Below are 227,387 nucleotides of genomic sequence, written 5' to 3' on the forward strand. Positions count from 1 at the left end.
GGACGGCGTCGACTTGGTGGTGGAAGTGGAGGCCGGGGAGGTTCTCGGCGACCCAGCGACAGTAGGCGTCGTACTCGGCGCGCTGGATGTGGAAGCGCTCGGCGAAGTAGAAGGGGAAGAGCCGCTCGCGGGTCTTGAGGTAGTTGAGGAAGGTCCAAGGGCTGGCGGGGTCGGCGAGGGTGACCAGGTCGGCGAGGAAGGGCACCTGGATGGTGGCGCCGTCGATGAGCAGGCCGGAGTGCCAGTCGAAGGCGGGGCGCTGTTCGTAGAACACTGCGTCGAGTTCGGCGAGCGGGTGGGCGAGCGCGGCCAGGGAGAGGTTGGCCGGGCCGATGCCGATGCCGACGAGGTCGCGGGGGGTGTCGCCGTCGGGGTGTGGGGGGCGGTTCATGGGGCGGTGTGTCCTTCCACGAGCTTGAGCAGTGCGGCCAGGTCGTCGGACCGGGTGTGGGGGTTGAGCAGGGTGGCCTTGAGCCAGAGGCGGCCGTCCTGGCGGGCCCGGCCGAGGACGGCGCGGCCGTCGGTGAGCAGCCGTCGGCGTACGGCGGCGACGGTGTCGTCGGTGGCTGTGCCGTCGGTGGCTGTGTCGTCGCGGGCTGTGTCGTCGCGGGCGGGCACGGGCCTGAAGAGGACGGTGCTGAGCGTGGGCCGGTCGTACAGCTCGAAGCCGGGGTGCGCGGTGATCAGGTCGGCGAACTCTTCTGCTCGTTCGCACACGGCGTCGACGAGCGCGCCCAGTCCGGTGCGGCCGAGCGTCTTGAGGGTGACCGCGATCTTGAGGATGTCGGGGCGGCGGGTGGTGCGCAGGGAGCGGCCGAGGAGGTCGGGCAGGCCTGCCGCGGTGTCGTCGTCGGCGTTGAGGTAGTCGGCGCGCTGGTGCAGGGCGGTGAGGTCCTGGGTGTCGCGTACGGCGATCAGTCCGGCGGCGACCGGCTGCCAGCCGAGTTTGTGCAGGTCGAGGGTGACGGTGTGGGCGGCGTCGAGGCCGTGGAGAAGGTGGCGGCGGCGGTCGCTGAACAGCAGCGGTCCGCCGTATGCGGCGTCGATGTGCAGACGGGCGCCGTGGGCGCGGCAGAGGGTGGCGATCTCGTCCAGGGGGTCGATGAGGCCTGCGTCGGTAGTGCCGGCGGTGGCGGCGACGAGGCAAGGTCCGGTGAGGCCCGCTAGGACGGCGGCGAGTTCGGCGAGGTCGACGGTGCCCGCGGGTGCGGGGACGACGATCGGTTCGGGCAGACCGAGCAGCCACGCCGCGCGCATGAGCGAATGATGTGCGTTCGCTCCGCAGATGAGCCGGGTGCTGCCGCCGTGTGCCTCGCGGGCGAGGAGCAGGGCGAGGTGGTTGGCCTCGGTGCCGCCGGTGGTGACCAGGGCGTCGCTGCCTCGGCCCGGGAACACCTGATCGGCGAGTGCGCGGGTGACGAGCGTTTCGAGCTCGGAGGCGGCCGGGGCCTGGTCCCAGGAGTCGAGTGAGGGGTTGAGGGCGCTAGCGGCGAGGTCGGCGGCGGTGGCGACGGCGAGTGGTGGGCAGTGCAGGTGGGCCGCGCACAGCGGTTCGGCGGGGTCGGCGGCCCCTTCGGCGAGGGCCTGGACGACCGTGCGCAGGGCGTTCGGATCCCCGTCGTCGGGCAGGACGTTCCCGACAGCGGTGCGCAGGCGTGCGGCGATCGCGTGGGGGCCGCCGGCGGGCAGCGGTCCGCCACGCGCGCGGCGGCCGGTGTCGAGCGCGTCGAGGACGGTGTCGAGCAACGGCCGCAGGGCGTCGGTTCCTTGGGGGCCTGAGGCGAGGGGTGGCGTGCTCATAGCCGGGCTTCCTCCACGGGCGCGATGCGGGGGGATTCCCAGCTTGTACGGGGATGGTGCGGCGCGTCCGGAAAGCCCGACGATCGGAACCCGAAAGGGGGTACTTCCGTGCGAGGAAGGCGCGTCGGGTGTAAGGCGAGGTGACGGAGGTCGGGGCGCGCGGGTGGGGTGGCGTCGGGTGGCGGGCCGAGGTCCGTCGGGCTCGGCCCGCCACCGTCGTACGGCAGTTGGGGCAGTTGCGGCAGGCAGTGCCGGTGTCGCTGGTGCTGCCGCTGCTGCCGGTGTCGTTGAGCGGGTACGCCTGTTACCCCTGTACGCCTGTCACGGCGGTCATGCCTCGCCGCGTACCCGCAGCGCGCGGGCGAGGTCGTCGAGCTGGTCGACCAGCTTGCGGCGCAGGGCGGGGATGGGTTCGGCGTCCTTCAGGCACTGTTCGCCCAGGCGCAGTGTCTCGGTGTCGACGGCGTGCGTGGGGAAGGCCCAGCGGCCGGCGGCGTCGGCGATGGCGGGCCCGCGGCGTTCGGCGAGGGCGACGGCGTCCTGGTAGTAGCGGGGGACGTAATCGCTTACGAGGTCGGTCTGTTCGGGCTGCCAGAAGCCCTGGGCGGTGGCGGTGAACAGGTAGTTGGACAGGTCGTCGCGGCTGAACATGGCCTCCCAGGCGCGGGCCTTGGCCTCGGCGTCGGGCAGGGCGGCGCGGCAGCGGGCGGCGCCTTCCTGACCGGTGGCACTGGGGTCGCGTGCGAGTTCGGCGGCGATGGCGTCCTCGTCGGTGGCGCCGAGGACGGCGAGACGCTCCAGGACGCGCCAGCGCAGCTCGGGGTCGAGTTCGGGTCCGCCGGGCACGGTGCCCTCGGCGAGCCAGGCCGCGATGGTGTCGGGCTGGGCGGCGACGTCGATGAAGTGGCGTACGGCGATCAGGCGCAGGCCGGGGTGGTCGCCGTCCTCGGTGCGGCGGATGAGGTCGCGGCACAGGGCGCTGAGGGTGGACTGGGCGACGGGGCGGGCGTCGGCGGTGAGGTAGCGGTCGGTGATCTGGGTGGTGGCGAAGCCGAGGACGCCCTGGACGAGGGCGAGGTCGGTCTCGTGCGGGAGGTGGGCGCGAGCGGTGTCGAGGTAGGCGGCGGGCGGCAGTTCGCCGTCGCGTACGGCGTCCCTGAGGGCGTTCCAGACGACCGCGCGGGTGAGGGGTTCGGGCAGGCCGGACAGGCCGGAGCGCAGGGTGTCGAACGACTCGGGGTCGAAGCGGACCTTGGCGTAGGTGAGGTCGCCGTCGTTGAGCAGGAGCAGGGCGGGGCGCTTGCCGATGGGCAGGGCGGTGGTGTGGGGGATGTCGAGGTCGAGGCGTTCGCGCAGGGCGAGGCGGCCGTTGTCGGTGAGGTCACGGTCGTAGAGGCCGACGGTGATGTGGTGGGGGCGGCTGCCGGCGCGGTCGACGGTGAGGGTGCAGGTGCCGTGTTCGCCGGGGGTGATGCGGGGGGTGAGCTTGTCGACGCCGGTGGTGCGCAGCCAGGCGTCGGCCCAGGCGTGGACGTCGCGGTCGGTGGCGGCGGCGAGGGAGTCGATGAAGTCGGCGAGGGTGGCGTTGGCGAACTTGTGGCGGGTGAAGTGGCGGTTGATGCCGGTGAGGAAGTCCTTCTCGCCGAGCCAGGCCACCAGTTGCCGGAGGGCGGAGGCGCCCTTGGCGTAGGAGATGCCGTCGAAGTTGAGCAGCGCGGAGGCGGTGTCGTCGACGGCTTCGGGGGCGACGGGGTGGGTGGAAGGCCGCTGGTCGGCGTCGTAGCCCCAGCCCTTGCGGACGACACCGAAGTCGGTCCAGGTGTCGGTGAAGCGGGTGGCCTCGGTGAGGGTCTGGTAGCCCATGTACTCGGCGAAGGACTCGTTCAGCCAGATGTCGTCCCACCACTTGAGGGTGACGAGGTCGCCGAACCACATGTGGGCCATCTCGTGGGCGATGACCATGGCGCGGGTCTGGCGTTCGGCGTCGGTGACGGCCGAGCGGTAGACGAACTCGTCGCGGAAGGTGACGAGGCCGGGGTTCTCCATGGCGCCGGCGTTGAACTCCGGGACGAACGCCTGGTCGTAGGAGTCGAACGGGTACGGCTCGTCGAACTTCTCGTGGTAGCGGTCGAAGCACGCGCGCGTGACGTCGAGGATCTCCTCGGCGTCGGCGTCCAGGTAGGGCGCGAGGGAGCGGCGGCAGTGCAGGGCGAAGGGCAGTCCGCGGTGCTCGGTGCGCACCGAGTGCCAGGGACCGGCGGCGACGGCGACGAGGTAGGTGGAGATCAACGGCGTCGGGGCGGCCTGCCAGCGGCCGTCGCCGAGGTGTTCGGTGACGGTGTTGGCGAGGACGGACCACTCCTCGGGTGCCTTGACGGTCAGTTCGAAGACCGCTTTGAGGTCGGGCTGATCGAACGCGGCGAAAACGCGCTGCACGTCGTCCATGAACAGCTGGGTGTAGAGGTACGTCTCGCCGTCGGTGGGGTCGGTGAAGCGGTGCATGCCCTCGCCGGTGCGCGAGTAGCGCATGGCGGTGTCGATGCGCAGTTCGTGTTCGCCTGGGGTGAGGTTCTTCAGCGGCAGCCGGTTGCCGTCGAGGCTCTCCGGGTCGAGGGGCTGTCCGTCGAGGGTGGCGGAGCGCAGTCGGTCCGGCTTGAGCTCGACGAAGGTGTCCGTACGGTCCTGGCCTTCGCGCACGGTGAAGCGGATGTGAGTGCGGGAGTCGAAGGTGTCGCCGCCGGTCGTGAGGTCGAGGTCGACGTGGTAGCGGTGGACGTCGAGGAGCTGGGCACGGGTCTGCGCTTCGTCGCGCGTGAGAACGGACATGGACGACATGCTGCCTGATGCCCGTGGCAGCGCACAGGGGCGGTTCGGTTCGTGAGCGGTCCGTGACGCGCCGTGCGGACGCCGGGTGTGCTCCGCTGTGGACGTCGGCTGTGCTCCGGTGGTTCGTATGTGTTCGTTGTGCGTTCGCCGCGTTCGTTAGGTCGCGCCACTCCATATACGCACTTCGGCCGGTCTACGTTCGGTCCTGTGCGGGTGCGCTGCGGGGTTCGCGCTGTTGGGGCACGCGGGCGGGCGCTGCGGTGGTGGCGGTCCGGGCACGCAGGTCGCGCAGCTGTTGCTGGAGGGCGACGTGGCGCTGGTGGGCGTCGTAGAGGTAGCGCACCTTGGTGCGCAGGGACCAGGGGTCGACGGGTTTGGTGATCAGGTCGGCGACCCCGAGTCCGTACGCGGCGGCGGCCAGCTCCTGGTCGGGCCCGAAACCGGTGAGCAGGACGACGGGGATGTGCTGGGTCAGTTCCAGGCGGCGCATGTAGCGGACGACCTCCAGGCCGCCGGGCCCGGGCATGCCCACGTCGAGGAGGACCAGGCCGGCCCGGCCGCGCAGCAGCTCTTTGAGGGCTTCGTCGCCGCTGGTGGCGCGGGTGAGCCGGCGACCGAGGGGGGCAAGGGCGCTCTCGAGTGCGTACAGCGTGTCGGCGTGGTCGCCGACGATGAGGATCCTGGCATCCGACGCCATGGCCGGACCTCCCTCTCGCTGGGACGGCCGGGGTGAGCCGGGTCAGCGCCCCGTGGGTGCCTGGCCGTTGACGGTGTCCTCGGCGATGCTCTCGTGGTGGCGGATGACCTCCGCGATGATGAAGTTCAGGAACTTCTCCGCGAAGGCCGGGTCCAGCTTGGCGTTCTCGGCGAGCGTGCGCAGCCTTGCGATCTGGCGTGCCTCGCGGGCCGGGTCGGCGGGCGGCAGCTGGTGGACGGCCTTGAGGTGACCGACCTGCTGGGTGCACTTGAAGCGCTCGGCGAGCATGTGGACGACGGCCGCGTCGATGTTGTCGATGCTGTCGCGCAGCCGTGCGAGCTCCTCGCGCACGGCGGGGTCGACGTCACCGGTTCCGGTGTTGCTGGTGGTCATGAGCGTCCACCCTACGTGGCGAGCGGGGGTCGGATCACCGGCGCACAGGGCGGGGCGGGGGCCGCTGGCCGAATCGGGCATCTGCAGGGCGCGCGGTCACCGCGGGCGGCGGGGCTCCGGGGTGGCGAGCCGGCGGGCTGTGGCCGGATCCTGCGGGGCGCCCGTGGACAGGCGCACGGGCGGGCGCGTACGCGCGGGGCCCGCCCTGTGCGGCGGGGGCCTCGGTCCGGGCGCGGCGGGCTCGGGGCGGAGCGCTGCGAGCGGCAGCACGCAACCTGACCGGACAAAGTCCGTTCTTCTCCTCGTAGAGTGGACATCGGGTTCAGGCGTCTTGGGGGTGCGGGCGTGGCGAACGGCGGACCGGTCGAGCACGGCTACCCACATCTGGAGACGGTGCGGGCAGCCGTCACCGCGCTGTACCGCAGGCTGTCGTACGACACGGTGCGGACGTTCGACGCGAGCGTGGCTCCGGCCGATGTGGCGTTCTGCGACACGGACGATCTGTATCTGGGCACCCAGCGGGTGGCACATGAGCTCGTACGGCACTTTCGGCTGCCGGATGCTCGAATGATCGTGAGTTTCCGCGAGATGACTCATGCGGCCAATGTCGAACTGACCGCCGGGCCGGAGTACTTCGTGGAGCTGAACGATCGTTTCCGTACGCATCGCCGGGACATCGGCGCCGCGCTCGCGCACGAGATCATGCATGTCTATCTGCACAGGCTCGATCTTTCGTTCGCCGGGACGCGCGACAACGAGATCCTCACGGACACCGCGACCACCTACCTGGGCGCGGGCTGGCTGCTGCTGGACGCCTACCGGGAGGACGGGGCGTCGTCGCAGAAACTGGGGTATCTGACGCCGGAGGAGTTCGGGTACGTCCTGGCCAAGCGGTCGCTGGTGTTCGGTGAGGATCCTTCGACGTGGTTCACCAGTGCGCAGGCGTACTCGGCGTACGGGAAGGGCATGGCGCGGGCCCGGCAGGACGAGCAGCAGCCTCCGCTGACGGCGGCGGGCTGGACGGGCCGGCGGCGGTACGCGCGCGATAGGCGGCACGCCCAGGAGCGGCGGCCGGGCCGTGAGCCCGCGCCGGCCGCCGCGCCGGATGTGCCGTACGCCTTCACTCCGCAGGAGCCGGGTCCGCTGCGGGTGTCCTTCCCGTGTCCTACGTGTCATCAGCGGATCAGGGTTCCGGTGCGAGGGCGGGTGAAGGCGCGATGCGGGCTGTGTCGGACACTGCTGGAGTGCGACACCTAGGGCCCGGGGTCAGGCGAGGGTGACCACCGCCTTGTGCACGGCGCCGAGGGTGCCGGGGGTGATCCGCAGGGTCAGGACGGAGCCGGTCGACAGCACCTGGACGGTGGAGTCCTTGGAGGTCACCGCGGACACGGGGCGGTTCCAGGTGAGGTCGATGCCGGCGCCGTCGCGCAGGGGTCCGGAGACGCAGATGGTGGCGGTGCCGCCGCTCTCCCGCACCATGACGCTCGCCGGTGCGGTGACCGTGATGTCTCCGACCGTTCCTGCGAGCCAGAAGTTGGCGCCCGTGTAGCCGAGGGCGGGGACGCGGATGCCCTGCTGGTCGTTGGCGTTGGCCAGGACGGTGATCCGGCCGGTGTCGGCGGCGCGGGCCGCGGTCTGCGCGCTGGTGGCGCCGGGCAGGATGGCGTAGGCGTAGTCGGCCCAGGTGGGGTCGGTGCCGTGGTCGAGCCAGAGGGTGAGGTAGCGGCGGGTGACGGGGGTGGTGGTACCGCCGGTGTTGATGTCCGACCAGGCTCCGGTACGGGCCTCGCGTACGGCCTTGACGGTGGCGCCGCCGAGGAGGACGTAGCCGCCGAAGCCCGCGAGGTGGGCCCAGCGGGCGCCGGTGAGGGTGGCGGTCCAGCCGAGGGTGGCGGGCTGGGCGGTGCCGTCGACGGTGAGGGCGTGGGTGCCGTTCGCGCCGAGGTTGCGGTTGTCGATGATCGTCTCGACGCCGGTGCCGTCGCGGCCGTGGATGCCGGCGCCGAGGCAGACGACCGTGTCGTCGAGGAAGAACCAGGACTTCTTGGCCAGCAGGGTGGAGGACAGGCCCTTGAGGTACTGGCCGACGGCGGCGTACGTGCCGTCGGTGGCGCCGCCGACCCAGCGCACATCGGGCCGCGGGGCGCCCCAGGCGCCGCCCTCGCCGTCGGTGAGGGTCTTGCGGGAGACGGTGGTGCCGGGCAGGCGCAGGGGGTCGACGGTGGGCCAGAAGCAGTCGCTGTACTGGCCGTTTCCGTAGGTGTCGCCCCACCAGTAGAGCATTCCCGAACCGCTGTGCCAGCCGCGGAGGTTCTCGCCGTTGCCGTTCTCGTAGTGAGTGATGCGCTGGGACGCCATGGAGACGGCGGCGGCCCAGCCGGGCCTGCGGTGGACGGCCCGGTCCATGGCGGGGAAGAGGCGGTGGCCGGTGGGCTCGGCGGTGGCGGTGACCGTCGAGTCGGCGATGCTCTTGAGGCGGGCGAGGTGGGCGACGCCGAGGGCGTCGGAGGCGAGGACGGGCCGGTAGTAGTCGCGGGCGATCCAGCCCTTGATCATTCCCTCCCACCGTGTTCGTTCGGCGGCGGAGGCGCTCTGGGCGAGCAGGGCGATGCAGGCGATGATCGAATGACCGCGCAGATGGTCGTCCTGGAGGATCGCGCGTGTATCGGTCTTCTGCACTCCGCGGCTGATCGCCCGGCCGGAGACGTCGTCCATGGCGAGGCCGTTGAACAGGAAGGGCGCATACGCCTTTTCGACCGAGTCGAGGATGATCTGCCGGTCGGGATCGGTGACTTCCCAGGCCGAGTTCTTCAGCAGGACGAACAGCAGGGAGAGTCCGCCGAGCATGACCGCGCCGTAGGTGCCTGCGTAGGGGACGTAGGTGTGCTGGATGAAGCTGCCGTCGGCGTGGAGGCCGTCACCCGTGGTGACGTACGGGAAGACGGGGCTGAGGGCGTCCCTCGCGAGGGTGATCTTGGCGGAGGTCTTTCCGATGACGCCGCGCAGGGCGAGGACACGGCACAGGTCGACGCGGTTGGCGCCGGTGGAGGTGCCCGTGTAGCTGGCGACCGCGCTGTCGGGGACGAAGTGGTCGACGGCGGCGGTCCAGTTCGCGATGCGGGTGGCGCCGAGGTGGTCGTAGAGGTGGGTGCTGATGTCCAGCAGCGCCTGGGGGATGCCGATCTGCCAGTTGTACCAGTTGCCGTAGCGGGTCTGGCCTGCGTTGTAGGCCTCGTCGTGGAGGTGGTCGAGGCCGGTGAGGAGGTCGCTGAGCAGGCCCGCGTCGGCGGTGAGGCCGGTGCCGGGTTGGGCGTAGGCCTCGGCGAGGGTGCGCAGCCGGTTGTAGCTGGTGCCGAGGTTGCCGGAGTAGGTGTAGGACTCGCTGTCGGTGTCGGGTTCGGGGTCGGCGTAGACCAGGTCGGGCCACAGGGAGCCGGGGGCGGGGTTCATCGTGGCGCGCAGGTCGGCCGCGGTGGCGCCGAGGGCGGCGAGTCTGCTGCGGTAGGGCTCGGCGGTGGGGTCGTAGCCGGTGCCGAGGAGGAGGTCACGCCACTTCAGGCGCAGGGTGTCGTAGGCGTCGGCGGCGTGGGCGGCGCCCGCGGCCGTCAGGGGCAGGGGGGTCAGGGCGACGGTGGCGAGGGCCGCGCGCAGGAGCGTGCGGCGGGGCAGGAAGGAGGGCATGCGCAAGTACCTCCGAAGAGGGATGGGGGTGCGTCGTCGGGCCCGATTCCGCGCTAGGGTGAGCGGTTTCTAACACAACCGCACACAGTGCGGCAATGAAGTGAGCATTCCGCGCTCGGATTGATTGTTCGAGCATAAACGTTCACATTCGATCAGACGGGCGCTAGACTCCAGGTCAGCCAGCCCGGACGACGACCGACGACGAGGGGAGCCCGGTCAACGTGCACGCCGAAGAAAGGCATCAGGAGATCCTCCACAGGGTGCGCGAGCGGGGATCGATCAGAGTCACCGACGTGGCCGCGGAGCTGAACGTCTCCCCCATCACTGTCCGCCGCGACGTGGAGTCACTCGCCGAGCGTGGCCTGGTCACCCGGGTGCACGGCGGCGCGGTCCTGCCGGAGGACCGGACGGGGCAGCCCGGCGCGGCGGAACGCCTCGCGCCGCGGGGCGGCGGGCGCGACTTCGTCGTGGGCCTGATCGTCCCGGCCGCCGACTACTACTACCCCGAGGTCATCAAGGGCGCCCGCGAGGCCGCGGCCGAGCGCGGCATCCGGCTGGTGCTGGGCATCTCGCAGTACAGCCCCGAGGAGGAGCGCGCCCAGGCCCGGCAGATGCTCGCCGACGGCATCGACGGACTGCTGATCACCCCGTGCGGCCCGGCGGGCGCCCGCGACTGGCCGGCGACCGAACTCGAGGTGCCGTACGTCCTGGTCGAGCGGCGCCCCGACCACGACACCGGCGCCGAGCGCGTGGTCACCGACCATGCCCACGGCGCCCGCATCGCCGTCCGCCACCTGTGCGACACCGACCGGGTGCTGGTCGGGCTGCTGCTGCGCGAGGACAGCCCGCACAGCGCGCTCGTCCTGGAGGGCTACCGCGCGGGGCTCGCCGACGCCGAGCTCCCGGTCAACGACAACGCCCTGTTCCGGTTGCCGCCGCCGGGCGGTGACGCGGCCGAACGCGAGCGGGTGCTGGCCGAGTTCACCGACGCGGTCGCGGGCGGGCGGCTGGAGGCGGCGGTCGTGCACAACGACCATGACGCCATCGTCGTGCTCCAGCGGCTGCGTTCGCGCGGCATCCAGGTGCCCGAGGACATGGCGATCGTGGCGTACGACGACGAGGTCGCCGCGCTGGCCGACGTGCCTCTGACCGCGGTCGCGCCGCCCAAGCACGCGGTGGGCGCGGCGGCCGTGGAACTGCTCGCCCAGCGCCTCGCCGACCCCGCGCGGCCCCGGCACCGCATCGAGATCCTTCCCGAGCTGCACGTACGCGCATCCAGCGCCTGACGCCTAGCGGCAGCTTTTCCTCACCACCCTGGCTCCCCGACTGGAGAGACCCTCATGTTCGAGATATCAACCGAGGGTTTCTCCCTCGGCGGCCGTCCGCTGCGCCTGCTCTCGGGCGCCCTGCACTACTTCCGGGTGCTGCCCGAGCAGTGGCCGCACCGGCTGCGGCAACTGCGAGCCATGGGCCTGAACACGGTCGAGACGTATGTGCCGTGGAATCTGCACGAGCCGCGCCCAGGCGTGTTCGACTTCACCGGGATCGCCGATCTCGATCGTTTTCTGCACGAATCGCGGGAGGCGGGCCTGCACGCGATCGTTCGTCCATCGCCGTACATCTGTGCGGAGTGGGACAACGGCGGACTGCCGTGGTGGCTGCTCGCCGACCCCCAGGTGCGGGCGCTGCGCTGCTCGGATCCCGCCTATGTGGCACACGTGGACCGCTGGTACGACCGGCTCGTGCCGCTGCTGGCCGAACACCAGGTCACCCGCGGCGGAAACGTGCTGATGGTGCAGGTGGAGAACGAATACGGCTCCTTCGGCTGCGACACGGCCCATCTGGAGCATCTGGCCGTTTCGCTGCGTTCGCACGGGATCGACGTGCCTTTGTTCACCTCGGACGGACCCGACGACTTCTTCCTGACCGGCGGCACGCTGCCGGACACCCTGGCGACCGTGAACTTCGGCAGCAGGGCCACGGAGGCGTTCGCCTCGCTCGCGCGGCTGCGGCCCAAGGATCCGGCGATGTGCATGGAGTTCTGGTGCGGCTGGTTCGACCACTGGGGCACCGAGCACGTCGTACGCGATCCACGGGACGCCGCGGACACACTCGCGGAGATCCTCAGCTCGGGAGCGTCGGTGAACATCTACATGGCGCACGGCGGAACGAACTTCTCCACCTGGGCGGGCGCCAACACCGAGGACCCGGCGACCGGCGAGCGTTACCTGCCGACGGTCACCTCCTACGACTACGACGCCCCGATCGACGAGCGCGGCGCGGCGACGGAGAAGTTCCGGGCGTTCCGTGAAGTGCTGGCCGCCTACGCGGACCGACCGCTGCCCGAGCCGGAGCCGGCCGCGCCCCTGCTTCCGCCCGCACGGGTCGAACTCGGCGAGTCACTGCAGCTGTTCGACGTACTGGACGCCCTGGCCGGTCCGGAGCGTGCGGCCCCGCAGCCGCCGTCCTTCGAGGAACTGGGCATCGGGCAGGGCCTGGCACTGTACGAGGCACGCGTCCCCGGGCCCCGTGTCCCGTACCCGCTGTCGGTGCAGGGCCTGGCCGACCGGGCCCATGTCTACCTCGACGGCGCCTTCGCGGGCGTCCTGGAGCGGGACGCGGCCGAGGTGATCGCGGACGTGGCAGTGCCGCAGGCGGGGGTGCGGCTGGAGCTGCTGGTGGAGTCCATGGGCCGGGTCAACTACGGGACGGCACTGGGCGAGAGCAAGGGCGTCCGGCGGGTGCTGCACACGCAGCAGCAGGTGCACGGCTGGCGGGCGCGCGCCGTGGAGCTCGGGCACGGCACGCCCGAGCGGCTCGACTGGGGGCGCTCGGGTGGGACGGATCGGGGACCGGTGTTCCTGCGCGGCCACCTGGAGGTGACCGAGCCGGCGGACGCGTATCTGGCGCTGCCCGGCGGCGGCAAGGGCTACGTGTGGGTCAACGGCTTCTGCCTGGGCCGGTACTGGGAGTCGCGCGGGCCGCAGCGCACGCTGTATCTGCCGTGGCCGCTGCTGAGGGCGGGGCGCAACGAGGTCGTGGTCCTGGAGCTGGACGCCGACGCGGGGACGGTTCCGGCGGCAGTGGAGATCCGCGAGATGCCGGACCTGGGCTGAGGGGTGTGTTCGTTTCTCCGAGCCGGCCAGGGGAAACGAACAGCAACCGAACAATTATTGATCGATCAGATCAATTTCCCTGTTTGATTGTTCGTTTCTATTGACTCTGATCGGACCTGCGCGAAAGATGTGCGTCATTCGCCCCCGCTGATCGGTCTTCCGTTTGGAGTCACCGTCATGAAGCCGTCCTCCCCCGCGCTCGCCGCAGCGCTCGCCTGTCTCGCCGTCCTCGCCACCGCCTGCGGTGGCTCCGACGACACCCAGGCGGGCACCGGCACCGCCGACAAGCCGGTCGAGATCACGTACTGGTCGTGGATGCCCGGCACCAAGGACATGACCGCCGAGTTCAATCGCACACACCCGAACATCAAGGTGACGTTCGCCGAGATCCCGGCCGGGCTGAACGGCGGTTACGACAAACTCGCCAAGGCGGTCAAGGCGGGCAACGCCCCGGACGTCGTGAACATCGAGTACCAGGCGCTGCCGGACCTCGTGACGCAGGGCCTGCTGCGGGACTCCTCCGCCGAGTTCGCGGGCCCCATCGAAAAGTACGCCCCCGCCTCGGTCCGCGGCCTGGTCACCCTCGGCGGCAAGACCTGGGCAGCCCCGTACGACGTGGGTCCGCAGACCCTTTACTACCGCAAGGACCTCTTCGCGCGGTACGGCGTCGAGGTGCCCACCACCTGGGCCGAGTTCGAGGCCGCCGCGCGCAAGGTGAAGACGGCGTCCAAGGGCGAGGCCCGCATCCTCGACTTCTGGGGCGACGACACCGCCACCTGGGCCGGGCTCGCCCAGCAGGCCGGTGCCCGCTGGTACGGCTCCTCCGGTGACGCCTGGACGGTGAACATCGCCGACCCGGCCACCAAGAAGGTCGCCGACTACTGGAAGGACCTGGTCCAGGACGACCTGGTGCTCAACCACAAGGCGTGGAGCCCGGAGTCCACCAAGGCCGTGACCGACTCCAAGGCCATCGCCCTGATCGGCGCCTCGTGGAGCGCCGGCGGCATCAAGACCACGTACCCGAAGCAGGCCGGCAAGTGGGCCGAGGCGCCGCTGCCGAACTGGGGCACGCCCGCCACCGGCGCCGTCGGCGGCTCCTCCTTCGCGCTGAGCAAGGACACGAAGAAGGCCGCGGCGGCAGCGGAGTTCGCCCTCTGGGCCACCACGGACAAGGCCGCCGTCAAGGCCCGTCTCGCGGCCGGCACCTCCAGCGGTCTGCCCGCCGCCGAGGACCTGCGCGCCACCGCGAAGCAGTCCTTCGACGCCTCCTTCTTCGGCGGCCAGGACATCTACGCCGTCGCGGGCGCCGAGGTGCCGAAGATCGCCGAGGGCTGGGTGTGGAGCCCGGTCCACAACTCCACGACGCTCACCCTGCAGACCGAGTTCGGCAAGGTGAACAAGAGCGGTGACTTCTGGGCGGCGTTCCAGGCCGGTCAGCGCGCGGCCGAGAAGGCGATCACGGACCGCGGGCTGAAGCTCGCGGAGTGACCGTCCGGCGGGGGCGCGTGCAGCGCATCCTGCGCGGGAGTGCGCGCACCTCCTCACACGGCGGGAACGGACGCACCTCGTCCCGCGCAGGACGTGCGCATGGAGTGCATCGCGCCGGCACGGACGGCTCTCTGGAAGGGCGCGTCCTCCGAAAGGGCGCGCCCCGGCCCCTCAAGGAGTCCATGCCTCGCCTACGGAGCAGCGCGCGCCACCCCTCAGGTGGCGCCCGCCGGTCCCCTCCGTCGACCGTCTCCGCTTCGCCGCCCCCACCTCCTCCCGCCGCGAGGGCGCGCGCACGTCACGCTCGCGCCCTTCCCGAGCGCCCGGTTCCGCCCGCACAGGGCCGGGCGCGGCCCCTAGGAGTCCCACTCATGGCATCCACACAGGCCCCGACATCGCCACGGCCCGTTCGGGCGGCACGCCGGCCCGTCTCGGCAAAGCCCGGGCCGGCCGCGCAGCGCCTCACGAGGGCGCGGCGTACCGCTCCTGCTCTCTTCCTCGCCCCGTTCCTGTTGCTGTTCCTCGCCACGCTTGTGGCGCCGATCGGCTACGCGGTCTGGATGAGCCTGTTCCGTGAGCAGGCCACCTCCGGACTGGGCTTCGGCGGCACGGAGACTTTGTTCGTCGGCGGCGACAACTATCTGCGCGCCCTGGACGACCCCGGTTTCCGGCGCGGCTTCGCGCACATCGCGCTGTACTGCGCGATCTACATCCCGGTGATGGTGGGCGGCGCGCTGACGCTGGCCCTGTTGCTGGACTCGGCGCTCGCACGGGCCAAACGGTTCTTCCAGCTGGCGTACTTCCTGCCGCACGCGGTGCCCGGTCTGATCGCGGCGATGGTGTGGGGGTTCCTCTACACACCGGGACTCAGCCCCGTGATCGATTTCCTGTCCGTGTTCGGATCGGACTGGGATCTGCTCGGACCTGATGCTGTGATCTTCTCGATGGCCAATGCCGCCACCTGGCAGTGGCTCGGCTACAACATGGTGATCTTCTACGCGGCGCTGCAGGCCGTGCCGCGCGAGACGCTGGAGGCCGCCGTCATGGACGGCGCAGGTGCCCTGCGCACGGCGTGGTCGGTGAAGGTGCCGATGATCCGTTCCTCGGTGGTGCTGACCGTGTTGTTCACGGCAGTCGGTTCGATCCAGTTGTTCAACGAACCCGAGGTACTGCGTACGCGCGCGTCCTCCATCTCCCCGGAGTGGAGCCCGGTGATGTTCATCTACCAGGCCGCATTCACCGAGCACGACTACGGCCTCGCCTCGGCGGCCTCGCTCCTGCTGGCGGTGCTCGGCGCCGCGCTGTCGTTCGTCATCACCCGTCTGGGCAACCGCTGGAAGGAGGCGTGAGCATGGCCGTCGACACCGCCCCCAGGGCGACCCGTACGACCGCGCGCGCGGCAGAACAGGCGGGGCACGCGCGCCGTCGCCGTACGTCCGGCTGGTCCTCGCGGGTCGCCGTCAACACGCTGCTCGCCGTGGTCGCCGTCTACACGCTGATGCCGCTGAGCTGGCTGCTGGTGAACGCCGCAAAGGACAACGGCGATCTGTTCGGCCGGCCCGGATTCCGGCTCGGCGAGTTCAACCTGTTCACGAACATCGCCGATCTCTTCGCGTACCAGGACGGCATCTTCGGCCGCTGGCTCGTCAACAGCCTGCTGTACTCCGGCGTCGGGGCGCTCGCCTCCACGCTGGTGTCTCTGCTGGCGGGCTACGCCTTCGCCACGTACGACTTCGCGGGCAAGGAGAAGCTGTACGGTCTGGTCCTGCTGGGCATCCTGGTGCCGCACACCGTCATCTCGCTGCCGATGTATCTGCTGGCCTCGGAGGCGGGGGTGGTGAACACCTACTGGGCGGTGCTGATCCCTGGCCTGGTCAACCCTTTCGGCGTGTATCTTGCGCGGGTGTTCTGCGAGGCGTACGTACCTGGAGAGACGCTGGAGGCGGCTCGTATGGACGGGGCCGGTGAATTGCGCGTTTTCCGATCAGTCGCGCTTCCGATGCTCTCTCCCGCGTTCGTCACCATCTTTTTGTTCACCTTCACGGGCAGTTGGAACAATTTCTTCCTGCCGCTCGTCATGCTCAATGACTCGTCCCTGTACCCGGTCGGCCTCGGCCTGTTCGGCTGGAACGCGATCCTGCCGCAGGAACCGCAGCTGTACGCGCTCGTCATCACGGGCTCGCTGCTGAGCGTCGTGCCGCTCGCCGTCGCCTTCCTCTCGCTGCAGCGCCATTGGCGCTCCGGCCTGACCGCGGGAGCCGTCAAGTGACCTCTCCGTCCGTCCGCCGTCCGCGCACCGTCCTCGCCATGGACGCCTCCGTCCGTGAGGCTTTGTTCGACGCCGCCGCGCTCGAACGCCTCGTCGCTGTCGCCGACACCGACCCCTCCTTGGTCGTGCGGGACTTCACCGACCCTGCGGCGGCCGAGGCGCTGGCCGATGCCGAGGCGCTGCTGACCGGCTGGGGCTGTCCGCCGCTGACGGCCGAGGCGCTCGCGCGTATGCCGAGGCTGCGGACGGTCGTGCACGCGGCCGGCTCGGTCAAGCACCACATCACGGCCGCCTGCTGGGAGCGGGGGCTGACGGTCGCCTCGGCGGCCGGGGCGAACGCGCTGCCGGTGGCCGAGTACACGGTGGCCGCGATCCTCTTCTCCGGCAAGCGGGTGCTGCACTCCGCGCGCGTGTACCGCGAGAAGCGCTCCTGGGTGAGCCCGATCGATGTGATCGGCTCGGGCGGCAACCATCAGCGGACCGTGGGTGTCGTGGGGGCTTCGCGGATCGGCCGCCGGGTCATCGAGCTGCTGCGGCCGTACGACCTGCATGTACTCCTCCACGACCCGTACGTCGATGACGAGCAGGCGGCGGAGATGGGCGTGCGGGCCGTGTCCCTGGACGCTCTCGCGCGTTCCAGCGACATCGTGACCATTCACGCGCCCGAACTCCCCGAGACCCGGCACCTGTTCGATCGCGCACGGCTCGCTCTGCTGCCGGACGGGGCCACGCTGATCAACACCTCGCGCGGCTCTCTCGTCGACACGGCCGCCCTGACCGAGGAGTTGCTCACCGGCCGTCTGAACGCGGTCCTCGACGTCACCGACCCGGAGGTGCTCCCCGCCTCCTCCCCGCTCTACGACCTGCCGAACGTGCTGCTCACGCCGCATGTCGCCGGCTCCCTCGGCAACGAGCTGGGGCGGATGGCTCACGCCGCTCTGGACGAACTGGAGCGCTACGCGCGCGCGGTGCCGTACGCGGACCCGGTCCGGGCGGAGGACCTGACGCGTTCGGCGTGAGCGCGACAACAGGACGTGCGAGCCCACCGACGGGGACACGCCCGGCTAGGGCTGGGCACCGTACACCGGCATCGGCGTTTCCGCCGCCGCCAGCAGTTCGCGGGCCCGTTCCCCCGCTTCCGCCGGTGTCCACCGTGCCGCCTTGTCGGCGGTGGGGCCGGGCCGCCATCCCTCCATGACCGTGATCCGCCCGCCCTCGGTCTCGAACACGCGCCCGGTCACGCCGTCGCTGCCGGCCGAGCCGAGCCAGACGACCAGCGGGGAGACGTTCTCGGGGGCCATGGCGTCGAAGCCGGAGGGAGGTGCCGTCATTGTTGCGGCGAACGTACGTTCCGTCATGCGGGTCCGGGCGGCGGGCGCGATGGCGTTGACCTGGATGCCGTACCGGCCCAGCTCGGCCGCCGCGACCAGGGTGAGGGCGATGATGCCGGCCTTCGCGGCGCTGTAGTTGCCCTGCCCGACCGACCCGGCCAGCCCGGCGCCACTCGAGGTGTTGACGATCCGGGCGACGGGTGTGCGCCCGGCCTTCGCCTGCGCCCGCCAGTGTGCGGCCGCGTGCTTCAGTGGCAGGAAGTGGCCCTTGAGATGGACGCGTAGAACAGCGTCCCAGTCGCTCTCGTCCAGGTTGACCAGCATCCGGTCGCGCAGGAAGCCCGCGTTGTTGACGAGCGTGTCGAGGCGGCCGTACGTCTCCAGGGTGGTGCGGACGAGGGAGGCGGCGCCCTCGCTCGTGGCGATGTCCCCGGTGTGCGCGACGGCCTCGCCGCCGGCGGCCCGGATCTCGGCAGCGACCTGCTCGGCCGGGTTGCCGAAGGCAGAGGCATCGTCCGACGCGCGGCCCGCGGTGCCGTCCGGCGTGCCGTCGAGGCGGACGCCGAGGTCGTTGACGACCACCCGCGCGCCCTCGGCGGCGAACGCGAGGGCGTGGGACCGGCCGAGTCCGCGGCCGGCGCCGGTGATCGCGACGACCCGGTCCGCGCAGATTCCGCTCATGTCGCTTCTCCTTTGTGGGCGGTCGCCGCGTCCAGGAATGCCGGCCGTTCGCCGCCGCCGTGCACGTGCAGCGAGGCGCCGGTGATGTACGCGGCGGCCGGGGAGGCGAGGAACACGGCCGCCGCGCCGACGTCGGCGGGTTCGGCGAGGCGGCCGAGGGGGACGGTGCGGGCGACGGCGGCGGCACCCGCCTCGTCGCCGTAGTGCAGGTGGGACTGCTCGGTGCGGACCATGCCGACGACGAGGGTGTTGACGCGGATGTTCGGGGCCCACTCCACGGCCATCGAGCGGGCGAGGTTGTCCAGGCCGGCCTTGGCAGCGCCGTAGGCGGCCGAGCCGGGTGAGGGACGAGTTCCGCTGACGCTGCCGATCATCACGATCGAGCCGTGGGCCCGCCGCAGGTGGTGGTACGCCGCGAGAGAGGCCGTCAGCGGTGCGACGAGGTTCAGCTCGACGACCCGGGCGTGCCGCTCGGGCGTCGCGTCGGTCAGCAGCCGGTAGGGGGTTCCGCCGGCGTTGTTGACGAGGACGTCGAGGCGGGGCAGCGCCGCGAAGAAGGCGTGCACGGCAGGGAGGTCACGCAGGTCGAGCGGTATGAACTCGGCTCCGGGAAGCGGCACTTCGGGGGCGCTGCGGGCGCACACCACCACCTCGGCTCCGGCCTCGGTGAACGCTCTCGCGATCCCGGCCCCGACACCCCTGGTCCCGCCGGTGACGACGACGGTCCGGCCGCGCAGCGAGTTATCCACAGGCTCTCCCGCTTGTCGGTGGCGACTGCTAGCTTCGAAGCGTCACACCTAACAAATGTTTGGTGGAAAGGCGTCGAGTGCGAAGGTAGCTGATGAGCCCATGGGTGTCTCCACCTCGTCCCCGGAAAAGGGGATTTCGGTCGTCACGGTCGACCGTCCGCCGGTGAACGCGCTGGCGGTGGCCGACTGGTTCGCCCTGGCCGACGCGGTGCGCGCGGCGGGCCGGGACCCCGAGGTCCGCTGCGTGGTGCTCGCGGCCGAGGGCCGGGGGTTCAACGCGGGCGTGGACATCAAGGAGATACAGGCCGAGGGCGACAGGGCGCTGATCGGTGCCAACTCCGGCTGCGCCGACGCCTTCGCCGCGGTGTACGAGTGCGAGGTCCCGGTCGTGGCGGCGGTGCAGGGGTTCTGCCTGGGGGGCGGCATCGGTCTGGTGGGCAACGCGGACGCGATCGTGGCGAGCGAGGACGCCGTGTTCGGACTGCCGGAGCTGGACCGCGGCGCGCTCGGCGCGGCCACGCATCTGGCCCGGCTGGTCCCGCGGCATCTGATGCGGACGCTCTACTACACCTCGCGCACGGTCGGCGCGGCCGAGCTGCACGCGCACGGCTCGGTGTGGCAGGTGGTGCCGCGCGGCGAACTGCGGGCCGCCGCCCTCGGTCTCGCGCGGGAGATCGCCGCGAAGGACGGCCTGCTGCTGCGGCTGGCCAAGGCGGCGATCAACGGCATCGACCCGGTGGACGTACGCCGCAGCTATCGGTTCGAGCAGGGCTTCACCTTCGAGGCGGCCCTGAGCGGAGTGGCCGACCGGGTGCGCGACGGCTTCGGGGCGGAGAAGGGCTCCTCCGGGGTGAAGAAGGCGGCCTTAGGGGCGGGAAGGGGCACCTCCGGCACGGACAAGGCGGACTTCGGCCCGCAGCAGGGCTCCTCTGGGGCATACAAGTCGGCCTCCGGCGCGGAGAAGGCCACCTCCGGCACGGGGAACGCAGCCGTCGGCCGGGAGAAGGGCACCTCCGGCACGGAGAACGCGGCCTTCGGCCCGGAGAAGGGCGCCTTCGGTGCGGAGCAGGACAGCGTCGGCGCGGAGAAGGAGGGGGCATAAGAGTGCGCGACAAGACGATGACGGCCGACGAGGTCGTCTCCCGACTGGCCGACGGCATGACCCTCGGCATCGGCGGCTGGGGCTCACGCCGCAAACCGATGGCGCTGGTGAGAGCGCTGCTCCGGTCCGAGATCACCGATCTCACGATCGTCTCCTACGGCGGCCCGGACGTCGGCATGCTGGCAGCCGCGGGACGCGTCCGCCGACTGGTCGCCCCCTTCGTCACGCTGGACTCGATCCCGCTCGAACCGCACTACCGGGCGGCCCGCGAGCGCGGCGCCCTGGAGCTGACGGAGATCGACGAGGCGATGTTCCTGTGGGGCCTGCGCGCGGCGGCGAACCGGCTGCCGTTCCTGCCGGTGCGGGCCGGGCTCGGCTCGGACGTGATGCGGGTCAACCCCGGCCTGCGGACGGTGACCTCGCCGTACGAGGACGGGGAGACGTTCGTCGCCATGCCCGCCCTGCGACTGGACGCGGCCCTGGTGCACGTCAACCGGGCCGACCGCAGGGGCAACGGCCAGTACCTCGGTCCGGACCCGTATTTCGACGACCTGTTCTGCGAGGCGGCGGACGCGGCGTACGTGTCGTGCGAGCGGCTCGTGGACACGGCGGAGCTGACGAAGGAGGCCGCGCCGCAGACGTTGCTGATCGGACGGCACACGGTCACCGGTGTGGTCGAGGCCCCGAACGGCGCGCACTTCACCTCCTGCGCCCCGGACTACGGACGGGACGAGGCCGCCCAGCGGGAGTACGCCGGCACGCCCTGGCCGGAGTTCGCGGAGCGCTTCCTCGCCGGGGACGAGGAGCGGGCCTCATGACCGCCACCCGTGCCGAGTACTGCGTGGTCGCCTGCGCCGAGGTCTGGCGCGATGCCGGGGAGGTCCTCGCGAGCCCGATGGGGGTGATTCCCTCGCTCGGTGCGCGGCTGGCCCGCCACACGTTCGCGCCCGATCTGCTGCTGACGGACGGCGAGGCGCTGCTCGTCGACGCCGACGGCACGGTGGAGGGCTGGCTGCCCTACCGCGCGCACCTCACGCTGGTGACCGGTGGCCGGCGGCACGTGATGATGGGCGCGAGCCAGCTCGACCGCCACGGCAACCAGAACATCTCCTGCATCGGCGACTGGGCGAGACCCGCGCGCCAGCTCCTAGGAGTGCGCGGCGCGCCGGTGAACACGCTGAACAACAGGACGAGTTACTGGGTGCCCCGGCATACACGGCGGGTGTTCGTGGAGCGCGTGGACATGGTGTGCGGAGTGGGCTACGACCGGGCGGCGGGGATACCGGACTCGGCCCGCTACCACCGGCTCGGGCGGGTCGTCACCGACCTCGGCGTCCTCGACTTCGCCACGCCCGACCGCTCGATGCGGCTGGCCTCGCTGCATCCGGGCGTGACGGTGGAGGAGGTGCAGGAGGCGACGGGCTTCGCGCTCGCGGTCGCGGACGGAGTGCCGCCGACCCGGGAGCCGACCGCCACCGAACTGCGCCTGATCCGTGAGGTGCTCGATCCGGCGAACACCCGGGCGAGGGAGGTCGACCGGTGATGGAGACCGCGCTGAACACCGAATTGACCCGGCTGGTCGGGGTGCGCCACCCCATCGTGCAGACCGGCATGGGCTGGGTGGCGGGCCCGCGCCTGGTCTCGGCGACGGCGAACGCAGGCGCGCTGGGCATCCTGGCCTCCGCCACCATGACCGTCGACGGGCTGCGCGAGGCGATACGCGAGGTGAAGTCCCGCACGGACGCGCCCTTCGGGGTCAACCTCCGCGCGGACGCGGCCGACGCGGGCGACCGGGTCCGGCTGATCCTCGACGAGGGCGTGCGGGTGGCGTCCTTCGCCCTCGCGCCCTCGCCCGAGCTGGTCGCCGCGCTGAAGGAGGCCGGGGTGGTGGTGATCCCGACCGTCGGGGCGCGGCGGCATGCCGAGAAGGTCGCGGCCTGGGGTGCGGACGCGGTGATCGTGCAGGGCGCCGAGGGCGGCGGGCACACCGGTGAGGTGGCGACGACGGTGCTGCTGCCGCAGGTGGTCGACGCGGTGGACGTGCCGGTCGTGGCGGCGGGCGGCTTCTTCGACGGGCGGGGTCTGGCAGCGGCGCTGGCGTACGGGGCGGCGGGTGTGGCGATGGGCACGCGGTTCCTGCTGACCTCGGACTCGCCCGTGCCGGAGGTGGTGAAGGCACGCTACCTGGCGGCGTCGGTGCGGGACGTGACCGTCACCCGGGCGGTCGACGGTCTCCCGCACCGCATGCTCCGCTCGGACCTCGTCGCCGCCCTGGAGCACGCCGGTCGGGCGAGCGCGCTGGTCCGGGCCGTCCGCCACGCGGGCGCCTTCCGCCGGCTGTCCGGGCTGACGTGGCGCCGGATGGTCCAGGACGGGCGGGCGCTCAGACACGGCAGGGACCTGACCTGGAGCCAGGTGCTGCTCGCCGCGAACACGCCGATGCTGCTCAAGGCGTCGATGGTGGACGGGCGCACCGACACCGGGGTGATGGCAGCGGGGCAGGTGGCGGGGGTGATCGAGGACCTGCCGTCGTGCAAGGAGCTGGTGGAGAGGGTGATGACCGAGGCGGTGGAGATCATCGAGGGCCTGCCGGGAAGGGAGAGCGAGGTGCGGGACCGGGCTACGGGCGAGTGAACCCTCGGCCGCCGGTGCCCCGGGGGCGAGCCGCCGGGAACCCCTCGCCGCCGGTGCCGCCGCGGGCGATCCGCCGGGAACCCTTCGCCGCGCCGAGCTCGCCCGCGTCGGCGAGCAGTCGGGCCGCCTCGGCCCGCAGCGCGGCCGGGACACCCACCTCCCCCCCCCAGCACACCCCACCGCTCACCCGCCTGCTCTTCCAACGCACCCCACCGCACCCCACCGCACCCACGCGCTCCCCCGCCCCCGCCACTCGCCCACCCGCAATCGCCCCTCACCCCTCACCCCTCACCCCTCAGGCACACCCGCCCTAAGCCACCCCGCGCCGAAGCCCCCTCAAAGCCGCTCCACGATCGTCACATTCGCCTGTCCCCCGCCCTCGCACATCGTCTGGAGCCCGTAGCGCCCCCCGACCCGCTCCAGTTCGTGCAGCAGCGTGACCATCAGCTTGGCGCCGGTCGCGCCGAGGGGGTGGCCGAGGGCGATGGCGCCGCCGTTGACGTTGACCTTGGCGGGGTCGGCGCCGGTCTCCTTGAGCCAGGCGAGGACGACGGGCGCGAAGGCCTCGTTGATCTCGACGAGGTCGATGTCGTCGAGGGTGAGGCCGGTCTTCTTCAGGGCGTGGGCGGTGGCGGGTATGGGGGCGGTGAGCATGCGGATGGGGTCGTCGCCGCGCACGGAGAGGTGGTGCACACGGGCCCGCGGCCGCAGCCCGTGTCGCCGTACGGCCCGGTCGGAGGCGAGGAGCAGGGCGGCCGCACCGTCGGAGACCTGGGAGGAGCAGGCGGCCGTGACGGTGCCGCCGTCGAGGACGGGTTTCAGCGCGGCCATCTTCTCCAGGGAGGTGTCGCGGCGCGGGCCCTCGTCGGCGTCGACGGAGCCGTACGGCACGAGCTCGCGGTCGAAGCGGCCCTCGTCGAGGGCGTGCACGGCCCGCTGGTGGGAGCGCAGGGCGAACTCCTCCTGCTGACGCCGGCTGATGTTCCACTGGGCGGCGATCATCTCGGCGCCGACGAACTGGTTGACGGGCCGGTCGCCGTAGCGGGCGCGCCAGCCCTCACTGCCCGCGAAGGGGCCCTGGGTCAGGCCGAGCGGCTCGGCGGCCTGCCGGGTGGCGAAGGCGATGGGGATCATGGACATGTTCTGCACGCCACCGGCCACGACCAGGTCCTGGGTCCCGGACAGCACGGCCTGGGCCGCGAAGTGCAGGGCCTGCTGGGAGGAGCCGCACTGCCGGTCCACGGTCACGCCGGGCACCTCCTCGGGCAGCCCGGCCGCCAGCCAGCTGGTGCGGGCGATGTCCCCGGCCTGGGGCCCGACCGCGTCCAGACAGCCGAGGACGACGTCCTCGACGGCCGCCGGATCGACGCCCGAGCGCTCCATCAGCGCGCGCAGCGCATGGGCGCCGAGGTCGGCGGGATGGACGCCGGCGAGCCCTCCCCCGCGCCGTCCGACGGGCGTGCGGACCGCTTCGACGATGTAGGCCTCGGCCATGGCGACTCACGACTCCCTCACAGGAAAGGGCACCTCAACGGCTACTCACGTACGGCGATCCCGTCCAGCACCATCGACAGGTACTGCCGGGCGATCTCCTCCGGGCTGTGCTGTCCGCCGGGCCGGTACCAGGACGCGGCGACCCATACCGTGTCGCGCACGAAGCGGTAGGTGAGGCGGACGTCGAGGTCGGCCCGGAAGACCCGGGCGGCGACACCGCGTTCGAGCGTGGCGAGCCACGCCTTCTCGAACCGGCGCTGAGACTCGGCGAGGAACGCGAACCGTTCCTGCGCGACCAGTTGCTTGCTCTCCTTCTGGTAGATCGCGACGGCGGCGCGGTGCCGGTCGATCTCCCGGAAGGACTCGGTGACCAGGGCTTCGAGGGTCTCGCGCGGGCCCAGCTCGGCGCCCAGGACGGTGTCGTAGCCGTCCCACAGCTCGTCGAGGAAGGTGCGCAGGATCTCCTCCAGCATCGATTCCTTGGAGTCGAAGTGGTAGTAGAGGCTGCCCGCGAGCATGCCCGCGTGGTCCGCGATCTTCCGTACGGTGGTGGCGTTGTAGCCCTGCTCGGCGAAGACCTCGGCGGCGGTGTCGAGGAGTTCGCGGCGGCGGGCCTGAGCGGCGCCTGCCGCGGGCTTTGCGGCGGCTGCGCTCACCTGGGACTTCTTCTTGGTCGGCACGCTGTCCATTGTCCTAGGGGTGCTGACTGCTCACGGAGACGACCTCGCCCGTCAGGTACGAGGAGTAGCCCGAGGCCAGGAACACGATCACGTTGGCCACCTCCCACGGCTCGGCGTACCGCCCGTAGGCCTCCCGCGCGGTCAGGTCCGTCAGCAGTTCGGGGGTCGTCACCTTGGCGAGGTGCGGGTGCAGGGCGAGGCTCGGCGCCACGGCGTTGACGCGTACGCCGTACGCGGCGGCCTCGACGGCGGCGCACCGGGTCAGCGCCATGACGCCCGCCTTCGCCGCCGCGTAGTGCGCCTGGCCTGCCTGGGCGCGCCAGCCGAGGACGGAGGCGACGTTGACGATCACGCCCGAGCCGGTCTCGCGCATCGCGCGCAGGGCGGCGCGCGTGCAGCGGAAGGTGCCGTTCAGGGTCACGTCCAGCACCTTGGTCCACTGGTCGTCGGTCATGTCGACCAGGGCTGAAGTCCCGCCGAGCCCGGCGTTGTTGACGACGACGTCGAGCCGGCCGTGCTCCCGCAGGGCCGTCTCGAACAGCGCCCGCACCTCCGTCTCGTCGGTGACGTCGCAGGGCAGCGCGGCCACGGCGTCCGGGCCGAACTCCCCGGCCAGCTCGGCCGCGTGCTCCTTCAGCCGCCGTACATGGGCGTCGCTGATCAGTACGCGCGCGCCCTCCTCCAGGAGGCGGCGGGCGGTGGCTCCGCCGATGCCCGCGCCCGCGGCCGCCGTGACGACGGCGGTGCGGCCCTCCAGCAGCCCGTGCCCGGGGACGTACGCCGGACTCTCGACGTCTGTCATAGGGCCACGGTAACCTACCAAACACTTGTTAGGGAAGAAGATGGGGGAGGGAGCGGCAGCCGATGGATCTCACCTTCACCGCGGAGGAGACGGCGTTCCGCGCCGAGGCCCGCGCCTGGCTGCACGCGCATGTGCCGCCGGAGCCGCTGCCCTCCCTGGAGACCGAGGAGGGCTTCGCGGCGCACCGCGCGTGGGAGGCCGAACTGGCCGCGGACCGCTGGTCGGTGGTGCACTGGCCGGCCGAGTACGGCGGCCGGGACGCCGACGGGGGCGGCGGGAGCGGCGAGGGCGGCGGCCGGAACTCCGGCCTGATCCGCTGGCTGCTGTTCGAGGAGGAGTACTGGGCGGCGGGCGCGCCCGGCCGCGTCGGGCAGAACGGCATCAGCCTCCTCGCCCCCACCCTCTTCGACCACGGCACGCCCGGCCAACGCGCGCGCGTCCTGCCGTCCATGGCCACGGGTGAGGTGGTGTGGGCGCAGGCGTGGTCGGAGCCCGAGGCCGGCTCCGATCTGGCGTCCCTGCGGTCGAGAGCCGTCAGGACGACCGGCGGCTGGCTGCTCAGCGGCGTCAAGACCTGGTCCTCGCGCGCGGCCTTCGCCGACCGCGCCTTCGGCCTGTTCCGCAGCGACCCCGGCGCACCGAAACGCCATCAGGGCCTGACGTACCTCATGTTCGACCTGCGCGCTCCCGGTGTCACCGTCCGTCCGATCGCCCGTCTCGACGGCAAGCCCGCCTTCGCCGAGCTGTTCCTGGACGAGGTGTTCGTCCCCGACGAGGACGTCATCGGCGCGCCCGGCGACGGCTGGCGCATCGCGATGTCCACCGCGGGCACCGAGCGCGGCCTGATGCTCCGCTCCCCCGGCCGCTACCTCGCGAGCGCCGAGCGGCTCCACCGCCTCTGGCGGGCGCGGGGCAGCCCGGAGAGCACCAAGAGGCGTGTGGCGGACGCCCTGATCGGTGCCCGCGCCTACCAGCTCTTCACCTACGCGGCCGCCTCCCGCTCCCTCGACGGCCACCCGCCGGGACCGGAGTCCAGCCTCAACAAGGTCTTCTGGTCGGAGTACGACATCGCGCTGCACGAGACGGCCCTCGATCTGCTCGGTGAGGAGGGCGAGTCGGCGGACACCGCCTGGGCCGAGGGCTATGTCTTCGCCCTCGCCGGTCCCATCTACGCCGGCACGAACGAGATCCAGCGCGACATCGTCGCCGAACGCCTGCTCGGTCTGCCGAAGGGACGCCGCTGATGCCGAAGTTCCTCCTCGACACCGAGCAGCGGGCCTTCGCCGACTCCCTCGCCGCGCTGCTGAAGGCCGCGGACACGCCGTCGGTCGTACGGGACTGGAGCCGGGGCGAGCCGGCGAGCGGGCGCGCGCTGTGGCGGCGTATCGCCGAGGCGGGCGTGTGCGCGCTGGCCGTACCGGAGGCGTACGGCGGACTGGGCCGGCGCCCCGTCGAACTCGCGGTCGCCTTCGTGGAGCTGGGCCGGTACGCCGTACCGGGCCCGCTGGTGGAGACAGTCACGGCGGCGGCCCTGCTCTCCGACGCGGCGGCGGAAAGCCGACCCGAGGGCCGGCCCCCGCAACCGCACCCCCTCATCCCCACCCTCCTCCCCGCCCTCCTCGACGGCACCTCCCTGGCCACCCTCGCCCCCGAGAACTCCCTCGCCCTGGACGGCGACACGGCGGACCTGCGCCTGACCCTCACCCCCGACGGCCTGCGCCTCTCCCCCGGTCACGGCCCGGTACGCCCCTCCCTGGACCCCGCCCGCCGCCGCACCCCGCTCTCGCCGGGCGGCGACCTGCTCGCCACGCGACCGGACGCGGCCCTCGCGCGCCTCACCACAGCGGCCCAGGCCCTCGGCGTCGGCGAAGCGCTGCTCGACAGGACGGTGGCGTACGTACGCGAACGCACCCAGTTCGGCGTCCCCATAGGCTCCTTCCAGGCCCTCAAGCACCGGCTCGCCGACGCCGGGCTGGCCCTGGAGTTCGCCCGCCCCCTCCTCTTCGGGGCCGCGCTGACGATGAGCGACGCCGACATAGCCGCGGCGAAGGTGAGCGCCTGCGAGGCGGCGTACACCACGGCGCGTACGGCACTCCAGTGCCACGGCGCGATCGGCTACACCGCGGAGTACGACCTGTCGCTGTGGCTGACCAAAGCCCGCGCGCTGCGGACCGCCTGGGGCGACCCGGACACCTGCCGCGCCGAGCTGCTCGCCACCCACGAATCCGGCACTACGACATGACCCGGCACTACGACATGACCCGGCGCTACGGCATGACCCGGCGCTACGGCATGAACCCCAGGACTACGGCATGAACCCCGGCCCCACGGCATGAACCCCGGCCCTACGACATGACCAGCCGCGCAAGCGACTCCCGCGCCCCCTCCAGGCTCGCGATCCGCTGCTCGATGCCGGCCAACTGCTCCAGCAGCATCGGCGTCAGACACGGCTCGACCTCCGCGTCGCTGCCGCACACGCAGTCCAGCACCTCGCGGATCACCTTGGTGGGCAGCCCGGCGTCCAGCAGGGTGCGGATGCGCCGGACGGTGACCGGGGCGTCGGCGCCGTACACCCGCTGCCCGCCCGGCGTGCGGTCGGCGTCGAGCAGACCCTGCTCCTCGTAGTAGCGCAGCAGCCGAACGCTCACGCCGGTCTCGCTCGACAGCTCCCCGATCCGCATGTTGCTCATGTCCTCCCGCCCCTCATGTGACCCCCCTCACATGCCCTTGAAGCTCACACTGATGTGAGCTCCTAGGGTCGCAGCCATGACGAACTCGACGATATTCCAGCTCGGCGGCGACCTCGACGTACGCCGGATCGGCTACGGCGCGATGCGGCTCGCGAACGCCCCGCACGAGCGGTCCGGCATGACCGCGCCCATCTGGACCGCCCCCACCGACCGGGCCGAGTCGGTCGCCCTGCTGCGCCGGGCGGTCGAGCTAGGGGTGAACTTCTTCGACACCTCCGACGCCTACGCCCTCGGCGCCAACGAGGAGTTGCTGGCCGAGGCGCTCGCGCCGCACCGCGACGACGTCGTCATCGCCACCAAGGCGGGTGTGCTGCGGCCGAGCCCGGCCGAGTGGATCCCGCTCGGCCACCCTGCCTATCTGCGTCAGCAGGCCGAGCTGAGCCTGCGCCGGCTGGGCACCGACCGTATCGATCTGTTCCATCTGCACCGCATCGACCCGGAGTACCCGCTCGCCGACCAGATCGGCGCGCTGAAGCAGCTCCGGGACGAGGGCAAGATCCGGCACATCGGCCTGTCGGAGGTGACGGTCGACGAGATCGACGAGGCGGCGCGGATCGCCCCGATCGCGAGCGTGCAGAACATGTACAACCTGACCGAACGCGGCCACGACCGGGTGATCGACCACACCGCCGCACGCGGTATCGCCTTCGTGCCGTACTTCCCGGTCAGCGGCGGCGAGCACGCGCCGCTGACGGAGGTCGCCGCGGAACTGGGCGCGACCACCGCCCAGGCGGCCCTCGCCTGGCTGCTGCACCGCGCCCCGAACGTGATCCCCATCCCGGGCACCTCCTCCCCCGCCCATCTGGCGGAGAACGTGGCCGCGCTGGAACTGGAGCTCACCGAGGAGCAGTTCAAGCACCTGGCGGGATGATGCCCTGCGCCCGGGCGGCCGTCAGCCACTTCGGGAACTCGCCGACGACACGGTCGTACAACTCGGCGTCGGACACCTTCCTCGGGTCCGACCCGGCGTGGAAGAACCCGGCGTTGTCGACGGCCCGCTTGTCCGGTACGGACAGCTCGTCGAGCTTGCGCAGATACTCGAACTGCCGGCTGCTCGGGTCCCCGAAGCCGATGAACTGCCAGAACAGCGGCAGCCGGGCCGCCTTGCACAGATAGCGCTCGGCGGCGAGCTTGTTGATCGGGCCGCCGTCGGTCTGGAACACCACGAGCGCGGGTGCGCGCGAGCCGCTGTCGAGGTAGTGGTCGATGACGGCGTCCATGGCCAGGTGGTAGCTGGTCTTGCCCATGTGGCCGAGCCCGGCCACGATCCGGTCGATACGGCCGTGGTGGTCGGCGAGCGCGATGTCGGTGACGGCGTCCACGTCGGTGGAGAAGAACACCACCGGCACCCGGCCGTCGTCATCGAAGTGGGCGGCGAGCCCCAGCACCCGGTCGGCGAGCGCCTGCACGCTGCCGTCCTGGTAGTACGGCTTCATGGAGCCCGAGTAGTCGACGACGAGGTAGACGGCGGCCCGTTGCCCGTCCAGGCCGTGCCGGGCCACCGACGCCCCGGCGGTCTTGTACAGGCTGACCAGCGCAGGAGCGGTCTCCTCCACCTTGCTGAGACTGATCGCCGCCATACCCGGACTCCCCTCACCCATGAACCGGAGTTTCCCTCGCTCCACGAACCGGAGCTCCACGAGGCCGAGCTCCCCTCGCTCCACGAACCGGAGCTCCACAAGGCCGAGCTCCCCTCGCCCCAAGAGCCAGAGGCTACGCCACAGCGGCGCCCTCACGGCCCCCACCTCGCGCTCTCCCCAAGGCCGTTCGCTATTTTGTTCGCCGCCGCCCCCACCGGCTCACCGATGTCCCCTTCCCCTCGAGGAGCCGGCGTGGACGCCGAATCCCCCGTGACCACCTGCTACCGCCATCCCCGGGTGGAGTCCTACGTCAGCTGCACCCGCTGCGAGCGGTTCATCTGCCCGGACTGCATGCGCGAGGCCGCCGTCGGCCACCAGTGCCCCGAGTGTGTGAAGGAGGGCGCGAGGTCGGTGCGCCGGGCCAGGACGGTGTTCGGCGGCACCGTCACGGCGGTGCCCGTGGTGACGTATGCGCTGATCGGGCTGAACGTCCTCGTCTATCTGGCCGAGTTGGCGCGCCCGGAGCTGGTGGACCGGTTCGCGATGCTCGGCTCCGGGCTGATCGGGCCGGACGGCCTGCACTACCTCCCCGAGGGCGGCGACGTGCCCGCCGGGTTCCAGGCGGAGGGTGTGGCCGCCGGGCAGTGGGAGCGGCTGATCACCAGCGGGTTCCTGCACCTGATGCCCACGGAGGGCACCTTCGGCATCGCCCATGTGCTGCTGAACATGCTCGCCCTGTGGCGCCTCGGCCAGATGGTGGAGCCGCAGCTCGGCCGGGGCCGGTTCCTCGCCCTCTACCTGCTGTCGACGCTGGGCGGCTCGGTGCTGGAGCTGCTGCTGGCCGACCCCGGTCAGCTGTCGCTCGGCGCGTCCGGCGGGCTCTTCGGCCTCACCGTCGCGGCGTACGTCATGGCCCGCCGGCTGGGCTCGGACCTGACCGAGGTGCGCCGCATGATGGTGCTCCTGCTGCTGTGGCTGGTCGTCTCGGCCCAGCTCACCTCCTGGCAGGGCCACCTCGGCGGCCTCCTCGCGGGCGGCGCGGTCGCCGCGGCCTTCGCCTACGCCCCGCGCGGGCCACGGCGTACGGCGATCCAGGCGGCGGCGTGTGCGGTCATACTGGTGGCGCTTCTCGTGGCCGCATGGGCGAGAGTGACGGAACTGACGGGAGGGGCGGCCTGAAACGGCCGTACGGTGAGTGTCATGAGAAAAGTCGGGCTGCTGTTCGCCGCTGTGCCGGTGCTGATCACGGCCGGGGTGTACTTCCTGGCGCCCTCCGACGACTCCGCAGCGCAGAACGGGACGTCCGTCGAGCAGCTGGCCCGTGACGAGGCCAAGGCGAAGGCCGAGGGGGACAGCAGCGCGGACGACAAGGCGATCGCCGCCCTGCCGCCCGGCCTCGCGGCTCCGGCGAAGAAGGACCTGGCCCAGCGGATCGTGTCCACGTCCGCGTTCTCCTCGCTGGACTGGCGCCGCTCCTACGGCGCCATCGAGGACTCCGGCGACGGCACCGGCTACACCGCGGGCGTCGTCGGCTTCTGCACCGGCACCCACGATCTGCTGGTCCTGGTGGAGAACTACACCAAGTCCCACCCCGACAACGCTCTGGCCCGCTACCTGCCTGCCCTGCGCAAGGTCGACGGCACGGCCTCCCACGAGGGCCTCGACCCCGGTTTCACCGCGGCCTGGAAGGCGGAGGCGCAGGTCCCGGCGTTCCGAGCGGCCCAGGACGCCGAGCGCGACAACGTCTACTTCGACCCGGCGGTACGCCTGGCCAAGCTGGACGGCCTGGGCACGCTCGGCCAGTTCATCTACTACGACGCGATGATCTACCACGGCCCGGACTCCAGCCCGAACGGCTTCTACGGGGTGCGCGAACGCGCCCTGAAGAAGGCCGACCTGCCCTCCGAGGGCGGCTCGGAGCGGGCGTACCTGGACGCGTTCCTGGACGTCCGCCGCGCGGCCATGCTGGCCAAGAAGGCGAACGCCGACACCAGCCGCATCGACACCGCCCAGCGCCGCTTCCTGAACGAGGGCAACCTCGGCCTGACGACGCCGCTGACCTGGCAGGTGTACGGCGAGACGTTCAAGGTGCCGTAAAGACCGACCTGAAGGGGCGCGGGGAACGGCCAGAAGCAACCCGCGCCCGGCGACGCACGGCCAAGCCACGGCGAGAAGCCGGAAAAATGCGGCAGCGCCTGCCCAAAGTCCGGTCGGGGACAGGGCAGGCGCCACCAATGTTCCGTACGCCTTTGTACGGGACGTCTTTTACTGGCCGGATCAGACCGTCAGCGCGCGGTCCGTAGGACGGATCGGCGCCGGCAGGTCACTCGCTCCGGTCAGGAAGCGGTCGACGCCACGGGCGGCCGAGCGGCCCTCCGCGATCGCCCACACGATGAGGGACTGGCCGCGGCCGGCGTCACCGGCGACGAACACTCCCGGAACGTTCGTCTGGAAATCGGCGTCGCGAGCGATGTTACCCCGCTCGTCGAGGTCCAGCGCGAACTGCTCCACCAGGCCGTTCTCCCGGTCGGTGCCGGTGAAGCCCATGGCGAGGGTGACCAGCTGGGCGGGGATCTTGCGCTCGGTGCCCGGCTTCTGGGTCAGCTTGCCGTCCACGAACTCGACCTCGACCAGGTGCAGCCACTGGACGTTGCCGTCCTCGTCGCCCTCGAAGTGGGTGGTGGAGACGGAGTAGACCCGCTCGCCGCCCTCCTCGTGCGCGGAGGTGACCTTGTACAGCATCGGGAAGGTCGGCCACGGCTGGCCCGCGTTCCGGTCCTCGCCCGGCCGCGGCATGATCTCCAGCTGGGTGACGGAGGCAGCGCCCTGGCGGTGGGCGGTGCCGACGCAGTCCGCGCCGGTGTCGCCGCCGCCGATGACCACGACGTGCTTGCCCTCGGCCGTGATGGGGGGCGCCACGAAGTCGCCCTCCTGCACCTTGTTGGCCAGCGGCAGGTACTCCATGGCCTGGTAGATGCCCTGGAGCTCACGGCCCGGCACCGGCAGGTCGCGGGCCGTGGTGGCGCCGACGGCCAGCACGACGGCGTCGTACCGCTTGCGCAGGGCGGTCGCCGGCATGTCGCGGCCGATCTCGACGCCGGTGCGGAACTTGGTGCCCTCCGCGCGCATCTGCTCGATACGACGGTTGATGTGCCGCTTCTCCATCTTGAACTCGGGGATGCCGTAGCGGAGGAGGCCTCCGATGCGGTCCGCGCGCTCGTAGACGGCGACGGTGTGGCCGGCCCGGGTCAGCTGCTGGGCGGCGGCCAGACCGGCCGGGCCCGAGCCGACGACGGCGACGGTCTTGCCCGACAGGCGCTCCGGGATCTGCGGGGCGACGTCCCCGGTGTCCCACGCCTTGTCGATGATCGAGACCTCGACGTTCTTGATGGTGACGGCCGGCTGGTTGATGCCGAGCACACACGCCGACTCACAGGGCGCCGGGCAGAGGCGGCCGGTGAACTCCGGGAAGTTGTTGGTGGCGTGCAGGCGCTCCTGCGCGGCCGACCAGTCCTCGCGGTAGGCGTAGTCGTTCCACTCGGGGATCAGGTTCCCCAGCGGGCAGCCGTTGTGACAGAACGGGATGCCGCAGTCCATGCAGCGGGACGCCTGCTTGCTGATGATCGGCAGCAGCGAGCCGGGGACGTAGACCTCGTTCCAGTCCTTGACGCGCTCCTCGACGGGGCGGGACTTGGCGACCTCGCGGCCGTGGTTCAAAAAGCCCTTCGGGTCAGCCATTGATCGCCGCCTCCATCATCTTCTCGGTGATCTCGGACTCGGAGAGACCGTCTCGCTCGGCGGCGTCCTTGGCGGCGAGCACTGCCTTGTACGTGCTGGGGATGATCTTGCTGAAGCGCTCCGCGGCCGTGTCCCAGTCCGCGAGGAGCTTCTCGGCGACCGTGGAACCGGTCTCCTCCTGGTGACGGCGCACGACGTCGTGCAGCCACTGCTTGTCGGCCTCGTCCAGCGCCTCGATCGCGTCGACGTTGCCGACGTTGACGTTGTCGCGGTCGAGGTCGATGACGTACGCGACACCGCCGGACATGCCGGCCGCGAAGTTGCGGCCCGTCTCGCCGAGGACGACGGCGTGGCCGCCGGTCATGTACTCGCAGCCGTGGTCGCCCACGCCCTCGGAGACCACCAGCGCGCCGGAGTTGCGGACGCAGAACCGCTCACCGGTGCGGCCGCGCAGGAACAGCTCGCCGGCGGTGGCGCCGTAGGCGATGGTGTTGCCCGCGATCGTCGAGTACTCGGCGAGGTGGTCGGCACCCCGGTCCGGGCGGACGACGACACGGCCGCCGGACAGGCCCTTGCCGACGTAGTCGTTGGCGTCGCCCTCCAGGCGCAGCGTGACACCGCGCGGGAGGAAGGCGCCGAAGGACTGGCCGGCCGAGCCGGTGAAGGTGATGTCGATGGTGTCGTCGGGCAGGCCCGCGCCACCGAACTTCTTCGTCACCTCGTGGCCGAGCATGGTGCCGACCGTGCGGTTGATGTTGCGGATGGCGACCTGGGCGCGGACCGGCTGTGCGTCCGTCGCGTCCGAGGCGGCCAGCGCGTCCGCGGCCAGCTTGATCAGCTCGTTGTCGAGGGCCTTCTCCAGGCCGTGGTCCTGGGCGATCACCTGGTGGCGCACCGCGCCCTCGGGCAGGGCGGGCACGTGGAACAGCGGCTCCAGGTCCAGGCCCTGCGCCTTCCAGTGGTCCACCGCGCGCTCGACGTCCAGCACCTCGGCGTGGCCGACGGCCTCCTCGATGGAGCGGAAGCCCAGCTCGGCGAGGAGCTCGCGGACCTCTTCGGCGATGAACTGGAAGAAGTTCACCACGTACTCGGCCTTGCCGGTGAAGCGGTCGCGCAGGGTCGGGTTCTGGGTGGCGATGCCGACCGGGCAGGTGTCCAGGTGGCAGACGCGCATCATGACGCAGCCGGAGACGACGAGCGGCGCGGTCGCGAAACCGAACTCCTCGGCGCCCAGCAGCGCGGCGATGATCACGTCACGGCCGGTCTTCAGCTGGCCGTCGGTCTGTACGACGATGCGGTCGCGCAGGCCGTTGAGCAGCAGCGTCTGCTGGGTCTCGGCGAGACCGAGCTCCCAGGGACCACCGGCGTGCTTCAGCGAGGTCAGCGGGGAGGCACCCGTACCACCGTCGTGACCCGAGATCAGGACGACGTCCGCGTGCGCCTTGGAGACACCCGCGGCGACCGTGCCGACGCCGACCTCGGAGACCAGCTTCACGTGAATCCGCGCCTGCGGGTTCGCGTTCTTCAGGTCGTGGATCAGCTGGGCCAGGTCCTCGATGGAGTAGATGTCGTGGTGCGGCGGCGGGGAGATCAGGCCGACACCCGGCGTCGAGTGACGGGTCTTGGCGACCCACGGGTAGACCTTGTGGCCGGGCAGCTGGCCGCCCTCGCCGGGCTTGGCGCCCTGGGCCATCTTGATCTGGATGTCGTCCGCGTTGACCAGGTACTCGGAGGTGACGCCGAAGCGGCCGGAGGCGACCTGCTTGATGGCGCTGCGCCGGGCCGGGTCGTACAGACGCTCCGGGTCCTCGCCGCCCTCACCGGTGTTGGACTTGCCGCCCAGCTGGTTCATGGCGATGGCGAGGGTCTCGTGCGCCTCCTTGGAGATGGAGCCGTACGACATGGCGCCGGTGGAGAAGCGCTTGACGATCTCGGAGACCGGCTCGACCTCGTCGATGGAGATCGGCTGGCGGTCCGACTTGAAGCCGAACAGGCCGCGCAGCGTCATCAGGCGCTCGGACTGCTCGTTCACGCGGTCCGTGTACTTCTTGAAGATGTCGTAGCGCTTGGTGCGGGTCGAGTGCTGGAGGCGGAAGACCGTCTCCGGGTCGAACAGGTGCGGCTCGCCCTCGCGGCGCCACTGGTACTCGCCGCCGATCTCCAGCGCGCGGTGCGCGGGAGCGATGCCGGAGGCCGGGTAGGCCTTGGCGTGGCGGGCGGCGACCTCCTTGGCGACGACGTCGATGCCGACGCCGCCGATCTTGGAGGCGGTGCCGTTGAAGTACTTCTCCACGAAGGCCGCTTCGAGACCGACGGCCTCGAAGACCTGGGCGCCGCGGTAGGAGGCGACGGTGGAGATGCCCATCTTGGACATGACCTTCAGCACGCCCTTGCCGAGGGCGTAGATGAGGTTCTTGATGGCCTTCTCGGGCTCCAGGCCGCTGAGGAACGTGCCGGCGCGCAGCAGGTCCTCGACCGACTCCATCGCCAGGTACGGGTTGACGGCGGCGGCGCCGTAGCCGATGAGCAGCGCGACGTGGTGGACCTCGCGGACGTCGCCGGCCTCGACCAGCAGGCCCACTTGGGTGCGCTGCTTGGTGCGGATGAGGTGGTGGTGGACGGCCGCGGTGAGCAGCAGCGACGGGATCGGCGCGTGCTCGGCGTCGGAGTGGCGGTCCGACAGGACGATCAGCCGGGCGCCGTTGTCGATGGCGGCGTCGGCCTCGGCGCAGATCTCGTCGATCCGCGCGGCCAGCGCCTCGCCGCCGCCGTGCACCCGGTACAGGCCGGACAGCGTCGCGGCCTTGAAGCCGGGCATGTCGCCGTCGGCGTTGATGTGGATGAGCTTGGCCAGCTCGTCGTTGTCGATGACCGGGAAGGGCAGCACGACGGAGCGGCAGGACGCGGCGCTCGGGTCGAGCAGGTTGCCCTGCGGGCCCAGCGAGCTGCGCAGGGAGGTGACCAGCTCCTCGCGGATCGCGTCCAGCGGCGGGTTGGTGACCTGCGCGAACAGCTGGGTGAAGTAGTCGAAGAGCAGCCGCGGGCGCTCGGACAGGGCCGCGATGGGCGAGTCCGTGCCCATGGAGCCGATCGGCTCGGCGCCGGCGCGGGCCATCGGGGCGAGGATGACGCGCAGCTCTTCCTCGGTGTAGCCGAAGGTCTGCTGGCGGCGGGTGACCGAGGCGTGGGTGTGGACGATGTGCTCGCGCTCGGGCAGGTCGCTCAGCTCGATCTCGCCGGTCTCCAGCCACTCCGCGTAGGGGGCCTCGGCGGCGAGCTGCGCCTTGATCTCGTCGTCCTCGATGATGCGGTGCTCGACGGTGTCGACGAGGAACATCTTGCCGGGCTGGAGGCGGCCCTTGCGGACGACCTTCGCGGGGTCGATGTCCAGGACGCCGACCTCGGAGCCGAGGACGACGAGGCCCTCGTCGGTGACCCAGTAGCGGCCGGGACGCAGACCGTTGCGGTCGAGCACGGCGCCGACCTGCGTGCCGTCGGTGAAGGTGACACAGGCGGGGCCGTCCCAGGGCTCCATCAGCGTGGAGTGGAACTGGTAGAAGGCGCGCCGGGCCGGCTCCATGGAGTCGTGGTTCTCCCACGCCTCCGGGATCATCATCAGCACGGAGTGCGGCAGCGAACGGCCGCCGAGGTGCAGCAGCTCCAGCACCTCGTCGAAGGAGGCCGAGTCGGAGGCGTCCGGCGTACAGATCGGGAAGATCCGCTCCAGCTTGTCGCCACCGAAGAGGTCGGAGACGAGCTGCGACTCGCGGGCGACCATCCAGTTGCGGTTGCCCTTGACGGTGTTGATCTCACCGTTGTGGGCGACGAACCGGTACGGGTGCGCCAGCGGCCACGACGGGAAGGTGTTCGTGGAGAACCGGGAGTGCACGAGCGCGATCGCGGAGGCGAAGCGGCGGTCGGACAGGTCCGGGAAGAACGGCTCCAGCTGGCCGGTGGTCAGCATGCCCTTGTAGACGATCGTGCGCGCCGACAGCGACGGGAAGTACACGCCGACCTCGCGCTCGGCGCGCTTGCGCAGCACGAACGCCTTGCGGTCCAGGGCGATGCCCGTGCTGGTGCCGTCGCTCACGAAGATCTGGCGGAAGACCGGCATGGTGGAGCGGGCGGTGGCGCCGAGCAGCTCGGGCGCGACCGGGACCTCACGCCAGCCGAGGACGGTCAGGTCCTCCTCGGCCGCGATCGTCTCGATCTGCGAGACGGCGTCCTGGGTGCCCTCCTCGGGCAGGAAGGCGATACCGACCGCGTAGGCACCGGCCTCGGGCAGTTCGAATCCGGCCACCTCACGCAGGAAGGCGTCCGGCACCTGGGAGAGGATGCCCGCGCCGTCGCCCGAGTCGGGCTCGGAGCCGGTGGCACCGCGGTGCTCCAGGTTGCGCAGGACCGTCAGGGCCTGCTCGACCAGGGTGTGGGACGCCTCGCCGGTGAGGGTGGCGACGAAACCGACGCCGCACGCGTCGCGTTCGTTGCGGGGGTCGTACATACCCTGCGCAGCAGGGCGAGCATCCATGAAGGACCAGTTCTGGCCATTCGCGGAGTGCTGGGACGGCTGGCGCGGCGTACGCATCGGCTCTCCCGTCGTCGTCATCTGGCATGTGCAAGTGCCGAGGGACGACGTTGGCCCTCTGCGTGGAGTCAAAATTTCGTGCAGGTTACATGATGGAGCGGTTCTCGGGAACCGGGATAGTCCGTTCCAGCATGCGGACGCCGCGGGTATCGGCGCAGGTACCGCGCTTGGCGGTGAATGTATTGGGGGACCGACGGGGACAGATCCATGTCCTTCGGCCCGAAGGGGCGGGTGGGGCTTCGTCGCCTGTCCCGCGAGTGCGCCGCGGGCCTCATTGCCCACAGCGCTTACGGCTCATGCCCGGTGGTCACGCGCTCGAAACCACCGAGTAACGGCTACTTATGCGGCCCAACGCATAAGTTCCAGCCGCGTCATCCTACGGCGATTCCGAACAGGCTGCCCAGGACGTACGTCACACCCGCCGCGGCACCACCGAGCGCGAGCTGCCTCAGCCCGCTGAACCACCAGCTGCGCGCGGTCACCCTGGCCACCACAGCCCCGGCGGCGAACAGCCCGAGCAGGGCCAGCAGCACGGCGGGCCACAGCGCGGTCGCGCCGAGCAGATACGGCAGCACGGGCAGCAGGGCGCCCAGCGCGAACGCCCCGAACGACGACACGGCCGCGACCGTGGGCGAGGGCAGGTCGCCGGGGTCGATGCCCAGCTCCTCGCGGGCGTGGATCTCCAGGGCCTGCTCAGGGTCACGCGACAGCTGCCGGGCCACCTGGCGGGCCAGCTCCGGCTCCACGCCCCGCGACTCGTAGAGCGCAGCCAGCTCGGCCTCCTCGTCCTTGGGGTGCCGGCGCAGCTCGCGCCGCTCGACGTCCAGCTCGGCCTCGACCAGCTCGCGCTGGGAGGCGACGGAGGTGTACTCACCGGCGGCCATGGAGAAGGCGCCGGCCGCGAGTCCCGCGAGCCCGGTCAGCACGACGGTCTGCTGACTCACGGAGCTGCCGGCCACGCCCGTCATCAGCGCCAGGTTGGAGACCAGACCGTCCATCGCACCGAACACCGCGGGGCGCAGCCAGCCGCCGCTCACGTCGCGGTGCGTGTGGTTGTCCCGGTGCGCCTCGTGCAGCACCGCCTCGGTCTCGATGATGGCCATCGGAAGCCCCCCAATTGAGCTTAGCCAAAGCTAACTTTGGACGCGTTCTATTTTTCGACAACGCACACAGTACGACCCTCTATTCCTCCTCGCCAGCAAGGAAAGGCTGGGCTAACCTGCGGTTTTGCCTTCGAAAGCTCATCCGAGCGCTAAGTGACACATATGTCGACCGGGTGACAGTGAGACGGATGAGGCTGAAGTCAACCGCTGTCGGTGGGACACATCCGCAAAGGGTCCCGCCCTACGCGGACCCCCTTCAGCAACGGAGGCCGCGTATGGCATCCCTCGCCTGCGTCCCGCCGGTCCCGGCATCCGGGAACACCGCCGAACTCCGCGAACGGGCCCGCGGCGCCCTGCTCGGCCTGGCCGTCGGGGACGCCCTCGGGGCCCCGGCCGAGAACCTGAAGCCGTCGGAGATCCGCGCCCGGTGGGGCCGTATCACCGGCTACGTCGCCGAGCACCCGGCCGGCACGGACGACACCGAGTACGCCATCTTCTCGGGCCTGCTGCTCGCCCGCCACGGCTCGGCCCTCACTCCGGCCCATGTGGAGGCGGCCTGGCACGAGTGGATCGCCGACCGCGACGAGGGCCCCTTCCGCGGCGCGGGCTTCAGCGAGCGCGGCACGCTGGAGAACCTGCGCAGGGGCCTCGCGGCTCCGGTCTCGGCCCAGCATCGGCACGCCTGGAGCGACGGCCTGGCGATGCGCGCCGCCCCCTTCGGCGTCTTCGCCGCCGGCCGCCCCGCGGAGGCGGCCCGCCTGGTCGCGATCGACGGCTCGGTCAGCCATGACGGCGAGGGCATCTACGGCGGCCAGGCGGTCGCGGCGGGCGTGGCCGCGGCGATGACGGGTGCCCCGCCGGTCACGGTGATCGCCTCGGCCCTGGCGGTCGTCCCCGACGACTCCTGGACGGCACGCTCACTGCGCAGGGCCGTGTCCGTGGCGCACCGCGGCGAACGGGCGGTCCGCTCCGCGGTGGTCATCGGCGGCTACCCCTGGACCGACCTGGCCCCCGAGGCCGTCGCCCTCGCCTTCGGCGCGTACGCGGCCGCCGACGGCGACTTCCGCGAGGCCGTGCTCACCGCCGTGAACATGGGCCGGGACGCCGACACGACGGCCGCGGTGGCGGGCGCCCTGGCCGGAGCGACACGGGGCGCCTCCGCGATCCCGGCCGAATGGGCCGACGCGATCGGCCCGGCCCGCGGCAGCTGCCTCCCCTCGATGGCCGGCCACCACGTCCTGGAGGTGGCAGACCTCCTGACCCAGCCAGAGCCGACCCCGGCACTCGACCGAAGCGCCTTCACCCTGGCACCGGACGCCCCGGGCAGCGCCTGATGAGGCCGCCGGCCCCATGGGACGAGGGCCAGGCCACAACGACCCTGCCGACCGGCGCGGGAGAGCCGGACACGGCGAGCGCGCCGCAGCCGGACAGGGAGGAGACGCCGGACACGGAGGCGACCCCGAACACGACGAGCGCGCCGCAGCCGGACGAAGAGGCGACGCCGGACGCCGAGGCCCGCAGGATCCAAGGCCTCCTCCTGGGCCTGGCCGCAGGAGACGCCGCCGGCTGGCCCGCAGCCCGGCACCGCGCTGCGAGGCTGCCCGACTGGACCCGCCGCCTCACCCGAGAGCTGGACACCTTCGCCGAACAGCACGCCACGACCACCCTCCCCGTCCCCATCGCCCTCAACCAACCCCCGGCCCCCCTCCGCCTCGGCCCCTCCGACGACGCCGAATGGGCGGCCTTCACCGCCCAGGCCCTCCTGCGCGCAGGCGACGACACCACTCGCACCGACCTCGACCGAGAGCGCCGTACGAGGTCAGCCCTCGACCTCGCCTGGAACGCCCTCGCAGCCGAGGCGACCGACCTGCGCGCCCGTATCTCCGTACGAGCCGGACTGGCCAACCTCGCCGCCGGCCTGCGCCCGCCCGCCACCGGCCACGACAACCCCCACTACTTCGACGACGCGGCCTGCGTACGGGCCTGTGTCCTGGCCGCGGTCCACCCGGGCGCACCCGAACGCGCCGCCGCCCTCGCCGAGTTCGACGCCCGCTACACCCAGGACGGCGACGGGGTGCACGGCGCGCGGGCGATGGCGGCGGCCCTCTCCGAGGCCCTGGCCGGAGCGGACGTCACGGTGTGCGTCCGGGCGGCTCTCACCCAGCTCCCGGAAGCCACCGAGATCGGCCGCAACGCCCGCCACGCCCTGCGTCTGGCCCGGGACACCGACACCGCCTTCGCCCTGATCCCCCTCCTGGAACACGAGATCGTCGACCACGTCTACAGCTACGGCATCGCCGCCGCCGAGACGGTCCCCGTGGCCCTGGCCCTCACCGTGGCCGCGAAGGGCCGTATCGCGGAAGCCGTCCCCGCCGCGGCCTGTCTGTCCCGGGTCGCGGACTCGGCCCCGGCCCTCACGGGCGCCCTCACCGGCGCGCTCGGCGGAGCCGGCGCCGTCCCCGCACCCTGGCGGGACGCCTGCCGCACCCTCTCCGGCTGTGTGCTGCCCCGTCTCACCGGCACCGACCTGGTGGAACTCGCCGGACTCCTGGAAGCCGCGCAACCGACCCCACCAGGAGGATGATTCGGGGCATGACGCCCAAAGGAGAAGAAGCCCGCACCCTGGACGAACGCATCACCGCGGCCCTGGTCGGCGCGGCCGTCGGCGACGCCCTCGGCGGACCCGTCGAGGGCTGGGCCCCGGAGCAGATCGCCGAGCGCCACGGCGGCCGCGTCCACGGGATCGTGGGCCCCTGGCACGGCGCCGACTGGCGCACGGCCCGCCCCATCGCGCCGTACCACAAGGGCGACGGGCACGTCACCGACGACACGTTGATGACCCACGCCCTGGTCCGGGTGTACGCGCGCGTCCGCGACCACCTCGACGCCTACGCGGTCGCCGACCACCTGGTCCCGGACCTGATCACCACCCCCCGCTGGATCCCCGAGCTGGAGGCCGAGGCCCTCCCCCTCCAGCGGATCTTCCTCGCGGAGAAATGGCTGGTCGCACGGCTTCACTACGGCCATGTCGACCCGCGCGAGGCGGGCGTCGGCAACATCGTCAACTGCGGGGCGGCGATGTACATGGCCCCGGTCGGCCTGGTCAACGCGGCGAACCCCACGGCCGCGTACGCCGAGGCGCTGGACGTCGCCGGTGCGCACCAGTCGTCGTACGGCCGTGAGGCGGCGGGCGTCTTCGCGGCGGCGGTCGCGGCGGCGTGCGCACCGGGCGCCACCCCGCGGTCGGTCGTGGAGACCTGTCTGTCCCTGGCGAAGGACGGCACCCGGGCGGCGATCGAGCAGGTCTGCGAAGCGGCCGCGCGCCACAGCGACTTCGAGTCGGCCCTGACCCCGCTGCGCGAGGCGGTCGCCCCCTACGACACGGTCGGCCCCGACTACCGGGCCCCCTCCCTCGGCGCCCGCCGCCCCTCCCGGCTGCACGCGATCGAGGAGCTCCCGATCGCCCTGGGCATGCTGCTGGTGGCGCGCGGCGACTACCGCCACGCGGTGCTCGGCTCGGTCAACTACGGCCGTGACTGCGACTCCATCGCCACCATGGCGGGCGCCCTCGCCGGGGCCCTCGGCTCACCGGCCCCCGCGGACTGGGCCAAGACGGTCGCCGAGGCCAGCCGGCTGGACCTGTGGGCCCCGGCCTCGGCCCTCACCGAGGTCGCCCGTGAGATCTTCGAACGGGACGTACACCGCCGCCGCGCCCATGAACGCGCCTTCGCCGCACTGGGAGGCACCCCGTGCTCCGACTGACCTGGGTCCAGCCCGAGGACCTGATCGGCCATGAACTCGCCCAGGCCGCCCAGGACGGCCGCGAGCCGTCGGCGATCGCGGCGAGATGGCGGGCGGCCGGCGGCGGGCAGGCCCCGCCGCGCGCGGGCGCCTCCCCGGAACCGGCCTCGCGCTATCTGCGCACCCTGGCCGAGGACCTGCTGGACGAACTCGCGGACCTGCCCAGCGCGTTGGCCGACCGGGAGCCGACGGACCTGGCGGCGATCAAGGCGCTGTGCCCCGACTGGCCGACGGACGGCAGGGCCACGACGCGACCCGCCGCCCTCGAAGCCGCCTGGCTGGGCCGGGCCGTCGGCTGCCTGCTGGGCAAACCCGTCGAGAAGCTGCCTCTCGACGCGGTCCGCCGACTCGCCCGAGCCACCGGCAACTGGCCCCTGACCGGCTACTTCACCGCCCGGGGAGTCCCCGAGGAACTGCTCGCCGAGCACCCCTGGAACCGCCGCTCGGCCGCCACCTCCCTCGCCGAGAACATCGACGGCATGCCCGAGGACGACGACCTCAACTACCCGCTGCTGGGCGTCCTCCTCCTGCAACGCCACGGCCGGGACTTCACCACCATGGACGTGGCCCGGCTCTGGCTCGACGAACTCCCGGCGGGCCGCACCTTCACCGCCGAACGCCTCGCCTACCGCAACCTCCTCACCGGCATCGAGCCCCCGCACACCGCCCGGCACCGCAACCCCTTCCGCGAATGGATCGGCGCCCTGATCCGCGCCGACGTCCACGGCTGGACGAACCCCGGCGCCCCCGGGGCCGCCGCCGCGCAGGCCCACCGCGACGCGACCCTCACCCACACCGCGAACGGCGTCCACGCGGCCATGTTCACGGCCGCCGTCATCGCGACGGCCGCCACCGGCGCCCACGACGTGCACACCTGCCTGCGCACCGGCCTTGCGGTCGTCCCGCCGCGCTCCCGGCTGGCGCAGGCGGTCACCCACGCCGTCGAACTCGCCCGCAGGACTGCCGATTTCGACGAGGTCGTGGACCGGCTCCATGCACACCACAGCGGCATCCACTGGGTCCACGCCGTGCCCAACACCGCCCTGATCACCGCCGCCCTCACCCACGCCGACGGCGACTTCACCGGCTCGATCACCCGCGCGGTCTCCGGCGGCTGGGACACCGACTCCTGCGGCGCCACGGCCGGCAGCGTCGCCGCCCTCCTCGCCGGCTCCCCCGCCGCCCTGCCCGCCCACTGGACCGCCCCGCTGAAGAACCGCCTGGCCACCTCCGTCGCCGACTTCGACGGCACCGGATTCGACACCCTCGCCCACCTCACCCACCTGGAGGCATCCCGCCCATGACGCACATCGCCGTCCTCGGCAGCACGAACATGGACCTCGTCGCGTACGTCGCGAAGGCCCCGCAACGCGGGGAGACCGTGACCGGCCGGGAGTTCCGCACGATCCCCGGCGGCAAGGGCGCCAACCAGGCCATCGCCGCCGCGCACGCCGGCGCCACGGTCTCGATGATCGGCGCGGTCGGCAACGACTCCTTCGGCGCGAGACTGCGCTCCACCCTGGAGCACTCCGGCGTCGAGACCGACAGCCTGCGCACGGTCGACGGCCCCTCCGGCACCGCGCACATCGTCGTGGACGACGAGGGCGGCAACTCCATCGTCGTCGTCCCCGGCGCCAACGGCACCGTCGACCACCTCTCCCCCGGCGACGAGGGCCTGATCGCCAGCGCCGACGCCCTGCTGCTCCAGCTGGAGATCCCGCTGGCCGCCGTCCTTGCGGGAGCCCAGGCCGCCCGCGCCCACGGCATCCGTACGGTCCTCACCCCGGCCCCCGCCCAGCCGCTGCCCATCGAACTCCTCGCGGCGACCGACCTGTTGGTGCCCAACGAGCACGAGGCGGCCACCCTCACCGGCCGCACCGACGCCCGCGCGGCCGCGATCGCCCTGCTGGAGGAGGTCCCGGAGGTCGTCGTCACCCTCGGCTCGGCGGGCTGTCTGTACGCCGCCCGCGGGGCCGACCCGGTCACCGTGCCCGCGCCGCAGGTCACCGCCGTCGACTCCACCGGCGCCGGCGACACCTTCGTCGGCACGCTCGCGGTGGCGCTCGGCGAGGGCCGCCCGATGCCGGAGGCACTGCGCTGGGCGGCCGAGGCGGCCGCGCTGTCGGTGCAGCGGGAGGGGGCGTCGACCTCCATGCCGTACCGCTCCGAGATCGACGCGCAGTTCACGTCATGACCGCGCAAGCCCCGCTCGCCGGTCTGCGCGTCCTGGACCTCGCCACCCTCTTCGCCGGGCCCCTCGCCGCGACCATGCTCGGCGACTTCGGCGCGGAGGTCATCAAGGTCGAGCACCCCACGAAGCCGGACCCGTCCCGCGGCCATGGCCCGGCCAAGGACGGGGTGGGCCTGTGGTGGAAGGTCCTCGGCCGCAACAAGCGCGCGATGACCCTGGACCTCTCCCGGCCCGGCGGACGGGCCACCCTGCTGAAGCTCGCCGGGACCGCGGACGTCGTCATCGAGAACTTCCGCCCCGGCACCCTGGAGAAGTGGGACCTGGGCTGGGAGGAGCTGTCGGCGGCCAATCCGCGCCTGATCCTGACCCGGGTCACCGCCTTCGGCCAGTTCGGCCCCTCCTCCCGCCGCCCCGGCTTCGGCACCCTCGCCGAGGCCATGAGCGGCTTCGCCGCGCTCACCGGTGAACCGGACGCGCCGCCGACCCTCCCGCCGTTCGGCCTGGCCGACTCCATCGCGGGCCTGGCCACGGCGTACGCGGTCATGACCGCGCTGGCCGCCCGCGACCGCACGGGCCGGGGCCAGGTGGTGGACCTCGCCCTCATCGAGCCCATCCTGGCCGCCCTCGGCCCCCAGCCCACCTGGTACGACCAGCTCGGCTACGTCCAGGAGCGCACCGGCAACCGCTCCGCCAACAACGCCCCGCGCAACACCTACCGCACCGCCGACGGCAGCTGGGTCGCCGTCTCCACCTCCGCCCAGTCGATCGCCGAGCGCGTGCTGCGCCTGGTCGGCCGCCCCGAGCTGATCGACGAGCCGTGGTTCGCCACCGGCGCCGACCGGGCCCGCCACGCCGACGTCCTCGACGAGGCCGTCGGCACCTGGATCGCCGACCGCACCCGCACCGAGGTTCTCCAGGCCTTCGAGAAGGCGGACGCAGCCATCGCGCCCGTGCAGGACGTACGGGACGTGATGACCGACCCCCAGTACACGGCCCTGGACACCGTCACCACGGTCGACGACCCGGACCTCGGCCCCCTGCGCATGCAGAACGTCCTCTTCCGCCTCTCCGCGACTCCCGGCGCGATCCGCTGGGCCGGTCGCCCCCACGGCGCCGACACGGAGGCCGTCCTCACCGAACTCGGCCTCACCGAGAGCGAGCTGACCGCCCTGCGTGCGGAGGGCGCCCTGTGATCCCCGGCCCGGTCATCCCACTGACCTGGCTGTACGTTCCCGGCGACCGGCCCGAGGTGGTGGCGAAGGCCCTGACCGCGGGCGCGGACGTGGTCGTCGTCGACCTTGAGGACGCGGTGGCCGCCGACCGCAAGGTCTACGCCCGCGAGGCCACGGCCGACCTCCTCACCGAGGACCACCCGGTCCCGGTCCATGTCCGGGTCAACGCCCCGGACGGCCCCTGGGCGGAGGCCGACCTGCGGACCCTGGCCGGCCTGCCGGGCCTCTCGGGCCTCCGCCTGCCCAAGGTCGCCTCCCGCGAGCAGATCGTCCACGTCGCCAGCCACACGACCCTCGCCACCGGCAGCACACCCCCGCTGTACGCCCTGCTGGAGACGGCCCTCGGTGTGGAACGCGCCCATGCCATCGCGACCGCGCACCCGGCCCTGCGGGGCATCGGCCTGGGCGAGGCCGATCTGCGGGCCGACCTGGGCGTACGCGGGGACAGCGGGCTGGACTGGTCGCGCTCGCGGATCGTCGTGGCCGCACGCGCGGCGGGCCTGCCCGCTCCGCCCCAGTCGGTCCACCCCGACATCCGCGACCTCGACGGCCTGGCCGCCACCTGCGCCCATGGCCGGGCCCTCGGTTTCCTGGGCCGCGCCGCGATCCACCCCCGCCAACTCCCGGTCATCGAACGGGCCTACCTGCCCACGGGCGAGGAGATCGAGCACGCCGAGCGGATCGTCAAGGCAGCGGCGGCACAGGAGGGAGCCCAGGCCCTTCCGGACGGCACGTTCATCGATGCGGCGGTGATCAAGGCCGCCCAGGCGACGCTGGCCCTGACCCGACGCCGCTAGGGCCTGCCGGACAGGCTGTGGGGAACGACGAAGGGCGCCCGGAGAACCCGGGCGCCCTTGGCACCGAAAGAACCGGCCGTCAGGCCTTCTTCGCCGACTTGGACTCCGCCTCGGCGTCTGTGTCGTCCTTGTCCTTGACGTCGGCCTCGGCCTCGGACGCGTCGTCCTGCGCCTCGTCCTTCACCGTGTCCTGCTCCACGCCCTCGGCGTCCCCCTCCGGGGAAGCCGGCTGAGCCCCGGGCTCGACCACCGGCTCACGCCCGGGCCGCTTCTTCGCGGAGACCACGATGTAGAGCACGGCGAGCAGGAACACGACCAGCGCGGTCCAGTTGTTCAGCCGCAGGCCGAGCACATGGTGGGCGTCGTCGACGCGCAGGTACTCGGTCCAGAAGCGCCCCGCGCAGTACGCGGCGACGTACAGGGCGAACGCCCGTCCATGGCCCAGCTTGAAGCGCCGGTCGGCCCAGATGACCAGCAGCGCGACGCCGATGCACCACAGGGACTCGTACAGGAACGTCGGGTGGTAGTAGCCCGGCTCCCGCCCGTCCGTGGAGGACGTGATGTGCAGGGCCCAGGGCAGGTCCGTCTCGCGTCCGTACAGCTCCTGGTTGAACCAGTTGCCCCAGCGGCCGACGGCCTGCGCGAGCGCGATACCGGGTGCGACCGCGTCGGCGTAGGCGGGCAGCGGGATGCCACGGCGACGGCAGCCGATCCACGCGCCGACGGCACCGAGCGCGATCGCGCCCCAGATGCCGAGCCCGCCCTCCCAGATCTTGAAGGCGTCCACCCAGTCACGGCCCTCGCTGAAGTACAGCTCGTAGTCCGTGATCACGTGGTAGAGGCGGCCGCCGATCAGGCCGAACGGCACCGCCCAGACCGCGATGTCGGCGACGGTGCCGGCCCGCCCACCGCGGGCGATCCAGCGCCTGTTGCCGAGCCAGACGGCCAGGAAGACGCCGATGATGATGCAGAAGGCATAGCCGCGCAGCGGGATGGGACCGAGGTGCAGCACCCCGCGCGACGGGCTGGGAATGTAGGCAAGTTCCATGGCAAGGTCGACGCTACCGTGCCGGGCGGGCCCGACGGCGGGCGGCCCGGCTACGGCTCCATAACAGGCGCCGTTCAGCCTTGGGCCGCCTCCACCATCTGCTTGAGCTTGGCCGGGGTCATCGTCTGGTCCTGGTAGATGTTCTTGCCGTCGAGCAGGACCGTCGGCGTGCCGCCGAAGCCGCCGTTGCGGAAGGCGGCGGCGGACTTCTCGACCCAGCTGTCGTGCCGGCCGTCGTTCACACAGGTGCGGAAGGCGGGCGTGTCCAGGCCGTCGACCTTGCCGGCCAGCTCGATGAGCTTGTCCTCCTTGGAGAACGCGTCGTCGGTCTCGGCGGGCTGGTTGTCGTAGAGCACGTCGTGGTACGGCGTGAACTTCCCGGCGTCCTGGGCGCAGGCCGCGGCGTTCGCCGCCTTGCGGGAGCCGCTGCCGCCCATGTTGCCGTCGATGATCGTGGCCAGGTGGTACTCCACCTTGAGCTTTCCGGCCTCGGTCAGTTCATGGATCGTCGGGCGGTACGCCGTCTCGAAGCCCTTGCAGGCCGGGCAGCGGAAGTCCTCCCAGACGGTGAGCGTCGACCTGGCGCTCTCCTTGCCGACGGGGAGGGCGAGGCCGTCCTTGCCCTGGGCTCCTGAGGGCGCGACGACCGGGCCCGCGCTGTCGCCGCCGTCGTCCTTGCCGGCGTTCGCCGCGACCACGCCGATCACGGCCGCGAGGCCCAGGACACAGACCACGCTCGCGCCCACGATCAGGGCGCGCCGTCGCTTCTCGGCGGCCTTGTGCTTCTCCCGCTCGGCCGCGAGCCGCTCCCGGGCCGTGCGCTTTCCGTCACGATTCTTCTCGCTCACACCCCGGAAACGAACCGGGGAGGCGCAGCGCGCCTCCCCGGTCCCAGGTCCACCCGTTCGAGTGACCGATTCTTCGGTGGCGTGCGGTCACGCCTGTCCGCGCACGCCCTTCGCGAGGTCGCCCGCGAGATCGCGTACCGCCTGCAGACCGGCCGCGGCGTCCGGGGCGTCCAGCATCCGCTTGACGAAGGCCGAGCCGACGATCACTCCGTCGGCGAAGCCGGCGACCTCGGCGGCCTGGGCCGCGTCGGAGACGCCGAGGCCGACGCAGACGGGCAGGCCGGTGCCGGTGGCGCGGGTGCGCTCCACCAGGTTCTCGGCCTGCGCGCCCACCGACTCGCGGGTGCCGGTGACACCCATCAGGGAGGCGGCGTAGACGAAGCCGCTGCCCGCCGCGGTGATCGTCCGCAGCCGCTCGTCCTTGCTGCTGGGCGCCACGACGAAGACCGTCGCGAGGCCGTGCTTCTCGGCGTGCTCCCTCCACAGCGCCGACTCCTGCACGGGCAGGTCGGGCAGGATGCAGCCCGCGCCGCCCGCCTCGGCCAGCTCGGCGGTGAACCGCTCGACGCCGTAGCGGTCGATGGGGTTCCAGTACGTCATGACGAGGATCGGCTTGCCGGTGGCCTCGTAGGCCTCCTTGACCGTGCGCATGACGTGGGCGATCTTGACGCCGCCGCGCAGGGCGATGTCGTCGGCGGTCTGGATGACGGGGCCGTCGAGGACGGGGTCGCTGTGCGGGAACCCCACCTCCATGACATCGGCGCCGCCGTCGAGGACGGCCTTGATCGCCTCGATGCCGCCGTCCACGGTCGGGAACCCGGCCGGGAGGTAGGCGATGAGCGCCGCGCGGCCCTCGGCCCTGGCACCGGCGAGGGTGTCGGTCAACAGCTGGATGTTCCCGCTCACTTGGCGTCCCCCTCGATCTCGGCGGTGTCGGCGGCGTCGGCCGCGACCTCGGCGTCGGTGTCGTACAGGCCGAAGTAACGCGCGGCCGTGTCCATGTCCTTGTCGCCGCGGCCGGACAGGTTGACCACGATCAGCCCGTCCGGGCCCAGCTCACGGCCGACCTCCAGGGCGCCGGCCAGCGCGTGGGCGCTCTCGATGGCCGGGATGATGCCCTCGGTGCGCGACAGCAGACGCAGCGCATGCATGGCCGCGTCGTCGGTGACCGCGCGGTACTCGGCGCGGCCGCTGTCCTTGAGGTAGGAGTGCTCCGGGCCGATGCCGGGGTAGTCCAGGCCGGCCGAGATCGAGTACGGCTCGGTGATCTGGCCCTCCTCGTCCTGCAGGACGTAGGAGCGCGAGCCGTGCAGGATGCCGGGCTCGCCCGCGGTGAGGGTCGCCGCGTGCTCGCCGGTCTCCACGCCGTGTCCGGCGGGCTCGCAGCCGATGAGGCGTACATCGCTGTCGGGGATGAAGGCGTGGAACAGGCCGATGGCGTTGGAGCCGCCGCCGACGCAGGCGATCGCCGCGTCGGGGAGGCGGCCGGCCTGCTCCAGGAGCTGGCGGCGGGCCTCCACGCCGATGACGCGGTGGAAGTCGCGGACCATCGCCGGGAAGGGGTGCGGGCCCGCGACCGTGCCGAAGAGGTAGTGCGTGTGGTCGACGTTGGCGACCCAGTCGCGGAACGCCTCGTTGATGGCGTCCTTGAGGGTGCGGCTGCCGGACTTCACGGCGACGACCTCGGCGCCGAGCATGCGCATCCGGGCCACGTTCAGGGCCTGGCGCTGGGTGTCGATCTCGCCCATGTAGATCGTGCAGTCCAGGCCGAAGAGCGCGCAGGCCGTCGCCGTCGCCACGCCGTGCTGGCCGGCGCCGGTCTCGGCGATCACACGGGTCTTGCCCATGCGCTTGGTGAGCAGGGCCTGGCCGAGCACGTTGTTGATCTTGTGCGAGCCGGTGTGGTTGAGGTCCTCGCGCTTGAGGAACACGCGGGCGCCACCGGCGTGTTCGGCGAACCGGGGCACCTCGGTGAGGGAGCTGGGCCGGCCGGTGTAGTGCACCAGCAGGTCGTCGAGCTCGCGTGCGAACTCGGGGTCGTTCTTGGCCTTGTCGTACTCGACGGCGACCTCGTCGACCGCCGCGACGAGGGCCTCCGGGATGAACTTGCCGCCGAAGGCGCCGAAGTAGCCTTCGGCTGAGGGGACCTGGCCTTCGGGGTCAGGGATGAAGTAGTCGCTGGGCATGCGGAAACCTCACGGTGAGTGCGTGGAAAAACACTGATCGCCGTGGGGCGGGGGGTTGTCAGTCGGCTGCGGGCCCGTTGTGGCCGGTCGCGCAGTTCCCCGCGCCCCTGAAGCCACGCCATCGACGGCCGTTCACCTGCCCGGGTTCGTCACCGATGACATAACGCACCCGGCGACCGTGCACCCTGCGTGCCGGGGCACGGCAGCCTCGGGGGCGGCAGCCACGCGCCAGGCGGGCGTACCGGTCCACGGTCGTCACGGTGAGAGTCATCGATGTCAGCCTAGCGGGTGATCAGCTCCGGCCGTGCCGCAAGGCCGGGTGTTCGCCCGCGGCCACCAGGTCGGCGACGGCGCCCTTGGGGTCCTTGCCGGTCACCAGGGACTCGCCGACCAGGACGGCGTCGGCGCCGGCGTTGGCGTAGGCGATGAGGTCGTGCGGGCCGCGGACGCCGGACTCGGCGATCTTGACGATGTGGTCGGGGATCTCCGGGGCGACCCGCTCGAAGGTGCCGCGGTCGACCTCCAGCGTCTTCAGGTTGCGCGCGTTGACGCCGATGATCTTGGCGCCCGCGTCCACCGCACGCTCGACCTCGTCCTCGTCGTGCACCTCGACGAGCGGGGTGAGCCCGATGGAGACGGCCCGCTCGATCAGCGACTCCAGGGCCGACTGGTCGAGGGCGGCCACGATGAGGAGCGCCAGGTCGGCGCCGTACGCACGGGCCTCCCACAGCTGGTACGACGTGACGATGAAGTCCTTGCGCAGGACGGGGATGTCCACGCGGGCGCGGACGGCCTCCAGGTCGGCGAGCGAGCCGCCGAAGCGGCGCTGCTCGGTCAGGACGGAAATGACGGCCGCGCCGCCCGCCTCGTAGTCCGCGGCGAGTGCGGCCGGGTCGGCGATCGCGGCCAGCGCGCCCTTGGACGGGCTGGAGCGCTTGACCTCGCAGATCACCTTGACGCCGTCGCCGCGCAGGGCGGCCACGCCGTCCTTGGCCGCGGGAGCCTTCGCCGCGCGCTCCTTGAGCTCGTCGAGGCTGACGCGCGCCTGCCGCTCCGCGAGGTCGGCACGGACTCCGTCGATGATCTCGTCGAGCACACTCACGCGAGCGGCCCCCTTCCAGACGGTTGACAGTTCCTGCGACCAGGGGCAAAGCAATGGTCACTGCGATGGTATCCGGAGGAAGCCGAAGGCTCCGCATCCGGTTGACGGCGGTCCCACTACCTGGACATTCCGGCGTCGATCAAGGATGCAGCCAGCCACCGAAGGGAAGGTTCCGGACAACCGTGAAGACCAGCAACAACGCCCCGACGGCCCACATGTGCGCCGGGCGCGGGTCGATGCGCAGCGGTCTGCCGCGGGCCGCACGGACCACCCAGACGGTCCACAGCACGGCGAAGCCCAGATAGGCGACGACGGCCGGGGCGTTGGCCTGGAGGGCGGCCGGCAGGTCGCCGTGCACGAACGCGTGCGCGCTGCGCAGTCCGCCGCAGCCGGGGCAGTACAGGCCGGTGAAGCGCAGCAGCGGGCACACCGGGTAGTGGCCGGGTTCGTAGGGGTCGACCGCGCCGACGTAGGCGAAGGCCCCGGCGACGGCCGCGAGGACGCCGGCGGGCACGGCGAGCCGCAGCAGGGGCCTGTCCTGGGCGGTGCGGGCGGTGGGAGCCGGGGTCCGGCCGTCGGCGTTCACGCCTCGCATTGTGCCGCGCGGGAGCGGCGGGGGCGCGCGGTGGGCGCCGTACGGGGTCGGTCGCCCGGACACGCCGAAGGGGCGGCCCGGTGTCGGGCCGCCCCTTCGGCGTGCTGTTCAGCGAGCGTCGTCACGCGGCCGCGCGGGGGCGGCGTACGGGGCTCAGCTCTCCGCGGGCACCGGCTCGCGCGTGACGACGGGGGCCGTCACCGCGGGGGCCTTGGTCATGACCAGGGGCTCCGCCTTGGGGGCGCCCATGCCCATGGCGCGCATGACGAGGCCGACGACACCGCCGAGGACCACGACCGCCATGCCTCCCCAGAAACCGAGCGGGTTCGCCATCACCATGAAGGCGCCCGCCGCACAGAAACCGATGAAGGCGATGATGACACCCGTCCAGGCGGCCGGGGTGTGACCGTGACCGTGGCTGCTGTCCGCCATTGCTTGCTCCTCGTAGCTGTGTGCGTGTGTGAGCCTGACGCTCGTCGTCCATTGTCCTGTACGCGGGCGCGCGCGGGACGCGGGGGTGGCTTCCGACGGCGTCGGTTTCACCACATCGGGACCTGCCTGCTAGGCCCCCGTCGGGTCCTCGCCGCGGTCGAGGGCCTTCCACAGGTCCTCGGGCCGGTCGGGGTCGGTGGTCTGCCGGTCGCGGCGCGGGCGGGCGGCCCCGGTGCGCTCGTAGCGGCCGGACATGGCGGGCCACTGCCGGCCGTAGCGCAGGGCGAGGAGCCCGGCGAGCAGGATCAGCAGGCCGCCGACGGCGGCGACGTAGGGCCAGGCCGTATGGGTGAGCGAGCCGACCGTGGCGGAGGTGTCGCCGGAGACCTGGGCGGCCTGCTCGTCGAGCGCGGAGCTGTCGGAGGCGCCCGCCAGGGCCGCGGCGACCGTGCCGGCGCCGGAGAGCGCGAGCAGGGCGGCGACCAGCAGGCGGCCGGCCTTGCGGACGGCGAAGACGGCGACGAGGGCGGCCAGGCCCACTATGGCGAGGGCGGCGGGTACGCCGGTGACGTCGCTGCCCTTCGCGGTCAGCGGGAAGGCGCCGCCGGCCACCGTCGCGGTGCCCTCCGACCAGCGCTGCCGGGTGCCGAGCAGCACCACGGCCGCGCCGAGTGCCCCGAACAGCAGGGCGAGAGCGAGGCTGCGGCGTCCCGCGCGGGCGGGTCGTACGGCTTCGGAACGGGGGTGAGGAACAGCAGTCACGTACTCCACTATCGCCCGAACCCCGGGTGAACCGTCACCCGGGGCGGACGTGAGAAGCGCCCCACTTGCCCGGGCAAGGGCCCTACCGCCCGAGCCGGTTCGCGGTGTGCACCGCGCGCAGGACCGCCGCGGCCTTGTTGCGGCACTCCTGGTCCTCGGCGACCGGGTCGGAGTCGGCGACGACGCCGGCGCCGGCCTGGACGTACGCCGTGCCGTCGCGCAGCAGGGCCGTGCGGATGGCGATGGCGGTGTCGGAGTCGCCCGCGAAGTCGAGGTAGCCGACGCAGCCGCCGTACAGGCCGCGCCGGGACGGCTCCAGTTCGTCGATGATCTGCATGGCGCGCGGCTTGGGCGCGCCGGAGAGCGTGCCGGCCGGGAAGCAGGCGGTGAGCACGTCGAAGGCGGTGCGGCCGGGGGCGACCTTGCCGGTGACCGTGGAGACGATGTGCATGACGTGGGAGTACCGCTCGATGGACATGAAGTCGACGACCTCCACCGAGCCCGGCTCGCAGACCCGCCCCAGGTCGTTGCGTCCGAGGTCGACGAGCATCAGGTGCTCGGCGCGCTCCTTGGGGTCGGCGAGGAGTTCGTCGGCGAGGGCCTGGTCCTCCTGCGGGGTGGCCCCGCGGTGCCGGGTGCCGGCGATGGGGTGGAGCATGGCGTGGCCGTCCTCGACCTTGACCAGGGCCTCCGGGGAGGAGCCGACGACGTCGAAGCCCTCGAAGCGGAAGAGGTACATGTACGGCGAGGGGTTGGTGGCCCGCAGCACCCGGTACACGTCCAGCGCGCTCGCCGTGCACGGCGTCTCGAAGCGCTGGGAGGGCACGACCTGGAAGGCCTCGCCCGCGCGGATGCGCTCCTTGATGTCCTCGACGGCGTCCTGGAAGTCGGCGCCGCCCCACAGCGCGGTGTACTCGGGCAGCTCGGACGGCGGCAGCACGGTCGGCGGCTGGGCGACCGGGCGGGCGAGGTCGGCCTCCATCGCGTCCAGCCGGGCGACGGCGTCGGCGTGGGCCTCGTCGACGCCGGTGTCGAGGTCGTTGTGGTTGATCGCGTTGGCGATCAGCAGGACCGAGCCCTCCCAGTGGTCCATCACCGCGAGGTCGCTGGTGAGGAGCATGGTCAGCTCGGGCAGCCGCAGGTCGTCGCGCTCACCGGGGCCGATCTTCTCCAGGCGGCGCACGATGTCGTAGCCGAGGTAGCCGACCATGCCACCGGTGAAGGGCGGCATGCCCTCCTGGTGGGGGGTGTGCAGCGCCTCGACGGTGGCGCGCAGGGCGGCGAGCGGGTCACCGTCCGTGGGGACGCCGACGGGCGGGGTGCCGAGCCAGTGGGCCCGGCCGTCGCGGGCGGTGAGGGTCGCGGCGGAGCGGACGCCCACGAAGGAGTAGCGGGACCACGAACGGCCGTTCTCCGCGGACTCGAGCAGGAAGGTGCCGGGGCGCTCGGCGGCGAGCTTGCGGTAGAGCGCGACCGGGGTGTCGCCGTCGACGAGGAGCTTGCGGGTGACCGGGATGACGCGACGGTCGACGGCCAGTTTGCGGAACGTCTCGAGGTCCATGGCGGCTGACCTTACTGATCTCCGGCTGTCACACCGGAATCCTTCAGCAGCACGTCGGCGTCGAAGCAGGTCCGCGCGCCGGTGTGGCAGGCCGCGCCCACCTGGTCGACCTTGACCAGCACGGTGTCGGCGTCGCAGTCCAGCGCCACGGACTTCACCCACTGGAAGTGGCCGGAGGTGTCGCCCTTGACCCAGTACTCCTGGCGGCTGCGCGACCAGTAGGTGCAGCGGCCGGTGGTGAGGGTGCGGTGCAGCGCCTCGTCGTCCATCCAGCCGAGCATGAGCACCTCTCCGGTGTCGTACTGTTGGGCGATCGCGGGCACGAGGCCGTCCGGGCTGCGCTTGAGGCGCGCGGCGATCTCGGGGTCGAGGCTGCTGGGCGGGGGCGTGCTGGTCATGGGTGCCATTGTGCCGTGCACCACTGACAGTGACGGTGTGGTGTCCACTGGGCGGACCCTCTACGCGGTCGTAGGCTTGCAGCATGTCGACCTTCGCCAAGCGTGAACGGCTCCTCCTCGCCGATCTCTTGGAAACCGCCGGACCCGACGAACCGACCCTCTGCGAGGGCTGGCGGACCCGCGACCTGGCCGCCCATGTGGTGGTGCGCGAGCGCCGGCCGGACGCCGCCGGGGGCCTGCTGATCAAGCAGCTCGCGCCGCGCCTGGACAAGGCGATGGAGGAGTTCACGGCCAAGCCGTACGAGGAGCTGATCCAGCTCATCCGGACCGGCCCGCCGCGCTTCTCGCCGTTCAACCTCAAGCAGCTCGACGAGGCGTCCAACACGATCGAGTTCTACGTCCATACCGAGGACGTGCGCCGTGCACAGCCGGACTGGGCGCCGCGCGAGCTGGACCCGGTCTTCCAGGACGCCCTGTGGTCCCGCCTGGAGCGCACCGCCCGGCTGATGGGCCGGGGCGCCCCCACCGGACTGGTCCTGCGCCGCCCCGACGGCCGGACGGTGGTCGCCCGCCGCGGCACACCGGTGGTGACGGTGACCGGCGAGCCGTCGGAGCTGCTGCTGTTCCTCTACGGCCGGCAGGACGCGGCCAAGGTGGACCTGGAGGGCGACGAGGCCGCGATCACCCAGCTGCACGAGGGCAAGCAGCTCGGCATCTGAGGGCCTCAGCGGGGCAGTTCGGCGCGGCGCAGTCCGGTCGCGCCGAGGGTGACGAGCGCGCCGAGGCCGCACACCGCGGCGCAGGCCGCGAAGACCGGGCCGGTCCCCCACTGGTCGACGGCCCAGCCGACCAACGGGAAGGTGAGCGGTGCGACGCCGAAGCCGACCAGGGTGGAGACGGAGGTGACGCGGCCGACGTAGGCCGCTCCCGCGCGGGACTGCACGAGGGCACCGGACAGGGCGCCGGCCAGCCCGGCCGAGAGGCCGATGAGCAGGGCGACACCCGCCGCCCCGGCGACGGAGGGCACCTGGCCGAGCGCGCCGATGGCCACGGCTCCGGCGAGGCCCGCCAGCCCGGCCACACGTCCCGCGCGCGGTATGCGGCCGCGCCAGGCGAGCAGCAGTGAGGCGGCCGCGGCGCCGGTCCCGAACCCGGCGAGCACCCAGCCCATGCCGGTCGACCCCCAGCCCCGCTGCTGGGCCAGGACGGTGAGCCCGAGGTTCATCGGGCCGACGAAGCCCAGGTCGGCGAGCGCGATGGCGAGGATCAGCGGGCGCAGCACGGGGTCGCGGCGGATGTGCCGCAGTCCGTCGCGCAGCTCGGCGAGGACCGGGCGGCGCTTCGCCGGGGTGTCGTCCGGGGGCAGGGGCCGGACCCGGACGGCCAGCAGCAGCGGCAGCGACACCCCGATCAGCAGCGCCGCGAGCCCGAACGCCCCTGCGGTGCCGCCCAGTGCGACGCCGAGGCCGCCGAGGGGGCCGCCGACGACGTTGGCGAGCCGGACGGCAAGACCTCGCATGCCGTGCACCCGGGCGAACTGGCCGGGTCCGGCGATCCGCGCGGGCAGGGCACCCGCGGCGGGCAGGAACACCGCGTCGACGACGCCGAAGACGACCGCCACGGCCGCCAGCGCCCACAGCCCGGGGCTGGTCACGAGCAGCAGCCCGGCCGCGAGGGCGACGAGCAGGGCGCGCACGCCGGTGCTGCCCAGCACCACCCGGCGCGGCCCGTAGCGGTCGGCGACCACTCCCCCGCCGAGCATCAGCAGGGCCCTGGGGGCGGCGCTCAGGGCGGTCACCAGGCCGGCCAGGGTGGGGGTGGCGATCTGGAGGGCGGCCCAGGACAGGGCCAGGTAGTAGACGTTGTCGCCGACGGCGGAGGCGGTGTAACCGCCCAGCCAGCGCAACACGTTGGGGTCCCGGTGGGCGGGGCGCTCCACGGCGGTGGTGTCCGCGGCGCCGGTCTGCGTGGCGAGCATGTCGGTCCTCTCAGATCCGGAAGGGGAAGCCGTACGTGTGCACCGCGACGTTCTCCCGGCCCTCGGTGTCACCCGCGGCGTCGGCGGCCCGGCCCAGCTCGTCGTATCTGCGCAGGAGGGCGAGCAACTCGGTGTTCAGCTCGGTCAGTTCGTCCGCCGTGAGCCGGAGGGTCGACTCGGAGGAGTTCGCGGCCCCGTTCCAGGCGGCACCCCAGTGCGCGCGCTCGTCGAGCCAGCGGCGGAACATGTCGGCGCGCTGCTCGAAGAAGAGCCGGCTCGCGGCGGTGTGCACGGCGGCCTTCTCGGGCGCGTCGCTGAAGTCCTCGTCGCGGATGCTGATCCCGTCCGAGGCGGGCTGCCACCAGCGCTCCCGGCCGTCCGCGCTGCGCCCCTCGGCCTCCTCGATGAGCCCGTGCTCGGCCAGCTTGCGCAGGTGGTAGCTGACCAGCGAAACCGCCTCGTCGACCTGCTCGGCGAGCTGTGAGGCGGTGGCGGCGCGGGCGATGGTCAGGCCGCGGTAGAGCCTCATCCGCAGCGGGTGGGCGAGCGCCTTCAGGGTGCCGAGGTCGGTGATCCGGCGGTCCCTCTCCTTGTCCGTCATGCCCTTCACCGTAGACAGGAAAGAAAAGTTGCACAACAGATTTTGCACAACTTCTCTTTCCTATCTGCCGACGAGTAAGCCCCGGCCTCCAGGAGACCGGGGCTTACCTCACGACATCAGGGGCGTCACCGCACCGGGTGTCCCGCCTCCCGCAGCGCGTCCTTCACCTCGCCGATCCGCAGATCGCCGAAGTGGAACACCGACGCCGCCAGCACCGCGTCCGCGCCCGCGGCGACCGCCGGGGCGAAGTCGGCGAGCTTGCCGGCGCCGCCGGAGGCGATCACCGGGACGGTGACGTGCTTGCGGACGGCCTCGATCATCTCCAGGTCGTAGCCGTCCTTGGTGCCGTCGGCGTCCATCGAGTTGAGCAGGATCTCGCCCGCGCCCAGCTCGGCCGCCCGGTGCGCCCACTCGACGGCGTCGATGCCGGTGCCCTTGCGGCCGCCGTGGGTCGTCACCTCGAAGCCGCCCGACTCGGTGCGCCGTGCGTCGACCGACAGCACCAGCACCTGCCGCCCGAACCGCTCGGCGATCTCGCGGATCAGGTCGGGGCGGGCGATGGCGGCGGTGTTCACACCGACCTTGTCCGCACCGGCGCGCAGCAGTTTGTCCACGTCCTCGGCCGTGCGGACGCCACCGCCGACCGTCAGCGGGATGAACACCTGCTCGGCGGTGCGGCGCACCACGTCGTACGTCGTCTCGCGGTCGCCCGACGAGGCGGTGATGTCCAGGAACGTCAGCTCGTCGGCGCCCTCGGCGTCGTACACCTTGGCCATCTCGACGGGATCGCCCGCGTCGCGCAGGTTCTGGAAGTTGACGCCCTTGACGACCCGGCCGTTGTCCACGTCCAGGCAGGGGATGACTCGGACCGCCAGGGTCATGACTGCTCGGCTCCTCTGAATGCCTCTAGTTCCACTTCGACCAGGATGCGCGGGTCGACGAAGCCCTCCACGACCACCAGGGTCGTGACCGGCCGCACGGAGTCGAAGAACTCCCGGTGCGCCCGGCCGACCTCGTCGACGTCCCGCTGATGGGTCAGATACATCCGGGTCCTGATCACCGACTCGGGACCGAGCCCGAACTCGGCGATCGCCTCCAGCGCGCTGGTGAACGCCACCTTCGCCTGCTCGTACGGGTCGCCCTCCCCGTACAGCACCGGGCCCTTGAAGGACGTCGTGCCGCCCACCAGCACCCGGTCGCCCGCCGCGACGGCGCGTGCGAAACCGAAGGACTCCTCCCAGGGACTTCCGCTCTGCACCCGCCGTACGCCGTCGGACGTCATGACGCCACAGCCTCCAGGGCCTCTTCCAGGGTGAACGCCTTCGCGTACAGCGCCTTTCCGACGATCGCGCCCTCGACGCCGAGGGGCGTCAGCTCCGCGATGGCCCGCAGGTCGGCCAGCGAGGACACGCCGCCGGAGGCCACGACGGGGCGGTCGGTGGCCGCGCAGACGTTCCTCAGCAGCTCCAGGTTCGGGCCCTGCAGTGTGCCGTCCTTGGCGATGTCCGTCACCACATAGCGCGCGCAGCCCTCGTTGTTGAGGCGCTCCAGCGTCTCGTAGAGGTCGCCGCCGTCGCGGGTCCAGCCGCGGCCGCGCAGGGTCGTGCCGCGTACGTCGAGACCGACGGCGATCTTGTCGCCGTGCTCGGCGATGACCTTGGCGACCCACTCCGGGGTCTCCAGGGCGGCGGTGCCGAGGTTGACGCGGGTGCAGCCGGTGGCGAGCGCGGCGGCCAGGGAGGCGTCGTCGCGGATGCCGCCGGACAGCTCGACCTTGATGTCCATCGCCTTCGCGACCTCGGCGATCAGCTCACGGTTGTCGCCGGTGCCGAACGCGGCGTCCAGGTCGACCAGGTGCAGCCACTCGGCGCCGGAGCGCTGCCAGGCGAGGGCGGCCTCCAGCGGGGAGCCGTAGGACGTCTCGGTACCGGACTCGCCGTGCACGAGGCGGACGGCCTGACCGTCGCGGACGTCGACGGCGGGAAGGAGTTCGAGCTTGCTCACAGGGTTCCGATCCAGTTGGTGAGGAGCTGGGCTCCGGCGTCGCCGGACTTCTCGGGGTGGAACTGGGTGGCCCACAGGGCGCCGTTCTCCACGGCGGCCACGAAGGGCTTGCCGTAGGTCGTCCAGGTGACCTTGGGGGCTTCGATGCGCGGGTTGTGGATCTCCAGCGACCAGTCGTGGACGGCGTAGGAGTGCACGAAGTAGTAGCGCGCGTCGGCGTCGAGCCCGGCGAACAACTGCGTGTCCGAGGGCGCGTCCACCGTGTTCCAGCCCATGTGGGGCACGATCTCGGCCCGGAGCGGCTCGACCGAGCCGGGCCACTCGTCGAGGCCCTCGGTCTCCACGCCGTGCTCGATGCCGCGCGCGAACAGGATCTGCATGCCGACGCAGATGCCCATCACCGGGCGTCCGCCGGACAGGCGCCGGTCGACGATCCAGTCGCCGCGCGCGTCCCTCAGGCCCTTCATACAGGCGGCGAACGCGCCGACGCCCGGCACCAGCAGCCCGTCGGCGTTCATCGCCTTGTCGAAGTCACGGGTGATCTCGACGTCGGCGCCCACGCGCGCGAGGGCACGCTCGGCGGAACGGACGTTGCCGAAGCCGTAGTCGAAGACCACGACGCTCTTGGTGCTCAATTCCACACCTCCAGCCGCAGGATGCCGGCGGTGAGACACATCGCGGCACCGATGGACAGCAGCACGACCAGGCTCTTCGGCATCTCCTGCTTGATGAAGGAGTAGATGCCGCCGAGCAGGAACAGGCCGACGACGATCAGGACGGTGGACAGCCCGTTCACAGCGCGCCCTTCGTGGAGGGGAGGATGCCCGCCGCGCGCGGGTCACGCTCGGAGGCGTACCGCAGGGCCCGGGCCAGCGCCTTGAACTGGCACTCCACGATGTGGTGCGCGTTGCGCCCGTAGGGCACGTGCACGTGCAGCGCGATCTGCGCCTGGGCCACGAAGGACTCCAGGATGTGCCGGGTCATGGTGGTGTCGTACTCGCCGATCATCGGCGCCATGTTCTCGGGCTCGGTGTGCACCAGGTACGGGCGGCCGGAGAGGTCGACGGTGACCTGGGCGAGGGACTCGTCCAGCGGGACCGTGCAGTTGCCGAAGCGGTAGATCCCCACCTTGTCGCCGAGGGCCTGCTTGAAGGCGGCGCCCAGCGCGAGGGCGGTGTCCTCGATGGTGTGGTGCGAGTCGATGTGCAGGTCGCCCTCGGTCTTCACGGTCAGGTCGAACAGACCGTGCCGGCCGAGCTGGTCGAGCATGTGGTCGTAGAAGCCGACACCGGTCGCCACGTCGACCCGGCCGGTGCCGTCGAGGTTTATCTCGACCAGGACGGACGTCTCCTTGGTGACCCGCTCCACGCGTCCCACGCGGTTCATGCGCTCTGCTCCTTCTTCAGTTCACGGACCGCGTCGAGGAACGCGTCGTTCTCTTCCGGCGTGCCGGCGGTGACCCGCAGCCACCCCGGTACGCCGTTGTCCCGGACCAGGACACCCCGGTCGAGGATCTGCTGCCAGGCGACATGGGCGTCGGCGAAGCGCCCGAACTGGACGAAGTTGGCGTCCGAGGCGGTCACCTCGAAGCCGATCGCCCTGAGCTCGGACACCAGCCGGTCCCGCTCGGCCTTCAGCTGCTCGACGTACCCGAGCAGCGTGTCGGTGTGCTCCAGCGCCGCCAGCGCGGTCGCCTGCGTGACGGCCGACAGGTGGTACGGCAGCCGTACGAGCTGTACGGCGTCCACGACGGCCGGGTGCGCGGCGAGATAGCCGAGGCGCAGGCCCGCCGCGCCGAAGGCCTTCGACATCGTGCGGGAGACGACCAGGTTCGGCCGGCCCTCCAGCAGCGGCAGCAGCGAGTCGCCGTGGCTGAACTCGATGTACGCCTCGTCCACGACCACCATCGACGGCTTGGCCGCCTGCGCGGCCTCGTACAGCGCGAGAACCGTCTCGGGCGGGACCGCGTTGCCGGTGGGGTTGTTGGGGGTCGTCACGAACACGACGTCGGGCCGGTGCTCGGCGATGGCCCGCTCGGCCGCCGCGAGGTCGATCGTGAAGTCCTCGCCCCGCGGGCCCGAGATCCAGCCCGTGCCGGTGCCGCGCGCGATCAGGCCGTGCATCGAGTACGACGGCTCGAAGCCGATGGCCGTACGGCCCGGTCCGCCGAAGGTCTGCAGCAGCTGCTGGATGACCTCATTGGAACCGTTCGCGGCCCAGACGTTGGCCAGGCCCACCTCGTGGCCGGACGTGTTCGTCAGGTACTCGGCGAGCTTGGTGCGCAGCTCGACCGCGTCCCGGTCCGGGTAGCGGTTGAGGTCGCGGGCCGCGTCACGGACCCGCTCGGCGATCCGCTCGACCAGCGCCTCGGGCAGCGGGTAGGGGTTCTCGTTGGTGTTCAGCCGTACGGGGACGTCCAGCTGGGGCGCGCCGTAGGGGGACTTGCCGCGCAGCTCGTCCCGTACGGGGAGATCGTCGATACCGAAAGTCACTTACCGGGCACCTTCCAACCGAACCTCGCCTTGATCGCCGCCCCGTGGGCCGGCAGGTCCTCCGCCTCGGCCAGCGTCACCACATGGTGCGCGACCTCGGCCAGCGCGTCCTGCGTGTAGTCGACGATGTGGATGCCGCGCAGGAAGGACTGGACGGACAGGCCGGAGGAGTGGCAGGCGCAGCCGCCGGTGGGCAGCACGTGGTTGGACCCGGCGGCGTAGTCGCCGAGGGACACGGGCGCCCAGGGGCCGATGAAGATCGCGCCGGCGTTGCGGACCCGGTCGGCCAGGGCGGCCGCGTCGGCCGTCTGGATCTCCAGGTGCTCGGCGCCGTACGCGTCGACGACCCGCAGGCCCTCCTCGACGCCGTCGACGAGGACGATCGCGGACTGCTTGCCCTTGAGGGCGGGCACGATCCGGTCGTCGATGTGCTTGCTGGCCGCGACCTGCGTCTGCAGCTCCTTCTCGACCGCCTCCGCGAGGCCCACGGAGTCGGTGACCAGGACGGCCGCCGCGAGCGGGTCGTGCTCGGCCTGGCTGATCAGGTCGGAGGCGACGTGCACCGGGTCGGCCGTGGAGTCCGCGAGGACCGCGATCTCGGTCGGGCCGGCCTCGGCGTCGATGCCGATCTTGCCGGTGAAGTAGCGCTTGGCGGCGGCGACCCAGATGTTGCCGGGGCCTGTGACCATGTTGGCGGGCGGGCAGGACTCGGTGCCGTACGCGAACATCGCGACGGCGGTGGCGCCACCGGCGGCGTACACCTCGTCGATGCCCAGCAGCGCGCACGCGGCGAGGATCGTCGGGTGCGGCAGACCGCCGAACTCGGCCTGGGCGGGCGAGGCGAGCGCGATGGACTCGACGCCGGCCTCCTGGGCCGGGACCACGTTCATGATCACGGACGAGGGATACACGGACCGGCCGCCGGGTGCGTACAGCCCGACCCGGTCGACCGGCACCCACTTCTCGGTGACCGAGCCGCCGGGCACGACCTGGGTGGTGTGGGTGGAGCGGCGCTGGGCGCGGTGGACGAGCCGGGCGCGGCGGATGGACTCCTCCAGGGCCGCGCGCACGGCCGGGTCCAGCTCGTCGAGGGCCTTGGTGAGGGCCTCGGCGGGGACGCGCACCTGCTCGAGCCTGACTCCGTCGAACTTCTCCGCGAAGTCGATCAGCGCCGCGTCGCCACGATGATGCACGGCCTCGCAGATCGGCCGCACCTTCTCCAGGGCGGCCGAGACGTCGAAGTCGGCTCGGGGCAGCAGGTCGCGCAGGGCGGGGCCCTCGGGGAGGGCGTCGCCGCGCAGATCGATTCGGGAGATCACGGTCCCATTCTCCCAGACCGCCGTCCCACGCCGTCCGCGCGTATCAATGGCTGATACAGACCCTGGGACATCTCCTTCACCACGCGCGTTCGGAGCGTCACCCACCGGGCATGACGATCGTACGAAAACACGAAGGAGGCGCAGGTGACCGAGGGGGACGGCGAGCCGCCGGAGGACCTGACGGCCGCCGAGGTGGGCATGTGGCAGGCGTTCCGCAACGGCACCGTGTACGACCTGAGCAGCGGCGATCGGGTGGTCGACGATCCGCACGGCGGGCGTCCGTGGGGTCCGGAGCGGACCGTGCGGGCGCGGATCGTGTGCTGGCTGCTGCTGGACGGGCCGCCCGCGCTGGCGGGCCGGGTGTCGGCGCTGAAGCTCGCCGGGGTGCAGATCAGCGACCCCGTGGAGCTGGCGGGCGGGATCGTGGTGCCGTACGTCGAGCTGCGCGGCTGCCGGTTCGAGCGCGAGGTGCTGCTGCCGGAGGCACGCTTCACGACCCTGCGGATGGTGGACTGCGCGGTGCCGCGTCTGGAGGCGGCCCGGGTGCACACCGAGGGCGATCTGCATCTGCCGCGCTGCCGTTTCGACCGCGGCATCCGGCTCACCGACGCGCAGATCGGCACCGACCTGCTGCTCAACCAGGCCGTCGTGCACTCCGACCGGCGGGGCCGCTCCATCGCCGGCGACGGCATCAGCGTGGGGCAGGACGTACAGGCCGAGCTGCTGGAGTCGTACGGCGAGCTGAGTCTGCGCGGGGCGGCCGTCGGCCAGTCGCTGAGCCTGCGCGGGGCGCGGCTGGTCAACCCGGACGGGCGGCACGCGCTGAACGCGCCGCAGCTGACCGTGGGCCGCACGCTGTACATGACCCCGGCCGCGGTGGGCAGCGGCTGGCCGACCGGGGTGACGCCGCCGCGCGGTACGCGCATCCAGTCCTTCGAGTGCGTCGGCGGGGCCCGGCTCGACGACGGCCGGTTCGGGGACGCCGTCGACCTGGAGAGGGCGCGGCTTGAGCTGGCCGAGGACCAGGAGCTGTCGCTGCGCCGGGTGCAGACGCCCGAGCTGCGTTTCCTGGGCGAGACGCCCCGGCTGGGCCGCGTGGTGCTGTCCGGGGCGCGGATCGTGAACCTGGTCGACCGGGCGAGCAGCTGGCCGGGGCCGGGCCGGCTGCACATCGGGGGCTTCACGTACGAGAACCTCGTACCGCACGGCCCGTTCTCCCCCGCGCAGCGCCTGGAGTGGGTGGCCGCGGCGACGGCCGAGTACAGCCCGGAGCCGTACGAGCGGCTGGCCGCGGTGCTGCGCGCGGGCGGCGAGGACGAGGACGCCCGCGAGGTGCTGCTCGCCAAGCAGCGCCGGCGCCGCGAGACGCTGCCGCTGGGCACGAAGCTGTGGGGATACGTCCAGGACCTCACGGTCGCCTACGGCTACCGGCCGGGCCGGGCCGCGCTGTGGATGGCCGTGCTGTGGGCGGCGGGCTCCCTGGCCTTCGCCCACGCCGGGCGCCCCGAGGTGGCCGCCACCGGAACCGCGGAGCCGCCCTGGAACCCGGCCCTCTTCGCCCTGGACCTCCTCCTGCCGGTGATCGACCTCGGCCAGGTCGGCGTCTGGCAGCTCCAGGGCGGCTGGCAGTGGCTGGGCGCGGCGCTGGTACTGGCGGGCTGGGTCCTGGCGACGACGGTGGCGGCGGGGGCGACACGACTGCTGAGGCCGGGGTGACACGACCGCGGAGGCCGGGTGGCACGACCGCGGAGGCCCAGGTGACACGACCGCGGAGGCCCGGGTGACACGACCGCGGAGGCCGGGCGGCACGACCGCGGAGGCCGGGCGGCACGACCGCCGAGGCCGGGCGGCACGACCGCCGAGGCCGGGCGGCACGACCGCCGAGGCCGGGCGGCACGACCGCTGTGGCTGGGGTGACACACGGTGACCGCTCTTTACCCGGCTTTGACCGCGGTTCGTACAACCATCGGCGGGTTCCGTGAAGGCTCTGGCGCCGGTACGAGCTGCGGTCTTTCAATGGTCGACACCATGGCTCTGCTGCCCCCGTTCATCCGCGCCGCCCGGATGTCCAAGGCTCCCGCGCGGACGCGCCCCGTCCCCGGGCTGCCGGCCGACGACGAGGTGCTCCTCGACGCGCCCGACGACCGGCTCGGCCCGGCCCTGGTCGCCGCCGCGCGCGGCGAGCACGGCCCGGCCGCCGCGCTGCTCGCGGCCACCCGTGCGCACGGCGAGTGGGAGCTGCGCGACCGCTACGTCGTCCGGCTGGCGTTCTTCGCGCACTCGCGCCCGGAGTGGTTCGAGGAATGGCGTACGGCCGCCCCGCACGACCCCGACGCGCTGCTGGTCGGCGCTCAGCTCGCGGTCGACCGGGCGTGGGGCTCGCCGGCCCGGCAGGAGCTGCTGCGCGGGGTGAGCCCGGCGATCACGGCCACCGCGCACGGCGACCACCGCGACCCGGTGCCCTGGCGCCTCGCGCTGGACCACGCACGCGGCTCGCGGGCCGGGCACAAGTACTTCGGGGAGCTGTGGGAGGCGGCGGTGCGGCGGGCCCCGCACCACTACGGCTGCCATGTGGCGGCCCTGCGCTATCTGGCCGCCACCTGGCACGGCGCGCACCGCGAGTGCTTCGACTTCGCCGACCGGGCCGCGCAGGACGCCCCCGAGGACGCGCTGGTGCAGGCGCTGCCGGTGCGGGCGGCCTTCGCGTATCTGACCGACGGCTGCGGGCCCTCCGTGCCGCGTGCCCGGCTGGACGCGGCGGCGGACCGGGCCATCGCCCTGTCCGCGCGGTTCCCGGCGGCCGACCCGTGGCCGGCGCAGATCCGCAATCTGCTGGCCTGTGTGCTGGTGCGCCTGGACCGTCGCGCGGACGCCCTGGACCAGCTGCGGCTGACCGGCCCGTACGCCACGTCCTTCCCGTGGGACCGGGCCGGGGAGGACCCGCTGGGGCTGTTCCTGCGGGTGCGGGCGGGCCTCCTCGCGGGCGTCGGCGCGGTGGAGGTGGACGGCCCCGGGCATCCGCACAGTGGGCACGGCGGACGCGCCCGCTCGGCCGACCATTAGGCTTTGGCGCCGTGACCACCGTCCGGCTGCCGCTCTTTCCGCTGAACTCGGTTCTGTTCCCGGGGCTCGTACTCCCGCTGAACGTCTTCGAGGAGCGCTATCGCGCCTTGATGCGCACCCTTGCCAAGACTCCTGAGGAGGAACCGCGCCAGTTCGCCGTCGTGGCGATCCGCGACGGCCACGAGGTGGCGCCGAGCGCGCCCGGCATGCCGGATCCGACGGCCCTGCCCGAGCGCGGGCCCGCCGCCGGGTTCGGCGACGACCCGGCGAAGGCGTTCCACACGGTCGGCTGTGTCGCGGACGCGGCGACGATCCGGGAGCGGCCCGACGGCACCTTCGAGGTGCTGGCGACCGGCACGACCCGGGTGCGGCTGCTGTCGGTGGACGCCTCCGGGCCGTTCCTCATGGCCGAGCTGGAGCCGCTGGAGGAGGAGCCGGGCGACGAGGCCGGGGCGCTGGCCGAGGGCGTGCTGCGGGCGTTCCGGCAGTACCAGAAGCGGCTGGCCGGGGCGCGGGAGCGGTCGCTGTCGTCCGGCGCGGACCTGCCCGACGAGCCGTCGGTGGTGTCGTACCTGGTGGCCGCGGCGATGGTGCTGGACACGCCGACCAAGCAGCGGCTGCTGCAGGCCCCCGACACCGCGTCGCGGCTGCGCGACGAGCTGAAACTCCTTCGCGCGGAGACGGCGATCATCCGTAGCCTGCCGTCGTTGCCGTCGCAGGACCTGACGCGCGGACCGACGAGTCTGAACTGAGGCTGGACCGAGGCATGGCGAAGAAGTCGAAGAAGCAGCAGCCCGGTGGGACGCCGGCGACGGTGGCCCTCACCGCGGCCGGCGTGGACTACACGGTCCACTCCTACGATCACGACCCGTCCCACCCCTCCTACGGCGAGGAGGCCGCGGAGGCGATGGGCGTGTCCCCCGACCGTGTCTTCAAGACCCTGGTCGCGGACGTCGACGGCACGCTGACGGTGGCGGTCGTGCCGGTCGCGGGTTCCCTGGACCTCAAGGCCCTCGCCTCGGCGGTCGGCGGCAAGAAGGCGGCGATGGCCGACCCGGTGCTGGCCGAGCGTACGACGGGGTATGTGCGGGGCGGTATCTCGCCGCTGGGGCAGCGGAAGAAGTTGCCGACGGTTCTGGACGCGTCGGCCTCCGCCCACGCCACGATCTGTGTCTCGGCGGGGCGCCGGGGGCTTGAGGTGGAGCTGGCTCCGGGTGACTTGGCGTCCCTCACGGGGGCGGTGCTTGCGCCTGTCGGGCGGACGTAGGGATTCCTTCCGCGCGTGCCCGGCTGCGGGTGCTTCGTGGTTCCTGGCGCCCACGCGGCGGAGCCGCATATCGATACAGCCCCGCGCCCCTTAAGAGCAACCCCTCTAAGGCGCCTGGACCTCCGGGTCCCTCGGGCCGAACAGCGCTGTCAGGCCCAGGTGGAACAGCAGGGCACCGACCGACCAGGCCAGGAGGGCGCCCTTCGCGCCCAGCTTCAGCGGGGCCGAGAAGGTGACGCCCTTGCCGACCTCCTTGGCGTGGGCGAGGACGTCGTCGGCGGGGCCGAGCCACATGCCCAGGCGCCAGGCCAGCAGGGAGCCGAGGAGGCCGCCGAGGGCCAGGGCGACGACCAGGGGTGCCCCTCCCCTGCGGCGCCACAGGAACACGGCCAGCGCCGTCACCGCGCCGAAGGCGAGCGCCAGCAGGGTGAACGTTCCGTCGACGCCGATGGCCTGCTCGCCCTCGGTGTCCTTGACGTAGACGACCCAGCTGCCGTCGACCACATCGGCGACCAGCGGTATGCGCGGCGCCAGCCAGTTCCACAGCACACCGAGGAGCAGACCGCACACCGCCACCGCGACGGTGATCACGGCGGCTTCGCGCAGTTCGGTCTTCATGCCGGGACCGTCCTGTCCGTACGCCCCGTCCTGGCCGTACCCGCTCCCGGCCGTGTCCGACCGGGGCGGCCATCCCTCGTGCGGTGACGGCGACTGACTGTGTGCCGAGTGGTCGTGCGGCGGCGGAGGCGGAGTAAGCGGTGCGGTCACCCTGACATCGTGCCAGGCCCGCCCGGCCGACGCGTCACCGGACGGCAGCCCGGCGGTACGCCCACGTCGCCACGGCCAGCGAGAACACCCCGACCCCCGCGCACACGGCGAGGTCCGCGGCCACCACCGGCCAGTCGGGGTGGGCCGAGAAGGTGCGCGTGTACGCCTCGACGCCGTAGGTCGAGGGCAGCAGATCCCGGGCGAACTGCACGAACCCGGGCATCCGCTCCGGCGGCAGCACCCCGAGCAGCAGCGCCGCCGACATGCCCAGCTGCCCCAGTACGGTCGCCAGCTCCGGCCGCGGCGCAAGCAGTCCGAGCGCCGCGCCGAGCCCGGACAGCGCGGCCCCGGCCAGCGGCACCACCGCGAGCAGCATCCACAGATTGGTCAGCGGCAGCCCGAACAGCACGCACCCGAAGGCGGCCGTGACGAAGGTCCCCGGCAGGGTGAAGGAGGCGTACGCGCCGGCCGCGCCCAGCACCACGGCCGTCGGCGGCACCGGCAGGGTCGCGTAGTGGTCGAGGCCCCCGGTCGCCCGCAGCTGCCCGAAGTACTGCGCGAGCAGGTTCAGCGCGACGAACGCGACGACCAGCACGGCCGAACCGGCCACGACCGACTCCGCCTGGCTGCCGCCGTCGACGACCCCGCGCATCATGATCAGGATGCCGATGGACTGGAAGGTCGCCACGAACAGCAGCGGGATGCGCGCCACCCGGGCCCGGGACAGCTGGGCCCGGTACACGGCCGCCAGCGACGGCCACAGCCGCGCCCGCGGCCCGAGCTCGGCCGCCCGCGCGGCCGGCTCCTCCGCGTCCAGGGCACTGCCCGGCAGCACCTCTGCGGGTACGACACTCACCTCGCGCTGCTCCCCTTCCTGGGGTCCCGGGGATCTGGTACGGATCCGGTGGCCGTCCTGCTCACGCCTTCACCAGTCCCTGCCGTGCCGCCCCGCCCAGCGCGAGATAGACGTCCTCCAGGCTGGGCGTGGCCAGCGTGAAGTCGTCCAGCGCGGCGAACGCGGCCCCGCCGGTGACGGTGGCGACCACCGCGCGGGCCTCTTCCGGGGCGAGCCGCAGCGTCCAGCGGCGCCCGGACTGAACGGCCCCCTCGCGCAGCGCGGCGACCTCGGGCACCTCCAGCGGGGCCCGGTCCCGCCACACCAGCTCGACCCGGACCTCGCCGGCCACCCGCTCCTTGAGCCCGGTGGGTGTGTCGCAGGCGATCACCCGGCCCCGGTCGAGGACGGCGACCCGGTCCAGGACCGTCTCGGCCTCGATCACGTTGTGGGTGACCAGCAGCACCGTCGCACCGCGTTCGGCGCGCCGCCGGTCCACGGCGGACCACACGGCCCGCCGGGCCACCGGGTCCATGGCGGTGGTCGGCTCGTCGAGCACCAGCAGCGGCCGTTCCCCGACCAGCGCGGCGGCGAAGCAGGCCAGCCGCCGCTGCCCGCCGGACAGCTTCTTCAGCGGCCGCGCGGCGAGCGCGGTCAGGCCCAGCTCCTCCAGCACGGCGTCCCGCTCGGCGCGTGCCTGCCGTACGTCGAGGCCGCGCAGCCGCCCGGTCGTCTCGGCGGCCAGCGACACGGTCAGCTCGTCCAGCGCGGACGACTCCTGCCCGAGATACGCCAGGAGCCGCGCGGCCCGCTCCGGGTGGCGCACGATGTCGTGCCCGAGGATCTGCACACTGCCGCGGTCGGGGCGCATCAGCCCGGTGAGCTGGCGTACGAGGGTGGTCTTGCCGGCGCCGTTCGGGCCGAGCAGCCCGAAGATCTCGCCGCGCCGGATGTCCAGCGCCACGTCGTCGGTGGCCCGCACCTCGGGCGTGGCGGCCACGCCGCGCCGGCCCCGTACCGCGGGATACGTCTTGGTCAGTCCGCGCGCCGCGCACACGACATCACCGGAGCGTCCTGGTGCCTGTGCCGCGCGCGTACTCACAAGGGACGAGAGTACGGGGTCGGCCGGGCGCCCACTCTCCCGGGTGGCACCATGACCGCAAATGCGCTCTTTCCGGCGCAACGGCGATCAACCGCGACGCCGTCGCCCGCACCCTCGCGCGGTTTCCCGTGCCCCTGGGCGTGACCCGGACGGTCTACTCCCCGGCAGGGGCGTGCTCGGCCGCCGTGCGGACGTCGACCTCGCGCCAGAAGCCGGCCCGGATCGCATACCGGTCGTGCTCGTCGATCTGGTCGTCCTTGTGCGCGAGCAGCCCGAACCGGGCCGCGTACCGCAGCAGCTCGCCGTCGACGCGGTGCGGGATGCGCGGGTACATGCCCGACAGCCGCTGCAGATGCCCCTGGTCCCCCAGCCGCGCCATCCACCGCCGTGCGAACACCTGCCCGACCTCGTACGGGTCTCCGCCGACGGTCGTGATGTCCTCCTCGCGGTCGGCCCACCGCTGCTCGGCCGTGGTCAGCTGGGCCAGCGTCGGCATGGAGGCGATCTCGGGGGGTTCCGCGGCGACGCCGGGCCGGTCGACCCAGCCCTTGTCGGAGGACCAGCGCAGGGTCGCGCTCGCCGGGTGCGGGGCGGGCTGGCCGCCGGGCGCGCGCAGGGCGGCGAGGTCCTTAGGGGTGGGCACGCCCTTGGGCGCGGGCACCCGCTCCTCGGCCGTGACGGACGCGGCGGCGGGTGCGCCGGGCTGCCGGTGCGGGGCCTCGTCGTCGGGTCGCTCCCTGCCGGTGAGCGCGGATTCGGGCAGCGGCGCGGAGAGGATCGCGGCGATCTCGGGGCGCGGCACGGGCGGCGGCGCGCAGATGCCGGTCAGTTCCTTCGCGCGGACGGCCTTGATGATCCAGGCGCGGTCCAGGACGCGGCGTTCGTCGGCCTCGGCGACGAGGTCCTCGGACTGGTTGTAGTCGCCGTCGGCGGCCTGGACGGCCCACAGATGGACGGCCACGCCGTGTTCCTTGGCGGCCATCATGCCGGGCAGCAGGTCGCCGTCACCGGTGACGAGGACGATGTCGGAGCAGGCGCGGTTGCGGGCCAGTTCGGTGAGTTCGGCGTGCATGGCGGCGTCGACGCCCTTCTGCGCCCAGCGTCCGTCGCTGCGGGTCAGGGCGCCGAGCCGGACGGTGACCCGGGGCATCACGCGCAGCCGGCGGTGTTCGGGCTGGGGGACGCGGTCGGGGGCGCCGTCGAACCAGTAGATGCGCAGCAGGGGGCGCTCGGTGTCGGACTCGGCGCGCTCGCGCAGGCCCTGGATGAGGGCGGCGTGGTCGACGGTGATGCGGGACCTGGAGGGCTCCCCGGCGAGGAGGCTGGCGGCGGCCCCCAGCAGATACCCGGCGTCCACCAGGACGATGCAGCGGTCCACGCGACTCACCCTCTTCCTGGGAGGTTTGCTTCGGGCTTCCTTCGAGTCTGCCCGACGGCGCGTGGGTTAACGGCCGGAACTCGATCTTCGGCGTGGCGTTTCGGAGCGCCGCGTCCCGACCGCGCCCTTCACGCACGGTAATTATCCGAAATGCGCTCGTTGTCAGCCTATGTGAATCTGGTCGCGGCCCTGGCCCCTAGATCCCCCACAGGAGGCAGATCACCATGGCCAAGAACAAGAACCGTGACCGTAAGCGGCCGCAGTCCGAGCGTGCCCCGCAGTCCGCCCAGGCGAGCCCGATGCACTCGGAGTCGGAGCAGATGGCGCCGCCGGTGTCTCCCGCAGACATGGCACGCAAGGGCCGGCAGAAGCGCTTCGGTCACAACTGACCTCTGCGTAATGGGTTGTTGAGACCCAGGCACACAACGAGGGGCGCACCCTTTCCGGGTGCGCCCCTCGCGCTGTCGTACGACGGCTCAGCCGGCCAGGCAGGACGGGCCGAGCAGCACCTTCAGATCGCCGAACAGCGCCGGGTCGGGCTTGACCCGGTGGCGGTCCAGGCGCAGCACCGTCGTCCTGGTCGGGCCCTGGAGCTTGATGCGGACCTCGCTGTCGCCCTTGTGGTGGCTGAGGATCTCGCCGAGGCGGCTGACCATGGGCGGGGTGACCCTCGTGGCCGGGATGGTGAGGATCACCGGCGCGTTGGTGCCGGCGGCCGACAGGTCGGGGACCATCAGCTCCATCGCCACCAGCCGCGGGATGTCCTCACGCTTGTCGAGGCGGCCCTTGACGAACACCACGGCGTCCTCGACGAGCTGGGTGGACACCAGCTGGTAGGTGGCCGGGAAGAACATGCACTCGATGGAGCCGGCGAGGTCCTCGACGGTGGCGATCGCCCAGGCGTTGCCCTGCTTGGTCATCTTGCGCTGCAGGCCCGAGATGATGCCGCCGATGGTGACGACCGCGCCGTCCGCGTGCTCACCGCCGGTGAGCTGGGCGATGCCCGCGTCCGCCTTGTCGGACAGCACGTGCTCCAGGCCGAAGAGCGGGTGGTCGGAGACGTACAGGCCGAGCATCTCCCGCTCCTGGGCGAGCAGATACGTCTTCTCCCACTCGTCCGGGGAGAACTCCACGTCGAGCCCGAAGCCCGGCTCGCTGCTGCTCTCCTCGCCCATGCCGCCGAAGAGGTCGAACTGGCCCTCGGCCTCCTTGCGCTTGACCGCGACCACGTTGTCGATCATCGGTTCGTACTGCGCCGTCAGGCCCTTGCGGGTGTGGCCCATGGTGTCGAAGGCGCCGGCCTTGATCAGCGATTCGGTGGTGCGCTTGTTGCAGACCACCGCGTCGACCTTGTCGAGGTAGTCGGGGAAGGAGGCGTACTTCCCCTTGGTCTTGCGGCACTTGATGATCGACTCGACGACGTTGGTGCCGACGTTGCGCACGGCGGACAGGCCGAAGAGGATCACGTCGTCGCCCTGGGCGGCGAAGTTCGACTCCGACTCGTTCACGTTCGGCGGGAGGACCTTGATGCCCATGCGGCGGCACTCGTTGAGGTAGACCGCGGACTTGTCCTTGTCGTCCTTCACGGACGTCAGCAGCGCCGCCATGTACTCGGCGGGGTGGTTGGCCTTGAGGTAGGCGGTCCAGTAGGACACCAGGCCGTACGCGGCGGAGTGCGCCTTGTTGAAGGCGTAGCCGGCGAACGGGACCAGCACGTCCCACAGCGCCTGGATCGCTTCGTCGCTGTAGCCGTTCTTGCGAGCGCCGGCCTGGAAGATGACGAAGTTCTTCTCCAGCTCCTCCGGCTTCTTCTTGCCCATCACGCGGCGGAGGATGTCGGCCTCGCCGAGCGAGTAGCCCGCGATGATCTGGGCGGCCTTCTGCACCTGCTCCTGGTAGACGATCAGGCCGTAGGTGACCGCGAGGACCTCTTCGAGGGGCTCCTCCAGCTCCTTGTGGATCGGCGTGATCTCCTGCTGGCCGTTCTTGCGCAGCGCGTAGTTCGTGTGGGAGTTCATGCCCATCGGGCCCGGGCGGTACAGGGCCGACACGGCGGAGATGTCTTCGAAGTTGTCGGGCTTCATCAGCCGCAGCAGCGAGCGCATGGGGCCGCCGTCGAACTGGAAGACGCCGAGGGTGTCGCCGCGCTGGAGCAGGTCGAAGGTCGTGGGGTCGTCCAGCGGGAGGCTCAGGAGATCGATGTCGATCCCCTTGTTGGCCTTCACCATCTTGACGGCGTCGTCCATGATCGTGAGGTTGCGCAGGCCGAGGAAGTCCATCTTCAGCAGGCCGAGCGACTCACAGCTCGGGTAGTCCCACTGCGTGATGGTGACGCCGTCGGTGTGCCTGACCCAGACGGGGACGTGGTCGGTGATGGTCTCGCTGGACATGATCACGCCGGCCGCGTGCACGCCCATCTGCCGGACCAGGCCCTCCACACCGCGCGCGGTGTCGATGACCTTCTTCACATCCGGCTCGTTCTCGTACATCGCCCGGATCTCGCCCGCCTCCGAGTAGCGGGGGTGCTGCGGGTCGGTGATGCCGGAGAGCGGGATGCCCTTGCCGAGGACGTCCGGCGGCATGGCCTTGGTGAGGCGGTCGCCCATCGCGTACGGGTAGCCCAGCACGCGCGCGGAGTCCTTGATGGCGTTCTTGGCCTTGATGGTGCCGTAGGTGCCGATCATGGCGACCTTGTCGGCGCCGTATTTCTCGGTCACGTACCTGATCACCTCGACGCGCCTGCGCTCGTCGAAGTCGATGTCGACATCGGGCATCGAGATGCGCTCGGGGTTGAGGAACCGCTCGAAGATCAGGCCGTGCGGGATCGGGTCGAGGTCGGTGATGCCGAGGGCGTAGGCGACGATCGAGCCGGCCGCGGAGCCTCGGCCGGGGCCGACGGCGATGCCCTGCTTCTTGGCCCACATGATGAAGTCGGCGACGACGAGGAAGTAGCCGGGGAAGCCCATCGAGATGATGGTGTCCATCTCGTACTCGACCTGCTTCATGCGGTCGTCCGGGATGCCCTCGGGGAAGCGGCGGTGCATGCCGCGCAGGGTCTCCTCGCGGAACCAGCTGACCTCGGTGTAGCCCTCGGGGATGTCGAACTTGGGCATGAGGTCGCGCTTCTCGAACATGCCGGCGGTGTCGACCTGCTCGGCGACCAGGAGGGTGTTGCGGCAGCCCTCCTGCCAGGCGTCCGAGGAGTCGATGGCGTACATCTCGTCCGTGGACTTGAGGTAGTAGCCGGTGCCGTCGAACTTGAAGCGGTCCGGGTCGGAGAGGTTCTTGCCGGTCTGGATGCACAGCAGCGCGTCGTGCGCCCCGGCCTCATGGGCGTAGGTGTAGTGCGAGTCGTTGGTGACAAGCGGCGGGATGCCGAGCTTCTTGCCGATCTCCAGCAGGCCGTCGCGGACCCGGCGCTCGATCTCGATGCCGTGGTCCATCAGCTCCAGGAAGTAGCGGTCCTTGCCGAAGATGTCCTGGTACTCGGCGGCCGACTTCAGGGCCTCGTCGAAGTGGCCGAGGCGCAGCCGGGTCTGGAGCTCGCCGGAGGGGCAGCCGGTGGAGGCGATGAGCCCCTCGGACCACTTGGAGATGGTCTCCTTGTCCATCCGGGGCCACTTCTGCAGCCAGCCCTCGGCGTAGGCGTCGGAGGAGAGCCGGAAGAGGTTGTGCAGACCGGTCGCGTTCGCCGCCCAGATCGTCTTGTGGGTGTAACCACCCGAACCGGAGACGTCATCGCGCTTCTGGTGCGGCTGGCCCCACTGGATCTTGCGCTTGTTGCGCCGGGACTCGGGGGCGACATACGCCTCGATCCCGATGATCGGGGTGATTCCGGCCTTCTTCGCGGAGTGGAAGAAGTCGTACGCCCCGTGGAGGTTGCCGTGGTCGGACATGGCGATGTGCGTCATGCCCATCTCGTTGCACGCGTTGAACATGTCCTTCAGCCGCGCGGCACCGTCCAGCAGCGAGTACTGGGTGTGGACGTGCAGGTGCGTGAACGGCGGCTTTGACACGGTGGGCCCTCCAGGGGAAACACTCGGCGACGGGCTGGCGGACAGTTCTGGGGTCAGCGTCGAAGTCTATGCCTCGGCACTGACACCCGGCGGGCACTCCGACGTACGGTCGTGCGTTGGAGACGGCAGAAACACTGTCGTACGTGTCATGCACCAGGAGGCTCCCAGCGATGTCGGTTCCCCAGCTCAGTGACGAGCAGCGCGGCGAGGAGATCCTGGCCGTCTTCGACACCGCCTTCGGCGAGCTCCTGGCCGCCGACCCGGCCGCGTTCCGGGTGAAGTTCCGCAAGATGGCCGCCTCGGCGTTCGCCTTCTACCGCGGTACGGCGGGGCTTTTTTACCACGATGTGGACGGTGACCGGCGGGGCGGTCCGTACCTGGACGAGCGCACCTCGCGCGTGTGGATCCACGGCGATCTGCACGCGGAGAACTTCGGCACGTACATGGACGCCACGGGCCGGCTGATCTTCAACGTGAACGACTTCGACGAGGCCTACGTCGGACCCTTCACCTGGGACCTCAAGCGCTTCTCGGCCTCCGTCGCCCTCATCGGCTACGCGAAGGCGCTCAGCGACGAGCAGATCACCGAGCTGGTGGGGATCTACGCGGCCGCCTACCGCGAGCGCATCCACGCTCTGGCCACCGGCGCCAAGCGCGACGAGGTGCCGCCCTTCACCCTGGACACCGCCGAGGGACCGCTGCTGGACGCCCTGCGCGACGCCCGCTCGCTGACCCGCTTCGGGCTGCTGGAGTCGATGACGGAGATCCGCGACTTCGAGCGGCGCTTCGCCGCGGGCGGCGGCTCCATCGAGCTGGACGCGGCCACCCGCTACAAGGTGCTCGCGGCCTTCGACGGCTATCTGGAGACGCTGCCGGAGACCTCGCTGGCCCGCCCGGACTCCTACCGGGTCAAGGACGTCGTCGGCCGCCGCGGCATCGGCATCGGCTCGGCCGGGCTGCCGTCGTACAACATCCTGCTGGAGGGCCACAGCGACGCCCTGGAGAACGACGTGGTGATCTACGTCAAGCAGGCCCAGACCCCGGCGGTGTCCCGGCACATCACCGACCCGGCGATCCGGGAGTACTTCCAGCACGAGGGCCACCGCACAGTGATCTCCCAGCGTGCCCTGCAGGCCCACGCCGACCCGTGGCTGGGCTGGACCGAGCTGGACGGCGCGGGCCAGCTGGTCGCCGAGGTCTCGCCGTACGCGGTGGACCTGGACTGGGGCGACATCGACGACCCGGAGGAGATCGCGGCGGTCGTCGCCGATCTGGGCCGGGCGACCGCGTCCATGCACTCCGCGGCGGACGACACCTCCGGCGAGTCGCTGGTGCCGTTCTCCACCGAGCGGGCCATCGACGCGGCGATCGCCGCCGACGAGGAGGGCTTCGCGCCGCTCCTGGTGGACTTCGCGCACAGCTACGGCGCACGCGCGCGTGCCGACCACCAGATCTTCGTCGACCTGTTCCGCAACGGCCGCATCCCGGGGCTGTGACGCGAACCGCAAGGTTCACAGGATTCCTTTAGGGGTCCCTTACCGCAGCGCATGACACACTTTTGGGCGATGGACATATCAGGGACCCGGCTCAGAGCCGTGCGCGCGGCGCTGTTCACGGCGGTCGTCGTGACGCTCAGCACCGCGTCGCACGTGCTGCTGTCCGGTGTCCCGCTGCCGGTGGGCACGGTCGCGGTGGTCACCGCCGCCGTGTTCGCCGTCGCGTACGCCCTGGCGGGCGGCGAGCGCGGCTTCGGCCGGATCGCCGCCCTGCTGATCCCGCTGGAGCTGGCGGCCGACACGGTCTTCACCACCGGCCAGCACACCTGCTACGGCGCCGCGGGCGGCCCGGTCGCCGGGCCTCTGCGCGCGGTCGGCCTGGATCTGCTGTGCGCCGGCGAGGTGGGCGGCCCGCTCGCCCGGGTCACCGGCGGCGCGGGCGGCGACCGGGTCGCGGCCCTGCTCGCGCAGGCCGACCCCACAACCGCCTGGCTGCTGCTGTGCGCCCATGTCGGCGTCGGACTGCTGGCCGCGGCCTGGCTGCGGCGCGGCGAGCGGGCGCTGGCCCAGCTGGTGCGCGCCGCCGGCGCCACCACCTTCCGGCCCCTGCTGCTGGCCGTCGCCGCGGTCGCCGTACGCCGCACCCCGGCCCGCCCCCGGCGGCCGCGCCCGGTGTGCCGCACGGCCCCGGTACGCGACCTGCTGCTCTCGCACTCCCTGGGACGGCGTGGACCGCCGTGCTCCCCCGCCCTCGCCGCCGCCTGAGCGACGGCACGGGCTTCCCCCTGAGCACAGACAGTCCCCCATCCGTATCCCGCGTACGACGTGTGCGCGTCCCCCATGGAGATCATCAGCATGAGCAAGCGGAACAGCCAGGCGGCGAAGTCGGCGGCCCGGGAGCGGCTGCGCGTCGAGCGCGAGCGTGAGGCGAAGAAGGCGAAGGTCAGGCGGCAGCTGATCGTCGCGGGCGCGGTCGTCGGTGTCCTGGCCGCGGCGGGCGGCATAGGCTTCGCCGTCGTCCAGGCCAACCAGCCGGGCCAGTGGGAGGAGGCCGCGAAGGCCACGGTGGTCGCCCCGGCCAACACCTCCGGCAAGAACGGCACCACGATCGTCGTCGGCGACTCCAAGACCGACAACGTGGTCCACCTCTACGAGGACCCGCGCTGCCCGGCCTGCGCCGGCTTCGAGCAGACCGTCGGCGAGACCGTGAACAAGGGCATGGAGGACGGCGACTACAAGCTGTCCTTCACCCTCGGCACCTTCCTCGACGGCAACCTCGGCGGCGAGGGCTCCAAGAACGCCCTCAGCGCCCTCGGCGCCGCGCTGAACGTCGGCCCCGAGGCGTTCCTGGACTACAAGGCCGCGCTGTACTCGGCGAAGTACCACCCCGAGGAGTCCAGCGACGACCTCGCCGACGACAGCTACCTGATCAAGGTGGCGAACACGGTCGACGCGCTGAAGAACAACAAGAAGTTCCAGGACGCCGTGGAGAAGGGCACCTACGACGCCTGGGCGATGAGGATGAGCAAGTCCTTCGACGAAGCGGAGGGCGTGGACTCCACCCCGACCGTCAAGATCAACGACAAGGTCATCAAGAACCCGACCTCCGTCGCCGAGTGGCAGACGGCGCTGAAGGACGCGGGCGTGACCAAGTAGAGCGACACAGCCAGAGCGACACATCGGCGAAGAGCGGGCGAACTCTCGGGAGTTCGCCCGCTCTTGCGGTCCTCATGTCTTACATGTTGGACTACTGATCAGTAATCTGATCGGCCGTGACCAGTCGCCACAGATCTCACATAGATCCCAACACGCCCGCTCCGCGCCGCCGTTCGGTCGTCAAGGCCGCCGCTGCCGGAGCCGTCCTCGCCGCTCCGCTCGCCGCGTCGCTGCCCGCGCGCGCCGCCGAGTCGGCCCCCGCCTTCCTGCACGGCATCGCCTCCGGCGACCCGCTGCCCGACGGTGTCCTGCTGTGGACCCGGGTGACCCCGACCGCCGAGGCGGTGCCGGGTTCCGGGCTCGGCCCGGACACCGCGGTGGAGTGGGTCGTCGCCACCGACAAGGCGCTGACGAACATCGTCGCCAAGGGCTCCGTCACCGCCACCGCCGCCTCCGACCACACGGTCAAGGCGGACGTGCGCGGCCTCGCCCCCGCCACCGACTACTTCTTCCGCTTCTCCGCGGGCGGCACCGACTCGCCGACGGGCCGCACCCGCACCGCGCCCGCCGCCGACGCGGCCGTCGCGAACCTGCGCTTCGGCGTGGTGTCCTGCGCCAACTGGGAGGCCGGCCACTTCGCCGCCTACCGCCATCTCGCGGCCCGCGGCGACCTGGACGCCTGGCTGCACCTCGGGGACTACATCTACGAGTACGGAACCGGCCAGTACGGCACCCGCGGCACGGTCGTCCGGCCGCACGCCCCGGCGAACGAGATCGTCTCCCTGGCCGACTACCGCACCCGGCACGGTCGCTACAAGACCGACGCCGACCTCCAGGCGCTGCACGCCAAGGCGCCGGTCGTGGCGATCTGGGACGACCACGAGTTCGCCAACGACACCTGGTCCGGCGGCGCGGAGAACCACACCGAGGGCGCGGAGGGCGCCTGGGCGGCCCGTCAGTCCGCGGCCAAGCAGGCCTACTTCGAGTGGATGCCGGTGCGCCCGGCCATCGCCGGCACCACCTACCGCCGGCTGCGCTTCGGCAAGCTCGTCGACCTCTCGCTGCTCGACCTGCGTTCCTTCCGCTCGCAGCAGGTCAAGTTCGGCAACGGCGACGTGGACGACCCGGAGCGCACGCTGACCGGCCGGGCCCAGCTGGACTGGCTGAAAGCGGGCCTGAAGTCCTCGGACACCACCTGGCGGCTGGTCGGCAACTCGGTGATGATCGCCCCCTTCGCCATCGGCGCGCTGTCCGCCGAGCTCCTGGGGCCGCTGGCCGAGCTGCTGGGCCTGCCCGAGGAGGGCCTCGCGATCAACACCGACCAGTGGGACGGCTACACCGACGACCGCCGTGAACTGCTGGCGCACCTGCGCTCCAACGCCATCAAGAACACGGTGTTCCTGACCGGCGACATCCACATGGCGTGGGCCAACGACGTGCCGGTGAACGCCGGGACGTATCCGCTGTCGGCCTCGGCGGCGACCGAGTTCGTGGTCACCTCGGTGACCTCCGACAACCTCGACGACCTGGTGAAGGTCCCCGAGGGCACGGTCTCGGCCGTCGCCGCCCCGGTGATCCGGGCGGCCAACCGGCATGTCCACTGGGTCGACACCGACCGCCACGGCTACGGCGTCCTGGACATCACCGCCGACCGCGCACAGATGGACTTCTACGTGCTGTCCGACCGCACGAAGGCCGACGCGACCTCCGCCTGGGCGCGTTCGTACCGCACGCGCAGCGGCACGCAGAAGGTCGAGCGGACCTACAGCCCGGTGTGAGCCGGACACCCGAGGGGCGATTTTCGGCCAACCGCGGTTTGCTACTGATCGGTTAAGGCGAGATCACGCCGCTACGGCGGGTGGTGTGAGCCAGGGTCCTAATCCGGACACACCACCCGCGCCGGTCACCGCTCTTGTTACATCCGAGTCCCAAACTCCGGACACCGCCACAGTTCACGTTCCCAATCCTCCCTGTTCGCCGGGAATTTGATTGGGCCTGAACAGTGCTCTTGTCGGGTCGGCATGTCCACGTAATCTCCGGGCGGCGGACAGGAAGATCCCTGGCCGCGAACTCCCCACCGCATCCCCACAGGAGCCAGCATGCGTGCGCTCGTCCGGATATCTCCCTCTATGCGCAGACGCCTTCTCGGCACGGCCGCCGTGGCCGGAACCCTGCTGCTCGCCCCGGTGTCGGCCCCCACCGGCATCGCGGCCGCCAGCACCACCGGCGCCGAGTGCGTCGAGGACACGCACGCGCACGCCGCCGCCCGTGAGGCCAAGCCGGGCGCGGGCCAGCAGATCGCCGAGCCCAACGAGGTCACCTCGGCCAAGGCCCAGGCCATGGACGCCGACCTGAAGAAGAAGCTGGACAAGCTGCGTTCCAGCGGCCGCCTCTCGGCCGCGGCCGCCACGGCCACCGTCCCGGTGTACTTCCACGTCATCCACGACGGCACCAAGGGCCAGCTCAGCTCGACCGACATCAACGCCCAGATGAACGTGCTGAACGCGGCCTACGCCGGCCAGGGCACCGGGAACACCGACTCCGGCTTCCAGTTCAGCCTGGCCGGAACCGACTACACGGACAACGCCACCTGGTACAACCTCACCTCCGGCTCCACCGCCGAGAAGGCGATGAAGACGGCCCTGCGCAAGGGCGGCGCGAACGCGCTGAACATCTACACCGCCAACCTCGGCGGCGGCCTGCTGGGCTGGGCCACCTTCCCCAGCTCCTACAGCTCCAACCCGTCCATGGACGGCGTCGTCATCCTCGACGCGTCCCTGCCGGGCGGCACGGCCACCAACTACGACGAGGGCGACACCGCGACCCACGAGGTCGGCCACTGGATGGGCCTCTACCACACCTTCCAGGGCGGCTGTAACGGCAACGGCGACTACGTCACCGACACCCCGGCCGAGAAGAGCGCCGCCTACCAGTGCCCCACGGGCCGCGACTCCTGCGCCAGCAAGACGGGCGTGGACCCGATCCACAACTTCATGGACTACACGTACGACAACTGCATGTACCAGTTCACCGCGGGCCAGGTGACGCGCATGCAGCAGAGCTGGACCGCCTACCGCGCGGGCTGACCCTAAAGACTGTCGAGGAAGCCGAGCGCCACTCTCCACGTGGCCTCGGCCGCCTCGGCGTCGTGGTCCGGCAGGTCGGGGTCGGTGTACAGATGACCGGCCCCGGCGTACCGGTACACCTCCACATCGGCGCCGGTGCGGCCCATCTGGAGATACCAGGAGCTCAGCCAGTCGTCGGTCTCGAACGGGTCGGGCTCGGCGACATGCAGCTGCACCGGCAGCTCGTCCGCCGTCACGTTCGGCGCGATGTCCGAGGTGCCGTGCAGCAGCAGCAGACCGCGCGCCTTGTCGTCGCCGAGGGCGAGGGTCTGCGCGATCGAGGCGCCCAGCGAGAACCCGGCGTACACGAGCCCGCGCTCGGAGTAGGGCGCGGCCGCCAGCACCGCCCGCTTCAGCAGCTCGTCCTTGCCGATCTCTTCCGTGCAGGCCATGCCTTCTTCGACCGTGTCGAACGTGCGCCCCTCGAAGAGGTCGGGCGTCCACACCTCGTGACCGGCCGCGCGCAGCCGGTCGGCGGCGGCGCGCACCGCGGGCCGCAGTCCGTAGGCCGAGTGAAAGAGCATGATGTTCATGAGGCCATGGTGCCAGCCGGGTACGACAGTGCCTCTCCGGGATCGTCCGGGCCTCCCGTGTTCATGATGGCCTGATCCGGTTACGTTCTCTGGCATGGAGAACGTACTCCGCCCGCTGATCGTCATCGGCGGCTCGGTCGTCCTCACGCTGCTCATCGGCTGGGGAACGGACCGACTGCTGAGCAAGGCGGACCGGCGGCACAGCGAAACCCCCCTGTGGGGCCTGCTGCGCCGCGGCCGCATCCCCTACCACCTGGTGCTCTGCGCCGCCCTGCTGAGAGGGTCGTACGACAGTGCGAAGGTGCTGGAGGCCCATCGGGTCGGCATCGGCCGCACGCTGACGCTGGTCCTGATCGGGTCGGCGGCCTGGCTGGTGATCCGCATCGCGGCCGCCGTGGTCGAGACGACGTACACCCGCTACGCACGCGCCCACCACGACGCCGCGCGCGTACGACGGGTCCGCACCCAGGTGACACTCATCACACGGGTGGTGGCCGCGGTCGTCGGTGTGGTGGCCGTGGCCGCGATGCTGCTGACGTTCCCGGCGATGCGCGCGGCCGGTGCCTCGCTGCTCGCCTCGGCCGGGATCATCGGCATCGTCGCCGGTGTGGCCGCGCAGTCCACGCTGAGCAATATGTTCGCCGGACTGCAGATCGCCTTCGGCGACATGGTGCGCATCGGCGACACGGTCGTGGTGGACGGCGAGTGGGGCACGGTCGAGGAGATCACGCTGACCTTCCTGACCGTGCGGACCTGGGACGAGCGCCGGATCACCATGCCGGTGTCGTACTTCACGTCCAAGCCGTTCGAGAACTGGTCGCGCGGCACCCCGCAGATGACCGGCATCGTCTACTGGCACGTGGACCACTCGGCGCCGGTGGAGGCGATGCGCGAGAAGCTGCGCGACATCTTGCGCGAGTGCCCCGCCTGGGACGGCCGCGCCTACGGCCTGGACGTCACGGACACCACGCCCAACACCATGGAGGTGCGGGCGCTGGTGACCGCGAAGGACGCCGACGACGTGTGGACCGTACGGGTCGCCGTGCGCGAGGCGATGATCCGCTGGCTGGTCACCCACCACCCCTACGCCCTGCCCCGGGTCAACACCGCGGACGCGACGCTGCCCGGCGCGCGGCTGTCCCCCGACGGGGGCCGCGGCCGCCGCGCCATGGACCCGCAGCGGGCGGAGCGCTGACCGTGGGCCGACGTGGGGGCGGACGCGCCCTCAGTGGCCGCGCTCGGCACCGCCGTTGACCTGGAGGATCTGGGACGTGATGTGCCCGGCGCCCGGGGACGCCAGCCAGTGCAGGGTGGCGACGACGTCCCCGGGCGTGCCGGCGCGGCCGGTGGAGGTCTCGCCGATCAGCCGCTCGCGGCGCGCCTCGGCGACGGGCCCGCCGAAGAACCCGGTGTCCTCGACATAGCCGGGCGCGACCGCGTTCACGGTGATGCCACGCGGTCCCAGCTCGCGTGCCAGGTCATGGACGTACGGGTGCAGCCCGGCCTTGGACGCCGCGTACGCCCCGCTGCCCGAGCCGCGGTAGGCGGCGATGGAGCTGAGGAACAGCACCCGCCCGCCGGGCTCGGCGAGCCGCTCCTTGAGCGCCTCGGTGAGCAGGACCGCGGTCAGCGTGTTCAGCCGGAAGTTCACGGTCCAGTCGTGCAGGACGGCGTCCAGCGGGTCCTCGCTCCCGGCGCCCGGCTCGAGACCGCCGTTGCCGCCCGCGCAGTGCACCAGCACGTCCACGGTCCCGACCTCCTGCCGTACGAACTCCGCGACCCGCCGGACGTCCGCGGGCTCGGCGAGGTCCGCCGCGAAGGTCAGCGCCCCCGGCACCCCGGCCTTCTCCAGCACCTCGGCGCGCCGGCCCAGCAGCACCACCCGGTCCCCGTCGGCGGCGAAGGCATGGCCGGCGGCGAGCCCGATCCCGCTGCCGCCCCCACTGATCACAACGTTACGCGTCATGATCACAGCGTACGAAACGACCAAGGGCGGGCGCAGGCCGTCATCGAAGACTGCGCACATCCAGCTGCCTCAGCACCCGGTCCACCACCTCCGGGTCCGCGCCCGGCTCGCTGCGCGCCGCCAGCACCTCGTGCCGCGCGGCGCTGAGCATCTCCCCCTCGATCCGCCGCACGTGCTTCACCCGGCGCAGCGCCTCCCGGCGCTCCTCCTCGCCGATCTCGGGCGCGATCCGCACCCCGATGTCGTGGGCCCGCCGCAGCATCCGCTCGGACACCTCCTCCGGCAGCTCCTCGACCTCCTCGATCTCCCGCAGCCTGCGTTTCGCGGCCTTCGCCGCCCGCAGGGCCAGCGCCTTCTCGAACTCCTTCTCCCGCCCGGTGTCGGCCTGCACCCCCAGGCGCTTCACCAGCCAGGGCAGGGTCAGCCCCTGGAGCACCAGCGTCGCCATGATCACCCCGAAGGCGATGAACACGATCTCGTCCCGGTCGGGGAACGCCGTCCCGGCGTCGGTCTCCAGCGGAATCGCCAGCGCCAGCGCCACCGAGGCCACCCCGCGCATCCCCGACCACCACATGACGACGGTCTCCCGCCAGCTCGTCGGGATGTCCTCGTCGTGGTCGCGCTGGGCGTGCAGCCGTTTGGTGAGCCAGGTCGCCGGCAACAGCCAGGCCAGCCGTACGAAGATGACCACGGCCGCGATCGCCGCCGCCCAGCCGAGCATCTCGCCCCACCGCCCGGACGCCGTCCGCACCGCGATGTGCAGCTCGAGACCGATCAGCCCGAACGCCACCCCGGTGACGAGCGTGTCGACGATGTCCCAGAAGGTGTGCCCGGCCAGCCGGGTCATCACGTCGTCGGCGTCAGCGGCGTACTCGGCGAGGAACAGCGCACACGTCAGCACCGCCAGCACCCCCGAGCCGTGCAGCTCCTCGGCCAGCACATAGGCGGCGTACGGCACCAGCAGCGTCAGCCCGATCTGCAGCGTCGGGTCGCCGAGCAGATCGAGCAGCCGGTTCGCGCCCCAGCCGAGGACGATCCCGACGGCCACCGCGACCACCGCGGACAGCACCAGGTCGAGGCCGGCCTCCCAGGGCGAGAAACTGCCGCTGACCACGGCGGCGATCGCCACGTGGTAGAGCACGATGGCCGTCACGTCGTTGAAGAGCCCCTCGCCCTCCAGGATCGACACCAGCCGCCGGGGCAGCCCAAGCTGTCCGGCGACGGCGGTCGCGGCGACCGGGTCGGGCGGCGCGACCAGCGCGCCCAGCGCGAAGGCGGCGGCGAGCGGCAGCCCCGGCACGATCATGTGCGCGACAGCGGCCACGCTGAGCATGGTGACGAACACCAGCGCCACGGCCAGCAGGAGGATCGGCCGGACGTTCGCCGCGAACTGCCGCCAGGAGGTGCGCCGTACGGCCGCGTACAGCAGTGGCGGAAGCAGCAGCGGAAGAATCAGATCCGGCGGTACGTCGACATTCGGCACGAAGTCGAGCAGCGCGAGGACGAGGCCGAACAGCGTCATCAGCACCGGCGCCGGCAGCCCCAGCCGGTCGCCCAGCGGGACGCTGAGCACCGCCCCGAGCAGCAGCAGAAAGACCAAGGCCAACTGTTCCACGCTGGGCGCTCCGCAGGGTCGGGCGATCACACGGCAGGCCCCCAGCCTGCCATGCCGCCCTTCCCGGCTGCGGCTGCGCTACAGCGCGCGCCGCATCGCCCGGTGCGGAATGCCGGCCTCCAGGTACTCCGGGCCGTAGGCCTCGTACCCGAGCCGCTCGTAGAAGCCCAGCGCGTGCGTCTGCGCGTGCAGGTCCACGGCGGCCAGGCCACGCGCGCGTGCCGCGTCCTCGATGGCGCGCACCAGCGCGACGCCGACGCCCAGGCCGCGGGCCTCCTGCGTCACGGCCAGCCGCCCGAGCGACCCGACCGACGCATCGCCGCCGGTCTTGTCCGCGGCGGCCTCGCCGTGCAGCAGGCGTCCGGTGCCGAGTGGTGTGCCGTCGTCCCGCACGGCCAGCACATGCACCGCGCCGGCGTCGTAGGAGTCGTACTCGATCTCCTGCGGGACGCCCTGTTCGACGACGAAGACCTGCTTGCGCACCGCGAAGCAGGCCTCGCGGTCGGCGGGGTCCTCGGCGACCCGGACGCGGAACGGGCTCACTTGTAGGTCTCCTCGCGGACCTGGTCGAGGGCCTGCTGCAGGTCGGCCGGGTACTCGCTCTCGAACTCGACCCAGTCGCCGTCCCCGGGGTGCTCGAAGCCGAGGCGGACCGCGTGCAGCCACTGGCGGGTCAGCCGCAGCCGCTTGGCGAGCGTCGGGTCGGCGCCGTAGGTCAGGTCACCGACGCAAGGGTGCCGGTGGGCGGCCATGTGCACACGGATCTGGTGGGTGCGGCCGGTCTCCAGCTTCACATCGAGCAGGGAGGCGGAGCGGAAGGCCTCGATGAGGTCGTAGTGCGTGACGGAGGGCTTGCCCTCGGCGGTGACCGCCCACTTGTAGTCGTGGTTCGGGTGGCGGCCGATGGGCGCGTCGATGGTGCCGCTGGTCGGGTCCGGGTGGCCCTGGACGAGCGTGTGGTACCGCTTGTCGACCGTGCGCTCCTTGAACTGGCGCTTGAGCGAGGTGTACGCGCGCTCCGACTTGGCGACGGCCATCAGGCCGGAGGTGCCCACGTCGAGGCGGTGCACGATGCCCTGGCGCTCGGCGGCGCCGGAGGTGGAGATGCGGTAGCCGGCCGCCGCGAGGCCGCCGATGACGGTCGGTCCGCTCCAGCCGGGCGAGGGATGCGCGGCGACGCCGACGGGCTTGACGATGACCACGACGTCGTCGTCGTCATGGATGATCTCCATGCCCTCGACCGGCTCGGCCACCACCTGCACCGGCGCGGCCGCCTGCGGCATCTCGACCTCCAGCCAGGCCCCGCCGTGCACGCGCTCGGACTTGCCGACCACCGTGCCGTCGACCAGCACCTTGCCCGCGGCCGCCAGCTCCGCCGCCTTCGTACGAGAGAAGCCGAACATGCGGGAGATGGCGGCGTCGACGCGCTCGCCCTCCAGGCCGTCCGGCACGGGCAGGGTACGGATCTCGGGAATCGTGCTCACCCGTCGAGTATGCCGGACGGGTGAGACAGTCCCGTACGCGCGCTCAGTCCTTGTGGACGGTGCCGTCCGGGTCCAGGCCCCGGAAGGACAGCAGCACGATGAGGATGCCGCCGCACACGATCGCCGAGTCCGCGAGATTGAACACGGCGAAGTGCTTGGGGGCGATGAAGTCGACGACCGCGCCCTCCAGGACGCCCGGGGCGCGGAAGATCCGGTCGGTGAGGTTGCCGAGCGCGCCGCCGAGCAGCAGGCCGAGGGCCACGGCCCAGGGCAGGCTGTAGAGCTTGCGGGCCAGGCGGAAGATCACCACGATCACGGCCGCCGCGATCACGGTGAAGATGATCGTGAAGGCCTGGCCGAAGCCGAAGGCCGCGCCCTTGTTGCGGATGGCGTCGAGCTTCAGCCACTCGCCGAAGATCTCGATCGCCTCGTGGTGCTCCAGCTTCGTCACCACGAGCATCTTGCTGACCAGGTCGACGAGGTAGGCGAACACCGCCACCGCGAGCAGGACGGCGATCCGGCGCCGCCCCTTGGGCCGCTCGGCCTCGGCGTCGGCCTGCGGGGACTCCTCAGGGACATCGGCGTCACGGGACGCGCCGGCGTCCGCGGAGGCGTCCGACCGCTCCTGCGTGCCGTCGTCATCCCGCTCCTGCGCGGCCCGTGCCGCCTCGGGGATGTCCGGCGTACCGATGATGCGTTCCGCCTCTGCCACGTGAGTCCCTCAACCTAGGTGCCTGACTGAGGACGAGGGTACGGCACGCCTCCCCGACCGATCAGTACGGCGTTCAGTACCGGCGTTCCTGCTTCTGCTTGCACTCCACGCACAGCGTGGCCCGCGGGAAGGCCTGCATACGGGCCTTGCCGATGGGGTTGCCGCAGTTCTCGCACAGGCCGTACGTGCCCGCGTCCAGCTTCTCCAGGGCGCGCTCGGTCTGCATCAGCATCTCGCGCGCGTTGGCGGCCAGCGCCAGCTCGTGCTCGCGCGTGATGTTCTTCGTGCCGGTGTCGGCCTGGTCGTCCCCGGCGCCGTCGCCGGAGTCCCGCATCAGGCCGACCAGCGACTGCTCGGAGGAGGTGATCTCCGCCCGCAGCCGCTCCATCTCCCCGGTCAGCTCCGCGCGGGCCTCCTCGACCTCCTCCGTCGTCCAGGGGTCCTCACCGGGACGTACCGCGAGCTCGCCCGGCTCCACCGCGACGCCGCGCGCCTTGGGGACGGCCGTCTTCGCCGCCGTGGCCGTGCCTGGAGTCTTCTTCGCAACCACTGTCGTGGCTCCCGTCTGCTCCGCGGCCTCGGCCGCGCCCGCCTTCTTCGCCGTGCTCTTCGCCGCCGCGGTCTTCTTGGCCGCGCTCTTGGTGGAGGTGTGCTTGGTGGAGGTGCTTTTCGTGGGGGTGGCCTTGGGGGCGGCGGCCTCAGAGGTGCCGGCCTCGGGGGTGCCCGCCTTGGAGGCGATGGCCTTCTTGGCAGGGGCCTTCTTGGCAGCGACCTTCTTGGTTGCGGCCTTGTCGGCGGCAGGTGGCTTGTCGGCAGCCGCCTTCTTGGCGGAAGCCTTCGTCGCGGCCGGCTTCTCCGGCGCCACCTTGTCCGGCGCCACCTTGTCCGGCGCCACCTTGTCCGGCGGCACCTTGTCCGGCGCCACCTTGTCCGGCGCCACCTTCTTCGCGGCGGCCTTCTGGGCAGCCGTCCCCTCCCCGTCGACCTTCTTGGTGACGGCCTTCCTCGCCGTGGTCTTCTTCGCCGCAGCCTGCTTCGAGCCCGTGCTCTTCTTCCCCCCGACATCCTTGCCCGCACCGCCGCCGGAGGCACGTGTGGACCCGCTGGACGCCGACTGTTCGGCGGTCTTCTTCGCCACCATGCCGCGGCCCCTTCACATATTGTGATCTTGCTCGCGAATCGTGCTGGGACGATAAATCGACTTGAGTCCCGCGGCAACGGGGCACGCCGCCCGATTCGCCCACCCCGCGCGTGCCGCGAGGCCGGCATGCATGCGTTGTGCCCAGCTCCCCGCCAGGTAATCCGACCGGTGGATCGTCCAGGAATCCGAACGGACACACGTGGCCATTCGGGGCATCCCGGACAGCCCCCGCCGCCGCGCCCCGGACCCGGGAAATCCGGTCGGCCGCTGTCGGTGGGGCGCCGTACACTGGGCGGAGCGAAAAGCGTGGATGGGGACGAGTAGCGGCGTACGCAGCCCAGAGCGACCCGGGGACGGTGGAAGCCCGGGGGCGAGCGCGACGTGAAGATCACCCCGGAGCCGCCGGAAGAACGCCGAAGCCGATCAGGCGCAGGCCAGTAGACCCGGCATCGCGACCCCAATGAGGGGGCTCACCGGCGCCACACCCGGCACCGGAGGGCCAAGGAGGGTGGTACCGCGGGAGCGCGCCGAAACCGGCGCAGCAGCTCTCGTCCCTCCGGACGGAAGGCAGCAAGTCCGCCGGAGGAAGCTCGCTGATGACATCGCCTACGTACCGCCAGGTACCCGCCCAGGTCGACCTGCCCGCACTCGAGCACGCGGTGCTCGACTTCTGGCGCGAGCAGAAGATCTTCGCCAAGAGCCTGGAGCAGTCCGAGGGACGCCCCGAGTGGGTGTTCTACGAGGGCCCGCCCACCGCCAACGGCATGCCCGGCGCCCATCACATCGAGGCGCGTGTCTTCAAGGACGTCTTCCCCCGCTTCCGCACCATGCGCGGCTACCACGTCGCCCGCAAGGCCGGCTGGGACTGCCACGGCCTGCCCGTGGAGCTGGCGGTGGAGAAGGAGCTGGGCTTCTCCGGCAAGCAGGACATCGAGGCGTACGGCATCGCCGAGTTCAACGCCAAGTGCCGCGAGTCGGTGACCCGCCACACCGACGCCTTCGCCGAGCTGACGACCCGCATGGGCTACTGGGTCGACCTCGACGACGCCTACCGGACCATGGACCCCGAGTACGTGGAGTCGGTCTGGTGGTCGCTGAAGGAGATCTTCAACAAGGGCCTGCTGACCCAGGACCACCGCGTCGCCCCCTGGTGCCCCCGCTGCGGCACCGGCCTGTCCGACCACGAGCTGGCGCAGGGCTACGAAACGGTCGTCGACCCCTCGGTCTACGTCCGCTTCCCGCTGACCTCCGGCCCGCTCGCCGGCGAGGCCGCGCTGCTGGTCTGGACGACCACGCCCTGGACCCTGGTGTCCAACACGGCCGTCGCCGCGCACCCCGAGGTCACCTACGTCGTGGCGACGAACGGCGAGGAGAAGCTCGTCGTCGCCGAGCCGCTGGTCGCCAAGGCTCTCGGCGAGGGCTGGGAGACCACCGGCCAGTCCTTCACCGGCGCCGAGATGGAGCGCTGGACCTACCAGCGCCCGTTCGAGCTGGTCGAGTTCCCCGAGCCGGCCCACTTCGTGGTGAACGCCGAGTACGTCACCACCGAGGACGGCACGGGTCTGGTCCACCAGTCCCCCGCCTTCGGTGAGGACGACCTCAAGGTCTGCCGCTCCTACGGCCTGCCGGTGGTCAACCCGGTCCTGCCCGACGGCACCTTCTCGCCCGAGGTCCCGATGGTCGGCGGCGTCTTCTTCAAGAAGGCCGACGAGAAGCTCACCGAGGACCTCGGCGAGCGCGGCCTGCTCTTCAAGCACCTGCCGTACGAGCACAGCTACCCGCACTGCTGGCGCTGCCACACCGCGCTGCTGTACTACGCGCAGCCCTCCTGGTACATCCGCACGACGGCCGTCAAGGACCGCATGCTCCAGGAGAACGAGAAGACCAACTGGTTCCCGGACACCGTCAAGCACGGCCGCTTCGGCGACTGGCTGAGCAACAACATCGACTGGGCGCTGTCCCGCAACCGCTACTGGGGCACCCCGCTGCCCATCTGGCGCTGCGAGGACGACCACCTCACCTGTGTCGGCTCCCGCGCGGAGCTCACCGAGCTGAGCGGCACCGACCAGTCGGAGCTGGACCCGCACCGCCCCTACATCGACGACATCACCTTCGCCTGCCCGCAGTGCGCCAAGACGGCCACGCGCGTGCCGGAGGTCATCGACGCCTGGTACGACTCGGGTTCGATGCCGTTCGCGCAGTGGGGCTACCCGTACAAGAACAAGGAGCTGTTCGAGAGCCGCTACCCGGCCCAGTTCATCTCCGAGGCCATCGACCAGACCCGCGGGTGGTTCTACACCCTCATGGCGGTCGGCACGCTGGTCTTCGACAAGTCGTCGTACGAGAACGTGGTCTGCCTCGGCCACATCCTCGCCGAGGACGGCCGCAAGATGTCCAAGCACTTGGGCAACATCCTGCAGCCGATCCCGCTGATGGATCAGCACGGCGCGGACGCGGTCCGCTGGTTCATGGCGGCCGGCGGCTCCCCGTGGGCGGCCCGCCGCGTGGGTCACGGCACGATCCAGGAGGTGGTGCGCAAGACGCTCCTCACCTACTGGAACACCGTCGCCTTCCAGGCCCTGTACGCCCGTACGTCCGACTGGGCGCCGTCCGCGGCCGATCCGGCCCCGGCCGATCGTCCGCTGCTCGACCGCTGGCTGCTGTCCGAGCTGCACGCACTCACCGACCAGGTGACGCAGGCGCTGGAGGCGTACGACACCCAGCGCGCCGGAAAGCTGCTGTCCGCGTTCGTCGACGACCTGTCCAACTGGTACGTCCGCCGTTCGCGCCGCCGCTTCTGGCAGGGCGACAAGGCCGCGCTGCGCACGCTGCACGAGGTCGTCGAGACGGTCACCAAGCTGATGGCCCCGCTGACCCCGTTCATCACCGAGCGGGTCTGGCAGGACCTGATCGTCCCGGTCACGCCGGGCGCGCCGGAGTCGGTGCACCTGTCGTCCTGGCCCGAGGCCGACCTGGGCGCCATCGACCCGGAGCTGTCGAAGCAGATGGTGCTGGTGCGCCGCCTGGTGGAGCTGGGGCGGGCCACGCGCGCGGAGTCGGGCGTCAAGACGCGTCAGCCGCTGTCGCGTGCCCTGGTGGCGGCGGCGGGCTTCGAGACCCTCGACCGCGAGCTGCACACGCAGATCACCGAGGAGCTGAACGTCTCGTCGCTGGCCTCGCTGTCCGAGGTGGGCGGGTCGCTGGTGGACACGACCGCCAAGGCCAACTTCCGTGCGCTGGGCAAGCGGTTCGGCAAGCGGGTGCAGGACGTCGCGAAGGCGGTCGCCGCCGCCGACGCCGCCGCGCTGTCTCTGGCGCTGCGTGAGGGTACGGCCTCGGTGGAGGTCGACGGCGAGACCATCGCCCTCGCCCCGGACGAGGTGATCATCACCGAGACGCCTCGCGAGGGCTGGTCGGTGGCCTCCGACTCCGGCGCGACCGTCGCGCTCGACCTGGAGATCACGGAGGAGCTGCGGCGGGCCGGCCTCGCGCGGGATGCCATCCGGCTGATCCAGGAGGCCCGTAAGAACAGCGGGCTGGATGTGGCCGACCGGATCGCTCTGCGCTGGTCGTCCACGGACCCGGCGGTGACCTCGGCCCTGACCGAGCACACGGGGCTGATCTCGGACGAGGTCCTCGCCACGGACTTCTCCGAAGGTGAGGCGGACAGCACCTATGGGGACCCCTTCACTGACGAGGGGCTCTCGCTGACGTTCCGCCTGCGCAAGGCGTAAGTCACATGCCGACGGCGGCTGTCCTGCGGGCGGCCGCCGTCGGCATGTTCGCAGTCGTCCGGCTGACCGTCGTGTGTGGTTGATCGCGCAGTTCCCCGCGCCCCTAGAAGCAGGTCGGCACAGTCCCGGCTCATGGAAAATCAACACGCGTAAAAGGGGCGGGCCCCGGATCTGGAATCCGGGGCCCGCCCCTTTGAACGCTGCCGACGCCTACGGCGTACTACCGGCCGTCAGTTGTCGTCCTCGTCGATGAGGAAGCCACGCATCGGCGACGGCGCCTGACCCATCGGGGACGGGCCCTGCGGGCGGACCGGAGCCATGGGCTGGGTCATCGCCGGGGACATCTGCTGCTGGCCGCCGTAGGACGGGCCGGACGGAGCCGGGGCACCACCCATCGGCTGGTTGCCGCCGTACGACGGGGCGCTCGCGCCGGCCGGGGCCATGGAGGGCGCCGGGGACGGCGGCAGCGACGCGGTCGCCGGGGTGCGCGGCGGGGCGAGGGAGTCGTCCGCCTGGGTCTCCAGCTGGCGCAGCTGGGACTCCAGGTAGGACTTCAGGCGCGTACGGTACTCGCGCTCGAAGCCGCGCAGATCCTCGACCTTGCGCTCCAGCGTGGCGCGCGCGGACTCCAGGGAGCCCATGGCGACGCGGTGCTTCTCCTGCGCGTCCCGCTCCAGGGCGTCGGCCTTGGCACGGGCGTCACGCTCGAGACCCTCGGCGCGGCTGCGGGCCTCGCCGACGATCTTGTTGGCCTCGGAGCGGGCCTCGGCGATCGCCTGGTCGGCGGTCTGCTGGGCCAGCGAGAGGACACGCGCGGCGCTGTCGCCACCGGGGCCCTGACCGGGACCGCCCATGGGGCCGCCCATCGGACCGCCCATGGGGCCGCCCATCTGCTGCTGCATGGGGGGCTGGCCCATCGGACCGGGACCCTGACCCATCGGGCCGGGACCCTGCGGACCCTGACCGCCGGGGCCGGGGGGCAGCTGCGGGGCACCGCTCGGCAGCTGGGGCGGGCCACCCATGGGGCCGCCCATCTGCTGCTGCGGCGGGCCCGATATGCCGGCCGGCACCGGAGCGCCGGGGCCTCGCATACCCTGCTGCGGCATGCCACCCTGCTGGGGCATGCCACCCTGCTGCTGGTCCTGCTGCTCCGGGGGCTTGCGCATGTTCTGCTGGTTCTGCGCAGCGGCACGCGTGGCCGCGGCCAGCTTGGCGCGCAGGTCCTCGTTCTCGCGGAGCAGGCGCGTCAGTTCGGCTTCGACCTCATCGAGGAAGGCATCGACCTCGTCCTCGTCATAGCCTTCTCGGAGGCGGACGGTCGTGAACTGCTTGTTCCGCACGTCCTCGGGGGTCAACGGCATCTCTTCACCTCAACGTTGTCGTCGGCAGTCGGCAAGACCGTATCTGTCACATCGCTCACATCGCGCTCCGCACGAGCGTGATCAGGATGTAGACGATGATCATCAGTACGAAGAAGGACAGGTCGAGCGCCACGCCCCCGAGACGCAACGGCGGGATCACCCGCCGCAGAAGCTTGAGCGGTGGATCGGTGACAGTGTAGGTGGCCTCCAGAACGACCACCATCGCCTTGCCGGGTTGCCACGAGCGGGCGAACTGGAAGACGTAGTCCATGACCAGTCGGAAGATCAGCACGATGAGGAACACCATCAGCGCGATGTAAAGAACCTGCAAGACCACGCTCATGACTGGTGCTTCCCTCTCCCCTGTTCCCTGTTTCGTGCTGTTCTTACCGGTGGTGCGTCTCAGCTCTGGTTGAAGAACCCGCCCTCTGCGATGCGGGCCTTGTCCTCCGCCGTGACATCGACGTTAGCAGGCGACAACAGGAACACCTTCTGCGTCACCCGCTCGATGCTGCCGTGAAGACCAAACACCAAACCTGCCGCAAAGTCGACAAGTCGCTTCGCGTCTGTGTCGTCCATCTCAGTCAGATTCATGATCACCGGGGTGCCCTCACGGAAGTGTTCCCCGATGGTACGGGCCTCGTTGTAGGTCCGCGGGTGAAGCGTGGTGATCCGGTAAGGCTCTCGTTCGGACACGACCTTGGGCATGATCACCGGTGCGTTCTTCTCCAGGGACTGACGTTCTTGTGTGATGGACGCCACGGGCGCGATACGCGCCGGACGACCCGATTCCGCGGCTGGCGCGGTGGATCGGGCAACCGGCTCGCGGGGCACGGGCGCCTGCACGATTCGCACCTCTTCGTCCCTTTCGGGCTGATGTGCGATGTGCTGCTGATGCGACGGCTCGTGCCGTCGGTGGTCACGCTCGGGCTCCGGATCGAGTTCGGGCTCGAAGTCGTCGTCGGGATCGAATCCCCGGCCGTCGTACCCATCGTCCTCCACGAGGCCGAGGTAGACCGCCATCTTGCGCATCGCGCCGGCCATGCTCTGAGTCCTCCGCTCTGTGGTGGATCCGCTGACGACCGCCAAGTGCCCGCGATCCACGTGGTCGTTGTGCCCACCTTTCGGCGGGCAATGACCATATTTTCTGCTGTGGTCCGACTTCCTGGCGACGTTACCCGAGCCCGGCGCGGACTCCGAGTACCGCGGTGCCGACGCGTACATGTGTCGCTCCGGCCGCCACGGCCTCCTCAAGGTCCGCACTCATCCCTGCCGAGACCATGTTCGCAGCCGGATGGGCTCGGCGCAGGGCAGTCGACAAATCCATCAACCGCTCGAACGCCGCCCGTTGGCGACCCGCGTACTCGCCGGTCAGCGGAGCGACGGTCATCAGCCCGTCGAGCCGCAGCCCCGGCGAGCCGGCGACGAGGTCGGCCAACTCTTCGATTCCGCCGGGGGCGACACCGCCCCGCTCCCCCCGGTCACGCACCCCCGCGTCCAGCGCGACCTGGATCAGACAGCCCAGTTCGCGCTCCGCCCTCACGGCCTCCTTGGACAGCGCCGTCACTAGCCGGGCCCGGTCCACGGACTGCACGAAGTCCGCGTAACCGGCCACGGAACGCACCTTGTTGGTCTGCAACTGGCCGACGAAGTGCCAATTCAGGCGCAGATCCGCACATTCCGCGGCTTTCGGTGCCGCGTCCTGGTCACGGTTCTCGGCGACATGGCGCACACCGAGTTCCGACAGGATCCGCACATCGCTCGCCGGGTAGGTCTTGGTGACCACGATCAGCGTCACCTCGTCGCGCTCGCGCCCGGCGGCCTCGCAGGCCGCGGCGATGCGCTCCTCCACCTTCGCCAGGTTCGCGGCGAGTTCGCCCTTACGGTCCGTCATGCCCCATCAGTCCAGCCACACATAGCTCGCGAGCCGCCCGGTGGAGCGGTCGCGGCGGTACGAGAAGTGATCCCCCGACTCGAGCGTGCACACCGGCGACTGTGCCCGGTCGGCGACCCCGAGCCGGATGAGCTGCGCGTGCACCCCGGCGGCGACGTCCACCGCGGGTGTGCCCCAGCTCGTCTCGGCGTGCGCCGCCGGTTCCACCGCGGCGACCTCGGCCCGCATGGCCTCGGGCACCTCGTAGCACCGGCCGCACACCGCCGGTCCGGTGCGGGCGACGATCCGGGCGGGGTCGGCGCCCAGTTCGATCATGGCCCGTACGGCGGCGGGGACCACCCCGGCGGTCATGCCGGGCCGGCCCGCGTGGGCCGCGGCGGCGACACCGGCGACCGGGTCGGCCAGCAGCACCGGCACGCAGTCGGCGGTCAGCACGGCGAGGGCGAGTCCGCGCCGGGCGGTGACCACCGCGTCGACCTGCGGGATCTCGGCACCGGCCGGCCAGGGTCCGTCGACGGCGGCCACGTCCGCGCCGTGCACCTGGTTCATCCAGACCACCGTCGCGGGGTCGATGCCCAGCGACTTGGCGGCCAGCTCCCGGTTGGTGCGGACCGCCTCCGGGTCGTCGCCGACGGCGCCGCCCAGGTTGAGCTCCTCATACGGAGCGGCGCTCACCCCGCCCCACCGGTCGGTGAAGGCGAAGTGCGCGCCGCTCACGCTCTCGCGCTGTCCTATCACTTGAGGAAGTCCGGTACGTCCAGCTCCTCGGCCGCACTGTCGGTGTAGCTGCGCGACGGCGGCACAGGCGGCGCGGCCGGGAGGTCGGCCACCGGCTCGGGCGCGGGCTCCAGGTCCTCCTTCGGCGTGACACTGCCGAGCGAGCCGAAGCTCGGGCGGGACTCGGGCTGCCGTGCCGGCGCCGGCTCCTCGCGCTTGGCCGAGGTCGAGCCGAGGACGTTGTCCCGCTTGGCCGGCGGCTGGCCCCCGTCGAAGCCGGCCGCGATGACCGTGACGCGCACCTCGTCGCCGAGGGCGTCGTCGATGACGGCGCCGAAGATGATGTTGGCCTCGGGGTGGGCGGCCTCGCTGACCAGCTGGGCGGCCTCGTTGATCTCGAACAGGCCGAGGTCGGAGCCACCGGAGATGGACAGCAGCACACCACGGGCGCCGTCGATGGAGGCTTCCAGCAGCGGGGAGGAGATCGCCATCTCGGCCGCGGCCACCGCGCGGTCGTCGCCGCGGGCCGAGCCGATGCCCATGAGGGCCGAACCGGCCTCGGACATGACCGACTTGACGTCGGCGAAGTCGAGGTTGATCAGACCGGGCGTGGTGATGAGGTCGGTGATGCCCTGAACACCGGAGAGCAGGACCTGGTCCGCGGACTTGAAGGCGTCCAGGACCGAGACCTGGCGGTCCGAGATGGACAGCAGCCGGTCGTTCGGGATGACGATGAGGGTGTCGACCTCTTCGCGGAGCTCGGCGATGCCGTCCTCCGCCTGGTTCGCGCGGCGCCGCCCCTCGAAGGTGAACGGGCGCGTGACCACGCCGATGGTGAGCGCGCCGAGCGAGCGTGCGATGTTGGCCACGACGGGCGCGCCGCCGGTGCCGGTGCCGCCGCCTTCACCGGCCGTCACGAAGACCATGTCGGCCCCCTTGAGGACCTCCTCGATCTCCTCGCGGTGGTCCTCGGCGGCCTTGCGGCCGACGGCCGGGTTGGCTCCGGCGCCGAGTCCGCGGGTGAGTTCACGGCCGACGTCGAGCTTGACGTCGGCGTCGCTCATCAACAGAGCTTGCGCGTCGGTGTTGATGGCGATGAACTCGACGCCCTTGAGACCGACCTCGATCATCCGGTTGATGGCATTGACACCACCGCCGCCGACACCGATGACTTTGATGACTGCGAGGTAGTTCTGCGGTGCTGCCACGTCGAAGGCCTCTCGCCTCGAGTTACGTGTCGACGGATCACCGGGACGCGCCGCGTCCCGCGATCAGACGACTGATGCCGAATGGGACGGTCCGTTTCGCCGACCCGAACCCTAAAGCTCAAGTTTAGGGTTACCAGTATGTCTGTTCCTTGGAGTCTTCTGAACGAGACACTAAGTCGACAAGTGGCGCGCGTTCAACGAACACGCCGAACCTCCCGTTTTTCTTTTCACCCTATGTGATCAGCCGTAGCGCTGCCCAACCAGGGTGCTGGCCTGCGCGGATGTGCGTCAACTCCCCGATGACGAGGGGGCCGTGGGAACGCTCACGTCGAAGTGCCGTGCACCAGGGGCCGCTTTCATGAGAGCGGCGAGGGTACGGGCCTTCGCGTGCCCCTTCTCCGAGCTGCCCCAGGCGACGGTCCGGCCGTCGCCGAACTCCAGCGAGATGGCGTCGTAGGAGCGCACCTTGACCGCCCGGGTGTCCCGGGCGACCGCGGCCGGAAGCGCGCCCGCCACCCGGACCGCCTCACGCGTCAGCCGGCCCTCGCCGAAGCGGCGCAGGCTGGCGGCGGCCGAACTGGACCGGGAAACGCTCAATTCCAGTGTCGGAACGCCTTTAGGAGCCTCGGAAACCGTGGCGAAACGGACGCCTTCATCGTCCACTTCGATGAACTTTCCGCCCTTTTCCACCAAGAGCACAGGGGTGCGTTCAACCACTTTCAGGACAATTCCGTGCGGCCAGGAACGGCTCACGTCGACCGTGTCGATCCGGGGCAGTTTCCGGCGCAGTCGCGACTCGATTCGCTCGGTGTCGACCGAGACGAGCGGATCCCCCACGGGCACGTCGGCCGCCTCGCGCACCTGAGCGGGCGTCAGCACCGCGGTGCCCGAGACGCCGACGCGTTCCACGCGCAGCCACTGCGAGCCGTACAACAGCCAGACGCCGCCCGCCGAGAGGAGCACGAGGGCGGCGCCGGCGAGGAGAAGACGGAGGCGGCGCCTGGCGAACCGCCGTGCGGGGGGCGGGCCGGACGACTCCTGCTGGCGTTCACCGCGCTCGGCGGTGGTCGTACCGGCCACGCTCCCTGCCTTCCGCCTGCACAGACATACGGTTGCTATTGCCGGCTATCGGTGTGCACGGCCGGCGGCGATCGCCTCGTACACCATGCCGACGAGCAGCTCGTCGGCGTCGCGCCGGCCGAACTCACCGGCGGCGCGGGACATCTGGTACAGCCGGTGCGGGTCGGCGAGGACGGGCAGCACGTTCTGCTGCACCCACTCGGGAGTGAGCTCCGCGTCGTCGACCAGCAGACCGCCGCCGGCCTTGACCACCGGCTGGGCGTTCAGCCGCTGTTCGCCGTTGCCGATGGGCAGCGGGACATAGGCGGCCGGGAGTCCGACGGCGGAGAGCTCGGCGACGGTCATCGCGCCCGCGCGGCAGAGCATCATGTCGGCCGCGGCGTACGCGAGGTCCATCCGGTCCAGGTAACTTACCGGGACATAGGGGGGCATTCCCGGCATCTGCTGCACCTGCGGCAGTTCGTTCTTCGGTCCGACCGCGTGCAGGATCTGGATACCGGCCTGCTGCAGCCACGGCGCGACCTGCTGCACGACCTCGTTCAGCCGGCGCGCGCCCTGGGAGCCGCCGGTGACCAGCAGGGTCGGCAGGTTCGGGTCGAGCCCGAAGGCGGCTCGGGCCTCGGGACGCATGGCGGCCCGGTCCAGGGTGGCGATGGAGCGGCGCAGCGGGATGCCGATGTAGCGGGCGCCGCGCAGCTTGCTGTCCGGGGTGGAGACGGCGACCTGGGCGGCGTACCGCGAGCCGATCTTGTTGGCCAGACCCGGCCGGGCGTTCGCCTCATGGATGACGATCGGCACACCGAGCCGCTTGGCGGCCAGATAGCCGGGCAGCGCCACATAGCCGCCGAAGCCGACGACGCAGTCCGCCTTGGTGCGCTCCAGGATCTGCTCGGCGGCCTTGATCGTGCCGCGCAGCCGGCCCGGGACGGTGATCAGCTCGGGGGTCGGCTTGCGGGGCAGCGGCACGGCCGGGATCAGCGCCAGCTCGTAGCCGCGCTCGGGGACCAGCCTGGTCTCCAGGCCGCGCTCCGTGCCCAGGGCCGTGATGCCCACGGTCGGGTCCTGCCTGCGCAGGGCGTCCGCGAGGGCGAGCGCGGGCTCGATGTGGCCCGCGGTGCCCCCGCCGGCGAGTACGACATGCACCGAAATTCACCGCTCTCCGGACGAGCGCACCGCCGAGGTGCGCCGTCGCATCGTGTTCCATCTCCGGGGACTCCGACCAGCCGCAGTACCCCCAGCCCCCCGCTTTCTACCAAAGCGAGGTTGCCGCATCGCAAGCGCCGCCCGCGCAGCAGGCTCGTCACGCGCGAAGGCGATCAGCAGCCCGATGGCGAACATGGTCGGCAGCAGGGCGGAACCCCCGTAGGAGAACAGCGGGAGGGGGACACCGGCGATCGGCAGCAGGCCGAGCACCGCACCCATGTTGATCACGGCCTGGGCCGTGATCCAGGTGGTCACACCTCCCGCGGCGTACCTCACGAAGGGGTCCTCCGTGCGTCCGGCCACGCGGATACCCGCATAGCCTAGAGCGGCGAACAGGGCGAGCACCGACAGCGTCCCCGCCAGACCCAGTTCCTCACCGGTGACGGCGAAGATGAAGTCCGTGTGGGCTTCGGGGAGTTGACCCCATTTTTCCACACTCGCGCCGAGTCCGGACCCGAAGATTCCACCGGAGGCCAGGGCGTAGATACCGTGCACGGCCTGCCAGCACGCGTCACCCTGCCCGGGGTCGGTGGCGCCCAGGCACTGCAGACGGGCCATGCGGTTGGGGCTGGTCTTGATCAGGATCACGCCGATCACGGCGGCCACCGACAGCACCCCGGCGAACAGCCGGGTGGGCGCCCCGGCCAGCCACAGCAGGCCGAACAGGATCGCCGTCAGGATGATCGCCGTGCCCATGTCGCCGCCGAGCATGATCAGCCCGAGCAGCATGAACGCGGCCGGCACCAGCGGCACCAGCATGTGCTTCCACTGGTTCAGCAGCTTCCTGTCCTGCTTGCGGGCCAGCAGGTCGGCGCCCCACAGCACTAGCGCGAGCTTGCCGAACTCGCTGGGCTGGAGCTGGAAGGGGCCACCGACGGAGATCCAGTTCTGGTTGCCGTTGACCGACATCCCTATCCCCGGCACCTGCACCAGCGCCATCAGGAAGACCGCGCCCGCGAGGATCGGGTAGGCCAGCGCCCGGTGCAGCTTCACCGGCATGCGCGAGGCGACGAGCAGCAGCCCGCCCCCGATCACGGCGGCCAGCAGCTGCTTACGGAAGAACCAGGAGCCCGTGAGGCCCATCTGCAGCGCCTTGATCTGGGAGGCCGAGTAGACCATCACCAGACCCAGCACGATGATCAGCAGACTCCCGCCGAGGATCAGGTAGTACGCCGTCAGCGGCCGGTCCCACGCCTTGCGCGCGCGCGTGTAGAGCCGTAGGACCGGGTTCTCGCGCGGGGGGCGGGGGGCGGCGGGCCGCAAGGCGGCCCGGGGGGCGGGCCGGCGGCCGGTACGGCTACTGGGCATCAGCGCCTCCGCTGCGTCGGTCAGGAGCCGAGTTCGCGAACCGCCTCCGCGAACGCGTCACCGCGCTTGTTGTAGTTGGTGAACATGTCCATGGAGGCGCAGGCGGGGGCGAGGAGCACGGTGTCGCCGGGCCGCGCGAGCCGCTGGGCCTCCTGGACGGCCTGGGGCATCGCCCCAGTGTCGGTCCGGTCGAGGTCGACGACGGGTACTTCCGGGGCGTGTCGCGTCAGCGCCTCGCGGATCAGCGCCCGATCGGCACCGATCAGGACGACGCCCCGCAGCCGCTGCGCCGACTTGGCGACCAGCTCGTCGAAGGTCGCGCCCTTGGCGAGGCCGCCCGCGATCCACACGATCGACGGGTACGCCGCCAACGAGGCTTCCGCGGCGTGCGTGTTGGTCGCCTTGGAGTCGTCCACGTACGCCACGCCGTCCACGTCGGCCACGTGCGCGATGCGGTGGGCGTCCGGGGTGAAGGCCCGCAGACCGTCCCGTACGGCACCGGCGGGCACCCCGAAGGCGCGCGCGAGGGCCGCCGCGGCAAGGGCGTTGGCGATGTTGTGCGGGACGGGCGGGTTGACGTCGGAGACCTCGGCGAGTTCCTGGGCGTTCTTCTGCCGGTTCTCCACGAAGGCGCGGTCGACCAGGATGCCGTCCACCACACCGAGTTGGGAGGGGCCGGGAGTGCCGAGGGTGAAGCCGATGGCGCGGCAGCCCTCCTCGACGTCGGCCTCGCGCACCAGGTCCTCGGTCGACGGTTTGTCGGTGGCATCCACGTTGTAGACGCAGGCGACCCGGTTGCCCTCGTAGATCCGGCCCTTGTCGCGCGCGTACGCCTCCATCGAGCCGTGCCAGTCCAGGTGGTCCGGCGCGAGGTTGAGGACGGCGGCGGAGTGGGCGCGCAGGGACGGCGCCCAGTGCAGCTGGTAGCTCGACAGCTCCACCGCGAGGACGTCGTACCGCTCCTCGCCGAGGACCGCGTCGAGCAGCGAGACGCCGATGTTGCCGACGGCGGCGGTGCGCAGCCCGGCGGCCTTCAGGATCGACGCCAGCATCTGCGTGGTGGTCGTCTTGCCGTTGGTGCCGGTGACGCACAGCCAGGGCGCGGCGTCCGGGCCGCGCAGCCGCCAGGCCAGTTCGACGTCGCCCCAGATCTCGACACCGGCCTCGTGAGCGGCCCGGAACAGGGGCTTGTCCGGCTGCCAGCCAGGCGCGGTGACGATCAGTTCGGTGCCCTCGGGCAGGGTCGCCCCGTCGCCGAGCCGCACGGTGACGCCCAGCGCCTGAAGTTCGGCGGCCTGGGCGCGGGCCCGCTCGTCGTCGCCGTCGTTGACGACGGTGACCCTCGCGCCGAGCCCGTGCAGCACCTTGGCCGCCGGGACGCCGGAGACGCCGAGCCCGGCGACGGTGACGTTCTTCCCCTGCCAGTCGGTCACTTGTCCGCTGCCCATCCCGCGTAGAAGAGGCCCAGTCCGACGATCACGCAGATGCCCTGGATGATCCAGAAACGGACCACCACAAGGACCTCGGACCAGCCCTTGAGTTCGAAGTGGTGCTGGAGTGGCGCCATCCGGAAGACGCGCTTGCCGGTGAGGCGGAACGAGCCGACCTGGATGACCACCGACATGGTGATCAGAACGAACAAACCACCAAGGATCGCGATCAGAAGCTCGGTACGCGAGCAGATCGCGAGACCGGCGAGCACACCGCCGAGCGCGAGCGAACCGGTGTCGCCCATGAAGATCTTGGCCGGCGAGGTGTTCCACCACAGGAAGCCGAGGCAGGCACCCATCAGTGCCGAGGCGACCACCGCGAGATCGAGCGGGTCACGCACCTCGTAGCAGGCGCCCGGGTTGGTGAGCGTCTGAGCGTTCGCGCACGACTCCTGGAACTGCCACACACCGATGAACGTATAGGCACCGAAAACGAGCACCGAGGCACCGGTGGCCAGGCCGTCCAGACCGTCCGTCAGGTTCACGCCGTTCGACATGGCGAGAATCATGAACAGCGCCCAGACGACGAACAGCACCGGGCCGATCGTCCAGCCGAAGTCGGTGATGAACGACAGCTTGGTGGAGGCCGGGGTGTTGCCGCGGTTGTCGGCGAACTGCAGCGACAGCACCGCGAAGCCGATGCCGACGATCAGCTGGCCGGCCATCTTCGCCTTGGCCCGCAGACCGAGCGAACGCCGCTTGACGATCTTGATGTAGTCGTCCAGGAAGCCGACCACGCCCATGCCGACCATCAGGCCCAGCACCAGCACGCCCGAGTACCTCGGCGGCTCGCCGCTGATCACCTTGCTGAGGAAGTAGGCGGCGACCGTCGCCAGGATGAAGGCGATACCGCCCATGGTCGGCGTACCGCGCTTGCTGGCGTGCTCGCGCGGGCCGTCGTCACGGATGTACTGCCCGTAGCCCTTGCGGGCCAGCAGCTTGATCAGCAGCGGGGTGCCGATCAGCGTCAGGAAGAGGCCAATGACTCCTGCGAACAGGACCTGATTCATCATCGGGCGGAAACCTCACCCTCGGCACCGGTCTCGAGCAGCGCCTGGGCAACGCTCTCGAGGCCGACCGAACGGGACGCCTTCACGAGCACGACGTCCCCCGGGCGCAGCTCGCTGCGCAACAGGTCGACCGCCGCCTGTGCGTCGGACACGTGCACCGACTCCTCACCCCACGAACCCTCGTTATATGCGCCCAGTTGCAGCCAGGCGGCTTCCCTGCCCCCGACCGCGACGAGCTTGCTGACGTTGAGCCGGACGGCGAGCCGTCCGACCGCGTCGTGCTCGGCGAGCGCCTCGTCCCCGAGCTCGGCCATCTTGCCGAGCACCGCCCACGTACGGCGCCCCTTGCCCATGGCCGCCAGCGCGCGCAGAGCGGCCTTCATGGACTCGGGGTTCGCGTTGTAGGCGTCGTTGACGACCGTCACGCCGTCCGGGCGCTCGGTGACCTCCATCCGCCAGCGGGAGAGGGTGCCCGCCGCGGAGAGCGCGGTGGCGATCTCTTCCGCGGACATGCCCAGCTCATGGGCGACGGCGGCCGCGGCGAGCGCGTTCGACACGTGGTGCTCACCGTACAGGCGCATGGTCACATCGCTGCACCCGGAGGGTGTGTGAAGGGTGAAGGAGGGCTGCCCGGTGTCCGTGAGTCGTACGTTCTCGGCGCGTACGTCCGCTTCGTCGCTCTCGCCGAAGAGGAGCACCTTCGCCTTCGTACGGGAGGCCATGGCGCGTACGAGCGGGTCGTCGGCGTTGAGGACGGCCGTGCCGCCCTCCTCCTCGGAGGGGAGTGCCTCGACGAGTTCGCCCTTGGCCTGGGCGATCTGCTCGCGGCCGCCGAACTCGCCGATGTGGGCGGTGCCGACGTTGAGCACCAGGCCGATCCTCGGCGGGGTGAGGCCGGCGAGGTAGCGGATGTGGCCGATGCCGCGGGCGCCCATCTCCAGCACGAGGAACCTGGTCTCCTCGGTGGCGGACAGCGCCGTCAGCGGCAGACCGATCTCGTTGTTGAGCGAGCCCGGCGTCCACACGGTCGGCGCCTTGTGCTGGAGCACCTGGGCGATCAGGTCCTTGGTGCTGGTCTTGCCCGCGGAGCCGGTGAGGGCCACGAGGGTCGCGCCGAGCCGTCGTACGACATGACGGGCGAGGGCGCCGAGGGCGGCCTGCACGTCGTCGACGACGATCGCGGGCACCCCGACCGGCCGGGAGGCCAGGACGGCGGCCGCGCCCGACTCGACGACGGCGGCCGCGAAGTCATGGCCGTCGACGCGTTCGCCGACGAAGGCGACGAAGAGGCTGCCGGGCACCACCTCACGGGAGTCCCGGACGACCGGCCCCGTGACCTGGACGGCCGGATCCGGTATGTCGTGCGTCTGCCCGCCGACGACTTCTGCGATCTCGGCGAGAGAGAGGGCGATCACAAGTTCATCCCTGGGTCTTCTGGATAGCTTCGCGAAGCACCTGGCGGTCGTCGAAGGGACGGACCACGCCGGCGATGTCCTGGCCCTGCTCGTGGCCCTTGCCCGCGACGAGCACGGTGTCCCCGGGGTGCGCGCGCTGGACGGCGGCGGCGATCGCGGCCGCGCGGTCCTCGAAGAGGAGCACCTCGCCGCGCTCGTGCGCCGGCACGGACGCCGCGCCCTGGAGCATGGTCGCGAGGATCGCGAGGGGGTCCTCGGAGCGGGGGTTGTCGGAGGTCAGTACGGCCGTGTCGGAGAACCGGGCCACGGCGGCGCCCATCGGGGCGCGCTTGGTGGTGTCACGGTCGCCGCCGCAGCCGAGGACGACGTGCAGCCGGCCCTTGGTGACCTTGCGCAGCGCCTTGAGCACCGACTCGACGGCGTCGGTCTTGTGGGCGTAGTCGACGACCGCGAGGTAGCCCTGTCCGGCGTCCACCCGCTCCAGGCGGCCAGGCACGCCCGGCACGGCGGCGACGCCGTCGGCGGCGGTCTGCGGGTCGAGGCCCGCGGCGGCCAGGGCGACGATCGCGGCGAGGGTGTTGGCCACGTTGAAGGTGCCGGGCAGCGGCGACCTGGCGGTGAGGCGCTCGCCGTTCGGGCCGACCACGGTGAACGTGGAGTCCATCGGGCCGACTTCGACGCCCTCGGCGCGCCAGTCGGCGTCGGGGTGGCCCTCGGCGGAGTAGGTGACGACCGGGACGGTCGCCTCCGTGGCGAGCCTGCGGCCGTACTCGTCGTCGAGGTTGACGACGCCGCGTTTGCTGCGTTTCGGCGTGAACAGCTGCGCCTTGGCCCGGAAGTAGTCCTCCATGTCGGAGTGGAACTCCATGTGCTCCGGGCTGAGGTTGGTGAACACGGCGATGTCGAAGACACAGCCGTCGACCCGGCCGAGCACCAGGGCGTGGCTGGAGACCTCCATGGCGACCGCGTCGACGCCGCGTTCGCGCATGACCGCGAACAGGGCCTGGAGGTCGGTTGCTTCGGGGGTGGTGCGCTCGGACTTGATGCGCTCGTCGCCGATGCGCATCTCGACCGTGCCGATCAGGCCGGTGGCCCGGACCGTCTTCAGTCCGCCCTCGACGAGATAGGCGGTGGTCGTCTTGCCGGAGGTGCCGGTGATGCCGATCTGGAGCAGGTCCTCGCCGGGGCGGCCGTAGATCTCGGCGGCCAGCTCGCCCATCCGGGCCCGCGGGTCGTCCACCACCAGCACCGGCAGACCCGTCGCGGTGGCGCGCTCGGCGCCGGACGGGTCGGTCAGCACGGCCGCGGCACCGAGGCCGGCCGCCTGCGCGACGAAGTCGGCGCCGTGCGCCCGGGCCCCGGGCAGGGCGGCGTACAGGTCGCCGGGGCGGACGGCGCGCGAGTCGTGGGTGATGCCCGTGACGTCGGCGGCGCCCTCGGGCGCGGTGGCACCCAGTCGGCCGGCGAGCTCCGCGAGGGGTGTGGCGGGCACCTGGGCCGGTCGCGGCGGTCCCGGGTAGGTCACGGGAGCGCCCTTCTGGGTGGTTCGGGACTGATCAGCGTGTGGCACGGCGGTGAGCGTACCGGGCTCACCCGCTCCGGGGCGAAGTGAGGTGCGGGGGGTGCTCTGGTTCCCGGGATCGGGGGTGATCGTTGTCACGAGCTCGTTCCTGGCTGTTCAGTGCTGGTCAGGTCGGGTCAGGTGGGGGTCAGGGCGTGTACTCGACGGGCAGTCGGGCGGGGGGCGCTCCGGTGGGCGGGACCTGGAGGGTCTTCAGGGCGAACTCCATGACCTGCTTGTAGATCGGGCCGCAGATCTGGCCGCCGAAGTAGTTGCCGTCGGTGGCGTTCTGGATGGCGCAGTAGACGGTGACGCGGGGCTTGTCGGCGGGCGCGAAACCGGCGAAGGAGGAGGTGTAGCCGCGGTACTTGCCGGTGGCCGGATCCACGCGGTTGGCCGTACCGGTCTTGCCCGCGACGCGGTAGCCGGGGATGCGCGCCTTGCTGCCGGTGCCCTGCTCGTCGTCCACGACCGACTCCAGCATCCGGGCGAGCGTCTTCGCCGTCTTCGCGCTGACCACCCTGCTCTTGGCGGGTTCCGGGGCGGGCGTGAAGCGTCCGTCGGGGCCCTTGGTGCCGCGTACCAGTGTCGGCTCGATACGGACGCCGCCGTTGGCGATGGTCGAGTAGACGGAGGCGGCCTGCATGGCGTTGAGGGAGACGCCCTGGCCGAAAGGAATCGTGTACTGCTGCGAGGTGGACCACTTGTCGGGCGGGGCGAGGATGCCCTTGGTCTCACCGGGGAAGTCGAGCCCGGTGTAGCTGCCGAGGCCGAACTTGCGCAGGTACGAGTAGAGGACCTTGTTGGCCTCGGGCTGGGTCTTGCCGAGCTGGCCGGTGGCGAGGATGGTGCCGATGTTGCTGGACTTGGCGAGCACGCCGTTGAGCGTGAGGTACCAGGTCAGGTGGTCGATGTCGTCCTTGAAGAGACGGTCGCCGCGGTGCAGCCGGTTCGGCACGATCACATGCGTCTCGGGGGTGGCGACGCCCTCCTCCAGTACGGCGGCCATGGAGATGATCTTCGCGGTGGAGCCGGGCTCGTAGGCGTCGAGGAGGGCCGCGTTGGCCAGGGCGTTCGGGTTCGCCTTGGTGAGGTCGTTGGGGTCGAAGCCGGGCGCGTTGGCCATGGCGAGGATCTCGCCGGTGCGGGTGTCCTGGACGATGACGTAGCCGCGGTCGGCCTTGGACTTCTTCACCTGCTCGCTGATGGCGTTCTGCGCCGCCCACTGGATGTCACGGTCGATGGTCAGCTCGATGTCGGAGCCGGGCACGGCCGGGGTCTCGGTGGAGCCGGCCGTGGGCACCTGGCGGCCGCCGGACTGGGCGTAGCGGATCTTGCCGTCCTTGCCGGCGAGCTGCTCGTCCAGCTGCTGCTCGATGCCGCCGCCGCCCTTGCCTTCGGCGTTGACCCAGCCCAGTATCCCGGCGGCGAGGTCGCCGTTGGGGTACACCCGCTTGCTGCTGGGCACGGCCAGGACTCCGGCCAGGACGTTGACGGTGGCCGGGTCGGTCTCGGCCTTCGTGGTCAGTGCCGACTTCAGGTCCTTGATCTGCTGCCAGACCAGCGGGGTCTGCCGGTGGGCGAGCAGGGCGTAGCGCAGCTCCTTGTTCGCGGGCCGGAGCTTCTCGACCAGGTCCGCCTGCTCCTGCCCGAGGATCGGCGCGAGCAGCGCGGCCGCCTGCTCGGGGCCGTCGTCGATCTTGAGCGCCTTGCGGTTGAACAGGGTCGGGTCGGCGGTGATGTCGTACGCGTCCACGCTGGTCGCGAGCGCGACCCCGGTGCGGTCGGTGATCTCCCCGCGCTCGGCGGCGAGCACCTGCCCGACGTACCGGTTCTGTTCGGCTTTCGCCGCGTACGTGCTCGCGTCCACGGCCTGCACCTGGAGCAGCCGTACGACGAACGCGGCCATGACCAGCGTCAACGCCAGCCCGACCATCCGCAGCCGGGGCCGCGGACTGCCGAGCCTGAGCGGCCGGGGCCCAGCGGGCCGCGACACCGCCGGACGCCGCACGGGCCGCTGGGCCCCGGCCCCCGACGGCCTGCGTCCCGCGGGTCGGGCGGGCCGCGCGGGCCCGGGCACACGCCGCCGCGGCGGTTCCCTGTCGGTCACGTCCGTCACCTGCCGGGGGTCGAGGTCGGGAGGGGTGTGTCGCCCCGGCCTCCGCGGCCGCGGGGGGCGCGTGCCGCGGGGCGGGCCGCGGCCACGAGGGCACGGGGGGCGTGGCTTGCGGAGGGGGGTGGGGTGACGCGGGCACGGGGGCCGCGTCCGGGGGGGCGGGGCGAGGCCTTCGCGGTCGTGCCCGGGGCGACAGGGCGGGGCTGCGAGGGCGTGGGGGCCATGGGCAGGGCAGCGGGGCGCGGTTGCGAGGGCGTGAGGGTCATGCCCGGGGCGGCAGCGCAGGGCTGCGAGGGCGTGAGGGTCACGCCTGGGGCGGCAGCGCAGGGCTGCGAGGGCATGCGGGCCACGCCCCGGACAGCAGCGCAGGGGTGCGAGACCGCGGGAGCCATGCCCCTGGCGGCAGCGCGGGACTGCGAGGCCACGGGGGCCATGCCCCGAGGGCCGCTTCTCCGTCGCAGCAGCCGCCTGCCGGGGGCCCAGGGCCGTGAGGCCGGAGGCGCTGCGGGGGACGCGTGACGGGCCGGCGAGGCCGAGCCCGGCAGCGGGGACCGGCTCGGGAGCCGGGGCGCCCGTGCGCATGCGCGCCGCAGGGCGGCCGATGAGGCCGAGTCGTGCGGCGGGAAGCCGCTCGGATGCCCGGGCACCCGTGCGCATGCGCGCCGCAGGGCGGACGACAAGGCCGAGTCGTGCGGCGGGAAGCCGCTCGGATGCCCGGGCACCCGAGCGCATGCGCGCCGTAGTCCGGCCGTCGAGGTCCAGCCATGCGGCGGGAAGCCGCTCGGGCGCCCCGGCACCGGCGCGGGGGTGCGCCACAGGGGAAAGCTGCGCGTTGTTCTCGGTCACCGGGCTCACCTGTCGGGAGTCTCGGGCGTGGAGGATGCGGATGGGGACGGGGGCGTGGTGGGCATCGCCTCCGGGGCCAGGACGAGGGGGGTGGTGAAGGCCTCCTCGGGGGTGGGGGCCGGGGACGGGACGCCCTTGACCTTGCCGTCGGGGTCCAGGAAGGCCGGGTCGCCGCCGGGGACCATGCCCAGCTCGCGGGCGCGGCGCTGGAGGGCGTCGGGGGCGGAGTAGGCGTCGATGTCGCGCTGGAGGGCCTGCTCCTGGTCGGTGAAGTCCTTGGTGGCCTTCTTGAGGTCGTCCAGCCGGAAAGAACCCTCGCTGAGCGCGGAGTTCAGTACGAGCAGGCCGATGAGGCCGCCGCCCAGCAGCAGCACCACCAGCAGGACGAAGGGGGTGCGGGCGGCCTGCCCGGGGCCGGCCGGCAGCAGCCGTGCGAGCCGGAAGGCCCGGCCCTTCAGCTCGGGTTTCCTGCTCACCGGGCCTCCCGTGCGTCAGTGCGTCGCGAGTTGGAATGGTGAGTTGGATTTTCCAACCCAGGCGCCCGCCCCTTCGCCCGACTCACTCCACGTCCTCCCTGATGCGCTCCGCGCCGCGCAGCCGTGCCGGGGCCGCCCGCTTGTTCTCTGCGACCTCTTCCTCCGTGGGAAGTTCGGCACCGCGCGTGAGCAGCTTGAGCCGGGGCTGGTAGCGCTCGGGCACGACGGGCAGTCCGGGCGGGGCGGTGTTGGCGGCGCCGGCCGCGAAGACCTGCTTGACCAGCCGGTCCTCCAGCGAGTGGTACGACAGCACAGCGACGCGCCCGCCCACCGCGATCGCCTTCACCGCGGCCGGGATCGCCCGCTCCAGGACGGACAGCTCGCCGTTGACCTCGATGCGCAGCGCCTGGAAGGTCCGCTTGGCGGGGTTGCCGCCGGTGCGCTTGGCGGCCTGCGGCAGCGCGTCCCGGATCACCTCCACCAGCCGCGCACTGTTGCTGAAGGGCTCCTTCTCGCGCTCGCGCACGACGGCCGCCACGATCCGCTTGGCCTGCTTCTCCTCGCCGTACGCCCGAAGAATCCGTGCGAGCTCACCGGCGGGGTAGGTGTTGAGGACCTCGGCGGCGCTGATGCCGGTCGTCTGGTCCATGCGCATGTCGAGCGGCGCGTCCTGCGCGTAGGCGAAGCCGCGGTCGGCCTCGTCGAGCTGCATGGAGGAGACCCCGAGGTCGAACAGGACGCCCTGCACGCGCGGGATGCCGAGCCGCCGGAGCACCTCGGGCAGCTCGTCGTAGACCGCGTGCACCAGCGTCGCCCGCTCCCCGTACGGCGCGAGACGCTCGCCGGACAGCCGCAGCGCCTCCTTGTCGCGGTCGAGCGCGACGAGCCGGGCCTCGGGGAACCGCGTAAGGAGCGCTTCGCTGTGGCCGCCGAGACCGAGGGTGCAGTCGACGACCACCGCTCCGGGCTCCTGCAGGGCGGGGGCCAACAGGTCCAGGCAGCGCTGGAGCATCACCGGGACATGTCGACTGTTGCTCAAGGGGGCCCTCTCAGGTCCGGCGGGGCCGTACGCACCGCCGGGTCCCCGCCCTCTCGTGACGGAAAAAAGCAGGGAGAACCTCGCCTCCCGCTTCGCGTCACTTTAGTCCACCCTGTGTTGCGGTCAATCAACCGGCCCGCGCGTGGCGGCGGGGCCCTGAGGACCGGTTCACGCGCCGGCTGTGCATTGCCTCACAACAAGAACTCAATGGCGTTCTTTGTCCGCTCTCACAACGGGCCTCGACCTGAGGTGACCAGTAACGTCTTCAACATGACGACTTCTGCATCGCTCCCCACCGGCTCCGAGGGCTCCATAACCCGCGTCGGCTCGGTCACCGACCGTCTGGTCGAGGCGAACGAGCAGTACGCCGCCGCCTTCACCGACCCCGGAATGGACGCCCGCCCCGTCCTCCAGGTCGCCGTCGTGGCCTGCATGGACGCCCGCCTGGACCTGCACGCCGCGCTCGGACTGCAGCTCGGCGACTGTCACACGATTCGCAACGCCGGCGGCGTGGTCACCGACGACGTGATCCGCTCGCTCACCATCAGCCAGCGCGCGCTCGGCACCCGCAGCGTGGTGCTGATCCACCACACCGGGTGCGGCCTGGAGACCCTCACCGAGGAGTTCCGGCACGACCTGGAGATGGAGGTCGGGCAGCGTCCCGCGTGGGCGGTGGAGGCGTTCCGTGACGTCGACCAGGACGTGCGCCAGTCGATGCAGAAGGTGCGCACCTCGCCGTTCCTGCTGCACACCGACGACGTGCGCGGCTTCGTCTTCGACGTGAAGACCGGTCTGCTGCGGGAGATCGACCCCACGGACTGAGGCGGACCCGGCGGGCTCGTTCTTCGCTGATTCCAGGTTCTTCCGGTCACAAAAGACCCTAAGAACCGACATATCGCGGCCAGTTGTCCACAGTCGAGTGACACGAACCGGTAACGGCAACAAGAATGCCGTTGTGACGTCACGCGGAACTTTTCCCGCGCGCCGTCCGTGTTTCGGGTGGGGCCGGTTTCGCGTCGCGGAGCGTCGGCCCGGGCAATGGAACGGGCCGAGGAGGGCCGGGTGACGACCTATGACGATCGAGCGAGCCTCACTGATCTGACCGCCACCGTGGATCGGGTGCGCCGCTCGGTGGAAGAGGTGATCGAGGGCAAGCCCGAGGTCGTCCGGCTTTCGCTGACCGTGCTGCTCGCCGAGGGGCATCTGCTGATCGAGGATGTCCCCGGCGTGGGCAAGACGATGCTGGCCAAGACACTGGCCCGGTCCATCGACTGCTCGGTGCGGCGCATCCAGTTCACGCCCGACCTGCTGCCCTCGGACATCACCGGTGTGTCCATCTGGGACCAGCAGCGCCGGGACTTCGAGTTCAAACCGGGCGCGATCTTCGCGCAGATCGTCATCGGCGACGAGATCAACCGCGCCTCGCCCAAGACGCAGTCGGCGCTCCTGGAGTCGATGGAGGAGCGCCAGGTCACCATCGACGGGCAGACGTACGAACTGCCGAGCCCGTTCATGGTGGTGGCCACCCAGAACCCGGTCGAGATGGAGGGCACGTACCCGTTGCCCGAGGCCCAGCGCGACCGCTTCATGGCCCGGGTCTCCATCGGCTACCCCAGCCCCGAGGCGGAGCTGCAGATGCTCGACGTGCACGGCGGGGTGAGCCCGCTGGACGACCTCCAGCCGGTCGCCCACGCGCACGAGATCGTGAAGCTGATCGAGGCCGTGCGCGGCGTCCATGTCGCGGACACCGTCCGGCGCTACGCCGTCGACCTGGTCGCCGCGACCCGCAGCCACCCCGACCTCAGACTCGGCGCCTCCCCGCGCGCCACGCTGCATCTGCTGCGCGCGGCGAAGGCGTCCGCCGCCCTGAGCGGCCGGGAGTACGCGCTGCCGGACGACATCCAGGCCCTCGCCGTCGCCGTCCTGGCCCACCGTCTGCTGCCGACCGCACAGGCCCAGCTCAACCGCCGTACGGCCGAGCAGGTCGTACAGGAGATCCTCCAGCACACCCCGGTGCCGGCCGCGCCGCAGCAGAACACCTTCGGGCTCGGCCGCGGTGCCCAGGGCTTCGGCCAGCAGCCGCCGCGGAGGCTGTGATGAGCGACGCCGCGCCGAGGGGGGCGAGCCAGGCCGAGGCGGAGAGCGGCGGCAAGGGCGCGGTGCGCACTGCACTGGCCGGTCTGACGACACGTGGGCGTTCCTTCCTGGCCGCCGGTGTGGCGGCCGCCGTGTGCGCCTATGTCCTCGGCCAGAGCGACCTGCTGCGCGTCGGGCTGCTGCTGGCCGTGCTGCCGCTGGTGTGCGCGACCGTTCTGTACCGCACCCGCTACCGGGTGGCCGGCAGCCGCCGGCTCTCCCCCGCGCGTGTGCCCGCCGGCTCCGAGGCCCGCGTCCATCTGCGTATGGACAACGTCTCGCGGCTGCCCACCGGCGTGCTGATGCTCCAGGACCGGGTGCCCTACGTCCTCGGCCCGCGCCCGCGCTTCGTCCTGGACCGGGTCGAGGCGGGCGGCCGCCGCGAGGTGTCCTACCGAGTCCGCTCCGATCTGCGCGGCCGCTATCCGCTGGGCCCGCTCCAGCTGCGTCTGACCGACCCGTTCGGCATGTGTGAACTGACCCGGTCCTTCTCGACGTACGACACGCTCACGGTCATCCCGCGCGTGGAGGCGCTGCCGCCGGTGCGGCTGAGCGGTGAGGCCAGTGGGTACGGCGACGGACGGCAGCGCTCGCTGGCGCTGGCCGGCGAGGACGACGTCATCCCGCGCGGCTACCGCTACGGCGACGATCTGCGCCGCGTCCACTGGCGTTCCACCGCCCGCTACGGCGAGCTGATGGTGCGCCGCGAGGAACAGCCGCAGCGCTCCCGCTGCACGGTGCTGCTCGACACCCGTGCGCTCGCCTTCCGCGGCGCGGGCCCCGACTCCGCGTTCGAGTGGGCGGTGTCGGGCACGGCGTCGGTGCTGGTGCACATGCTGGAACGGGGCTTCTCGGTACGCCTGCTGACCGACACCGGCAGCTCGGTGCCGGGCGAGGGCGCCGACGGCTTCGCGGGCACCAGCCAGGAGTCGGCGGACGCGGCCGGGCTGATGATGGACACCCTCGCGGTGATCGACCACTCCGACGGCACAGGCCTCTCCCACGCCTACGACGTGCTGCGGGGCGGCAACGAGGGCCTGCTGGTGGCGTTCTTCGGCGACCTCGACGAGGCGCAGGCCGCCGTCGCCGCCAAGATGAGCCGCCGCAGCGGCGGCGCCCTCGCCTTCGTGCTGGACAGCGACACCTGGACCCGTGAGCCGTACGACGTCCCGGCCGCGGGCAACCGCACCGAAGAGCGCCTGCGCCTGCTGCGCGAGTCCGGCTGGACAGCCGTCGCCGTACCGCGCGGCGTAGCTCTGGGCGACCTGTGGCGCCAGGCGGACAGAGAAGGCCTGGGCCTGACGCCCGTAGGGGCGCGGGGAACTGCGCGACCGGCCCACGAGAACCCGCACGCGACGCGAAGCACCCACGGCGAGGTGCGGTCATGAGCGGACGGGCAAAAATGGCGCTGAGCGCACTGGCAGCCACCCTGCTGGCATCCTGCGCCCTCCTGCCACTGGTGGACACACCGGCCTGGCTGATGCACGCGGCCCTACTGCTCGCGGTGCAGTCCGGCGTCGGCGCGGCCATGCGCAGGGTCCCGCTCGCGCGGACCCTGACCGTGGCGGCCCAGGCACTGGCGTCGCTGCTGCTGCTCACCCTGTCCTTCGCCCGCGAGCAGGCGCTCGCCGGGTTCGTCCCGGGCCCGCAGGCGTTCCAGCAGTTCGCCGATCTGCTGGACCAGGGCACACAGGACGTCGAGCGGTACGCGATCCCGGCGCCGATGTCGGACGGCATCCAGCTGATGCTCGTCGGCGGTGTCCTGGTGATCGGGCTGATGGTGGACGCCCTGGCGGTGACCTTCCGCAGCGCGGCCCCGGCGGGACTGCCGCTGCTCGCGCTGTACTCGGTGGCGGCGGGCCTCGCGGACGGGGCCGGCGGCTGGGTGTGGTTCCTGCTCGCCGCGGCGGGCTATCTGATGCTGCTGCTGGCCGAGGGCCGCGACCGGCTCTCCCAGTGGGGCCGGGTCTTCTCCGGCGGCCCGCGCTCCCCGGGCACCCTCACCGGCGCAGGCGATGCCGTGGCCCCGGTGCGCACCGGGCGGCGGATCGGCGCGGTGGCGCTGGGCATCGCCCTGGTGGTGCCGCTGGCCCTGCCCGCGATGAACGGCGGCCTGCTGGACGGGGTCGGTACGGGCGTGGGCTCCGGCGGCGGAGGCGGCGGCACGATCTCCGCGGTCAACCCGCTGGTGTCGCTGCGCGACAGCCTGAACGTGGACGAGGACCGCACGGTGCTGGTGCTGCGCACCGACTCCGAGGACGTGTCCAGCATGTACCTGCGGATCGTGTCCCTGGACGACTTCGACGGCACCACCTGGCGGCCCGCCAAGCGGCGCATCGTCGACGTGCCCGACGAGTTCCCCGTACCCACCGGTCTGCGCGCGGACATCCCGCGCACCGAGGTGCGCACCCGGATCGCCGCCGCCGACTGGTACGCGCAGGACTGGCTGCCGATGCCGTATCCGCCGAGCGGCGTCGACATCGACGGGCGCTGGCGGTACGAGCCGATCGGCATGACGGTGGTCGGCGACCGCCGGGAGACCACCCGCGGCAAGACGTACGAGGTGCGCAGCCTGGAGGTGCGTCCGACGGCCCGCCAGCTGGCCGAGGCCCCGCTGCCGCCCGCCTCGATCGAGCGGCAGTACACCGAGCTGCCCGACTCGCTGCCGTCGGTGGTGGCGACCACGGCCCGCGAGGTCACCGCGGACGCGAGGAACCCCTACGAGCAGGCGGTCGCGCTCCAGGAGTACTTCGCCCTGACCGGCGGCTTCCAGTACGACACGGAGGTCGAGGTCGGGGACGACCGGCAGGCCCTCGCCCGCTTCCTGCGCGACAAGCGGGGCTTCTGCGTCCACTACTCCTTCGCCATGGCGACGATGGCCCGCTCGCTGGGCATCCCGGCCCGCGTGGCCGTCGGATTCGCGCCGGGCACCCCGCAGGCCGACCGGACGGTGACGGTGGGCCTGCGCGATGCGCACGCCTGGCCGGAGCTGTACTTCGAGGGCGTGGGCTGGACCCGCTTCGAGCCGACCCCGACCCGCGGGTCGACCCCGCCGTACACCGTCCCGGACTCCCCTGACAACAGTGACCCGGAGCTGCCGGAGAACGCCCGGCCGAGCAACGCGGCGCCCTCCGCGGAGCCGTCGCAGAGCTCGACCTGCTCGGCGCAGGACAAGCGGCTGGAGGCCTGCGCGGGCGCGCTGCCGCTGGACCCGGGCACGTCGGACGGCGGCGGGCCGCCCTGGTACCAGGTCACCGCCTGGGTGCTGCTGGGGGTCGCGCTGCTCGTGGTGCCGCTGGCGCCGATGCTGTACCGGCTCAGACGGCGTGTGGTGCGGCTGGCCTCGGCCCGGCACACCGCGGCCGCGCCGGGGCCGTCCGACGACGGCGTCGATGTGACGGTGCTGCCGCCCGGGCAACAGCCTGCGCGGCAGACGGCCGAGGCAGCCGCGGGCCATGTGCTGGCGGTGTGGCGTGAGCTCACGGACACCGCCTGGGACTACGGCATCCCGCCGGACGACGCGCTCACCCCGCGCAAGGCGGCCGAGCGGATCGTGCGGCTCGGGCAGCTGGACGAGTCCGCGGCGCAGGGCGTGCATCGGGTGGCGGGCGCGGTCGAGCAGGTGCTGTTCGCGCCGCGGCCGCAGGCCGCGTCCGGGCTCGCCGACGAGGTGCGCGGGCTGCGGGCCGCGCTGCGGTCGCGGGTCAGCCGGTCGACCCGGGTGCGCGCGGTGATCGCGCCGCGTTCGGCTGTCCGGGCGGTGTGGGACCTCAGCGACCGCTGGACGGCGTTCCGGGAGCGGCTGGAGGCGCGTCTGACGGCCCTGGTCCGCAGGCCGTCGGGACAGCGCAGCGGCTGAGACGGACGGCGTGAGCCTTCGGCCCCGGCACGGTCATCCGTGCCGGGGCCGGCTCTTCGTCAGGTGGGCCTGGGCGGGCACCCGGGCATGCGTGAGCGCGGGCATGCGTGAGGGGGTTGCCGCCCGGGCGGCAACCCCCTCACGCATGTCTGTGTCTGTGTCCGAGGAGCGAGGGTGCGGCTCAGTGGCCCTGCTCGTCGCGGCGCCGCTGCCAGCGCTGCTCGATGCGGTCCATCACGGAACGCCGCTGGTGTCCCTGTCGGCGCCCTTCCGGGCCGGCCGCATGCTGTTCGCCGGGCCTGGGAGCCTTGCGCCAGCCGGTCACCGCGAGTACCGCACAGCCCAGCATGACGAGGAAGCCCACCACGCTGAGCCACACCTGCTTGGCGACCATTCCGGCCATGAGGAGCGCGATACCTACGAGGAAGCCCGCGACCGCCTGGTAGACCCGTCGCCGGGTGTACGTACGCAGCCCGCTTCCCTCAAGCGCTGTCGCGAACTTGGGATCTTCGGCGTACAGCGCTCGCTCCATCTGCTCGAGCATGCGCTGCTCGTGCTCCGAGAGCGGCACGGAGTCCTCCTCATCGTGCAGTCGCCGGGGCGACCCGGGGGGTCCCTTCAGGATAGGCAGGGAATCGCCCCCGTGAAACCCGCCCCTCTGCGCCAATTGGCCAACCGGCTCCGCCATGGGCGAACCGGCTCGCTGAGGCTTCCATTCCCCGGCGGCCGACCCGTCATGCCGGAGCGGTCTCCCTCGATCATACGGCGGGAACCGCCCGATCGGGTGGCCTGTGGCGGACTCCATGCGGAGCCCGCCCCGCTGATCAGGGCCGTGTCCCAGCAGGCACTCAGGCCTCGTGAGCCCCTGCGGTCTCACCGAGCACGTGCAGCTGGGTCGCCACCGCGTGGAAGGCCGGGAGTTCGGCCGCGGCCTCCTCCAGCTTGAGCAGTGCCTCCAGCGCGCCGGGCTCGGTGTCCACGAGGACACCGGGCACCAGGTCGGCGAAGACCCGCACGCCGTGCACGGCGCCGACGGTGAGGCCGGCTCCCGCGACGAGGTCGGTGAGCTGCTCGACGGTGAACCGGCGCGGCACGGGGTCACCCTGCCCCCAGCGGCCCTCCGGGTCCTCCAGGGCCTGCTTGGCCTCCTTGAAGTGGCCGGCCAGGGCGCGGGCGAGCACGGCACCGCCGAGTCCGGCGGCGAGCACGCTGAGGACGCCCTCGGAGCGCAGCGCGGCGACCGCGTTGCGGACGCCCTCGGCCGGGTCGTCGACGTACTCCAGGACGCCGTGGCACAGCACGACGTCGTAGCCACCGCGCTCGACCACGTCGAACAGGCCGTGCGCGTCGCCCTGCACGCCCTTCACCCGGTCGGCGACCCCGGCCTCGGCGGCGCGGCGCTCCAGCGCGAAGAGGGCGTTGGGGCTCGGGTCGACGACGGTGACGCGGTGGCCGAGGCGGGCGGCGGGCACCGCGAAGTTGCCGCTGCCGCCCCCGGTGTCGAGGACGTCCAGCGACTCCCGGCCCGTGGCCTTGACCCGGCGGTCCAGGGCGTCCCGCAGGACCTCCCAGACCACGGCGGTACGGAGAGAAGCGCGGGGGCGCATCGGGTCCGACACGGCAGTTGACTCCTCGGCGTGGCACCGCCTCTTGCACGGCGGAGCGAACGGTCGTCCTCCCGGCGCCCCGGGTGACGGGGAGGGAGGACATCAGGCGCCTCCACCCTATTGCCTCGGACGGCGCGGCAGGTCATCGCGGTTCCGGCCCCCGCCAGGCGCACCCCCTCTCACCCGGGGTCGCCCGCCTCCCTCACCCCGCGTCCGGCATGTCCGGGGCGCCCGCGGGAGGGTCCGTGTCCGCGCGGGGCTGGGGCAGCACCGGCTGAAGGAGCAGCAGGCGCTCGACGATGCGGACGAACATCGCCACGTCGCGTATGAGGTCGTCGGCGTCCCGGCGACTGGCCGCGCCCTGGATGCCCGCCTCGGCCCGGGCGCGGCGGGCGGCCCCGGAGGCGAACAGGGCGCTCCACTCGGTGAGCTCGGGCGCGATCTCGGGGAGCACTTCCCAGGCGCTCCGTATCCGGGCCCGGCGCTTGGAGGTCGGTTCGGGCCTGCCGCGGGCGGCGAGGACGGCGGCGGCGGTGCGCAGCGCGGCGAGGTGCGCGGTGGCGTACCGCTCGTTGGGGGTCTCCAGGACGGCCGCCTCGTCGAGTCCGGCGCGGGCCTGGGCGAGCAGATCGAGGGCGGCGGGTGGGGCCGAGGACCGGCGCAGCACGGGGTGCACGTCGCTCGCCGGGCCGGTCAGTGAGGGGGCAGGGCCGGTGGCGCGGCGCCGACGGGCGGCGGCTGCGGGGTGGCTGGCCATGACGAACCTCCTGTCGTCTGTGTGACGGCACGTCCGCATACGGGCTGCCGTATGTGCCCATCGTGGGCTATGCCACTGACAATCCGTTCTGACCTGGGCTTTTGCCTCGATCGAAGGTTCGGGTTAGTTTTTGCACTGACCAGTCAGTTCAAGTAAGCGCCCGGGCGCGACAGGGACGGGGACAGGGCGCGGCAAGGGGAGGGCATGGGGGAAGGGAAAGACGCGGGGAAAGGGACGGACACGGGCGACGGCGGTCTCGCTGTCGTCGCCCGGGACTTCGGGCTCGAAGGCCCCCGCGGATGGGCGTTCCGCGGGATCGGCGTCGACGCACCGCCCGGCGCGCTGATCGCGATCGAGGGGCCGTCCGGCTCGGGCCGTACGTCTCTGCTGCTCGCGCTGACGGGCCGGATGAAGCCCACGGAAGGCAGCGCCGTCGTCGGCGGCCTGGACCTGCCGAAGCGGATGGCGGCCGTGCGCCGGGTCAGCGCCCTCGCGCACGTCCCCGGGGTCACCGACCTCGACCCCGCGCTGACCGTCGGCGAGCACCTGCACGAGCGCGCGCTGCTCCAGCGGCGGTTCACCGGCTCCGTACGCACCCTGCTGCGGCCGCGCCGGGAGCGCCTCGCCGAGCAGAGGCTGCGGGTCGACAGGGCGCTGACCGCCGTCGGCCTCGACCGCGCGGCCCTGCCCAAGGGCTCCCGGACCGCCGTACGCGATCTGGAGCGGCTGGAGGCGCTGCGGTTGTCGCTCGCGCTGGCGCTGATCGGCCGGCCGCGACTGCTGGGCGTCGACGACACCGACCTGAAGCTGTCGGACGCCGAGCGGGCCGAGGTGTGGTCCCTGCTCGGCTCGCTGGCCGCGGCGGGCACGACCGTGCTGGCCGTGTGCAGCGAGGCACCCGAGGGGGCGGTGGTCGTGTCCACCGGGGCGGCTTTGGGGGACGCCCTGGCGGACACGACCACCGAGGCCACGCCCGAGAACACCGGGCACGAGGACACCGAGCCCGACGACAGCAACGACGAAGCGAAGGAGGCGGCCGATGCGCTCGCCGAAACTGGCCGCTCTTGAGCTGCGGCGCTTCGGCCGCGGCAAGCTGCCGCGCGCGGCCCTTGTCGCGCTTCTGCTGCTGCCGCTGCTGTACGGCGCGCTGTACCTGTGGTCCTTCTGGGACCCGTACAGCCGCCTGGACCGCATCCCGGTGGCGCTGGTGAACGACGACAAGGGCGCCACCGCCGACGGGAAGCGCATCCGCGCGGGTGACGACATCACCCAAGGGCTGCGCGAGAGCGAGGTCTTCGACTGGAAGGAGGTGAGCTCGCAGGAGGCACGCGCGGGCGTGGAGGACGGCACGTACTACCTGTCGCTGACCATGCCGGCCGACTTCAGTGAGCGCGTCGCCTCCAGTGCGGGCGACTCCCCGGAGACCGGCGCCCTTCAGGTGCGCACGAACGACGCGAACAACTACATCGTCGGCCAGATCTCGCGGACGGTGTTCAGCGAGGTGCGCACGGCGGCGTCCACGAAGACCTCGCGGTCGTTCCTGGACAAGATCTTCATCTCCTTCTCCGACATCCACGGCGCGACCGAGAAGGCCGCCGGAGGGGCCGACAGGCTCAAGGGCGGCATCGGCAAGGCGGAGAAGGGCTCCAAGGCGCTCGCGGACGGCCTGAAGGAGGCCAAGAGCGGCAGCGGTGCGCTGTCCAAGGGCGTCAAGAAGCTCGACACGGGCGCGGGCGACCTGGAGGACGGCTCCGCGCAGGTCGCCGAGGGCACGCAGGCGCTGGCCGACCGGGTGAACGGGTTCGCGGACGAGGTGGGCCCCTTCCTGCGGAAGAACGAGAAGAGCATCGGGGAGACGGCCCAGTTCGTGGCCGATGCCGCCGGGGCCGTGCGCGACAACCTGGACGACCTGGTGGAGCGGGCCCCCATCGCGGCGCAGGACGCCCGGGACGCCGCCGACCGGCTGGCCGGCGTCCACCGCGCGCGCTGCGAGAGCCCCACGGCCGTTCCCTCCCCCTCCCTCACCGACGTCCTGCCCACGGCGGCGCCCGATCCGGCCTGTCCGGATCTGAAGCTGGCGAAGGACGCGGCCGCCGAGGTCGCGGCGGTCGCCGGAGACCTCGAGACGCTGGCCGCCGACCAGGGCGGCGCGCTGAAGAAGCTCGACCAGCATCTGGCGACCCTGCAGAAGCAGGCCCAGGCGCTCGCCGACCGGGCCCCGCATCTGTCGGAAGACCTGGACGACGCCGTCAGCAAGATCAACAAGCTGAACGCGGGGGCCGGGAAGGTCGCCGCCGGTGCCAAGAAGCTGCACTCCGGGCTCGGCACCGCCAGCACCGGCGCGGTGGACCTGGACGAGGGTGTCGGCAAGCTGAGGACGGGCGCGACCGACCTCAACGGCGGGCTGTTCAAGCTGGTCGACGGCTCGGGGAAGCTCGCCGACGGCCTGCACGACGGCGTCCGGCGCATCCCCGACTACGACGAGGGCGAGCGCGACCGCCGTACCGCCGTGATGGCCGACCCCGTGCAGCTCGCCAACCAGGCCCTGCACAAGGCGCCCAACTACGGCACCGGGTTCGCCCCCTACTTCATCCCGCTGTCGCTGTGGGTCGGCGCGATGGTCGCCTACATGCTGATCGCGCCGCTCAACCGGCGTGCCCTGGCCGCGGGTGCCTCCGCGTGGCGGATCGCGCTGGCGGGCTGGCTGCCGGTCGTCGCGATCGGCGTGCTCCAGACGGCCGCCCTGATGGCGGTGCTGCACTGGGCGGTCGGCCTGCAGCCGGTCCGGGCGGCCGGGACGGTGGCGTTCCTGTGCCTGGTCACGGCCTGCTTCGCGGCGATCGTGCAGTGGCTCAACGCCCGCTTCGGCGCGGCCGGCCGCATCCTGGTCCTCGCCGTGCTGATGCTCCAGCTGACCTCCGCGGGCGGCACCTACCCGGTGCAGACCAGCCCCGGCTTCTTCAACGCGATCCACCCGTACCTCCCCATGAGCTACGTCGTCCAGGCGCTGCGGCGCCTGATCACCGGCGGCGGACTGGGTCCGGTGTGGCAGGCGTGCGCCGTGCTGGCGGCCTTCACGGCCGGGGCGCTCGCGCTGACCGCCCTGTCGGCGCGCCGCAAGCAGGTGTGGACGCTGGACCGGCTGCATCCGGAGCTGACCCTGTGAGCGAACGCGGGACAATCATGACCATGGAAAGCAGCAGCGCCGCGTCGGGCGCCAGCACCCGCCGCGAGGCCACCCGGCAGAAGCTCTACGAGGCAGCCGTCACCCTCATCGCCGAGCAGGGCTTCTCCGCCACCACCGTGGACGAGATCGCCGAGCGTGCCGGGGTCGCGAAGGGCACCGTCTACTACAACTTCGCGAGCAAGTCCGTCCTCTTCGAGGAGCTGCTGAGGCACGGCGTGGGGCTCCTCACCGCCTCGCTGCGGGAGGCCGCCGAGCGGACCGCGCGGGAGGGCGGCGGCGCGGTGGACGCTCTCGACGCGATGATCCGCGCGGGTCTCGTCTTCATCGAGCGCTACCCCTCCTTCACCCAGCTGTACGTCGCCGAGCTGTGGCGCACCAACCGGGCCTGGCAGTCCACGCTGATGGTGGTCCGGCAGGAGGCCGTGGCCGTCGTCGAGGGGGTGCTGCGCCAGGGCGTGGCGAACGGCGAGCTGAGCGAGGAGATCGACATCCAGCTGAGCGCCGCCGCGCTGGTCGGCATGGTGCTGGTGGCCGCGCTGGACTGGCAGGCGTTCCAGCCGGAGCGCTCCCTGGACGACGTGCACGCGGCGCTGTCCCGGCTGCTCCAGGGGCGGGTCAGCGGGCGCGGCTGAACACGCGGGGCGGCCTTCCTGGACCAAGGACGCGGCCTTCCCGGACCACAGGAAAGCGCCGGTCCGGACTGGCCGCGTCCCCCGCGGGCCAGTCTCGAACCGGCGCTCCCCCCGTGCTCCCCCGTTCCCCCGTACTCCCCCGTGTTTCCCCCGTTGGGCCCCCGTTCGGTCGTCCCCCGGGTTCCCCCGTGCCTCGCTCCCGCCGACCGGGTCGGCGGAAGGAGCGGTCCAGGGCGGCGCCGTTCCGCCGCCCCGTGTCGGCGGTGCCGGCGCCCTGCCCCTTTCCGTGCCTCCACTCTCTCGTCCGGGCAGGTCCCGCCCCATCCGCGCGCGTACTCATCTCGGCGCCTAGGTACGGGTACTCACGCCTGGGTGCCCGCCCCCGGTGCCGGTCGGCCCCGAGGCCCAGTGGTGGCCGATAAAGTCGCAGGCATGGCACGGATTGCGGTGATCGGCGCCGGGATGGGCGCGATGGCGGCCGCCGCCCGGCTGGCCGTCGCGGGCCACCGGGTGGCGGTGTACGAGCGGACGGACACGTACGGCGGAGCGGTGCGCCGCTTCGAGCGGGACGGCTTCCGCTTCGACACCGGGCCGGGGCTGCTGCCCCTGCCCGCGGTCTGGCGCGACCTGTTCATCAAGACGGGCAAGGAGCCCCTGGAGTCCTGCGTCGAGCTGGTCCAGATCGACCCGTCGTCCTGCCATGTCTTCCCGGACGGCACCACCGTGCCGTTGCCGAACGCGTCCCGCGCGGGCGTGGTCGCCGCGCTCGACGAGGCCCTCGGCGCGGGTGCGGGCGCCCGCTGGGGCGACTTCCTGGTCCGGGCCCGGGAGGCCTGGGACCGTACGCGGCGGCCGCTGCTGGAGGAGCCGCTGTGGCCGAACTGGTCGGTACTCGCGGAGCGCGAGCCGTATCCGTCCGTCCCGCACAAGCGGCTGCTGCGCACACGCCGGGCGGGCACCCTGCGTGAGATCGGCGCCTGGGAGCTGCGCGACGAGCGCCTGGCCGACCTCCTGGAGACCCAGGTCCTCGCCCACGGCCTCGACCCCAGGACCGCTCCGGCGAGCGCGGCCGTGCTGCCGTACATGGAGCACGCCTTCGGCACCTGGTACGTGCGCGGCGGGCTCAGGGAGCTGGCCCGCGCGGTGTACGAGCGGTGTGTGCAGCGCAAGGTCGAGTTCGTCTTCGGCGCCGAGGTCACGGGCATCGTGGAGAAGGACGGCCGGGCGGCCGGGGTGGAGCTGGCCGACGGCACCGTGGCCGAGGCCGACCATGTCGTGGCGGACGTCGACCCGGTGCGGCTGAGCGCCCTGACGGGGCATCCGCTGGACACGGACGGCGATGTGCGCCCCGATCCCGGTTCCGCCTCCGCCGCACCGGGCCGGTTCACCCTTCTGCTGGCGCTGCGCGGCGGGCGCGAGCCCAGGGTGGCGCACCGCACGGTCGTCCACGCGCCGGACCGCGAGGCCGAGCTGGACTTCCTCGCCTCTCCCGGCGGGGACGAGCCGCCGCGCCCCACCGTGACCGTGCTGCGCCCCGACGACCCCGCTCTCGTCCCGGACGACGGGCACGAGGCCGTGGTGGTCTCCGCGGTGGTGCCGGCCGAAGCCGGGTGGGAGCAGGAGGGCACGGTCCGGCGCTACACGGACCTGCTGCTCGACGCGGCCGGGTCGGCGATACCGGGGCTGCGGGAGCGGGTGCTGTGGCACGAGGCGCGCACCCCCGCGCACACCGCGGCGGAGACGGGCTGCGGTTCCGTGCCCGCGCCCGCGCTCGCCGCCGGAGAAGGCCGTTTCCTGCGCCCGGCGAACGTCACGCGGCTGCCCGGCCTCCACCGCGTCGGCGGCTGGTCCCACCCAGGAGGCGGCCTGCCTCACGCGGGCATGTCCGGAGCCCTCGTGGCCGGGCTCATCGTGGAGGGGCCGGAGTTCCGCGGCTCGCAGTGACGAGCAGCCGGGCTCGGGCTCGGTGAGGAGCCCGCTCAGTAGCGGTAGTGCTCGTCGTACCCGGTGCCCTGGGACTGGCCGTCGCCGCCCTGGTACGGATACGGCTGCTCCTGCGGAAGCTCCCCGTACTGCTCGTCGGTGCGCTGCTGCGGCACCCAGACGCCGCCGGGCGGGGTCTGGCCGTATCCGTCGGTGCCGTACTGGTCCTGGCCGTAGGCCTGCTGGCCGAACTGCTGCTGGCCGCCGTAGCTGGTGTCGTAGGACGCGCCGTCGTAGGTCTGCGTGCCGATGTACGGGTCGGAGTAGGCGGCGTACTGCTGCTGGCCGCCGGTGTCGTAGCCGTAGCCCTGCTGGCCGTAGCCGGAGTAGGCGTCGTAGCCGTAGGAGGCCTGGTCGGCGCTCTGGGCGGTGGCCGCGTACTGGTCCTGCGTCTGCGGAGCCGGGGTGTAGCCGGTGTCGCCGCCGTACACGCCGTAGGAGCCGGTGTCCTCGGGGAGGGGCTGGGGCTCGTAGACGGCGGTGTTCTCGGCCGCGCCGGGGTCGTGGGCGCGGGCGGGGGTGAAGACGTCGTCGCGGTCGTAGTCGTCGTCCTGGCCGTAGGCCGAGCCGGGGCGGTCGTAGCCGTCCGTGACAGGCCCGTCCGCGTCGGCGGCCTCCAGGCCGGAGACCTCCAGGGTCGGGTCGCGGCGTTCGCCGCGGCCGCGGCGGGAGCCGCCGCTGTCGGAGTCCGGCCGCTTGACCGCCCAGCCCGCCGCGAAGCCGCGGCGGAAGGACATCGTGACGTAGACCTGGCCGACCGCGAACGCGATGGCGCCCAGGCCGATCACGACGACAGAGGAGATCAGCACGCCGGCGACAACGCCCAGAAATCCCGCGAAGGCGAGCAGCCGCCAGCGCAGCCGTGCCTTGTACTGCAGCAGCACCTCGCCCAGCAGCCACAGTGCGACGACGCCGAACGCGATGTAGAGGACCGCCCAGCCCATGTACGCCCCTCTCCCAGTGACCGCTACGCAGTGTGTCGTATACCGGTGCGGCAGGTCTAGGCCTGCGGGGGGTGGTGCAGGCCCAGGTTCTCGTAGATTTCCAGGGTCGCCGTGGAGTTGTTGAGCGTGATGAAGTGCAGTCCGGGGACACCCTCGGCCAGCAGCCGCGCACAGAACTCGGTGGCGAAGTCGATACCGATGGAGCGTACAGCGGCGGGATTGTCTTTGGCTGTGAGGATGCGCTCTTTCAGCTCGGACGGGATGTGGGCGTTGCTGAGCTGGGGCAGCCGCTCCAGCATCCGGACGCTGGTGACGGGCATGACCTCCGGGATCACCGGGGTGTCGCAGCCTGCCGCCGCCACGCGGTCGCGCAGCCGCAGATACGACTCCGGCTGGAAGAACATCTGCGTGATGGCGTAGTCGGCACCGGCCCGGCACTTGTCGACGAAGTGCTCGACGTCGGTGTCCCAGTCGGCGGAGCGCGGGTGCATCTCCGGGAAGGCCGCGACGCCGACGCAGAAGTCGCCCGACTCCTTGATGAGCCGGACGAGTTCGGCGGCGTAGGTCAGGCCCTTGGGGTGGGGCACCCACTCGCCCATCGGGTCGCCGGGCGGGTCGCCGCGCACGGCGAGCATGTTGCGGATACCGGCGTCGGCGTACTGACCGATGATGTTGCGCAGTTCGGCGATGGAGTGGTTGACGGCGGTGAGGTGGGCGACCGGGGTGAGCGTCGTGTCGACGACGATCTGCTGGGTCTCCTTGACGGTGCCAGCGCGGGTGGAGCCGCCGGCACCGTAGGTGACGGAGACGAAGTCCGGGGAGACCGCCTCGACCCGGCGGAGCGCGCTCCACAGGTTCTTCTCGCCCTTGGGGGTCTTCGGCGCCGAGAACTCGAAGGAGTACGTCGTCTTGCCGCCGGCGAGGATGTCGCGCACGGTACGTGCGCGATCAGTCCTGGTGGATGCGGTTCCTAGGGCCATACCCGCAGGTTATCCAGGGGTCGGCGGTCCCCCAACCGAATGAAGGAAATTTGCCCGAATTGCCCGTCTACTGTCCACGGTGTGGACACCTGGCGCCCGAAATGACCCGATAGGACACCCGGGTGTCTCGCCATATGACCCACAGCCCTCAGGCGGACCGCAGACGCTTGGCCAGCTCCGCCGTCGCCGCCGCGGGGTCGTCGGCCTCGGTGATGGCCCGCACGACCACCACCCGGCGGGCGCCCGCCTGAAGGACCTCGTCGAGGTTGCCGAGGTCGATGCCGCCGATGGCGAACCAGGGGCGGTCGGTGCCGAGGCCCGCCGTGTAGCGGACCAGGTCGAGGCCGGGGGCGTAGCGGCCGGGCTTGGTGGGGGTGGGCCAGCAGGGGCCGGTGCAGAAGTAGTCCACGCCCTCCTGGACGGCGGCCGCGGCGGCCTCCTCGTCGGCGTGCGTGGAGCGGCCGATCAGGACGTCCTCGCCGAGGATCGCGCGGGCCGCGGGCACCGGCAGGTCGCCCTGGCCCAGGTGCAGGACATCGGCCCCGGCGGCATGCGCGACGTCCGCGCGGTCGTTGACGGAGAGGAGCTTGCCGTGCCGGGCGCAGGCGTCGGCGAAGACCTTCAGGTGCTCCAGCTCCTCACCGGCCTCCATGCCCTTGTCGCGCAGCTGCACGATGTCGACGCCGGACGAGAGGACCGCGTCCAGGAACTCGGGCAGGTCGCCCTGGCGCCTGCGGGCGTCCGTGCAGAGGTAGAGCCGGGCGTCGGCAAGCTGGGCGCGTGCGGTCGCGGGCATGGGTGGATGTCCCCCCGTTGTCGGTGGCTGTACGGGCCGGGGCGTGGCCCCGGCCCGTACCTCCGGAGTGCTGATCAGGTCAGACGGCGAGCGCCTGGGCGCGGCGCTTCACCTCCGTGCCGCGATTCTCGCTGAGCGCCTGCGCGGGTGTGCCGGGCAGGCTGTCGTCGGGGGTGAAGAGCCACTCCAGCATCTCTTCGTCGGTGAAGCCGTCGTCCCGCAGGAGCGTCAGGGTGCCGGTGAGGCCCTTGACGACCTTGCGCTCGTCCTCGTCGATGAAGGCGGCGGGGACGTGCAGTGCGCGGTTCTCACCACGGCGTACGGCGATGAGCTGGCCCTCCTTGACCAGCTGCCGCACGCGCGTCACCTCGACACCGAACATTTCTGCGATGTCGGGGAGGGTGAGCCAGGCGGGGACGAGAGCATCGATCTTTGCGTCAATCTCGGTCACAAGGACAAGCCTGCCATCCGCCACTGACAGTCGGAAGTCGAGGCCACCCGAGTGGGGGCGCCGCGATCGACCGTGGCCGGATCCGCCGTACCGCGGACGCGCCTTTCGTCGTGGTCGATCGCGCCCACGCGGGCCCCCATCGGATACAGCCCCGCGCCCCTCAAGGCGTCACAGCGCAGCCGTCTTCAGCGGGCGGGCGGGGTCCACCAGCAGGTCCGGATCCATCCGCGCCCCCGACTCGATCAGCTTCCTCCCCTGGGCCAGGTCCCTCGGCCGGCCCACCGCCAGAAGGGCGGCCAGGCGGCCCTCGCGCAGCCAGCAGACCGACCACGCCGGACCGGACGGGTCACCGCGCCACAGGAGGGTGTCGGCCGAGGTGTGGTGGCCGGCGTACTGGACGAAACGGCCGAACTGCTCGGACCAGAAGTACGGCACCGGGTCGTGGACCACCGGGGCCTCGCCGGTCGAGGCGCCGATGATGTTTGCGGCGACCGTGCGCGGGCCCTGCAGGGCGTTGTCCCAGTGGTGGATCAGCAGCCGCTCGCCGTAGCGGCCGGAGGGGAAGGACGCGCAGTCGCCGACCGCGTGGACGTCCGGCGCGGAGGTGCGCAGGTGGGCGTCGGCGACGACCTCGCCGTACGCGCCCAGCTCGATGCCGGAGCCGGCGAGCCAGGCGGTGGCGGGGCGGGCGCCGATGCCGACGACGACCGCGCCCGCGGGCAGCCGGGTGCCGTCGTCCAGGACGACCTCGCCGGGCGAGACCCGGGCCACGCGCGCGTGGGTGCGCAAGGAGGCGCCGGCCTCGGCGTACCAGGAGGTCATCGGGGCGGCGACCTCGGCGGGCAGCGCCCCGGCGAGCGGCCGGTCGGCGGCCTCCACGACGGTCACCGCGCAGCCCGCCTCACGCGCGGCGGTGGCGAACTCGGCGCCGATCCAGCCCGCACCGACGACCACGATGTCGTGCTGGCGCTGAAGAACGGGCCGCAGCCGCTCGGCGTCGTCCAGGGTGCGCAGCAGATGCACGCCGGGCACGCCCTCGGCGCCGGGCAGCCGGACCGGTTCGGCGCCGGTGGCCAGGACCAGGGCGTCGTACGGCACCGGGCCCTGCTCCGTGTCCAGCTCGTGGTCGGCGGGGCGCAGGCCGAGGGCCTCGCGGCCGAGGTGCAGCCCGATGTCGAGCGCCTCGAAGTCGACGTCGAAGGCGGAGCCCTCGGCGGTGCCGAGGAGGACGGCCTTGGACAGCGGGGGCCGGTCGTAGGGCTGGTGGGGTTCGGCGCCGATCAGGGTCACGGTGCCCTTGAAGCCCTGTTCGCGCAGGGCGACCGCGGTCTGCACGCCGGCCATGCCCGCGCCCACGACGACGACACGCTGCGGCATGGCCACTCCCGACACTTCCCGCTCCTGCGTCTGCTCGCTCACCTGATCACCATAGACACCTGACAACTCGTCAGTCAGGGGCCCGGTGCCGTGACCTCCTCCACAACGCTCGTCCCGCTGCCCGGCCGCGACTCCCACTCCCAGGTCTCCTCCAGGCGGACCCGGCCGTCGGGCAGTTCCACGACCCGGGACACGCAGTGCCCCGACGATGTGGTGCCGTCGCGCCCCAGCTGGACATACCGAAAGTCCAGCCGGTCTGCGTCCCGGGTTCCCACCAGACGGCCGCGCACGACATCGCCGCCCGCGTACTCGGCCCAGATCTCGCCGTCCTTCTCGTGGTACGTGAACCGGGTGCGGGTGCCCACCTGACCTGGGGCTTGGTCGGCGACCGGGGCGAGGACGAGACCGTCGAGCGAACGGGGCACGGCAGAAGGCTCCCTTACGAGGGCGAGGCGGCTGCGGTTAGGGTGGGGCAAACGTAAAGCACTCGCGGGAGCCCGGACGCACCGGGCTGAGAGGGAGGCTGGCCGGCCTCCGACCGTACGAACCTGATCCGGGTCATGCCGGCGAAGGGAGGGGCTGGACGCCCATGTCGCGTACGTCAGACGTCCTCGTCGTAGGGGGCGGCATCATCGGTCTGGTGACGGCGTGGCGGGCCGCAGAGCGCGGTCTCGCCACGGCTGTCGTGGACCCCGAGCCGGGCGGCGGAGCCGCGCAGGTGGCGGCCGGGATGCTGGCCGCCGTCACCGAACTGCACTACGGCGAGCAGACCCTGCTCGGCCTGAACCTCGCCTCGGCGCGCCGCTATCCGGAGTTCGCCGCCGAGCTGACCGACCTCACCGGGCACGACCTCGGCTACCGGCAGTGCGGCACGCTGGCCGTCGCGCTGGACGCCGACGACCGCGCGCACCTGCGCGAACTGCACGCGCTCCAGCAGCAGTCGGGCCTGGACTCGCAGTGGCTGTCCGGGCGGGAGTGCCGGCGCCTGGAGCCGATGCTGGCGCCGGGCGTGCGCGGCGGGCTGCGGGTGGACGGCGACCACCAGATCGACCCGCGACGCCTCGCGGCGGCCCTGGTGACGGCCTGCGAGCGGGCGGGCGTGGTCGTCCACCGCGACTGGGCCGAGAAGCTCACCGTCGTACGGGAGCGGGCCGCGGGCGTCGTCACGCGCGCGGGCGCCCTGCTGGAGGCCGGGCAGGTCGTCCTCGCGGCCGGCAGCCTCAGCGGGCGGCTGGCCGGCGTCCCGGACGACGTACTGCCGCCGGTCAGACCGGTGAAGGGGCAGGTGCTGCGGCTGACCGTGCCGCAGCGGTACGCGCCCTTCCTCAACCGCACCGTCCGCGCGGTGGTGCGCGGCAGCCAGGTCTATCTGGTGCCGCGCGAGAACGGCGAGCTGGTCGTCGGGGCCACCAGCGAGGAGCTCGGCTGGGACACCACGGTCACCGCGGGCGGCGTGTACGAGCTGCTGCGCGACGCCCACGAACTGGTCCCCGGCATCACGGAACTGCCGCTGACGGAGACCCGCGCGGGTCTGCGCCCCGGCTCCCCCGACAACGCGCCGCTGCTCGGCCCGACCGAGCTGGACGGCCTGCTGCTGGCCACCGGCCACTACCGCAACGGCGTGCTGCTGACCCCGGTCACCGGCGACGCCATGGCGCATGTCCTGACCACCGGTGAACTCCCCGACGAGGCCCGCCCCTTCACGCCCCGTCGCTTCACCACCGCACTCACGGAGCAGCCCGTATGAACCTCTCGGTCACCATCTCCGTCAACGGCGAGCGTCGGCAGATCGAGCCGGGGACGGCTCTCGACACGCTCGTGAAGTCCCTCACCGCGGCGCCCTCCGGAGTGGCGGCCGCGCTCAACGAGACCGTCGTCCCGCGCACGCAGTGGCCCTCCACCGCGCTCGCCGAGGGCGACCGCGTCGAAGTCCTCACCGCCGTACAGGGAGGCTGACCCATGGCCGACGATCCGTTCGTCCTCGGTGGTACGACGTTCAGCTCCCGGCTGATCATGGGGACCGGGGGCGCGCCCAGCCTCGAGGTGCTGGAGCGGGCGCTGGTGGCGTCCGGGACGGAGCTGACGACGGTCGCCATGCGGCGCGTGGACCCCTCGGTGCACGGCTCGGTGCTGTCGGTGCTGGACAAGCTCGGCATCCGGGTGCTGCCCAACACCGCGGGCTGTTTCACCGCAGGGGAGGCCGTGCTGACGGCCCGGCTGGCCCGCGAGGCGCTCGGCACCGACCTGGTCAAGCTGGAGGTCATCGCCGACGAGCGCACCCTGCTGCCGGACCCGATCGAGCTGCTGGACGCGGCCGAGACGCTGGTGGAGGACGGCTTCACCGTCCTGCCGTACACCAATGACGACCCGGTCCTCGCCCGGAAGCTGGAGGACGCGGGCTGTGCGGCGATCATGCCGCTGGGGTCGCCGATCGGCTCGGGGCTCGGCATCCGCAACCCGCACAACTTCCAGCTGATCTGCGAGCACGCGCGTGTGCCGGTGATTCTGGACGCGGGTGCCGGTACGGCGTCGGACGCGGCGCTCGCCATGGAGCTGGGGTGTGCGGGTGTGATGCTCGCCTCAGCGGTGACGCGGGCGCAGGAGCCGGTGCTGATGGCTTCCGCCATGCGGAGTGCCGTGGAGGCGGGGCGGCTGGCGTACCGGGCCGGGCGCATTCCCAAGCGGCACTTCGCCGAGGCGTCGTCCCCCGTGGAGGGCGTGGCGCGGCTGGACCCGGAGCGGCCGGCCTTCTGAGGGTCCGTCCGGCGGCGCGGGGCGTTGCAGGCCGTGCCGGGAGCGGCGTGCGTCACAGGTCGGCTGCAGTCCCGGCCCGATCCGGGTGGAACCGGCGGGGCTGTCAGTCGCGGCTCGTAGACTCACCTGCGTGGACACGACCCTTCAGGACCCACTGGTCGGGCAGGTGCTCGACGGGCGTTATCGCGTCGAGGCGCGGATCGCGGTCGGCGGGATGGCCACGGTCTACCGGGCCGTGGACACCCGCCTGGACCGCGTGCTCGCGCTGAAGGTGATGCACCAGGCGCTGGCAGCCGACGGAGCGTTCGTCGAGCGGTTCATCCGCGAGGCGAAGTCCGTGGCGCGCCTCGCGCACCCGAATGTGGTGCAGGTCTTCGACCAGGGCACGGACGGGTCGTACGTGTACCTGGCGATGGAGTACATCGCCGGCTGCACCCTGCGGGACGTGGTGCGCGAGCGCGGGGCGCTGCAGCCGCGGGCCGCGCTGGACATCCTGGAGCCGGTGCTGGCCGCGCTGGGCGCCGCGCACCGGGCCGGTTTCGTGCATCGCGACATGAAGCCGGAGAACGTCCTGATAGGGGACGACGGCCGGGTGAAGGTCGCCGACTTCGGGCTCGTGCGCTCGGTGGACACGGTGACGAGCACCACCGGGTCGGTCCTCGGCACGGCCGCCTATCTCGCGCCCGAGCAGATCGAGCGGGGCGCCGCCGACCCGCGCGTGGATGTGTACGCGTGCGGGGTGATGCTGTTCGAGATGCTCACCGGCGGCAAGCCGCACTTCGGGGACTCCCCCGCCCAGATCCTCTACAAGCACGTCCACGAGGACGTTCCGCCGCCGTCGGCCGAGGTGCCCGGTATGGCGTACGCGCTGGACGAGTTGGTCGCCTCGGCGACCGCCCGCATCCCGGAGATCCGGCCGTACGACGCGGTGGCGCTGCTCGCGCAGGTCCGCGAGGCGCGCGCCGGGCTGACCGACGCGCAGCTGGACGCGGTGCCGCCGCAGGCGACCGCCGCGGACCACGACAACGCCGAGGACCGTACGAGCGTGATCCCGCGCTCGCTGACCGTGCCGCGGCCGCTGCCGGTCAACGAGGACGAGGACCGGCACACCAGCCGGCTGGCTTCCCCGGCTCCGCTGCCGCCGCGCCGCCGGTCGCTGCCGCGGCGCGGGGTGGTGTCGATCGTCGCGGCGGTGCTGCTGGTGCTCGGCCTCGGCGCGGGCGTCTGGTACATCAACTCCGGCCAGTTCACCAAGGTGCCGCTGGTGCTGGAGAAGACCGAGGAGCAGGCCCGCGACCGGCTGTCCGACGCCGGTCTGGAGGTCGGCGAGGTCAAGCGGGCGTACAGCGACACCGTCAAGCGCGGCCTGGTGATAGGCACCGACCCGGCACCGGGCGCCCGCATCCGGGACAACGACTCGGTGACCCTCACCGTCTCCCGGGGCCCGGAGGTCGTCCGGGTGCCCGCGCTGCGCGGTGAGCCGCTGGACGAGGCGAGACGGGCCCTGAAGCGTGAGGGCCTGGAGCCGGGCATGGTCACGCGCGAGTTCAGCGACGAGGTGCCGAAGGGCGCGGTGCTGCGCACCGACCCGGAGGGCGGCGTCGAGCGCCACGCGGGCTCCGCCATCGCCCTGGTCGTCAGCAAGGGCAGCCCGGTGGACGTCCCCGACGTCGTCGGCGACGACCTCGAGGACGCCCGCGCGCAGCTCCTGGAGGCGGGCCTGAAGGTCAAGGTCGCCTCCGCGCAGATCCACTCCGAGTACGACAAGGGGCAGGTCGCCCTGCAGTCCCCGGACTCGGGCGGTCAGGCCGCCGAGGGCGACACCGTGACGCTGACCCTGTCCAAGGGCCCGGTCATGGTGGAGGTGCCGGACGTGGTCGGCGACAGCGTGGACGACGCCCACGACAAGCTGGAGGGCGCCGGCTTCGAGGTCGACGAGGACCGCGGCATCCTCGGTCTGTTCGGCGACACGGTCAAGAGCCAGTCCGTGGAGGGCGGCGACACCGCCCCCAAGGGCTCGACGATCACGATCGAGATCCGCTGAGCGATTCTGGACCCGCTGAACGAATCCAGACCCGCTGAGCGAGGGGGCGGGCACCGGCCGGCAGGTCGTGCCGTACGGCATGACACCCTGAACGGGTGAGTGTTGAACGCCCCCTCCCCGGCCCGTCCCGCAACCCCGTCGGCAGCCATGTGCCCGTCGCCGGAGGTCTGAGCAGCGTAGGGCTGACCTACGCCCGTGATCTGAAGGCCGAGACCGTGCAGGTCTTCGTCGCCAATCCGCGCGGGTGGGCGACTCCGGCCGGGAACCCGCGGGAGGACGAGGCGTTCCGGGCGGCGTGCGCGGCCGAGTCGATCCCGGCGTATGTGCACGCGCCGTACCTGATCAACTTCGGGTCCCACACGGAGGCGACCGTCGAGAAGTCGGTCGTGTCGCTGCGGCACTCGCTCAGGAGGGGCCGCGAGATCGGTGCGCTCGGCGTGGTCGTGCACACCGGCAGCGCGACCGGCGGCCGGGACCGGGCGGTGGCGCTGAAGCAGGTGCGCGAGCATCTGCTGCCGCTGCTCGACGAGCTGACCTGCGACGACGACCCTTACCTGCTGCTGGAGTCGACCGCCGGCCAGGGCTCCTCGCTGTGTGCGCGGACCTGGGACTTCGGGCCGTACTTCGAGGCGCTGGACGCCCACCCCAAGCTGGGCGTGTGCCTGGACACCTGCCACATCTTCGCCGCCGGGCACGACCTGACCGGGCCGAGCGGCACGCACCAGACCCTGGATCTGCTGGTGGACACCGTCGGCGAGGGCCGGCTGAAGCTGATCCACGCCAACGACTCCCAGGACGTGGTGGGCGCGCACAAGGACCGGCACGCGAACATCGGCGCCGGTCACATCGGGGAGGACCCGTTCCGTGACCTCATGACGCACCCGGCGACCGCGGGCGTACCGCTGATCATCGAGACTCCGGGCGGCAAGGAGGGACACGCGGGTGACGTGGAGCGGCTGAAGAAGCTCCGGGACGGATAGATCCACTCTCCATAGACCCTGGCGGGAATACCCCTGGGGGGTATACGGTTCCTACTGAGCGCGCAGGAACCGCAGTCCGGCTATGGGGGCAGACATGCAGCACGACGCACACACCGCGCACGAGCACCACGAGCACGAGGGTCACGAAGGCCACCAGGGCCACCAGGGCCACGAGCAGGGCCACGAGCAAGGTCACGAGGGCCACCAGGGTCACGACCACGCGAGCCACACCGGCCATCAGGGGCACGCCCACCACGACCACCACACCGGCGGCGCCAGCTGGGCCATGGCCGCGCAGGCGACCCTGCACTGCCTCACCGGCTGCGCCATCGGCGAGGTGCTCGGCATGATCATCGGCACCGCGCTGGGCTGGGGCAACATGGCGACAATGGTCCTGGCGATCGTGCTGGCCTTCTTCTTCGGCTACTCGCTCACCCTGCGCGGCGTCCTGAAGGCGGGCCTGGACCTCAAGGCCGCGATCCGGGTCGCGCTGGCCGCCGACACCCTCTCGATCGCCGTGATGGAGCTGATCGACAACGGCGTGATCGCCCTGTGGCCGGGCGCCATGGACGCCCACCTCGACGACGCGAAGTTCTGGTGGGTGCTGGCCATCGCCCTGGTGGCGGCGTTCTTCCTCACCACGCCGGTCAACAAGTGGATGATCGGCCGCGGCAAGGGCCACGCGGTGGTGCACCAGTACCACCACTGACCCACAAGACGATCAGGACTCAGAGCTCGGGGCCGTCCCCGGGCTCTTCCTGGTAGGAGTAGCGCTGTTCCTTCCAGGGGTCGCCGACGTTGTGATAGCCGCGCTCCTCCCAGAAGCCGCGGCGGTCGGCGGTCATGTACTCCACGCCCCGGACCCACTTGGGCCCCTTCCAGGCGTACAGGTGCGGGACGATCAGGCGCAGCGGGAAGCCGTGCTCGGCCGTGAGCAGTTCGCCGTCCTTGTGAGTGGCGAAGAGGGTGCGCTCCGAGGCGAAGTCGGTCAGGCGCAGGTTCGAGCTGAATCCGTACTCCGCCCACACCATCACATGGGTGACGTCGTCGGCGGGCGGGGCGATCTCCAGGACGGTCCGAGCGGGGATGCCGCCCCACTCCGCGCCGAGCATGCTGAACTTCGTCACGCAGTGCAGATCGGCGACGACGGTGGTGTACGGCAGGGCCGTGAACTCCTCGTGGGTCCAGCAGCGCTTCTCACCGTCGGCGGTGGCCCCGAAGACCCTGAACTCCCAGCGCTCGGGCCGGAACTTGGGCACGGGACCGTAGTGCGTGACCGGCCAGCCCCGCTGCAGTCGCTGCCCCGGCGGGAGCTCGGTCGGTGCTGCTTCTCCCCATTCGCGCTCCACCGGATGACCCATGACTCCATCCTGACAGACCCGGCACGGTGCACATGACCACGCAGGTTCGGAATCGGACAACTGGCGCTAAGCATGCCCTTACTTACTAAGTACGCACTTACTGGACGATCTTCCTCAGGCGGTGCAATCATGCGGCGCTATCTGCCAGTTCCCCCGTGCGGAAGGAGCCTCTGCGATGCAGGGCGACCCCGAGGTCCTCGAATTCCTCAACGAGCAGCTGACCGGCGAGCTGACGGCGATCAACCAGTACTGGCTGCACTACCGGATCCAGGACAACAAGGGCTGGACCAAGCTCGCCAAGTACACGCGTGAAGAATCCATCGACGAGATGAAGCACGCGGACAAGATCACCGAGCGCATTCTGATGCTGGACGGCCTGCCCAACTACCAGCGCCTGTTCCATGTGCGGGTCGGCCAGACGGTCACCGAGATGTTCCAGGCCGACCGGCAGGTCGAGGTGGAGGCGATCGACCGCCTCAAGCGGGGCATCGAGGTGATGCGCTCCAAGGGCGACATCACGTCCGCCAACCTCTTCGAGTCGATCCTCGAGGACGAGGAGCACCACATCGACTACCTGGACACTCAGCTGGAGCTGATCGACAAGATCGGTGAGGCGCTCTACATCGCCCAGCAGATCGAGCAGCCCAGCTGATCCGGGGCCGAGCGGCCCAGCCGGTCCGGGCCCGGACCTAAGCGGCTTCTTCCAGTCCGGCGAGGACCGGCTTGCCCTGGTCGGCGAGCTCACGACGAGGGCACGCACCCCGCCCCAGCAGGGCCTGGATACGGCGGACGCACGACCCGCAGTCCGTGCCGGCCTTGCAGGCCGAGGCTATCTGGCGCGGCGTGCAGGCGCCGTTCTCCGCGTGCTGCTTGACCTGCTGCTCGGTGACGCCGAAGCAAGAGCAGACGTACACGCGGTTCACCTCCCGCCGGGTTCCGTAGCGCCATCCCCTTGATCGGTGAGGCTAACCTAACCTTACCCATCCCCCAGGAACCGCAAAAGAGCAGTGGGGCGCGGATCGTATGTGATCCGCGCCCCACTTATGCCGGTGTAACAGGCAGACCCGTCACTGGTCCCTGTACATCTCCGCCACGAGGAACGCCAGGTCCAGCGACTGGCTGCGGTTCAGCCGCGGGTCGCAGGCCGTCTCGTAGCGCTGGTGCAGGTCGTCGACGAAGATCTCGTCGCCGCCGCCCACGCACTCGGTGACGTCGTCGCCGGTGAGCTCCACGTGGATGCCGCCCGGGTGGGTGCCCAGCGCCTTGTGGACCTCGAAGAAGCCCTTGACCTCGTCGAGCACGTCGTCGAAGCGGCGGGTCTTGTGGCCCGAGGCCGCCTCGAAGGTGTTGCCGTGCATCGGGTCGGTCACCCAGGCGACCGTGGCACCGGAGGCGGTGACCTTCTCGATCAGCTCGGGGAGCTTGTCGCGGACCTTGTCGGCGCCCATGCGGACGATGAAGGTCAGCCGGCCCGGCTCCCGGTCGGGGTCGAGGCGGTCGATGTACTGCAGCGCCTCCTCGGCCGTCGTCGTCGGGCCGAGCTTGATGCCGATCGGGTTGCGGATCTTCGAGGCGAACTCGATGTGTCCGTGGTCCAGCTGCCGGGTGCGCTCACCGATCCACACCATGTGCGCGGAGACGTCGTACAGGTGCCCCGTGCGCGAGTCCACGCGGGTGAGGGCCGACTCGTAGTCGAGCAGCAGCGCCTCGTGCGAGGAGTAGAACTCGACGGTCTTGAACTCCTCCGGGTCGGCCCCGCAGGCGTGCATGAAGTTCAGTGCCTGGTCGATCTCGCGGGCGAGCTGCTCGTAGCGCTGGCCCGACGGCGACGACTTCACGAAGTCCTGGTTCCAGGCGTGCACCTGGCGCAGGTCGGCGTAACCGCCAGTGGTGAAGGCGCGCACCAGGTTCAGCGTGGAGGCGGACGCGTGGTACATCCGCTTCAGCCGCTCGGGGTCCGGGATGCGGGAGGCCTCGGTGAAGTCGAAGCCGTTGACGGAGTCGCCCCGGTACACCGGGAGGGTGACGCCGTCACGGGTCTCGGTGGGCTTGGAGCGCGGCTTGGAGTACTGGCCGGCGATCCGGCCGACCTTCACCACGGGCACGGAGGCCGCGTAGGTGAGGACGGCACCCATCTGGAGCAGCGTCTTCAGCTTGTTGCGGATCTGGTCGGCGGACACCGCGTCGAATGCCTCGGCGCAGTCGCCACCCTGGAGGAGGAACGCCTCTCCCTTGGCGACGGCCGCCATCCGGGCGCGCAGCTGGTCGCACTCGCCCGCGAAGACGAGCGGCGGATACGACTCGAGGTCCGCGATCACTGCGCGCAGAGCCTCGGTGTCGGGGTACTCGGGCTGCTGCGCCGCGGGCAGGTCTCGCCAGGTGTTGCCAGCGCTTGCGCTGGTCTTAGCGTTCACGGTCACGTCCTCAACACTACGGGGTCGTGTCGGGCGTCCTACCCCATGCCCAGCAATTGAGACACGGGGTACACCCCTCGGACATGGGGTAGGGTGCCTGACATGTTCGCGCATTCGACCCAGAACTGGTGGTGGCCCGCTCGTCCGGCGGCCCACTGACTGCGCGTACGCAAGACTTCGCGAAGGCCGCCCGAGGGGCGGCCTTCCGTGTTTCCCGGGGCCGTTCCTCCTCACCGCTCAAGCCCGGAAGAGGAACTCATGGATCTGGCACAGCTCCTGCACGACTCCCGTCCCTTCGCCCTGCTCCGGCGTCGCACTCCGGGCCATGACCACGACACGGTCGAGCTGCTGATCGGCCCGGTGACGTCGTACGACCGTCTCGCCGACCTCCCCGACGAGGGCCTGGCCCTGGTCCCCTTCCGGCAGATCCGCGAGCGCGGCTTCGACGTCCGCGACGACGGCACGCCGCTCACGGTCCTCACCCCGGAGGAGTCCCACACCCTGCCCCTGGCGCAGGCCCTGGACGGGCTCCCCGCGCACGACGTCCGGGTCGAGGGCGGCGCCTTCGACGTGGCGGACGAGGAGTACGCCGAGATCGTCGGGCGCGTGCTGCGCGACGAGATCGGCAGCGGCGAGGGCGCGAACTTCGTGATCAGGCGGACGTACGAGGGGCAGATCCCCGGCTTCGGCCGGGCCGACGCGCTGGCCCTGTTCCGGCGGCTGCTGGAGGGCGAGCGGGGCGCGTACTGGACGTTCGTCGTGCACACCGGGGAGCGCACGCTGGTGGGCGCGAGCCCCGAGGTGCATGTGCGGATGTCCGGCGGCACGGTCGTGATGAACCCGATCAGCGGCACGTACCGCTACCCGGCCGAGGGCCCGACGCCCGAGCATCTGCTGGACTTCCTCGCCGACGGCAAGGAGATCGAGGAGCTGTCGATGGTCGTCGACGAGGAGCTCAAGATGATGTGCACGGTCGGCGACATGGGCGGGGTGGTGATCGGCCCCCGGCTCAAGGAGATGGCCCACCTCGCGCACACCGAGTACGAGCTGCGCGGCAAGTCCACCCTGGACGCGCGGGAGGTGCTGAAGGAGACCATGTTCGCCGCGACCGTCACCGGCTCTCCCGTGCAGAACGCCTGCCGTGTGATCGAGCGGCACGAGGTCGGTGGGCGTGGCTACTACGCGGGCGCGCTCGCGCTGCTCGGCCGGGACGCCAACGGGGCGCAGACGCTGGACTCCCCCATCCTCATCCGCACCGCCGACATCTTCGCCGACGGCCGGCTGCGCGTCCCCGTCGGCGCCACGCTCGTCCGCGGCTCGGACCCGGCGAGCGAGGTCGCCGAGACCCATGCGAAGGCGGCGGGTGTGCTGGCGGCCCTGGGCGTACGTCCGGGACGGCCGCGCACGGAATTCGTACGGCCCCGGCTGGCCGATGACCCGCGGGTACAGGCCGCGCTGGACGGGCGCCGGGCGGGGCTCGCCCCGTTCTGGCTGCGGATGCAGGGGCCCGTGGACAAGGCCGCGGCGCTGACCGGGCACGCGCTGGTGGTGGACGGGGAGGACACCTTCACGGCGATGCTCGCGCATGTGCTCCGGTCGAGCGGCCTGGAGGTGAGCGTGCGGCGCTACGACGAGCCGGGCCTCGCCGAGACGGTCCTCGCGCACGAGGGGCCGCTCGTGCTCGGGCCGGGTCCGGGTGACCCGTCGGACCTGACCGACCCGAAGATGCGGTTCCTGCGCGAGCTGACCTCGCGGGTCGTCCGGGAGCACCGGCACGGCGTCCTCGGCGTCTGCCTCGGGCACGAGCTGATCGCGGCCGAGCTGGGGCTGGACATCGTACGGAAGGACGTGCCCTACCAGGGCGCGCAGACGACGGTCGACCTGTTCGGGCGGCCGGAGACCGTCGGCTTCTACAACAGCTTCGTGGCGACCTGCGACGACGCGGCGGCCGAGGAGCTGGCCTCGCACGGCATCGAGGTCGGCCGGGCCGCGAACGGCGAGGTGCACGCGCTGCGCGGTCCCGGCTTCGCCGGGGTCCAGTTCCACCCCGAGTCGGTGCTCACGCTGAACGGCGCGGTGATCGTGCGGGAGCTGGTCGGTCAGCTGCGCGGCACCAGCACGTTCTCCGAGCGGCGGCCTGCCTTGTAGTCGAGGACGTTCTTCACCGTGGCGTCGACGATCTGACCGACGGCGTCCACGGTGTAGTACGCCTGATGGGACGTGACCAGCACGTTCGGGAACGTGACGAGGCGGGCCAGGGTGTCGTCCTCGACGGCCGAGAGGGACTTGTCGAGGAAGAACAGGCCCGCCTCGGCCTCGTACACGTCCAGGCCGACCCCCGTGAACCGCCCCGCGCGCAGCTCGGTGACCAGCGCGGCCGTGTCGATCAGGCCGCCGCGGCTGGAGTTGACCAGGATCGCGTCGTCCTTCATCGCCTTCAGCGCGGCCTCGTCGATCAGATGCCGGGTCTCCGGCATCAGCGGCACATGCAGGGTGACCAGGTCGGACTCGGCGAGAAGCTGGTCCTTGGAGACGTAGCGCATGCCGAGCTGCATGCACTCCGGGTTCTCGGCGACGTCCCAGCCGAGCAGGCGCATGCCGAAGCCGTGCGCGATCCTCGCGAAGGCCTCGCCGATCTTGCCGGTGCCGAGGACTCCGGCGGTGCGGCCGTGCATGTCCCGGCCCATCAGGCCGTCGAGGCGGAAGTCGAAGTCGCGTGTGCGGGTGGAGGCCCGGACGACACGGCGGTTCACGGCCATGGCGAGGGTCCAGGCGAACTCGGCCACGGCGTAGGGCGAGTAGTACGAGACCCTGGAGATGGTCAGGCCCAGGCGTTCGGCCACGGCCAGGTCGATGTTGTTGAAGCCGGTGGAGCGTTGGGCGATCATGCGCGTGCCCCCTGCGGCGAGGGTCTGCAGTACGCGCGGGCCCAGGTCGGCGTTGACGCTGGTGGAGATGACCTCGTAGCCGGCGGCGATGGGAGCGGTGTCCTCCGTCAGGAAGACGTCCACGCAGCGGAGGTCGTGGTGGCCGTGGAAGGCGTGTTCCAGGAGGGGCTTTTCGTCTGTCTGCACGCCGAATGCCAGGATCTCCAAAGCGGCCTCCGCCATTTTGGGGTGGTTTCTGTGAATATATGACGTGCGGTCGTCTGTGGCTTGTCGCGCAGTTCCCCGCGCCCCTAGGTGCCTCTCCGCAAGCGTTCTGTGAGAGCTCGGCCCTGTTGTGGTGACGGGCGGGGTTCCGCCAAGCGGGTCAAGAGGCGGTCCATGTGCAGGTCTACGGCCGATTCGACCAGCTCTGCATATGCCTCGGCCGCGATGGCCGCTCTGCGACGGGCCACCCATGCGACGGTCCCCGCTATCAGGGCCGCCGGCCACCACGCCACGGCCAGTACGAGGTACAGCAGCGCCCAGCCGCCCAGGGTGAAGGCCGTGTCCAGGCGGGATCTGGCTGCGGTGAGGGTGTCTCTCGTCGGGGTCGGGAGGAGGAGCCAGAGGCGGGGCCAGATGATGGCCAGGTCGATGCCGTACTCCTGGGAGAGGCGGACCGTGGGGGTGTGGAGGCGGTCGCCCAGCCAGGTGGGGTGTTGTGGGGGGATGAGGGAGAGGGCGTTACGGCGGGCAGCGTGGGCCGGGTCCTCGTCCTGTTCGTAGGCCTCGTTCGCCGTGCGCCAGGCCTCTGCCCTGCGGGTGGTCCGGCGGGTGGCCAGGGCTTTCAGGGGCCAGTCGCCGGTGAGGAGGCGTTCGACCGGGGCCGCGAGGGACTGGGCCAGGGCGCCCAGGGCGGCGGAGGCCGGGACGGCTGCCAGGATCAGCAGGGCCGTGCGGGCCGCCAGGGCGTCCCTGTCCGCCGCAGAGGTGCCCTCGGTGAGGGCGGTGAAGCCGGTCCACAGGTCTCGCCAGTCGTGCCAGTCCGACTGGCCGAGGCGGAGGGCCGCCACGGCGACCAGGAGGTAGGCCAGGCCGGGCAGCACCAGCAGGGTGAACCAGCGGTCGGCCAGTCTGCGGCCCAGTTCGGCGAGGAAGCCCGTCATCGGCTCACGCGTCCGGGACGAAACTCAGGACCCGTTCGTGCACCAGGCACTCCGGCGGGCCCTCTCCGGCCCGGCGCCGCTCGACGCGCCGGCAGGCGCCGACCGGGCAGAGGTAGGCGCCGCGGACCGGTGGGCCGGGGGCGCCTACCGCGGTGGGGGTGTCGACCTTGCCCTCCCGGACCAGCAGCGGGCCGATGAGGGTGACGTCGAGCCCGGCGATCACCTCGTCGATGTCGGCGCCCTCGCGCAGTCGTCGTACCGCCTGTTCCAGGGCGGCCCGGCGCGGGCCGCCGCTCAGCAGCCGCAGCGTGGCCAACTCCCGGCAGAACTGGGCGTGAAGGTCGTCGTCCTCTGGTAAATCCACGCGGACGATCGTAGATCCCGGCCCCGGTGTCATGCGCCCGAATGGACATGCGCGGCCCAGCTCAGCGGGCGGTCGGGGTGGCGTTCGCGCAGGGCCCGCACCGCTTCGTGCAGGGCTCGGGCGGCGGGGGGCCTGCCCTCCCGCGACTCCCCCAGCGTCTGGTACACGCCCTGCGCGATCTGCGCCGAGGACTCGTCGTCGGCCCGCCACAGGGTGCCGATCACCTGGGAGAAACCGGCGAGTTGGAGGGAGCCGGCCAGGTGCAGCGCCTCGTCGGGCAGGGTCGTGCCGCCGACGGCCGTCTCGCAGGCCGACAGGTAGGCGAACTCGGCGCCGGGCAGGTCGAGCCGGGCCACGTCGAGGACGGTCAGCGCGCCGCCGGGCAGCAACAGGCGTCCGTACGAGGGCCGTGCCGGGTCCTGGACGCCGTGGCAGGCGAAGTGGACCCAGGGGTGCCGGGCGAGTGCCTCGCGCACCCTGTCCGCCTTGGCCTCCTCGCCGCTGAGCAGCGTGCCACCGACCGCGGCATGTGCGAGGCCGGCCTCCCGGAGGGCGCCCGGCAGCGGGGTCTGGCCGGCCAGCTCGGGCACGGCGACGATCAGCGGGTCCGCCGCGGGACTTGAGGCGGCTTCCCGTGACCGCAGCAGCGCCGCCACGCTCGGGGTGTACGACGAGACCACCCGATCGGGCACCTCGCCCGCCGCGTGCAGTGGCAGGAAGGCCAGGGAGCGGGTCGGGCACCACCACACACGGGGCGGGCGCTCGCCGTCCTGGGGGAGGTCCAGGGCGTCGAGGACCGGGCCCGCCACCGTCTGCCACAGCCAGTCGAGGACGTCGGTCACGGCTCGTTCGGCGAAGGCGCGGGCGAGGCCGGAGCGGGAGGCCGCCGCGGCCGCCTGGAACAGTGTCTCGCTGCGTTCGCGGGCCTCGGCGTCGGTGAGGCCGGGCAGCGGGCAGACCTTGAGGCCGCGGCCGTCGATCAGGAGGGCGTGGCCGCCCTGCTGCTCGGGGCCGACGGTGACGACGACGACCGGGCCCTCGGCGCCGGCCCGCAGCAGACGGCCGGCCCGCGGCGGGCGCAGGAAGTCGCGGAAGCCGTCGTGGGCGCGGATCGCTTCGAGGGTCTCCTGCCATTCGCGGGCCAGCCGGTGGCGGCGGTCGGCCTGTTCGCCGGACAGTCCGTCGGCGGCGGCCGCGTCCAGGTTCTGGCGCAGGGCGTCGAGCCGGGCGGCGAGGACGGGGTGCGCGGCGGCCAGATCGCGGGTTTCGCCGCGCAGTTCGAGGGCCTGGGCGGCGAGCACCCCGCGGCCGGCCTCCAGCAGTTCCAGGGCGGACTCGGGCTCGCCCGCGGCCAGCGCGATCTGGGCGGCGAAGGAGCCGGTGGGGGCCATGTCGCCGAGGAGTTCCTCCTGGTCGGAGCGGTCCACGCCGCGCCAGGCGAGCAGCGGGAGCAGGTCGACGGCCAGGCGGACGGCCTCCAGTGCGCGCCGCGCGTCACCGTTCTCTTCGGCGACGGTGGCCAGTTGCAGCGCGGCGGCCATGCGCGTGGCGGCGGGCTGTGCCGGGTCGGCCGCCAGGCCGGCGTTGACGGCGAGGGCCTCCTCGCGCACCCCGTCGCGGTCGCCGTCGGCGCGGGCCACGTCGTAGAGGATGCGCGACAGCACGGCGAGCGCGGTGCCCTGGCGCGGGTCGCCGGGCGGCAGCATGTGCGCGGCTGCGCGGGCCCCTTCCAGCGCCCGGTCCAGATCGGCCCGGTCCCCGCCGAGCCGGTGGCGCGTCCACAGGGCGTAGGCGTGGTTGCCGTACAGCATGACGCTGCGCCGGGGGTCGTCGGGCGCGTCCCACAGGGCCTGCTCGTAGTGGCGTACGGCGGTGTCGGCGGCCTCGACGCCGGCGCCGGGGAGCCGGGTGCGGGCGAGCAGGATGGAGCCGAGGGCGTTGAGCAGGGCGGCGCGCCAGGCGTGGCCGGGGGCGGTGGTGGCGAGGGCGCGCTCCACCAGCCGCTGCCCGCGGTCGAGTTCGCCGGTGTCGCCGGACTGGCGGACGTACGCGACGATCAGGGTGACCAGGTTGCCGAGGGCGATGGGGAACTCGGCGCCGAACTGCGCGGTGCGGTCGGCCAGTTGCTGGGCGGCGTCGACGGCCTCGCGCAGGGAGGCGAGGTGCCGGGTGCGCGAGTGCCGCTCCCCGAGGGCGAGGAGGAGGTTGCCGAGGAGCTGCTCGGGCACCTCGGCGCCGGGCGGCAAGGCGGCGCGGCCCTCGCGGAGCCGGGCGACGGCCTCGTCGAGGAGGGCGAGGTCGGCGGTGGCACGGTAGCGGAAGACGAGGACGCCGCCGAGCCGGGCCAGGGCTTCGGCCTGGCGCCCAGGGGTGTCCGCGGCGGCGAGGGCCCGCCGGGCGACGGCCTCGGCGGGGCCGAAGTCGGGGCTCGTCTCCTGCTCGGCACGGGCGAGGTGCAGGTCGACGAACGAGGCCAGGACCCCGGAGTCCTCTGCGTAGGGCGAGCCCGGCGCGGTGAGCCGGGTGAGCAGGGCCAGGGCGGGCGGGATGCCCGCGGGGTCGCCGGTCTCGCGGTACTCGTGGACGGTGGCGGCACAGAATGAGGTGGCGGCCTCGCGCGAGGGGTGCGGTCCGGCGAGGCCCTGCGCCATCAGCTCCAGCGCCCGGCGGCGGTCGGCCGCGTCGCCGCGCATCTGGTAGCGGTACTGGAGGTGCCGGCCCAGGTCGGCGGCGTAGCGGGCGGGTTCGGCGGCGTGCAGCTCGGTGTAGGCGTCGATGGCCTCGCGCAGGATGTCCTGGTCGCGGCGGCGGGCGAAGCGCTGGGCGAGCAGGTCGGCGTAGTGGCCGCGCAGCTGTGTCTCGATGCGCGGGTAGAGCGGGTGGCGGCGGATGGTCCGCTGGAGGGCGAGGGCTTCGTCGAGCAGGGTGACGTCCGTCTTCTCCCGGGCGGTGGCGGTCAGATACGTCGACATGGTCATCGCGGCCTGCCCGAGCCACTGCGGGCTCGTCGGGTCGAGGCCGTCGAGGGCGGCGCGGGCCAGATCGACGGCGTCCTCGATGTGGGCCGAGTCGCGGGTGCGGGCGGCGCGGGCGGTGAGCAGGGCGGAGAGGCGTCCGGCGCGCGGGGCGCGGTCGGCGCCGCCGGCGGCGTCCAGGGCGGCGCGGGCGTGGACGAGGGCAGTGTCCTCGTCGGCCTTCTCGCCGCTCGCCCCGAAGCGCTGTTCGGCGGCGCGGGAGAGCACCTCGTGGACCGCGCCGAGCACGGGGTCGTCGGCGGGCCGGCCGCGCAGACAGCGCCCGCCGCACAGCAGGGCGGCGTCCAGGCACCAGCGGCGCAGTGCCTCGGGGGTGTCGGTGGCCTGCGCCCGTTGCACCAGCAGCGCGGACATGCGGCCCGCGAAGGCGGCGGTGTCCTCGTCGATGTCCGCGCGGACATCGACGAGGGGCCGTAAGGCGGGCGGGACGGCGTCGGGGAGGGCGCGGTGCAGCAGGGCGGCGGCGAGCAGGAACACCGCGTGTTCCGGCGCCCCTTCGCCGCTGCCCGCCTTGGCCGCGGTGCGCATCAAGGCGGTCAGCCCGGCCTGCCGGAGCAGGCCGGGTGCGGGTGGCTCGCCGCCGTCGCGCACGGCGGGCCAGACCGCGGCCAGCTCCTCCTTGTGCCCCTCCAGCAGCGCACCGAACCCCAGCCGGTCGAACAGTCCCGCCATGCTCGCTCCCCCGTAGTTGTGTCAGCCGAAGAAGACGCCGACCTCCTCGTACAGCTTCGGGTCGACCGTCTTCAGCCTCGCCGTCGCCTCGGCGATGGGTACGCGCACGATGTCCGTGCCGCGCAGCGCGACCATCTTGCCGAAGTCCCCGTCGCGCACGCAGTCGATCGCGTGGAGTCCGAAGCGGGTGGCGAGCCAGCGGTCGAAGGCGCTGGGGGTGCCGCCGCGCTGGACGTGCCCGAGGACAGTGGTGCGGGCCTCCTTGCCGGTGCGGCGCTCGATCTCCCGGCCGAGCCACTCGCCGATGCCGGACAGCCGCACATGCCCGAAGGAGTCCAGCGAGTCGTCCTTGAGGACGGCCTCGCCGTCCTTGGGCATGGCGCCCTCGGCGACGACGACGATCGGGGCGTACGACGCCTTGAAGCGGGAGGTGACCCAGGCGCAGACCTGGTCGAGGTCGAAGCGCTGCTCGGGGATGAGGATGACGTTGGCGCCGCCGGCGAGTCCGGCGTGGACGGCGATCCAGCCGGTGTGCCGGCCCATCACCTCCACCACCAGGACGCGCATATGGGACTCGGCGGTGGTGTGCAGCCGGTCGATGGCCTCGGTGGCGATGCCGACCGCGGTGTCGAAGCCGAAGGTGTAGTCGGTGGCCGACAGGTCGTTGTCTATCGTCTTGGGCACGCCCACGCAGGGCATGCCGTACTCGTCGGCGAGCCGGGCGGCGACGCCGAGCGTGTCCTCGCCGCCGATCGCGATCAGCGCGTCGACCTCCAGCTTGGCGAGGTTCTCCTTGATCCGCCGGATGCCGTTCTCCGCCTGGAGGGGGTTGGTGCGCGAGGAGCCGAGGATGGTGCCGCCGCGGGGCAGGATGCCGCGCACGGCGGGGATGTCCAGGCGCACGGTGTCGCCCTCCAGGGGGCCGCGCCAGCCGTCCCGGAAGCCGGTGAATTCATAGCCGTACTCCTGGACGCCTTTGCGGACGATGCCGCGGATGACGGCGTTGAGCCCGGGGCAGTCGCCGCCTCCGGTCAGTACTCCGACCCGCATGGAAATGTCCCTTCGCCACGGTTGCCGAACACGCGAGTGCCGTACGGCAGCACGCTAGCCGTGACCCAGGTCACTTCGGCATGGCCCGGCCGGGCCTTTCCGGTGAAGTCGCGGGCGCGAGGTTCACGCGGTCACTCGTCGTCGAGGCCCCGCTCTATGGCGTACCGGACGAGTTCGACGCGGTTGTGCAGCTGGAGCTTGCCGAGGGTGTTCTGGACGTGGTTCTGGACGGTGCGGTGGGAGATGACGAGGCGCTCGGCGATCTGCTTGTAGCTCAGGCCCTTGGCGACCAGGCGCAGCACCTCGGTCTCGCGGTCGGTGAGGCGGGGGGTGTCGGGCTCGTCGGTGTGGGCGGCGGGGGCGGGTTCGGAGGCCAGGCGGCGGTACTCGCCGAGAACCAGACCGGCCAGGCCGGGCGTGAACACCGGGTCGCCGACGGCCGTGCGGCGCACCGCGTCGAGGAGTTCCTCGGTGGAGGCCGACTTCAGCAGATAGCCGGTCGCGCCGGACTTGACCGCCTCCAGTACGTCGGCGTGCTCGCCGCTGGCGGACAGCACCAGGACGCGCAGCGCCGGGTTGTGGCCGACCAGCTCCTTGCAGACCTGGACGCCGGGCTTGACGGGCAGGTTCAGGTCGAGGACGAGGACGTCGGGAGAGGCCGCCCTTGCGCGGCGTACGGCCTGCTCGCCGTCGCCCGCCGTGGCGACCACGTCGAAGCCGGACTCGGCCAGGTCACGGGCGACCGCGTCGCGCCACATGGGGTGGTCGTCGACCACCATCACCTTGATCGCCTGCTCGGTCATCGCTTTCCTGCCTTCCCCCGTGACACCTTCGGTACCTTCAGCTCGACCTCCGTGCCCTGCCCCGGGATCGAGATCAGCTCGGCGCTGCCGCCGAGGTCGCTCAGCCGTCCGCGGATGGACAGGGCCACGCCCATGCGCCCCTCGCCCTCGGCCTGCGCGAGCCGGCCGTCCGGAATGCCGGGGCCGTCGTCGCGTACGGTCACGATCACCTCGTCGGGCCAGTCCTCGACCAGGAGCCAGGCGCGGGCGCCGTCCCCCGCGTGCTGCCGCACATTGTCCAGGGCCGCGCCGACCGCGGCGGCCAGCTCCCGCGCCGCGGCGGGCTCCATCGGCACCGGCGCGCCGGGTTCGGCGAGGCTGACCCGGGCGGAGGCGAAGGGGGCGAGCAGCGGGCGCAGGTCCACCGGCCCGTCGTCGGGGTCGGGTTCTTCCACGACCCGTACGACGGCCCCCTCGGCGGCGTCCTCCGACACCCGGGACACATGCGTCAGGCCGCCGGAGACCAGGGTGCGCAGGGCGACCTCCTGCTCTCCGGCCATCCGGCCCAGTTCGGCCGCCTCGCCGCCGATGACCGCGCCGCGCCGCTGCACCATGGCCAGGACCTGGAGCACGCTGTCGTGGATGTCCCGGGCGAGCCGCTCCCGCTCGCGGGTGGCCGCCTCGATCTCCAGGGCGCGGGCGAGGGTGCGCTCGGAGGCGCGGGCGACCTCGACGACGTAGCCGATGGCAATGGAGGCGACCCAGACGAGGATGACGTTGTGGACGGTGTCCCGGGCGGGGGTGCCGCGCTCGATCAGGTTGGCGACGGCAACCGCGGTGGAGGCGCCGGCCGCCCAGCGCCAGCCCCCCTTGATCGCGAAAGCGAGCACCGAGCCTGCGGTCCATATCGACGGCAGTGTCGGCCCGCCGTCCGCGACCCGCGCGGGCGCGTCCGCGAGCGGGGTCAGGAGGATGCCGGTGAGCGCGACGGTGAGGTCGGCGGCGAGGAAGCGCCGTGTGCAGATCGCCGCGTTCTGCACCCGGGGCAGGGTGGCCAGGGTCCACACGCCGAGGACGGCGTAGTAGCCGACGGCCAGCCAGGGGCGGCGGAACTCGTCGTAGGCGGTGGCGAACAGGCCGACCGCGTACAGCATGGTCAGCACGCGGAAACCGGTGAGCGCACGCCACAGCGGCAGCTCGACCGACATCCTCATGACCTTCTCGCGCCGCGCCACCGGCCCACCCCCCGATTCCCCCGGATCCCCGTCTGTGTCTCCTACGTTCCGCTCTTCGCGGCCTTCGCCGCTTCCTTCGCGGCTTCCTTCTCGGCCTTGGCGGCTTCCGCGATCTGCCGCTTGGCGGCGGTCGCGTACATGTCGACGTACTCCTGGCCGGAGAGCTTCATGATCTCGTACATGACCTCGTCGGTCACCGCCCGCAGCACGAACCGGTCGTGCTCCATGCCGTGGTACCTGCTGAAGTCCAGGGGTTTTCCGATGCGGATGCCGGGGCGCATGACCTTCGGGACGACCTTGCCGGGCGGCTGGATCTTCTCGGTGTCGATCATCGCCACGGGGATCACCGGGGCGCCGGTGGCGAGGGCCACGCGGGCGAGGCCGCCGGGCTTGCCGCGGTAGAGGCGGCCGTCGGGCGAGCGGGTGCCCTCGGGGTAGATACCGAACAGCTCCCCGCGCTCGATCACCTCGATGCCGCTCTTGATCGCGGCCTCACCGGCACCGCGCGCACCCGAGCGGTCCACGGGCAGCTGGCCCACGCCCTTGAAGAACGCGGCCGTCAGCCGGCCCTTCACGCCCGGGGTGGTGAAGTACTCGGCCTTCGCGATGAACGTCACCTTGCGGTCGAGCACCGCGGGCAGGAAGAAGGAGTCCGAGAACGACAGATGATTGCTCGCCAGGATCGCGGCACCCTCGGCGGGGACGTTCTCCAGGCCCTCCACCCAGGGCCTGAAGACGAGCTTCAGCGAACCCCCGACGGTGACCTTCATCGCGCCGTACAACAACCGAGTGCCTCCTGTGTCTGTGGATCAGACCTTAACCCGGAGGTCGCGCGAGTGGCCCGACGGCCCTGGTCGGTGTCGGTGCGGTCGCGTACGGTGAACCACACCCGGAGTCTTTGGGAGTGTTTTCCCCAGTCCTTCTCACGAACCCCAGCCCCTTCTCACGAACCCAAGCCCCTTCTCACGAACAAGGAGACCGAAGGTGCCGGTCCTTCCCGGAGCCGAGCCGTACCGCCACGAGGGCGGCGAGGTCGGCGTCCTGCTGTGCCACGGCTTCACCGGTTCCCCGCAGTCGCTGCGCCCCTGGGCGGAGTACCTCGCCGAGCGCGGTCTGACCGTGTCCCTGCCGCTGCTGCCCGGCCACGGCACCCGCTGGGAGGACATGCAGCTCACCGGCTGGCAGGACTGGTACGCGGAGGTGGACCGCGAGCTGCGCGCCCTCACCGAGCGCTGCGCGCAGGTCTTCGTGTTCGGCCTGTCCATGGGCGGCGCCCTCTCCCTGCGCCTGGCCGCGCGGCACGGCGACGAGGTGGCCGGGCTGGTCCTCGTCAACCCGGCGAACAAGGTGCACGGCCTGTCGGCGTACGCCCTTCCGGTGGCCCGGCATCTCGTCCGTACGACGAAGGGCATCGCCAGCGACATCGCCAAGCCCGGCAATGTCGAGATCGGCTACGACCGGGTGCCGCTGCACGCCGCGCACTCCCTGCGGCAGTTCTTCCGCGTGGTCGACGGCGAGCTGCCCCAGGTCACCCAGCCCCTGCTGGTCCTGCACAGCCCGCAGGACCATGTCGTACCGCCCGCCGACTCGGCCCGCATCCTCAGCCGGGTGTCCTCCACGGACGTCACCGAGCTGCTGCTGGAACAGAGCTACCACGTCGCTACGTTGGACCACGACGCGGACCGGATCTTCGCGGAGAGCTACGCGTTCATCGGCCGGCTCGCACCCAGTGTCGGCAAGGAAGGGACGGCCGCAGGTGGCTGAGCACGACTCCGAGAGCAGAGACCGGGAGGAGCGCGACGGCCTCGGTCCGGAGGAGCAGAGCGTGCCCTTCGACGAGGACGCCGCGTGGGCGGCGATCGTCCAGGGCTACGGCGAGGAGCCGCCGGACCCGCCCGGCGCCAAGCCGTTCAAGTCGGTGGAGGACCTGGCGCTGCTGGAGCCCGAGACGAACGCCGACCCGGAGGGGGAGGCCCCGCCCGCCAAGAAGGACGAGACCCCGAAGCCGCTGGGCAGCTCGGTCGCCTTCGCGCCCGGTGTCGGCCCGCGCGACTACTCGGTCGCCGAGCCGACGGAGGACGACTTCGACGACAGCGACGAGGGGCACTTCGTGCCGCCGGAGCCGCCGCCGCTGCCCGCCGCCGACACCACCGCCAAGTTCGCCTGGCTGGCCGTGATCGGCGGCCCGGTGCTGCTTCTGCTGGCCGTCGTCCTGGGCTGGGACATGACCTGGTGGCTGGCCACGCTCGGCATCGGCGGCTTCCTGGGCGGCTTCGCCACGCTGGTGGCGCGCATGCGCACGGATGACGACGAGAGCGACGATCCGGGGCGGGGCGCGGTCGTCTGAGCGGCTGGGATTCTGTCGTCTAAGCGGCTGGGACTCTGAGGGCGGCCAGGACCGGAAGGTGGTCCGTGGCCGCCCTCAGGTCGTGTGCGGTGATGCCGGGCTGGTCCAGGGGCACACCGCAGCCGAGCACCTCGATGCCCTTGGTCGCGAAGATCGCGTCGATACGGCGGTGGGGCTCGTCGCGGATCCAGGTGTCCGAGCTGCCCCAGGGGGCCGTGGTGTGGCAGTCCTGGAGCTGTGTCGCGAGCCGCTGGAAGGTGGGGCCGGTGGGGCGTTCGTTGAGGTCTCCGCCCGCGATGACGTGGTCCGTGCCGAGAGCCGCGACGCGGTCCAGGAGCATGCCGCCCTGCTCCTGGCGTTCGGCCTTGTCCAGGGAGAGGTGGCAGCTGATCGCGCCCACGCGGGCGGCGCCGAAGCGGATCACTGCCGTGGAGAGGCCTCGTCGGTGCTGCCCCGGGGTGAGGGGCAGCAGGATGTCCTCGGTGTGCTCGACCGTGGCGCGCAGGTTGCAGAGCAGGGCGGGGCCTGCGGCTGTGGCGCCGCCGGAGAGGGTGACGAGGTCGGCTGCCGTGGCCAGGCGGGCGAGCTTCTTGCGCCAGCGGAAGAACCGCGGTGCTTCCTGGAGGAGGACCAGGTCGGGGGCGCAGGCCCGGATGACGCGGGCGAGGGCGTCGGTGTCGTCCCTCAGTGAGCGGACGTTGTAGCTGAGGACCCTGATGACTGCTGAACCGTCTGAGTCCGTGCGGGACTTGGGGAGCGGCGCCATGTGGATCAATGTACGCCCAAGGAGTCGGGGCGCGGGGTACGTGCGCGACTGCCGGTTGCTCGTGGCTGATCGCGCCCACGCGGCGGAGCCGCATATGTATACAGCCCCGCGCCCCAAAAACCAGGTACCTACATGACCGGGTCGGGCTCCCTGGCCAGGTCCGCCGCACCCACCATGCCGGCCTTGTTGCCGAGCTGGGCCGCGATCACGTCCGCCACCGGGCGCCAGTTGCCGCCGACGAGCCAGCGCTTGTAGGACTTGCGGATCGGGTCCAGGACCAGGTCGCCCTCGTCGGAGAGGCCGCCGCCGACGATGAACGCGGACGGGTCGAAGAGGGAGGCGAGGTCGGCGAGGCCGGCGCCGGCCCAGCGGGCCAGTTCGCGGTAGGAGTCGACGGCGACCGGGTCGCCCTGGCGGGCGGCCATGGAGATGTGCTTGCCCTCGATGCCGTCGGGGGTGCCGTCGCCGAGGGCGAGCAGCACCTCGGCGCGCTCCGGGGTGGCGTTGGCGCGCTGCTTGGCGTAGCGGACGAGGGCGCGGCCGGAGGCGTACTGCTCCCAGCAGCCCTGCGAGCCGCAGCCGCACAGCAGGCCGTCCGGCACCATGCGGATGTGGCCGAACTCGGCGGCCACGCCGAAGTGGCCGCGGCGCAGCTTGTTGCCGATGATGATGCCGCCGCCGAGGCCGGTGCCGAGGGTGATGCAGATGACGTTCCGGTGGCCCTTGCCGGCGCCGAACTTGTACTCGCCCCAGGCGGCGGCGTTGGCGTCGTTCTCCACGACGACCGGGAGGCCGGTGCGCGCCTCGACCTTCTCCTTGAGCGGTTCGTTGCGCCAGTCGATGTTGGGCGCGAAGTAGACCGTCGAGCGCTGACGGTTGACGTAGCCCGCGGCACCGATGCCCACGCCGACGATCTCGTGCCCCGCGCGTGCGCCCTCCACCGCCGAGGCGATGGCGTCGATGATGGCCTCGGGCGTGGTGGGGGTCGGCACCTTGAAGGTCGAGAGGATGTTGCCTTCCTCGTCGACCACGCCGGCCGCGATCTTCGTGCCGCCGATGTCGACGCCGATGGTGAGTCCCATGAATCCCTCAGTTTCGGTCGAGCCCCGCTACGGCCAACCGTACCCGAGGAGGCAGTCAGTCCAGGTCGATGCGTTCGCCTGATGGACCGCTGTCGCCCTCGTCGGGGCCGTGCTCGAAGTCCGCGGTCCGGGAGGTCCAGCGCTTCTCCTGGGCCTGGACGGCGGAGCGGTAGGCGGCGAGGAGTTCCTGACCTGCGACGGCGAGGTGGTCGAAGACCTCGGGGTTGCGTTCGATGACCGGTTCCACGGCCGCCTTGGCCTGCTGGACGACCTGCTGCACGACCTGCTGGGCGGCGGGTCCGGCGACCGCGCCGAGCAGCGGTGACTGCAGTCCGGCCAGCTTGTCGGCGACGGTGTCGACGAGCTTGCGCAGCTCCTCGGCGGCCGAGCCGGGGGGCGGGCCCTGCCGGCCTTGGCGCCGGGCCTTCTCCGCCGCGAGATCCTCGGCGCACGCCGTCGCCCAGGCGTCGGCGTCGGCCGCGGTCGGGCGCTCCCCTGCCTCGGGGTGCTCTTCGCTCATGGCGGGCTCCTGACTACGGTTCGTTCTTACGACGTTACCCGACCGGGCGCCGCGGCTTCAGCGTCCCGTCGGCCACAGCGCGGGGTCCGGCGCGAAGCGGATGCGCAGCTCGTCCTCGCGCAGGCTCGCCCCGGCCACGGTGCACCGGCGCAGCGCGGAGGGCAGGGGGACGACCCGGCGGAACGGGCCGACGCCGAGGGCGAGTTCGTCGCCGCGCCGAATCAGGTCCAGCTCGTCGCGCCGGGCGCCGGGCAGCGGGATGTGCCACACCAGGACACCGTCCTGCGCGAGCCGGTCGACGACCGGCCACTCGACGGTGGAGGGGCCGCCCGGGTCGGCACCCAGGGCGAGTGCGGCCAGGTCCTCCGTGCCGCGCGGGTCACGTCCGAGATGGGGCACGGCCTGGACGTCGTACACCCCCTGCCACTCCTCCACCGCCTTGCGCTGCTGCACCACGAGTCCCGTGAGCCAGCTGCCGGGGCCCGCCTCCGTCTCGGGCACCACGCGGTTGGCCACCAGCCGTTCGGGGCGCCGGGCGCGCAGGGCGAGCCCGAGGGCGGCGGCCCGCACGGCGTCGGCTCCGGCCGGTCCCGGCTCGGCCACCAGCCGCACGTGGGTGTCCTTGTCCGCGAGCACGGCCTCGACGGCCCCCAGCTCCACGTCCCAGCGCGCGGCCGCCTCGTACAGCCACTCCGCGGGCATCGGCACCCCGGCCAGCCGTCCCAGCATCGGCCGTAGCGCGCGGGCCGCCTGCCGCTCGGGCGGCAGCAGCCTGCGCAGACAGCGGCGCAGTTCCTCGGGGAGGGTGAGCAGGGCGAGTGCCCGGTCGAGCGGGGGCAGGTCGACGACGACCAGGTCGTGCGCCTCCGACAGCGCGGCGTCCCGCAGCGCCCGCAGCAGCGCCAGCTCGTCGGCTCCGGGCAGCGGCGTCAGCTCCTCGGGCTCCAGCCGGGCGGCCCCGAGCAGATCGAGCGCCCCGCCGGCCCGCTCCTGCAGTGCGGTCAGCCCGTCCCGGAAACCGACGGCGGGGTTGGGCCGCCATGCGGTGAGGTGCTCACCGACCCGGACGGGGTCGGGCCCGGTGGCCGTGCCGAGGGCGGCGCCCAGCGAGTCGGACCGGTCGACGCTCAGCACGAGCGTCCGAAGGCCTTCCCCGGCGGCGGCGAGCGCGGTGGCGGCGGCGGCAGTGGTACGGCCACTGCCACCCGGACCGATGATCAGGAGGGTGCGCATGAGGGTGACGGTAACCCCCTTACTTCGCCCCCGACTCCACCCGCTTCTTCAGCCCGGCCAGCGCCCGGTCGATGATGACCTTCTCGGCCTTGCGCTTGATCATCCCGAGCATCGGGATCTTCACGTCGACGGTCAGCTGGTACGTGACCTCGGTGGCGCCCGCCCCGGCCGGCTTCAGTACGTAGGACCCGTCGAGCGACCGCAGCATCTGGGACTTCACGAGGGTCCAGGAGACCTCGTTCTCGCCGGTCCAGGTGTATCCGAGCACCTGGTCGTCCTTGATCGCCCCGGCGTCCATGACGAGCCGCACCTGTTCGGCGCGGCCCTGCTCGTCCGCCCGGAGGACCTCGGCCTGCTTGACCTCGCCGGTCCAGTCCGGATAGCGGGCGAAGTCCGCGATCACCGACATGACGTCGGCCGGTGCCGCCTCGATCGTGATGCTCGAGCTGGTGTGTTCCGCCATCTTCGTGGCTCCTCCAGATGCGGTCCGGCAAGAAGTCGTGGTGCGCACGTATGTGCAGCGTGAAGGCTACCGCGCGCCGACGGTCACCATTCGAGCGCCCAGGGGCGGCCGCTGCCCGCGAAGTGCCCGACGTTGACGCACTCCGTCGCCCCGATCCGCATGCGCCGCGCCAGGGGCTGATGGACGTGCCCGAACAGGGCATAACGGGGCCGGGTCCGGCGGATCGCCTCCAGCAGGGCGCGGCTGCCCCGCTCGAAGCGGCGCGCGACGGTGTCGTAGACGAGCTCGGGCACCTCGGGCGGGATGTGGGTGCACAGCACGTCGACCTCGCCGACGGCCTCGATCTTGGCGGCGTACTCCTCGTCGGAGATCTCGTACGGGGTGCGCATGGGGGTGCGCAGGCCGCCGCCGACGAAGCCGAAGGTGCGGCCGCCGATCTCCACCCGCTCGCCGTCGAGGACGCGCGTCCCGGGCCGGGCGTACTCCTTCCACAGCGGCGGCATGTCGACGTTGCCGTACGTGGCGTAGGTCGGGGTGGGGAAGGCGGCGAACAGCTCGGCGTACTGCTTGCGCACGGCCCCCTCGATCACGGCGGCGCGGTCGGCGCCCACGCCGGCCCACAGCTGCCGGCCGAGGTCGCGGGCCTCCTCGAAGCGGCGGGCGGTGCGCAGCTCGACGAGCCGGTGGGCGTTCTCGACACCGAACAGGTCGGGGAAGATGCCGCGCGAGTGGTCGGCGTAGTCGAGGAACAGGACGAGGTCGCCCAGGCAGATCAGGGCGTCGGCGCCGTCCCCGGCCCGGGCCAGGTCGGCGGCGTTGCCGTGCACGTCGCTCACCACGTGAACGCGGGTGGATGCCATGGTGATCAAGCGTAGGCGGCGCGCGGCCCTTGTGAACAGTGCTGGCCGGACCTGCGGTTACTGGCTGGTTCCGAACGCCGTCGACTACTGTGCGCGAAGGAACACCCAACTGTGTGACGCAGCGAACATCTCGCCGGGACCCCCTGTCGTAGACGCCATACCGGCGGGTAACGTCCGGGCAGTCCAGTCGTGCTCAGGTTTTCAACATGTGAATTCCCGAGCACTTGCCCGAGCCTTGGACCGCACCGTCGCATCGCACAACGTCGTGGCGCCGGCGCCCTATGAGGAGCAGCAGTCTTGCGCGAGTTCAGCCTTCCGGCTTTGTACGAGGTCCCCGCGGACGGGAATCTGACCGACATCGTCCGCAGAAACGCCGCGCAGCATCCGGATGTCGCCGTCATCGCCCGCAAGGTGTCCGGCCGCTGGCAGGACGTCACCGCCACGGAGTTCCTCGCCGAGGTGCACGCGGCCGCCAAAGGCCTGATCGCCGCCGGTGTGCAGCCGGGCGACCGGGTCGCCCTGATGTCGCGCACCCGCTACGAGTGGACGCTGCTGGACTTCGCGATCTGGAGCGCGGGCGCGGTGACCGTGCCGGTGTACGAGACCAGCTCGCCGGAGCAGGTGCAGTGGATCCTGTCGGACTCGGGCGCGACCGCCTGCATCGTCGAGATGGACAACCACGTCGCGGCCGTGGAGTCGGTGCGCGAGTCGCTGCCCGCCCTCAAGCACGTCTGGCAGATCGACGCCGGCGGCGTCGAGGAACTGGGCCGGCTCGGCCAGGACGTCGCCGACCAGACGCTGGAGGAGCGCGGCTCGGTCGCCAAGGCGGACGACCCGGCGACCATCGTCTACACCTCCGGCACGACCGGCCGCCCCAAGGGCTGTGTCCTCACCCACCGGGCGTTCTTCGCCGAGTGCGGCAATGTCGTCGAGCGGCTGCGCCCGCTGTTCCGCACCGGTGAGTGCAGCGTCCTGCTCTTCCTGCCGCTCGCCCATGTCTTCGGGCGCCTGGTGCAGATCGCCCCGATGATCGCGCCGATCAAGCTGGGCTGCGTCCCCGACATCAAGAACCTCACCGACGAGCTGGCCGCGTTCCGTCCGACGCTGATCCTGGGCGTGCCGCGCGTCTTCGAGAAGGTGTACAACTCCGCGCGCGCCAAGGCGCAGGCGGACGGCAAGGGCAAGATCTTCGACAAGGCCGCGGACACCGCGATCGCCTACAGCAAGGCCCTGGACACCCCGGCGGGCCCGTCCCTCGGCCTGAAGATCAAGCACAAGGTCTTCGACAAGCTGGTCTACAGCAAGCTGCGCACGGTGCTCGGCGGCCGCGGCGAGGCCGCGATCTCCGGCGGGGCCCCGCTGGGCGAGCGCCTCGGCCACTTCTTCCGCGGCATCGGCTTCACCGTGCTGGAGGGCTACGGCCTGACCGAGTCCTGCGCGGCGACCGCGTTCAACCCCTGGGACCGGCAGAAGATCGGCACGGTCGGCCAGCCGCTGCCCGGCTCGGTGGTGCGGATCGCCGACGACGGCGAGGTGCTGCTGCACGGCGAGCACCTGTTCAAGGAGTACTGGAACAACCCGGGCGCGACCGAGGAGGCGCTGGCCGACGGCTGGTTCCACACCGGCGACATCGGCACCCTCGACGAGGACGGCTACCTCAGGATCACCGGCCGCAAGAAGGAGATCATCGTCACCGCGGGCGGCAAGAACGTCGCCCCGGCCGTGATCGAGGACCGCATCCGGGCACACGCCCTGGTCGCGGAGTGCATGGTGGTCGGTGACGGGCGGCCGTTCGTGGGCGCGCTGGTCACCATCGACGAGGAGTTCCTGGGCCGCTGGGCCGCCGAGCACGGCAAGCCGGCGGGGTCCACCGCGGCGTCGCTGCGCGAGGACGCGGACCTTCAGGCCGCGATCCAGTCGGCGGTCGACGACGGCAACGCCGCGGTGTCGAAAGCGGAATCGGTGCGGAAGTTCCGCATTCTGTCCTCCCAATTCACGGAGGAGTCGGGCCACCTGACGCCCTCGCTGAAGCTGAAGCGGAACGTGGTGGCGAAGGACTACGCGGCCGAGATCGAGGCGATCTACGCCAAGTGACCTCGGCGGTGCTCTATGGCGCGGTGTCCTCCACGAGGACCCGCGCCATGGTGCGTTCGGCGAGGGCGGTGATGGTGACGAAGGGGTTCACCCCGATCGAGCCGGGCACCAGCGAGCCGTCGGTGACGTACATCCCCGGGTAGCCCTTGACCCGGCCGTAGCCGTCGGTGGCCTTGCCCAGCACGCAGCCGCCCAGCGGGTGGTAGGTGAAGTCGTCGGCGAAGACCCGGTTGCCGCTGCCGAACAGGTCGTAGCGGTAGATCGTGGCGTTCGCCGCGTTGATCCGGTCGAACAGCTTCTTCGCCATGCCCGCCGACACCGAGCTCTGCGAGGCGCTCCAGCCCAGCCTGAAGGAGCCGTCCGCGCAGGAGAACGACGCCCGCTCCCGGTTCCTGGTGATCGCCAGGTAGAGGCTCACCCAGTGCTCCAGGCCCATGGGCAGCGGGGCGATCTCGGCGAAGACCGGGTTGGCGGTGTTCGCCCAGTCGTCGATGCCCATGACCGGCATCGTGGACTGGTCCTCTCCTACGGTGTCCCACAGATGGTTGGCCCGGCCCAGCATGACGTTGCCGTTGGGGCCCCAGCCGGCGCCGACGCTCGCGTCGAGATCGGGGAGGGCGCCGGACTCCCTTGCCCTGAGGAGGAGTTCGGTGGTGCCGAGGCTGCCGCCGGCCAGGAAGAGGTGGCTGCAGGCGTACTCCTTCCTCTCCACGACCGCGCCGGTGGGGTCGATGCGTTCGGCGGTCACGACGTACGTCCCGTCCGGCGCGCGGCTCACCGCGGTGGCCCGCTCCAGCGTGTGCACGGTGACGTTGCCGGTGCCGAGCGCGGCGGCCAGGTAGGTCTTGTCCAGGCTGCGTTTGCCGTGGTTGTTGCCGTAGATGACCTCGCCGGCCAGGGCGGACTTCGGGGCGGTGCCGGCCGCCTCGCGGCGCATGTGCTCGAAGTCGTAGACGCTGGGCACGAAGGTGGTTCTGAGGCCGGCGTTGGCGGCGTGCTTGCGGGAGATCCGGGTGAAGCGGTACCACGGCGTGGACTCGAACCAGGCCGGGTCGATCGTGTTGACGCCCAGCATGGAGCGGGCGCGCGGGAAGTAGGTGCCGTACATCTCGTCGGCGTCGACCGCCGGGAACTGCTCGGTGAAGTACGCCCGGGGCGGGGTGACCGCCATGCCGCCGTTGACCAGGGAGCCGCCGCCGACGCCTCTGCCGACGTAGACGGACATGTGGTCGAAGCGGACGCGATCCAGGGGGCCTGGATAGCGCGTGATGTCCTTGTTGACGACGTCCAGCCAGAGGAAGGTGGCGAGGGGGGCCTCGGTGCGGGTGCGGAACCACATGCTGCGTTCGTCGGGGGCGGCTGTGGAGCAGAAGACCTTGCCGTCCTTGCCCGGGGTGTTCCAGAGGCGGCCCATTTCCAGGACGAGTGTGCGGATGCCGGCCTGTCCCAGGCGGAGGGCCGCTACTGCGCCGCCGTAGCCTGAACCGACCACGAGGGCGGGGGCGTTGTCGGCGGCCGGGGCCTCTTGTGCCCGGGCCGCCTGAAGACCGATGCGGGTGAATCCGAGGGCCGCGGCCGTTTGCAGCGCGGCCATGCCTAGGATCTGACGTCTCGTCAGGTGTGGGGTCATGCTGCGCAGCATGCGCCGACTTTTCTGTTCCGCCTAGACGGTCCGCGCCATCCGATGTGCCTGGTGTTCGTAGTTGGCGGCCGACCGTCCGTTGTGGCTTGTCGCGCGGTTCCCCGCGCCCCTGGCGGCACTGCCCTAAAGCAGCGTTTTCAGGTTCTCCGCCAACAGATCCCAGCGCCACTTCTCCTCGACCCACTCCCTGCCCCGCTCGCCCATCCTGCGGCGCAGTTCGGGGTCTTTGAGGAGGGTGATGATGCGCTCGGCGGCGTCCTGCGGGGAGCCGCCCCGGACCACCCAGCCGGTTTCGCCGTCGAGGACGGCGTCGGGGGCTCCGCCGGAGTCGCCTGCCACCACAGGAAGGCCGGTCGCGGAGGCCTCCAGGTAGACGATGCCGAGGCCCTCGACGTCGAGGCCGCCCCGCCGGGTGCGGCAGGGCATGGCGAAGACGTCGCCGGCGCCGTAGTGGGCGGGGAGCTCGGACCAGGGGACGGGGCCGGTGAAGCGGACGGAGTCGCCGAGGCCGGCCTCGGCCGCCATCCGGCGCAGGTCCTTCTCGTAGGGGCCGCCGCCGACGATCAGCAGGACGGTGTCCGGCTCGGCGGCGAGGATGCGGGGCATGGCCTGGATGAGGGTGTCCTGGCCCTTGCGGCGGACCAGGCGGGACACGCAGACGACCACCGGGCGGTCGGTCAGGCCGAGGCGGGCCCGGACCTCGTCGCCGCCGGAGGCGGGATGGAAGGTCTTCTCGTCGACGCCGGGCGGGAGCTGGACCATCCGGGAGGCGGCGTCCGCGCTGAGCGCGGTGGCGATGCGCGAGCGCGTGTACTCGCCGAGGTAGGTGATCGTGTCGGTGGCCTCGCCGATACGGCCGAGCAGTTGGCGGGCGGCGGGCAGCTGGGCCCAGCCGGCCTCGTGGCCGTGGGTGGTGGCCACCAGCCGCTCGGCGCCGGCCTTCCGCAGCGCGGGCGCCATCAGGCCGAGCGGGGCCGCCGCCCCGAACCACACCGAGGTGCAGCCGTGCTCGCGCAGCAGGCGCACCGCCGTACGCGTGGCGCCCGGGGTCGGCAGGAGCATCGTCGTGCGGTCGCGTACGACGGTGAAGGGCTGCTCGGCGTCGAAGGCGGCGGTCGCCTCGATGCCCTCCCGGCTCCGCTTCCAGGTGGAGGCGTAGACGACAAGGCGCTCGGGGTCGAGCCGCAGCGCCATGTTGTGCAGGAACGCCTGGATGCCGCCCGGCCTCGGCGGGAAGTCGTTGGTCACGATCAGGGTCTTGCGCATCGCCGCCGACCTTACCCAACGTAGACTCGCGGGTCGGCACGGCCGTGCTGCACAACGGGCGCACAGGCCGTCGCGAGACCATGGCCCCTTCAGGACGGGCAGCGGACGAATCGGGGCACGGGTGGACAACACGAACGACAGGCGCGCCGTTTTCGGGCTGCTCGCCGTGTGGGGCGTGACGCGCCTGGCGCTGCTGCTGTTCGTCTTCAAGGTGTTCGTCTTCCCCGGCCCCGACGTCACCAGCGACGTGTCGTTCATCTACCACGGCTGGTACGAGGTCCTGCGCGAGGGAACGTTCCCGCGCGAGGACGTCACCTGGCAGTACCCGCCCGCCGCCGCGCTGGCGATCCTGTCCCCGGCCGTGCTGCCGTTCCTGGACTACGCGCAGGCCTTCTTCGTGCTGTGCTTCCTCGCCGACTTCGCCGTCCTGGCGCTGCTGCTGTTCGTCGGGCAGCGCCCGGGGCGTACGCTGCGCGGCGCCTGGGTGTGGGTGGTGGGCGTGCCGCTGCTCGGGCCGACGGTGTACGCCCGCTACGACCTGATGGTGACGGCGGTCGCGGTGGCCGCGCTGCTCGCGGGGGCCCGGCGGCCGCGGCTGATGGGGGCTCTCGCCGGGCTCGGGGCGATGCTGAAGGTATGGCCGGCGCTGCTGCTGGTCGGCTGTGTGCGGCGGCGGGCGTGGGGGGCGGCCGTGGCGACGGTGGCCGGGCTCGCGGCGCTGTTCACGCTGGCGATGCCGGGCGCGTTCGCGTTCCTGACGTTCCAGCGCGACCGGGGCACCGAGGTGGAGTCGCTGGGCTCGCTGGTCTTCCATGTGGCCCGGCACCACGGCTGGGAGGGCCGGGTGCTGCTGAACTACGGCTCGGTGGAATTCCTCGGCCCGTACGTCGACGTGGTGAGCACGGCCGCGCTGGCGCTGACCGGCATGGCGTTCGGCTGGCTCCTGCTGTGGCGGCTGGCCGCGGTGCGCTTCACCACGACCACGCTCGCCGACGCCGCGTTCGCGGCGGTGCTGCTGTTCACCGCCACCAGCCGGGTGATCAGCCCGCAGTACATGGTGTGGCTGGTCGGTCTCGCCGCGGTGTGCCTGGGCTACCGGGAGAGCCGGATGCGGCTGCCGGGCCTGCTGGTGATCGCGGCATCGCTGGTGACGGTGCTGGAGTTCCCGGTCTGGTTCGGGCACGTCGTCGCCAGCGACACCCTCGGGGTGACGCTGCTGGTCCTGCGCAACGGCATGCTGGTGACGGCCGCCGCCCTCGCGGGCCGTGAGCTGTGGCGGGCCACCACCGCCCACCGCGCCCCCGCACCGCTGCCCGGCCAGACCGCTCCGGCGGAGGAGACGCCGGTCTCTTCCTGAGGCCTCAGGCGCCCTGCCGATGCACACCCCGGGCGCCCTCCTGAGGCCGCAGACGCCTGCCGACGCACGCCACGGGCGCCTTCCTGAGGCCACAGACGCCTGCCGACGCACACCTCGGGCGCCTTCCTGAGGCCGCAGGCGCCTGCCGACGCACGCCACGGGCGCCTCTTTGACGCCTCAGGCCGCCTTGATCAGCGACACCGCGGCCTCCGCCCGGCGCCCGGCCCGCCGGAACAGCGCCGCGGCCACCGCGCCCTGCAGCCCCATCGACAGCGCCATCGCCATGCAGATCCCCGGCAGCCCGAGCCCCGACAGGCCGTACGCCAGGGGCAGTTGTACGGCCGTGCCGAGCACCGTCACCCGCAGCAGCGTGCCCGCTCCCCCGCTGCCCTCGAAGACCCCGCCGAGCGCGATGAACCCGGCCATGAGCAGCAGGTAGGGGCCGATGCAGCGCAGGAACAGCACGCCCTCGTGGGCGATCGCGCCCTCGGCGCCGAACGCGGCCATGATCCATGGGGCGGCGAGGGCCAGCCCGGCCGCGGCCACCGCGCCCACCGCCGAGGAGAGCAGCACCGCCTGCCGCCCGATGGCCCGGCGCTCCTCGCGCCCGGCGCCGAGGGTGTGCGCGGTGTGGATGGCAGCGGCCTGGCGCACCGAGTAGAAGGCCATGGTCGCCACGTACAGGGTCTTGTAGGCGATGGCGTACGCGGCCACCGCCGTCACCCCGATCCGCGCCACGATCGCGACCAGCACGAGCGTGCCGCCCTGGCGGAGGGTGAAGTCGGCAGCTATCGGCAGCCCGGTGGTCAGCGTGCGGCGGACCAGGGCGCCTGAGCGCACCCCGGCCGTGCTCCGCAGCAGCGCGTTGCGCCGCAGGGCCATCAGCCCCACACCGAGCGCCAGGCAGCGGCACAGCACCGTGGAGGCGGCGGCGCCCTGGACGCCGTAGAGGTGGATGAGGAACGGGTCGCAGATAAGGATCAGGCCGTTGACGAGCAGGGCGAGCCGCATCGGGGTCCTGGTGTCGCCGGTTCCCTTGAGGATGCCGTCGACCAGTTGCTGCGCGAAGAACACGGCGACGCCCGGGATCGAGATCGCGAAGTAGCCGACGGCGAGCGGCAGGGCCGCACCTCCGCCGAGCACCAGGCGGGCCAGCGGCTCGCGCAGCAGGAAACCGCCGGTCACCACGACCGGGGTGATCAGCCCGAACACCGCCCAGCCGCCGCGCACGGCAGCCCGCACCGCGGCGGGGTCACGCGCGCCCCGGGCGTGGGCGACCAGCACGGTCGTGCCGGAGCCGAAGAGCAGGGCGACGCCGAGCAGCACGTTCTCGGCGTTGGTCGCCACCGCCACGGCGGCCACGGCGGGACCGCCGAGGCGGGCGACCCAGACGGTGTTGATGATCCCGGCGGCCACGGAGGCCAGGAGCGAGAAGTAGACGGGGTGGGCGAGCGAGACGAGTTGTCTGCGGTGGGCGTTCATGAAGCATCCCCCTCTTGTCGAGCTACCTCTTATCGAGCTACATCGAAACGAGGTAACTCGATAAGAGGTAGCATGACGGCGCGGCGAACCACAAGGAGGAAACGTGCTGGAGCTGTCGATCCTCGGCTTCCTCGCCGAGGAACCCCTGCACGGCTACGAGCTCAAGGAGCGCATCAAAGCCCTCAGCGGCCATGTCCGCCCCGTCAGCGACGGCGCGCTGTACCCGGCGATCACCCGCCTGGTCACCGCGGGCAAGCTGGACCAGCACACCGAGGACGGCGCGGGCGCGGCCCCCCGCCGGGTGCTGTCCCTGACCGACAAGGGCCGTGCGGACCTGCTGGAGCGGCTGCGGCACCCGAAGCAGACCGAGATCACCGACCAGGTGCGCTTCAACACCCTGCTCGCCTTCCTGCGCCATCTGCCCGACCGGCACGAACAGGCCGCGGTGCTGCGCCGCAGGCTGGACTTCCTCGACGCCCCGACGAGCTTCTTCTACGAGGACGGCTCACCCGTGCGCGCCGAGCAGGCCGACGACCTGTTCCGCCAGGGCATGCTGCGGGTGGCCCGGGCGACGGGGAAGGCCGAGCGGGAGTGGCTGACGGAGGCCATCGAGCTGCTCGGTCAGCCGAGCTGAGCCCGCAGGTACTCCCGCCACCGCCCGGTGAAGTCCTCCAGGCTCGTCCCCAGCACCCGCTCCAGCGCGTCCTCCACCGCCCCGGCCCGCTGCCGATGCTCCCCCACCGCGCGGTAGAACGCGCCGAGCCGGTCCTCGCCCCACTGCTCGGCGATCATCCGGCAGGCCAGCCAGCCGCCCTCGTACGCCCGGGCCAGCGCGGCCGAGTCGCCGTCGAAGCCGAAGTCGCCGTCGGCCGGCAGCGCCCCCGGCAGCCGGCCCTCGGTCACGGCCTGGGCCAGCTCCGGGGCGGCCTCGGCCGGGGTGCGGCCGGTGCCGCGGTAGCCGATCCAGTCGGCGAAGCCCTCGGACAGCCACAGCGGGGTCGCGGGGCCCGTGTGGGCGCGGGTGGCGACATGCGTGGTCTCGTGGGTGAGCACGACCTGCTTGCCCACCGGGCCGAGCACGCCGTACGCGTCGGGGTTGACGATGACCCGGTCCGCGGGCGCCCGCCCCGACCCGCCGACCTCACCGGTGGTCACCGCCGCGATGCCCCGGTAGGCGGAGGCCGGGGAGCCGAGCAGCCCCGCCATGCCGTCCAGGGACTCCGGCACCAGCACCACCACGCGCCGGCTCCACTCCCCGCCCCAGGCGTCGGTCACGGCCGGTACGGCGTGGTCGGCGAGGCCCGCGAAGTCCCGCAGCGACTCCCGCGAGCGCCCGACGCCCAGCACGATGCTGTGCCGGCCGCGCACCACGTCCACCCGGCCCTGGTCCCACAGCTGCTGCGCGGCCTTCTCGGCGGGCCGGTCGGACACCACCCGCCAGTGCCCGTCCGCGTCGCGCGCCAGACGCAGGGTGCGGCCGGCGCTGACCGGGGCGGCGTCGTAGCCGGTGAGGCGGTAGCGCAGCTCGGCGTCGGCGGTCGCCGTGTCCCCGTCCCGGCGCAGGCCCGTCAGCTCGTACGACCAGTCGGCCAGCGGCACGGCCCGCAGCCGCTCGTACGCCGCCGCGCCGCCGGTGTCCCGGTAGGCGGCGGCGTCGTGGTCCACGAGCGCCTCGGCGCGGCGGTCGAGCAGGTGCTGCACCGCGGTGCGGGCGCTGTCCTCGGCGGTCGGCCGGGCGCAGCCGGACGGGGAGACGAGCAGCACACAGAGCGCCGCGACCACCGCGCCCCGTACCCGCCCTCGACCAGCCACCTTTCCGATCGTAAGGCCGTCCGGCCGGATCAGACCCGGGTCACCGAGGCGATGGGCATCATCCCGACAGGGTCGTAGCGCACCGGGGCGCCCGGATAGGGGGCGTGGATGACCTGCCCGTCGCCGACGTACATGCCGACATGGCTGGCGTCGGAGCGGTAGACGACCAGGTCACCGGGCTGGGCCTCGGACAGCGGCACCTGGCGCCCGGCGTAGCGCTGGTCGCCCGAGGTGCGCGGGATGGCGACACCGGCCTGGGCGTACGACCACTGCATCAGGCCGGAACAGTCGAAGCCGCCGGGCCCGTTGGCGCCCCACACGTACGGCCGGCCCAGCGCGGAGCGGGCGGCGGCCACGGCGGCTGCGGCGCGTCCCGAGGCCGGGGCGGCCTCGGAGAGGCCGGGCAGGTCCGCGCGGCCGGAGCGGGAGGCACGGCCGTAGGCGTCGCGCTCGGCGTCCGGCAGGGAGTTGAGCAGTTGCCGGGCCCGGGCGAGCTTGCGCTCGACCGTGCGCTTGTGGGAGGCGACCGCCCTGCGGCTCTTCTCCAGCTCCACGAGCTTGCCGGCCGCCTCCGCGCGCTCCTGGGCGAGTTCGCGCATGGCGTCCTGGAGGTCGTCGAGCTGTCCGGCCTGGCGGGCACTGATCCGGTCCAGGGTGGCGGCCTTGTCGAGGTAGTCGCGCGGGTCCTCGGAGAACAGCAGGGCGACGGTGGGGTCGAGGCCGCCGGAGCGGTACTGGGCGCCGGCCAGTGAACCGAGCGCCTCCCGCATGGAGTTGATGCGCTCCTGCTGGCGGGCGATCTCGTCCTGCGCCTGCCCCACCTGCTCGCGCAGCGCGTCCGCGCGCTCGTCGGCCTGGTTGAAGGCCTCGGTGGCCTTCTCCGCCTCGGTGTAGAGGCGGTCCACCTCGGCCCGGGTGTCGTCGTGCGGCGCGGCCACCGCGGACGTGGCGGCCGGTACGGCACCGAGGGCCGCGGCGGACAGGGCGCACAGGGCGGTGATCCCGCGGTCGAACCCGGACGGCGCAAGGCGGCGATGAGAGCCCACGTCGGCACGCGCTCCTTCCACTGGCGGCTGGAAACGCGGCAGACAGTAACCCCGGGACGGGCCACCGGCCAAAGACCTCCGCGGGCACGCACGGTGACGCCCCGTCGCCGACGCAGGTCAGCGGCGGGGCGTGGAGTCACAACGCGCCTCGATGATTCGCCCGTTCGGGCGGTGCGGTGTCCTGATCTTGAAGGCGTCAGCCTTACGGGTCAGATGCGGACGCCGAACTGGAACGGCATGTTGCCGATCGACTCGTAGCGCACGACGGTGCCGGTGCGCGGGGCGTGCAGCACCTGGCCGTTGCCCGCATAGAAGCCGACGTGGTGCTGGTCGCCGTAGAAGATGACCAGGTCGCCGACCTTGAGGTCGGACTGGCTGTAGATGCGCGTGCCGGCGCTGGCCTGGGCCTGCGAGGTGCGCGGTATGGAGACGCCGGCCTGGGCGAACGCCCAGGAGGTCAGGCCCGAGCAGTCGAAGGAGGACGGGCCGGAGGCGCCGTAGACGTACGGCGAGCCGATCTTGCTCTGGGCGGCCTGGAAGGCGGCCATCGCGCGGCCGGAGGCCGGGGCGGTGCTGCCGAGGTCGACGCGCTCCTCGGAGGAGCGGTTGGCGCGCTCCTGCTCGGCGGCGAGCGCGGCCTTCTCGGCCGCGGTGAGGGAGTTGAGCAGCTTCTGCGCCTCGGCGAGCTTGCCCTGGACCTCTTCCTTCTTCTTGCCCAGCTCCTCGCGGGTGGCGGCGAGGTCCTTGAGCTTCTCGGTGGCCTCGGCGCGCTGCTGGGCGAGTTCGCGCTGCTTGTCCTGGATGTCCTCGAGCGCCTCGACCTGCTGGCCGCTCAACTGGTCGAGCGTGGAGGCCTTGTCGAGGTAGTCGTCCGGGTCCGCGGAGAGGAACAGCTGCAGGGAGGGGTCGATGCCGCCGCTGCGGTACTGGGCGCTGGCCATCGAACCCAGGCCGTCGCGCAGCTCGTTGAGCTCCTCCTGGCCGCGCGCGACGTTGTCCTGGACGGTGGAGATCTCCTTCTGCAGCTTCTGCTGCTTCTCCTTGGCCCCGTTGTACTTCTCGGTGGCCTGCTCCGCCTGCTCGTAGAGCTTGTCGACCTTGGCCTTGACCTCGTCCTTGCTCGGCTTCTCGCTGGGCGCGGCATTGGCGGCCTGCGCGCTGATCGCGACGGCGGCGGCGGCTGCGGTGGTCAGCACGGTCACGCGTGCGCGACTGGGCTGCTTGGGTCGACGGTGGGACGCCACGGGGGTGGACTCCTTCTTGTGAGTGATCACCCGATCGGAGGTTCGAGCGCTAAACCTAGTGACCTTGCTGTGATCAGTTCAAATCCTGAGCCCAAAAAATCCGCTCACGGAGCGCATTCTTTGCCCGCAACTCACATGGGGTGATGCGCGCTTGACGCTACGTTGCGTGAAGACCCGGCCAATTCGGGCAATGGGCCTGTACGTTGCCGATGGGGCGTACGTTGCCCATGGGGCAAACGGCTCAGCCCCTCGAGAACCGCTTCAACAGCACCGCCGACGCCACCGGGCGCGCCCCCGCGCGGGCCACTCCGTCGGCCACCTCACGGTCGGTGGAGGCCACGATGACCGGCCGGCCCGGCGGCTCGGCGCGCACCAGTTGACGGATCAGCTCGTCCGCGGTGATGCCCGGCTTGGAGAACAGCACCCGCACCCCGCGCGGCGGCGCGAGCAGCACCGGCGCGACCAGTTCCGCGCCGTCGAAGACACAGGTGACCTCGGCGCCGGTCTGCGCGGCGAGTTGCGAGAGCTGCCCGAGGAGCCTGAGGCGCTGCTTCTCCAGCGGCATCTGCGGATAGCCGGTCTTGGTGACGTTGTAGCCGTCGACCACCAGATGCGCCTGCGGCAGCGCCAGCAACTGGTCCAGGATCGCCGGGTCGTCCTCGCTCAGCGCCCGCGCGGCGATGTCCTTCGGCGTCATCCGCCCCGGCTCGACCGCGTCCACGGTCTCCGCGGGCCGCACCGACACCGGCGGCAGGGCGAGTTCACGCCGCAGCCCCTGCGCCGCGTCGAGCACGGTGTCCAGCAGCAGCCGTACCCGCATGTCCTCGACGCTGCGCCCCTCACGGGCCGCCTTGCGGCTTGCCTCCAGGGCGGCCTCGGTCTCCCCCAGACGCGCCTTGAGCCGCCGCGCCTCACTCTCCGCGGCGGACACCTGCGCATGACTCTCGGCCCGTACGGTGTCCATCTCGGCGTGCGTCTTGCGCAGCGCGGCCTCGCCGCGCTTGACGTCGCTGAGCGCCGCGCGGAGCTTGCGGTGAAGCGATTCGGCTTCCTTGCGGGCCGACTCCAGCTCGGTGCGCAGCCGCTCGGTCTCCGCGCGGGTGTGCTCACGGGCGGCGGCCAGTTCGGCGCGCAGCCGCTCCAGTTCGGCCCGGCTCTCCTCGTCCGCGCGCTCGGCGTCGGCGCGCAGGGCCTCCTCGCCCGCGGCCGTCACCAGCTTCACCCAGCCGGTGGGGCGCAGCACATAGGCCGCTGCCGCCACGTCCAGCGGGTCCGCGGCCGGCGGCGGCGACCCCGCGTCCAGCGCGCCGGTCAGCTCGGGCTGGGCCTCGCGGAGCTTCTCGCCGATCCGCTGCCGGAACAGCGGGTCGGTCTCCAGCGCGGAGGCCATCGCGTTGCCCGCGAACTTGGCCCTGCGGTTCGGAGCGAACCGGGCGTACTGTCTGAGCTGGGCGGGCAGTTCGGCGACGGTCAGCCCGCCGAAGCCGTCCGAGACGATCTGCACGACCCGGCGGCGCACGCCGTCGGGCAGCGGACGGTCGAGCACCTCAGCGGCGCCGTCGCCCGGCCCCCCGCCTGCGGTCTCCACCATCCGTCACACCCCAATGCCTGTGCGGGGCCCGCTCCCCTCAGGAGCCGGCACCCGGCCTGTCCACGAGTTCCACCTGGTCCACCGCGTTGCACCAGCGGCAGCGCACCGACTCGATGGTCTCACTGACCACCTCGCGCTCCTCCACGCTCGGCTCTCCGGCGAGGTCGAGGTGGACGTACTCGACGACCTTCGACGAGCGGGTCACATCGAAGCGGGTGAGATTGCCGCACAGGGTGCAGCGCCACCGGGTCGTGGCGGTCGGCAGGGGAACCGTCATCGTGACTGTTCGCTTCCTTCTAGTCTCCGTGATGCACCGGCTTACCGGCGCGTGTGGCTCGTAACCCTACGGCCTGCCGACGACACCATGCCCGTCTGTCCACGGCGGCGAGGCGATCTGTGTGTATGCGTCCGGTTACGCCATGCTCTGGGGTCATGGTCAGCAACTGGAGCGCGGTGGCCGGGCGGGCGGCCCAGGCGATGCGGCGGCCGACGGCGCCGATGACATACGCACTGATCGGCCTGTGCTGCCTGATCTTCCTGATCGGCCCGGCGGCGGGCCTGAACCCGGCCTACGGCTCCGGGGAGGAGCTCTTCGCCGCCCAGCGGGCCTACTTCCGGCGCTGGGGGGTGATCCCCGCCGAGCTGTTCGAGGGCGCGGCGGGCTCCGCGCTGACCCCGGCGACGGCGCTGTTCGTGCACGGCAGCTGGGTGCATCTGCTCGGCAACATGCTGTTCCTCTACGTCTTCGGCATGATGACCGAGGAACGCATGGGGCGGATCGAGTTCACCCTCTTCTATCTCGGCTGCGGCTATCTCGCCCTGCTGGGCTACGCGGCCGCCAACGCCGACTCCGACCAGTCGCTGGTGGGGGCCTCCGGGGCGATCTCCGCCGTGCTGGGCGCGTTCCTGGCCCTGTTCCCCAGGGCCAGGGTGACCAGCCTGCTGCCGTTCCTGTTCTTCCTGCCGCTGCGGTTCCCCGCGTGGGTCGTGCTCCCCTTCTGGGCGGCCCTGCAGTGGCTCGCCGCGGGACGCGCCCCGGACGGGCCCGGGGTGGCGTATCTGGCCCACCTGGTGGGCTTCGGGCTGGGCTTCTGCTACGCGTGGGCCCGGTACGGCCGTACGACTAGAGTGAAGGCCAGCCCGTCGACGCCGGCCCGTGAGGGAGAGAACCAACCGTGATCACCGCGATCGTCCTCATCAAGACCAGCGTGGACCGCATTCCCGAGATCGCCGAGCAGATCGCTTCGCTGGAGACGGTGAGCGAGGTCTTCTCCGTCACGGGGACGTACGACCTGATCGCCATGGTCCGGGTGCGGGAGCACGAGGACCTGGCGGATGTCATCCCTGGGCGGATCAGCAAGATTCCTGGGGTCGAGGCGACGGACACGCATGTGGCGTTCCGGACGTACTCGCAGCATGACCTCGAGGCGGCTTTTGCGATCGGGCTGGATTCCTGACGCCTACCGACTCGGGGGTGCGGGCTTTTGCGCGTCTGCGGGTTGTCGTGGGTTGCTCGCGCAGTTCCCCGCGCCCCTAGCGCACTGGTACGCAGCGACCCTCCTCCGTGCGGTACGTCCACTTGGCCCCCTTCGTCACCAGCTCCTTGACGGCGGTGACGAACCTGTCCACGTGCTCGTCGGGCGTGCCCGCTCCGAAGCTCACTCGGATGGCGTTGAGGGACTTCTCGCCCGGGGCGGCCTCGGGGGCGCCGCATTCGCCCTGGGTCTGGGGGTCGGTGCCGAGGAGGGTGCGGACGAGGGGGTGGGCGCAGAAGAGGCCGTCGCGGACGCCGATGCCGTACTCGGCGGAGAGGGCGGCGGCGAAGTGGGAGCTGTTCCAGCCCTCGACCACGAAGGAGATCACGCCGACCCGCGGGGCGTCGTCGCCGAAGAGGGAGAGGATCTTCACCTCGGGGACCTCGGCGAGGCCCTCGCGGACCTTGGCGATCAAATGCTCCTCGCGGGCGACCAGGATGTCCCAGCCCGCCTCGGTGAGGGCCTTGCAGGCGGAGGCGATGGAGTAGACGCCGATGACGTTCGGGGAGCCGGCCTCGTGACGGGCCGCGCTCTCGTGCCACTCGACGGCGACGCCGCCGTCCTCGCGGCGGGTGACCTTGCGGCTGGCGCCGCCGCCCGCGAGGTAGGGCTCGGCCTCGCGCAGCCAGTCGGCGCGGCCGGCGAGGACGCCGGAGCCGAAGGGGGCGTACAGCTTGTGGCCGGAGAAGGCGACCCAGTCGACGTCGAGGTCACGGACGGAGACCGGGTGGTGCGGGGCCAGCTGGGCGGCGTCCAGGACGATCCGGGCGCCATGGGCGTGCGCGGCGGCGGCCAGCTCACGGACCGGCCACAGCTCACCGGTGACGTTCGAGGCGCCGGTCACGCACACCAGGGCCGGTCCGTACGGGTCGCGGTCGGCGAGGGCGCGCTCCAGGGTCTGAACGGCCTGGCGCGGGGTGCGCGGGGCGTCGAGGTAGGTGACCCGGGCGTCCTGCCAGGGCAGCAGTGAGGCGTGGTGCTCGGTCTCGAAGACGAAGACCTCGCAGTCGGCGGGCAGGGCTCGGGCCAGCAGGTTCAGGGAGTCGGTGGTGGAGCGGGTGAAGACCACCTGGTCGTCGGCGCGGCAGTCCAGGAACTCGGCGACCGTCACGCGGGCGTTCTCGAACAGGTCGGTGGACAGCTGGGAGAGGTAGCCGGCGCCGCGGTGGACGCTGCCGTAGTACGGGGCGTACGCGGCCACGTCGTCCCAGACCCGCTGGAGGGCGGGGGCGCTGGCCGCGTAGTCGAGGGCCGCGTAGGTGACCTCGCCGCCGGTGACGAGCGGGACGGTGACATCCCGGCCCAGAACGGACAGAGGGGCACAAACGGACTGGTCGGCGGCAGCGGTGGAGACGGACATGGCGGAACTCCCGTGAGAGAGGCCCCGTAAGAGGTACGGGGAGGAAGGAAAAGGGGTGTGCGGAGGCGGGGCTCGGCGGCCCTAACGCATTCGCTTGCTCACGGGAGACTCCCTCGAACGACCCAGGACCCCTGGTTTCGCGAGGGGTCCGCGCTTGCCGCAGGCCTTGCTGCCGTGCGGCCTGGTCTTCACCCGGGGCACCCCGCCACGGACGGAGGGTTGCCGGACAGTCGGCCGGGGCCTCATGACTGTCACTCATGACCTGGTACAGGAACGTACGCGAAAAGATCGTCGCCCCGCAACCCGTGTCCGGATCGCGGGACGACAGTCGTCGTACGGTCAGGCGTCGCGGTCAGGCGTTGCTGACCGCCACCCAGCGGTCGAGCGTCCGCCTGGCCGCGCCCGAGTCGATCGACTCCGCGGCCTTCGCCATGCCGGCCCGGAGCTGCTCGGCCAGCGGGGCGCCGGTGGGCTCCAGGGCGACCAGCGCGGCCGCCGAGTTCAGCAGGACGGCGTCACGGACCGGGCCGGTCTCGCCGTCGAGCAGACGGCGGGCGACCTCGGCGTTGTAGGAGGCGTCGGCGCCGCGCAGGGCCTCGACCGGGACCAGGTCCAGGCCGACCTCACGCGGGTCGAAGGACTCCTCGGTGACCTGGCCGTCGCGGACCACCCAGACGCGGGAGGTGGCCGTGGTGGTGAGCTCGTCCAGGCCGTCGTCGCCGCGGAACACCAGCGAGGAGTTGCCGCGCTCGGCGAGGACGCCCGCGACGATCGGCGCCATGCGCGCGTGCGCGACACCGACGGCCTGGGCTCTCACCTTGGCCGGGTTGGTCAGCGGGCCGAGGAAGTTGAAGGTGGTGCGGATGCCCAACTGGCCGCGGGCGGCCGCCACATGACGCAGCGCCGGGTGGAACTTCACCGCGAAGCAGAAGGTGATGCCGGCCTCCTCGGCGACCTCGGCCACCCGCGCGGGGGTCAGCTCCAGGTTGACGCCGAGCTTCTCCAGCACGTCGGAGGCGCCCGAGGCGGAGGACGCGGCGCGGTTGCCGTGCTTGACGACCTTCGCGCCGGTGCCGGCCACCACGATGGAGGACATGGTGGAGATGTTCACCGTCTTGGCGCCGTCGCCGCCGGTGCCGACGATGTCGACCGTGTCGCCGGGCACCTCGATGACATTGGCGTGCTCGTACATCGCACGCACCAGGCCCGTGATCTCCTCGACGGTCTCGCCCTTGGCGCGCAGCGCCACCGCGAAGCCGGCGATCTGCGCGTCGGTGGCCTCGCCGCGCATGATCCGGTCCATCGCCCACGCGGTCGCCTCCGCGCTCAGGTCGTACCCGTCCAGCAGGGCGTTCAGCACCTCGGGCCAGGAACGGCCCGCCGCGGTGTCGCCTCCAGCGGGGGTCACAGCGCTCATCAGCCGCTCCTAGTGAGTACGAGAAAAATACGGTGTCCGGGTCGTGAAGACTCCTGCACCCACCCTATCCAGCCGACGGCACGGCGAAGGGCCCCCGTCCGAACACCGGACGGGGGCCCTTCACTGTGTGGCGAGCGCAGCGATCAGTGGTGGCCGTGGCCGCTCGTGATCTCCTTGTACTCCTCGACAGTCGGCTTCGGGATCTGGGAGTCCTCGCCGTAGTACGCGTTGCTCAGCTTCGCGCGCAGCTTCTCGGAGCCCTTCACCTTGCGCTCGACGCCGTTCTCGTCGACCGTGGGGCCGATCTCCGCCGGCTTGTACTGCTCGTGCGCGGTGAGCGTGTGCAGCGCCTCCTGGCTGAGCGGCTCGTGCACCTCGATGAACTCACCGTGCGGCAGGCGCTTGATCGTGCCGGTCTCGCGACCGTGCAGGACCTTGTCCTTGTCACGGCGCTGCAGGCCGAGGCAGATCCGCTTGGTGAGGATGAACGCGATGACCGGTCCGGCGAAGAAGCCGATCCGGACGAACCACGTGACCGCGTTGATCGACAGGTGGAAGTGGGTGGCCCAGAGGTCGTTTCCACCGCCGACCAGCGTGATCATGTACAGCGTGATCCAGGCGACGCCGAACGCGGTGCGCGTCGGGGCGTTGCGCGGACGGTCCAGGATGTGGTGCTCGCGCTTGTCGCCGGTGATCCAGGACTCGATGAACGGGTAGACCGCGAGCGCGATCAGCACCACACCGAACAGGACCAGCGGGATGAACACGCCCAGGACCAGCGTGTGGCCCCAGAGGTTGATCTCCCAGCCCGGGAAGAAGCGGATGAGACCCTCGGCGAAGCCCATGTACCAGTCGGGCTGGGCGCCGGTGGACACCTGGTCCGGACGGTAGGGGCCCATCGCCCAGATCGGGTTGATCTGCGCGATCGCCGCGATGGCCGCGATGACACCGAAGACCAGGAAGAAGAAGCCTCCGGCCTTGGCCATGTAGACCGGCAGCAGCGGCATGCCGACGACGTTCTTGTTCGTCTTGCCGGGACCCGCGAACTGCGTGTGCTTGTGGTAGAAGACCAGGATCAGGTGGCCGACCACCAGACCGAGCATGATGCCCGGCAGCAGCAGGATGTGGATCGAGTAGAAGCGGGCCACGAAGTCGGTGCCCGGGAACTCGCCGCCGAACAGGAACATCGAGATGTACGTGCCCACGATCGGCGTCGACAGGATCGCGCCCTGCGTGAAGCGGACACCGGTGCCGGAGAGCAGGTCGTCCGGGAGCGAGTAGCCGGTGAAACCGGTGAACATGCCCAGGACGAACAGCAGGAAGCCGAACAGCCAGTTGATCTCACGCGGCTTGCGGAACGCGCCCGTGAAGAACACGCGCATCATGTGCACGAACATGCCGGCGAGGAAGATCAGCGCGGCCCAGTGGTGGATCTGCCGGATGAGCAGACCGCCACGGACGTCGAAGCTGATGTCCAGCGTGGAGGAGAACGCCTCCGACATGAGCTGGCCCTGCAGCGGCACGTAACTGCCGTGGTACTCCACCTCGTTCATCGACGGGTGGAAGAACAGCGTCAGGTACACACCCGTGAGGATGATGATGATGAAGCTGTAGAGGCAGATCTCACCCAGCATGAACGACCAGTGGTCGGGGAAGATCTTGCGCATGTTGGCCTTGGCCAGGGAGTAGATCCCGAGCCGGCCGTCGGCCCAGTCGGCGATCCGCTCGCCGGCCGGTGCCTTCCCGCGTGCGCGGGAGTCGGTGGTCTGGTTGGTGCTCATCCGCGCTCCCAGAAGGCAGGGCCGACGGGCTCGTCGAAGTCGCTGAGCGCCTCGAGGTAGCCCTCGTCGTTCACGCCGATGCGCAGCTGCGGCAGGGCGTGACCGGCGGGACCGAAGATCACCCGGGCACCGTCGGACAGGTCGAAGGTGGACTGGTGGCAGGGACACAGCACGTGGTGCGTCTGCTGCTCGTACAGCGAGATCGGGCAGCCCACGTGGGTGCAGATCTTGGAGAACGCCACGATGCCTTCGTGCGACCAGTCGAGCTCGCGCTTGTCCTTGATGTCCTCCGGCTGGAGCCGGACGATCATCAGGGCCGCCTTGGCGATCTCGTTCTGGAAGTCGTGGTCGTGCTCCTCCAGGCCCTCGGGCTTGGCGAAGGTCAGCGAACCCACGGCCACGTCGGAGGGACGCAGCGGCTCGTTGGTGTTCATGTTGACGAGCAGCTTGCCCTTGCGCCACAGGGTGTGACGCAGCTTGTCCTCGGGCAGCGGGCCGAGGTCGCGCAGCAGCACGACACCGGACAGCGGCACCAGGGTGAGCGCACCGAACATGGTGTTGCGGATCAGCTTGCGCCGGCCGATCGCCGACTCCTTGGCGCCTTGGCGGAAGTCCTCGTGGACCTTCGCGCGGACCTCTTCGGACGCCGCGATCGGGTGACGGTCGTCGGCGACCTCCACGTCGGACATCAGGGTGCGGGCCCAGTGGACCGCGCCCGCGCCGATGCAGAACAGGGCCGTGCCGAGGGTCAGACCCAGCGCGAAGTTCAGCGCGTTGAGGTGACCGATCGGGAAGACGAAGACGGCCTTGTCGTGCGGGATCGCCACGTACGAGGCGATGAAGCCGACGGTGGCCAGCATCGACACCGTGAACAGCAGGGCGACCGCGCGCTCGGACCGCTTGGCGGCCCGCTCGTCGATGTCCTGGATCCGGTGCTCGTGGGGCGGCAGGCCCGGGTCCGCGAACGGGTTCTTCTCGTCCGCGACGCTCACCGCGCCGTGCGCGGTGCCCTGCTCAGCGGGCAGGTTCTCTTCTGGAATGTCTTGGCTACTCATGACTTCTTGGCCTTTGCGGTCCGAGCGGCGACCCAGACGGCGACCGCGATCATCGCGCCGAGGCCGAAGACCCAGGAGAAGAGGCCTTCGGTGACCGGCCCGAGGCCGCCCAGCTCGAGACCACCGGGGTTCTCGGTGTCGTCGCCGTTGACCGCGTCGAGGTACGCGATGATGTCCTTCTTGTTCTGCTCCGACAGCGTGGTGTCGGGGAACGAGGGCATGTTCTGCGGGCCGGTCTGCATGGCCTCGTAGAGGTGCTTGGGGTCGACGCCCTCGAGCGTCGGAGCGTACTTGCCCTTGGTGAGCGCGCCACCCTTGCCGGTGAAGTTGTGGCACTGCGCGCAGTTGGTGCGGAAGAGCTCGCCGCCCTTGGCGATGTCCGCGCCCTCCGGGCCGTACTGCTCGTCGGTCGGGACCGACGGGCCGGCGCCCAGCGAGGCGATGTACGCCGCGAGCTGGTCGATCTGGGCCTGCGAGTAGATGTTCTTCTTCCGCGGCACCTGGGCGCCCTGGGAGGTCGCCGCCGGCATACGGCCGGTGCCGACCTGGAAGTCGACGGCCGCGGCGCCCACGCCGACCAGGCTCGGACCGTCGGAGGTGCCCTGACCGCCGGTGCCGTGGCAGCTGGCGCAGCCTACGGCGTAGAGCTTCTTGCCCTCGTCGATGGTGAGGGACTGGGCTGTTTCATCGGCCTGCGCCTTGTCCGCGGGCGCGAACACGGCGTACAGCCCCCCAGTGGCCGCCAGCGCGAGGAGTAGGACGACGACCGCCGCCAGCGGATGGCGTCGTCGTGCGGAGAGCTTTTTCACGGATTACCCCGGTGTCAGGATCTTCTGCGTCGATGCTTCTGGATGTGCGCTTCGGGAACGCGCGGTGGATCGGGTCCCGCTACTTGATCATGTAGATCGTGGCGAAGAGGCCGATCCAGACGACATCGACGAAGTGCCAGTAGTAGGACACGACGATGGCGGCGGTCGCCTGCTCGTGGGTGAACCTGCGGGCCGCGTACGTACGCCCGAGGACCAGCAGGAAGGCGATGAGACCGCCCGTCACGTGCAGGCCGTGGAAGCCGGTCGTCAGGTAGAAGACCGAGCCGTACGGGTCCGAGGACAGGGAGAGCCCGTCCTTCTTCACCAGCTCGGTGTACTCGAAGACCTGGCCACCGATGAAGATCGCACCCATCACGAAGGTGACGATGAACCACATCCGGAGCTTCTTCACGTCACCGCGCTCGGCGGCGAACACGCCGAGCTGGCAGGTGAGGGAGGAGAGCACCAGGATCGTGGTGTTCGTCGCCGAGAACGGGAAGTTCAAGGCCTCGGCCTTTTCCGCCCAGAACTCGGGACCGGTCACCGATCGCAGGGTGAAGTACATCGCGAAGAGGGCCGCGAAGAACATCAGCTCGGAACTCAGCCAGATGATGGTTCCGACGCTGGTGAGGTTCGGTCGATTGACCGACGGGTGCGCGTGCCCGGTTTCTACTGTCGTTGCTGTCGCCACGACCGACATTATGTCGGTCGCTTATCCCGCCCTCACTCCGGGGGGTGCCGTTCGGAGTGTTGCTGCCCGCCGAACCGGTGTTGACGTGGTGTTCAGGGGGAGGACGACAGGAGTAGCATCCGGCCCAACGGCCCCGCCCGTCCTGCCCGTACGACGCTGACGTCTCGGAGGAACAATGCAGCCGACCGCCACGGTGCTGGTCTACAGCGACGACTCCAACACCCGGGAGCAGGTGCGGCTCGCCACGGGCCGACGACCGGCTCCGGACGTTCCCGCGGTGGAGTTCGTGGAGTGCGCGACGCCTGCGGCGGTGCTGCGCGAGCTGGACCGCGGGGGCATCGACGTGTGTGTGTTCGACGGTGAGGCCGTGCCCATGGGGGGCATGGGGATGTGCCGGCAGATCAAGGACGAGGTGTTCGGCTGCCCGCCCGTGCTGCTGCTGATCGGGCGGCCGCAGGATGCGTGGCTGGCGACGTGGAGCCGGGCCGACGCGGCTGTGACGCATCCTGTGGACCCCGTGGAGTTCGCCTCCGCTCTGGCCTCTCTGCTGCGGCAGAAGCGGCTTCAGGGCGTCTGACCTCCTCACACGCTCTGCGGCCTCAGTCTCGCCACCTCTTCCGGGACTGAGACCGCGGACGTGCCGTTGCCGAGCAGGGCGCTGCCCTTGCGCCACTTCTCCCAGGGCATGTTCCAGTCGCCGAAGCCGTTTCCGAAGGCCTCCATCGTGTGGCCGCCGGAGTTGACGACCCGGACGACGTCGCCCTCGCGGACGTGCTCGAAGAACCACTCGGCGTTGCCGGTGCTCATGCCCGTGCAGCCGTGGCTGACGTTGGCGTAGCCCTGGGAGCCGACGGACCAGGGGGCGGCGTGGACGTACTCGCCGCTCCAGGTTACGCGGGTGGCGTAGTAGACGGGCAGGTCGTAGGACTCGGCGGAACCCTCGGCGATGCCGATGCTGGTGCCGCGCATACGTACGTAGTACTCCTTGCCCAGCACGACCTTGACGCCGTTGCGGGTCTCGAAGCCCGGCTTGCCCGTGGTGACCGGCATGGAGTTGATCTCCTTGCCGTTCTTGTACACGGTCATCTGGTGCGAGGCCGCGTCGGTGACGGCGATGACGCTGTCGCCGATGGTGAGGGTGACGGGCTTGGCGCTGCCGCCCCAGAGGCGGTCGCTGATCTTGATGCCCTCCAGGTTGCTGCGCACCCGGACCGTGGCGTGGGTGGGCCAGTACTCCTTGGGCCGGTAGTGCAGTTCCTTGTCGTCGACCCAGTGCCAGGCGCCCTCGACGTGCGGGGTGGACTCGACCTTCAGGGCGCGTTCGACGATGGCGCGCTGGGCCTTGTCCTTGACCGGCATGCCGAGTTCGGCGGTGACGGGCTGGCCCACGCCGTACGTGCCGGTCTTGGGGCCGAAGGTGACGTCCAGGCGCTTCTTGGTGCTGGGTTTGCCGGTGTCGAAGGTGACGACCTTGCGGCCGGGGGCGCCGTCCTCGTCCTCGGTGCTCACCCGGACCGTGTAGCGGGCGTCCGCGGCCAGCGGTGAGGTGCTGTGCCACCGGGTGCCGTCGGCGGAGAGTTCGCCCGCCACATGGCGTCCTGTGGCGTCCACGGCGGTGACGTCGGTGATGCGGCCGTCGGAGTCCTCGGCCGTGATCTCGAGGGGCTTGTCCGGATCGGCCTTCTTCCCGTCGCCCCCGGGGGCGTTGAAGGAGACCTGGTCCGCGGCGTCGTACGGCGCCGCGGACAGCGGGTTGCCGTCGGCGCCGCAGGCCGCGAGGCCCGGGCCGAGGCTCATGACCAGCAGGGTGCAGCCGGCGACGATGCGCGGTGAGGTGCTCATGACCTCAACGTAGGAAGCTTCGTCAACGGCGGCGCGCCGGGTGACACGGACGAGGTACCGGAAGTAGGCGAAACGGAGGAACCCGGACTCTCCTGACGGAGTGTCCGGGTTCCGGAGCGCTCAGCTCGTGTTACTGCGCGCGGTGCTCGCCGCGCAGGTCACTGGGTGCGGTTCTCACCGCGGTAGTACTCGAAGACCCAGCCCCAGATGCCGATCAGGATGATCGGGGCGGCGAAGTACAGCAGCCACCAGCCCACGGCCACGCCGAGGAACGCGATGGCACCGCCGACCGCCAGCGCCAGCGGCTGCCAGCTGTGCGGGCTGAAGAAGCCCAGCTCACCGGCGTCGTCCGCGACGTCGGCCTCCTGGTTGTCCTGAGCACCGGTGTCGACCCGCTTGGCCGTGAAGCCGAGGTAGAAGCCGACCATGATGCACAGGCCGAAGGCCAGGAAGAGCGCGGTCGTACCGGCCGGCTCCTTCGACCACACGCCGTAGAACACGGCCATGGCGAGGATGAAGACGCTCAGCCACATGAACATCTTGCCCTGGATCTTCACTTGCCGGCCTCCTTGCCGCCCGCCAGCGCGGCGGCTTCCTGGCCACCGTGGCCCAGCTGCTCCAGCGCGGCGATCTCAGGGTGGTGCAGGTCGAACGCCGGGGATTCGCTGCGGATCCGCGGCAGGGTGAGGAAGTTGTGCCGCGGCGGCGGGCAGGACGTCGCCCACTCCAGGGAGCGGCCGTAACCCCACGGGTCGTCGACCTCGATCTTCTTGCCGTACTTGGCCGTCTTCCAGATGTTGTAGAAGAACGGAAGGATCGAGGCGCCGAGCACGAACGAGCTGATCGTCGAGATCGTGTTCAGGGCGGTGAAGCCGTCGGCCGCCAGGTAGTCGGCGTAACGACGCGGCATGCCCTCGGCGCCCAGCCAGTGCTGGACCAGGAAGGTGCCGTGGAAGCCGACGAACAGCGTCCAGAACGTCATCTTGCCCAGGCGCTCGTCGAGCATCTTGCCCGTGAACTTCGGCCACCAGAAGTGGAAGCCGGAGAACATCGCGAAGACGACGGTGCCGAACACCACGTAGTGGAAGTGCGCCACCACGAAGTACGAGTCCGAGATGTGGAAGTCCATCGGCGGCGAGGCCAGGATGACGCCGGTCAGACCACCGAAGGTGAAGGTGATCAGGAAGCCGGTCGCCCAGAGCATCGGCGTCTCGAAGGACAGCGAGCCCTTCCACATCGTTCCGATCCAGTTGAAGAACTTCACGCCGGTCGGGACGGCGATGAGGAACGTCATGAAGGAGAAGAACGGCAGGAGCACGCCACCGGTGACGTACATGTGGTGGGCCCACACGGTCACGGACAGACCCGCGATGGCGATGGTCGCCGCGATCAGACCCTGGTAGCCGAACATCGGCTTGCGGGAGAAGACCGGGATGACCTCACTGATGATGCCGAAGAACGGCAGGGCGATGATGTACACCTCTGGGTGTCCGAAGAACCAGAAGAGGTGCTGCCACAGCAGGGCTCCGCCGTTGGCCGCGTCGAAGACATGGGCGCCGAACTTGCGGTCGGCCTCCAGCGCGAACAGGGCCGCGGCCAGGACCGGGAAGGCCAGCAGGACCAGGACACCGGTCAGCAGGACGTTCCAGGTGAAGATCGGCATACGGAACATCGTCATGCCAGGGGCGCGCATGCAGATGATCGTGGTGATGAAGTTGACCGAGCCGAGGATGGTGCCGAAGCCGGAGAAGGCCAGACCCATGATCCACATGTCGGCGCCGATGCCGGGGCTGCGGACCGCGTCCGACAGCGGGGCGTAGGCGAACCAGCCGAAGTCGGCCGCACCCTGCGGGGTGAGGAAGCCGGCGACGGCGACGAGCGAGCCGAACAGGTACAGCCAGTAGGCGAACATGTTCAGTCGCGGGAAGGCGACGTCGGGGGCACCGATCTGGAGCGGCATGATCCAGTTCGCGAAGCCGGCGAACAGCGGCGTCGCGAACATCAGCAGCATGATCGTGCCGTGCATCGTGAACGCCTGGTTGAACTGCTCGTTCGACATCATCTGCAGGCCCGGACGGGCCAGCTCGGCGCGCATGAGCAGAGCCATGACGCCACCGATGCAGAAGAACACGAACGACGTGGCCAGGTAGAGCGTTCCGATCGTCTTGTGGTCAGTGGTCGTCATCCACTTGACCACGACGTTGCCGGGCTGCTTGCGCCGGACCGGCAGCTCGTCCTCGTAGTACGAGTCTTCGGCTGCCCCGGCACCCTGAGGTTCGTTGAGGATGCTCACAGGTTGTTCGTCTCCCGGTTCTTCTCATGGGCGGTCTGCTCGATGCCCGCGGGAACGTAACCGGTCTGCCCCTTCTTGGCGAGGTCCTTCAGGTGCTGCTCGTAGCGCTCCGGGGAGACGACCTTCACGTTGAACAGCATCCGGGAGTGGTCGACGCCGCACAGCTCGGCGCACTTGCCCAGGAAGGTGCCCTCCTGGTTGGGGGTCACCTGGAAGGCGTTGGTGTGGCCCGGGATGACGTCCTGCTTCATCAGGAACGGCACCACCCAGAAGGAGTGGATGACGTCGCGCGAGGTCAGGACGAAGCGGACCGTCTTGCCCTTGGGCAGCCACAGGGTCGGGCCCGGGTTGCCGGTCTGCGGGTTGCGCTCACCGGGCGTGCCGCAGGTGTAGACACCGCCGGCGTTCGCCGGGAAAGCGTCCCTGTAGCGGTCCGGGATCGCGTTCAGTTCCTCGGCCTTCTTGGCGTCGCCCGTGGAACCTTCGACGTTCTCGATGTAGTTGAAGCACCAGCTCCACTGGAAGCCGACCACATTGACCGTGACGTCGGGCTTCTTCGACATGTCGAGGAGCTTCGACTCGTCGCGGGCCGTGAAGTAGAACAGGACCGAGACGATGATGATCGGGACCACCGTGTACAGGGCCTCGATGGGCACGTTGTACCGGGTCTGCGGAGGTACCTCGATCTTGGTGCGGCTGCGCCGGTGGAAGATGGCACTCCAGAGGATCAGGCCCCACACCAGCACGCCGACGGCGAGCGCGGCAGCCCAGGAGCCCTGCCACAGGGAGAGGATCCGCGGAGCCTCTTCTGTGGTGGGGGTGGGCATGCCAAGGCGGGGGAAGTCCTTCCATGTGCAACCGGTGGCGGTCGCCAGGACCAGGCCCGCGGTCATTGCCTGCAGCAGCTTCCGCCGCATCGGGCGCCGCGGCGAGCGGTCGGAGCCGTTGGGACTCACGTAGCGCCTTCCCGAGAGTCTCGCCCGCGCGTATTGGCTGCGGCCTTCTCGCTGGTCGGTCGCCGCCCTGCGTCGGGCAGGGGTTTGGATGTTTATGCGGACCAAACCCTAGCCGACGCCCTCCGGGGGTTCGCGGGGAGGGGGGCCTAGTGAAGGGGGTGGTTCGCTGGTTTGGCGGCTGCGGGTTCGTCGTGGCTGTTCGCGCAGTTCCCCGCGCCCCTTAGGTACGTTGCCCTTCGGCACGTTTTAGCGTTGCTGTATGTCCTACTTCGACGCTGCATCCAGTGCGCCTCTCCATCCCGTGGCACGTCAGGCGCTGTTGGCCTCTTTGGATGAAGGGTGGGCCGATCCCGCGCGGTTGTACCGGGAGGGGCGGCGGGCGCGGATGTTGCTGGACGCCGCGCGGGAGGCGGCCGCGGAGGCGGTGGGCTGCCGGCCTGACGAACTGGTCTTCACCGGTTCCGGGACAAGGGCCCTGCACAGCGGCGTGGCGGGGGCGTTGGCCGGGCGGCGGCGCGTCGGACGCCACCTGATCGTGTCATCGGTCGAACATTCCGCCGTGCTCCATTCGGCCGAGTCGCATGAGCGGGAGGGCGGCACGGTCACTCGAGTGGGTGTCGACCGGGCGGGACGGGTGAGTCCGTCGGCGTACGCGGAGGTGCTCCGGGAGGACACCGCGCTGGCGTGTCTGCAGTCCGCCAACCACGAGGTGGGGACCGTGCAGCCGGTGGCGGAGGTGGCCGAGGTGTGCCGGGCGGCCGGGGTGCCGCTGCTGGTGGACGCGGCGCAGTCACTGGGATGGGGCCCGGTGGAGGGCGAGTGGTCCCTGTTGACGGGGAGCGCCCATAAATGGGGCGGTCCGTCCGGGGTCGGGCTGCTCGTCGTCCGCAAGGGCGTGCGCTTCGCGGCCCAAGGACCGGTCGACGAGCGGGAGTCCGGGCGTGCCGCCGGCTTCGAGAACATCCCGGCGATCGTCGCGGCCGTCGCGTCCCTGCGGGCGGTACGCGCCGAGGCCGCCCAGGAGGCCGTACGGCTGCGGGAGCTGACGGAGCGGATCCGCGCGCGGGTGCCTCAGCTGGTGCCGGACGTGGAGGTCGTCGGCGACCCGGACCACCGCCTGCCCGGCATCGTCACCTTCTCCTGCCTCTACGTCGACGGGGAGGCCCTCCTGCACGAACTGGACCGGGCCGGCTTCTCCGTCTCCTCCGGCTCCTCCTGCACGAGCAGCACCCTGACGCCCAGCCACGTCCTGAAGGCCATGGGCGTCCTGACCGAGGGCAACGTCCGCGTGTCCCTGCCGATGGGCGCGGTGTCCGAGGACGTCGAGGGCTTCCTGGACACCCTGCCCGGCACGGTCACCGCCGTACGGGAGAAGCTGGGGGCGCCGACACCGTCCGCGGTCGTCCACGAGGACGAGCTGGTGGTCGACGCCCTCGGCAAGCGCTGCCCGATCCCGGTCATCGAACTGGCCAAGGTGATCGGAGACGTACCCGTGGGTGGCCTGGTCAGGGTCCTGTCCGACGACGAGGCAGCTCGACTGGACATCCCGGCGTGGTGCGAGATGCGCGAACAGGAGTACGTGGGCGAGGAGAAGGCGGAAAAGGGAACCGCGTACTTGGTACGTAGGTCTACGTGAGGTAGCCCTCAGGGGCGCGGGGCTGTGTCGATATGCGGCTACCGCCGCGTGGGCGCGACCAGCCCCCCACAACCCGCAGACGAAACTCAGCCGAGATGCCCACGCACCTCGTCCGCGGCCTCATGCCCGTACGCCTTGGTGAACCGGTCCATGAAGTGCGCCCGCCGCAACTGGTACTCCTGCGTACCAACGGTCTCGATCACCAGCGTGGCGAGCATGCACCCGACCTGCGCGGCACGCTCGAGCGAAACGCCCCACGCCAGCCCCGAGAGGAACCCCGCCCGGAAAGCGTCGCCGACACCGGTCGGGTCGGCCTTGCGCTCCTCCTCGGCGCAGCCGACCTCGATGACCGGCTCGCCCACGCGCTCGATGCGCACGCCGCGCGACCCGAGCGTGGTCACCCGGTGGCCGACCTTGGCCAGGATCTCCGCGTCGCTCCAGCCGGTCTTGGACTCGATGAGCCCCTTCTCGTACTCGTTGGAGAAGAGGTACGTCGCCCCGTCCAGCAGTATCCGGATCTCCTCGCCGTTCATCCGGGCGATCTGCTGGGAGAAGTCGGCCGCGAACGGAATGCTCCGCGTCCGGCACTCCTCGGTGTGGCGGAGCATCGCCTCGGGGTCGTCGGCGCCGATGAGGACGAGGTCGAGGCCGCCGACCCGGTCGGAGACGGTCTTGAGCTCGATCTGCCGGGCCTCGCTCATCGCACCGGTGTAGAAGGAGCCGATCTGGTTGTGGTCGGCGTCCGTGGTGCACACGAAGCGGGCGGTGTGCAGGGTCTCGGAGATACGGACCGAGCCGGTGTCGACGCCGTGCCGGTCCAGCCAGGCCCGGTACTCGTCGAAGTCGAAGCCGGCCGCGCCGACCAGGATCGGGTGGGTGCCGAGCTGGCCCATGCCGAACGCGATGTTCGCGCCGACGCCGCCCCGCCGTACGTCGAGGTTGTCGACCAGGAAGGAGAGCGAGACCGTGTGCAGCTGGTCCGCGACGAACTGGTCGGCGAACCGGCCGGGGAAGGTCATGAGGTGGTCGGTGGCGATGGAGCCGGTGACTGCGATGCGCACGGCGTGGGTCTCCTGGGTGGAGGGGTAATGACAGTCCACGCTACCCGGTATGCGGTGCGGCCCAGAAGCAGGCAAAACTACCCGATAGTAGATCTTTCTTCGTGAGTGCGGTCGTGCATACGGTGCGGTCATGACGAACCTCAAGGCTCCCGCCGCCCCCGCTCGGGCCGACCTCGACGGCGACCTGGCGTCCCTGCGCGGCGACTGTGCCCGGATGGCCCCGCACTGGGCGGTCGCGGACCGGCTCGACGCCCACCCGGTCTCCCCGTCCAGCATCCACGGCGTGACGGTGCCGCCGGCGTCGGCCCGGCTGCTGGACGCGATGTCGGACTACGGGGACTGAGGGGCGCCCGAACGGGTGAACCAGCGCATGGCAGGGAACCTCACGCTCCCCCGCTGCGTCTCATCGCCGTCCCCCCTCGGGGGGAAGCGAGATACGACCCTCCAGCAGCAGGAGCGATGCGGTGAACACCGAGCGATCCGACAACCCCGATCGCGACGACGCCGTCGCGGGTGAGGCAGGCACGTCCGCCGAGGAGCGGCCGGGGCGGCGCCGTCCGCCCGTCGTGGCCTCCGTCGCCGCGGCCGTGCTGCTCGTAGCGGGCGGCGGCGCCTACCTCGCCGCGTCCGTGACCGGCGGTTCCGGCGATTCCGGCCGTGCGTCCTCCGGTGCGCCCGGCGACGACGGCACTCCCCCACCACTCGCCCTCGACGGCTACTCCGAGGGCGGCGGCGCCGGTATCGCGCCGGGCGAGCCCGACCCGAACGGCGCCGTCTACCGGGCCGGGGGCACACTGCCCGACGGCCCGGACTCGGCGCCCGTCTACCGGGCGAAGGGCGAGGTCACCCAGGACGACGTGGCGAGGCTGGCGGCCGCGCTGGACATCGCGGGCACCCCGGTCCTGCAGGGCCAGTCCTGGCGGGTCGGCGCGAAGGACGACTCCGGGCCGACCCTCCAGGTGAACCGGCAGGCGCCGGGCACCTGGACGTTCCACCGGTACGCGCCCGGCACGGACAACTGCAAGCCGAACGCCACCCAGTGCCCGCACCGCGGCCCGATGGCCCCGGCCGCCGACCCGGTGAGCGAGGACGCCGCGAAGAAGGCGGCCGCGCCGGTGCTGAAGGCCGTCGGCCAGGACGACGCCAAGGTCGACGCGAGCCAGGTCATGGGCGCGCAGCGGCTGGTCAACGCCGACCCTGTGATCGGCGGGCTGCCGACGTACGGCTGGGCGACCGGTCTGACGGTCGGCGTGGACGGCGAGATCGTCGGCGGCAACGGCCAGCTCGAGGCGCCGGTGAAGGGCGACACGTATCCGGTGCTGGGCGCGCGCGAGACCCTGGAGCGGATGAACGCGGGCTCGGTCCGCGAGGGTTCGGGCGTCGGCGGCTGTGCGAGCCCCGAGCCGCTGGAGGAGTCGGGGCAGATCGCGCCCTGTGAGCCCGAGCCGCTGGAGAAGCAGACGATCGAGGTGCGCGGGGCGGTCTTCGGGCTGGCGTCGCACGTCGTGGACGGGCGGCAGGCCCTGGTGCCGTCGTGGCTGTTCGAGGTGCGGGCACCGGGGGCGGAGGACACCTTCACGGTGACGCATCCGGCGGTCGAGCCGCGCTATCTCGCCTCCCCCGCTCCGGGCAACCCGCCGCCCGGTGAGCCGACCGCTCCGCCGAGCCCGCGGCCGACCGGGCCGGGCCCGGACGAGCCGACCTCCGCGCCGAGCCCGCGCGATGTGCGGGTGGAGGCGTACGAGGCCGAGGGCCGTGAGCTGACCGTGCGCTTCACGGGCGGGGTGTGCGCGGACTACACGGTGGCGGCGGCCGAGAGCGCGGACCGGGTGACGGTGACGGTCACCGAGAAGCCCTGGCCGGGCAAGATGTGCATCCTCATCGCCAAGGTCTTCCACCGGACCGTGCAGCTGGACGAGCCGCTCGGGGACCGCCGGGTGGTCGGCTCGAACGACAGGAGCGTCCCGCTGGAGAAGCCGGGGGCGCGGCTGCCGGAGGCTTCCACGGCGCGGTAGCCGAGGCTTCACGGCCCGGTGGCCGAAGCGAGCGGATACGACGACGGCGGCGGCCCCCCTTCATCAGGGGGACCGCCGCCGTCGTCGTCGCGCTGCCTCGGAAGGTCAGACTGTACGACTTAGTTGAACGAGTCGCCGCAGGCGCAGGAGCCGGTCGCGTTCGGGTTGTCGATCGTGAAGCCCTGCTTCTCGATCGTGTCCACGAAGTCGACCGTGGCGCCGCCCAGGTACGGGGCGCTCATGCGGTCCGTGACGACCTTCACACCGCCGAAGTCCTTCACGACGTCGCCGTCGAGCGAGCGCTCGTCGAAGAAGAGCTGGTAGCGCAGGCCGGAGCAGCCGCCGGGCTGGACGGCGACGCGCAGGGCGAGGTCGTCACGGCCTTCCTGGTCGAGCAGGGTCTTGACCTTGGACGCGGCGGCGTCGGTCAGGATGATGCCGTCGGTGACGGTGCTGGTCTCGTCCGATACGGACATCTACATCTCTCCCGGGTTGTACGGAGACTGCTTGCCGACGGTTGCAACCGGCGGGGCCTCGGATTCATTCCGGGCCGGTCCTTCTTCTCATTCCGGGCCGGTCCTTCTTTTCATGCTCGCACACCGGGTCCGGGGCAGGAAATGTCCTGCGGCACAGCCTGCCCGAACGGCATCGGGATTCACGTCACATCGACACTATGGCCATCGTCAAACTGACGTGAAGCGGTTATGATAGATAGCGTCAGTTCGACGAGAAGAAGAAAGGGTGCGTGTCGTGACCACCGCCCAGACCACCCCGGACCTCGACGTCCAGCCGTCTCCGCTCGCCCTGCTGCTCCTCGGTCGTGAGGCCGACCCGAAGAGCGAGCGCGGTGTCGAGTGTCCCGGTGACCTTCCGTCGCCGTCCGACCCGGACCTGGTCGAGCGGGCCCGTGCCGCCAAGGAGAAGCTCGGCGACAAGGTGTTCGTGCTCGGCCACCACTACCAGCGCGACGAGGTCATCCAGTTCGCGGACGTCACGGGCGACTCCTTCAAGCTGGCCCGGGACGCGGCCGCGCGCCCGGAGGCCGAGTACATCGTGTTCTGCGGTGTGCACTTCATGGCCGAGTCCGCGGACATCCTGACGACCGACGACCAGAAGGTCGTCCTGCCCGACCTGGCAGCCGGCTGCTCGATGGCCGACATGGCCACCGCCGAGCAGGTCGCCGAGTGCTGGGACGTGCTGACCGAGGCGGGCATAGCCGAGCAGGTCGTGCCGGTGTCGTACATGAACTCCTCGGCCGACATCAAGGCCTTCACCGGCAAGCACGGCGGCACGATCTGCACCTCCTCCAACGCCCAGCGGGCGCTGGAGTGGGCGTTCGAGCAGGGCGAGAAGGTGCTGTTCCTCCCCGACCAGCACCTGGGCCGCAACACCGCCGTCCGCGACATGGGCATGTCCCTGGACGACTGCGTGCTCTACAACCCGCACAAGCCGAACGGCGGCCTGACCGTCGAGGAGCTGCGTGCCGCGAAGATGATCCTGTGGCGCGGCCACTGCTCGGTACACGGCCGCTTCAGCCTGGACTCGGTGAACGACGTGCGCGAGCGCATCCCGGGCGTGAACGTCCTGGTGCACCCCGAGTGCCGGCACGAGGTCGTCGCCGCGGCGGACTACGTCGGCTCGACCGAGTACATCATCAAGACGCTGGAGGCCGCCCCGGCCGGCTCCAAGTGGGCCATCGGCACGGAGCTGAACCTGGTCCGCCGCCTGGCGAACCGTTTCGCTCCCGAGGGCAAGGAGATCGTCTTCCTCGACAAGACGGTCTGCTTCTGCTCCACGATGAACCGCATCGACCTGCCCCACCTGGTCTGGGCCCTGGAGTCCCTGGCCGAGGGCAACCTCGTCAACCGCATCGAGGTCGACAAGGAGACCGAGGCGTTCGCCAAGCTGGCGCTGGAGCGGATGCTCGCCCTGCCGTAACCCCGGCCGGCCGCGGCCCCGCCGTCAGTCCGGGAGGGTCTTCCCTTCCGGGTCGGCGGGGTCGAGGCTGAAGACGGCGCCGTCGCCGGTGGCGACCACCAGGGTGCCCTTGTAGAGGAGTACGGCGGGCCCTGTCATGCCGTTGGAGGTCACTCCCGGCCGCGGCAGCGTCTCCCACAGAAGGGTGCCGTCGCGCCCGTCGAGGGCGGCCACCCGGCCGGTGCCGCTGGCCAGGTACACGGTGTGCGTTCGGGGATCGTATGTGGGCTCGCCGGGTTCCTCCAGGCTGGTGCGGGCCTGCCACTCCTGTTCGCCGGTGCGCGGGGAGACCGCGGTCACCACGCCGCTCTCGGTGACGAACCACAGCAAGCCGCCCGACAGCGCCGGCTCCCCCTCGTAGCCCTTCGCCGGCTTCGCCGTCGTACGGGTACCGGTGGCCGGGTCGATCAGCACGACCCGCTCGTACAGCGGGGCGTCCAGGGACGACTCGTCCGGGGAGCCCGACTGGAGCAGGAGCAGCTTCCCGTCCAGGAGGCCGAGGACGCCGCTGCCGGGCGGGACCGTCAGCCGCCGCTGCGAGCCGTCGGACGGGTCCAGGGCCAGCAGCACGGAGTCGTCGGACGCCTCCACGTCGCCCATGCACTCGGCGTACACCTCGGCGCCGTCCGGCAGGAACGAGCAGTACGCGCCCTTGGGCATCTTCGCGGTCCAGCGCTCGGCTCCGGTGCGCGGGGAGCGAGCCGTCACAGCGGTGCCCCCGCCGGAGGTGATGGCCAAGCCCGCGGACAGGGCCAGGTCGAGGTTCATGTCATCCGACCGGTGCTTCCACAGCTGCCGACCGGTCTCGGCGTCGAGGCCGAGTACATAGACCGGATCCGTCTCGGCGGATTCCGAGGTGATGGACTGGCGCAGCAGCACCGTCCCGTCGCGGACGCCGAGCAGCGTGGCGCTGTACGACTCCTTCTCCGGGTCGATGCTCGCGATATCGGCACGCCAGAGGGTCTTCCCGGTCCGGGCGTCCAGGCGGACGGGCAGGATGCTGTCGCCCGCGCAGTAGACGGCGTCTCCGCGCGTCAGACAGTTGGGCTCGGCCCCGACCATGCTGCCGCCGACGGATCCCACCACCAACGCGCCCTCGTCAGACGTGTCGAACACCGTCGTCTGCCACGGCCGCCAGCCCTCCGGCAGGGTCGGCTCCCGGCTCTCCGCCAGCCCCGGCCCGATCAGCAGGTACGCCGTCAGCCCGAGGACCAGCGCGCCGACCGTGCTGGTCGCCGCGAGCAGCGGGCGCGCACGGCGCCGGCGGCCGGGTCGCTCGGCCCCCGCCTCCGCCCCCGCCTCCGCCCCCGCCTCCGCCTCCGCCTCCGCCGGAGCCTTCGCGCCGAGGACCACCGTGGGCGGGTCGTCGTCCCCCTCGTCCGGCAGAACGGTCGCGAACCGGCGGGCCAGCTCGTCCAGTTCCGGCCGGTCCGACGCCTCCTTGGCCAGGCAGTGTTCCAGGATGTCGCGCAGCGGCTGTCGTACGCCGTCCAGGACGGGGGCGTCGTGGACCACCCGGTACGCCGTCAGATAGGGGCTGTCCGCGTCGAAGGGGCCCCGGCCGGTGAGGGTGAACACCAGCAGCGCGCCGAGCGAGAAGACGTCGGAGGCGGGGCCGACCGAGCGGGCGTCGGTGAGCTGCTCGGGAGACATGAACGGCGGCGTGCCGATCATCTGGCCGGTCTCGGTGAGGGTGTTGTTCTCGGCGGCCCGGGAGATGCCGAAGTCGATGACGCGGGGGCCGTCGCCGGCGATCAGGACGTTGGCCGGTTTGAGGTCGCGGTGCACCACCCCGGCCCGGTGGATGTCCCGCAGCGCCTCCACCAGGCCCAGGGCCAGCCGGCGCAGTTCGGCCTCCTTGACGGGGCCCTGCTCGCGGATGCGGGTGGCGAGCGAGAGACCGGGCACGTACTGCGTCGCCATCCACGGGCGGGCCGCCTCCGGGTCGGCGTCCACGACCGGCGCGGTGAAGGCGCCGCTCACCTTGCGGACGGCCGCGATCTCCTGCCGGAACCGGGCGCGGAAGACCGCGTCCTCGGCGTACTGGGCGTGCACCACCTTGACGGCGACCTCGCGTCCGGAGCGCGCTCTGCCCCGGTAGACGACGCCCATGCCACCGGCCCCCAGCCGGTCGAGAAGCTTGTACCCGCCGACCGACCTCGGATCGTCCTTGTGCAGCGGCACGCTCCGATCCCTCTCCCCCGTATGCCAGTTGAGACAGCAGGATACGAGGCATGGACACGCCGACGGCCGGGTTCCGTGCATGAGGCATGGAACCCGGCCGCCGAAAAAGCCGTCAGACCCCGGCAGGTTCCTGCTGGGCGGGCACTGCGGCCTTCTTCTCCCGCTTGGCCGCCCGCTTCCTCGCGCGGCGCTCCTTGCGCAGCTCCAGCATGGCGTAGAGCGTCGGGACGAGGAGGAGGGTCAGCAGGGTGGAGGTGATCAGGCCGCCGATGACGACCACGGCGAGCGGCTGGGCGATGAAGCCGCCTTCGCCGGTGATGCCGAGGGCCATCGGGAGCAGGGCGAAGATGGTCGCCAGGGCGGTCATCAGGATCGGGCGCAGCCGGTGGCGGCCGCCCTCGACGACGGCCTCGACGACGCCGTGGCCCTGCCTGCGGTACTGGTTGATCAGGTCGATCAACACGATCGCGTTGGTGACGACGATGCCGATCAGCATCAGCATGCCGATCATCGCGGGGACGCCCATCGGGGTGCCGGTGGCCACCAGCAGGCCGATCGCGCCGGTCGCGGCGAACGGGATGGAGACCAGCAGGATCAGCGGCTGGGCCAGCGAGCGGAAGGTCGCCACCAGCAGCATGAACACGATCGCGATGGCGGCGAGCATCGCCAGGCCCAGGTTGGCGAACGCCTCGTCCTGGTCGGAGGAGACTCCGCCGATCTCGGCCGTGGCGCCCGCGGGCAGCTTCAGCTTGTCGATCGCCGACTGGAGGTCGGCGCTGACCGCGCCGGTGTTGTCGCCGGTCGGGCGGGCCGTGATGGTGGCGGCGCGCTGACCGTCGATCCGGGTCATGGAGACGGGCCCGTCGACCAGCTTCACGGTCGCGATGTCACCGAGCTGCACCCGGCCCAGCGGCAGCTTGCGCAGCTCGGCGAGGGTCTCGGCGGGCTGCGCCGAGCGGATGACGATGTCGCGCTCGGTGTCGTCCAGGGTGGCCTGGGCGGCGGTGGTGCCGCGGACCGCCTGGGTGACGGCCATGCCGAGCGTCTGGTCGCTGAACCCCGCCGCGGCGGCCTTGCTGTTGGCCTTGACCGAGATGCGCGGGACGCTCTGGGCGAGGTCGCTGGTGACGTCGGTGACGTCGTCGAGCTCGGCGACGGTGCCGCGGACCTGCTCGGCGGCCTCGCGCAGGGCGCCGGCGTCGGCGGCCTTCACGACCACGCTGAGGTCCTGGCTGCCGAAGCCGTCACCGGCCGCGACGGTGGTGCTGCCGATGCCGGACAGCTTCTTCAGCCCGGCCTCGATGCGGTCGGTGACGTCGTCGGAGGACGCCGAGTCCTCCAGCATCACGTTGTACTGCGCCTGGTTGGTGTCCGTGCCGCCGCCGAAGGCCGCCATGAACCCGGAGGAGCCGACGGTGACCTGGTAGTCCTTGACGCCCTCGGTGTCCGCGAGCAGCTTCTCGACCTTCTTGGCCTGGGCGTCGGTCGCGGCCAGGCTGGTGCCGGGCGCCAGCTCCTGACGGACGGTGAGCACCTCCTGGTCGCCCTGGTCGAAGAAGTTCGTCTTCAGCAGGGGTGCCATGCCGAAGGTGCCGACCAGGATCACGATCGCCAGCGCCACACTGGTCATCCGGCGCCGGGTGGCGAACCGCAGGACAGGGACGTAGATCCGCTGCAGGCGGCTGTTCGCCTCCTTCTCCTCGGCCAGGCGGCGTGCCTCCTCGGCGTCCTCGGGGGTGCCCTTGGGGGCGCGCAGGAACCAGTACGACAGCACGGGCACGACCGTCAGCGACACCAGCAGCGACGCCAGCAGGGCGGCCGTGACGGTGAGGCTGAAGGAGCCGAACAGCTCGCCGACCATGCCGCCGACCAGGCCGATCGGCAGGAACACGGCGACGGTGGTGAGGGTGGAGGAGGTGACCGCGCCCGCGACCTCGCGGACGGCGTCGAGAATGGCCGGTTCGCGTTCCTCGCCGTAGCCGAGGTGGCGCTTGATGTTCTCCAGGACGACGATCGAGTCGTCCACGACCCGGCCGATGGCGATGGTCAGCGCGCCGAGGGTGAGCATGTTCAGCGACAGGTCGCGCGTCCACAGCACGATCAGCGCCAGCACCACCGACAGCGGGATGGACACGGCCGTCACCAGCGTCGAGCGGATCGACGCGAGGAACACCAGGATGACCAGGACGGCGAAGAGCAGACCGAGGGCGCCCTCGGTGGTCAGGCCCTCGATGGACTTCTTCACCGCCGGACCCTGGTCGCTGACGATCGTGAGGGTCGCTCCGGAGCCGAGGGCCTCGCGCATCTCGGGCAGCTTGTCCTCGACGGCGTCGGAGATCGCGACCGCGCTGCCGTCGTGGTCCATCGTGACCATCACGGCGAGGCTGGGCCGGCCGTTCGTGCGGGTGAGGGCGTCGGCGCGGGCCTGCTCCTGCTCGACGGAGGCCACGTCACCGAGGCGCACCGGCCGCTTGCCGGCCTCGCCGGTGACCATCAGGTCCTCGATCTGCGACAGCGAGGTGAAGCCGCCGCCGACCTGGACGGTCCGGTTGGCGCCGGCCTCGTCGAAGGAGCCGGCCGGGACGGTGGCGCCGCCCGCCTGGAGGGCCTGGGCGAGGGACTGCGAGGTCAGCCCGGCCGCGGCCAGCTTGCGGTCGTCCGGCGTGACGGTGACCTGGAGGTCGCGCACTCCGTCGACGGTGACCTGGCCGACGCCGTCGATGTCCTTCAGGTCCGGCACGATCGTGCGGTCCAGCTGGTCGGCGAGGGCCTGCTGGTCCTTGTCGGAGGTGACGGCCAGGACGACGGTCGGCATGTCGTCGGTGGAGCCGGCGATGACCTGCGGGTCGACGTCGTCGGGGAGCTGGACGCGGGCGCGGTTGACGGCCTGCTGCACATCGGCGACGAGCTGCTTGGTGTCGTTGCCGTAGTCGAAGGACGCCATGATCACGGCGTTGCCCTCGCTCGCCGTGGAGGTGACGCCGGTGATGCCGTCGACGGCTTCGAGGTTGTCCTCGATCGGCTCGACGACCTGCTTCTCGACCACGTCCGGGGACGCGCCCTGGTACGGCGCGAGGACCGACACCACGGGCAGTTCGATGGTGGGCAGCAGCTGCTGCTTGAGCTGGGGTATCGCTATCGCCCCGAAGGCGAGCGCGATGATCGACATCAGCCCGATCAGGGCCCTTTGCGCGAGGCTGAATCTCGACAGCCAGGACATGGGTCAGGGTCTCTTTTCGACGGCCGGAGCGGAGATACGGGCGCACAGCAGCACCCACCCCAACACCCTGGGCCATCCCCGGGCCGTGCCGCGTAGCCCCCAGGTCCCGTTCCTTATGCCGCGCATACTGCGGGTGCAGTAGGGCCCGGGTGGGGTCAGTCAGCCTTTGGACGGACCAGCCCCGACTCGTACGCGATGACCACCAGCTGGGCCCGGTCCCGGGCGCCCAGCTTGGCCATGGCCCGGTTGACGTGCGTCTTCACGGTGAGCGGGCTGACGGTGAGCCGCTCGGCGATCTCGTCGTTGGAGTGCCCGCCCGCGACCTGCACCAGCACCTCGCGCTCGCGCACCGTCAGCGCGTCCAGCCGCTCGGAGCCGGCGGGGTCGGGACCCTCGCCGTCGTCGCCCTGGGCGAGGAACCGGGCGATCAGCCCCTTGGTGGCGGCCGGGGACAGCAGCGCCTCGCCGCCGGCCGCGACCCGGATCGCGTTCAGCAGCTCCTCGGGCTCCGACCCCTTGCCGAGGAACCCGGAGGCGCCCGCGCGCAGCGACTGCACGACGTAGTCGTCGACCTCGAACGTCGTCAGGATGACCACCCTGACCTGGGCGAGCGCCGGGTCGGCGCTGATCAGCCGGGTCGCGGCGAGCCCGTCGGTGCCGGGCATGCGGATGTCCATCAGGACGACGTCGGCCCGCAGCTCCCCGGCCAGCCGCACGGCCTCGGCGCCGTCGGACGCCTCCCCGACGACCTCCATGTCCGGCTCGGAGTCGACCAGCACCCGGAAGGCGCTGCGCAGCAGGGCCTGGTCGTCGGCGAGCAGGACACGGATCGTCATACGTCAGTCCTCGCTTGAGCTGGTGCGGGTCTTGACCGGCAGGATCGCATGGACGCGAAAACCGCCGCCGTAGCGGGGACCGGTGGTCAGGGTGCCGCGTACGGCGGTGACGCGCTCGCGCATGCCGAGCAGGCCGTGCCCTCCGCCGTCGGCCGGGGCCTCGTCGCCGCTGCCGTCGTCGAGGACGCTGATCTCGATGCTCGGCCCCACCCGGACCACGCTCACCTCGGCCTTCGCGCTCTGCCCCGCGTGCTTCTGCACATTGGTGAGCGCCTCCTGGATCACCCGGTACGCGGCCAGGTCGACGGCGGCCGGCAGCCGGGTGCCCTGGTCGGTGCGGGCGACCTCGACCCGCAGCCCCGCCGCGCGGAAGGTGCCGACCAGCTCGTCGAGCCGGTCCAGCCCCGGCGCCGGCTCGGTCGGTGCCTCGGGGTCGCCGGACTGCCGCAGCAGCCCGACGGTCGCCCGCAGCTCGTTCAGCGCCGACCGGCTGGCCTCCCGCACATGGGCGAGGGCCTCCTTGGCCTGGTCGGGCCGCTTGTCCATGACATGTGCGGCCACTCCGGCCTGCACATTGACCAGCGCGATGTGGTGCGCGACCACGTCATGCAGGTCCCGGGCGATCCGCAGCCGCTCCTCGGCGACCCGTCGCCGCGCCTCCTCCTCGCGCGTGCGCTCCGCCTTCTCCGCGCGCTCCCGTATGGCCTGCACGAACGCTCGCCTGCTGCGCACCGCGTCGCCGCCCGCCGCGGCCATGCCCGTCCAGGCGAAGATGCCGAGGTTCTCCTGCGCGTACCAGGGCAGGGGCCCGGCGAGCATGGCCGCGCCGGTCAGCACGGTCATGGTGAGCAGGCCGACCCGCCAGGTGGTGTGCCGGTCGGTGGTGGCGGCGACGGTGTACAGCGCGATGACCGCGGCCATGGCGACCGGGGCGCGCGGGTCCCCGGTGACGCACTCCACGAGAGACAACCCGCCGGTGACGGCCAGTACCGTCCGGGGAGCCCGCCGCCGGAACACCAGCGCCACCGCCCCGAACGCCATCAGCACCAGACTGAGCGGGTCCGGCGTACGCAGCCCCCAGGTGACCCCGTTCTCCCCCCGAGGATCCACGAAGGAACCGGCCACCATGCACAGCAGCACACCGGCCGCCAGAGTCGCGTCCAGTGCGAGGGGATACGCCTTCATGCGAGCACGAACGCGGTCGAGGGGAGTCACGGGGCTAAACGGTAACGGCCCTTGAAGGGGCGCGGGGAACTGCGCGACAAGCCACGAACCACCCGCGGCCCGCAACGCGCACGGGCCCCCCGTTTCAGCCCGGAATCAGACCGTCGTCGCTGAGCATCTCCCGGACCTCCTCCAGCGACGCGTCCGGCGCCGGCAGGATGAGGTCCGACGGCTCGAGAGAGTCGTCGGGAAGCGGCGCACCGAGACGACGCACGGCGTCCAGGAGGGCGTTGAACGTCCGACGGAAGCCGGACTCGTCGCCACCCTCCAGTTCGGCCAGCAGCTCGTCGTCCAGCTTGTTCAGTTCGGCGAGGTGGCTGTCCTCCAGCCTCACCTGCCCCTCCCCCATGATCCGTACGATCATGTCGCCTCCCTCGGCGTGGGCCTTACTGCTTGTCGAACCGCGGAGCATCCTGCGGCTGCTGCTGAGACTGCTGCTGGGCGCCGCCCTCGATGGCCTGCCGGTCGGCGGAGCCACCCGCCAGCTCGGCCTTCATGCGCTGCAGCTCCAGCTCTACATCCGTACCACCGGACAGCCGGTCCAGCTCGGCCTGGATGTCGTCCTTGGCCACGCCCGTGGGGTCGTCGAGGGCGCCGGAGGCCAGCAGTTCGTCGATCGCGCCGGCGCGGGCCTGGAGCTGGGCGGTCTTGTCCTCGGCGCGCTGGATGGCCAGGCCGACGTCGCCCATCTCCTCGGAGATGCCGGTGAACGCCTCGCCGATCCGGGTCTGCGCCTGGGCCGCGGTGTAGGTCGCCTTGATGGTCTCCTTCTTCGTCCGGAAGGCGTCCACCTTCGCCTGGAGGCGCTGCGCCGCGAGGGTGAGCTTCTCCTCCTCGCCCTGGAGGGTGGCGTGCTGCGTCTCCAGGTCGGTCACCTGCTGCTGGAGGGCGGCCCGGCGCGAGAGTGCCTCGCGGGCCAGGTCCTCGCGGCCCAGCGCGAGCGCCTTGCGGCCCTGGTCCTCCAGCTTGGAGGACTGCTGCTGCAGCTGGTTGAGCTGGAGCTCCAGGCGCTTGCGCGAGGTGGCCACGTCGGCGACACCGCGGCGCACCTTCTGGAGCAGCTCCAGCTGCTTCTGGTACGAGTAGTCGAGGGTCTCGCGCGGGTCCTCGGCCCGGTCCAGGGCCTTGTTCGCCTTCGCGCGGAAGATCATCCCCATCCGCTTCATGACACCGCTCATGGGCTTTCCGCGCCCCCTTCTGACGGACTCCAGCTCACAGGTCTGCGACAGAACCCACAGTACGGGCCCTGCATCCATTGACGCACTGTTCCGGGTCGGATGCGCTCATCCCCGAGGACGACTGCGTACGCCCCGGCTCCGGCGTAGGGAGTAGGTGATCCCCGAGGGCCCGGAGGGGTCCTTCCGGAGTGCGCGCGACGTGCCCTCTGTCCCTGTACAGACGACTGGTGTTGCCGGATCGTTCCCCGCGGGGCTGGGGTCCATGCCTCGGCACCCCGTACCCTTGGGTTTTGTGTTCCGTAGCCGTGCCACCAAGGAAGAGAAGGCCGCCGTCGCCGACAAGGCGCCGCTGACCGACTCCAAGCAGCCCCGTGACCCGCAGGCCCCCAAGGGCCGGCCGACGCCGAAGCGCAGCCAGGCCCAGGCCCAGCGCCGCAGCGTGGCCAGTACGCCGACCACGCGCAAGGAGGCCGCCAAGCGGCAGCGCGAGGAGCGTCGTGCCGCCCTGGAGCGGCAGCGCCAGGCGCTGGCCGGCGGTGACGAGCGCTATCTGCCCGCCCGCGACAAGGGTCCGGTGCGTCGCTTCGCCCGCGACTTCGTCGACTCGCGCTTCAACATCGCCGAGTTCTTCCTGCCGATGGCCGTGGTCATCCTCGTGCTGAGCGTGATCCGCGTACAGAACGTGCAGACGCTGGCGCTGCTGCTGTGGCTCGTCGTGATCGTGCTGATCGTGCTGGACTCGATCGCCACCGGCTTCCGCCTGAAGAAGGCGCTGCGTGAGCGCTTCCCCGACGACAACAAGCGCGGTGCGGTGGCCTACGCCCTGATGCGCAGCCTCCAGATGCGCCGGCTCCGGCTGCCCAAGCCGCAGGTCAAGCGCGGAGAGCGGCCCTGAGCACAACCGCGTTCTCCGGGGATGCGGCCGACGCCTGGCTGGACAAGCTCGGTGGGCTGCGTGATGTCGTACGACAGGAGCTGGTGGCCCGGCAGCTCGACGAGCAGATAGCCCAGCGGTTCCCGATCGGGCAGCGGCTGCGGGTGCTCGACGTCGGGATGGGCCAGGGCACGCAGGCGCTGCGGCTGGCCCGGATCGGCCACCAGGTCACCGGCGTGGAGCGTGACGCGACGATGATCGCCGCTGCGCGTGAGGCGCTGTCCGCCGAGCCCGAGGGCATCCGGGAGCGGATGCGGATCGTGCAGGGCGACGGCCGGGACACCGGTGTGCACTTTCTGCCGGGCAGCTTCGACGTGGTGCTGTGCCATGGCGTGCTGATGTACGTCGAGGAGCCGGACCCGCTGCTGGCGGGCCTGGCGCGGGTGCTGGCGCCGGGCGGGCTGCTGTCGCTGCTGGTCCGCAACGCCGACGCGCTGGCCATGCGGCCGGGTCTGTCCGGCGACTGGGCCGGGGCGCTGGCCTCCTTCGACACCACCGCCTACCGCAACCGTCTGGGCCTGGACGTGCGGGCGGACCGCCTGCAGACCCTCACCGCGACGCTGGCGGGCATCGGCGCGCCGCTGCACGCCTGGTACGGCGTACGGGTCTTCACCGACACCGCGGCCGACGGGGCAGAGGTCCCCGAGGACGTCGAGCGGCTGCTGGCGGCCGAGGAGCGGGCGGGCCGCACGGACCCGTACCGCGCGGTCGCGGCGCTGCTGCATCTGTGCGGGGTACGCGGCTGAGCCGCGGGTGCCGACTGCGCTCGATCGGGTGAGCCGGACAGGCCGGGTCCTGACTCCGAGGTGAGACTCGAGGCATGGACGCTTCCCGTTTCCGCGCCGCCGTGCAGGAAGCCCGCGACTCCGGGGCGGGCCGCGCTCGCTGTGGTCGAGGTGCGGCGGGGTGGGGCGGCCGGCCGGGCCGGGCCGGAGAGCGGGGATCGCGCTCGCCTTCGAGCGGGACAGCAGTGAGCCTGAGCCGGCCGCCCCCGCCGGTCACACCTCTTCGGCGTGCAGGCTCATCGGGCCGTAGATCTCGGTGCTGTCCTCGAACAGTCGCACCTGGTCGGCGCCGCCTGCGGCGAGGTCCTTCCAGTGCTCGCCGATCCAGGACTCCGCGTCGCCCTGCGTGGTGAACTCCTCGGGCTCCACCGCCGGCTGGACCTCCGCCCCGTCGGCCTTCTCGAACCGCCACGTCCATGTCGCCATGCAGGCCTCCCTGATCGTTTGACTGGGTCGAGCGTAGTCGTTCGGCTGCGGGGCGTCTGCGGCACAGTCAGGCGCCCCTGAGGGACGTACCCGCCGGGCGTCCTCATCGGTGACCGGCGAGAATCGGGGGCGTGGAACTGACGCTTCTCGGCACTGGTGCCCCCGCCGGGCTTCCCCGGCCCGACTGTCCCTGTGCTGCCTGTGCCACCGCCCTGGGGGCGGACGCACGGGCTGCCACTGCCTTGCTGGTGGACGGGGCTCTGCTGCTGGACCTGACCCCGGGGGCGGCGTTCGCCGCGGCCCGGGCCGGGCGGTCGCTGTCCGGCGTGGGGCAGGTGTTGCTGTCGCATCCGCACGAGGGGCCCGCCGTCGAGGTCCCGGCGGGGCTGCCGCAGCCGGGGCGGGTGCCGGACGGGCGGGAGTTGGCGCTGCTGACGGGGCATCGGGTGCGGGCGGTGGCCATGGACGCGCCGGGTACCGGGTACGCGGTGACGGGGCCGGAGGGGCAGCGGCTGCTGTATCTGCCGCCGGGCGGGGCACCGGCCGGGCTCGAGGAGGGCAGCACGCTCGGGGAGCCGTACGACATGGTGCTCGTGGACGTCGTCGGGCGGCCGGACGCGCTGGCCCGGCTGCGGGCGGTGGGTGCGGTGGGGCCGACGACCGATGTGGTGGCGGTGCATCTGGACCATGACGTCCCGCCGGGCGCGGAGTTGCGGCGGCGGCTCGCGGCGGCCGGTGCGCGGGCCGTGCCGGACGGGACGACGCTTGCGGTGGGGGCATACGAAGACCTGTCGGCCGTGCCTGACGTGCCGCGGCGGACGCTGGTGCTCGGCGGGGCGCGGTCGGGGAAGTCGGTGGAGGCCGAGCGGCGGCTGGAGGCGTTCCCCGACGTGCTGTACGTGGCGACCGGCGGGACGCGGGGCGGTGACACCGAGTGGGCGGCCAGGGTGGCGGCGCATCGGGAGCGGCGGCCGGGGTCGTGGCGTACGACGGAGACGTGCGACCTGGTGCCGCTGCTGAAGGACGACGGGCCGCCGCTGCTGATCGACTGTCTGTCGCTGTGGCTGACGGACGCGATGGACGCGGTCGGGGCGTGGGACGACGCGGAGTGGGCCGACGGCGGGGAGCGGGCCCTGCGGGAGCGGGTGCGCGAGCTCACGGAGGCCGTGCGGCAGACGCGTCGGGTCGTCGTCGCCGTGTCCAACGAGGTCGGCTCGGGCATCGTGCCCGCCACCGCCTCCGGCAGGCGCTACCGCGACGAACTCGGCCGCCTGAACGCGGCGTTCGCGACCGAGTGCGAGCAGGTGCTGCTGGTGGTGGCGGGCCAGGCGGTGGTGCTGCGGGGCTGACCGTGCGGTGCCAGACCCCGCGACGCCGGCATGATCCGGAAGACAGGCCCTAGCTCTTGCGCGCGATCACCCGGTACGCCCGTGACACCCGAGCGCGGCGCAGCAGCGTCGGCACCGTGGACGTCACCAGCTCACACCCCTGCGCCGAGAGTTCCCCGCGCAGGTTGGCCGGAGGCAGCAGGTGGGGGACGCGAGGGAGCGGGAGCCGGCGGGGGTCGGTCGTCTCGATCAGGACGTGGCCGCCGGGGCGCAGCGTGGTCAGCGCGGCGCGCAGCTCTCCGCGGGGGTCGGTCGCGTGCTCCAGGTGGTGCAGCAGGCTCACCACGTCGTAGCGGGCGCGCAGGCGGGTGAGGACTGCGTGCGTGGTGAGGGGGCCGATGTGGGCCTCGTCGAGGCGGCCCGCCAGGAGGGCCTGGTGGACGCGGTAGGTGGGGTCGACGCCGTCGAAGGCGGTGTAGGGGAAGAGCGTGCGGGCCGTCTCGGGGAAGTCGGCGTGGCCCGTGCCGACGTCGAGCCAGCTCTCCGGTTCGGGGAAGGGCAGCATCGCGCGGGCGGCGAGGCGGTGCCGCAGCCGGGTGACGGCGGCGCGCACCCCGTCCGTGCGGGCGTCGGGGGCCGGCGGGCCCGGCTGTCTGGGGTTCTGGAAGACGTGGGCGCAGTCGCCGCACTCGTCGACGACGGGCGAACCCGGCTTGGTGCGCAGGCTCCTGGAGCCGCACCACGGGCAGTCGTCGCGGCGCGGTGCGGCGGGGGCGGGGAACATCGGCGACTCCCAGGGACGGCCGGGGCGGCGGACAGCGGTGCACGACAATCCACTGCAAAACGGAACGTATGGGATCTCGATCTTGGGTGCAACGACGTCGTGGGGGTGTGGTGGCGATTCGACGTGCGGATGTAGCGCCGTTCTGTTCGAGCGGTGCCGGTACTGTTCGGCGAATGAGCTCGCTGAATCTCGACGACTTCACCGATCTGATCGAGCGCCCCGACGGCGGGGTGCGCCGCGACGCGGAGGCGCGCCGGGAGCGTCAGATCGTGCCGCCCGGATCGTTGGGGCGCCTGGACGAACTGGGTGAGTGGCTGGCCGCCGCGCAGGGCGTGGTGCCGGTGCGGCCGGTCGAGCGGCCGAAGGTCGTGCTGTTCGCCGGTGACCACGGCATCGCCGGGCTCGGGGTGTCGGCGCGGCCGGCGGGCAGCGCGGTGGAGCTGGTGCGCGAGATCCTGGAGGGCGCCCGTCCGGTGGCGGTGCTGGCCCGGCGGCAGGGCGTGCCGGTGCGCGTGGTCGACATGGCGCTGGACTGCGACCCGGAGACCCTGCCCGCGGACGTCGTACGGCATCGGGTGCGGCGTGGCAGCGGGCGGATCGACGTCGAGGACGCGCTGACCCTTCAGGAGGCGGAGGCCGCCTTCCGGGCGGGGGCGGCGGTCGCCGACGAGGAGGCCGACTCCGGTACGGATCTGCTGGTGCTCGGCGATGTGAGCGTGGGCGGGACCACGGCCGCGGGGGTGCTGGTCGCCGCGCTGTGCGGGACCGACGCGTCGGTGGTGACCGGGCGGGGCGGGCTGGCGATCGACGACCTGGCGTGGATGCGCAAGTGCGCGGCGATCCGGGACGCGTTGCGGCGGGCGCGGCCGGTGCTCGGGGAGCAGTTGCAGCTGCTGGCGACCGTGGGCGGGGCCGACCTCGCCGCGATGACGGGCTTTCTGCTCCAGGCCGCCGTACGCAAGGTGCCGGTCGTGCTGGACGGTGTGGTCGCCGCGGCCTGTGCGCTCGTCGGGCAGCGGATCGCGTTCCGGGCGCCCGACTGGTGGCTGGCCGGGCAGCTCAGCGGGGAGCCCGCGCAGGCGAAGGCGCTGGACCGGATGGCCCTGGAGCCGCTCCTGGACCAGGGCGTGACGGTCGGCGAGGGCGCGGGCGCGCTGCTCGCCCTGCCGCTGGTGCAGTCCGCGGCGGCGCTGGCGGCGGAGCTGCCGGAACGGCCCGAGGAGAAGCCGCAGGAGGAGCCCGAGGAGGATCCCGAGGAGGGTTGATCCGCCGGAGACGGGCGGAGTGCGGCGGCATCCGCGGACCTCGGCGCCTCTTGCCGTGACCGGACTCCTCGTCGCCGCGCTTCTCGCCGGGCGCGGCGTCGGTGCCGTGCGGCGCCGCCGTCAGCCGGAGTCGCGCCGCGCGGGCGGCGGCGGTGGTGTCGGTGTCGGGTCCGGGGTGCCGCCGATCCAGTCCTGGAAGCGGCGGGCCGGTCCCGCCCAGCGGCGGTCGTGGTGGTAGGCGCGCAGCCCGGCCCGGGCCCGGGCGCGCGGGCGGCGGCGGTAGAAGCGGCGGGCCCACGGGGAGCCGGGGCGGGCCAGCCGGAGCGCGCCGACCAGGGCGACCAGCGGGACGATCACACCGAAGAGGGCCGTACGGATCTTGCCCTTGCCGAGGGCCACCAGCGCGAACAGGAAGTTCACGCCGATCGTCGCGAGGGCCGTGCCCCGGCTCTGGACCTCGTCGTCGGACAGACCGTTCACCCCGAACGGCGAGAAGCCGAGCAGCAGCAGGCCCACCAGCGCGGCGGTCAGCACCACCACCTCCACGCTCCGGCGTCCGGCCTGCGTCCAGTAGACGTCGTCGAGGTGCAGGATCAGCGCGAACTCGTCGAGGACCAGGCCCGCGCCGATCCCGAACACGACCGCGGCGAACGCCGAGCCGAAGCCGTGCCGGCCACCGGCGACCGCGGCGAACCCGCCGATCACGGTCAGGACGACACCCGGCACGACATGGTGGATGTGCACGCCGCCCGCCTGGACGTTGCCGAAGGGGCCCTTGCCCGCCCGGATGAGCCGGGTGATCGTGCGGGTCACCAGGAAGGTCACCACGAACGCCAGCAGGGCGAGCAGCAGCGGCAGCTTGCCGGGTTCGGTGATGTTGCGGTGAAACCAGTCGCCCATATGCGCAGTGTCCGTCGGCGCGGGTGCGGCCGCCTGTCGGCCTGCGCCGTCGCGTAACCTGCCGCCGTGTCCTCGATACCCGCTGCTCACGGCCTCCGCTTCGCCTTCGGCACGCTGTCCGTGCTGCCCGTGCGCGTGACGCGCTGGGACCGGGAGGCGGCCCGGGGCGGCATGCTGTGCGCTCCGCTGGTCGGGGCGGTGCTGGGGATCGCCGCCGGTGCGGTGGGGCTGCTGCTGCTCGTCCTCGGGGCCGGGCCGCTGCTCGCCGCGGTCGCCTCCGTGGCGGTGCCCGCCGTGCTCACCCGGGGGCTGCACCTCGACGGGATCGCCGACACCGCGGACGGGCTGGGCAGCGGGAAGCCGGCCGAGGACGCCCTGCGGATCATGAAGCAGTCGGACATCGGGCCGTTCGGGGTCATCACGCTGCTGTTCGTGCTGCTCGCCCAGGTCGCCGCCGTGGCTCAGCTGTACGACGGTTCCTGGACTCGGGGAGCGCTGGCCGTGGTCGTCTCCGCGACGGCGGGGCGGCTCGCGCTCACGCTCGCCGCGCGGGTGGGAGTGCCCGCGGCCCGGCCGGAGGGGCTGGGGGCGGCTGTGGCGGGGGTCGTGCCGGTGCGCTGGGCTGTCGGGGTGGCGCTGGCCGTCGTGGTGGCGGCGGGTGGGGCGTACGACTTCCTGTGGGGCGCCGTCGCCGTGGTGGTCGCCGTCGGTGCCGCCGAGTTGCTGCTGCGGCGGTGCGTGCGGCGGTTCGGTGGAGTGACCGGGGATGTGTTCGGGGGGCTCGAGGAGACGGCCGTCACCGCGGCGCTCGTGGTGCTGGCGCTCGGCTGAGACCGTGCGGCGCCGTCGTGGCTTGTCGCGCAGTTCCCCGCGCCCCCAGGCCCCGCGACGCCGGGCTGATCCGAACGACAGGCCCTAGATACAGGGGCGTCGCCATGCGCCCAGTTCGTAGTGCTTCAGCATCGAACTCAGGCCCAACTCCCTCGCCTCGGGGCAAAATTCGCGGGTCGGCAGCTCGTACTCCACGTGGAAGACGGCCTTGTCCTCCTCCACGAACGGGGTGAGCGTGTCGCACTCGTCGTACTGGGCGCACTGCTCGTTCACCGCGAAGTCGAACTCCCCCACCAGCTGCGGAATCTGGTCCAGGTCGTTCTTCAGGCCGACCGCGAGCCCCCGGTCGTGGGCCAGGCGGGCGATGAGGCGGTTGTAGCGGAGCTGGTCGGCGGGGGTCAGGGGGAAGCCCGTCGTGTTGGCGTAGCCGTCCATGTTGTCCGGCTCGACCGCGTCGAAGCCCTTCTCGCGGCACATGTCCATCCGGGCCGCCATCAGCGGCTCCAGGACGTCCGTGCGGCGGATGTCCAGCCAGCGCTCGCCCTCCCAGCCGTTGCCGCGGCCGAGCACGGCGCGCGGGAACGCGTCGGCGTCGGGGCGCCAGTCCTCCCAGGCGCCCGTGGAGAGGTAGCAGATGACCTTGCGGCCGTCGTCGTGCAGGGCGGCGACCGTGCCGGCGTCGTGGTCGAAGGCGTCGATGTCGTACACCGGCACGTCGACGGAGGTGTCCAGACGCCCGCTGAGCTGCCACTGCCAGGTGATGCCGGGGCGCGGTTGCCAGCGCTCGCCGGGGGCCGGCTCGCCCTCGTGGTCGTCGGGCGCCGAGGTGCAGGCCGCGAGCAGGAGCAGCAGGGCGACGAGCAGGAGAGGGCGTCTCACCGGGCGGGCTCCAGGGTGTGCGGCAACGTACCCCAAGGATGATCCCCCGCCCCCGGCACCGCACAGTGCAGGTCGGCCCCCCGCACCCGCGGGCCGGCCTCCGCGGGGACGCCGTACACCAGGTGACAGACCCGGACCCCGGAGCCGTACGAGGGTGTGGGCGGCAGGGTCCGGTAGGTCTCCCAGGGGCCCTCGAAGGTGACCAGGACGTCGGCGATCCTGGCGTACGACGGGTCGGGCGGGGTGCCGTGGTTGAGGACGAGGGCGGTGCAGCCTAAGGCCCAGGCCGCCGAGGCGAGGCGGCGGTAGTACGGGAGGGCTTCCGGGGCCGAGGCGGCCTGGTCGAGGAAGACGCCGTCGGTGCCGTACCAGGCGTGATGGCGGGTGAGGTCGCGGACCACGTCGGCGTGCGGGCGGTCGCCGTAGGCGGTGTCGGCGTAGCCGAGGACCCGTACGCCTGCCTCCCGCAACCGGGCTGCGACCTGCGCGAACGCCGGGTCCGGGCGCTCCCCCGGGCCGCTGGCCGGGTTGAGGACGACGCCGTACAGGCGGGGCGCGGCGGCGAGGATCGCCTGCCATTCGGCGGGGCGGATGTCCGGGTGCTCGTAGTACGGGACCAGCAGGGTGCTCATCGGTGGGCCGTCGCCCTTCCCAGCAGGGCGCAGACCAGGGCGACCTGCACCGCCGCCGCCACGCCGTACACCGCCGGACCCGTCCACTCCGGCGCTCCCGTGAGCCGGAGCAGGGTGTGGGCGAGGGCCGCCGCGCAGGTCACCGCGGCCGCGCTGAGGATCGCGCCGAAGGACTGGAGCAGCAGGCCGGTCCACACGACCACGCCGAGCAGCAGCAGACCGGTCAGGCGGGGCCCTGCCGGGTCCGGGGAGTGCGGCCACAGGGCGGCGCCGGCCAGGGCGAGCGCGGTGAGCACGGCGAGGTAGCCGGTGAGGCAGCGCGCGACCATCAGGGCGGTCGCCCGGCGGAAGGCGCCGGGCGTGCCGGTGGAGCGCAGGCCTGCGAGGCCGGCGCTGCGGAAGCGGTACAGCAGCCATTCGGCGGGGCCCATGCTGAGGGTGAGGGCGACTGCGCCGGGCGCGCCTTCCAGGGCGGTGTCCAGGACCAGGATGCCGCTGCCCAGGCCGAACAGGGCGTAGGGGAACGAGGCCGGCAGCGGGGGGCCCATGACCGGTGGCCGACCGCCCGTCCGTCGTGGTCGCTCGCCCAGTTCCCCGCGCCCCTCAGGGCACACAGCCAGCGTCACCACCGCCAGTAGGGAGCCGAGCAGGAGGGCGTACCGGAGCAGTGTGGGGATGTGGAGTGCGGGCGTGACGGCGGCCCCCGCCGCCATCGGCAACAGCGCTGCGAGCAAGGCTCGTTCGCGGCCCATCACCAGCAGGACCGTCGCGGCGCCCAGGTAGAGCGACTGGCCTGTCGCGAAGGCCAGGGCGGCCGGGTCCGTGACGCCTGTGACGGCGAGGGCGGACAGGGTGCCCAGGAGGGCGCCCACGGGGGCGCCGATCAGGAGGCAGCGGCGTGCGGCGGCGCGGTCGCCGAGGCCGAGCCAGGCGTAGGCGCGGTGGGACAGGCCCTGGTTCCAGGTCCAGCCGGTGAGGGCGGCGGCAAGAAGGGGGAGGGTGGCGGTGGGCAGGAGGACGTAGGCGAGGCCGGGGAGGGCGAAGACGACGCCCCGGACGAGGCAGCCGAGCAGGCCGATCTGCCAGGGGTCGTGGACGGGGCCCTCGGGTTCGGGGTGGCGGCGGTCGACGCGGACGTAGAGCTCCTCGGCGAGCGCGAAGGAGTCCTTCACGCCGTACGCCGTGCGTATCCGGTCGTCGGACATGCCGTCGGACTCCAGCAGGGCGGCTATCTCGTCCGGGTGGACGGCCGCGGCGACGAAGTCCTCCAGGCGGCCGGCGAGTTCGTCGATCGGGTCGGGCGCGGCCCAGCCGGGGGCGGTGCGCCGGCGGGGGACGGGCAGGGTGTCCAGGCGGGCACCGGGCGGCAGCCAGACGCTTCCGCTCACCAGTCGGCCCCTTCGGTCGCGACGGCCGCGTACCAGGGGTCGCGCAGCTCCAGGGTCCAGTCGGCGACGGTCTCGACGGTCGGCTCGTACACCTCGGGCAGCCCCGCGAGTTCGTGGTAGATCGTGCGGAAGTTCTCCACGCAGCGGCGCAGCGTGAACCGGTCGATGACCCGCTGGCGGGACAACTCGGCGAGCTCCAGGCGCCGTTCGTCGTCCTTGAGGAGGGTGAGCGCGGCGGCCGCCATCTTCTCCGGTTCGCGCGGCGGTACGACGAGTCCGGTGTCGCCGACGGCCTCGCGCACTCCGCCGACATCGGTGGAGACGGTCGTACGGCCGCAGGACATGGCCTCGATGATGGAGAACGGGAAGCCCTCCGAGATGGAGGACAGCATGACGACATGGCCGGCCGCGTAGGCGCGCCAGACCTCGCTGATGCGGCCCTCGAAGGTGAGGCCGTCGGTGACGCCGAGTTCGGCGGCGAGCTTCTCCAGCTTCGTCCGGTACGCCTCGCCGCCGGGCGGGACCGGGCCGAACAGGCGCAGCCGGGTCTCGGGCAGCTCGGCGCGCACCATGGCGTAGGCGCGGATCAGGGTCTCCAGGTCCTTGATGGGGTCGACGCGGCCGCACCAGGTGAGGGTGGGGACCTCCGGCTCGGGCCCGGCGTGCGGGAAGGCGGCGGGGTCGACGCCGTTGTAGACCGTGCGGATGCGGTCGGGGGCGGCGCCGCCGCGCTCCTCCCAGCGGCGGTTGTACTGGTTGCACGGTGTGATCAGGTCGGCGGACCGGTAGCCGTGTGAATTGAGTTCACGGTAGAAGGCGAGCATGAACGCCTTCACCGGCCAGCGTTGGGCGTCGCTGCGATAACCGAGATAGCGCTCGCGCAGATAGATGCCGTGCTCGGTGAGCAGGAACGGTACGCCGTCCAGAGCGCGCGCCGCGAGCGCGGGCAGGGTCGCCAGACCGCTGCTCACGGCGTGCGCGACCGAGTCCTGCGCGATGCGGGTGCCGAGCGGGCGCAGGGCGTGTTCCAGCAGGTCGGTGGCGGTGAGCGCGTCGTGCACGGTGGGACGTGCGGCCGCGGTCGGCAGATGCGGCATGGTCCATATCCACATCAGCGAGCGCAGCGCGGACTCCGTGCGCAGGGCTGCGGACAGGCGGCCTTCGCGGGCCAGGCGGGCCAGGTCGGTGAGGGCCTCGCCGAAGTCGCAGCGGGAGTCCTGGTCCAGGAAGGAGAGCAGGAACCTCTCGTAGGCGTCGGTGAAGCGGCGGCGGGCCTTTCCGTACGGGGCGCGTGCGCGGCCTGGACGGGACCCCCAGGTGGGGACCGTGGTGTGGTGACGGACGTTGGGCGGCAGCTCCCAGGTGACCGGCTCCCGGCCGGTGCCGGTGATCGAGACGATGTGGAAGTCGACGTCCGGCATGCCCTTGACGAGTTGGTCGCACCAGGTGCTGACCCCTCCGTGGACGTGCGGGTACGTGCCTTCTGTGAGCATGGTGACGTGATGGCCGTTGCGCATCGCTGCGGCGGGTCCCCCCTGGTTGTACGGCTACTGTGCGGGGAACTGCTGGCCCGACCCCGGCTGCGGGTTCGTCGTGGCTGGTCGCGCAGTTCCCCGCGCCCCTTTCAGGCCAGCTTGAGCGTGAGTGACGACTGGAGCAGCTCCGGTGTCGTCCAGGCCGAGCGCATGCCCGCGTACGGCGTTCCGAAGGTGCTGGTGCCCAGCAGGAGTTGCTTCTTCGTGCCCTCGGGGGCCGTCAGCGGGATCTGGACTCCGGACGGGGCCGTGACCGTGACCGTCGTACCGACGCGGTAGGCGGTGACGCGGCCGTTCGCGAGGGCTGTCTCCCAGGCCGCTCGGCGCTTCAGTTCCGTACCGATGGCGTTCTGGCGGAGGTTCTCCAGCGGGGTGTTGTCGGCGAACAGGGCCCGATAGTCGGCCAGCACCTTGTCCATGACCGGGTACAGGATCCGGTCCTCGGCCAGGTTGGACTGGTGGGCGTAGTGCGGGCGGGGGTCGTTGGCGAGGGCGTGGCCGAGGGCGGTGCGGGCCTCCTGCGGGACGATGTGGTCGTCGTAGCCGGTGGCGGGGTCCAGGGGGTCGGGCAGGCAGGTGGAGGTGGGGTTGTTCTCGCAGACGCCGCTGCCGCCGTCGGCCGCGGAGGTGTAGATCCAGTTGTACTCGTCGGCCATCTCGGCCTCGGTGCCCGCGTTGTAGTACACGTTCATCGGGTGGCGCGGCACGGTGAGCGCGCCTCCGACGGACCGCTGCTGCGGCTCGCGGGAGTTGTCCGAGGCGATCCACTTCACCCCGTTGTCGGCGAGGGCGCCGGCCAGGTTGGGGTTGTCGGCGGGCTGCTGCGGGAGGGTCTTCAGGCCGGAGTGCTCGCCGGTGACCAGTTCGGTGCGGTCGACGGGCAGGCCCTTGCGGGAGGCCCAGTTGTTGTTGTCGCGGATCTGGGCGGAGATCTCGGAGCGGCTCATGTACCTGGTCGAGCCGTCGGTGTTCTTCGCGCAGGTCCACGGCACGGTGGTGGTGTCCTGCACACAGCCCAGGAAGGGGTGCGTGTAGGTGTGGTTGATCCAGCGGTACTGCGCCTTGTCGGCGAGCAGCCGGTCGGTGAGCGCGTCGGTGCCGCCGTGCCCGGCCTTCCACTCCTCGCCGGCGCCCGCGTTGTAGACCATGTCCATGGTGAAGCCGTGCTCGCGCTGCCACTGGGCGGCGTAGGCGGCGTCCTCGGCGGTCATCCGGATGGGGTTCTCGCCCCCGTCGTCGCCGCCGGGGCAGTCGAAGTCGCCGGGGGTGCAGTTGCGGTCGGTGTTCCAGCGGCTGTCGGGCGCGAAGACGTCGTCGACGTGCACGGCGAAGTAGTTGCGGTCCCGGCCCAGGTGGACGCCGTCGGTCAGCCACTCCACGATGCCGCGGGCCAGCAGCCGGAACTGCCGCTGGTGCTGGTTGTAGGCGAAGGTGACGACCAGCTCGCGGCGGCCGTCGTGGACGTACTCGCCGACCAGGCTGCCGCGGCCGGTCCCGTCGGGCACCGGGATGTCGACGTACGACGTGAAGCCGGTGCGCGGGCGGGCGGCGTAGCCGTAGCTCTCCTGGACGGCCGGGTCGTTGTCCTCGAAGGCGAAGGCGCCGTCCAGGTAGCCGAAGCGGCCCGCCTTGCCTGCGGCGGTGACGGAGGCCTCCTGGCCGTCGAGGGCACCGGCCCAGCCGCCCTCGCTGGTGTAGTCGAGGCCGACCCCGGGATGCGCCCAGGTGTAGGCGTCGACCTGCGGGATGCCGTACGTCCGCTCGTAGTTCTCCAGCGCGGTCTGCTCGGCCGAACCGGAGCCGAAGGGCGCCTCGTGGGGCAGGACGACGCCCTGGTACTTGGCGCGCGGCGTGCCGTTCACGGTGTCGCTGAGGAAGGCGTCGGTGACGGTCGGGCGGGCCGGGTCGGTGAGATCGAGCGTGGTGTACGGGACGCCCGTACTGCGCAACTGTGCGGCGATCGCGCGGACCGCGCTGTCGCCGTTGTCCACGAGCAGCACCCTGAGGTCGATGCGCGGTGCCGTGGCGGCCGACGCCTGCGGGGCCCCCACCCCCAGGGCCAGCAGGCCCGCGACCCCGAGAGTCACGGCCGTGTTTCTCCGTCTGTGCGCGCTCTGCGCCATTTTCTGGTCCTCCCCCCAAAGATCCCCCTGTGCTCCATGACGGGGGATCCGTGGAAATCATTCAAAGCGGCATCGCCGCCGCTCATCCGAATGCGATGAGTGTGACTCAAGTCACCGAGTGTGAGGATCGGGAAATAGCAACGACGCCACTCACAGGTGAACGCCCGCAGGAATGAGCGAACTCGGCGCACGCGCGTAGTCTCGTGCCAGGCATACGCCGCACTGGTGAGGACCCCGGTGGAGAGCAAGGGCTCACCCCGGTTCTAGGGTCGGCTGTCGGGCCCGGCCGACCCACACCGTTCGGCCACAGCAACTTCACATCGGAAGCGAGATTTCACCACCGTGACTGCTCTCACTCTCAGCACGTCCGCGGCACCCAATCTGAGGGCCGACGCGATCGTGATCGGTGTCGCCAAGGCCGCCAAGGGCCCTGTCGTCGCGCCGGGCGCCGAAGCCGTGGACGCGGCCTACGACGGCAAGCTCGCCGGCGTTCTGGAGACCCTCGGCGCCTCCGGTGCCGAGGGCGAGGTGACCAAGCTGCCCGCGCCGGCCGGCTTCAAGACGCCGCTCCTGGTGGCGGTGGGCCTGGGCGCCGCGCCGGAGAAGGACGGCGAGTTCGACGCCGAGGCACTGCGCCGCGCCGCCGGTGCGGCCGCCCGTGCCCTCACCGGCACCAAGAAGGCCGGCTTCGCCCTGCCGCTCGCCGACTCCGGCGACGCGGGCGCGATCGCGGAGGGCGCGCTGCTGGGCGCCTACTCCTTCGACGCGTACAAGGAGAACGGCAAGAACGCCAAGAACGGCAAGGCTCCCCTCGCCGAGATCGCCCTGCTGGGCGGCAAGCCGCGCGACAAGGCCCAGAAGGCCGCGGTCGAGCGTGCCGTCGCGGTCGCCGAGGAGCTCAACCGCGCCCGCGACCTGATCAACATGCCGCCGAACGACCTCGACCCGGAGGCCTTCGCCGCGATCGCGCAGACCGCGGGCAAGGAGCACGGCCTCAAGGTGCAGGTGCTCGACGAGAAGGCGCTCGTCAAGGGCGGCTACGGCGGCATCCTCGGCGTCGGCGCGGGCTCGGCGGCCGCTCCGCGCCTGGTGAAGCTGTCGTACACCTCCTCCAAGGCGAAGAAGCACCTCGCGCTGGTCGGCAAGGGCATCACCTACGACTCGGGCGGCATCTCGCTGAAGCCGGCCGGCCACAACGAGACCATGAAGTGCGACATGAGCGGTGCGGCGGCGGTCTTCGCGGCCGTGGTCGCCGTCGCGCGCCTCGGCCTGGAGGTGAACGTCACCGCGTGGCTGGCGCTCGCCGAGAACATGCCGTCCGGCTCGGCCACCCGCCCCGGTGACGTGCTGCGCATGTACAGCGGCAAGACGGTCGAGGTGCTCAACACCGACGCCGAGGGCCGGCTGGTGCTGGCGGACGCGCTGTGGGCGGCCTCCGCGGAGAAGCCGGACGCGATCGTGGACGTGGCGACGCTGACCGGAGCGATGGTGCTCGCGCTGGGCAACCGGACGTTCGGTGTCATGGCCAACGACGACGCGTTCCGCTCCGCGGTGGTGGAGGCGGCGGAGGAGGTCGGCGAGGAGTCCTGGCCGATGCCGCTGCCGGAGCACCTGCGCAAGGGCATGGACTCGCCGGTCGCCGACATCGCGAACATGGGCGAGCGCATGGGTGGCGGGCTCGTCGCCGGTCTCTTCCTGCGCGAGTTCGTGGGCGAGGGCATCACCTGGGCCCACATCGACATCGCCGGTCCCGCGTTCAACGAGGCTGCGCCGTTCGGGTACACGCCGAAGGGTGGCACCGGGTCCGCGGTGCGGACGCTGGTGCGGGTCGCCGAGCTGACCGCCGCCGGGGATCTTGGCTGACCTTCGCCTGAGAGCTCGGTCCCGTCGCTTGTACGGCGGCCGCGGGGGCGTGGGGGCTGCTCGCGCAGTTCCCCGCGCCCCTTTTGGTGCGCTGTCCACAGGCCTGATCGCAAAGAGTGCCACGTCTCACACACCGGCCCCGCGTCTCGTCAAGCACTGACTAGTGCGAAGATGGGGCTCGGCAGGACAGGGCCCCCACCTAAGGGCCGAAGAACGAGCGGCCGGACACCAGCCGCCGACCGGTCACTGGAGACCGGCGTGGCGCACATGCATGGAGGACGTGACGTGGCGAACGACGCCAGCACCGTTTTCGACCTAGTGATCCTCGGCGGTGGTAGCGGTGGTTACGCCGCGGCCCTGCGCGGGGCGCAGCTGGGCCTGGACGTCGCCCTGATCGAGAAGGACAAGGTCGGCGGCACCTGCCTGCACCGGGGTTGCATCCCCACCAAGGCCCTGCTCCACGCGGGCGAGATCGCCGACCAGGCCCGCGAGAGCGAGCAGTTCGGCGTCAAGGCCAGCTTCGAGGGCATCGACATCGCGGGTGTCCACAAGTACAAGGACGACGTGATCTCGGGCCTCTACAAGGGTCTGCAGGGTCTCGTCGCCTCCCGCAAGGTGACCTACATCGAGGGTGAGGGCCGGCTGTCCTCCCCCACCTCCGTCGACGTGAACGGTCAGCGCGTCCAGGGCCGCCACGTCCTGCTGGCGACCGGCTCCGTGCCGAAGTCGCTGCCGGGCCTGGAGATCGACGGCAACCGGATCATCTCCTCCGACCACGCCCTCGTCCTGGACCGCGTACCGAAGTCCGCGATCATCCTCGGCGGCGGTGTCATCGGCGTCGAGTTCGCCTCGGCGTGGAAGTCCTTCGGCGCCGACGTGACGGTCATCGAGGGCCTGAAGCACCTCGTCCCGGTCGAGGACGAGAACTCTTCGAAGCTTCTTGAGCGCGCCTTCCGCAAGCGCGGCATCAAGTTCAACCTGGGCACCTTCTTCTCCAAGGCCGAGTACACGGCCGACGGCGTCAAGGTCACCCTCGCCGACGGCAAGGAGTTCGAGGCCGAGGTCCTGCTCGTCGCCGTCGGCCGCGGCCCGGTCTCGCAGGGCCTGGGCTACGAAGAGGCCGGCGTCGCCATGGACCGCGGCTACGTCCTGGTCGACGAGTACATGCGCACCAACGTCCCGACCATCTCCGCGGTCGGTGACCTGGTCCCCACGCTCCAGCTCGCGCACGTCGGCTTCGCCGAGGGCATCCTGGTGGCGGAGCGTCTTGCCGGTCTGAAGCCGGTGCCGATCGACTACGACGGTGTCCCGCGGGTGACGTACTGCCACCCGGAGGTCGCCTCCGTGGGCATCACCGAGGCCAAGGCCAAGGAGATCTACGGCGCGGACAAGGTCGTCGCTCTGAAGTACAACCTGGCGGGCAACGGCAAGAGCAAGATCCTGAAGACCGCGGGCGAGATCAAGCTCGTCCAGGTCAAGGACGGTGCCGTCGTCGGCGTCCACATGGTCGGCGACCGTATGGGCGAGCAGGTCGGCGAGGCCCAGCTGATCTACAACTGGGAGGCGCTGCCGGCCGAGGTCGCCCAGCTCATCCACGCCCACCCGACGCAGAACGAGGCGCTCGGCGAGGCCCACCTGGCACTGGCGGGCAAGCCGCTGCACGCGCACGACTGATCAGCCCTCGCGCGCGACGACACAGACTTCCGCAATTTCGTAAGGAGCAACAGAAACCATGGCGGTTTCCGTAACCCTTCCGGCGCTCGGCGAGAGCGTCACCGAGGGCACTGTCACCCGCTGGCTGAAGGCCGAGGGTGAGCGCGTCGAGGCCGACGAGCCGCTGCTCGAGGTGTCGACCGACAAGGTCGACACCGAGATCCCGGCCCCTGCCTCCGGTGTCCTGGCCTCCATCAAGGTCGCCGAGGACGAGACCGTCGAGGTGGGCGCCGAGCTGGCGATCATCGACGACGGCAGCGGCGCCCCGGCGGCCCAGCCGGCCCCGGCCGCCGAGCAGTACGCCCCGCCGGCTCCCGAGCCGGCCCCGGCCGCCCAGCCCTCCACCGAGCAGGCCGCCCCGGCTCCGGCGCCCACCGCCGAGGCCGCCGCGGGCGCCGGCTCCGCCCAGGGCACGGACGTGGTCCTGCCCGCGCTCGGTGAGTCCGTCACCGAGGGCACCGTCACCCGCTGGCTGAAGTCGGTCGGCGACTCCGTCGAGGCCGACGAGCCGCTGCTCGAGGTCTCCACGGACAAGGTCGACACCGAGATCCCGGCCCCGGCCTCCGGTGTGCTGCTCGAGATCACGGTCGGCGAGGACGAGACCGCCGAGGTCGGCGCCAAGCTCGCCGTCATCGGCGCTCCGGGTGCCGCTCCGGCCCCCGCGGCTCCGGCCGCTCCCGCCGCTCCGGCCCCGGCCGCCGAGGCTCCGGCCGCCCCCGCGGCTCCGGCTCCGGCCCCCGCCGCGCCCGCTGCCCCGGCTCCGGCCCCGGCCGCCCCTGCCGCTCCGGCTCCGGCTCCGGCTCCGGCTCCGGCTCCGGCCGCCCAGGCTCCGGCTGCTCCCGCCGCCCCGGCTCCGGCCCCGGTCACCCCGGCCCCGGCCGCTCCGGCTCCCGCCGCCGCGCAGGCCACCGACGAGGGTGCCTACGTCACCCCGCTGGTGCGCAAGCTCGCCGCCGAGAACGGCGTCGACCTGGGCTCCGTCAAGGGCACCGGCGTCGGCGGTCGTATCCGCAAGCAGGACGTCATCGCCGCCGCCGAGGCCGCGAAGGCCGCCGCCGCTGCTCCGGCTCCGGCCGCCGCCGCTCCGGCCGCCGCCAAGAAGGCGCCCGCCCTGGAGGTCTCCCCCCTCCGTGGCCAGACCGTCAAGATGCCGCGCATCCGCAAGGTCATCGGCGACAACATGGTCAAGGCGCTGCACGAGCAGGCGCAGCTGTCGTCGGTCGTCGAGGTCGACGTCACCAGGCTGATGCGGCTGCGCGCCCAGGCGAAGGACTCCTTCGCCGCGCGTGAGGGCGTCAAGCTCTCCCCGATGCCGTTCTTCGTCAAGGCCGCCGCACAGGCGCTGAAGGCCCACCCGGTCATCAACGCCAAGATCAACGAGGCCGAGGGGACCATCACCTACTTCGACACCGAGAACGTCGGTATCGCGGTGGACTCCGAGAAGGGCCTGATGACCCCGGTCATCAAGCACGCGGGCGACCTGAACATCGCCGGCATCGCCAAGGCCACGGCGGAGCTGGCGGGCAAGGTCCGCGCCAACAAGATCACGCCGGACGAGCTGTCCGGTGCGACCTTCACCATCTCCAACACCGGTTCGCGCGGTGCGCTCTTCGACACGATCATCGTGCCGCCGGGCCAGGTCGCGATCCTCGGCATCGGCGCCACGGTCAAGCGTCCGGCCGTCATCGAGACGGAGGAGGGCACGGTCATCGGCGTCCGCGACATGACGTACCTGACCCTCTCCTACGACCACCGCCTGGTGGACGGCGCCGACGCCGCGCGTTACCTGACGGCGGTCAAGGCGATCCTGGAGGCCGGCGAGTTCGAGGTCGAGCTGGGTCTGTGACAACCCCCTGAGGGCTGACACATCGATGCCCCGTCCGTTGGCAACGGGCGGGGCATCGGCATACCCCAGGGGCGCGGGGCGGTATCGATATGCGGCTCCGCCGCATGGGCGCGATCGACCCAGGACGACCCGCACCCGCCGAACAAGGACAGCCCCACCCCCGTAGGCGTGTAAGCCTCGTCTCACCTGCAACAAAGCACCCTTACGCGCACCTCCCGCAGAGAGCAACGGCCTTATTGTCTAAACGTCGGCCGCGCCCCTAAGGAGCCCTCATGACCGCCCCCGTCATCCACTCGCTGCGCGAACAGATCCGCGAGCACATCCTGGAGGGGATCATCAGCGGGCGCTGGCAGCCGGGCGAGCGCATCGTGGAGCGCCGTATCGCGACGGAGCTGGAGGTCAGCCAGACCCCCGTCCGCGAGGCCCTGCGCGAGCTGGAGTCGCTGCGGCTGATCGAGTCGGCCCCCAACAAGGGCGTGCGCGTCCGCAACCTCACCGCCGCCGACCTGGAGGAGAGCTACCCCGTCCGGGCCGGCCTGGAGGCCATCGCCGCGGAGCTCGCCGCCGACCGGCTGGCACAGGACTGCTCGGCCCTGGAGCCCCATGTCTCCGCCCTCTACGAGGCGGACAGCAAGGCCGACGGCACGGCCCAGGTCCGCCACACGGTCGGCTTCCACCGTGAACTGGTGCGCGCCGCGGGCAACTCGGTCCTGCTGCACACCTGGGAAGGCCTCGGCATCGAGGTCTTCACGGCCCTGTCCATCCGCTGGCTGGGCACCGTACAGCAGTCGTACGCGGAGGAGCACCAGGAGCTGGTGGAGGCCTTCCGGCGGCGGGACCCGCGGATCGCGGACCTGGTGAAGGCGCATGTGCTGGGGTGCGCGCCCCGGCACGAGGGCTGAGCGGACCCTCGCTCAAACGAGGCTGTGAACGTTCGCTCACACGTGGCCCCACCTGCGGAAAGCCTTCGAAAACAAGGCACCCGGTGTCTTCGCGCGAGGCACCGCGTGCCTACTTTCTCGTGATCGAGAGGTTTTCGCCCGGAACCCTTTGATCGATCATCGATCAGGGGGTTACAGTCGCCGACGGACTTCCACCGAAGTCTCGCCCTGTCCTGCCAAAGACCTAGGGCACCCCCGAACCCTTACGCAGATGAGGGAACCCCCTTCGACTGAGGAAGGCGGCGACATGACCGACCCCAACGCCATCCAGCCGAGCGCGCTCGACCAGCTCCCCGACCGCGACCCGGAGGAGACCGCCGAATGGCAGGCCTCGCTGGACGCGGTCGCCAAGGCGGCCGGCCCGCACCGTGCCGCGTACCTGATGCGTCGCACACTGGAGCGCGCCGAGGGCGCCGGCATCGCGCTGCCGAAGCTCCTCGAGACCGACTACGTCAACACCATCCCGACCGCCGCCGAGCCGGCCGTCCCCGGTGACGAGGCCATGGAGGCCCGGATCACCGCGTGGAACCGCTGGAACGCGGCCGCGATGGTCACCCGTGGCAGCAAGCACGGCGTCGGCGGCCACATCGCCACCTTCGCCTCGGCCGCCTGGCTGTACGAGACCGGCTTCAACCACTTCTTCAAGGGCAAAGAGGCCGACGGCTCGGGCGACCAGCTCTACATCCAGGGCCACGCCTCCCCCGGCATCTACGCCCGCGCCTTCCTGGACGGCCGCCTGACCGAGGCCCACCTGGACAACTTCCGCCAGGAGTCCGGCGGCAACGGCCTGCCGTCCTACCCGCACCCGCGGCGCCTGCCCTGGCTGTGGGAGTTCCCGACGGTGTCCATGGGCCTCGGCCCGCTGTCGGCGATCTACCAGGCGCGCTTCAACCGCTACCTCACCAACCGCGGCATCAAGGACGTCTCCGCCTCGCACGTGTGGGCGTTCCTCGGCGACGGCGAGATGGACGAGCCGGAGTCGACGGCGGCCCTCGCGCTCGCCGCGCGTGAGCAGCTGGACAACCTGACCTTCGTCATCAACTGCAACCTGCAGCGCCTCGACGGTCCGGTCCGCGCCAACTTCAAGATCGTGCAGGAGCTGGAGGCCCAGTTCCGCGGCGCCGGCTGGAACGTGATCAAGACGCTGTGGGGCTCCGCCTGGGACGAGCTGTTCCGGCTCGACACCAACGGCGCGCTCGTACGCCGGCTGCGCGAGGTACCCGACGCGCAGGTCCAGACGTACCAGACCCGCGACGCCGCCTACATCCGCCAGGACTTCTTCGGCAAGGACCCGGAGCTCGCCGAGCTGGCGAAGCTGCTGAGCGACGACAAGATCCTGGAGATCTTCCACCTGTCCCGCGGTGGTCACGAGCCGCGCAAGGTGTACGCCGCGTACAAGGCCGCCGTCGAGCACAAGGGCGCGCCGACCGTCATCCTGGCCCAGACGGTCAAGGGCCACACCCTCGGCGAGGGCTTCGCGTCGAAGAACGCCAACCACCAGATGAAGAAGCTGACGGTGGACGAGTTCAAGGCGATGCGCGACCTGCTGGAGCTGCCGATCAAGGACAGCGACTTCGTCGACGGCGTCGTCCCCTACGGTCACCCGGGCGCCGACTCCCCCGAGGTCCGCTACCTCCAGGAGCGCCGCGCCGCCCTCGGCGGTCCGGCCCCGGCCCGCCGCGTCCACCCGGTCGCGCCGCTGCCGGCCCCGGCCGAGAAGGCGTTCGCGTCCTTCGACAAGGGCTCCGGCTCGCAGAACGTGGCGACGACCATGGCGTTCGTCCGTCTGATCAAGGACCTGGTCCGCGACAAGGAGACCGGCAAGCGCTGGGTGCCGATCGTCCCCGACGAGGCGCGCACCTTCGGCATGGAGAGCCTCTTCCCGTCCCTCGGCATCTACTCGCCGAAGGGCCAGACGTACGAGCCGGTCGACCGCGACCAGCTGATGTACTACAAGGAGGCCAAGAACGGCCAGATCCTCAACGAGGGGATCACCGAGGCCGGTTCGATGGCCGACTTCATCGCCGCGTCCACCGCGTACTCCACGCACGGCGAAGCGATGATCCCGTTCTACATCTTCTACTCGATGTTCGGCTGGCAGCGCACGGCCGACCAGATGTGGCAGCTCGGCGACCAGCTCGGCCGCGGCTTCCTCGTCGGCGCCACCGCCGGCCGTACGACGCTGACGGGCGAGGGCCTGCAGCACGCCGACGGTCACTCCCCCGTCATCGCGGCGACGAACCCTGCGGCGCTGACGTACGACCCGGCGTTCGCGTACGAGGTCGCCACGATCGTCAAGGACGGTCTGCGCCGCATGTACGGCGAGGCGGCCCCGGGTGAGGACCCGAACGTCTTCTACTACCTCACGGTCTACAACGAGCCGCTCCCGCAGCCGGCGAAGCCCTCGGGCCTCGGCATCGACGAGGGCATCGTCAAGGGCCTGTACCGCTTCAACACGGCGGAGTCGGCCGAGCTGTCCCCGGTCGCCAACGCCCCGCGCATCCAGCTGCTGGGCTCGGGCACCGCGATCCACTGGACGCTGAAGGCCCAGCGGATGCTCGCCGAGGAGTGGGGCGTGGCCGCCGACGTGTGGTCCGCGACCTCCTGGACCGAGCTGCGCCGTGACGCGCTGGAGGCCGACGCGGCCCTGCTGCGCGGCGAGGAGCGCGTGCCGTACGTCCGCCAGGCGCTCCAGGGCGCCGAGGGCCCGGTGCTGGCCGTCTCCGACTACATGCGCCAGGTCCCGGACCAGATCGCCCAGTGGGTCGAGCAGGACTACTCCTCGCTCGGTGCCGACGGCTTCGGCCTCTCCGACACCCGCGAGGCCGCCCGCCGCCACTTCGGCGTCGACGCCGAGTCGATCGTCGTCGCGGCCCTGGCCCAGCTCGCCCGGCGCGGCGAGGTCAAGGCGACCGCGGTGAAGGAAGCGCGCGAGAAGTACGGCCTGTAAGGACCGGCACGGTCTGTAAGGACCGCTCGCTTTTCGGGAGGCCTCCGCTTCGGCGGGGGCCTCCTTGCATGATGGCCGTATGCGCGCAGCCCGGCTGATCAAGATGGTGCTCCTCCTGCAGTCCCGGCCCTCCATGACCGCCGCCGAGCTGGCGCGGGAGCTGGAGGTGTCGGAGCGGACGGTCACGCGGGACGCGCAGGCGCTGTCGGAGGCCGGAGTGCCGGTGTACGCCGACCGGGGGCGGGCCGGCGGGTACCGGCTGATCGGCGGGTACCGCACCCGGCTGACGGGGCTGGCGCGCGGTGAGGCGGAGGCGCTGTTCCTGTCCGGGGTGCCGGGGGCGCTGCGGGAGATGGGCCTGGAGGACGCGGCGTCGGCGGCGCGCCTGAAGGTGTCGGCGGCGTTGCTGCCGTCCCTGCGGGACGCGTCGCGTACGGCCGCGCAGCGGTTCCATCTGGACGCGCCGGGCTGGTTCCGGGAGCCGGAGACGCCCGAGCTGCTGCCGGCGGTCGCGGAGGCGGTGTGGGACGACCGGGTGCTGGCCGGGCGCTACCGGCGCGGGCAGGAGGAGGCCGCGCGGGTGCTGGAGCCGTACGGGCTCGTGCTGAAGGCGGGGGTCTGGTACCTGTGCGCGCGGGTGGTCCCGGAGGGCGCCTTCCGGACGTACCGGATCGACCGGTTCGCGGGGGTCGAGCCGCTTTCGGAGCGGTTCCGCAGGGACGAGGACTTCGATCTGCCGGGGTTCTGGGCGGCGCAGGCCGAGCGGTTCGCGCGGTCGCTGCTGCGGGCCGAGGTGGTGGTGCGGGTGTCGCCTGCGGGGCTGCGGCTGCTGCCGCATGCGGTCGACCCGGTGGCCGCGCGGGACGCGCGCGCGGACGCGGGCGAGCCGGACGCCGAAGGGTGGGTGGTCCTGACCCTGCGGGTGGAGTCGGAGGAGGTCGCCCTCACCCAGCTCACCGCGCTGGGGCCGGAGGCCGAGGTGCTGGCGCCCGAGCCGCTGCGGGCCCGGTTCGCGGAGCACGCGCTGCGGCTGGCACAGCTGTACGGGCGCGTCTGATGCGGGGCTTCGGGGTGCGTGCCCCCGGCCGAGGGACGATGCTGGACCCGTGATGGACGAGACGGAGTTCTGGGAGCTGGTGGACAGCACCCGCGAGGCCGCCGAGGGCGACCCCGAGGACCAGGCCGACCTGCTGGTGGAGCGGCTCACCGCCCTCGACCCCGAGTCCGTGCTCGACTTCGCCCGGCACTTCGAGGCCCGCTACAACCGCGCCTACCACTGGGATCTGTGGGGCGCCGCGTGGGTGCTGCTCGACGGGGCCAGCGACGACGCCTTCGACTTCTTCCGCTGCTGGCTGATCGGGCAGGGCCGCGAGGTGTTCGAGGGCGCGCTGCACGACCCGGACGCGCTCGCCGACCTCCTGAAGGACTTCGACGAGGAGATCGACGGCGACGGCGAGGAACTCGGCTACGCCGCCGACGAGGCCTACGAACAGCT

General features: G+C 71.7%; 203 protein-coding genes, 1 pseudogene and 2 riboswitches (2 of these 206 running past the window's edge). Of the genes and pseudogenes, 78 read left to right on the forward strand and 126 right to left on the reverse strand.

Annotation, left to right across the window (positions count from 1 at the left end; genetic code table 11):
* From ACIQ6Y_RS07700 to ACIQ6Y_RS07720, 5 genes are all read right to left on the reverse strand, one after another.
* Window positions 1-391, reverse strand: the 5' portion of a protein-coding gene (locus ACIQ6Y_RS07700) for a lysine N(6)-hydroxylase/L-ornithine N(5)-oxygenase family protein (RefSeq protein ID WP_404034219.1). 1,031 nt of this gene lie to the left of the window's left edge; the window shows 391 of its 1,422 coding nt (coding positions 1-391); its start codon is at window positions 389-391; the stop codon falls past the left edge of the window.
* The gene (locus ACIQ6Y_RS07705; protein WP_404034221.1) at window positions 388-1,800 is read right to left on the reverse strand and encodes a pyridoxal phosphate-dependent decarboxylase family protein; all 1,413 of its coding nucleotides are present in this window, start codon (window positions 1,798-1,800) and stop codon (window positions 388-390) included. The genes ACIQ6Y_RS07700 and ACIQ6Y_RS07705 overlap by 4 nt, the downstream gene beginning before the upstream one ends.
* 330 nt (window positions 1,801-2,130) lie before the next feature.
* A complete protein-coding gene (gene pepN, locus ACIQ6Y_RS07710) occupies window positions 2,131-4,626 on the reverse strand; it encodes an aminopeptidase N (protein ID WP_404034223.1) in 2,496 nt (831 codons plus the stop codon).
* A gap of 193 nt (window positions 4,627-4,819) precedes the next feature.
* On the reverse strand, window positions 4,820-5,323 hold the full coding sequence (locus ACIQ6Y_RS07715; protein WP_404034225.1) for a two-component system response regulator: 504 nt from the start codon (window positions 5,321-5,323) through the stop codon (window positions 4,820-4,822).
* A gap of 42 nt (window positions 5,324-5,365) precedes the next feature.
* The gene (locus ACIQ6Y_RS07720) at window positions 5,366-5,716 is read right to left on the reverse strand and encodes a chorismate mutase (protein ID WP_404034227.1); all 351 of its coding nucleotides are present in this window, start codon (window positions 5,714-5,716) and stop codon (window positions 5,366-5,368) included.
* Between the two features lie 345 nt (window positions 5,717-6,061).
* Between ACIQ6Y_RS07720 and ACIQ6Y_RS07725 the strand changes: the two genes are divergently transcribed.
* Entirely contained in the window at window positions 6,062-6,973 is a 912-nt protein-coding gene (locus ACIQ6Y_RS07725) for a hypothetical protein (RefSeq protein ID WP_404034229.1), read from the forward strand.
* A 9-nt stretch (window positions 6,974-6,982) separates the two neighbouring features.
* On the opposite strand, the gene ACIQ6Y_RS07730 is transcribed toward ACIQ6Y_RS07725, so the two are convergent.
* Window positions 6,983-9,397: a polysaccharide lyase 8 family protein gene (locus ACIQ6Y_RS07730; protein ID WP_404034231.1), complete on the reverse strand. Its 2,415-nt coding sequence runs from the start codon at window positions 9,395-9,397 to the stop codon at window positions 6,983-6,985.
* Between the two features lie 221 nt (window positions 9,398-9,618).
* Here ACIQ6Y_RS07730 and ACIQ6Y_RS07735 point away from each other — a divergent pair, with 221 nt between their 5' ends.
* The 6 genes from ACIQ6Y_RS07735 (at window position 9,619) to ACIQ6Y_RS07760 (ending at window position 17,289) form a co-directional block, all read left to right on the forward strand.
* Window positions 9,619-10,683 (forward strand): substrate-binding domain-containing protein, encoded by a 1,065-nt coding sequence (locus tag ACIQ6Y_RS07735; RefSeq protein ID WP_404034233.1) that lies wholly within the window; start codon window positions 9,619-9,621, stop codon window positions 10,681-10,683.
* Between the two features lie 54 nt (window positions 10,684-10,737).
* Entirely contained in the window at window positions 10,738-12,513 is a 1,776-nt protein-coding gene (locus ACIQ6Y_RS07740) for a beta-galactosidase (protein ID WP_404034235.1), read from the forward strand.
* 177 nt (window positions 12,514-12,690) lie between these two features.
* Window positions 12,691-14,001: an ABC transporter substrate-binding protein gene (locus ACIQ6Y_RS07745; protein ID WP_404034237.1), complete on the forward strand. Its 1,311-nt coding sequence runs from the start codon at window positions 12,691-12,693 to the stop codon at window positions 13,999-14,001.
* Window positions 14,002-14,372: 371 nt separating this feature from the next.
* Window positions 14,373-15,350: a carbohydrate ABC transporter permease gene (locus ACIQ6Y_RS07750; protein ID WP_404034239.1), complete on the forward strand. Its 978-nt coding sequence runs from the start codon at window positions 14,373-14,375 to the stop codon at window positions 15,348-15,350.
* Between the two features lie 2 nt (window positions 15,351-15,352).
* The gene (locus ACIQ6Y_RS07755; protein ID WP_404034241.1) at window positions 15,353-16,270 is read left to right on the forward strand and encodes a carbohydrate ABC transporter permease; all 918 of its coding nucleotides are present in this window, start codon (window positions 15,353-15,355) and stop codon (window positions 16,268-16,270) included.
* A 38-nt stretch (window positions 16,271-16,308) separates the two neighbouring features.
* On the forward strand, window positions 16,309-17,289 hold the full coding sequence (locus tag ACIQ6Y_RS07760) for a hydroxyacid dehydrogenase (RefSeq protein ID WP_404036331.1): 981 nt from the start codon (window positions 16,309-16,311) through the stop codon (window positions 17,287-17,289).
* Between the two features lie 45 nt (window positions 17,290-17,334).
* Here ACIQ6Y_RS07760 and ACIQ6Y_RS07765 read toward each other — a convergent pair whose 3' ends face one another.
* Both ACIQ6Y_RS07765 and ACIQ6Y_RS07770 read right to left on the reverse strand, forming a co-directional pair.
* Entirely contained in the window at window positions 17,335-18,282 is a 948-nt protein-coding gene (locus tag ACIQ6Y_RS07765) for an SDR family oxidoreductase (protein ID WP_404034243.1), read from the reverse strand.
* Window positions 18,279-19,031, reverse strand: coding sequence for an SDR family oxidoreductase (locus tag ACIQ6Y_RS07770; RefSeq protein ID WP_404034245.1), 753 nt, complete (start codon window positions 19,029-19,031; stop codon window positions 18,279-18,281). Before ACIQ6Y_RS07770 ends, ACIQ6Y_RS07765 begins: the two co-directional genes overlap by 4 nt.
* A gap of 100 nt (window positions 19,032-19,131) precedes the next feature.
* Here ACIQ6Y_RS07770 and ACIQ6Y_RS07775 point away from each other — a divergent pair.
* The 4 genes and pseudogenes from ACIQ6Y_RS07775 to ACIQ6Y_RS07790 all read left to right on the forward strand — a co-directional run.
* Window positions 19,132-19,866 (forward strand): annotated as a pseudogene (locus ACIQ6Y_RS07775) (enoyl-CoA hydratase family protein); the annotation flags it as partial.
* Window positions 19,867-20,135: 269 nt separating this feature from the next.
* A complete protein-coding gene (locus ACIQ6Y_RS07780; RefSeq protein ID WP_404034247.1) occupies window positions 20,136-20,951 on the forward strand; it encodes a CoA transferase subunit A in 816 nt (271 codons plus the stop codon).
* Window positions 20,948-21,676: a CoA-transferase subunit beta gene (locus ACIQ6Y_RS07785; RefSeq protein ID WP_404034249.1), complete on the forward strand. Its 729-nt coding sequence runs from the start codon at window positions 20,948-20,950 to the stop codon at window positions 21,674-21,676. Before ACIQ6Y_RS07780 ends, ACIQ6Y_RS07785 begins: the two co-directional genes overlap by 4 nt.
* Before the next feature lie 11 nt (window positions 21,677-21,687).
* A complete protein-coding gene (locus ACIQ6Y_RS07790) occupies window positions 21,688-22,767 on the forward strand; it encodes an NAD(P)H-dependent flavin oxidoreductase (RefSeq protein WP_404036334.1) in 1,080 nt (359 codons plus the stop codon).
* Here the strand turns inward: ACIQ6Y_RS07790 and ACIQ6Y_RS07795 are convergent.
* The 4 genes from ACIQ6Y_RS07795 to ACIQ6Y_RS07810 form a co-directional block, all read right to left on the reverse strand.
* Window positions 22,754-22,924: a hypothetical protein gene (locus ACIQ6Y_RS07795; RefSeq protein ID WP_404034251.1), complete on the reverse strand. Its 171-nt coding sequence runs from the start codon at window positions 22,922-22,924 to the stop codon at window positions 22,754-22,756. The genes ACIQ6Y_RS07790 and ACIQ6Y_RS07795 overlap by 14 nt on opposite strands.
* Before the next feature lie 179 nt (window positions 22,925-23,103).
* The gene (locus ACIQ6Y_RS07800; protein ID WP_404034253.1) at window positions 23,104-24,261 is read right to left on the reverse strand and encodes an acetyl-CoA C-acetyltransferase; all 1,158 of its coding nucleotides are present in this window, start codon (window positions 24,259-24,261) and stop codon (window positions 23,104-23,106) included.
* A gap of 41 nt (window positions 24,262-24,302) precedes the next feature.
* Window positions 24,303-24,950 carry a TetR/AcrR family transcriptional regulator gene (locus ACIQ6Y_RS07805; RefSeq protein WP_404034255.1) on the reverse strand — a complete coding sequence of 216 codons (648 nt, stop codon included), beginning with the start codon at window positions 24,948-24,950 and terminating at the stop codon, window positions 24,303-24,305.
* Between the two features lie 4 nt (window positions 24,951-24,954).
* The gene (locus ACIQ6Y_RS07810; protein ID WP_404034257.1) at window positions 24,955-25,743 is read right to left on the reverse strand and encodes an SDR family oxidoreductase; all 789 of its coding nucleotides are present in this window, start codon (window positions 25,741-25,743) and stop codon (window positions 24,955-24,957) included.
* 62 nt (window positions 25,744-25,805) lie between these two features.
* Between ACIQ6Y_RS07810 and ACIQ6Y_RS07815 the strand changes: the two genes are divergently transcribed.
* Window positions 25,806-26,987 (forward strand): acyl-CoA dehydrogenase family protein, encoded by a 1,182-nt coding sequence (locus ACIQ6Y_RS07815; RefSeq protein ID WP_404034259.1) that lies wholly within the window; start codon window positions 25,806-25,808, stop codon window positions 26,985-26,987.
* Window positions 26,987-27,985, forward strand: coding sequence for an acyl-CoA dehydrogenase family protein (locus ACIQ6Y_RS07820; protein ID WP_404034261.1), 999 nt, complete (start codon window positions 26,987-26,989; stop codon window positions 27,983-27,985). Before ACIQ6Y_RS07815 ends, ACIQ6Y_RS07820 begins: the two co-directional genes overlap by 1 nt.
* Before the next feature lie 103 nt (window positions 27,986-28,088).
* Here the strand turns inward: ACIQ6Y_RS07820 and ACIQ6Y_RS07825 are convergent, their stop codons facing one another.
* The gene (locus ACIQ6Y_RS07825) at window positions 28,089-28,424 is read right to left on the reverse strand and encodes a MerR family transcriptional regulator (RefSeq protein ID WP_404036338.1); all 336 of its coding nucleotides are present in this window, start codon (window positions 28,422-28,424) and stop codon (window positions 28,089-28,091) included.
* Between the two features lie 85 nt (window positions 28,425-28,509).
* Here ACIQ6Y_RS07825 and ACIQ6Y_RS07830 point away from each other — a divergent pair, with 85 nt between their 5' ends.
* A complete protein-coding gene (locus ACIQ6Y_RS07830; RefSeq protein ID WP_404034263.1) occupies window positions 28,510-29,364 on the forward strand; it encodes an aldo/keto reductase in 855 nt (284 codons plus the stop codon).
* On the opposite strand, the gene ACIQ6Y_RS07835 is transcribed toward ACIQ6Y_RS07830, so the two are convergent.
* Window positions 29,345-30,073, reverse strand: coding sequence for a vWA domain-containing protein (locus ACIQ6Y_RS07835; RefSeq protein WP_404034265.1), 729 nt, complete (start codon window positions 30,071-30,073; stop codon window positions 29,345-29,347). The genes ACIQ6Y_RS07830 and ACIQ6Y_RS07835 overlap by 20 nt on opposite strands.
* A 252-nt stretch (window positions 30,074-30,325) precedes the next feature.
* Here ACIQ6Y_RS07835 and ACIQ6Y_RS07840 point away from each other — a divergent pair, with 252 nt between their 5' ends.
* Window positions 30,326-31,252, forward strand: a complete 927-nt coding sequence (locus ACIQ6Y_RS07840) for a rhomboid family intramembrane serine protease (RefSeq protein ID WP_404034267.1) — start codon at window positions 30,326-30,328, stop codon at window positions 31,250-31,252.
* A 21-nt stretch (window positions 31,253-31,273) separates the two neighbouring features.
* Window positions 31,274-32,170: a chitosanase gene (locus tag ACIQ6Y_RS07845; RefSeq protein ID WP_404034269.1), complete on the forward strand. Its 897-nt coding sequence runs from the start codon at window positions 31,274-31,276 to the stop codon at window positions 32,168-32,170.
* A gap of 180 nt (window positions 32,171-32,350) precedes the next feature.
* Here the strand turns inward: ACIQ6Y_RS07845 and ACIQ6Y_RS07850 are convergent, their stop codons facing one another.
* The 3 genes from ACIQ6Y_RS07850 to ACIQ6Y_RS07860 all read right to left on the reverse strand — a co-directional run bounded on the left by ACIQ6Y_RS07850 (window position 32,351) and on the right by ACIQ6Y_RS07860 (window position 39,499).
* Complete coding sequence (locus tag ACIQ6Y_RS07850; RefSeq protein WP_404034271.1) at window positions 32,351-33,811, reverse strand: glutamate synthase subunit beta; 1,461 nt, start codon at window positions 33,809-33,811, stop codon at window positions 32,351-32,353.
* A complete protein-coding gene (gltB, locus tag ACIQ6Y_RS07855; RefSeq protein WP_404034273.1) occupies window positions 33,804-38,396 on the reverse strand; it encodes a glutamate synthase large subunit in 4,593 nt (1,530 codons plus the stop codon). The genes ACIQ6Y_RS07850 and gltB overlap by 8 nt, the downstream gene beginning before the upstream one ends.
* Window positions 38,397-38,767: 371 nt before the next feature.
* A complete protein-coding gene (locus ACIQ6Y_RS07860; RefSeq protein ID WP_404034275.1) occupies window positions 38,768-39,499 on the reverse strand; it encodes a VIT1/CCC1 transporter family protein in 732 nt (243 codons plus the stop codon).
* Window positions 39,500-39,774: 275 nt separating this feature from the next.
* Between ACIQ6Y_RS07860 and ACIQ6Y_RS07865 the strand changes: the two genes are divergently transcribed.
* The 7 genes from ACIQ6Y_RS07865 to ACIQ6Y_RS07895 are packed head-to-tail and all read left to right on the forward strand — an operon-like array spanning window position 39,775 to window position 47,520.
* Window positions 39,775-40,833 (forward strand): ADP-ribosylglycohydrolase family protein, encoded by a 1,059-nt coding sequence (locus ACIQ6Y_RS07865; protein ID WP_404034277.1) that lies wholly within the window; start codon window positions 39,775-39,777, stop codon window positions 40,831-40,833.
* Window positions 40,833-42,083, forward strand: coding sequence for an ADP-ribosylglycohydrolase family protein (locus ACIQ6Y_RS07870; protein WP_404034280.1), 1,251 nt, complete (start codon window positions 40,833-40,835; stop codon window positions 42,081-42,083). Before ACIQ6Y_RS07865 ends, ACIQ6Y_RS07870 begins: the two co-directional genes overlap by 1 nt.
* An 8-nt stretch (window positions 42,084-42,091) precedes the next feature.
* Window positions 42,092-43,261, forward strand: coding sequence for an ADP-ribosylglycohydrolase family protein (locus tag ACIQ6Y_RS07875; RefSeq protein ID WP_404034282.1), 1,170 nt, complete (start codon window positions 42,092-42,094; stop codon window positions 43,259-43,261).
* Window positions 43,249-44,604 (forward strand): ADP-ribosylglycohydrolase family protein, encoded by a 1,356-nt coding sequence (locus tag ACIQ6Y_RS07880; RefSeq protein WP_404034284.1) that lies wholly within the window; start codon window positions 43,249-43,251, stop codon window positions 44,602-44,604. Before ACIQ6Y_RS07875 ends, ACIQ6Y_RS07880 begins: the two co-directional genes overlap by 13 nt.
* Window positions 44,601-45,494, forward strand: coding sequence for a ribokinase (gene rbsK, locus ACIQ6Y_RS07885; protein WP_404034286.1), 894 nt, complete (start codon window positions 44,601-44,603; stop codon window positions 45,492-45,494). Before ACIQ6Y_RS07880 ends, rbsK begins: the two co-directional genes overlap by 4 nt.
* Window positions 45,491-46,684 (forward strand): CaiB/BaiF CoA transferase family protein, encoded by a 1,194-nt coding sequence (locus ACIQ6Y_RS07890; protein ID WP_404034288.1) that lies wholly within the window; start codon window positions 45,491-45,493, stop codon window positions 46,682-46,684. The genes rbsK and ACIQ6Y_RS07890 overlap by 4 nt, the downstream gene beginning before the upstream one ends.
* A complete protein-coding gene (locus tag ACIQ6Y_RS07895) occupies window positions 46,681-47,520 on the forward strand; it encodes an HpcH/HpaI aldolase/citrate lyase family protein (RefSeq protein ID WP_404034290.1) in 840 nt (279 codons plus the stop codon). Before ACIQ6Y_RS07890 ends, ACIQ6Y_RS07895 begins: the two co-directional genes overlap by 4 nt.
* A gap of 79 nt (window positions 47,521-47,599) precedes the next feature.
* Here the strand turns inward: ACIQ6Y_RS07895 and lgt are convergent, their stop codons facing one another.
* The 11 genes from lgt to hisI all read right to left on the reverse strand — a co-directional run bounded on the left by lgt (window position 47,600) and on the right by hisI (window position 56,452).
* Window positions 47,600-48,568 carry a prolipoprotein diacylglyceryl transferase gene (lgt, locus tag ACIQ6Y_RS07900; protein WP_404034292.1) on the reverse strand — a complete coding sequence of 323 codons (969 nt, stop codon included), beginning with the start codon at window positions 48,566-48,568 and terminating at the stop codon, window positions 47,600-47,602.
* Between the two features lie 74 nt (window positions 48,569-48,642).
* Window positions 48,643-49,416, reverse strand: a complete 774-nt coding sequence (locus tag ACIQ6Y_RS07905; RefSeq protein WP_404034294.1) for a DsbA family protein — start codon at window positions 49,414-49,416, stop codon at window positions 48,643-48,645.
* Window positions 49,417-49,503: 87 nt separating this feature from the next.
* Complete coding sequence (gene trpA, locus ACIQ6Y_RS07910; RefSeq protein WP_404034296.1) at window positions 49,504-50,322, reverse strand: tryptophan synthase subunit alpha; 819 nt, start codon at window positions 50,320-50,322, stop codon at window positions 49,504-49,506.
* Window positions 50,319-51,602 carry a tryptophan synthase subunit beta gene (trpB, locus tag ACIQ6Y_RS07915; RefSeq protein ID WP_404034298.1) on the reverse strand — a complete coding sequence of 428 codons (1,284 nt, stop codon included), beginning with the start codon at window positions 51,600-51,602 and terminating at the stop codon, window positions 50,319-50,321. The genes trpA and trpB overlap by 4 nt, the downstream gene beginning before the upstream one ends.
* 58 nt (window positions 51,603-51,660) lie before the next feature.
* Window positions 51,661-51,873, reverse strand: coding sequence for a tryptophan biosynthesis modulator TrpM (gene trpM, locus ACIQ6Y_RS07920; RefSeq protein WP_404034300.1), 213 nt, complete (start codon window positions 51,871-51,873; stop codon window positions 51,661-51,663).
* A gap of 21 nt (window positions 51,874-51,894) precedes the next feature.
* The gene (trpC, locus tag ACIQ6Y_RS07925) at window positions 51,895-52,704 is read right to left on the reverse strand and encodes an indole-3-glycerol phosphate synthase TrpC (protein WP_404034302.1); all 810 of its coding nucleotides are present in this window, start codon (window positions 52,702-52,704) and stop codon (window positions 51,895-51,897) included.
* A gap of 139 nt (window positions 52,705-52,843) precedes the next feature.
* Window positions 52,844-53,299 carry a DUF2752 domain-containing protein gene (locus ACIQ6Y_RS07930; protein ID WP_404036341.1) on the reverse strand — a complete coding sequence of 152 codons (456 nt, stop codon included), beginning with the start codon at window positions 53,297-53,299 and terminating at the stop codon, window positions 52,844-52,846.
* A 153-nt stretch (window positions 53,300-53,452) separates the two neighbouring features.
* Window positions 53,453-53,731: an HGxxPAAW family protein gene (locus ACIQ6Y_RS07935; protein ID WP_404034304.1), complete on the reverse strand. Its 279-nt coding sequence runs from the start codon at window positions 53,729-53,731 to the stop codon at window positions 53,453-53,455.
* Between the two features lie 129 nt (window positions 53,732-53,860).
* Window positions 53,861-54,502, reverse strand: coding sequence for a TIGR02234 family membrane protein (locus ACIQ6Y_RS07940; RefSeq protein ID WP_404034306.1), 642 nt, complete (start codon window positions 54,500-54,502; stop codon window positions 53,861-53,863).
* A 73-nt stretch (window positions 54,503-54,575) separates the two neighbouring features.
* On the reverse strand, window positions 54,576-56,054 hold the full coding sequence (locus ACIQ6Y_RS07945) for an anthranilate synthase component I (RefSeq protein ID WP_404034308.1): 1,479 nt from the start codon (window positions 56,052-56,054) through the stop codon (window positions 54,576-54,578).
* Window positions 56,055-56,065: 11 nt separating this feature from the next.
* Window positions 56,066-56,452 (reverse strand): phosphoribosyl-AMP cyclohydrolase, encoded by a 387-nt coding sequence (gene hisI / locus ACIQ6Y_RS07950; protein ID WP_404034310.1) that lies wholly within the window; start codon window positions 56,450-56,452, stop codon window positions 56,066-56,068.
* 83 nt (window positions 56,453-56,535) lie between these two features.
* Between hisI and ACIQ6Y_RS07955 the strand changes: the two genes are divergently transcribed.
* Window positions 56,536-57,171, forward strand: a complete 636-nt coding sequence (locus ACIQ6Y_RS07955; protein ID WP_404034312.1) for a TIGR03085 family metal-binding protein — start codon at window positions 56,536-56,538, stop codon at window positions 57,169-57,171.
* A gap of 5 nt (window positions 57,172-57,176) precedes the next feature.
* Here the strand turns inward: ACIQ6Y_RS07955 and ACIQ6Y_RS07960 are convergent, their stop codons facing one another.
* The 10 genes from ACIQ6Y_RS07960 to hisD form a co-directional block, all read right to left on the reverse strand.
* Window positions 57,177-58,430, reverse strand: a complete 1,254-nt coding sequence (locus ACIQ6Y_RS07960) for an MFS transporter (RefSeq protein WP_404034314.1) — start codon at window positions 58,428-58,430, stop codon at window positions 57,177-57,179.
* A 10-nt stretch (window positions 58,431-58,440) separates the two neighbouring features.
* Window positions 58,441-59,031, reverse strand: a complete 591-nt coding sequence (locus ACIQ6Y_RS07965; protein ID WP_404034316.1) for an ArsR/SmtB family transcription factor — start codon at window positions 59,029-59,031, stop codon at window positions 58,441-58,443.
* A gap of 125 nt (window positions 59,032-59,156) precedes the next feature.
* The gene (gene hisF / locus ACIQ6Y_RS07970) at window positions 59,157-59,912 is read right to left on the reverse strand and encodes an imidazole glycerol phosphate synthase subunit HisF (protein WP_404034318.1); all 756 of its coding nucleotides are present in this window, start codon (window positions 59,910-59,912) and stop codon (window positions 59,157-59,159) included.
* Complete coding sequence (locus ACIQ6Y_RS07975) at window positions 59,909-60,313, reverse strand: RidA family protein (RefSeq protein ID WP_404034320.1); 405 nt, start codon at window positions 60,311-60,313, stop codon at window positions 59,909-59,911. Before ACIQ6Y_RS07975 ends, hisF begins: the two co-directional genes overlap by 4 nt.
* A complete protein-coding gene (priA, locus tag ACIQ6Y_RS07980) occupies window positions 60,310-61,035 on the reverse strand; it encodes a bifunctional 1-(5-phosphoribosyl)-5-((5-phosphoribosylamino)methylideneamino)imidazole-4-carboxamide isomerase/phosphoribosylanthranilate isomerase PriA (RefSeq protein WP_404034322.1) in 726 nt (241 codons plus the stop codon). Before priA ends, ACIQ6Y_RS07975 begins: the two co-directional genes overlap by 4 nt.
* Window positions 61,032-61,676, reverse strand: coding sequence for an imidazole glycerol phosphate synthase subunit HisH (gene hisH / locus ACIQ6Y_RS07985; RefSeq protein WP_404034324.1), 645 nt, complete (start codon window positions 61,674-61,676; stop codon window positions 61,032-61,034). Before hisH ends, priA begins: the two co-directional genes overlap by 4 nt.
* Window positions 61,667-61,831, reverse strand: coding sequence for a hypothetical protein (locus ACIQ6Y_RS07990; protein ID WP_404034326.1), 165 nt, complete (start codon window positions 61,829-61,831; stop codon window positions 61,667-61,669). Before ACIQ6Y_RS07990 ends, hisH begins: the two co-directional genes overlap by 10 nt.
* Complete coding sequence (gene hisB / locus ACIQ6Y_RS07995) at window positions 61,828-62,421, reverse strand: imidazoleglycerol-phosphate dehydratase HisB (protein ID WP_356691850.1); 594 nt, start codon at window positions 62,419-62,421, stop codon at window positions 61,828-61,830. The genes ACIQ6Y_RS07990 and hisB overlap by 4 nt, the downstream gene beginning before the upstream one ends.
* Window positions 62,418-63,527, reverse strand: coding sequence for a histidinol-phosphate transaminase (locus tag ACIQ6Y_RS08000; RefSeq protein ID WP_404034329.1), 1,110 nt, complete (start codon window positions 63,525-63,527; stop codon window positions 62,418-62,420). Before ACIQ6Y_RS08000 ends, hisB begins: the two co-directional genes overlap by 4 nt.
* Entirely contained in the window at window positions 63,524-64,846 is a 1,323-nt protein-coding gene (gene hisD, locus ACIQ6Y_RS08005; protein ID WP_404034331.1) for a histidinol dehydrogenase, read from the reverse strand. Before hisD ends, ACIQ6Y_RS08000 begins: the two co-directional genes overlap by 4 nt.
* 198 nt (window positions 64,847-65,044) lie before the next feature.
* Here hisD and ACIQ6Y_RS08010 point away from each other — a divergent pair, with 198 nt between their 5' ends.
* From ACIQ6Y_RS08010 to ybaK, 4 genes are all read left to right on the forward strand, one after another.
* Window positions 65,045-66,562, forward strand: coding sequence for an oxidoreductase (locus tag ACIQ6Y_RS08010; RefSeq protein ID WP_404036344.1), 1,518 nt, complete (start codon window positions 65,045-65,047; stop codon window positions 66,560-66,562).
* Between the two features lie 300 nt (window positions 66,563-66,862).
* Complete coding sequence (locus ACIQ6Y_RS08015) at window positions 66,863-67,909, forward strand: hypothetical protein (RefSeq protein ID WP_404034333.1); 1,047 nt, start codon at window positions 66,863-66,865, stop codon at window positions 67,907-67,909.
* Between the two features lie 11 nt (window positions 67,910-67,920).
* Window positions 67,921-68,661, forward strand: coding sequence for an LON peptidase substrate-binding domain-containing protein (locus ACIQ6Y_RS08020; RefSeq protein ID WP_404034335.1), 741 nt, complete (start codon window positions 67,921-67,923; stop codon window positions 68,659-68,661).
* Window positions 68,662-68,675: 14 nt separating this feature from the next.
* Window positions 68,676-69,176 carry a Cys-tRNA(Pro) deacylase gene (gene ybaK, locus ACIQ6Y_RS08025; protein WP_404034337.1) on the forward strand — a complete coding sequence of 167 codons (501 nt, stop codon included), beginning with the start codon at window positions 68,676-68,678 and terminating at the stop codon, window positions 69,174-69,176.
* A gap of 105 nt (window positions 69,177-69,281) precedes the next feature.
* On the opposite strand, the gene ACIQ6Y_RS08030 is transcribed toward ybaK, so the two are convergent.
* From ACIQ6Y_RS08030 to ACIQ6Y_RS08045, 4 genes are all read right to left on the reverse strand, one after another.
* Entirely contained in the window at window positions 69,282-69,944 is a 663-nt protein-coding gene (locus ACIQ6Y_RS08030) for an AAA family ATPase (RefSeq protein WP_404034339.1), read from the reverse strand.
* A gap of 34 nt (window positions 69,945-69,978) precedes the next feature.
* A complete protein-coding gene (locus ACIQ6Y_RS08035; protein ID WP_404034341.1) occupies window positions 69,979-70,800 on the reverse strand; it encodes an ABC transporter permease in 822 nt (273 codons plus the stop codon).
* 61 nt (window positions 70,801-70,861) lie between these two features.
* Complete coding sequence (locus ACIQ6Y_RS08040) at window positions 70,862-71,836, reverse strand: ABC transporter ATP-binding protein (RefSeq protein ID WP_404036347.1); 975 nt, start codon at window positions 71,834-71,836, stop codon at window positions 70,862-70,864.
* 199 nt (window positions 71,837-72,035) lie between these two features.
* On the reverse strand, window positions 72,036-73,259 hold the full coding sequence (locus ACIQ6Y_RS08045) for an NYN domain-containing protein (protein ID WP_404034343.1): 1,224 nt from the start codon (window positions 73,257-73,259) through the stop codon (window positions 72,036-72,038).
* A 224-nt stretch (window positions 73,260-73,483) separates the two neighbouring features.
* Here ACIQ6Y_RS08045 and ACIQ6Y_RS08050 point away from each other — a divergent pair, with 224 nt between their 5' ends.
* Complete coding sequence (locus ACIQ6Y_RS08050) at window positions 73,484-73,648, forward strand: hypothetical protein (protein ID WP_404034345.1); 165 nt, start codon at window positions 73,484-73,486, stop codon at window positions 73,646-73,648.
* Window positions 73,649-73,735: 87 nt separating this feature from the next.
* Here the strand turns inward: ACIQ6Y_RS08050 and dnaE are convergent, their stop codons facing one another.
* Window positions 73,736-77,275, reverse strand: a complete 3,540-nt coding sequence (dnaE, locus tag ACIQ6Y_RS08055) for a DNA polymerase III subunit alpha (RefSeq protein ID WP_404034347.1) — start codon at window positions 77,273-77,275, stop codon at window positions 73,736-73,738.
* 170 nt (window positions 77,276-77,445) lie between these two features.
* Between dnaE and ACIQ6Y_RS08060 the strand changes: the two genes are divergently transcribed.
* From ACIQ6Y_RS08060 to ACIQ6Y_RS08080, 5 genes are all read left to right on the forward strand, one after another.
* The gene (locus ACIQ6Y_RS08060; protein WP_404034349.1) at window positions 77,446-78,771 is read left to right on the forward strand and encodes a DUF2252 domain-containing protein; all 1,326 of its coding nucleotides are present in this window, start codon (window positions 77,446-77,448) and stop codon (window positions 78,769-78,771) included.
* A 69-nt stretch (window positions 78,772-78,840) separates the two neighbouring features.
* A complete protein-coding gene (locus ACIQ6Y_RS08065; protein WP_404034351.1) occupies window positions 78,841-79,536 on the forward strand; it encodes a hypothetical protein in 696 nt (231 codons plus the stop codon).
* A 90-nt stretch (window positions 79,537-79,626) separates the two neighbouring features.
* Window positions 79,627-80,427, forward strand: a complete 801-nt coding sequence (locus ACIQ6Y_RS08070) for a DsbA family protein (protein WP_404034353.1) — start codon at window positions 79,627-79,629, stop codon at window positions 80,425-80,427.
* A gap of 116 nt (window positions 80,428-80,543) precedes the next feature.
* Window positions 80,544-82,205 (forward strand): alkaline phosphatase D family protein, encoded by a 1,662-nt coding sequence (locus ACIQ6Y_RS08075; RefSeq protein WP_404034355.1) that lies wholly within the window; start codon window positions 80,544-80,546, stop codon window positions 82,203-82,205.
* A 321-nt stretch (window positions 82,206-82,526) separates the two neighbouring features.
* Window positions 82,527-83,513, forward strand: coding sequence for a zinc metalloprotease (locus ACIQ6Y_RS08080; protein ID WP_404034357.1), 987 nt, complete (start codon window positions 82,527-82,529; stop codon window positions 83,511-83,513).
* A 2-nt stretch (window positions 83,514-83,515) separates the two neighbouring features.
* On the opposite strand, the gene ACIQ6Y_RS08085 is transcribed toward ACIQ6Y_RS08080, so the two are convergent.
* Window positions 83,516-84,085 (reverse strand): dienelactone hydrolase family protein, encoded by a 570-nt coding sequence (locus ACIQ6Y_RS08085; RefSeq protein WP_404034359.1) that lies wholly within the window; start codon window positions 84,083-84,085, stop codon window positions 83,516-83,518.
* A gap of 94 nt (window positions 84,086-84,179) precedes the next feature.
* Here ACIQ6Y_RS08085 and ACIQ6Y_RS08090 point away from each other — a divergent pair, with 94 nt between their 5' ends.
* Entirely contained in the window at window positions 84,180-85,280 is a 1,101-nt protein-coding gene (locus tag ACIQ6Y_RS08090) for a mechanosensitive ion channel family protein (RefSeq protein ID WP_404034361.1), read from the forward strand.
* Between the two features lie 30 nt (window positions 85,281-85,310).
* Here ACIQ6Y_RS08090 and ACIQ6Y_RS08095 read toward each other — a convergent pair whose 3' ends face one another.
* From ACIQ6Y_RS08095 to ACIQ6Y_RS08120, 6 genes are all read right to left on the reverse strand, one after another.
* Window positions 85,311-86,051 carry an SDR family NAD(P)-dependent oxidoreductase gene (locus ACIQ6Y_RS08095; protein WP_404034363.1) on the reverse strand — a complete coding sequence of 247 codons (741 nt, stop codon included), beginning with the start codon at window positions 86,049-86,051 and terminating at the stop codon, window positions 85,311-85,313.
* A 40-nt stretch (window positions 86,052-86,091) separates the two neighbouring features.
* Window positions 86,092-87,666, reverse strand: coding sequence for a Na+/H+ antiporter (locus ACIQ6Y_RS08100; RefSeq protein ID WP_404034365.1), 1,575 nt, complete (start codon window positions 87,664-87,666; stop codon window positions 86,092-86,094).
* 78 nt (window positions 87,667-87,744) lie between these two features.
* The gene (locus ACIQ6Y_RS08105; RefSeq protein ID WP_404034366.1) at window positions 87,745-88,209 is read right to left on the reverse strand and encodes a GNAT family N-acetyltransferase; all 465 of its coding nucleotides are present in this window, start codon (window positions 88,207-88,209) and stop codon (window positions 87,745-87,747) included.
* Window positions 88,206-89,150 (reverse strand): RluA family pseudouridine synthase, encoded by a 945-nt coding sequence (locus ACIQ6Y_RS08110; RefSeq protein WP_404034368.1) that lies wholly within the window; start codon window positions 89,148-89,150, stop codon window positions 88,206-88,208. Before ACIQ6Y_RS08110 ends, ACIQ6Y_RS08105 begins: the two co-directional genes overlap by 4 nt.
* A 43-nt stretch (window positions 89,151-89,193) precedes the next feature.
* Complete coding sequence (lspA, locus tag ACIQ6Y_RS08115; protein WP_404034370.1) at window positions 89,194-89,862, reverse strand: signal peptidase II; 669 nt, start codon at window positions 89,860-89,862, stop codon at window positions 89,194-89,196.
* Between the two features lie 73 nt (window positions 89,863-89,935).
* A complete protein-coding gene (locus tag ACIQ6Y_RS08120; protein ID WP_404036349.1) occupies window positions 89,936-90,250 on the reverse strand; it encodes a TraR/DksA family transcriptional regulator in 315 nt (104 codons plus the stop codon).
* A gap of 349 nt (window positions 90,251-90,599) precedes the next feature.
* Here ACIQ6Y_RS08120 and ACIQ6Y_RS08125 point away from each other — a divergent pair, with 349 nt between their 5' ends.
* Both ACIQ6Y_RS08125 and ileS read left to right on the forward strand, forming a co-directional pair.
* Window positions 90,600-91,028 (forward strand): pentapeptide repeat-containing protein, encoded by a 429-nt coding sequence (locus ACIQ6Y_RS08125; RefSeq protein WP_404036352.1) that lies wholly within the window; start codon window positions 90,600-90,602, stop codon window positions 91,026-91,028.
* 571 nt (window positions 91,029-91,599) lie between these two features.
* Window positions 91,600-94,737, forward strand: a complete 3,138-nt coding sequence (gene ileS / locus ACIQ6Y_RS08130) for an isoleucine--tRNA ligase (protein WP_404034372.1) — start codon at window positions 91,600-91,602, stop codon at window positions 94,735-94,737.
* Window positions 94,738-94,967: 230 nt separating this feature from the next.
* Here ileS and ACIQ6Y_RS08135 read toward each other — a convergent pair whose 3' ends face one another.
* The 16 genes from ACIQ6Y_RS08135 to rsmH form a co-directional block, all read right to left on the reverse strand.
* A complete protein-coding gene (locus ACIQ6Y_RS08135) occupies window positions 94,968-96,098 on the reverse strand; it encodes a DivIVA domain-containing protein (protein WP_404034374.1) in 1,131 nt (376 codons plus the stop codon).
* Window positions 96,099-96,153: 55 nt separating this feature from the next.
* Window positions 96,154-96,441: a YggT family protein gene (locus tag ACIQ6Y_RS08140; protein ID WP_004001943.1), complete on the reverse strand. Its 288-nt coding sequence runs from the start codon at window positions 96,439-96,441 to the stop codon at window positions 96,154-96,156.
* Between the two features lie 59 nt (window positions 96,442-96,500).
* Window positions 96,501-97,142, reverse strand: a complete 642-nt coding sequence (locus ACIQ6Y_RS08145; protein ID WP_404034376.1) for a cell division protein SepF — start codon at window positions 97,140-97,142, stop codon at window positions 96,501-96,503.
* 130 nt (window positions 97,143-97,272) lie between these two features.
* Window positions 97,273-97,992 (reverse strand): YggS family pyridoxal phosphate-dependent enzyme, encoded by a 720-nt coding sequence (locus ACIQ6Y_RS08150; protein WP_404034378.1) that lies wholly within the window; start codon window positions 97,990-97,992, stop codon window positions 97,273-97,275.
* A 6-nt stretch (window positions 97,993-97,998) separates the two neighbouring features.
* Window positions 97,999-98,730, reverse strand: coding sequence for a peptidoglycan editing factor PgeF (gene pgeF, locus ACIQ6Y_RS08155; protein ID WP_404034380.1), 732 nt, complete (start codon window positions 98,728-98,730; stop codon window positions 97,999-98,001).
* Window positions 98,727-99,917 carry a cell division protein FtsZ gene (gene ftsZ / locus ACIQ6Y_RS08160; protein WP_404034382.1) on the reverse strand — a complete coding sequence of 397 codons (1,191 nt, stop codon included), beginning with the start codon at window positions 99,915-99,917 and terminating at the stop codon, window positions 98,727-98,729. Before ftsZ ends, pgeF begins: the two co-directional genes overlap by 4 nt.
* A gap of 288 nt (window positions 99,918-100,205) precedes the next feature.
* Window positions 100,206-100,997, reverse strand: coding sequence for a cell division protein FtsQ/DivIB (locus tag ACIQ6Y_RS08165; RefSeq protein ID WP_404034384.1), 792 nt, complete (start codon window positions 100,995-100,997; stop codon window positions 100,206-100,208).
* A 45-nt stretch (window positions 100,998-101,042) separates the two neighbouring features.
* Window positions 101,043-102,140: an undecaprenyldiphospho-muramoylpentapeptide beta-N-acetylglucosaminyltransferase gene (gene murG, locus ACIQ6Y_RS08170; protein ID WP_404034386.1), complete on the reverse strand. Its 1,098-nt coding sequence runs from the start codon at window positions 102,138-102,140 to the stop codon at window positions 101,043-101,045.
* Between the two features lie 6 nt (window positions 102,141-102,146).
* The gene (gene ftsW / locus ACIQ6Y_RS08175) at window positions 102,147-103,508 is read right to left on the reverse strand and encodes a putative lipid II flippase FtsW (protein ID WP_404034388.1); all 1,362 of its coding nucleotides are present in this window, start codon (window positions 103,506-103,508) and stop codon (window positions 102,147-102,149) included.
* 20 nt (window positions 103,509-103,528) lie between these two features.
* Window positions 103,529-104,956, reverse strand: coding sequence for a UDP-N-acetylmuramoyl-L-alanine--D-glutamate ligase (murD, locus tag ACIQ6Y_RS08180; RefSeq protein WP_404034390.1), 1,428 nt, complete (start codon window positions 104,954-104,956; stop codon window positions 103,529-103,531).
* Window positions 104,938-106,008: a phospho-N-acetylmuramoyl-pentapeptide-transferase gene (mraY, locus tag ACIQ6Y_RS08185; protein WP_404036355.1), complete on the reverse strand. Its 1,071-nt coding sequence runs from the start codon at window positions 106,006-106,008 to the stop codon at window positions 104,938-104,940. Before mraY ends, murD begins: the two co-directional genes overlap by 19 nt.
* Window positions 106,008-107,423, reverse strand: a complete 1,416-nt coding sequence (murF, locus tag ACIQ6Y_RS08190; RefSeq protein WP_404034392.1) for a UDP-N-acetylmuramoyl-tripeptide--D-alanyl-D-alanine ligase — start codon at window positions 107,421-107,423, stop codon at window positions 106,008-106,010. Before murF ends, mraY begins: the two co-directional genes overlap by 1 nt.
* 4 nt (window positions 107,424-107,427) lie before the next feature.
* Window positions 107,428-109,083, reverse strand: coding sequence for a UDP-N-acetylmuramoyl-L-alanyl-D-glutamate--2,6-diaminopimelate ligase (locus ACIQ6Y_RS08195; RefSeq protein WP_404034394.1), 1,656 nt, complete (start codon window positions 109,081-109,083; stop codon window positions 107,428-107,430).
* 49 nt (window positions 109,084-109,132) lie between these two features.
* Complete coding sequence (locus ACIQ6Y_RS08200; protein WP_404034396.1) at window positions 109,133-111,094, reverse strand: peptidoglycan D,D-transpeptidase FtsI family protein; 1,962 nt, start codon at window positions 111,092-111,094, stop codon at window positions 109,133-109,135.
* Window positions 111,095-111,951: 857 nt separating this feature from the next.
* On the reverse strand, window positions 111,952-112,422 hold the full coding sequence (locus ACIQ6Y_RS08205; RefSeq protein ID WP_404034398.1) for a hypothetical protein: 471 nt from the start codon (window positions 112,420-112,422) through the stop codon (window positions 111,952-111,954).
* An 82-nt stretch (window positions 112,423-112,504) separates the two neighbouring features.
* On the reverse strand, window positions 112,505-113,461 hold the full coding sequence (rsmH, locus tag ACIQ6Y_RS08210; protein ID WP_404034400.1) for a 16S rRNA (cytosine(1402)-N(4))-methyltransferase RsmH: 957 nt from the start codon (window positions 113,459-113,461) through the stop codon (window positions 112,505-112,507).
* A gap of 270 nt (window positions 113,462-113,731) precedes the next feature.
* Here rsmH and ACIQ6Y_RS08215 point away from each other — a divergent pair, with 270 nt between their 5' ends.
* The 4 genes from ACIQ6Y_RS08215 to ACIQ6Y_RS08230 all read left to right on the forward strand — a co-directional run bounded on the left by ACIQ6Y_RS08215 (window position 113,732) and on the right by ACIQ6Y_RS08230 (window position 119,456).
* Entirely contained in the window at window positions 113,732-114,283 is a 552-nt protein-coding gene (locus ACIQ6Y_RS08215; RefSeq protein WP_404034402.1) for a beta-class carbonic anhydrase, read from the forward strand.
* Window positions 114,284-114,523: 240 nt separating this feature from the next.
* Entirely contained in the window at window positions 114,524-115,558 is a 1,035-nt protein-coding gene (locus tag ACIQ6Y_RS08220) for an AAA family ATPase (protein WP_404034404.1), read from the forward strand.
* Window positions 115,558-116,985 carry a DUF58 domain-containing protein gene (locus tag ACIQ6Y_RS08225; protein WP_404034406.1) on the forward strand — a complete coding sequence of 476 codons (1,428 nt, stop codon included), beginning with the start codon at window positions 115,558-115,560 and terminating at the stop codon, window positions 116,983-116,985. Before ACIQ6Y_RS08220 ends, ACIQ6Y_RS08225 begins: the two co-directional genes overlap by 1 nt.
* Window positions 116,982-119,456: a DUF3488 and DUF4129 domain-containing transglutaminase family protein gene (locus tag ACIQ6Y_RS08230; protein ID WP_404034408.1), complete on the forward strand. Its 2,475-nt coding sequence runs from the start codon at window positions 116,982-116,984 to the stop codon at window positions 119,454-119,456. Before ACIQ6Y_RS08225 ends, ACIQ6Y_RS08230 begins: the two co-directional genes overlap by 4 nt.
* 181 nt (window positions 119,457-119,637) lie before the next feature.
* On the opposite strand, the gene ACIQ6Y_RS08235 is transcribed toward ACIQ6Y_RS08230, so the two are convergent.
* The 3 genes from ACIQ6Y_RS08235 to ACIQ6Y_RS08245 all read right to left on the reverse strand — a co-directional run bounded on the left by ACIQ6Y_RS08235 (window position 119,638) and on the right by ACIQ6Y_RS08245 (window position 121,820).
* On the reverse strand, window positions 119,638-120,027 hold the full coding sequence (locus ACIQ6Y_RS08235; RefSeq protein ID WP_404034410.1) for a DUF3040 domain-containing protein: 390 nt from the start codon (window positions 120,025-120,027) through the stop codon (window positions 119,638-119,640).
* Window positions 120,028-120,304: 277 nt separating this feature from the next.
* Window positions 120,305-121,075: a class I SAM-dependent methyltransferase gene (locus tag ACIQ6Y_RS08240; protein WP_404034412.1), complete on the reverse strand. Its 771-nt coding sequence runs from the start codon at window positions 121,073-121,075 to the stop codon at window positions 120,305-120,307.
* 190 nt (window positions 121,076-121,265) lie between these two features.
* Window positions 121,266-121,820, reverse strand: a complete 555-nt coding sequence (locus ACIQ6Y_RS08245) for an SAV_6107 family HEPN domain-containing protein (RefSeq protein ID WP_404034414.1) — start codon at window positions 121,818-121,820, stop codon at window positions 121,266-121,268.
* A 204-nt stretch (window positions 121,821-122,024) separates the two neighbouring features.
* Here ACIQ6Y_RS08245 and ACIQ6Y_RS08250 point away from each other — a divergent pair, with 204 nt between their 5' ends.
* From ACIQ6Y_RS08250 to ACIQ6Y_RS08265, 4 genes are all read left to right on the forward strand, one after another.
* On the forward strand, window positions 122,025-122,888 hold the full coding sequence (locus ACIQ6Y_RS08250; protein ID WP_404034416.1) for an ATP-binding cassette domain-containing protein: 864 nt from the start codon (window positions 122,025-122,027) through the stop codon (window positions 122,886-122,888).
* Window positions 122,860-124,986, forward strand: coding sequence for a YhgE/Pip family protein (locus tag ACIQ6Y_RS08255; RefSeq protein WP_404034418.1), 2,127 nt, complete (start codon window positions 122,860-122,862; stop codon window positions 124,984-124,986). Before ACIQ6Y_RS08250 ends, ACIQ6Y_RS08255 begins: the two co-directional genes overlap by 29 nt.
* A 23-nt stretch (window positions 124,987-125,009) precedes the next feature.
* A complete protein-coding gene (locus tag ACIQ6Y_RS08260; protein WP_404034420.1) occupies window positions 125,010-125,639 on the forward strand; it encodes a TetR/AcrR family transcriptional regulator in 630 nt (209 codons plus the stop codon).
* 432 nt (window positions 125,640-126,071) lie between these two features.
* On the forward strand, window positions 126,072-127,583 hold the full coding sequence (locus ACIQ6Y_RS08265; RefSeq protein ID WP_404034422.1) for a phytoene desaturase family protein: 1,512 nt from the start codon (window positions 126,072-126,074) through the stop codon (window positions 127,581-127,583).
* A gap of 35 nt (window positions 127,584-127,618) precedes the next feature.
* On the opposite strand, the gene ACIQ6Y_RS08270 is transcribed toward ACIQ6Y_RS08265, so the two are convergent.
* The 6 genes from ACIQ6Y_RS08270 to ACIQ6Y_RS08295 all read right to left on the reverse strand — a co-directional run bounded on the left by ACIQ6Y_RS08270 (window position 127,619) and on the right by ACIQ6Y_RS08295 (window position 132,595).
* Window positions 127,619-128,566 (reverse strand): hypothetical protein, encoded by a 948-nt coding sequence (locus ACIQ6Y_RS08270; protein ID WP_404034424.1) that lies wholly within the window; start codon window positions 128,564-128,566, stop codon window positions 127,619-127,621.
* Between the two features lie 56 nt (window positions 128,567-128,622).
* Window positions 128,623-129,546, reverse strand: coding sequence for a methylenetetrahydrofolate reductase [NAD(P)H] (metF, locus tag ACIQ6Y_RS08275; RefSeq protein WP_404034426.1), 924 nt, complete (start codon window positions 129,544-129,546; stop codon window positions 128,623-128,625).
* Between the two features lie 148 nt (window positions 129,547-129,694).
* Window positions 129,695-130,342 carry a thiamine phosphate synthase gene (gene thiE / locus ACIQ6Y_RS08280; RefSeq protein WP_404034428.1) on the reverse strand — a complete coding sequence of 216 codons (648 nt, stop codon included), beginning with the start codon at window positions 130,340-130,342 and terminating at the stop codon, window positions 129,695-129,697.
* A gap of 79 nt (window positions 130,343-130,421) precedes the next feature.
* Window positions 130,422-130,793, reverse strand: coding sequence for an Rv2175c family DNA-binding protein (locus ACIQ6Y_RS08285; protein WP_404034430.1), 372 nt, complete (start codon window positions 130,791-130,793; stop codon window positions 130,422-130,424).
* A gap of 168 nt (window positions 130,794-130,961) precedes the next feature.
* On the reverse strand, window positions 130,962-132,212 hold the full coding sequence (locus ACIQ6Y_RS08290) for an NAD(P)/FAD-dependent oxidoreductase (protein WP_404034432.1): 1,251 nt from the start codon (window positions 132,210-132,212) through the stop codon (window positions 130,962-130,964).
* A gap of 32 nt (window positions 132,213-132,244) precedes the next feature.
* Window positions 132,245-132,595, reverse strand: a complete 351-nt coding sequence (locus tag ACIQ6Y_RS08295) for a hypothetical protein (RefSeq protein WP_404034434.1) — start codon at window positions 132,593-132,595, stop codon at window positions 132,245-132,247.
* 54 nt (window positions 132,596-132,649) lie between these two features.
* Window positions 132,650-132,762, forward strand: a riboswitch (TPP riboswitch).
* Here ACIQ6Y_RS08295 and thiO point away from each other — a divergent pair.
* From thiO to ACIQ6Y_RS08325, 6 genes are all read left to right on the forward strand, one after another.
* Window positions 132,760-133,917, forward strand: a complete 1,158-nt coding sequence (thiO, locus tag ACIQ6Y_RS08300; protein WP_404034436.1) for a glycine oxidase ThiO — start codon at window positions 132,760-132,762, stop codon at window positions 133,915-133,917. (Overlaps the previous riboswitch by 3 nt.)
* Window positions 133,914-134,126 (forward strand): sulfur carrier protein ThiS, encoded by a 213-nt coding sequence (thiS, locus tag ACIQ6Y_RS08305; protein WP_404034438.1) that lies wholly within the window; start codon window positions 133,914-133,916, stop codon window positions 134,124-134,126. Before thiO ends, thiS begins: the two co-directional genes overlap by 4 nt.
* A gap of 3 nt (window positions 134,127-134,129) precedes the next feature.
* A complete protein-coding gene (locus ACIQ6Y_RS08310) occupies window positions 134,130-134,924 on the forward strand; it encodes a thiazole synthase (RefSeq protein WP_404034440.1) in 795 nt (264 codons plus the stop codon).
* Between the two features lie 130 nt (window positions 134,925-135,054).
* Window positions 135,055-136,968: a Stk1 family PASTA domain-containing Ser/Thr kinase gene (gene pknB, locus ACIQ6Y_RS08315; RefSeq protein WP_404034442.1), complete on the forward strand. Its 1,914-nt coding sequence runs from the start codon at window positions 135,055-135,057 to the stop codon at window positions 136,966-136,968.
* Window positions 136,969-137,063: 95 nt separating this feature from the next.
* Window positions 137,064-137,948, forward strand: a complete 885-nt coding sequence (locus ACIQ6Y_RS08320; RefSeq protein ID WP_404034444.1) for a deoxyribonuclease IV — start codon at window positions 137,064-137,066, stop codon at window positions 137,946-137,948.
* 94 nt (window positions 137,949-138,042) lie between these two features.
* Window positions 138,043-138,657, forward strand: coding sequence for a DUF4396 domain-containing protein (locus ACIQ6Y_RS08325; RefSeq protein WP_404034446.1), 615 nt, complete (start codon window positions 138,043-138,045; stop codon window positions 138,655-138,657).
* 19 nt (window positions 138,658-138,676) lie between these two features.
* Here ACIQ6Y_RS08325 and ACIQ6Y_RS08330 read toward each other — a convergent pair whose 3' ends face one another.
* A complete protein-coding gene (locus ACIQ6Y_RS08330) occupies window positions 138,677-139,309 on the reverse strand; it encodes a sulfite oxidase-like oxidoreductase (protein WP_404034448.1) in 633 nt (210 codons plus the stop codon).
* A gap of 175 nt (window positions 139,310-139,484) precedes the next feature.
* Between ACIQ6Y_RS08330 and bfr the strand changes: the two genes are divergently transcribed.
* On the forward strand, window positions 139,485-139,961 hold the full coding sequence (gene bfr, locus ACIQ6Y_RS08335; RefSeq protein ID WP_020272982.1) for a bacterioferritin: 477 nt from the start codon (window positions 139,485-139,487) through the stop codon (window positions 139,959-139,961).
* 37 nt (window positions 139,962-139,998) lie between these two features.
* Here the strand turns inward: bfr and ACIQ6Y_RS08340 are convergent, their stop codons facing one another.
* Together ACIQ6Y_RS08340 and ACIQ6Y_RS08345 are read right to left on the reverse strand one after the other, a co-directional pair.
* On the reverse strand, window positions 139,999-140,223 hold the full coding sequence (locus ACIQ6Y_RS08340) for a bacterioferritin-associated ferredoxin (protein ID WP_404034451.1): 225 nt from the start codon (window positions 140,221-140,223) through the stop codon (window positions 139,999-140,001).
* A gap of 153 nt (window positions 140,224-140,376) precedes the next feature.
* Window positions 140,377-141,729, reverse strand: coding sequence for a class II 3-deoxy-7-phosphoheptulonate synthase (locus ACIQ6Y_RS08345; protein WP_404034453.1), 1,353 nt, complete (start codon window positions 141,727-141,729; stop codon window positions 140,377-140,379).
* A gap of 96 nt (window positions 141,730-141,825) precedes the next feature.
* Here ACIQ6Y_RS08345 and ACIQ6Y_RS08350 point away from each other — a divergent pair, with 96 nt between their 5' ends.
* Window positions 141,826-141,882 (forward strand): trp operon leader peptide, encoded by a 57-nt coding sequence (locus ACIQ6Y_RS08350; protein ID WP_404036358.1) that lies wholly within the window; start codon window positions 141,826-141,828, stop codon window positions 141,880-141,882.
* Between the two features lie 99 nt (window positions 141,883-141,981).
* Window positions 141,982-143,871, forward strand: coding sequence for an anthranilate synthase family protein (locus ACIQ6Y_RS08355; protein WP_404034455.1), 1,890 nt, complete (start codon window positions 141,982-141,984; stop codon window positions 143,869-143,871).
* Here ACIQ6Y_RS08355 and ACIQ6Y_RS08360 read toward each other — a convergent pair.
* From ACIQ6Y_RS08360 to ACIQ6Y_RS08395, 8 genes are all read right to left on the reverse strand, one after another.
* Window positions 143,823-144,818 (reverse strand): 2-hydroxyacid dehydrogenase, encoded by a 996-nt coding sequence (locus ACIQ6Y_RS08360; protein ID WP_404034457.1) that lies wholly within the window; start codon window positions 144,816-144,818, stop codon window positions 143,823-143,825. The two genes, ACIQ6Y_RS08355 and ACIQ6Y_RS08360, sit on opposite strands and share 49 nt — an antisense overlap.
* Window positions 144,819-144,901: 83 nt before the next feature.
* Window positions 144,902-145,756: a hypothetical protein gene (locus tag ACIQ6Y_RS08365; protein WP_404034459.1), complete on the reverse strand. Its 855-nt coding sequence runs from the start codon at window positions 145,754-145,756 to the stop codon at window positions 144,902-144,904.
* A gap of 4 nt (window positions 145,757-145,760) precedes the next feature.
* Entirely contained in the window at window positions 145,761-146,120 is a 360-nt protein-coding gene (locus tag ACIQ6Y_RS08370; RefSeq protein ID WP_404034461.1) for a hypothetical protein, read from the reverse strand.
* Between the two features lie 29 nt (window positions 146,121-146,149).
* Window positions 146,150-149,827: a CHAT domain-containing protein gene (locus ACIQ6Y_RS08375; RefSeq protein WP_404034463.1), complete on the reverse strand. Its 3,678-nt coding sequence runs from the start codon at window positions 149,825-149,827 to the stop codon at window positions 146,150-146,152.
* Between the two features lie 21 nt (window positions 149,828-149,848).
* Window positions 149,849-150,877 (reverse strand): 6-phosphofructokinase, encoded by a 1,029-nt coding sequence (locus ACIQ6Y_RS08380; protein WP_404034465.1) that lies wholly within the window; start codon window positions 150,875-150,877, stop codon window positions 149,849-149,851.
* A 131-nt stretch (window positions 150,878-151,008) separates the two neighbouring features.
* A complete protein-coding gene (locus ACIQ6Y_RS08385) occupies window positions 151,009-151,680 on the reverse strand; it encodes a response regulator (RefSeq protein WP_404034467.1) in 672 nt (223 codons plus the stop codon).
* Complete coding sequence (gene macS / locus ACIQ6Y_RS08390; RefSeq protein WP_404034469.1) at window positions 151,677-152,894, reverse strand: MacS family sensor histidine kinase; 1,218 nt, start codon at window positions 152,892-152,894, stop codon at window positions 151,677-151,679. Before macS ends, ACIQ6Y_RS08385 begins: the two co-directional genes overlap by 4 nt.
* A 41-nt stretch (window positions 152,895-152,935) precedes the next feature.
* A complete protein-coding gene (locus tag ACIQ6Y_RS08395) occupies window positions 152,936-153,676 on the reverse strand; it encodes a lysophospholipid acyltransferase family protein (protein WP_404036360.1) in 741 nt (246 codons plus the stop codon).
* 202 nt (window positions 153,677-153,878) lie between these two features.
* Between ACIQ6Y_RS08395 and ACIQ6Y_RS08400 the strand changes: the two genes are divergently transcribed.
* Together ACIQ6Y_RS08400 and ACIQ6Y_RS08405 are read left to right on the forward strand one after the other, a co-directional pair.
* Window positions 153,879-154,658, forward strand: coding sequence for an alpha/beta hydrolase (locus ACIQ6Y_RS08400; protein WP_404034471.1), 780 nt, complete (start codon window positions 153,879-153,881; stop codon window positions 154,656-154,658).
* Complete coding sequence (locus ACIQ6Y_RS08405) at window positions 154,651-155,241, forward strand: hypothetical protein (protein ID WP_404034473.1); 591 nt, start codon at window positions 154,651-154,653, stop codon at window positions 155,239-155,241. The genes ACIQ6Y_RS08400 and ACIQ6Y_RS08405 overlap by 8 nt, the downstream gene beginning before the upstream one ends.
* A gap of 19 nt (window positions 155,242-155,260) precedes the next feature.
* Here ACIQ6Y_RS08405 and ACIQ6Y_RS08410 read toward each other — a convergent pair whose 3' ends face one another.
* From ACIQ6Y_RS08410 to ACIQ6Y_RS08435, 6 genes are all read right to left on the reverse strand, one after another.
* Window positions 155,261-156,007: an endonuclease/exonuclease/phosphatase family protein gene (locus ACIQ6Y_RS08410; protein WP_404034475.1), complete on the reverse strand. Its 747-nt coding sequence runs from the start codon at window positions 156,005-156,007 to the stop codon at window positions 155,261-155,263.
* A gap of 128 nt (window positions 156,008-156,135) precedes the next feature.
* Window positions 156,136-157,089 (reverse strand): ROK family glucokinase, encoded by a 954-nt coding sequence (locus ACIQ6Y_RS08415; RefSeq protein WP_404034477.1) that lies wholly within the window; start codon window positions 157,087-157,089, stop codon window positions 156,136-156,138.
* Between the two features lie 55 nt (window positions 157,090-157,144).
* Entirely contained in the window at window positions 157,145-157,609 is a 465-nt protein-coding gene (locus tag ACIQ6Y_RS08420; RefSeq protein WP_404034479.1) for a DUF5304 domain-containing protein, read from the reverse strand.
* A gap of 57 nt (window positions 157,610-157,666) precedes the next feature.
* Window positions 157,667-158,842, reverse strand: coding sequence for an ArsA family ATPase (locus ACIQ6Y_RS08425; RefSeq protein WP_404034481.1), 1,176 nt, complete (start codon window positions 158,840-158,842; stop codon window positions 157,667-157,669).
* A 19-nt stretch (window positions 158,843-158,861) separates the two neighbouring features.
* Window positions 158,862-159,305 carry an SRPBCC family protein gene (locus ACIQ6Y_RS08430; protein WP_404034483.1) on the reverse strand — a complete coding sequence of 148 codons (444 nt, stop codon included), beginning with the start codon at window positions 159,303-159,305 and terminating at the stop codon, window positions 158,862-158,864.
* Window positions 159,306-159,388: 83 nt separating this feature from the next.
* Window positions 159,389-160,165, reverse strand: a complete 777-nt coding sequence (locus ACIQ6Y_RS08435) for a metallophosphoesterase (protein WP_404034485.1) — start codon at window positions 160,163-160,165, stop codon at window positions 159,389-159,391.
* A 297-nt stretch (window positions 160,166-160,462) separates the two neighbouring features.
* Here ACIQ6Y_RS08435 and ACIQ6Y_RS08440 point away from each other — a divergent pair, with 297 nt between their 5' ends.
* Window positions 160,463-162,259 carry an AMP-dependent synthetase/ligase gene (locus ACIQ6Y_RS08440; protein WP_404034487.1) on the forward strand — a complete coding sequence of 599 codons (1,797 nt, stop codon included), beginning with the start codon at window positions 160,463-160,465 and terminating at the stop codon, window positions 162,257-162,259.
* A gap of 13 nt (window positions 162,260-162,272) precedes the next feature.
* Here ACIQ6Y_RS08440 and ACIQ6Y_RS08445 read toward each other — a convergent pair whose 3' ends face one another.
* Both ACIQ6Y_RS08445 and ACIQ6Y_RS08450 read right to left on the reverse strand, forming a co-directional pair.
* A complete protein-coding gene (locus tag ACIQ6Y_RS08445) occupies window positions 162,273-163,853 on the reverse strand; it encodes a GMC oxidoreductase (protein WP_404034489.1) in 1,581 nt (526 codons plus the stop codon).
* A 171-nt stretch (window positions 163,854-164,024) separates the two neighbouring features.
* Window positions 164,025-165,167 (reverse strand): glycosyltransferase family 4 protein, encoded by a 1,143-nt coding sequence (locus ACIQ6Y_RS08450; RefSeq protein WP_404034491.1) that lies wholly within the window; start codon window positions 165,165-165,167, stop codon window positions 164,025-164,027.
* Window positions 165,168-165,288: 121 nt separating this feature from the next.
* Here ACIQ6Y_RS08450 and ACIQ6Y_RS08455 point away from each other — a divergent pair, with 121 nt between their 5' ends.
* Window positions 165,289-166,524, forward strand: a complete 1,236-nt coding sequence (locus tag ACIQ6Y_RS08455; protein ID WP_404034493.1) for a glycosyltransferase 87 family protein — start codon at window positions 165,289-165,291, stop codon at window positions 166,522-166,524.
* 177 nt (window positions 166,525-166,701) lie between these two features.
* Here ACIQ6Y_RS08455 and ACIQ6Y_RS08460 read toward each other — a convergent pair whose 3' ends face one another.
* On the reverse strand, window positions 166,702-168,006 hold the full coding sequence (locus ACIQ6Y_RS08460) for an MATE family efflux transporter (protein WP_404034495.1): 1,305 nt from the start codon (window positions 168,004-168,006) through the stop codon (window positions 166,702-166,704).
* Window positions 168,007-168,109: 103 nt separating this feature from the next.
* On the opposite strand from ACIQ6Y_RS08460, the gene ACIQ6Y_RS08465 reads away from it, so the two are divergent.
* Complete coding sequence (locus ACIQ6Y_RS08465; RefSeq protein ID WP_404034497.1) at window positions 168,110-168,640, forward strand: PadR family transcriptional regulator; 531 nt, start codon at window positions 168,110-168,112, stop codon at window positions 168,638-168,640.
* On the opposite strand, the gene ACIQ6Y_RS08470 is transcribed toward ACIQ6Y_RS08465, so the two are convergent.
* The 5 genes from ACIQ6Y_RS08470 to ACIQ6Y_RS08490 form a co-directional block, all read right to left on the reverse strand.
* Window positions 168,628-169,818 (reverse strand): hypothetical protein, encoded by a 1,191-nt coding sequence (locus tag ACIQ6Y_RS08470; protein WP_404034499.1) that lies wholly within the window; start codon window positions 169,816-169,818, stop codon window positions 168,628-168,630. The genes ACIQ6Y_RS08465 and ACIQ6Y_RS08470 overlap by 13 nt on opposite strands.
* 29 nt (window positions 169,819-169,847) lie before the next feature.
* Entirely contained in the window at window positions 169,848-170,864 is a 1,017-nt protein-coding gene (locus tag ACIQ6Y_RS08475) for an NlpC/P60 family protein (protein ID WP_404034501.1), read from the reverse strand.
* A 209-nt stretch (window positions 170,865-171,073) separates the two neighbouring features.
* Window positions 171,074-172,108: an NlpC/P60 family protein gene (locus ACIQ6Y_RS08480; RefSeq protein WP_404034503.1), complete on the reverse strand. Its 1,035-nt coding sequence runs from the start codon at window positions 172,106-172,108 to the stop codon at window positions 171,074-171,076.
* A 241-nt stretch (window positions 172,109-172,349) separates the two neighbouring features.
* Window positions 172,350-173,699, reverse strand: a complete 1,350-nt coding sequence (locus tag ACIQ6Y_RS08485) for an NYN domain-containing protein (RefSeq protein ID WP_404034505.1) — start codon at window positions 173,697-173,699, stop codon at window positions 172,350-172,352.
* Window positions 173,700-173,736: 37 nt separating this feature from the next.
* The gene (locus tag ACIQ6Y_RS08490; RefSeq protein ID WP_352348351.1) at window positions 173,737-173,976 is read right to left on the reverse strand and encodes a hypothetical protein; all 240 of its coding nucleotides are present in this window, start codon (window positions 173,974-173,976) and stop codon (window positions 173,737-173,739) included.
* 155 nt (window positions 173,977-174,131) lie between these two features.
* On the opposite strand from ACIQ6Y_RS08490, the gene ACIQ6Y_RS08495 reads away from it, so the two are divergent.
* Together ACIQ6Y_RS08495 and ACIQ6Y_RS08500 are read left to right on the forward strand one after the other, a co-directional pair.
* A complete protein-coding gene (locus tag ACIQ6Y_RS08495) occupies window positions 174,132-174,878 on the forward strand; it encodes a rhomboid family intramembrane serine protease (RefSeq protein ID WP_404034507.1) in 747 nt (248 codons plus the stop codon).
* The gene (locus ACIQ6Y_RS08500; protein WP_404034509.1) at window positions 174,875-175,156 is read left to right on the forward strand and encodes an Lrp/AsnC family transcriptional regulator; all 282 of its coding nucleotides are present in this window, start codon (window positions 174,875-174,877) and stop codon (window positions 175,154-175,156) included. The genes ACIQ6Y_RS08495 and ACIQ6Y_RS08500 overlap by 4 nt, the downstream gene beginning before the upstream one ends.
* Before the next feature lie 76 nt (window positions 175,157-175,232).
* Here ACIQ6Y_RS08500 and ACIQ6Y_RS08505 read toward each other — a convergent pair whose 3' ends face one another.
* The 6 genes from ACIQ6Y_RS08505 to ACIQ6Y_RS08530 all read right to left on the reverse strand — a co-directional run bounded on the left by ACIQ6Y_RS08505 (window position 175,233) and on the right by ACIQ6Y_RS08530 (window position 182,356).
* A complete protein-coding gene (locus tag ACIQ6Y_RS08505; protein ID WP_404034511.1) occupies window positions 175,233-176,594 on the reverse strand; it encodes an aminotransferase class V-fold PLP-dependent enzyme in 1,362 nt (453 codons plus the stop codon).
* 145 nt (window positions 176,595-176,739) lie between these two features.
* Window positions 176,740-176,857, reverse strand: a riboswitch (SAM riboswitch).
* Window positions 176,858-176,946: 89 nt separating this feature from the next.
* Window positions 176,947-178,011: an anthranilate phosphoribosyltransferase gene (gene trpD / locus ACIQ6Y_RS08510; RefSeq protein WP_404034513.1), complete on the reverse strand. Its 1,065-nt coding sequence runs from the start codon at window positions 178,009-178,011 to the stop codon at window positions 176,947-176,949.
* Window positions 178,012-178,154: 143 nt separating this feature from the next.
* A complete protein-coding gene (locus ACIQ6Y_RS08515; protein ID WP_404034515.1) occupies window positions 178,155-179,792 on the reverse strand; it encodes a cytochrome bc complex cytochrome b subunit in 1,638 nt (545 codons plus the stop codon).
* Window positions 179,789-180,847, reverse strand: coding sequence for a Rieske 2Fe-2S domain-containing protein (locus ACIQ6Y_RS08520; RefSeq protein ID WP_404034517.1), 1,059 nt, complete (start codon window positions 180,845-180,847; stop codon window positions 179,789-179,791). Before ACIQ6Y_RS08520 ends, ACIQ6Y_RS08515 begins: the two co-directional genes overlap by 4 nt.
* Window positions 180,844-181,656 (reverse strand): c-type cytochrome, encoded by an 813-nt coding sequence (locus ACIQ6Y_RS08525; protein ID WP_404034519.1) that lies wholly within the window; start codon window positions 181,654-181,656, stop codon window positions 180,844-180,846. The genes ACIQ6Y_RS08520 and ACIQ6Y_RS08525 overlap by 4 nt, the downstream gene beginning before the upstream one ends.
* Window positions 181,657-181,735: 79 nt before the next feature.
* Window positions 181,736-182,356: a heme-copper oxidase subunit III gene (locus ACIQ6Y_RS08530; protein WP_399640282.1), complete on the reverse strand. Its 621-nt coding sequence runs from the start codon at window positions 182,354-182,356 to the stop codon at window positions 181,736-181,738.
* Window positions 182,357-182,522: 166 nt separating this feature from the next.
* Here ACIQ6Y_RS08530 and ACIQ6Y_RS08535 point away from each other — a divergent pair, with 166 nt between their 5' ends.
* Window positions 182,523-182,924 (forward strand): hypothetical protein, encoded by a 402-nt coding sequence (locus ACIQ6Y_RS08535; RefSeq protein ID WP_404034521.1) that lies wholly within the window; start codon window positions 182,523-182,525, stop codon window positions 182,922-182,924.
* A 5-nt stretch (window positions 182,925-182,929) separates the two neighbouring features.
* On the opposite strand, the gene ACIQ6Y_RS08540 is transcribed toward ACIQ6Y_RS08535, so the two are convergent.
* The 4 genes from ACIQ6Y_RS08540 to coxB form a co-directional block, all read right to left on the reverse strand.
* Entirely contained in the window at window positions 182,930-184,189 is a 1,260-nt protein-coding gene (locus ACIQ6Y_RS08540) for an Ig-like domain-containing protein (protein ID WP_404034523.1), read from the reverse strand.
* Window positions 184,190-184,347: 158 nt separating this feature from the next.
* On the reverse strand, window positions 184,348-184,746 hold the full coding sequence (locus ACIQ6Y_RS08545) for a cytochrome c oxidase subunit 4 (RefSeq protein ID WP_404034525.1): 399 nt from the start codon (window positions 184,744-184,746) through the stop codon (window positions 184,348-184,350).
* On the reverse strand, window positions 184,743-186,482 hold the full coding sequence (gene ctaD / locus ACIQ6Y_RS08550; RefSeq protein WP_404034527.1) for a cytochrome c oxidase subunit I: 1,740 nt from the start codon (window positions 186,480-186,482) through the stop codon (window positions 184,743-184,745). The genes ACIQ6Y_RS08545 and ctaD overlap by 4 nt, the downstream gene beginning before the upstream one ends.
* Window positions 186,479-187,438 carry a cytochrome c oxidase subunit II gene (coxB, locus tag ACIQ6Y_RS08555; RefSeq protein WP_404034529.1) on the reverse strand — a complete coding sequence of 320 codons (960 nt, stop codon included), beginning with the start codon at window positions 187,436-187,438 and terminating at the stop codon, window positions 186,479-186,481. Before coxB ends, ctaD begins: the two co-directional genes overlap by 4 nt.
* A 259-nt stretch (window positions 187,439-187,697) precedes the next feature.
* Here coxB and ACIQ6Y_RS08560 point away from each other — a divergent pair, with 259 nt between their 5' ends.
* On the forward strand, window positions 187,698-189,074 hold the full coding sequence (locus ACIQ6Y_RS08560) for a cysteine desulfurase/sulfurtransferase TusA family protein (RefSeq protein ID WP_404034531.1): 1,377 nt from the start codon (window positions 187,698-187,700) through the stop codon (window positions 189,072-189,074).
* An 86-nt stretch (window positions 189,075-189,160) separates the two neighbouring features.
* Here ACIQ6Y_RS08560 and ACIQ6Y_RS08565 read toward each other — a convergent pair whose 3' ends face one another.
* The gene (locus tag ACIQ6Y_RS08565) at window positions 189,161-190,135 is read right to left on the reverse strand and encodes a carbohydrate kinase family protein (RefSeq protein WP_404034533.1); all 975 of its coding nucleotides are present in this window, start codon (window positions 190,133-190,135) and stop codon (window positions 189,161-189,163) included.
* Window positions 190,136-190,265: 130 nt separating this feature from the next.
* Between ACIQ6Y_RS08565 and ACIQ6Y_RS08570 the strand changes: the two genes are divergently transcribed.
* Both ACIQ6Y_RS08570 and ACIQ6Y_RS08575 read left to right on the forward strand, forming a co-directional pair.
* Complete coding sequence (locus ACIQ6Y_RS08570) at window positions 190,266-190,478, forward strand: hypothetical protein (protein ID WP_404034535.1); 213 nt, start codon at window positions 190,266-190,268, stop codon at window positions 190,476-190,478.
* Between the two features lie 121 nt (window positions 190,479-190,599).
* Window positions 190,600-192,150: a hypothetical protein gene (locus ACIQ6Y_RS08575; protein ID WP_404034536.1), complete on the forward strand. Its 1,551-nt coding sequence runs from the start codon at window positions 190,600-190,602 to the stop codon at window positions 192,148-192,150.
* A gap of 119 nt (window positions 192,151-192,269) precedes the next feature.
* Here ACIQ6Y_RS08575 and ACIQ6Y_RS08580 read toward each other — a convergent pair whose 3' ends face one another.
* Complete coding sequence (locus ACIQ6Y_RS08580; protein ID WP_402497558.1) at window positions 192,270-192,626, reverse strand: HesB/IscA family protein; 357 nt, start codon at window positions 192,624-192,626, stop codon at window positions 192,270-192,272.
* 274 nt (window positions 192,627-192,900) lie between these two features.
* Between ACIQ6Y_RS08580 and nadA the strand changes: the two genes are divergently transcribed.
* Window positions 192,901-194,088, forward strand: coding sequence for a quinolinate synthase NadA (nadA, locus tag ACIQ6Y_RS08585; RefSeq protein WP_404034538.1), 1,188 nt, complete (start codon window positions 192,901-192,903; stop codon window positions 194,086-194,088).
* Between the two features lie 24 nt (window positions 194,089-194,112).
* Here nadA and ACIQ6Y_RS08590 read toward each other — a convergent pair whose 3' ends face one another.
* The 6 genes from ACIQ6Y_RS08590 to ACIQ6Y_RS08615 form a co-directional block, all read right to left on the reverse strand.
* On the reverse strand, window positions 194,113-196,311 hold the full coding sequence (locus ACIQ6Y_RS08590) for a PQQ-binding-like beta-propeller repeat protein (RefSeq protein WP_404034540.1): 2,199 nt from the start codon (window positions 196,309-196,311) through the stop codon (window positions 194,113-194,115).
* A gap of 112 nt (window positions 196,312-196,423) precedes the next feature.
* Entirely contained in the window at window positions 196,424-199,531 is a 3,108-nt protein-coding gene (locus ACIQ6Y_RS08595) for an efflux RND transporter permease subunit (protein ID WP_404034542.1), read from the reverse strand.
* Between the two features lie 155 nt (window positions 199,532-199,686).
* A complete protein-coding gene (locus tag ACIQ6Y_RS08600) occupies window positions 199,687-200,367 on the reverse strand; it encodes a response regulator (protein ID WP_404034544.1) in 681 nt (226 codons plus the stop codon).
* A 3-nt stretch (window positions 200,368-200,370) separates the two neighbouring features.
* Window positions 200,371-201,552: a sensor histidine kinase gene (locus ACIQ6Y_RS08605; protein WP_404034546.1), complete on the reverse strand. Its 1,182-nt coding sequence runs from the start codon at window positions 201,550-201,552 to the stop codon at window positions 200,371-200,373.
* A 124-nt stretch (window positions 201,553-201,676) separates the two neighbouring features.
* Window positions 201,677-201,955 (reverse strand): hypothetical protein, encoded by a 279-nt coding sequence (locus ACIQ6Y_RS08610; protein ID WP_404034548.1) that lies wholly within the window; start codon window positions 201,953-201,955, stop codon window positions 201,677-201,679.
* Window positions 201,956-201,977: 22 nt separating this feature from the next.
* A complete protein-coding gene (locus ACIQ6Y_RS08615; RefSeq protein ID WP_404034550.1) occupies window positions 201,978-202,769 on the reverse strand; it encodes a PspA/IM30 family protein in 792 nt (263 codons plus the stop codon).
* 262 nt (window positions 202,770-203,031) lie between these two features.
* On the opposite strand from ACIQ6Y_RS08615, the gene ACIQ6Y_RS08620 reads away from it, so the two are divergent.
* Both ACIQ6Y_RS08620 and ACIQ6Y_RS08625 read left to right on the forward strand, forming a co-directional pair.
* Complete coding sequence (locus tag ACIQ6Y_RS08620; RefSeq protein WP_404034552.1) at window positions 203,032-203,664, forward strand: DUF3043 domain-containing protein; 633 nt, start codon at window positions 203,032-203,034, stop codon at window positions 203,662-203,664.
* 83 nt (window positions 203,665-203,747) lie between these two features.
* Window positions 203,748-204,449 carry a methyltransferase domain-containing protein gene (locus ACIQ6Y_RS08625; RefSeq protein WP_404034554.1) on the forward strand — a complete coding sequence of 234 codons (702 nt, stop codon included), beginning with the start codon at window positions 203,748-203,750 and terminating at the stop codon, window positions 204,447-204,449.
* A 252-nt stretch (window positions 204,450-204,701) separates the two neighbouring features.
* Here ACIQ6Y_RS08625 and ACIQ6Y_RS08630 read toward each other — a convergent pair whose 3' ends face one another.
* A complete protein-coding gene (locus ACIQ6Y_RS08630; protein WP_404034556.1) occupies window positions 204,702-204,914 on the reverse strand; it encodes a hypothetical protein in 213 nt (70 codons plus the stop codon).
* 131 nt (window positions 204,915-205,045) lie between these two features.
* On the opposite strand from ACIQ6Y_RS08630, the gene ACIQ6Y_RS08635 reads away from it, so the two are divergent.
* Window positions 205,046-206,263 (forward strand): bifunctional adenosylcobinamide kinase/adenosylcobinamide-phosphate guanylyltransferase, encoded by a 1,218-nt coding sequence (locus ACIQ6Y_RS08635; RefSeq protein WP_404034558.1) that lies wholly within the window; start codon window positions 205,046-205,048, stop codon window positions 206,261-206,263.
* 49 nt (window positions 206,264-206,312) lie between these two features.
* Here the strand turns inward: ACIQ6Y_RS08635 and ACIQ6Y_RS08640 are convergent, their stop codons facing one another.
* Window positions 206,313-207,026 carry a class I SAM-dependent methyltransferase gene (locus ACIQ6Y_RS08640; RefSeq protein WP_404034560.1) on the reverse strand — a complete coding sequence of 238 codons (714 nt, stop codon included), beginning with the start codon at window positions 207,024-207,026 and terminating at the stop codon, window positions 206,313-206,315.
* 173 nt (window positions 207,027-207,199) lie between these two features.
* Here ACIQ6Y_RS08640 and cobT point away from each other — a divergent pair, with 173 nt between their 5' ends.
* Window positions 207,200-208,291 carry a nicotinate-nucleotide--dimethylbenzimidazole phosphoribosyltransferase gene (gene cobT / locus ACIQ6Y_RS08645; protein ID WP_404034562.1) on the forward strand — a complete coding sequence of 364 codons (1,092 nt, stop codon included), beginning with the start codon at window positions 207,200-207,202 and terminating at the stop codon, window positions 208,289-208,291.
* Window positions 208,292-208,411: 120 nt separating this feature from the next.
* Here the strand turns inward: cobT and ACIQ6Y_RS08650 are convergent, their stop codons facing one another.
* Complete coding sequence (locus ACIQ6Y_RS08650) at window positions 208,412-209,191, reverse strand: hypothetical protein (protein ID WP_404034564.1); 780 nt, start codon at window positions 209,189-209,191, stop codon at window positions 208,412-208,414.
* A 66-nt stretch (window positions 209,192-209,257) separates the two neighbouring features.
* On the opposite strand from ACIQ6Y_RS08650, the gene ACIQ6Y_RS08655 reads away from it, so the two are divergent.
* Window positions 209,258-210,022 (forward strand): adenosylcobinamide-GDP ribazoletransferase, encoded by a 765-nt coding sequence (locus tag ACIQ6Y_RS08655; protein WP_404034566.1) that lies wholly within the window; start codon window positions 209,258-209,260, stop codon window positions 210,020-210,022.
* Between the two features lie 84 nt (window positions 210,023-210,106).
* Here the strand turns inward: ACIQ6Y_RS08655 and ACIQ6Y_RS08660 are convergent, their stop codons facing one another.
* The 5 genes from ACIQ6Y_RS08660 to ACIQ6Y_RS08680 all read right to left on the reverse strand — a co-directional run bounded on the left by ACIQ6Y_RS08660 (window position 210,107) and on the right by ACIQ6Y_RS08680 (window position 216,579).
* A complete protein-coding gene (locus ACIQ6Y_RS08660) occupies window positions 210,107-210,901 on the reverse strand; it encodes an endo alpha-1,4 polygalactosaminidase (RefSeq protein ID WP_404034568.1) in 795 nt (264 codons plus the stop codon).
* Complete coding sequence (locus ACIQ6Y_RS08665; RefSeq protein WP_404034570.1) at window positions 210,898-211,533, reverse strand: spherulation-specific family 4 protein; 636 nt, start codon at window positions 211,531-211,533, stop codon at window positions 210,898-210,900. Before ACIQ6Y_RS08665 ends, ACIQ6Y_RS08660 begins: the two co-directional genes overlap by 4 nt.
* On the reverse strand, window positions 211,530-212,921 hold the full coding sequence (locus tag ACIQ6Y_RS08670) for a hypothetical protein (RefSeq protein WP_404034572.1): 1,392 nt from the start codon (window positions 212,919-212,921) through the stop codon (window positions 211,530-211,532). Before ACIQ6Y_RS08670 ends, ACIQ6Y_RS08665 begins: the two co-directional genes overlap by 4 nt.
* Window positions 212,918-214,438, reverse strand: a complete 1,521-nt coding sequence (pelF, locus tag ACIQ6Y_RS08675; protein ID WP_404034574.1) for a GT4 family glycosyltransferase PelF — start codon at window positions 214,436-214,438, stop codon at window positions 212,918-212,920. The genes ACIQ6Y_RS08670 and pelF overlap by 4 nt, the downstream gene beginning before the upstream one ends.
* Before the next feature lie 107 nt (window positions 214,439-214,545).
* Complete coding sequence (locus ACIQ6Y_RS08680; protein WP_404034576.1) at window positions 214,546-216,579, reverse strand: hypothetical protein; 2,034 nt, start codon at window positions 216,577-216,579, stop codon at window positions 214,546-214,548.
* A gap of 342 nt (window positions 216,580-216,921) precedes the next feature.
* Here ACIQ6Y_RS08680 and ACIQ6Y_RS08685 point away from each other — a divergent pair, with 342 nt between their 5' ends.
* The 7 genes from ACIQ6Y_RS08685 to ACIQ6Y_RS08715 form a co-directional block, all read left to right on the forward strand.
* Window positions 216,922-218,442, forward strand: a complete 1,521-nt coding sequence (locus ACIQ6Y_RS08685) for a leucyl aminopeptidase (RefSeq protein WP_404034578.1) — start codon at window positions 216,922-216,924, stop codon at window positions 218,440-218,442.
* Window positions 218,443-218,727: 285 nt separating this feature from the next.
* Complete coding sequence (gene lpdA / locus ACIQ6Y_RS08690; RefSeq protein WP_404034580.1) at window positions 218,728-220,116, forward strand: dihydrolipoyl dehydrogenase; 1,389 nt, start codon at window positions 218,728-218,730, stop codon at window positions 220,114-220,116.
* 58 nt (window positions 220,117-220,174) lie between these two features.
* Window positions 220,175-222,001, forward strand: coding sequence for a 2-oxoglutarate dehydrogenase, E2 component, dihydrolipoamide succinyltransferase (gene sucB / locus ACIQ6Y_RS08695; protein ID WP_404034581.1), 1,827 nt, complete (start codon window positions 220,175-220,177; stop codon window positions 221,999-222,001).
* A gap of 272 nt (window positions 222,002-222,273) precedes the next feature.
* Complete coding sequence (locus tag ACIQ6Y_RS08700) at window positions 222,274-222,903, forward strand: GntR family transcriptional regulator (protein WP_404034583.1); 630 nt, start codon at window positions 222,274-222,276, stop codon at window positions 222,901-222,903.
* Between the two features lie 286 nt (window positions 222,904-223,189).
* Window positions 223,190-225,892: a pyruvate dehydrogenase (acetyl-transferring), homodimeric type gene (gene aceE, locus ACIQ6Y_RS08705; protein WP_404034585.1), complete on the forward strand. Its 2,703-nt coding sequence runs from the start codon at window positions 223,190-223,192 to the stop codon at window positions 225,890-225,892.
* Window positions 225,893-225,971: 79 nt separating this feature from the next.
* A complete protein-coding gene (locus tag ACIQ6Y_RS08710; RefSeq protein ID WP_404034587.1) occupies window positions 225,972-226,949 on the forward strand; it encodes a helix-turn-helix transcriptional regulator in 978 nt (325 codons plus the stop codon).
* Between the two features lie 52 nt (window positions 226,950-227,001).
* Window positions 227,002-227,387, forward strand: the 5' portion of a protein-coding gene (locus ACIQ6Y_RS08715; protein ID WP_404036363.1) for a DUF4240 domain-containing protein. It continues 133 nt past the right edge of the window; only the first 386 of its 519 coding nucleotides appear in the window; the start codon lies at window positions 227,002-227,004; its stop codon lies beyond the right edge, outside the window.

The organism is Streptomyces sp. NPDC096205, assembly GCF_044763135.1.
Lineage (GTDB): Bacteria > Actinomycetota > Actinomycetes > Streptomycetales > Streptomycetaceae > Streptomyces.

Bases quoted from the DNA above. Each gene is read 5' to 3' on its own strand.
- ACIQ6Y_RS07835 (WP_404034265.1), bottom strand. From the start codon at position 30,073: ATGGCGGCGATCAGTCTCAGCAAGGTGGAGGAGACCGCTCCTGCGCTG.
- pepN (WP_404034223.1), bottom strand. From the start codon at position 4,626: ATGTCCGTTCTCACGCGCGACGAAGCGCAGACCCGTGCCCAGCTCCTC.
- ACIQ6Y_RS08125 (WP_404036352.1), top strand. From the start codon at position 90,600: ATGGCCTTCTTGGCAGGGGCCTTCTTGGCAGCGACCTTCTTGGTTGCG.
- ACIQ6Y_RS07975 (WP_404034320.1), bottom strand. From the start codon at position 60,313: ATGACGTCCGACGGCGTACGGCGGGTGCAGAGCGGAAGTCCCTGGGAG.
- ACIQ6Y_RS07760 (WP_404036331.1), top strand. From the start codon at position 16,309: ATGGACGCCTCCGTCCGTGAGGCTTTGTTCGACGCCGCCGCGCTCGAA.
- ACIQ6Y_RS08560 (WP_404034531.1), top strand. From the start codon at position 187,698: ATGTCCTACTTCGACGCTGCATCCAGTGCGCCTCTCCATCCCGTGGCA.
- ACIQ6Y_RS08260 (WP_404034420.1), top strand. From the start codon at position 125,010: ATGGAAAGCAGCAGCGCCGCGTCGGGCGCCAGCACCCGCCGCGAGGCC.
- ACIQ6Y_RS08650 (WP_404034564.1), bottom strand. From the start codon at position 209,191: ATGGGCGACTGGTTTCACCGCAACATCACCGAACCCGGCAAGCTGCCG.
- ACIQ6Y_RS08410 (WP_404034475.1), bottom strand. From the start codon at position 156,007: ATGGCGCCGCTCCCCAAGTCCCGCACGGACTCAGACGGTTCAGCAGTC.
- ACIQ6Y_RS08485 (WP_404034505.1), bottom strand. From the start codon at position 173,699: ATGGTGGAGACCGCAGGCGGGGGGCCGGGCGACGGCGCCGCTGAGGTG.
- ACIQ6Y_RS08310 (WP_404034440.1), top strand. From the start codon at position 134,130: ATGGCCGACGATCCGTTCGTCCTCGGTGGTACGACGTTCAGCTCCCGG.
- hisB (WP_356691850.1), bottom strand. From the start codon at position 62,421: ATGAACCGCGTGGGACGCGTGGAGCGGGTCACCAAGGAGACGTCCGTC.
- ACIQ6Y_RS08385 (WP_404034467.1), bottom strand. From the start codon at position 151,680: ATGACCGAGCAGGCGATCAAGGTGATGGTGGTCGACGACCACCCCATG.
- ACIQ6Y_RS08355 (WP_404034455.1), top strand. From the start codon at position 141,982: ATGGATCTGGCACAGCTCCTGCACGACTCCCGTCCCTTCGCCCTGCTC.
- hisI (WP_404034310.1), bottom strand. From the start codon at position 56,452: ATGACCAGCACGCCCCCGCCCAGCAGCCTCGACCCCGAGATCGCCGCG.
- ACIQ6Y_RS07945 (WP_404034308.1), bottom strand. From the start codon at position 56,054: ATGGACCTCGAGACGTTCCGCAAACTGGCCGTCGACCGTCGCGTCATC.
- ACIQ6Y_RS07720 (WP_404034227.1), bottom strand. From the start codon at position 5,716: ATGACCACCAGCAACACCGGAACCGGTGACGTCGACCCCGCCGTGCGC.
- ACIQ6Y_RS08375 (WP_404034463.1), bottom strand. From the start codon at position 149,827: ATGGCGGGACTGTTCGACCGGCTGGGGTTCGGTGCGCTGCTGGAGGGG.
- ACIQ6Y_RS08620 (WP_404034552.1), top strand. From the start codon at position 203,032: ATGCCTCGGCACCCCGTACCCTTGGGTTTTGTGTTCCGTAGCCGTGCC.
- ACIQ6Y_RS08615 (WP_404034550.1), bottom strand. From the start codon at position 202,769: ATGAGCGGTGTCATGAAGCGGATGGGGATGATCTTCCGCGCGAAGGCG.
- murD (WP_404034390.1), bottom strand. From the start codon at position 104,956: ATGGGCAGCGGACAAGTGACCGACTGGCAGGGGAAGAACGTCACCGTC.
- ACIQ6Y_RS08630 (WP_404034556.1), bottom strand. From the start codon at position 204,914: ATGGCGACATGGACGTGGCGGTTCGAGAAGGCCGACGGGGCGGAGGTC.
- ACIQ6Y_RS08515 (WP_404034515.1), bottom strand. From the start codon at position 179,792: ATGAGCACCAACCAGACCACCGACTCCCGCGCACGCGGGAAGGCACCG.
- lgt (WP_404034292.1), bottom strand. From the start codon at position 48,568: ATGGAACTTGCCTACATTCCCAGCCCGTCGCGCGGGGTGCTGCACCTC.
- ileS (WP_404034372.1), top strand. From the start codon at position 91,600: ATGACATCGCCTACGTACCGCCAGGTACCCGCCCAGGTCGACCTGCCC.
- ACIQ6Y_RS07875 (WP_404034282.1), top strand. From the start codon at position 42,092: ATGACGCCCAAAGGAGAAGAAGCCCGCACCCTGGACGAACGCATCACC.
- bfr (WP_020272982.1), top strand. From the start codon at position 139,485: ATGCAGGGCGACCCCGAGGTCCTCGAATTCCTCAACGAGCAGCTGACC.
- ybaK (WP_404034337.1), top strand. From the start codon at position 68,676: ATGGCGAAGAAGTCGAAGAAGCAGCAGCCCGGTGGGACGCCGGCGACG.
- ACIQ6Y_RS07965 (WP_404034316.1), bottom strand. From the start codon at position 59,031: ATGACGGACAAGGAGAGGGACCGCCGGATCACCGACCTCGGCACCCTG.
- ACIQ6Y_RS08710 (WP_404034587.1), top strand. From the start codon at position 225,972: ATGCGCGCAGCCCGGCTGATCAAGATGGTGCTCCTCCTGCAGTCCCGG.
- ACIQ6Y_RS08325 (WP_404034446.1), top strand. From the start codon at position 138,043: ATGCAGCACGACGCACACACCGCGCACGAGCACCACGAGCACGAGGGT.
- ACIQ6Y_RS08080 (WP_404034357.1), top strand. From the start codon at position 82,527: ATGCGTGCGCTCGTCCGGATATCTCCCTCTATGCGCAGACGCCTTCTC.
- ACIQ6Y_RS07800 (WP_404034253.1), bottom strand. From the start codon at position 24,261: ATGGCCGAGGCCTACATCGTCGAAGCGGTCCGCACGCCCGTCGGACGG.
- ACIQ6Y_RS08535 (WP_404034521.1), top strand. From the start codon at position 182,523: ATGCAGCCGACCGCCACGGTGCTGGTCTACAGCGACGACTCCAACACC.
- ACIQ6Y_RS08640 (WP_404034560.1), bottom strand. From the start codon at position 207,026: ATGTTCCCCGCCCCCGCCGCACCGCGCCGCGACGACTGCCCGTGGTGC.
- thiE (WP_404034428.1), bottom strand. From the start codon at position 130,342: ATGCCCGCGACCGCACGCGCCCAGCTTGCCGACGCCCGGCTCTACCTC.
- ACIQ6Y_RS08010 (WP_404036344.1), top strand. From the start codon at position 65,045: ATGTGGCAGGCGTTCCGCAACGGCACCGTGTACGACCTGAGCAGCGGC.
- sucB (WP_404034581.1), top strand. From the start codon at position 220,175: ATGGCGGTTTCCGTAACCCTTCCGGCGCTCGGCGAGAGCGTCACCGAG.
- ACIQ6Y_RS07755 (WP_404034241.1), top strand. From the start codon at position 15,353: ATGGCCGTCGACACCGCCCCCAGGGCGACCCGTACGACCGCGCGCGCG.
- ACIQ6Y_RS08425 (WP_404034481.1), bottom strand. From the start codon at position 158,842: ATGCGCACCCTCCTGATCATCGGTCCGGGTGGCAGTGGCCGTACCACT.
- rbsK (WP_404034286.1), top strand. From the start codon at position 44,601: ATGACGCACATCGCCGTCCTCGGCAGCACGAACATGGACCTCGTCGCG.
- ACIQ6Y_RS07825 (WP_404036338.1), bottom strand. From the start codon at position 28,424: ATGCGGATCGGGGAGCTGTCGAGCGAGACCGGCGTGAGCGTTCGGCTG.
- ACIQ6Y_RS07805 (WP_404034255.1), bottom strand. From the start codon at position 24,950: ATGGACAGCGTGCCGACCAAGAAGAAGTCCCAGGTGAGCGCAGCCGCC.
- ACIQ6Y_RS08680 (WP_404034576.1), bottom strand. From the start codon at position 216,579: ATGGCGCAGAGCGCGCACAGACGGAGAAACACGGCCGTGACTCTCGGG.
- ACIQ6Y_RS07955 (WP_404034312.1), top strand. From the start codon at position 56,536: ATGTCGACCTTCGCCAAGCGTGAACGGCTCCTCCTCGCCGATCTCTTG.
- ACIQ6Y_RS08245 (WP_404034414.1), bottom strand. From the start codon at position 121,820: ATGGCCAGCCACCCCGCAGCCGCCGCCCGTCGGCGCCGCGCCACCGGC.
- ACIQ6Y_RS07845 (WP_404034269.1), top strand. From the start codon at position 31,274: ATGAGAAAAGTCGGGCTGCTGTTCGCCGCTGTGCCGGTGCTGATCACG.
- ACIQ6Y_RS08065 (WP_404034351.1), top strand. From the start codon at position 78,841: ATGGACATATCAGGGACCCGGCTCAGAGCCGTGCGCGCGGCGCTGTTC.
- ACIQ6Y_RS08600 (WP_404034544.1), bottom strand. From the start codon at position 200,367: ATGACGATCCGTGTCCTGCTCGCCGACGACCAGGCCCTGCTGCGCAGC.
- thiO (WP_404034436.1), top strand. From the start codon at position 132,760: ATGTCGCGTACGTCAGACGTCCTCGTCGTAGGGGGCGGCATCATCGGT.
- ACIQ6Y_RS07815 (WP_404034259.1), top strand. From the start codon at position 25,806: ATGGATCTCACCTTCACCGCGGAGGAGACGGCGTTCCGCGCCGAGGCC.
- ACIQ6Y_RS08015 (WP_404034333.1), top strand. From the start codon at position 66,863: ATGGTCGACACCATGGCTCTGCTGCCCCCGTTCATCCGCGCCGCCCGG.
- ACIQ6Y_RS08230 (WP_404034408.1), top strand. From the start codon at position 116,982: ATGAGCGGACGGGCAAAAATGGCGCTGAGCGCACTGGCAGCCACCCTG.
- ACIQ6Y_RS08435 (WP_404034485.1), bottom strand. From the start codon at position 160,165: ATGGCATCCACCCGCGTTCACGTGGTGAGCGACGTGCACGGCAACGCC.
- ACIQ6Y_RS07870 (WP_404034280.1), top strand. From the start codon at position 40,833: ATGAGGCCGCCGGCCCCATGGGACGAGGGCCAGGCCACAACGACCCTG.
- ACIQ6Y_RS07810 (WP_404034257.1), bottom strand. From the start codon at position 25,743: ATGACAGACGTCGAGAGTCCGGCGTACGTCCCCGGGCACGGGCTGCTG.
- mraY (WP_404036355.1), bottom strand. From the start codon at position 106,008: ATGAATCAGGTCCTGTTCGCAGGAGTCATTGGCCTCTTCCTGACGCTG.
- ACIQ6Y_RS07935 (WP_404034304.1), bottom strand. From the start codon at position 53,731: ATGGCGGACAGCAGCCACGGTCACGGTCACACCCCGGCCGCCTGGACG.
- ACIQ6Y_RS08365 (WP_404034459.1), bottom strand. From the start codon at position 145,756: ATGACGGGCTTCCTCGCCGAACTGGGCCGCAGACTGGCCGACCGCTGG.
- ACIQ6Y_RS08665 (WP_404034570.1), bottom strand. From the start codon at position 211,533: ATGAGCACCCTGCTGGTCCCGTACTACGAGCACCCGGACATCCGCCCC.
- aceE (WP_404034585.1), top strand. From the start codon at position 223,190: ATGACCGACCCCAACGCCATCCAGCCGAGCGCGCTCGACCAGCTCCCC.
- ACIQ6Y_RS08605 (WP_404034546.1), bottom strand. From the start codon at position 201,552: ATGAAGGCGTATCCCCTCGCACTGGACGCGACTCTGGCGGCCGGTGTG.
- ACIQ6Y_RS08085 (WP_404034359.1), bottom strand. From the start codon at position 84,085: ATGAACATCATGCTCTTTCACTCGGCCTACGGACTGCGGCCCGCGGTG.
- ACIQ6Y_RS08580 (WP_402497558.1), bottom strand. From the start codon at position 192,626: ATGTCCGTATCGGACGAGACCAGCACCGTCACCGACGGCATCATCCTG.
- ACIQ6Y_RS08505 (WP_404034511.1), bottom strand. From the start codon at position 176,594: ATGTCCGTCTCCACCGCTGCCGCCGACCAGTCCGTTTGTGCCCCTCTG.
- ACIQ6Y_RS07820 (WP_404034261.1), top strand. From the start codon at position 26,987: ATGCCGAAGTTCCTCCTCGACACCGAGCAGCGGGCCTTCGCCGACTCC.
- thiS (WP_404034438.1), top strand. From the start codon at position 133,914: ATGAACCTCTCGGTCACCATCTCCGTCAACGGCGAGCGTCGGCAGATC.
- ACIQ6Y_RS07850 (WP_404034271.1), bottom strand. From the start codon at position 33,811: ATGGCTGACCCGAAGGGCTTTTTGAACCACGGCCGCGAGGTCGCCAAG.
- ACIQ6Y_RS08450 (WP_404034491.1), bottom strand. From the start codon at position 165,167: ATGCGCAAGACCCTGATCGTGACCAACGACTTCCCGCCGAGGCCGGGC.
- ACIQ6Y_RS08380 (WP_404034465.1), bottom strand. From the start codon at position 150,877: ATGCGGGTCGGAGTACTGACCGGAGGCGGCGACTGCCCCGGGCTCAAC.
- trpM (WP_404034300.1), bottom strand. From the start codon at position 51,873: ATGACTCTCACCGTGACGACCGTGGACCGGTACGCCCGCCTGGCGCGT.
- ACIQ6Y_RS08215 (WP_404034402.1), top strand. From the start codon at position 113,732: ATGACGACTTCTGCATCGCTCCCCACCGGCTCCGAGGGCTCCATAACC.
- ACIQ6Y_RS08495 (WP_404034507.1), top strand. From the start codon at position 174,132: ATGGTCAGCAACTGGAGCGCGGTGGCCGGGCGGGCGGCCCAGGCGATG.
- ACIQ6Y_RS07750 (WP_404034239.1), top strand. From the start codon at position 14,373: ATGGCATCCACACAGGCCCCGACATCGCCACGGCCCGTTCGGGCGGCA.
- ACIQ6Y_RS08090 (WP_404034361.1), top strand. From the start codon at position 84,180: ATGGAGAACGTACTCCGCCCGCTGATCGTCATCGGCGGCTCGGTCGTC.
- ACIQ6Y_RS08570 (WP_404034535.1), top strand. From the start codon at position 190,266: ATGACGAACCTCAAGGCTCCCGCCGCCCCCGCTCGGGCCGACCTCGAC.
- ACIQ6Y_RS07740 (WP_404034235.1), top strand. From the start codon at position 10,738: ATGTTCGAGATATCAACCGAGGGTTTCTCCCTCGGCGGCCGTCCGCTG.
- ACIQ6Y_RS08140 (WP_004001943.1), bottom strand. From the start codon at position 96,441: ATGAGCGTGGTCTTGCAGGTTCTTTACATCGCGCTGATGGTGTTCCTC.
- ACIQ6Y_RS07705 (WP_404034221.1), bottom strand. From the start codon at position 1,800: ATGAGCACGCCACCCCTCGCCTCAGGCCCCCAAGGAACCGACGCCCTG.
- ACIQ6Y_RS08060 (WP_404034349.1), top strand. From the start codon at position 77,446: ATGTCGGTTCCCCAGCTCAGTGACGAGCAGCGCGGCGAGGAGATCCTG.
- ACIQ6Y_RS08430 (WP_404034483.1), bottom strand. From the start codon at position 159,305: ATGGCGGAACACACCAGCTCGAGCATCACGATCGAGGCGGCACCGGCC.
- ACIQ6Y_RS08095 (WP_404034363.1), bottom strand. From the start codon at position 86,051: ATGACGCGTAACGTTGTGATCAGTGGGGGCGGCAGCGGGATCGGGCTC.
- ACIQ6Y_RS08700 (WP_404034583.1), top strand. From the start codon at position 222,274: ATGACCGCCCCCGTCATCCACTCGCTGCGCGAACAGATCCGCGAGCAC.
- hisF (WP_404034318.1), bottom strand. From the start codon at position 59,912: ATGACCCTGGCGGTCCGAGTCATCCCCTGCCTGGACGTGGACAACGGC.
- ACIQ6Y_RS07745 (WP_404034237.1), top strand. From the start codon at position 12,691: ATGAAGCCGTCCTCCCCCGCGCTCGCCGCAGCGCTCGCCTGTCTCGCC.
- ACIQ6Y_RS08490 (WP_352348351.1), bottom strand. From the start codon at position 173,976: ATGACGGTTCCCCTGCCGACCGCCACGACCCGGTGGCGCTGCACCCTG.
- ACIQ6Y_RS08420 (WP_404034479.1), bottom strand. From the start codon at position 157,609: ATGAGCGAAGAGCACCCCGAGGCAGGGGAGCGCCCGACCGCGGCCGAC.
- ACIQ6Y_RS07765 (WP_404034243.1), bottom strand. From the start codon at position 18,282: ATGAGCGGAATCTGCGCGGACCGGGTCGTCGCGATCACCGGCGCCGGC.
- ACIQ6Y_RS08415 (WP_404034477.1), bottom strand. From the start codon at position 157,089: ATGGGACTCACCATCGGCGTCGACATCGGCGGCACGAAGATCGCGGCC.
- ACIQ6Y_RS08270 (WP_404034424.1), bottom strand. From the start codon at position 128,566: ATGGGCTGGGCGGTCCTCTACATCGCGTTCGGCGTCGTCGCACTGTGG.
- ACIQ6Y_RS08135 (WP_404034374.1), bottom strand. From the start codon at position 96,098: ATGCCGTTGACCCCCGAGGACGTGCGGAACAAGCAGTTCACGACCGTC.
- gltB (WP_404034273.1), bottom strand. From the start codon at position 38,396: ATGCGTACGCCGCGCCAGCCGTCCCAGCACTCCGCGAATGGCCAGAAC.
- trpB (WP_404034298.1), bottom strand. From the start codon at position 51,602: ATGCCCAGCGACTACTTCATCCCTGACCCCGAAGGCCAGGTCCCCTCA.
- ACIQ6Y_RS08255 (WP_404034418.1), top strand. From the start codon at position 122,860: ATGCGCTCGCCGAAACTGGCCGCTCTTGAGCTGCGGCGCTTCGGCCGC.
- ACIQ6Y_RS08120 (WP_404036349.1), bottom strand. From the start codon at position 90,250: ATGGAGCGGCTGCGGGCGGAGATCACCTCCTCCGAGCAGTCGCTGGTC.
- cobT (WP_404034562.1), top strand. From the start codon at position 207,200: ATGAGCTCGCTGAATCTCGACGACTTCACCGATCTGATCGAGCGCCCC.
- ACIQ6Y_RS08540 (WP_404034523.1), bottom strand. From the start codon at position 184,189: ATGAGCACCTCACCGCGCATCGTCGCCGGCTGCACCCTGCTGGTCATG.
- ACIQ6Y_RS07860 (WP_404034275.1), bottom strand. From the start codon at position 39,499: ATGGCCATCATCGAGACCGAGGCGGTGCTGCACGAGGCGCACCGGGAC.
- ACIQ6Y_RS08610 (WP_404034548.1), bottom strand. From the start codon at position 201,955: ATGATCGTACGGATCATGGGGGAGGGGCAGGTGAGGCTGGAGGACAGC.
- ACIQ6Y_RS08050 (WP_404034345.1), top strand. From the start codon at position 73,484: ATGGCCAAGAACAAGAACCGTGACCGTAAGCGGCCGCAGTCCGAGCGT.
- pelF (WP_404034574.1), bottom strand. From the start codon at position 214,438: ATGCGCAACGGCCATCACGTCACCATGCTCACAGAAGGCACGTACCCG.
- ACIQ6Y_RS08530 (WP_399640282.1), bottom strand. From the start codon at position 182,356: ATGTCGGTCGTGGCGACAGCAACGACAGTAGAAACCGGGCACGCGCAC.
- ACIQ6Y_RS08330 (WP_404034448.1), bottom strand. From the start codon at position 139,309: ATGGGTCATCCGGTGGAGCGCGAATGGGGAGAAGCAGCACCGACCGAG.
- ACIQ6Y_RS08150 (WP_404034378.1), bottom strand. From the start codon at position 97,992: ATGACGGACCGTAAGGGCGAACTCGCCGCGAACCTGGCGAAGGTGGAG.
- ACIQ6Y_RS08250 (WP_404034416.1), top strand. From the start codon at position 122,025: ATGGGGGAAGGGAAAGACGCGGGGAAAGGGACGGACACGGGCGACGGC.
- ACIQ6Y_RS08225 (WP_404034406.1), top strand. From the start codon at position 115,558: ATGAGCGACGCCGCGCCGAGGGGGGCGAGCCAGGCCGAGGCGGAGAGC.
- ACIQ6Y_RS08520 (WP_404034517.1), bottom strand. From the start codon at position 180,847: ATGAGTAGCCAAGACATTCCAGAAGAGAACCTGCCCGCTGAGCAGGGC.
- trpD (WP_404034513.1), bottom strand. From the start codon at position 178,011: ATGAGCGCTGTGACCCCCGCTGGAGGCGACACCGCGGCGGGCCGTTCC.
- ACIQ6Y_RS07890 (WP_404034288.1), top strand. From the start codon at position 45,491: ATGACCGCGCAAGCCCCGCTCGCCGGTCTGCGCGTCCTGGACCTCGCC.
- ACIQ6Y_RS07730 (WP_404034231.1), bottom strand. From the start codon at position 9,397: ATGCCCTCCTTCCTGCCCCGCCGCACGCTCCTGCGCGCGGCCCTCGCC.
- ftsW (WP_404034388.1), bottom strand. From the start codon at position 103,508: ATGCCCAGTAGCCGTACCGGCCGCCGGCCCGCCCCCCGGGCCGCCTTG.
- ACIQ6Y_RS07960 (WP_404034314.1), bottom strand. From the start codon at position 58,430: ATGCTCGCCACGCAGACCGGCGCCGCGGACACCACCGCCGTGGAGCGC.
- ACIQ6Y_RS08070 (WP_404034353.1), top strand. From the start codon at position 79,627: ATGAGCAAGCGGAACAGCCAGGCGGCGAAGTCGGCGGCCCGGGAGCGG.
- ACIQ6Y_RS07865 (WP_404034277.1), top strand. From the start codon at position 39,775: ATGGCATCCCTCGCCTGCGTCCCGCCGGTCCCGGCATCCGGGAACACC.
- ACIQ6Y_RS08460 (WP_404034495.1), bottom strand. From the start codon at position 168,006: ATGAACGCCCACCGCAGACAACTCGTCTCGCTCGCCCACCCCGTCTAC.
- ACIQ6Y_RS08145 (WP_404034376.1), bottom strand. From the start codon at position 97,142: ATGGCCGGCGCGATGCGCAAGATGGCGGTCTACCTCGGCCTCGTGGAG.
- ACIQ6Y_RS07715 (WP_404034225.1), bottom strand. From the start codon at position 5,323: ATGGCGTCGGATGCCAGGATCCTCATCGTCGGCGACCACGCCGACACG.
- ACIQ6Y_RS07830 (WP_404034263.1), top strand. From the start codon at position 28,510: ATGACGAACTCGACGATATTCCAGCTCGGCGGCGACCTCGACGTACGC.
- ACIQ6Y_RS07930 (WP_404036341.1), bottom strand. From the start codon at position 53,299: ATGCGAGGCGTGAACGCCGACGGCCGGACCCCGGCTCCCACCGCCCGC.
- ACIQ6Y_RS08265 (WP_404034422.1), top strand. From the start codon at position 126,072: ATGGCACGGATTGCGGTGATCGGCGCCGGGATGGGCGCGATGGCGGCC.
- metF (WP_404034426.1), bottom strand. From the start codon at position 129,546: ATGGCCCTAGGAACCGCATCCACCAGGACTGATCGCGCACGTACCGTG.
- ACIQ6Y_RS08595 (WP_404034542.1), bottom strand. From the start codon at position 199,531: ATGTCCTGGCTGTCGAGATTCAGCCTCGCGCAAAGGGCCCTGATCGGG.
- ACIQ6Y_RS08445 (WP_404034489.1), bottom strand. From the start codon at position 163,853: ATGGCCGCGCTGCAAACGGCCGCGGCCCTCGGATTCACCCGCATCGGT.
- ACIQ6Y_RS07785 (WP_404034249.1), top strand. From the start codon at position 20,948: ATGACCGCCACCCGTGCCGAGTACTGCGTGGTCGCCTGCGCCGAGGTC.